This window comes from Mesorhizobium sp. B2-6-1 (assembly GCF_006440475.1).
Classification (GTDB): domain Bacteria; phylum Pseudomonadota; class Alphaproteobacteria; order Rhizobiales; family Rhizobiaceae; genus Mesorhizobium.
This window is the reverse complement of the sequence record NZ_VFUH01000002.1, coordinates 342,075-568,485: the sequence shown is the minus strand read 5'-3', so window position 1 is coordinate 568,485 and position 226,411 is coordinate 342,075. Positions and strand designations below refer to the sequence as shown.

Here is a 226,411-nt window from a genome sequence, read left to right as displayed (position 1 = left end):
CAGCCCAAGCCGACGCCATGCTTTCTCGATCAGGCCGGTTTCGGGAACGGCGCGAACGAAATTGCCGCCGAGTCCGATGAAGCCTTTCACCGAGCCGGCGATGACGCCCTCGCAGGCCTCGACCGTGTCGAGACCCTTCTCGCGTGGCGGCTCGAAATCATAGAACCGGGCGAACTTGTCGAGCGGGACGAGCTCGGGCTTTTCGGATATGCCGACAGTGCGCTGGCCCTGGACATTGGAATGGCCACGCAGCGGTGAAATGCCGGCGCCGGGCTTTCCCATGTTGCCGCGCATGAGCAGCAGGTTGCATAGCATCTGGACGTTCTCGGTACCGTGCCGGTGCTGTGTCAAACCCATGCCGTAATTGCCGATCACCGCATTGGAGCGGCTGTAGACCTCGGCGACATGTTCGAGATCCGCCTGCGCAATTCCCGAGCGCCTGACGATGTCCTCCCACCTGGCGGCCCGCAGGTAAGCCTCGAATTCGGCAAAACCATCCGTGTGCTCGGCAATGAAATCGCCGTCGAGGACACGCGGATCCCCGTGTTCCCGTGCCGCGTCGTCGAGCGCCAGCACCGCCTTGGCGATGCCGGTCATGGCGGCGATATCGCCGCCGCTGCGGACCTGGAAGAAGTCGCTGGACATCTTCGTGCCGGGGCCCGGCGACAGCATCTCAAGGGGATCTTGCGGATTCTTGAAGCGCTTCAGCCCCCTTTCCGGCAAGGGATTGAAGGTGAACACCGGCACCCCACGTTGACGAGCCTCTTGCAGCGGATGCAGCAGCCGCGGCGCCGTCACCCCGGTGTTGTGGCCAAAAAAGAACATCATGTCGCACTGGGAGAAGTCCTCGAGCTGCACGGTTCCAACCGGCGAGCCGATCGATTCGGGCAGCCCGACCGATGTCGATTCGTGGCACATGTTGGAAGAATCGGGCAGGTTCGATGAGCCATAGATACGCGCAAAGAGCTGATACATGAACGAAGCCTCCAGCGAGGCCCGGCCGGATGTGTAGAAGACGACCGATTTCGGATCGAGCCGGCGCAGCTCCATGCCGATCTCGAGGAATGCGTCATCCCAGGAAGCCGGTTCATAGCGGTCGGTGACGGCATTGTAGCGCAGGGGATCCGTAAGCCTGCCCTGTTTTTCGAGGTCACGATCCGGCCAGTCGAGCAGTTCGGTGACCGTATGTCGTGCGAAGAAATCCGGGCCGCAACGCAGCTTTGTCTGATCCCACATGGTCGCCTTCGCGCCATTTTCGCAGAACTCGAAGGGCCGCGGATCGGCCGGCTTGGCCCATGAACAGGAAACGCACATGTAGCCATCGGCCTTGTTCTGCTTGAGCAGCGTGCTCCATATGCCCGACATCAGCAGGCCTTCGCCGTATGCCTTGCGGACCAATGACCTCAGGGATCCCCATCCGCCGGTGGGATGGTTGTATTTTTTTGTTTCGATACGGTCGGTTACGGCAGGTTTCATCGAGATCGTCCTTGAAGAACCGATACCGAACCTCGCCCGTCACCGATTGTTCCCGCGGCTCCGTGCAGTGTTGGGGTCGAATCTTGCGGGTCGAAGCCGACGCGACCGAGGAGTGATCGCGGCCGGTCGTGGAACTATTTTCGTGATCGGCTGTTCGGCTTGGGAAGGGAGCCTGGCAATGGTGCGACGCAATGCAGTGCTTTCGCTCGTGATAGCCGCCATCATCATCATCGGCTTCCTCATAGGATTTCTCTATGCCGACATGGGCTGGCATACCTCGCCACTGAAGCGGGCGCCTGAACAGAACCGGGGCGGTAACGCGCCGACGGATACTTCGCCAGCCGCGGGTGTCCGGAAAAATCCCCAGGAAAACACCGAAATGCCGGGGCAGCAGTAGCGACCTCGAACGGGATCCCGCGCGAAAGGATGTCATGCTGTCAGATCCTACCGTGCTGATCTTGATGTATTTCCTGCTGCCGGTCTGGTTGGCCGCCGGATTTGCCGACTGGATCTGCCATCGCGCCTCTCACATCGAATCGACGACAGGCGCCAAGGAGTCGTTGATCCACCTTCTGATGTTCGCCGAGGTCGGAATACCTTTGCTGGCCGCCATGTTTCTTGACGTGAATGCTCTCATCATTCTCATCATGATCGTCACCTTCTTCGTCCACGAGGCGACAGCGATGTGGGACGTCAGCTACGCCACCACCGCCCGCACCGTCACGCCGATCGAGCAGCACGTTCACAGCTTCCTGGAGATGATCCCGCTGATGGGGCTGGTCAGCGTCATTTCCCTCCACTGGGGACAGTTCCTCGCCTTGTTCGGGGCGGGGACGGAAACCGCGCGCTTCGAACTTGTCTGGAAATCGGAGCAGCTGCCGGTGACCTACATTGCCTGCGTGATGGCCGTGATCCTGATTTTCGAACTGCTTCCCTATCTGGAAGAGCTCGTCAGGGGATTGCGGGCCAATGCCGGGAAACTGATCCCGTCGAAGGCCAGGCGAGGGGATCCGGGCCAGACGACATTGCGTTGACGTGATCGCGCAGCGACACTCCTCCGGCCACTGGCATCGGAATCCAGCCGGTCTGCAATGCCAGGATCGTTGTGCGGAACATTTCTGTCGGGCGAGCCATTGAGAGAGCGGGCATGGCAGCGATGGGGAGTGCGACGATGGGATTTCTATCCGACCTCGACAAGAAATTGACGGACAATGTCTACGAACATGGCAGCCAGCTCACCGATCCCGCCGCGGATCTCCCGCAGACGGTCGGCGAAATTGTCGAACGGCTGATGCCTTTCGTCCAACCTGAGGCGCGCGAGACGGTCAAGGCTCAGATTCTGGGCCTGATCCACGAGTACAAAGCCGAGCGCACCCGGAGCGCCGCCGAGCAGGATCATCCAGACTGAACTACCCGTTCTGGTCTATCGCGTGAGGCGCCGGCTGGCTGCCGCCCCCGCTGCCCGATGTATCGCGCCCGAACCATATCCAAGCCGCGACAAGCACAATCACCACGATGGCTATCCAGGCAATGAGACGGGGCATCGAGGGGTCCTTCCCTGCCAGTCGATCGTTCGGGCGGCGCGGCGATCAGGATGGAAGTCGAACCGCCCGACTCCTCGTTAATCCGATTGCCGATCCTTTGTTCCGCTCGAGCTGGTCCCCGTCGCTGCCGCTTGGCACCTGCCGCGGCCGACAGACTTGCACTCCGTGCTGGGCTCGATCGTGGCCTCGGTTGACGGGGAGGGCGGGCGCGCTAGATCAAAACTTACGCCGAACATGGTTTTCGTTGGTGGGGGAGGTCATTCGTGTGGCGGGTCCAACGCCGGATCTAATTCTTAGCGGTCGTCGCCTTGGCCGCAACAGCGCATGCCTGCTGTTGCTCATGGCCATGTCGACCGCGTGCTCGTCCTCGGACCAGATCGAACAGCAATCCCGAACTGCCGCCTCGACGGCGCAGACCGTATCAATGACGCTTGATGCCTGGGCGGCGGGAGCTGCCCCTTCCAAATATGCTTCGGGCACGCTGCAATCGGCCGGCACGACACTGGCCGATATCGACGCGAAGATCCGATCGGCCACTACGGCTGAACCTGCCGAGCAGGCTGCGTTGGCGGAGGCGGTCAAGGACCTGTCGATCGCGGTGAACCGCGCCCAGGCGGGAGTGCAAGCGGACCGCCGCCCGCAAGTGCAGGAGGCTCAGGAAGATATTCGGACGGCCACGCGCTCCCTGGCCGCCGCTTACTTCAGATATTTCGCGCCGAAGCCATGAAGAAGCTCCTCGAAATATCGCTGAGCATCGTCACCAGTGTTGGCGGCTTCCTGGAAGTCGGATCGATGGCGACGGCAGCCCAGGCAGGTGCGACCTTCGGGTTTCAGCTGATCTGGGCGGTGGTTCTCGGCACCATCTGCATCATTTTTCTGGTCGAGATGGCCGGCCGGTTTGCCGCCGTGAGCCATCACACGATCTCTGACGGGATCCGGGAACGATTTGGCTTCAACGTTTCGCTATGGCCATTGCTTGCCGCCCTGCTGGTCAATTTCATGGTGCTGTCCGCCGAGATCGGTGGTGTTGCCATCGCGCTCGAACTTGCCACCGGCATTGGCTTCCAATGGTGGGCTTTACCCGTGGCTTTGATGGCATGGCTGTTGCTGTGGAAAGGCACGTTCGGACTGATCGAGAAAGGCGTGTCGATACTCGGCCTCGTGACGCTGTGCTTCGTGGTCGCAGCGGTGATGCTGAAGCCCGATTGGACAGCTGTCGCGTCCGGCGCGGTGCCTACACTGCCGGCCCACGACGCGGCGAATTACTGGTACATGGCGGTCAGCATTCTTGGCGCTTCGATATCGCCTTACCTGTTCATGTTCTATTCCTCGGGGGCGATCGAGGACCAGTGGGACAGAAGCTATCTCGGAACCAATCGGGCCATCGCCGGACTGGGCATGGCTTTTGGCGGCACCATTTCGATCGGTGTCTTGATGGTGGCCGCGCTCGTGCTTGCAACGCACGGCATCGATCAGGTCGACGACTATCATCAATTACCATTGATGCTGATCCCGATATTCGGCTTCTGGGGCTTCGTCCTGTTCGTTGCCTCGCTCGCCATCGCTTGCTTCGGCGCCGCACTCGAGGTTGGGCTGCAACAGGCTTATCTCGTGGCGCAAGGGTTTGGATGGAACTGGGGCGAAAACCTCAAGCCACGCGACGATCCTGGCTTCAGTGCCGTCTACACGGTATCATTGTTTCTGGCCGCCATCCCCATCATGCTTGGCCTGGATCCGCTGAAGCTCACCATTTTTTCCATGGCGCTGACCGCCGCCAGCCTGCCGCTGACGGTAATTCCTTTCCTTTTTCTGCTGAACGACAAGCGCTATGTCGGCGAGCACCGCAACGGCATTGTCTCGAATGCCGCGGTGATCTTCATCATCGGGCTTGGTTTCGTGCTCGCCGTGGTGACCATTCCCCTGCAGATATTCGGAGGCACGTGATGGATTTGCTGCGCGACATCCTCGACAAGCAGATCGTCGACCGCGAGCAGGTCAAGATCGGCAAGATCGACGGGCTGGTGGCGGAGTTGCGGCCGGGCAAGCCGCCGAGGATCATCGCGGTCGAGCTCGGCTCCGTCACCTTGGCGCGTCGCCTGGGCGTACGGCCAGGGCGTTGGATGACGCAACTCGCGGCAGCGTGGGGCGGCAAACGCCATCGCAAGCCGCACCGGATCGCCTGGAAGAAGGTCCAGGACATAGGCGTCGACATCCAGTTCGATATCGATGTGCGCGAAACCTCGATCTTCGCCTGGCAGGACTGGCTGCGCGACCATGTCATCGGACGCATTCCGGGAGCTTGATGATGTCCACCGTCAACCTCGAGCATCTGGCCGGACGACGCGTTCTCTCGCGGCAAGGCGAAAGCATCGGCTATATCGAGGAGATACGAGCCGAACCGGCCGGCGACGACTTCGTCGTTACCGAATTCCATGTCGGTATCTACGCCGCTTTCGAGCGTCTCTCGGCCTCGACCATCGGCACGGCGGTGCTGGATTTCTTCCGGTTGCGCCGTCGCGACGGCCTGTACCGTATTCCCTGGGACAAGCTCGACATCTCCGATCCTGCACGGCCGCGGCTGCTGTGTTCGACAACGGAACTTTCCGGCATGAAGGGCGCCCCCGAATTTCATCCACGAGGGAGGCAGGATCGATGACGACCCAGGCGGACGGCCGCGCGAAAGTGCTCGAACCAAGGGTTGTCTGATGCTGTCTGCACTCAGGATGATGCGCCTTACCGCAGCAGGCTGGCTGCCAGGAACACCGCGGCCGCTATCAGCACGAAGGCCGCAATCATCATTAGCGGCCAGTTGCTGCGGGGCTGCAGTTCGGGCTCGTTCTCCACCGGCCGCATCGCGTTGGCGAAGCTGGCATCGTTTTCGAATTTTGGCCGGAGAGAACGCTGCGGACCTGCTTCAGTGACCGGGTTCTGCGTGTCCGCCGCCTCGGCGTCGGTCTCGAACGGGGCAACTGCAGGATCGAATCCGGGCGTTTTGTCCCGTGTGGCTCCGGCCTGAACTTCTCCCCTGGCTGCGGCAGGTGTGGAATTTGAAATCTTGGCCATGAACTCTCCTCGGAACCCAATTCGGCAAGTTCGCTCGGTCGACAGATTGACGCTCATGGGTCGCATTTAAAATCAAATCTCGCAGCCGCCGATTTGTTCCGCACCGCGGTCCCGATGTTGAGGGTCTCCTGGCCGGCTGTGGGGCCTGTCCGAAGGCGCTTGCAGCGCATCGCACGGCGCCGGAACAAAGCCCATCCTGGCTTGTTAGGGCGCATCGTAAGTTCGCGCATCGACAAGGACAAAGCCAATGAAAACGCGACACCTTCTTGCCTCGCTCGCCGCTGCTTCCATGCTTATCGCAATGCCTGCTTTGGCTGCTTCCGACAGCGCTCAGGATTTCGTCGACAAGGCCGCCGTCGGCGGCAAGTTCGAGGTCGATTCGAGCAAGATTGCCCAGGACAAGGCCCAGGATCAAAGCATCAAGAATTTCGCGCAGACGATGATCCGGGACCATGGCGCGGCCAACGCCAAGCTGGAAACAATTGCCGGCGAACAGAAGTTGAAGGTGCCGACGGCGCTCGATGCGCAGCATCAGGCCGATCTGGATAAGCTCCAGAACGCACAGCCGCCAATCGATCCGGCCTATGTGGACATGCAGCGCAAGGCGCACGCCGATGCCGTCAATCTGTTTGAAAGCTACGCCCGCGACGGCGACAACGCGGCCCTCAAGACGTTCGCCCAGCAAACGGTCGGCACCTTGAAGATGCATCGGCAGATGATCGAAAAGATCGCCTCCGCCCAGGACTCCATCACGGGAGCGACAACGCCCGCGGTGAAAACCACGAACACACCCAATGCCGCGGCCCTGGTGCCCGGCGCAAACAGTTTCACCGAGCCCCAGGCAAAGAGCCGCATCGAGGATGCCGGCTATTCCAATGTGTCGAAGCTTGCCAAGGACGATCAAGGCATCTGGCGCGGGCAGGCGACCAAGTCAGGCCAAAGTGTCGCCGTCGGGCTCGACTATCAGGGCAACGTCGTCGCCGACAGCAAATGAGCACGATCAGGAGATATCAAAATGAAAACCGTAACTGCACTGTTCGACAACTATGACGACGCAGCCGACGCGGTCGGCGAACTGGAAGCGTCCGGAGTGCCACATTCCGATATCAGCATCATCGCCAACAACTCGGATGGCTGGTACGAGAGAGATCGTTCCGAAACCGCTGAAGATGCCGCGAGCGGCGCAGGGATAGGGGCCGTGGTCGGTGGCGCCGGCGGTTTGCTGACAGGGTTGGGCGTCATGGCCGTTCCGGGCGTCGGACCTGTGGTTGCGGCCGGATGGCTTGCCGCTACCGCCACCGGGGCGGTTGCCGGCGCGGTGGCTGGTGGTGCGGCGGGCGGTATCATTGGCGCTCTGACGGATTCGGGCGTTTCCGAAAACGATGCAAATGTCTATGCAGAGGGCGTACGTCGTGGCGGTACGCTGGTGACGGCCAAGGTGGACGATGGGCTTGTTCCGGAAGCCGAGGACATTCTGGGTCAGTCCAGCTCGGTTGACGTGATGGAACGCCGCAGGGCTTACGAGGCGGATGGCTGGACCGGCTTTGACGTCAACGCGGGCGACTATGTCCCTGAGCGCGACGGCGGCAGGGCAATAAACCGGCCCTGAAGAACAAGCCTGCCAGGGCGGCGGGGCACTTTGGAGCCAGGCCGGCGTGGGTGCCTCGCCCGAAATTTGATCTTCGGGACATGTGCGAGGGATGTTTGGACCGCTGATCGAGTTTGCTGTGGGCCACGGTAGCTACAATCAATCCTTGTCCTGATGATAGAGCCGATCGGTGGCTCGATCGCTTTCTCTGCGTTCTGCGGGACCGCGGCGACGTCGAGTGACAATGACGTAGGCCAGCAATACGAGCAGCAACAATGGCCCGCCGGCGACGACGATCAACCACATGACGCTTTCAAACATGGGAGGTCTCCTTTCCCTCACAACCGGCAAGGAGAAGAACCGTTCCGCGCGTGGACGACGGCACCTGGATCAATCTGCCTTCAATTGCCGGCCACGTTCGTAGGTTCCGACGAGTTCCGCCTGCTCCAGCAAATGTTTTTGCGCCTCCTGCCAGATACGCTCCACGCCCGTGCTTGCGGGGATAGCAAGGTTCGGCGTGTCGAGCGCCGCCAGCCGGAAGTGGTAGTGATGGACACCGTGGCCCACAGGCGGTTCAGGGCCGTCGTAATAGGCGTTACCGAAATCGTTCCGCGCTTGCCTGAGGGCCTGTGGACCCGGTCTGCCGCTTTCCGCTTCGGGCAACTCCTGCACCTCCGGCGATATGTTGAACACCCCCCAATGGCCGAACATTCCGCTCGGCGCGTCGGGATCCTGGACGACAAGGACGAGGCTCTTTGTGCCGTCCGGTACCCCGGCCCACTTCAGAGGCGGAGATACGTTCTTGCCGTCACGAGTATAGGCTTCGGGGATCTCTCCGCCGTCGGCAAAGGCGGGGCTGCTGAGCGTCAGGGGCATGGTTGGCACTCCTTTGAGGGAACATTCGATCGCATCACCGCCGCGTCGCAAAGCGTGCCGGAATTGTTGCGGTCATCGAATTGCTTGCGAGCACGTTCCGGCGCGGCTCAAGCGCGCTGCGGCTCGAAAGGATTCTAAGATCCCGTCATAAGCGGCTTGAGGACGAATATGGCCAAGAGGCCAATAAAAAACACGGCGGCGATCACGACACCCCAGGTGATGAGCTTTCCGGTACCGCGTTGCTCTTCCTCGCGAGACAGGTCTTCCGGCATTGCGCGGATCCTCCTGTAAGGTTCGATGATTTTAACAACCTGTTTTGTCGAGGTCCCGGCAGCCAAATCCAGAGCAGGACCCGCAGTTCAACTCGAACACACCCCGCTCTGGACAGGAAGGCTGCCGGGCGCTTAGCGCCGGGCTGCCCCGCGGCTAAGCGGCTTTCTCAAGAGCGCGCTCATTGACCCCGCCTTCGCCTAAGCCTGTAAGCGCTTCATCGGTTGCCACTTCCTCTTTGAGCGTCTCGTTGAGGAGCTTGACCGCGTCGCTCTTGCCAAGCTGTTCAGCCCACGCGATCAACGTGCCGTAGCGTGCGATTTCATAGTGCTCGACCGCCTGTGCCGCTCCGACCAGTCCTGCATCCAATGCTGGGTCGCCCTTATAGTCGTCGAGAATCTCCGACCCCTCTTCGAGAATGCCGTCGATTGCCGGACAGGTCTTGCCGCGGGCTGGCTTGTCCATCAGGTCGAACACCTGTTCGAGGCGGTCGACCTGGCCTTCGGTTTCCACGCGATGTTTCTCGAACGCCGCCGCGACCTCCTCGGACTCGGCACCCTTGGCCATCTTGGGCAGCGCCTTTAGTATTTTCTTTTCGGCGTAATAAATATCCTTCAGCCCGTCGAGGAACAGGGCTTCCAGCCCTTTCGTCGCCGCCTTCTTCGCAGTCGCCATGTTTTCGTCTCCCTAAGGTTGTCATGAAAGCTCCACCACCGGTGTAGCTTTCCATAACCTTGAACACGGGCCGTTGTTCCCGCCGGATCGAGACAAAGACAAGGACGGCCGTATCTCACACGATCGCACTGTCCCAGCCGACATAGTGCGCATCGCTTGACGCTGGCTGCGGTCCAGCTACCTCTCACCAGCCGGCTGGAGAGAGTGTGTAGCGGGTTTTTCGACCTTCTAGGTTCGGCCCGCACGCGTGCTGGCGGCCTTCTGCGCTGCTTTCTTTCTTCCGGCAGCACCCTTGGTGCGGACCGCCTTGCGTGCGGCGGCGGACCGGCCTGCAGTGCCCTTCGTCTCCGAGGCTTTCTTGGCTGCGGCCGAGCGCTCCTCGGCCGTCCGGCGCGACGCCGCCTGCTTGGTCTGTCTTGAAAGCGCCTCATGGGATGCCGTGTTCTTCGGCTCGTGCTCGAGAACCTCGGAAACGGCCTTCGAGACCTTGGGGCTGCGTTTTGGCTTACGTTCGCCCTGGCCAACTTCATAGGCGTATTCGGCGCTCTTGCGGGTGCTCTCCTTGACGCTTCGTTTCTTGGGCGGAGGCAGGTCGACGCCTGCGCGGCGCGCCTCCGAAAGGCCGATGGCGATCGCCTGCTTGGTCGAGCGCGCGCCGTGCTTGCCGCGACGGACCTTCTCGATCTCGTCATGCACGAATTCGCCGGCCTGCGTGGTGGGCGATTTACCTTCGCGCTTGTCTTTTTTCGCTTTCTCGATGGTTTTCTTATCCGGCATCGCTTTCTCCTCGTTGGATACAGCGGGACTGGTGGCGGTGCGACGTCGCGACCTCCAGAAAACCTAACGCGTCGATGGCGCAAATGATCCGGAGGAAAAGAGACTTTCTCCGCGAGGATCTATGGGCCGGCCGGACGCCACGAGAGCGCCGACAGCGTCGCGAGGCAGAGTGCTGCAAATACAATCGCGGTATTTACCGCATGAGAATATTCCCATTGCTGCCTGAGCGCTTCCCAGTTTGCAGGAACTGTCGTCCAGTTCTGCGTCGCCTGGTTGGCGGGGAGCGTCCAGACAACGAAGATCGCAAGCATGATCGCGAAACACAGCGCCGCAAGCAGGGCGAGCCAAAACGGCCAAGCCTGTGCGCGCACGGAGATCGCCAGCAGTGCATTCACGATCAGCGCGGCAGGCCAGAGAAAACCGAGAATCGCCCATCCGTAATAGATGCCTTGGACGGTGAAATATTCCGGCTGCGGCAGAGATATCTTGTTGGGAAGAGCGGCGAGATGGGCCCCTGCCGGGATGAGCGCGAGGGCCGAAATGACAATGGCGAGAAATTGCAGAACCTTGACTGTCATGGAAACGTCTCCGCGGAATGACTCTTAATGCGCCGACGGCCCAATCGATCTGGCTCTCGGATGAGTCGAGGGCGATGGCTTTGGCCTCACGCCGGCAGTTGGCGCAGGAACCATTGGATCGCGAAGTCCGCGACGTCTTCCAGCGCGCCGGGCTCCTCGAACAGGTGCGTCGCAGCCGGCACGATGGCCAGCTCCTTTTCACACCGCAGCGCCGCGAACGCCGAACGGTTGAGCGCGATCACCTGCGTGTCTGCGCCGCCGACCACGAGCAGCGTTGGTGCCCGGACGTGGGGCAGGGCAGGTGCCGCAAGATCCGGACGCCCGCCGCGCGAGACGACGGCGACCGCTCGATCCGGGCGCTCTGCCGCAGCCATCAGCGCCGCGGCAGCCCCTGTGCTCGCGCCGAAATAACCGACGCGCAGCGCCGACGTTTCCTCGGACATGTGCAGCCAATCGGTGACCTGAACCAGGCGATCGGCGAGCAAGCGAATGTCGAACCGCAACTCGGCGGTAATCTGGTCGATACGCTCCTCTTCGGTCGTCAACAGGTCGATGAGCAACGTGGCGAGTTCCGCCTCGTTCAGCCGTCCGGCCACATAGCGGTTGCGTGGGCTGTGCCGGCTGCTGCCGCTGCCGTGAGCGAAGAGGACGAGCCCACGGGCTTCCTGCGGCAGCGACAGGTTGCCTGCGAGCATTGCGCCGCCGGCGGGAACCTGCACGGCCTTCTCGTTTGTCTTCAGGACTGAGACCATGGCGATCTCCAATTCAATTGGATCGGGCCCTAAACCCCGAACGGATAGGTCTCCGCGAGCTCGCCGGCGTCCCATTGCGAGCTGCGCTCCAGCGGCTCAACCGCCCGCGTCTCGTCGAAATGCAGCAGCATGTCGAATTGCGCGGCAAGGTCGGCATGGAAGTAGTGGCTGGCCCGTTCGGTCTCAGGGCGGTAGATGACGCCGATCGCGCGCTCCAGGAGCCGTCGCGGCAGGGCTTCGCCGTCGCCGCGCAGATCCAGCTGGAAGCGATCAGCCGGGACTGCATGCAGCAGCGCCTCATAGCTGCGCGCTAGGGCAGGCCGGACAACCTTGCGCTCCGCGGGGCCGTCCCAGTTCGATGCCGCCGTCACCGTTCCTTGATACGTCGTGAAGCCGACGAGAAAGGCGTCGCGCTGATGCTTTTCGCGGATAAGCTGTCCGAGGTTGATCTCGCCATGCAGGCTCCTGTCTGTCGCCCTGGCGTCGCCGAGATGGGAGTTATGCGCCCAAACCACGATCTTCGGCGATCGCCCGAGCCGGCCGAGATGAGCGGTGAGAGCGTCGAACGTCTCGGCCATGTGCCGATCACGCAGGTTCCAGGTCGATTCGGGCGCCAGGAACATGGCGCGATAATAGGCCTCCGCATTCTTCACCAGGCGGGCGTTTTGCTGCGCCGCGAAGAGTTCGTCCGCGATGGCGCCTTCGCGTGGCTCGGCCTTCGCCGGGCGCCACTTCAGCATCTCGACCAGCTGTGCGACCACAGCCTCCTGGCAAGATTTGTCGACCTCATTGCCGGCTATGAAGCCATAAGCCTGCGGGTCAGGGCCGAAATGATCGAAACAGGCATAGCGGCGACGCGCGATCTCCGCCGCGGCCGGGTCGGCCTTTTCGAGATAGCGCAGCACCGCCTTCATCGCGCCATGCAGGGCATAGAGGTCGAGCCCATAGAACCCGACTTTCGGATTGCCCTTGCCGGGCGCTTCATTGTGCCGGCGCAGCCATTCGACAAAATCGACGACGACCCTGTTCCGCCACATCCAGGTCGGGAAGCGTCGGAAATCGGCGAGCGCCTCTTCGGCGTCGATATCCCCGCCTGTTCCCTGAACATAGCGGTTGACCCGGTATGTGTCGGGCCAGTCGGCTTCGACAGCGACGGCGGCAAAACCCTGCTCCTCGATCAGCCGCCGCGTGATCCGCGCGCGCTCCTCATAGAATTCGTGTGTGCCGTGCGAAGCTTCACCGAGCAACACAAAGCGCGCCTCGCCGATCGCCGCCAAGAGCTCGTCGTAGTCTCGCGCGTCTCCGGAGAGCCGAACGACGTGCTTGTGCAATCGGTTTGCCGTATTCTGCGGCGCATCGCGGCCGGACGGTGCGGTTGGTCGCCCCGCCTTGGCGAGAAGGGCGCGGACCTCGTCGTCGCTGGTTTGGGAGAAGTCTTCATACCAGCGCCCGACGCCGATGAGCGGCTGCGGCGTCGTCGCACAGACGACCTCGTCTGCCTCGCTCTCCATCGCCTCGCAGGTGTCGGGACTGCCGACCGGAACGGCCGCAACTATACGGGCAGGCCGCTTTTCGCGCAGCGCCCTGACCGCCGCGCGCATGGTCGACCCAGTGGCGAGCCCATCGTCCACGAGAATGACGATTCGATCCTCCACAAGGAGCGGTACCCGCTCGCCGCGATAGAGGTGCTCGCGGCGTAAAAGCTCCCTCTCCTCGCTGGCAGTGACCGCATCGATGACGTGGGCCGGCACAGCGAGGCCTTCCACGATCTCGTCGTTCAGGACGCGTACGCCGGAGGTCGCGATTGCGCCCATGGCCAACTCTTCGTAACCGGGAACGCCGAGCTTGCGCACGACGAAAACGTCGAGCGGTGCCTTCAATGCCTGTGCGACTTCGTAGGCGACAGGCACGCCGCCGCGCGGCAGCGCCAGCACGGTGACATCATCGCGCGCTGCGAAGTGGCCGAGCTTATCAGCGAGAACGCGTCCTGCCTCGCGACGATCCGAAAAGACAATAGTCATGATCTCAAGCCCAATATTTGCGCCGCGCCCACCCTTTGGGGTCCCGCTGCAAGGCTTTGATTGGCCGAGGCCACACGGGGCGGCAAGGCGTGGCGCAGGCACATCATTGGCGTGTTCGTCGCCAAGAGTTCGAGCGGCGGGCATTCCCAAGTCATCCACCACTGCGCCGATGCTCGGAAACGGCCTAATCCCCCAAGGGTTCCGTGTCGCTCCGGTGCGGCTAGTCCGGATCGCTCCAAAAGCGTTGCCTTTGTTTCCGGAGGGAACAAAGCGGCCTGCCGGAGATTGGGGCACGCAGGAGGAGTTTCCAATGGACAAGGAAGAACTCATAAAGCGACGAGCCTACGAGATCTGGGAGCGCGAAGGCCGCCCGCCGGGCCGAGAGCAGGAGCATTGGGACCAGGCCGTGCAGGAAATAGAGGCGGAAGGATCGGAAGCCGAGCGCGGTCCGGTGGTGCCCGATCCGACCATCGGCAGCGGGTCGGAGCCTCGAAGCTCCTGAAGCGACGTCACTTGCCGCCAAGGAGGAAAAATGCGTCGACCGACTGTTCATTCCGTCGACGCATTCGAGATGGCGTCTCGGTCAACGTCCGAGCAGCGCCCTGAGCCTGGCGAAGATATTGAAACCTTCGCCCATGGCGGCGCGCACGCGAACGGCGACCCACCCGGCTTTCATGGTCGCACCGACGTGGCAATCGCAGACGATGTTGTGCAACTGCCAGTTGGACAGTTCGAAAAAGCGCTTTGCCTCGCCATAGGTGTCGCCTTCCAGACCCTGCGCCCGCAGTATCGGATCTTCGAACGCGACGCTGATGGGGGATTGCACGCAGTAGGCGTTTTCGCGCATGTCGGGGCTCATATATTCGGTGCCCGGAAGCGCTCCGAGGCGCCGTTCAGGATGACGCTCAAGAAGACTTGCCCAGCGCTCCAGGCGTTGGTTCCGCGTCATTGTCGGGCACACCGTATCAACTTCCGCGATTGCGTGTAGTTGTTCGAGTGTATGGGACTTCATGGTCAGCTCCTGTTGATCCAGGTTCCTCCCGCTTCAAGGTGAGTCGCGAGATCACGACAGCGCGCTCGCCGTCGCCGCGCTCCGAACTCTTTGTTGTCGCTGAAGTTCCATCATTTTGAGAATTTGAAGGCTGGTGCGGCGGCAACTCGGCAGACCCCAGGGCCGTTGCGCCACCTCGGTCGGTGCTGGGTCAGCCCCTTCCAACTCCACGCTCCTGGCCCCGGCCGCCTTTCGGCGCAGGAGTGTCGGTGTTCAATGCTGGAGATCGTCGGGCGGGTCCTCCAGGCTCCTGCTGGGGTGAATTTCGTTCGAGAGGGGGATATCCATCGTGCAGATCACCTCGGCATCGGTGAAGCGCAGCGAGCCAGCTCCGCCGATCTCATAGGGCACCACCTTTTCGATCAGCTCGGATCCGAAGCCGCGTCGCGCAGGTATTGCTGCCGGACCATGCAGGTCCTCGATCCAGCGGATCTTCAGCTCCTGTCTGGCGGGCGTGCCACCCACTTTCCAGCTTACGCTGATTGATTTGTCGGCTGCCGACAGCGCGCCATATTTCATCGAGTTGGTGGCGAGTTCGTGGAACGCCAGGCCCAAGGTCTCCGCCGTCTTTCCGGACAAGGAAATATCCGGGCCATCTATGGTGAACTGATCTTCCGTCCGGCCGCCTTGGGACGCAAGCTCGTCAAGGACAAGCATGTCAAGCTGCACGGTGGCCGAGGCCGATCGCATCAGCACATTGTGCGTGCGTGCAAGCGCATTGATGCGGCCCTCGAGGTGAAAGGCATAGTCCTCGACATTGTTGCTGTTTTCAACCGACCGGCGAGCGATCGAACGGACAATGCTCAACGTGTTGCGAACGCGGTGCTGCAATTCGGCGGCAAATGCCTTCGTCGCCTGGAGGCGGTCGCGTGTGACCTGGAGTTCGGCTTCGAGCCGGGCGATATGATCGTCACGTTCGTCCATCTGTTCATCGACATGGCTGAGCCGCATCGACGCGGAAGCATCGCGTTCTTCGGCGGACACACCTTGCGGACGGGAGAATGTACCCGTGACGTCTTTCTTGGGAGGTCTTTTTCCAGCCACCTGTCAGTCTTTCAACCGTTCATCGATCATGCGCGGTGCCAAGCGCATCGTCTCGTCGGCCTTTGGCTCGCGTTCACGCGCCCAGGATTGGCTTTCGTGCCGCCGCGCGGGGTTTTCAGCCGGCGAAAATGATACCGTCGAGCCGGCAGGAGCATTAATGCCGCCGCTGTCGGCGGAAATATGGAGGGCGATCGCAGCGGCCCAGCGGATCGATCGTACCTGCCGATCCGCCGATCAAATCGCGCTTGGCCATCGCTCGCTACCGCCTCCGGTCACGCCGAACCGGCAGAAGCAGGCCAGGTTCCCTATGATGTTTCATTTTTGCGCTCCACTCGATGAGGCCGTGCCTGATCATGCAAAAGGCTCCCTGACGTCCAACAGATGAAGGTAATCAGGATTGAAAAAGGCCGCCGCCTCCAGTTTCGCCAGGTTCTTGATCGTTACAGTGCCGTTGTTGAACGAAATGAGGCCGTCGCGCCTGAGATCCTGAAGCGTACGGTTGATGTGCACGTTCGAAAGACCGAGCGTATCGCCCAGGGTCGCCTGGGTTACCGGTAGGGGATAGCTCTTGCCGGCCGTTTCACCAATTGCGTGAAGCCTGTGGAACAGCTCGCAAAAAAGGTGAGCCATCCGCTCATAAGCAGTCCGCTGGCCGATGTTGACGACCCATTCGCGGGTGATCGCCTCGTCGAGCAGCGTGGTCCACCAGAGCGCACGCGTAAGATTGGGATAGCTGTTGGTGAAGCCGAGGATGGCGCTCTGCGGGATCGCCGCAACCTTGGAGCGGCTGAGAGCACCGATCGAGTGGTCCATGCGCCGCAGCAGGAACACGTGAAGATCGCAAAGGTCGCCCGGCACCAAATAGGCAAGGATCTGTCGCCGACCGTCTTCGAGAATCTTGTAGCGGCAGGCAAATCCTTCGAGCAGCAGGTTGACCCCGCCTGTCCGGTCGCCCCTTTGGATGACGTCATCGCCGGCGGCGAATTCGGCGACCTTTGTTGTCGCGCTCTCGATGGCGTCGCATTCTTCCACGGACAGGACCGTGAAATTGGACAGCTTGCGGATAAGCGGGTGCCGCGCGGTCTTCGCTCTCAGGCCAACCGCCGGCTCGCTTCTCTCGTTCATCGCGTATCGTGTGCCGTCGCGGCAACGAACTCGACAATGCTGCCGAATTCCAGAGGCTTTTCAAATCGCCTGATCCCGCCGAGCTCTGCTGGAATGGCCGTCTGATCATAGCCGGTGGCGAAGGCGATCGGAACGCCTTTCGCCAACGACTCGCGGGCAATCTCGAATGTCTGCTCGCCGCGCAAGTTGATATCGAGAATCGCAAAATCGCATTGACCGCTGTTCAGCAATTCGATTGCGGGCTCGACCGTGGCGACCGGGCCGAGCACTGTCGCCCCTTGTGTGACCAGAGCCTTACGCAGGTCATCGGCGAGAAAATATTCGTCTTCCACGATCAAAACGCGAATCCCGCCCAGAAAGGCTGATTTCGCCGCTTCCCCGTCCATGGTGCAAGCACTCTCCCTTTGCGGCGGCCATCACTTGGGACACTACACCGCAACCCGCTGCACTCCCAGTTATATTTCCACCGATGCAGCGGAGGTGAACTCCAAAGCCACCGCCAGCCCCTATTCCTGAATCGACATCTTTTTCGTCTGCCGTTTTAACAATTGTGATGGCAGGTTTCGGTGTCCGTCAACACAGTGAGAAAAACGGGGAAATAAGGAGGAGGAACCGATGCCTGTGATCGATATGACCTCGAAGGAACTGATCCGGGCCATCGATCACTACATCAATTCCCGCAGAAATCTCGAATGGCCAATTTCCACGGCGCAGGCGGTGTCAGCCATCCGTTACGAACTGCCAGAATGCACTCTCTCCGACAAAGAACTGGCGGACATTGTTGCCAGCTCAGCAATTCAAAAGCATCGCAACATCGCATTTGACCTGCAGTCGTAGCCATGCTCATGCATGTCGCCCAAAACGCCTCGGTTTGGAACAAAGACATGCATGAAAACAGAAACCTGACACAGGTCGCCCGCCTCGACGCATGCCGGGGCGGGCGCTTTGGAACATGCGGTCATTGAAGGACCTGGACGATTTTCCGGGTTTCCGGGTCGACCAGAACTGTTCGATTGTCGACCACGACGTAGCGGTATTTCACATCGGGAACTTCATGAAGTTCGACCGTATCAGGCACGGTGGATCCGACATTGAGTTCCACGCCGGGCAGTTGGACCGAGGCCAGCGGCTGCTTCTTCACATACTCCTTGATAACGGTTTCTTGCTCCGGCTGGATGACCACATCTTGCGCCGCGGCCGCTCCGGCCCCCGCAAGAAACAGGATGCCCACTGCCGTTCCCAGTAGATATTTTTCCACTTCTGTCTCCATCAGATGTTGGGCAGGGCGCCAAGCCGACGACGCCACCGGCGTTTCGGCAGGTGCGCCCTATGCGCCGAACTTCGCAAAATGCCGGCAGTTCCATCCGCTCCGGAATATATTAGCCTTCGGTGGAACAATCACGGGGTGGCAAAGTTTTGCCGCGAAGGGACTGCCATCCTAGGAGATTTCCCATGAGAACCACTCTGATCACCAGCATGTTAGCGCTTACCCTCGGATGTGGGGCGGCAATCGCGCAGACCCAGCAGCAGTCGGGCGAAGCGGCCCAATCGGGTGGGGCAGACACTTGCGCAGCCGGCTCGGCCAATTGCCAGAAGGGCGGCAGCACCGAGCAGCAGACGCAAGGCAAGGCCGGCATGAAGACCGACGAGCAGGCGCAAGGCAAAGCCGGAGCGAAGACCGATGAGCAGGCGCAGGGCAAGGCGGGCGTGAAGACCGATCAGCAGGCGCAAGGCAAGCCCCGCATGAAGACCGACGAGCAGGCGCAGGGCAAGGCCGGTACGACTACCGATCAGCAAGCGCAGGGCAAGGCCGGTACGACTACCGACCAGAGTTCAACCGCTTCAATCAACAATATATCCGTCGAGCAGAAGACCGAAATCACCAACGTCATCCGCGAGACGAAGGTGGAACCGGTCTCGAACCTCGACGTGGACATTTCGGTCGGCGTGAAAGTGCCGAAGCAGAAGGTGCGGCTGCATCGACTTCCGCACCGGATCGTCGAAATCGTTCCTGCCTATGAGAGCTATGAATATTTCCTCCTGGCCGATGGCAGGATTGTTATTGTCGATCCGAACTCATATGAGATCGTCGCTATCCTGAGTTAGGAACCGAGCCGACTAACAAAAGCCCGCTCTCCATCGAAAGCGGGCTTTTGCGGCGCCTTCGGGCTCGAAAAATGTCAGTCGTGCGTCCCCTATTCACTCCGCTGCCATGTCGGGTGCCCGGCTTCGTACCGGGCCTAGCGCGTCGGCGTTCTGCACCAGTGCGCGCATGTAGCCCAATGCGAAGGCCTTGCCGGCGTGCCATGGCGCGTCGCAGGCCATCTCAGGCGTGTGATCGGGTATCATGACGCCTTGATAATTCTCGTCGCGCAGAATGCGCACGATCTCGGCCATGTCGATGTCGCCGTCGTCGACGAAGGTTTCGTGATATTTCGGCACTTTGCCCCGCACATTGCGGAAATGGATATAGCCGATGCGGCCACGCCGCGCGAAACGGCGCACATGGCTGTAGATCTCCTCGGTCTGCGGCATCTCCTGCAGCGAGCCGAGGCAGAGCTCCAGCCCGTTGGCGGGCGAGTCGACGATATCCATCAGCCGATCATATTTCTGCGGCCGGTTGACGAGGCGCGCCGTGCCGCGCAGCGCCTCGGCGGGTGGATCGTCCGGATGCGCAGCCATCACGACGCCGGCCTCTTCGGCCACCGGTACGATTTCGCGCAGAAAGACGCCAAGCCGTTCCCACAGTTCTTCTTGCGAGACCCTGACAGGCGCGGCGCCGGCTCGGCCCGGCCGGTAGCGCATATTCCAGACCACTCCGTCGGGCAGCGGCAGGTCGGGATCGATATTGGACAAATCGAGCCCCACGGACATGGCGTCGCCGCGCGCGAATGGCCCGCGCTGCCAGCCCCACACGCCCGCGATCGAGAAGTTGTAGCCTATGCAGGGAATGCCGGCCCGGCCGGCGTCACGCACCAGGCGCTTGAGGCCGTCGAGCTGCCTCGACCGATCGGGGCCGCCGAGCAGCACGTCGGACCAGAAGCGCGGCGACAGGTTTTCGATGCCGGCGATCTCCAGGCCGTTGTCGCGTACGGTTTTCACCAGTCCGGTGAAATCCTCGTAGCTCCACAATCCATCCGTTGAACAATCGCCCCAGCCATCCGTTTCGGTGCCGGCCGACAGCGAGGGATCGCGGCCGCGAAAATAGTTGGTCAGATGCGCAACGACATGCGTTGCGCCGGCCTGCCGGGCAAAGCGGAAATTCTCCGGCGTCAGCGAATCGCGATAGAGGCCAAGTCCGATCTTCATCCGCGTTACCCTACTTGACGCCGATGCCGGCGGTGAGGCCGCCATCGATCTTGTAGTCAGCGCCGGTGCAGAAGCCGGCTTTCGATGAACACAGGAAAGCGATGAGCTCCGCCACTTCCTCCGGCTCGCCGATGCGGCCGAGCGGATGGGCGGCGCCGAAGCGTCTGTAGGCTTCTTCGACATCGGCGTCGCTTCCATTGTCGCCACGCGCTGCCTTCTCGAGGATTGGCGTGCGGATCGAGCCCGGGCTGACCGAATTGACCCGGATGCCGGCCGCGGCATAGTCGAGCGCCAGCGAACGCGTCAGCGTGTGGATGGCGCCCTTGGTCGTGGCATAGGCGGCGACGTTCTGCTGGCAGGCGAACCCCTGCACCGAGGCGACATTGACGATGGCACCGCCGCCTCGGCGGATCATTTCGGGAATGCCGAAATGCGCGGTCAGGTAGATCGACCCGACATTGACCGTCATCGCCCGGTTCCAGGTTTCCCAGTCGGTGGTGGTCGCCGTGCCGTAGGGGTGGACCGCCGCCGAATTGACGATGATGTCGATGCCGCCGAACCTCGCGACGCCCGCTGCGACCGCGTCGCGCACCTGGTCGGAAACGGAGACATCCACCGTTTGCACCAGCGCATTCGCTCCGGCCTTGGCGAGGCTCTCCTGCATGGCGGCATTGGCCGCCCGGTCGATGCCGCAGGCGATGATCGCAGCGCCGCCTCGCGCCAGGCGACTCGCAGTGGCGAGCGCGATGCCGGTCGTGCCGGTGATCAGCGCCACCTTGTTCTCAAAATCAGACATGATGCAAATCCTTGGAAGATGCCGGACCCGGATGCACCGGGTTTGCCGCCGACATACGGGCGTTTTCGAGGTCGTCGGGAACGAAGCGCAAGCCGAAATCGAGATGCCGGCTCATCAGGTAGCAGTAGGCAATGCGGTCGCGCGCGCGCAGCGCCGCGATGATCTCGCCATGCGCGTGGCGTGTTTCGCTCAGCACCGGCCGGATGGATTTGCCGACGGTCATGATGTGCAGGATGACCGGCGACAGGAACTGATAAGTCTGCACCAGCATGCGGTTGCCGGCGAGCTTCATCAGCGCCAGATGGAAATCGAAATCGCGTTGCGCGGCTTCCTGGACATCCTTGCTGGTCTCGATCAGGCCATTGACCTCGTCCAGGGCTTCAAGTTCGGCGGCGCTGGCATTGAGGATGATGTGGTCGCCGACGCTCACTTCGATGATGCGGCGAAATCCTTGTATGTCGTGAAAGGACGTTTTCGATATGTCCATTTGCGCGGCGAAAAAATTCTGGATCGCGACATTCTGGCGATCGGCGAGCACCGCGCCGACGCGCGGCTTGGGATCGATCAGCCCATAGGTTCGGATGGTGCGCAGCGCCTCGCGTATCGTGTTGCGGCTGGCGCCGAACAGTTCGCCAAGCTCCCGTTCGGTGGGCAGCACATCGCCGATGGACATGGCGCGATTGCGGATGAGGTCGAGGATCTGCCGCACGGTCTGGTCGACGGCGGAACTGCTGATCCCGGCTTCGTCTGCCGCCTCCATCGAATCGTGGCTCGCCTGTTCCACCGCAGAACTCCTTGCTATTTGTTGGACCACCCTAGGGCTCGATCCACAGGAAATCAACTGTATGGCGACGGAAAGGTTCTGTTGACAGGCTTGTGGTCCGACAATATGGTCGCCGCCAACCCTGAGGAGGCTTCATGGAACAGTGCTGGCGCTGGTATGGTCCCGATGATCCGGTGACGCTTGAACATGTCAGGCAGGCCGGCGCCACCGGCGTTGTCTCCGCGTTGCACCAGATCTATGACGGCCGCGCCTGGCCTGAGGCCGATGTGCTCGAGCGCAAGCGGATCATCGAGGCGGCTGGCCTGAAATGGTCGGTCGTCGAGAGTATTCCGGTGCACAATTCCTTCAAGATCGGCGCGCCCGAGCGCGAGCGCTATGCCGGCTACTACCGCGACAGCATCCGGGCGCTCGCCAAGGCCGGCATCGAGACGATCTGCTACAATTTCATGCCGGTGGTGGACTGGACCCGCACCGACCTAATGTATCGCCTGCCGACAACCGGCTATGCGCTGCGCTTCGATGCGATCGATTTCGCGGCCTACGATCTTTTCGTGCTGCAGCGCAAGAACGGTGCGGCAAGCTATACGCCGGCGCGTATCGCCGAGGCCGAGAAGCGGCTGAAGACGCTGACGCCGGAGCAGATCGACCGGATCGAGCGCAATCTCATCGCCGGCCTGCCGGCGACCGAACGCAGCTACAACAGGGACAGTTTTCGCGAAGCCCTGGCGGAATACGATTCGATCGGGCCGAACGAACTGCGCGACAACCTTGCCTGGTTCCTGCGCGAGATTGTTCCGGCGGCCGAAGAGGAGGGGGTGCGCATGTGCATTCATCCCGACGACCCGCCCTTCTCGCTCTATGGCCTGCCGCGCGTGGTTTCGACGGCGCAGGACGCGCGTTTTATCCTCAACGCCGTCGACAGTCCCGCCAATGGACTGACCTTCTGTACCGGCTCCTATGGCACGCGCGCCGACAACGACATCGTCGCCATGGTCAAGGAATTCGCTGACCGCATCCACTTCGTCCACCTGCGCAACATCACCATCGAGGAGGACGGCTCGTTCTATGAAGCCGAGCATCTCGAAGGCGGCACCGACATGGCGCACGTTATCCTGGCTCTGATGCAGGAAGAAAAGCGCCGCCGCGAGCAAGGCCGGGCCGACTGGCAGATCCCGATGCGGCCGGACCATGGGCATCTGCTTGCCGACGACATCGGCAAGAAAAAGATCAACCCCGGCTATTCGCTTATCGGACGGCTCAAGGGTTTGGCTGAACTGCGCGGCATCATGCGCGCCGTGGAGCGTTTCGATCTGGCTTGAAGCGATGCATCGGCCAGTCGGGAGGATGTGTGCGCTTTTTGCGCAAATGAAAACAAGTTGCGCATATGAAAAATTGTGCTAGTGTCGATGGCGAGCCGGCTATTGCCGGTGCCGGGAGGATTTGAGTGGCATGACGAAGCTGCGCGGACTGGCGTGGGATCATAGACGATGCTGGGGTCCGCTGGACGCCAGCATCGAGTCCTATTGCGCCGCGCATCCCGGCCTGGAGATCCAATGGGACCGCCGCAGCCTCTATGAATTCGGTGAGGGCGCCCTCGGTCCGGTGCTCGGCACTTACGATCTGGTCGTGTTCGACCATCCCTTCATCGGCGATATCGCCCAGGATGAACTGATGGTCCCGTTCGACGCTTATCTGTCGGCCGAACAGATCCATTTCTTCGAACGTGACTCAGTCGGGGCGTCCTGGCGTTCCTACCAGAAGAACAGCCGCCAGTGGGCGCTGCCGATCGACGCCGCCTGCCAGGTCGCCTCCTATCGGCCGGATTTGCTGGAGCGCTACGGCCCGGTGCCCGGCACGCAGCAGGACGTGCTGGAGCTTGGCCGACGCGCGCGCAGCGACGGCAAGTGGCTCGGCCTGCCCTTCGTGCCGACCGACGCCATGTGTCTGCTTCTGACGCTTGGCCGTCCCCAGGAAGATGGCGAGCAATTCATCGCGAAGGAAATGGTCGAGCAGGCGATTGCGCAATTGCGCGAGCTTGTCGCGCTTTCGCACCCGGACTCGTCGAAGTGGAATCCGATCCGCTGCTACGACCACATGATCGCGCATGACGACGTTGTCTACGTGCCGTTCGCCTTCGGCTATGTGAATTACGCCTCGAAACCCGACAGGCCCCATCTGCGCTTCGCCGACGTGCCCACCCCGCAAGCCGCCGGCGCCTTGCTCGGCGGTGCCGGCATCGGCGTCAGCGCCCAATCGAAGCACAAGCAGGCCGCGATCGACTACGCACTGTTCCTGTGCTCGCCCGAATACCAGCGCGGCGACTATGTGAAGTCTGGCGGACAACCGGGTTCGCTGGCTGCCTGGAAGGATGCCGGGGTCAATGGTCTTTCCGGCGATTTCTTCGGCTCGACGCTGCGGACGATCGCCTCGTCCTATCTGCGTCCGACCCATCCGGGCTTCATCGCCTTCTTCCGCGAATGCGCGCCGCATGCCGCCGCAGCCATAGCCGGTGACATGTCGGCGACCGAACTCGCAGGCCACGTCAACAGCCTCTACCGCGAAACCAGGCAAGTCCAGCCGGAACGGAGCGTCGCCTGATGGCCGCCAGCGTTGCCGAGACGCTCGACGAGGGCGAAAGCGGCCGCAACGGCTATCGCGTGCCGGCGGTGGAGAAGGCGCTCGACGTTCTGGAATTCATGGCCTCCAGCGCCGAAACGCTGACCCAGACCGAGATCGCGACCGGCCTCGGCCGCTCCATTCACGAGATCTACCGTATCCTGCTTCTGCTGGAGAAACGGGGCTATATCTTTCGCACGCAATCGGACCGTTTCCGGCTGTCGCTGAAGCTGTTCGAACTGGCGCACATGCATCCGCCGGTAAACCGGCTGGTGGAATGCGCTCTGCCGGTGATGCGCGAATTGACCGCCAATGCCGACCAGAGCTGCCATCTCGTGGTGCGCGAGGGCCAGAACGCACTGGTGGTTTTGCAGATCGATTCGCCGCTGCCGATGCGCTACTCGGTAGCACTCGGGTCGCATTTCCCGATCCTCGAAACAAGTTCGGGTGCCGTGCTGCTCGCCCATTCGAACCGGGCCGAGCGCGACCGCATCGTCGAGCGCATCGTGGCCGCCGGTGAGGGCCAGGGCACGCGGGCCGAAATCGAGGCGCGGCTGAACGAGGTCGCCAGGCTCGGCTACGAGATGCGCGCTTCCTTGGCCGTTGCGGCCTGCACCAACATCTCCATGCCTGTGCACGATCACACCGGTGCCGTCATCGCCGCGCTAACCGTGCCGCTGCTGCCGCAGAAGGCGGCGCGGTTCGACAGCGAAACCGTCTTCGAACGCACCCGCGCCGCCGCCGAGAAGATATCGGCGGCACTCGGCTGGGGCGAAGCCACCAACTCCTTACGTGCCGACCCGGAACGGCGGGACTATCCGTTCAGCGACTAACAAAAGCGATAAATCTGGGAGAAGAAAATGCTCTGGTCCAAGTCAATCCTGTTTGCGTCCGCCGCCGTGCTGGCGCTCGGCGCCGCCGCCGCGCATGCCGAGAACATGCCCAAGCGCATCGGCTACGTCACCAACTACGCCACCCATGAGTGGTATCAGAACGTCATCAAGGGCATGAAGGCTCACGGCAAGGAACTCGGCATCGAGGTCGAGGTGCAGGATGCCAATCTCGACATAGCCAAGCAGGTCGCCGCGGCCGAAGACTTCATCGCCAAGGGCGTCGACGTGCTGATCATCACCCCGGTGAACGAAGAAGGCGTGGTGCCGCTGCTGCGCCAGGCCAAGGCCGCCAACGTGCCGGTCGTGCTGGAAGGCAATCCGGTCAAGGGCATGACGACCATGGTCGCCATCTGCGACTACGACACCGGCTATTTCTCCGGCGTCGAGGCCGGCAAATACGCGAAGGAAAAGCTCGGCGGCGTTGCCAAGGTGATGAATGTCGGCCTGCCGCTGCTTTCCGCCACCGTGCTGCGCTCCCACGGCTTCATGGACGGGCTGAAGACCATCATCCCCGATGCGGTCATGGTCCACGATCTCGACGGCGGCGGCAATCCGGACCGCGCTCTCGAAGTGTCCTCCGCGGCACTGGCCAAGAACGCCGATATCAACATCATCTACGGCATCAATGATTCGTCTTCGTTGGGTGGCCTGCAGGCCTGGAAAGCGGCGGGCAAGTCGCAGGATGGCCTGTTGACGGTCGGCACGGGCGGCGAAGGGCTTGCCTTCATCAACGCGATGCAGAACGAGCCTTCCTACCGCATCGAAGCCGCGATGTTCCCCGAGAAGGAAGGCTTTACCGCCATTGATGCCGCGGTGAAGCTTTTCAACAATGAGGAAGTGCCGGAGCACATCGTCAGCCCGACCGCGCCGATGAACGGCGACGATTGGAAGAAGTTCTATGACTATGACGGCACCACCCGCACCATCAAATGGGATGCCGTCAACGCGCTGCAGCCGCCGGCAAAGTGCATGAAGACCTCCGCCGACCTGAAGAAATAAGGCCGGCCGATATCGCCCTTCCCGTGTTGCGGGAAGGGCAGGCGGCCAGGACCTTTCGGTGGCCAAGACAAATGCCGGGTTCGACACGACAGGTTCCAGAGGGACCAGGCAAACGGCCGGGAATGGACTGAAATGAGCGAGCTTACACAGGCCTCCGCGTCGAAGCGTTTCATCGGCGGCAACCTTCTGGGCAGCAGCCAGCTCGTGCTGGGCGCAATCCTGGCCGTGCTGTGCATCGCCATCTCGATCGCGGCGCCGCAATTCTATTCGGAGGCCAACATCATCGCCATCCTGCGCCAATGCGCTCTGGTGCTGATCGTCGCCTCGGGCATGACCATGCTCATCATCACCGCCGAGGTCGACCTATCGGTCGGCGCGTCGCTCGCCTTCGTCGGCTGCATCGGCATGGCAGTGCTCAATTCCACCCATAGTCTTGCGCTCGGCATGCTGGCGGCGCTCGCCTTTGCCGGCGGGGTCGGCCTGTTCAACGGGCTGGTCGTCACCAGGCTCAGGGTGAATTCGCTGATCGCCACCATCGGAACGATGATGATGCTACAGGGCGGCGTCTATCTGTTCACGCGCGAGGCGGTGCAGAACCACAACCAATTGGCAAGCTTCACCGATCTCGGCGCCGGTTATGTCGGCCCCGTGCCGGTTCCCGTCATCCTGGCGGCGCTGATCTTCGTGGTTGCCTATGTGACGCTGCGCTTCACCACGCTCGGCCGCTACCTCTACGCAGTCGGCGCCAATGAAAAGGCGGTGCGCCTGTCAGGCATTCGCTCGGAACGGCTCAAGCTGTTGGCCTTCGTCGTCACCGGCCTGTGCGTCGGTGTTGCCGGCATGATCCTGTCGTCGCTGATGAATGCCGGCCAGCCGACCGCCGGCCGTGGCTTCGAGCTGACGGTGATTGCCGCCGTCATCCTCGGCGGCACCAGCCTGCTTGGTGGCCGCGGTTCGCTGTTCGGTACCTTGCTTGGCGTTCTGGTGCTGAAGGTGATCGACAACGGCATCATCATCCTCGGCTGGAACCAGGATTTGCAGATGGTGGTGCCGGGCATCGTCATCATCCTGGCAACCTATCTCGACATCATCCGGAACAGAGCCAATGTCCGTTGATTTCCTGCATCCTGGCGAAGGCGCGGCCATCGATACCGATGTGCCGGCGCTGGAATTGCGCGGCATCGGCAAGCGCTTTCCCGGCGTCGTGGCGCTCGACAATGTCGACTTCACCCTGGAGCCCGGCAAGATCCATGCGCTGATGGGCGAGAACGGCGCCGGCAAGTCGACGCTGATCAAGATCATGGCCGGCGTCTACGGCAAGGATGCCGGCTCCATCCGCATGCACGGACGCGAGGTCGACATCAAGTCGCCGCGCGACAGCTTGAAGCAAGGCATCAAGGTCGTGTTCCAGGAGATCGCGCTGATCTCCGAATTCACCGTTGCCGAGAACATCTTCCTGGAAGGCTATCCGACCGGCAGAAGCGGCTCCATCGACTGGAAGAAGATCCGCGCCGATTCAGCCGCGCTCTTCGACCGCATCGGCTTCAACGTCGATCCGGCGGCGCGAACCGGCTCGTTGCCGGTCAGCCAGCAGCAAATGGTCGAGATCGCCCGCGCGCTCGCTCATGAAGCCCGCGTGGTGGTGATGGACGAGCCGACATCCTCGCTGACGCCGAACGAGGTTTCGCTGCTGTTCACCGTCATCCGCCGGCTTGCCGACCTCGGCATCGCGGTGGTCTATGTCAGCCATAAGCTCGACGAAGTGTTCGAGATCGCCGACACGGTGACGGTGCTGCGCGACGGGCGCCACATCTCGACCAAGCCGATCCGCGAGCACACCAACGACACGCTGATCCAGGACATGATCGGCCGGCGCATCGAAAATCTGTTTCCCCGCAAGCGTGGCGCACCGGCTAGCAAGGTAGCCCTGTCAGTGGACAAGCTCAGCACGGCGAAGAAGCTCAACGGCGTGTCCTTCGAGGCGCGCGCCGGCGAGGTGCTCGGCTTCTTCGGGCTGATGGGCGCCGGTCGCACCGAACTCGCCAAGGCGATCGTCGGTTACGATCCGATCACTTCGGGCACGATCACCGTCGACGGCCAGCGCCTCTCGCCGCACGATACGCGCACCGGCGTCAGGTTAGGTATCGGTCTGCTCACCGAGGATCGCAAGAGCGAAGGGCTGATGGGCGAGCTGCCTGTCTACCAGAATGCCAGCCTCGCCTCGCTCGGCGCCTTCGCCCGCATGGGCTTCGTCGATAAGGCCAGGGAACACAAAGCGGTGCAGGATTACGTCGACCGCTTCCGCATCAAGACGCCCAGCCTGTTCCAAGAGGTGAAGAACCTGTCTGGCGGCAACCAGCAGAAGGTGCTGATCTCGCGCTGGCTGATGCGCGGCCTCAAGGTCATCGTCGTCGACGAGCCGACCCGCGGCATCGATGTCGGCGCCAAGTCGGAGATATTCGCCCTGATCGACCGGCTCGCCGGCGAAGGCTTGGCTGTCGTCATGATGACGTCGGAGATGCCGGAACTGCTCGGTCTTGCCGACCGGGTCGCGGTGATGTGCGAAGGCCGCCTGACCGCGATCATGCCGCGCGACGAAGCCACGCAGGAGAAGATCCTCAATGCGGCGATCGGATAAGACATGAGCGTTGTGAATACAGTCTCCGCGAAAGCCCGGCCGTCCATGCTGGCGCGGCTCTTTGCCCGGCAGGAATTGGCGCTGCTGGTCTGCCTCGTGCTGGTGCTGGCTTTCTTCTCCGTTACCGTCGAGAATTTCTTCTCCGTGCGCAACATGACCAATGTGCTCGGCCAGGCCTCGCTCGCGCTCACCGCCGGCATTGGCTGCGCCATCGTCTTCATTTCCGGCGAGGTCGATATTTCGATCGGATCGCTGCTGGCGACCATTGCACTGCCGCTGATCATCATCATGAACGACACCAATTCGCTGCTGCTCGGCGTCGGCGGCGCGCTGTTGTTCGGGCTGATCATCGGTGTCGTCAACGGCTATCTCACCGCCTATGCCGGCATCAACTCGCTGATCGTGACGCTGGGCACGATGTTCATCATGCGCGGCGGCGTCTATCTCTACACTGGTCAGCGGGCGATCCCTGACGATGCCAGCCTCGACAGCTTCATCGCGCTGTCGGATGGCCGCCTGTTCAACGTCATCCCCTATTCGGCCGTCATCGCCATCGTCCTGCTCGCCGCCTTCGCCTACATGATGCGGCACCGGCCGTTCGGACGGCAAATCTATGCCGTCGGCGGCAATCAGGAAGTGGCCCGCCTTGCAGGCTACGACGTGCGGCGGGTCAAGTTCATCTGCTTCATCATCAGCGCACTGCTGGCGACGGTCGCCGGCATCATCCTGGCCGCGCGGGTCGGCTCGGCACAGCATACGGCGGGGCTCAATTTCGAATTCCAGGTGGTTGCCGCCACCGTGCTCGGCGGGGTCAGCCTTGCGGGGGGCATCGGCAGCCTGACCGGCATGGCGCTGGGCGTGCTGATCCTGCAATTCCTGTCCAACGGTCTGCGCGGGCTTGGCCTGCCGACCGAGTGGCAACTGGTCATCACCGGCATGATCATCATTGCCGCGGTCGCCCTTGATGAAGCGAAACGCCGGCGTGCGAATGGAGGCTGAAGATGGCTCGTCTTGAAGCAAAAATCGCCGTCATCACTGGTGCGGCCGACGGGATCGGCCACGCGATCACGCAAGCGATGGCGCGCGAAGGGGCGCATGTCTTCCTGGGCGACATCGCCGACAGCGCTGGTGAGGATTTCGCGGCCGCACTTCGCGCCGCCGGCCACCGCGCCGACTATCTGCATTGCGACGTTTCGCAGGAGGCCGACATTTCAGGCCTCATCGACAGTGCCGTCAAGAAGACGGGACGCCTCGACATCCTCGTCAACAACGCGGCCATTGCCATTGGCGGCATGCCGGTGCACGAGATGACCGACGAGCAGTGGCACCGGCTGATAGCAGTCAACCTGACCAGCGTGTTTCGCGGCTGTAAATACGCGCTGCCGCACATGATCGCGCAGAAATCGGGCTCGATCATCAACATGGCCTCCGCGCAAGGCCACATCGGGCTTGATGGCTGGACCGCCTATGCCGGTGCCAAGGGCGCGGTCATGGCGATGACACGCCAGATGGCGGTTGAATTCGGGCCGCTGAACATCCGCGTCAATTCGATCTCGCCGGGCACCATCAACACGCCGATGAACGACAAACTCATCAAGGAGATCGGCGGCAATCTTGCCAAGGCCTGGGTCAAGATGCATCCGCTCGGCCGTATCGGCGAGCCTTCGGAAGTGGCCGAGGCCGCCGTCTATCTTGCCTCCGATGCCGCCGGCTTCACCACCGGCACCGACCTGCGCGTCGATGGCGGGCTGACGGCGGCGCCGCGCTACGTTCCCGAACTGCTTTGAAAATTTTGAAACGAGACATGACATGAACAAGGCCCTCGAAGGCGTCCGCATCCTCGATTTCAGCCATCTGCTGCAGGGGCCGTTCGCTACCCAGCTGCTCGGCGACATGGGCGCCGATGTCATCAAGATCGAGCGCGCCGGCGCCGGCGACATGTTCCGTGGCATGACCTTCTTCGCCAAATGGGTCGGCGGCTCGGAGAGCCCGAACTTCCTCGCCTGGAACCGCAACAAGCGTTCGATCGCGCTCAACCTGAAGAGCCGCAAGGTGCATGCCATCATCATGGAAATGGCGAAAAGCGCCGACGTGGTGGTGCAGAACTTCCGCCCAGGCGTGCTGGCCAAGCTCGGCTATGGTTATGAGGATTTCAAGACCGTCAATCCGCGCATCATCTATTGCTCGGGCTCGGGCTATGGCGAGGAAGGGCCTTATGTCGAGCGCCCCGGCCAGGACATGCTGATCCAGGGGCTCGCAGGGCTGATCGCCAACACCGGCCGCGGCGATCAAGCCCCGGTTCCCGCCGGCGCCGGCCTCGCCGACCAGATCGGCGCCATGAACATGGTCTACGGCATCCTGTCGGCGCTCTATTATCGCGAGAAGACCGGCAAGGGCCAGAAGATCGAGGTCAACCTGCTGGCCGGCCTCTTGGCGCACCTCAACCAGGAATATGTCGCGGTGCTCAACCTTGGTGAGGACTTCGTGCGGCCGAATTCCGGGATCGGCCATCCCGGCATGCAGGCGCCGTTTGGCATCTACGAGACCAGCGACGGCGGCTACGTGTCGATCGCCATGAGCCCGTTCAAGACGCTCTACGAGGTGCTGGAGGCGCCGCAGCTTGCCGTCTACGACGATCTCAAGACTTTGTTCGACAAGCGCGATGAAGTCTTCGAGAAGGTGAATGCCGAGACCAGGAAATTCGCCACGCAGGATTTGTTGGCGCGGCTGCTGGCAGCCGACATCTGGTGCGCCGAGGTGAAGGATATCCGCCGCGCCGCTGAGGACCCGCAGGTCAAGCACATGGGCATGATCACCAGCTACGACCATCCGCGCGGCGGCAAGGTGCGGGTGGTCGCTCCGGCGGTCAAGATGAGCGAGACGCCCGCGACCATAGAACGGCCGGCGCCGCTGGTCGGCCAGCACGGCCGCGAGATCCTGGCCGAGTTCGGCCTCTCCAAGGACGAGATCGCCGCATTGGAGGCGTCCGGTGACATGACCGTGGACGCCGCCTGACGATGCGCACCTACCAGACACTCACGGTCGAAACCGCGGGCCGCGTCGCGATCGTCACCTTCCGCCGCGCCGATCAGCTCAACGCCATGAACCGGCTGATGCAAGGCGAGATCACTGAAAGCTTCGAGTCGCTATCCGGCGATGCAAGCATCGGGGCGATCGTGGTGACAGGGGAAGGGCGCGGCTTCATGGCCGGCGCCGACATCAAGGAATACGCCGCCCAGACCGGACCGGAATTCGACATTTTCCAGGCTGCCGGCATGCGCATGTACGCGGCCATCGAGAACAACCGCAAACCGGTGATCGCGGCGGTCAACGGCTTCGCGCTGGGCGGCGGCATGGAGCTGGTGCTGTGCTGCGACCTCGTCATCGCCAACCAATTCGCCAAGCTCGGCCTGCCGGAAATCAAGCTCGGGCTGATCCCCGGCGGCGGCGGCACGCAACGCAGCGTGGCCAAGCTCGGCCGCAACCGCGCCAATTTCCTGCTGATGACCGGCGCCATCGTCCCGGCCTCGGAATTCGTCGCTGCCGGTCTGGTCAACGAGATCGTCGAGGTCGACCGGCTGATGCCACGCGCGCTGGAACTGGCCGAAATGATCGCCGCCGAGCCCGCTGCCGCAATCGACGGACTGAAGGCGCTGACGGCGCATGCCGTGTCCGGCGATCTGGACGATGGGCTCACCATGGAGCGCGACATATTGGGTGAGCTCTATCGCAGCGAGATCGGCCAGCAGCGCGTCAAGGAGTTCGCCGAGCGGAGCACGACAAAGGCAAAGAAGGGCGGGCCGTGAACGCGGGCGACGATTATCGCGGATTGGGCTGGGCGCATGGCGCGCTGACTGTCCAGCGGCTTGGCGCGATGCTGGCGCCGGTTACGTTCATTCTGGAGGACGGTCGGCAGGTTTCGCCGATGCACATTGCGCCGTGGTCGAACGAGCCGCAGGCGCAAGCGCTGCCAGGCATCCTGCGCAGGTTGCGCGGCGAATGGCCCTGCGTGCCCTTCGGCTATTCGGTGCCGGCCGATGGATGGCCCGAGGACTGGGCTCGGGTGATGGGCTCGCCGGAGGAGGGCGAGGAAGCCCATGGCCATAGCTCCAACCATGACTGGCAATGGCGCGAGAGCGCCAAAGGATCGTTGTCACTGACACTCGCCTATCCAGCCGGAAGCCCGGTCGGGCGTGTCGAGCGGACGGTGACGCCCGACTCGTCGATGCCAGCCGTCGACGTTGAATTCAAGATCGTCGTTCGCCATGCCTGCCGATTGCCGATCGGCTTGCATCCGGTGTTCCGGCTGCCAGCGGAGATCGGCGCCGCCGCGCTGGAACTTGGTTCCTTCGATCACGGTCGCACCTATCCACACGATGTCGAAACTGGCGCTGAACTGTTCGTCCGGAACGCGTCCTTCACTGACTTGTCGAGCGTACCGGCCCGCGCGGGTGGCATGGCTGATGCTTCGCGACCGCCACTGGTGCCCGACACGGAGGAATTGTTGCAGATCGAGGGCCTGGATGGCACGGTGGCGCTCGCCAATCATGCGGACGGGTACCGCGTGAAACTTTCCTGGCAGAAGGAGCATTTCCCGAGCCTTTTGCTCTGGTACTCCAATCGTGGCCGCAAAGCAGCACCCTGGAACGGGCGCCATGTCGCCATCGGCATCGAGCCGATCTGCTCGCCCTTCGGGCTCGGCCCGGCGACAGCGTTGGCCGACAATCCGATCGCGCAATCCGGCATTGCGACGGCGCAGGAATTCTCGCCTGAAAAACAGTTCGTGACCCGCTATCGCATCGAGGCATCCGCGCTGTGACGAACCGTGCCGCAATGTCCCTGGTCAAGCCGAACCGGCCGCGCTTCACGGATGTCGAAGGACTGGCCGCGATGGTCGGCCATGGCGAATCGTTTGGTGTCGGCGGCCACCATTTCGCCCGGCTGCCGATCGCATTGCTGCGTGCGATAGCCCGGTCGGGCGTCAAGGATCTGCATTACATCTGCTGGGCCGGCGGCTTGCCCCTCGAACTGCTGCTCGAAGCGCATGCCGTGGCTGAGATCGACCTCTGTTTCTCCAGCCTCGACATTTTCGGCTTGCCGCCAAAATTCCGCGCAGCCGCCGAAAGCGGCGCGATACCGGTTCGCGATTGGACGGCGCTGGCCATGATCCAGGCGCTGCGGGCGGCGCAGCAGAACCTGCCCTCGATGCCGTTCCAGCTTCCGCTGGGATCGGGCATGCTGGCGCGCGTGCCGGGTGCGAGCGCCAGACCTGATCCGATTGCCGGTACCGAAAACGGATTCGTCCCGCCGCTGCGGCTCGACACATTCGTCGTCCATGCCCAGCGCGCCGATGAAAGCGGCAATGTGCAGATCATCGGGCCCCGCGCGCTGGACTTCGCCATGGCGGGTGCGGCGCGCAAGGTGCTGGTCACGGTCGAGGAAATCGTGCCGGGCGGGACGCTGCGCCAGGACGGCCGCCAGAGCGTGCTGACCCGCAACCAGGTTTCGGCGATTGCGCTGGCGCCGGCCGGCGCCTATCCGGCCTCGTGCCTGCCGTTTTACGTCACGGATTATCAGCGATTGTCGGAGGCGTTCGCCGACCGGCAAACGCCTTTGGCGGACAATCTGCGCCCGCCTTCCGAGGGCGTGCCGAAGCCGTTGCAAACAGCCGCGAAGGTTCGAGCTGACACAGTGCTTGCCATGCCGGCGCTTGCGCGCGCCGAAGAGAAAGCATCCGTTGACGAGATCATCGCCGCCCGCATCGCCGCCGAACTCACCAATGAGAGCTTCGCCAGCGCGGGTGCGGTCTCGCCGCTGGCCAACGTCGCCTACCGGCTGGCCAAGGCAACGCACGCGCCGGACATGATCATCGCGACGACGAGCTGCGGCCATCTCGACATCGCGCCAAGCCCGATGATCCTCTCGCTGATCGAAAGCCTCGATTGCGAAACGGCTGTCGCGCATGCCGGCGGCGACGACACCTACTCGACCTATTACCAGGCCGGCGCGGTGACGCACGAGATCGTCGGCGCGGCACAGGTCGACCGGCGCGGCCGCGTCAACACGATCGCACTGCGCAAACCAAGCGGCGGCCTCATCCGGTTGCCGGGGCAAGGCGGCATGGCCGATGTCGCCAACATGCACCGCGATTACCTGCTCTACATCCCCCGCCACTCGATCCAGTCGCTGGTGAATGAGGTCGAAATCGTCAGCTCGGCTCGCGGGCTGCTGACGGCGGCCGAACGCGAGCCGATGGGCTATCGCACCGGCAGGGCGCTGGTCTTCACCGATCTCTGCGTCTTCCGGCTCGACGAGACTTCGAGGGAATTGATCGTCATCGAAACCATGCCGGGCGTCACGCAGCAGCAGATCCGTGACGCCACCGGATTTGCGGTGTCGTTCGACGCCTGTTGCCGCGAGGTCTCGCTGCCTTCCGACAGCACGCTCGCCATCTTGCGAAACCGCATCGACCCGCTCGGTCTGCGCCGTCTGGAGTTCGTCAGCGCCAAGGAGCGCGGCGCGCTGATCGCCGAGATTCTTGAAGCCGACCGCGCGATGGTCGAACGCTGCATCGCCGTGCAGACGGCGCTTGTCGAAAGCTGAGATCCCATGGCCAAGCCGTTGCTCGACATGTCAGCCGCGCGCGTTTTCTTCGACGGCATCTTCACCAGCCCGCGCGTCGCGCATCCGGAGGGCGTGGCCGTTCACCGCGATGGCTCGATCTGGTGTGGCACCGAAACCGGCGACCTGCTGCGGCTGGCCGCCGATGGCGGCTCGGTCGGGCGCATGGGCGGCACCGACGGTTTTCTGCTCGGCATCGCTTTCGACAGCGCGGGAAACTGCTTTGCCTGCGACCTCAGGCATGCCGCGATTTTCCGCTGGGATGCCGCGACAGCGCGCATGGAGCGCTTCGCGTCGGCCGGCATTCGCGTGCCGAACTACCCGATCGTCGACGAGGCGAGGGGTTGGCTCTTCGTTTCGGACAGCGTTGGCCAGGACAATCGCTCGGGCATCTTCCGCTACGATCTCAAGACGGGCGAGGGCGGCCTGTGGTGCCGGGAGGCGATGTCGTTCGCCAACGGCATGGCGATGGCGCCGGACGGCAACGGCCTCTATGTCGTGGAAAGCGACGCACCCTGCATCAGCTATGTGCCGATCCTTGCTGACGGATCGGCGGGGGCTCGTGAGATCGTCGTCGAAGGCGTGCACAATGTTCCGGACGGAGTGGCCTTTGCGCCTGACGGCTCATTGTTCATCTCATGTTATGAGCCCAGCCGTATTTATCGCTGGCAAAAGGACAAAGGTCTCGAAGTGCTGATCGAGGATCCCGCCGCAACCACGCTGGCGCACCCCACCAACATCGCCTTCAAGGGCGACAAGCTCTATACCGCCAATCTGGGTCGCTGGCATATTACCGAGATCGACTTGAGCCTTCTCCAGCAAGGGAAGTAGCATTTCGCAGAAGGTCAACTCGTCGGGCGAAAGGGTTTTGCCAGCGAGGCCGGGAAGTGCAGGGCCAGCATCTGGCGGTTTCGTGAGATCAGCACCAGAACGATGATGGTGGCGAGATAAGGCAGGGCCGAGAGCAGTTCGGATGGCACGTCCAGCCCCAGCGCCTGACCTTGCAACTGAAGGATCGTCATCCCGCCGAACAGCCACGCGCCAAGCAGGATGCGCAGCGGCCGCCAGGTGGCGAAGACCACCAGCGCAAGCGCGATCCAACCCTTGCCGGCAGTCATGTTCTCGACCCAGAGCGGCGTGTAGGCGACCGACAAATAGGCGCCTGCCAGGCCTGCCATCAGCCCGCCGAACAGCACGGCCATGTAGCGGATCCTGATCACGGGATAGCCGATCGCATGCGACGTCTGCGGCGACTCGCCGATCGTGCGCAGCACCAGGCCAGCTTTCGTGCGGTAGAGAAACCAACTGATGGCGACGAACATCAGCAGGGCCAGATAGACCATCGGATCGAAGCGGAACAGTAGCGGACCGATCAGCGGCAGATCGGACAGAACGGGGATGTCGAGGCGGCGCAGTGCCTCGATCGGCTCGCTGCCGAAGCCGCGCCCGAGGAAGGCGGAGACGCCCGAACCGAAGATCGCCAGCGCCAGGCCGGCTGCATATTGGTTGGTCAGGAACGTCAGCGCCAGAACGCCGAACAGCAGCGAGGCGGCCGCACCCGCCAACGCGCCGGCCAGGATCGCCACAGGCATCGGATAGCCCGCGGTGACGGCCCAGAATGCCAATGCGGCGCCCATCAGCATCATGCCTTCGATGCCGAGATTGAGGACACCCGACTTCTCTACCACGAGCTCGCCGAGCGCGGCGAATATCAGCGGTGTGGCGGCAATGACGGTGCCGGTGAAGATGGCGATGAACAGATCCATCAGGCTGTCTCCCGCACGATCCGAAACCCGCTCATCGTGCCGTCTCCAGCGCATGCGTGTCCCGGACGGGTCGCACCAGGCGAACGCGATAGAAGATGAAGAAGTCGGCGGCGAGCAGGAAGAACAGCAGGATGCCCTGGAAGATCCGCGTCAGGGCCGAAGGCAGGCCGAGCGTCATCTGCACACCTTCGCCGCCGAGGAAAAGCAGCGACATCAACAGCCCGCCAAGCACGATGCCGAAGGCGTTCAGCCGTCCGACGAAGGCAACGATGATGGCCGCGAAGCCGTAGCCTGGCGAAATCTGCGGCGAGAGCTGCCCGAGCGGCCCGGCGGCTTCCGCCATTCCGGCGATGCCGGCCGCGGCACCTCCCGCCAGCAGTCCGATCCAGACCGCAGCCGATTCGCGAAAGCCGGCATAGCGGGCGGCAAGCGGTGCAGCCCCGCTCACCGACATCTTGTAGCCGAGAAAGCTGCGGTCGGTGAACAGCCACATCAGGAGCACGGCGACGACCGTGATGAATATCGACGGGTTGAGGCGATAGGCGGGGTCAAAGGATTCGAACAGGGCCGCCGTCGGCAGAAGTGCCGTCTGCGGATAGTTGAAGCCGGCCGGATCGCGCCACGGTCCGTGCACGAGATAGGACAGGAACAGCGTCGCGATATAGGTCATCATCAGCGTGACGAGGATCTCGTTGGTGTTCATGCGGGCGCGCAGAAAGGCGGGGATTGCCGCCCAGGCCATGCCGGCGCCCATGCCGGCGATGAACATCAGCGGCAACAGCAGCACGCTTTCGGGGTTCGGCCAGAAAAGCCCCACGCCGCTGGCCGCGATTGCCCCCATGGTGAACTGGCCCTCGGCGCCGATATTCCAGACATTGGCGCGGAAGCCGACCGCCAGCCCGCAAGCGATGAGGATCAGCGGCGAGGCCTTGAGCAGCCATTCGGACAGGCCGTTCATGGAAGAGAGCGGCTCGATGAAGAAGGCATGGAGGGTCGCCAGCGGATCATGTCCGAGGGAGGCGAAGAAAATCGATCCGACGACGACGGTCAACAGCGTCGCCAGTGCCGGCGCGGCGACGCGCATCAGCGAGGAGGGCTCCGGCCTTTGTTCAATCCTGAAGCGCATTGTTGCCACCTCCGTTCGCCAATGCGCCGTCGCCCATGCCGCGGCCCGTCATCAGAAGTCCGATCTCCTCGCGATCGGTCGTCTTGCGCTCCTGCGGTGGGGAAACCTTCCCTTGGCAAATGACCAGCAGCCGGTCGCAGATCTCGAACAACTCGTCGAGTTCCTCGGAGACGACGAGCACCGCCGCGCCGGCGCGGCTGAGATCGACGATGGACTGCCGGATGAAGGCGCTCGCGCCGACGTCAACCCCCCAGGTCGGCTGAGACACCAGGAGGAGCTTCGGCTGGAGCGCGATCTCACGCCCGACGATGAATTTCTGCAGATTGCCGCCGGACAGGCTTTGCGCGGTCGCCTGCGGCCCGTTGGCCTTGACCTTGAACCTATCGATTATGCCGGCGGCGAACGCCTTGGCCCGGCGCCGGTCGACCAGCCCGTTGCGCACCGTGCCGAAGCGGTGCGCGGTCAGCACCGCATTCTCCCACAGCGTGTGCGAGGGCACGGCGCCGCGCCCGAGCCGCTCTTCGGGAACGAAGGCGACGCCGAGCTTGCGGCGCTCGTGCGGGCGAAGGCGGGCTGCGCCGGTTCCGCAAATCCGGATGGCGTCGCTGCGCTCATGCGTGCGCTCGCCGCTGAGCAAGGCGATCAGCTCGGCCTGGCCATTGCCGGAAACCCCGGCCAGGCCGACAATCTCGCCGCCATGCACCTTGAAAGAAATGTCCTTCAGGTCGACGCCGAAATGATCCCGGGACTTCACCGTAAGTCTGTTGACCTCGAGCACCGGTCTGTCGCTTGGCGTCGGCGGGCCGACATGCATTTCAGGCAGCTTCGAACCCACCATCATGCGGGCAAGCTCCAGCGACGTCGTCTCCTTCGGACGCGCGGTACCGGTGACCTTGCCGTTGCGCAGCACGGTGGCGGTGTCGCAGAGCTCCTGGACCTCGTCGAGCTTGTGGCTGATATAGACGATGCTGCAGCCCTCGGCGGCAAGTTGGCGGAGCGTCTCGAACAGCTTCACCACCGCCTGCGGCGTCAGTACCGAGGTCGGCTCGTCGAGGATCAGCAGTTTCGGCCCCTGCAGCAGGCAGCGCACGATCTCGACGCGCTGGCGCTCGCCGACCGACAGGTCGTGCACCTGGCGATGCGGGTCGATGGGCATGCCGTAGCGACGTGACAGATCGCGGATCTTCTCGGCGAGCGAGGGCAGGTCGTACGCGCTGCTGGCCGAGAGCGCTATGTTCTCGACCACCGAAACGGATTCGAACAGCGCGAAATGCTGGTAGACCATTTCGATGCCGAGCGCGCGTGACATCGCCGGGGTGTGCGTGGCGATCGGATTGCCATCGCAAAAGATCTCGCCGGAATCGGCTTGCGTCGCCCCATAGATGATTTTCATCAGGGTGGATTTGCCGGCGCCGTTTTCGCCCAGCACGGCATGGATCTCGCCGGGTTGAATCGACAGCGACACATCGTCATTGGCGACGACGCCGGGATAACGCTTGCAGATGTTGCGCAGTTCTACTCGCGGATGCATGGCGGGTCCTGCCGTGGCGTGAAGCGAGGTTGGACGGGAACCAGGCAAGGAGACGCCGAAGATATGGACTTAGGCGTCTCCCGGCACTTTTACGGCGATCAGCTCAGCCTGCCGATCATCCCCTTCACGAACCAGTTCATGCCGCGAATGTCGTCATCGGTCAGAACCGAACCGGCGGCAACCTTGACGTTGCCGTCCTGATCCTTCAGCTCCCCGGCGTAGGGATGAAGCTTGCCGCTGCCGATGTCGGCCTCGAGCTGCTTGAGCTTGGCGCGCGCATCGGCGGGGATACCCTCATTGTAGGGGGCCATTTTCACCACCCCGGCCGCCAATCCGTCCCAGCGGACTTCCGGCTTCCAGGTACCGGCGGCCACGGCCTTGGCTGCGCCGACATAGTCGCTGGTCCAATCGAGAACGAAAGAGGTCAGCTGCTTGCCCGAGGCGAATTTCGACATGTCGCTGGCATAGCCGATCGACCAGGCGCCACCTTCGCCGGCGACCTGTACGCCGGTCGCGGTGTCCGTCATCGAGCAGACCACGTCGCAGCCTTGAGAGATCAGCGTCTTGGCCGCCTCCTTCTCCTTGCCCGGGTCGAACCAGGAATTCAGGAAGATGGTGTTGCAGGTCGCGTTTGGATTGACGCTCTGCGCGCCAAGCAGCAGCGCATTTGCCGGACCGACGATGTCGGGGATCGGAAAGCCGCCGATGAAACCGATCTTGCCCGATTTGGACATGTAGCCGCCCGCCGCGCCGGCGACGAAGGTGCCTTCGTAATATTTCGCTTCGAAGGTTCCCAGATTGGCTAGGTGGACGATGCCTGAGCAGTGTTCGAACGCCACCTTGGGAAAGCGCGGCGCCACCTTCTGCATCGGCGTTCCATGCGAAAAGCTTGTGCCGAAGATCAGCCTGTTGCCGGCGCTGGCCAGTTCGCGGAAGACCCGCTCGGCGTCCTGCGGCATGAAGATGTTGTCGATGACGGTGAGCTCGACCTTGTCGCCGAATTCGGCCTTGATGGCCTCGACGCCGAGGCTGTGCTGCTTGGTCCAGCCGATCTCGGCGACCGGCGAGACGTAGACGGCACCGATCTTCAGCACCTCCTGCGCCTGTGCGATGGTGCTCAGCGCTCCCGCGCCAAGAGCCGCGCCGGCCGCGCCGCTGTGTTTCAGGAATTCACGTCTCGTCAGTTTCTTCATGATGGTAGCCCTCTGTTGGTCTTTTTTGTTGATGCCCGGCTTGTCGGTGCCCGGTCTGTTCTGGGGATATGGAGGTGGAGATGCGTTGCCGCGTCGCCGCCGCCGGATGCATTCGACAATCTTCGCAGCGGCACAGTCGCGCCGTCGGCCTTGCCGTCGAGATAGGGTGCCAGCGCTTCGGCAGGCGTCATCTCTGGAAACACTGCGCGATCCATGATGTACCCGCGCACCACCGCGCGGTGGTGGGTGTCGATCAGGTCCATGGCCGGTTTCAGCCGGCCCTTCTCCAGCAGGTCGACGACCCGCGAGTGGTCGTCCAGTAGATTGCAATAGTCGAAATCGGCTGAAATGAGGGAGCGCAGCAGCGTCGTGCGGCGCACCAGCTGCGCGTGGATTTCCTGCATGACCTTGTTGCGGCTGAGGCGTACGAATACGGTATGGAACTCTTGGCCAAGCACGTCGGCCAGCGCATCGTTGCCCGCGGCAACAGCTTGGCGCTGGCGCTCGACATGCTGGCGCAGCTCGGCCCAGCCGGCCGGCCCGAGGCGATCGCTGAGCTGTGCTGCGACGCCCTGTTCGACGAGCGTCAACGCGTCGTAGATCTCCATCGCCTCCTGCATGCTCGGCTTGGCGACGAAGGCACCGCGGTTGCGTTCGATCTGGGCCAGCCCGTCATCGGCGAGCCGGATCAGGGCCTGGCGCACCACGATGCGGCTCACGTTGAATATTTCGGAGAGTTCGCGTTCGCCGAGCTTGCAGCCGGGCACGAGGCGATGGTCGATGATGGCGCGGGTCAGCGTATCCGCGATGGTCTGGGAACGGCTGCTCAAGGCATGGTTCTCCGCCATTTCGACGACATGATCAGCGGGCTTTCGTGATGGCGACATGCCTCGTCAGGACACGACATATCCCAGGTTCAGCTTTCTCATATCGGAATTCAATCATCATAATCTGTCAACACAAAAAAGGATTTTGGACGACAAAAAAATGTTGATTGGTATCCAATCTTGTGGTTTCGTCATCCCGAAACGTCGGGCTAGGTTCATGGTGAAGGGCTAGCCGAGTTGGGAGGGAAGCCGATGGCAACCCGTTGCGTTGACCGCGAGCTTTTGAACGATTGGCACATCGTCGCGGATCAGGAATCGCTAAGCCAGGATACGCGGTTTGCCACATGCCTGCTTGGGGTCGCTCTCACCGTTCACAAGTGTTCAAACAAGATCGAAGTCGTTCGCAGCGATACGGGCGCCACGCTGAAAAGCGCCGAGCGTTATGGCTTCATCTGGACCTGTCTGGACAAGCCCTGGCGCGACATCATCTATATCCCCGAGGCCAGTGAGGCAGACCGGCATCTTGTCGGCGGCGGTTCGATCGCGGTCAAGGTGTCGGGCCTCCGCGCGGTCGAGAATTTTCTCGATATGGGGCATTTTCCCTTCATTCATACCGGCTGGCTCGGCGAGGAGCCGCATACCGAGGTCGCGCCCTACAAGGTTGAGATCACAGCGCAGGACGAGGTGCTGGCGACCGAGTGCAAATTCTATCAGCCGGTGGCTTCGCCGACCGCCAAGGAAGGGTTTGTCGTCGACTACATCTACAAGGTGATCCGGCCCTACACGGTGGCTCTCTACAAGAGCAACCCGATCCAGAAGGATCGGCTCGACGTCATTACCCTGTTCGTGCAGCCGGTGGACGAGGAAAACTGCATCGCGCATCCTTACCTCTGCTATCTTAAGGAAGGCATGGAGGCGGCAACGGTGCGCAGCTTCATGCAATTGATTTTCGCCCAGGACAAACCGATCCTAGAGAACCAGGTACCCAAGCGCCTGCCGCTCGATCCGCGTGCCGAGACCCCGATCCGTGCCGATGCCGTGTCGGTTTCCTACCGGCGCTGGTTGCGTGATCGGGCCGTCACCTATGGCGCGATACCGGCACAAGCCTGATGACGTCCGAGGGCATCCAGAGGATAAAACGATGACAAAATGCTCGGATCCCGTGATCCTCAATCTCTGGCATCCCGTAGGGGCGATCGCCGAGACCATTCCCGGCGCTGTCCAGGACACCGTTCTGCTCGAGGAGCGCCTCAGTTTTGCGGTCGATATGGATGGTGAGCCCGTCGTCTGGCGCTCACGTCCCGATGTAGAAGGGGTGGATCGTGTTCCAGGCGCCGACAGACTGCCGGCAAGAAGCGCCTACGGCTATGTCTGGACTTCGCTCGGCTCGCCACCGGCCGAGCTGTTCCCGATCCCGGAATATGAAGAGCCGGACCGCCGCAAGCTCAACGCGGCCACGTTTGGCGTCAACGTCTCGGCACCGCGCGCCATCGAGAACTTTCTCGACATGGGCCACTTTCCCTATGTGCATACCGACATACTCGGCGTCGAGCCGCATACCGAAGTCAAGGAATACGACGTCGAGATATCCGTCGACCGTGACGAGATCCTGGCCACGCGCTGCCGCTTCTTCCAGCCGATGGCTTCGACCGCTTCCGGTGGCGGCGCCGACGTGGACTATGTCTATCGCGTGCCGCACCCCTATTGCTCCGTGCTCTATAAATCGAGCCCGGTCGACGAGGCACGGCGCGACGTCATCGCCATCTTCCTGCAGCCGGTCGACCAGGAGCATGTGCGCGCCCACATGCTGCTTTGCGTGCTCGACGAAGACAATGAAGACAAGGTGATCAAGCGCTTCCAGCAGACGATCTTCGGCCAGGACAAGCCGATCCTGGAAAACCAGGTGCCCAAACGCCTGCCGCTCGATCCGCGCGCCGAAACGCCCATCCGGGCCGATAAGTCGGCCATCGCCTACCGGCGCTGGCTCAGCCAGAAGGGCGTGACCTACGGTGTCATTCCGGTTGCGGCCTGACGAGATTCTTGGAGACGATTGATGTTGGAAGAAGCCAGAAGCCAGTGGCATCCGATCGCCGCTTCCCATGATTTGCCGTACCGCCACGTTTTCCATGGTCAATTGCTCGGCCGGGAATTCGCCGTCTGGCGTGCCGATGACGGCTACGTCAACATCTGGGAAAACCGCTGCCTGCATCGCGGCGTCAGGCTGTCGATAGGCATCAATGACGGGCGCGAGCTGAAGTGCCAGTATCACGGCTGGCGTTATTCGAACCGCACCGCCGGCTGCACCTACATTCCCGCGCATCCTGCCGACGCGCCGGCCCGCACCATCACCAACCGCACCTTCCCGGCGGTCGAGCGCTACGGTCTTGTCTGGTCGTCCGAGGAGCCTCGTGGCGAGGTGCCGGATGTTGCCGCGCTGACCGAAGGCAAGCTGCTCGCCTTGCGCGGCATCGCGGTCAACGCGCCGGCCGACAAGGTCGTCGAAAGGCTGAAGGCCTATCGCTTTCAGCCCAACGCAGCGATCGAAGGCGAGGGCGCGGAAACCATCATCGAGGCCGCGCGGGATTTTGCCGTGGCGCTGCACTCGCACGATGGTGGTGCCGAGACGCGCGGCGTGTTCTTCGTGCAGCCGGTTGATTCAAACCGTTCGGTGATCCGTGGCGTGCTCGATCAGGAGGCCGAAGGGGCCACCCGCATCGCCATCCTGCGCCACCACAATGAGCGGCTTTCCAAGCTGCGCGACAAGGTCGAGCGCGACGTCGCGAACGCACCGGCGCCCGCACCGATCGAGCCGGTCTACGAAAGGGTGTCGGCCGAACTCGCCGAAATGCCCGAAGTGACCGCGCATGGCCGCAAGGCGGCGCTGCGCGTCAGCGTGGCCAGGAAATGGCAGGCGGCCGACGGCGTTGCCGGTTTCGAGCTCCGCCCGATCAAGGGCATCCTGCCGACGTTCCAGCCTGGAGCCCATATCGACGTCTATATGCCCAATAGCGAGATCAGGCAGTATTCGATCACCAACGGCCCTGGTGAAACCGACAGCTTCATCATCGGCGTCAAGCTGGAGCGCGATTCCAAGGGCGGTTCGAAATGCATGCACGAGACTGTGCGCGAGGGGGACGTGCTGGCGATTTCCGAGCCGCGCAACAATTTCCCGCTGCGCCGTGACGCGATCAAGACGCTGTTCGTCGCCGGCGGCATCGGCATCACGCCGCTGCTCGCAATGGCGCAGGCGCTGAAGAACCAGGAACTGGCGCACGAGCTGCACTATTTTGCGCAAGGGCAGGAACACCTCGCTTTCGCCGATCGGCTGAAGCATCTCGGCGATGCGCTGAAGCCGCATCTCGGGCTGTCGCCGGACGCGACCGGCGCCGAGCTTCGAGGGATTCTCGCCGGTTACCGGGACGGCATGCATCTCTATATCTGCGGTCCCGGACCGATGCTGGAAGCCGCGCGCAAGATCGCCGCCGAGCAGGGCTGGCCGGATACCGCCATCCATTTCGAATATTTCAAGAACACCAACAAGATCGACGACAGTTCGAGCTTCGAAGTAGCGCTGGCGCGCTCCTGCGTCACGCTGCAAGTGCCGGCCGGCAAGACGATCATGCAGGTGATGCGCGAGAATGGCATCGATGTTCCGTCGTCCTGCGAGCAGGGCGCATGCGGCACCTGCGTCGCCACCGTGATCGAAGGCGAGCCGGACCATCAGGACGTCTACCTCAACGATGCCGAGCGCAAGGCCGGAACCAGGATCATGACCTGCGTCTCGCGCGCCAAATCGGCACGCCTCGTGCTCGACGTTTAGGAACTCCCGATGATCACGCTTTACGATTACGAACTTTCGGGCAATTGCTACAAGCTGCGGCTGCTGATGAGTTTTCTCGGCATCGACTACAAGACAGTGCCGGTCGACTTCTACCCCGGCCGCGAACACAAGTCGGAATGGTTCCTGAAGCTCAATCCGCTCGGCCAACTGCCGGTTATCGAGGATGAAGGGCTGATCCTGCGCGACGCCCAGGCGATCCTGGTCTACCTCGCGTCGAAATACGATCCGTCGAGCACATGGTATCCCCGGAACAGACCGGCCCTGCTCGGCGAGATCAGCCAGTGGCTGGCCTTCGCCGACGGCATCACTTCGACGGCGTCGGCCGCCCGCCTGCACGACGCGCTGTTCTACGATTTCGACATCGATGCCGCACGCGCCGGCGCGCACCGGCTGTTCCGTATCCTCGACGAGCATCTGTGGTTCGGCGAGCAGCAGGGCCGCGGCTGGATCTGCTCGGCCGATCATCCGACCATCGCCGATATTGCCTGCTTTCCCTACATCATGCTGTCGGAGGAGGGCGGCATTACGCGCCAGGACTATCCCGCCATCCGGCGTTGGTGCGATCGTGTCAAACGCATCAAAGGCTTTACCGTGATGTCGGGCGTGTTCCCGGCGGGGCCGGCCAAGGCCGCATGATTTCTATCGCAACGCCGGGCGATCGGTCGTCCCGGCAAGCAAGTTTGGGAGAAAGAAATGAAAACCCGCGCCGCTGTTGCCGTTGCTGCCGGAAAGCCGCTTGAGATCATGGAGGTCGACCTCGACGGCCCGCGCGAGGGCGAGGTGCTGGTCGAGATCAAGGCGACCGGCATCTGCCACACCGACGAGTTCACGCTGTCGGGTGCCGATCCCGAGGGCCTGTTTCCCGCCATTCTCGGCCATGAGGGCGCCGGCGTGGTGGTCGATGTCGGCAAGGGCGTCACCTCGGTCAAAAAGGGCGACCATGTGATCCCGCTCTATACGCCCGAATGCCGGCAGTGCCCGTCGTGTTTGTCGCGCAAGACCAATCTGTGCACCGCCATCCGCGCCACGCAGGGGCAAGGCCTGATGCCGGACGGCACCTCGCGCTTCTCGATCGGGGGCGAAAAATTGTTTCACTATATGGGCTGCTCGACCTTCTCCAACTTTACGGTGCTGCCGGAGATCGCCGTTGCCAAAGTCAATCCCGACGCGCCCTTCGACAAGATCTGCTACATCGGCTGCGGGGTGACCACCGGCGTAGGCGCGGTCATCAACACCGCCAAGGTCGAGCAAGGCGCGACCGCGGTGGTCTTCGGCCTCGGCGGCATCGGGCTGAACGTCATCCAGGGCCTAAAACTTGCCGGCGCCGACATGATCATCGGCGTCGATCTCAACAACGACAGACGAGCCTGGGGCGAGCGCTTCGGCATGACGCATTTCGTCAATCCGAAGGAGATCGACGGCGACATCGTTCCCCATCTCGTCAACATGACCAAGCGCGGCGCCGACCAGATCGGCGGCGCCGACTACACGTTCGACTGCACCGGCAACACCAAGGTGATGCGCCAGGCGCTGGAGGCTTCGCATCGCGGCTGGGGCAAGTCGGTGGTCATCGGCGTCGCGGGCGCCGGCCAGGAGATCTCGACGCGGCCGTTCCAGCTGGTCACCGGGCGGACCTGGATGGGCACCGCCTTCGGCGGCGCGCGCGGCCGCACCGACGTGCCCAGGATCGTCGACTGGTACATGGACGGCAAGATCGAGATCGACCCGATGATCACCCACACGCTCAAGCTCGAGGACATCAACAAGGGGTTCGACCTCATGCATGAGGGCAAGTCGATCAGGAGTGTCGTGGTTTACTGAGGGCGGCCCACACGCCGCGGGCCCGAGGACATCCCCGCTTGGACCGACAGGAGCCCTGTCGGCTTGAGAAGGCGGGCCACAGAAATGCCCGGACTTTTCGCTACCTCCAGCCTCCCGGCCAGGTCGGCGTGTTCCCAAAGTCCGGCGTCGACCGGCGGCGTGACCAAGGTGCACCTCGGTTACGCCGCCGGTGCTGTTTGCAGGGCTGAAGGTTGCGGGTGCGGCGGCCGGCAGCTATGTCGGACGGAAAGGTCATGACGAAAAGGCAGAGTTGATGAAAGTCGTTTCCACGTCCAAGTCGCATGGCGGCGTCCAGGGTGTTTATTCGCACGCTTCAGAGGTCTGCGCCTGCGACATGACCTTTGCCGTCTTCGTGCCGCCGCAGGTCAACGATGGGCCGGTGCCGGTGCTGTGGTATCTTTCGGGTCTCACCTGCACCCATGCCAATGTCATGGACAAGGGCGAGTACCGGCGCCTGGCGGCCGAGCTTGGCCTCATCGTGGTCTGCCCCGACACCAGCCCGCGCGGTGCCGATGTGCCGGACGAGAAGGATAATTGGCAGTTCGGCTGCGGCGCCGGTTTCTATGTCGATGCGACGCAGCAGCCTTACGCCAGGAACTACCGTATGTATTCCTACGTCCTCGACGAGCTGCCGGGATTAATCGCCGCGAACTTCCCTGCCGACACGGCGCGCCAGGGCATATCGGGTCATTCGATGGGCGGACACGGCGCGTTGACGATCGCGCTGAAGAACCCCGACCGCTTCAGGAGTTGCTCGGCCTTCGCGCCGATCGTTCAGCCGACGACCGCTGGCTGGTCGCGGCCTGCGCTCGAGAAATATCTCGGCGCCGACGACAGGGACTGGCGCGCCTATGACGCCACGCTGCTTATCGAGGACGGCCGCCGTTTTGGCGAGTTCCTGGTTGACCAGGGCACGGCCGATGGGTTCCTTGACGAAGGCCTCCGTCCGTGGCTGCTGGATGAAGCCTGCAAGAAGGCCGGCATCGACCTCACCTTGCGCATGCAGGAAGGCTACGATCATTCCTACAACTTCATCTCGACCTTCATGGACGATCACCTGAAGTGGCACGCCGCGCGGCTAGGCTGAAGAACCGCCGGGCATTATCAGCGGTAGGACCTGTGCATCGGCGAAGGCGACATAGCCATGGCGCAGGCGGCGCACGGGTCCGCGCCCGATATCGCCGGCAAGGGTATCGTCAATCCCTACGATGATCGAATCCACCCGCATGCTGCTGCAATGGCTTGGCCACAACCGCGGCGCCATCGTCGCTGCCATCGAGAAGGAAACTGAAAATGTCCTCGCATAGGATCGCCGTCATCGGCGGTGACGGTATCGGGCCGGAGGTCGTCGAAGCCGGCGTGAAGGTGCTGGAAGCCCTGACCGCTGTCGAGCCGGGTCTGGCCTTCGACTTCAAGCGCTTCGACTGGGGTTCCGATTATTACCGCCGCAACGGCCGCATGATGCCGCAGGACGGCCTCGGGCAATTGGAGGGTTTCGATGCGATCTATTTCGGCTCGGTCGGCGATCCGAACCTTCCCGACGACGTCACCCTCTGGGGGCTGCGCCTGGCCATCTGCCAGGGGTTCGACCAATACGCCAACGTGCGGCCGACGCGCCTCTTGCCCGGGCTGACCGGCCCGTTGCGGCCCGATCTCGGCAAGCAGATTGACTGGGTGATCGTGCGCGAAAACAGCGAAGGCGAATATGCCGGCGTCGGTGGTCGCGCCCATCGCGGACTGCCTATCGAGGTCGGCATGGATGTCGCCGTCTTTACCCGAGCCGGGATAGAACGCATCGCACGTTTCGCCTGCGAGCTTGCGCTGTCGCGCCCCCGCAAGCTTCTGACAGTTGTCACCAAGTCGAATGCGCAGCGTCACGGCATGGTTCTGTGGGACGAAGTCGTGCGCGGCGTGCTTCGCGACTATCCCGGTCTCAGCGTCGACTGGATGCTGGTGGACGCCATGACCCAGCGCATGGTCAACAAGCCCGGCAGCATCGACACGGTTTTGGCGACCAACCTGCATGCCGACATCCTCTCCGACCTGGCCGCCGCACTGGGTGGATCACTCGGCATCGGCTCGACGTCGAACATCGATCCCTCGCGCAGCCGGCCGTCCATGTTCGAACCCATCCACGGTTCGGCCTTCGACATTACCGGCAAGGGCGTCGCCAATCCGCTCGGATCGTTCTGGACGGCGAGCCTGATGCTTGAGCATCTCGGCGAGCAGGCCGCCGCGCGGCGCCTCATGGTTGCGATCGAGCTTGTCACGGACCGGGCGGAATATCTCAGCCCCGATCTCGGCGGCACCGCGAGCACCGCCGAGGTTACCGCCGCGGTGATCGCGGCCCTTCGCGCCAATTAGAGTAATTCCAGGAAAAGTGTGTACGGTTTTCCCGGGAAAAGCGCGTAGCGCTTTCCCTATGGAATTGCGCAACAAAGAGATAGCGCGGCACGAGCAGGCAAGCACGTCACCGAGGGCGGTGGCCTCAGGGAGTTCGCGGGCCTTCGGCGTCCGTCCCCCGATATTTCACATGCTTTATGAACGCGCGCAGCTTGGGCAAGACCTGGCGTCTGTCGGGATAATACAGAAAAACGCCAGGCGTCGTGACGGCGAAGGGCGTGAGCAACGCTTGCAACCGGCCATCGGCAATCGGGGCTTCGGTGAGAGGGCCGGGCACCTGTGCAAGTCCGACACCTTGGATCGCCGCGCCAAGCAGTGTCGGGTAATCATGCGTGACCAGCGGCCCGGAGACGATTGCCTCGACCGTCTTGTTGCCGTCGATGAAGGGCCAGGGCGCGATCGATCCGTTGGAGCGGCGCATGCGCAGGCAGGCATGGCCGCGCAGATCGTCGATGCGCTCCGGCCGCTTCTGCCGGCGCAGATAGCCAGGGCTGCCGACGACCACGAGCGGGAACGGCGGCGTCAGCCGAACCGCGACCATGTCGGCGGCGATGAACTGGCCGAGCCGGATGCCGGCGTCGAACCCCTCGGCCGCCAGGTCGACCAGCTCACCGCTTGCGGCGATCTCCACCTCTACTTCGGGATAGGCCTGGCAAAAGGATGCCACCAGCGGCTCCAGCAGGATCGGCACCACGGCGCGCGGCACAGAGAGGCGCAACAGCCCAGTCGGCCGCTGCCCAAGTTCACGTGCGACTTCGCTTGCGGCGACCAGTTCCTCGAAAGCGGGCTTTGCGCGCGAAAGGAACCGTTCGCCGGCTTCGGTCAGGCCGACGCTGCGCGTCGTGCGCATGAAGAGCGCCGCACCGACGCGCACCTCGAGCGCCCGCACCGCCTGGCTGATCGCCGATGGCGTGACGCCGAGCTCCGCGGCCGCTTTTCGGAAGCTGCGGTGTTGCGCGACGCCGAGGAACGCCTCCACGCCGTCGAGCGCACCTTTCCGGATTGTGAAGTTCTGCTTCATGCCCCGTCAACATTATCGCGAATAGTCGACCGCTGGAAGCGGGCGTAAATTGCGCCTTACATCTCTTGGGAGGCCATATGTCGCCTGCAACCATTTTCCTGTTACATCTCGCTCTAGGCTACGTGCCTTGGCTGCTCTGCGTCGGCGTGTATGTCTTGCCCCGGCTCAGATCCGTCAACCTGGTCGAGGCGCAACGTGCCATCGCCACGCTGCACAGCTTCCGCTTCTTCGGGCTTGTCTTCATCGTTCCAGGCGTCGTCGGGCGCGATTTGCCGGCTGATTTCGCCACCTTCGCCGCCTATGGCGACTTCGCAACCGGAGTGTTGGCCATGCTGGCACTTTTGACGACGAGGATACGTCCGCTGTTCTGGTTGTCCGTCGTCGCGTTCAATCTCGTGGGGACGATCGATATCGCCGTCGACTACTATCACGGCGGCCAAGCCGGTCTTCCCGAGCTGGCGGGGCAGTTGGGCGCTGCATACGCGATCCCCGTAATCTATGTCCCACTGCTGATGATCACGCACGTCGTCGCGTTCTACCTGATGGTGCGCCCCCAGATCCAGGCAGCTCGAGTCTTCGCAGGCGACGCGGCCGCATCTCCGTGAGGCAGCAAGTGCCGGTGTACCGGCGCGCCGCGGTGCAGACGCTTCGCGGCGCGCGGGTATTCGACTAATAGGTCGTGCGCCCGCCCGACAGGTCGAAGGTCGAGGCGGTGGTGAAGCTGTTTTCCTTTGAGACGAGCCAAGCGACCATGGCGGCGGCCTCGTCGACCTCCAGCAGACGGCCGCGTGGAATGCGCGAGCGCATGTATTCGATGTGCTCGGGCGTGAGCTGTTCGAGGATTCGAGTCTGCGCGGTGGCCGGCGAGATGCAGTTGACTGCAATGTCATATTGCGCGAGCTCCTTGCCGAGCGATTTGGTCATGCCGATGACCGCCGCCTTCGAAGCGGAATAGGCGGCGGCGTTGGGATTGCCTTCTTTGCCAGCGACGGAAGCGATGTTGACGATCCGCCCGTAATTGCGCGCCTTCATCCCGGGCACCACGGCGCGGTTGACGTAGAAGGTGCCGTTGACGTTGATGTCGATGATCTTCTTCCACGTCTCTATGTCGTAGCTGTCGAGCGGGGCGGCGGGACCGGCAATGCCGGCAGAATTGACCAGGATGGAGATTTTGCCGGCGCTCTCCTCGGTTTTTGCCCGCGCGGCGTCCACCGTCTCCCAATCCGCAATGTCGACGACCAGGGTCGTGGCGGCCTTGCCAAGGTCGCGCTTGGCCGCTTCGAGGCGCGCCTCGTCGACGTCCCATAAGGTGACCGTCGCGCCGGAGGCGACGAAACGTTTGGCCATCGCGAAGCCGAGGCCTTGCGCGCCTCCGGTGACCACGGCGTGTTGGCCGTCAAGATCGATCCTGTTCATGCCGAGCGTTCTTTCTGGTTGAGTGAATTGAGGTTGCCCGTTGCGGGCGGGCGATGTCGCTACATGGTAGCGCCGAGGTTCCAGGGCACGAACTCATTGTCGCCGTAGCCCAGCGATTCCGATTTGGTACGCGCGCCCGATGCCACGCGCAGGATCTCTGCGAAGATCTCCTGGCCTTTGTCGTCCAGCGTGACGCCGTCGAGGATGTCCCCGCAATTGATGTCCATGTCCTCGCGCATCTGCTCGAAAATGAAGGAATTGGAGGCAAGCTTGATCGAGGGTGTCGGCTTGCAGCCGAAGGCCGAACCGCGCCCGGTGGTGAAGCACAATATGTTCGCGCCGCCGGCGACCTGGCCGGTTGCCGAAACCGGATCGTAGCCGGGCGTGTCCATGAAGACGAGGCCGCGTTCGTTGATCGGTTCGGCATATTCCAGCACCGCGCGCAGATTGGTCGTCCCGCCCTTGGCGGACGCGCCGAGCGACTTCTCCAGGATCGTCGTCAACCCGCCGAGCTTGTTGCCGGGAGACGGGTTGTTGTTCATCTCCATGTCGTGCTTGGCTGTGTAGTCCTCCCACCAGCGGATACGCTCGATCAGCTTCTCGCCGACCGCGCGGTTTTCCGCACGCATGGTGAGCAGATGTTCGGCGCCGTAGATCTCCGGCGTCTCGGACAGCACCGCCGTGCCGCCTTGCGCGACAAGCAGGTCCACGGCGGCGCCAAGCGCCGGATTGGCGCTGATGCCGGAATAGCCGTCCGACCCGCCGCATTGCAGCGCGAGCACCAGTTCGGAGGCCGGTTGTGGCGTCCTTTGCGCGGCGTTGACCATGGGCAGCATATCGACGATCGCCTTGACCCCTGCCTCGACCGTCTTGCGTGTGCCGCCAGTCTCCTGGATCGTCATCGTGCGGAAGGTCGTGCTCTCCTCGATATTGTAGGACTGCATCCAGCGCGGAATCTGGAACGCCTCGCAGCCGAGCCCAACCATCAGCACGCCGCCGACATTGGGGTTCGTGGCAAAACCCCACTGCGTGCGCTTCAAGAGGTCGTAAGCGGGGCCTTTGGTGTCAATGCCGCAGCCAGTGCCATGGACGAGCGAGATCACGCCGTCGACATTGGGATAGTCGCGCAGGATGCCGCAGCGGTTGACCTCTTCTACGATGAAGCGGGCGACGCTGGCCGAACAATTTACCGAGGTCAGGACAGCGATGAAGTTGCGCGTCCCCACCTTGCCGCTCGGCCTGCGGTAACCCATGAAGCTCGCGCGCTCGGCTTCAGGGACGACAGGCGTTTGCCTGGCGTTGGTGCCGAACAGATAGTCGCGTTCGAAATTGCGCAGATATACATTGTGCTCGTGAACCCAATCGCCGGCGGCGATCGGTCCGCGGGCGAATCCGATGGTCTGCCCATATTTCACGACCGGCTCGTCCGAAGCGATGTCGCGGATCGCCATCTTGTGGCCGCGCGGTATGCGCGCCTTCGCGGGCATGTCGCCTGCCTTGTCGCCGATCATCAACGGATCGATCGCCAGAAGGATGTTGTCGGCATGCGAAAGCTGGATGAACCGCGCCATTACAAACTCTGAAAAAGCCCCCGTCGGCACAATGCCGCCGAATGGATCGGAATACTAATATAATAGATTGTCAACGGTCAAGCTGCGAACACGGCTCACCATGCATCGGCAAGCCGGTCGGATGCCAGGTTCGGGACCTCAAACCTGCGCCGCCCGTCTCAGCGCTCAGTCGAGGTCGTCAGTCGAGAAGCTCGGCGGCGACTTCGAGCGTGTTGCGAAATGACGTCTCGAGGTGATGCTCCATTGCCTGTGCGGCGCCCTCGGCGTCGTGACGCTTCAGCGCGTCCAGAATGGCCTCGTGCTGCTCGATCGTCTGCTCGCCATAGCCGGGCTTCGGAATGGCGAGATAGCGGCCGCGATCCATCTGCGCCTTTGAGATGTCGACGGCGCGCCAGATCATCGGCAAGCCGCATATTTCAGCAATGGTGCGGTGAAAGACGTCGTCGAGCTGAATCGCTGTGGCGTACCTGCCGCGCGCAATGGCGAGCTTATGCGCGGCCATGTTGTCTTCCAGCAATTCACAGGCAGCCGGCGTCAGCTTGGCGGCGGCGCGCCTGGCGCTCTCCATCTCCAATGCACGCCGGATGACATAGGCTTCCTCGAGGTCGGCCCGGCTGATGGGAGCAACGTAGGTGCCGGTCTGCGCCAGGATCTTGACGAGCCCTTCGTCGCTGATGCGTTTGACCGCTTCGCGCACGGGCGTGCGCGAGACGCCCAGCGCTTCGGCAATTGCGATCTCATTGATGACCTCACCCGGTTTCAGCCGTCCGACGACGATCATGTTGCGGATCTTGTTGTAGATCTGGTCGCGCAGCGGGAGGGCTCGATTGAGGGTCGAAGGATCTAGATCCATGGAAAATCCCATCGTTCGTCCACCTGAAATGGCAAAATTATTCGAATGTCAAACGGAATGCACCTGCTTGCGACGCCGGGTTCGTTGCGATCCGACGCCAGTGACGGGAGCGGTCAGATCCAGCTTGCCAGAACTATTATATTAGTGCAATAGTGCCGCCCGTTGCGTGATTTTCAGCCTATGGTGAAGTGCCTGGTGCGGATGCGCTGAAAGGGGCCTTCGGGCCGGCTCGAGGTGGGCCGAACCGTGCCTGGAAGTGCATTATACTAACATAACGCTGCCTGCATGCTACCAGGAAGGACCAAGCCTAGATGAGTGCCGCCGCCGATTGTGCCCTGGACATGAGAGGCATCTCCAAGACTTTTCCCGGCGTGAAGGCCCTGTCGAACGTCAATTTCGCCGTCCGGTTCGGCACCGTCCATGCGGTCGTCGGCGAGAATGGCGCCGGCAAGTCGACGCTGATGAAGGTGCTCAACGGATCCTACGCTCCGACCGCCGGCACGATCCTCGTCGGCGGCGCCGAAGTGCCCATGCGGCGTCCCGCCGACGCCCAGGCGCTCGGCATCCGCATGGTGCACCAGGAGATCAATCTTGTTCCCGACCTGACCGTCGCGGAGAACGTCTATCTCGGCCGCATGCCCGGCAAATGGAGCTGGCTGCACAAGGGCGAAATGGTCAGGAAGGCCGCCGCCGTCCTCCACGAGCTGGGCGCGGCCATCAACCCGCGCGCGCGGCTCGGCGACCTGTCGATCAGCCAGCAGCAACTGGTCGAGATCGCCAAGGCCTATGCGGCGCAGCCCAGGATCATCGTGCTGGACGAGCCGACATCGAGCCTGAGCGAGCACGAAACCGCGGCGCTGTTCCGGATCCTTCGCAAGATGCGCGATGACGGCATCGCCATCGTCTACATCAGCCATAGGCTGAAGGAGGTTCTCGAGATCGCCGACGAGGTGACCGTGCTGCGCGACGGCTCAATGATCGAGACCCGTCCGATCGACGGCATAACCGCGGCCGAGATGATCAGGCTGATGGTCGGCCGCGAGGTCGCCAACGTGTTCCCGAAAAGCCCGGCCGCGATCGGCAAGTCCGTGCTGCGTGTCGAACGCATCGGCGACGGGGCGCATTTCCGCGATGTCAGCTTCGATGTGCGCGCCGGCGAGATACTGGGCTTGACCGGACTGGTCGGGGCGGGTCGCACCGAGGTAGCACGCGCCATCTTCGGCCTGTCGCGGCTGGTGGAGGGAACGGTCAGCGTCTACGGGCGCAAGGTCGCCATCAACTCTCCTTCCGAGGCGGTGCGAGCCGGGATCGCCTACGTCCCCGAGGACCGCAAGGGCGACGGCATCATTCCGGGCATGTCGGTCCGCGAGAACATCAGCCTGTCGATATTGCGGCGTCTGACCAGCTTCGGCCGTATCAGGCGCAGCGCCGACCGTTCGCTGGCGACGACCTATGTGAAGCAGTTTTCCATTTCGCCGCCCGACGGGGAGCGGCGCATCAACCTGTTGTCGGGAGGCAACCAGCAGAAGGCGGTCATCGCCAAATGGCTCGCGGCCAAGCCCTCCGTGCTCATCCTCGACGAGCCGACGCGCGGCGTCGACGTCGGCGCCAAGGCCGAGATCCACAGCATCATCGGCCGGCTTGTCGCCGACGGCATGGCGGTGGTGATGATCTCGTCGGAACTGCCCGAAATCCTCGGCGTCTGCGATCGCGTCGTTGTGATGCGCGACGGCCGCGCATCGGAGCCGCTCGCCCGCGCCGAACTGAGCGAGGAGCGCATCATGGCGCTGGCGACGGGGGAGGCGGCATGACTGATGCGGCCATGGAGACCAGCGGGGCGAACCGCAATGACCGCTTCACGCGCGGCAGCAGGCTTGCCGATGTCCTGTCCAAGGCGGGGCTTGGCTTTGCCATCCTTGCAGTGATGCTCTACGGCTCATTCGTCAGCCCCGCCTTCTTCACCACGGGCAATCTGCTCAACGTCCTGACCTCGATGTCCATTGTCGGCATCGTCGTCGTCGGCATGACTTTCGTGCTTGTGGCAGGCGGCTTGGCCGACCTGTCGGTGCCGGCCACCATCGCCTGCGGGGCCATCCTTTCGCTCGGGCTGCAGCCAATGATCGGGCCGGTTCCTGCCTTCGTCCTGGCGGTGGCGCTTGCGGGCCTTATCGGCCTGCTCAACGGCGTGCTGGTCGGCTATGTCGGTATCAATCCCATCATCGCCACGCTCGGCATCGGCACCATCGGGCTGGGCATCGTGCAGGCCACTGTCGGCGGCGTCATCGTCTATGGCAACAATCCCGCTTCGGCCGAATTCGCCAAGGGCCGGCTCTTCGGCGTCCCGGTCGTGGTGCTGATTTTCCTGCTGATCGCTCTCATAGGGCATTTCGTCCTCTCGCGCTCCTTCTGGGGCAGGTGGACGCTCGCCACGGGCGGCAATTACAGCGCCGCCGAGGCGAGCGCGGTGCCCGTGCGAGCGGTGAAGGCCGGTGCGTTCGTGATCACGGCGTTGGCTTCGGGCGTCAGCGGCGGCCTGCTGGGCCTGACCTTGCAAAGCGCGCGGCCGCTGATCGGCGCCGGCTACGAGTTCAGCGCCATCACCGCGGTCGTGGTCGGCGGCGTGTCGATTATCGGCGGTTTCGGCTCGGTGCCGAGGGCGATCGCGGGCCTGATCTTCGTGCAGCTTCTGACCAACGTCATGGTGCTCGACGGCGTGCGCACGCCGATCCAGGGTTTTGTCCTCGGCATCCTGATCGTCGGCGCCGTCGGCATGGACGCGGCATTGCGCAAGAGGGGGGTGGCGTGATGAGGTTCCTGGCGCTTGCCTCGCGGCACAGGGTGGTGATCATCCTCGGCCTGACGCTGATCATTTCCGCCTTGGCGGTTCCGGGTTATTTCTCCGCATCGACCCTCGGACTCGGCCTCGACCGGGCGGCGACGATCGGCCTGATCGCCATTGGACTTACGGTGCTTCTGGTCGCCGGCCAGATCGACCTCTCCGGCGGCGCGGTGTTCGCGCTGGCGGGGATCATGTCGGTCATCCTGCAGCGCGAGATCGGCATCCTGCCTGCCGCACTTGTCGGTATCCTGGTCGGCATGCTGGCAGGCGCCATCAACGGCGCGCTGGTCGTCGGGCTGAAGGTGAACTCGCTAGTGCTGACGCTGGCGACGATGCTGATCTTCCGCTCGCTCGCGCATTGGATCACCAACAGCCAGCCGGTGACCGGCACCGACATCATGCTTTCGCTGGCGTTCGCCAAGATCCATCTCGAAATCTTCACCATCCGCAGTGCGCTGTTCATCGTTCTGATCGTGCTGCTGCATGTCTGGCTGACGCGTACCATACCGGGCCGAAATGTCTTTGCGGTCGGGTCCAATCCGGCGGCGGCCAAGGAGAGCGGCATCGCCTCCGATCGCATCGTTTTTCTGGGCTTCGTCTTCGCCGGCACGCTCGCCGGTCTCGCAGGCGTTCTCCAGAGCCTCGTCACCAACACCGGTTCGCCCGTCTTCGGCTCGGAACTGACGGTCGCCGTCATTGCCGCGGTCGTGGTCGGCGGAACCCGCCTCGAAGGCGGCAAGGGATCCGCGCTCGGCACGCTTGGCGGCGTGCTGACGATCGGCTCGCTGACCATCGCGATGGAGTTCCAATCCGTTCCCGCATACGTCCAGCAAGTCGTGTCGGGGCTTATCCTGATCCTGCTCGTCGTGCTCGATCGGGCCGTGACTACCAAGGGGAGGGCGCCGGGCACAGGCCCCGCGCTCATTCGCGACAATCCAATCACTCAAGGAGGAAATACATGATCGGGAGGAAACCTATGGTTGGCAAGAAAAGCATGCTCCACATTACCGCCATGGCGGTAATATTGGCCTCGACGGGCTGGGCCAGTGCAAAGACGGTCTGCTACGTCACGGCCGCGGATTCGCATGCCTATGCGACGCCGGCCAACAAGGCGCTCCAGGCGCGCGCCGGCGAGCTCGGCATCGAGATCCTGAGCCTCAGCCAGGATTTCGACGTCCAGAAGGGCACCGAGCAGCTCAACACCTGCGTCGCGCGCAAGGTTGACGGCATCATCCTGTGGCCGCTCGACCCGCAGGCCTACATACCGGGCCTCGCCCGCGCACAGCAGGCGAACATTCCCGCGATCCTCATCAACTCGCCGATGAGCGACGATGCCAAGCCGTTCATCAAGTCGTTCACCGGGCCCGACGTTTACGAGGAAGGCAAGCTTGCGGCCGACTCGCTCAGCAAGGCGCTTGGCGGCAAGGGTTCCGTCGTCATCATCGCCGGCCAGGCCGGCAACGGCACGACGATCGGCCGCGTCGGCGGCTTCACCGATCGTCTCAAGGAAACCAGCGCCGACATCAAGGTGCTCGATACGGTCAATGCCGATTTCGACCAGCAGAAGGCGCTGGTGGTCAGCCGCGACCTGATCACCCGTTTCGGCGACCAGATCAGCGGCGTCTATGCCAATGACGACACCATGGCGCGCGGCTTCATCGACGCCTGGAAGGAGGCCAATCCGTCCAAGGCGGCACCGCCGATCGTCGGCATCAACGGCCAGAAGGACGCGTTCGAATCGATCCGCACCAACGAAATGTACTCCACCATCGTGCAGTCGCCGGTCGAGGACGGCCGCCTGGCGATCAACACCATGGCGGAGATCATGGACGGCAAGGAGGTCAAGGACCGTTTGCCGATCCCGCTGACGGTCGTCACCAAGGACAATGTCAACGCGGTCGAGCCGGCGTTCTGATCCCTTGGGGCCGGCTCGGCAGAAGCGGGCCGGCTCCTTCATCTCCTGGCGCGGACGGACGATCCGGCTGCGCTGCTCCCGAATGGAAAGGCCTGTCGGCCAGGGCTGCCCGGCACAGTTGGAACTTCCGTTTGCGCCCCGGATTATCCATCCGGGAGAACGCCAATGCCTTCTACGGCCATCCGCAGCACACAGTACGATCCCACCACCAGGGCGCTTTCGGTCTGGTTCGTACCGAGCGGAAACCGCTACGACTACGAAGACGTGGAGCCCGAGACCTACGCTGCCTTCAAAGCCGCCTCTTCCAAGGGGCGCTTCTTCAATGAATTCATACGGGATCGCTACAGGTTTCGTCTGGTCGAACGCGCCCCTGAACGCTGACGAACGCCAGCAACAAGGCGCGGGATCGCGGGACTGTTCGTCGGTCACGAATTCGTGCTGACAGGCATACGCCGAACAAGATCAGCAACTTAATTGCCGGATATTCGTTTCATGATGTCCTCGAGGCCATGAAATGTCTCAAGTTTACGATCTTGCATCCGGTCTGGTGCGGCGGATCTACGAAAAGCGCATCGACGCGCCGGCGATCCTCGATACCGCCAGCGAATTTCCAAACGCCACCAAGTTCACGGCCGCCTGGCAGGCCATCCGCGACGAAGCGCTTGCCGTGGGCAAGGCGCCCCGCTTCCACGACATCATGCCTGAACAGGCCGACATCTCGGCCAATGACGGTCGCGACTGGCGTATGTTCGTGCTCAAGGCTTACGATGTCGCGGTTCCGCAAAACCTCGCGCGAATGCCGGTCCTCGACCGGCTGCTTGCAGAATGCCCTGAGGTGAAGTCGGCGGCGATCTCTTTCCTGGCTCCGGGCAAGCACATTCCCAGCCACCGCGGCCCATTCAGGGGCATAATGAGGTTCCATCTCGGCCTGGTGATCCCTCGACAGGCAGATGGTCGTCCGGCGACGGTCATGATGATCAATCATCAGGAGAGGCGGATCGCCGACGGCGAGTGTCTGTTGTGGGACGACACGTTCCCTCATGAAGTGACAAACAACGCCGACAAGCCTCGCGTGGCCCTGCTTTTGGATATCTGGCGTCCACGAATGCCGCCCGACATGGAAATCCTGTCACGGCTGATCGTCCACGGCGTGCAGGCAGGCATGCGCCGCAGAGGCGTGTCCTTTTCTGCGTGAGGAGAGGCTCGCGGGCCATGGGCTCGCCGAGCGCCTTGGCGCGTCAGTCGCGTGGGCCCGCCACCATCCGTGCGATCCGTGTCATGTCCGTGCTCATTTCGCGGTCGTCGTCAAGCGGGCTGACAAGGGAGCGCACGGCGGCGAAGGTGCGCTGCGGTCCGTCGCCCATGCCGTCGACGACACCGCGCAATTCTACCCCCGTAGCCGCAAAGATCAGTTCCATCGCAACGAGATAACGCAGCCGCTCGACGATCTCGGCTGTCTTGGCCACCACGCGCGGGGCCATCGACGACTGATCCTCGATGCCGTCCGAAACGGCAAGCGGGCTGAGCGACATCGGGTTGGCGAGGTGCCGGATCTCGACTTCCAGCGCGGCAAGCGGTTTCTGCAGCTCCGCGTAGCCCTGGCGGCTCCCACCCCTGGCCGACAGGAAGCGCGGCAGCTCCGCCGTTATCGGCGACATCAGCTTCATGCAACGGTTGGCGGTGCCGACCGCGCAATGCGCAAGCGCCTGGCCGAGCTGTTCCCAGGCCAGCGTCATCGCCGTCAGGTCGAAGTTGCCGTTCGAGACGACCCGCTCGATCTCCGGCAGGATAACCGGGTTGTCGCCCGAATGAGCCAGTTCGATCTCCGTCGCCAGCTTCGCCTGTTCGAACGCATGCAGCAGGCCGCCCCACACCTGCGGCACGCAGCGATAGCTGAGCGGGTCCTGGAGACGCCGCGCGGCGTTGTCCTCCCACAGGCCGCTTCCCGCCAGTTCCGCCCGCAGACGCGCGCCGATCTCGCGCTGGCCGAATGCCGGGCGGGCTGACAGCGCCTCCTCGCTGATTGCGCTGACGGATGAGCGGAATGCCTCATAATTGAGGGCCACGGCAGCCAGCGACCAGTCGATGAGATGGGCGACGTCTTCCAGGCACAGGCATGCCGTTCCGGTCGAAAGGCTGTTCGCGACGATGATGGCGTGGCCGTCCTTCTCGCGCAGGTTGAGTGGTTCGAGCCCGGCGAGAGCCAGCGCCTCGGCGGACGGCATGATCTTGCCCTGGAACTCCGCTTCGCCGTCGCCGCGCAGCGCCCTTGCCATATGCCCGAGGGCGGCAAGGTCCGCCGCCCCGATCGATCCCCAACTGGGGATCACCGGATGAACCCCGGCGTTAAGTGCCGCCACAAGGCCCATGACCACATGTTCGGAGGTGCCGGTGCCGCCGGCCGCCATGCCTGAAATCCTTGCGGCCATAAGCGCCCGCACGGCCTCCGTCGGAAGGGCGGGGCCGATGCCCATACTGTGGCTGAGCGGTACGCTATGCTGGAACGCGATCAGGTCGGCCTGCGCAAGCGGCGTATCCACGCACGCACCGAGACCGGTGGTGACGCCATACATGGGCTTGCCAAGTTGCGTGAGATGCTCGATGAGCGCACGGCTCTCGCGGATGCGGCGCATCGCCTGACCGCCCAACTCGAGGCGGGCGTTGCGCCGTGCGACCTCGGCCACATCAGCCGCACTGAGCGGCTTGCCGTCAAGCACTACCATTCTGAGTGTCATATCCTGCCCCCATGATCGCTGCCGCCAATGCCGCGCGGGCCTCACCGCATGCGGCTGGCGGCTGCCGGTTTTGCTGTTTCCGCGGGCCAAACTGCAAGCCATTCCCGTTCCGAAGGTTTCGCCGCGGCGATCTCGCGTCCATGCCGGGCGCATCGCCGCCGGCTTGCAACTCTTCTCGTACACATGGATACCTATATCCGAGAATGAAGCTTTCCCCTAAGCTGACGATACGTGAAATGGGAGCATGGATTGCGCGGATTTGGCGAAGGCTTGATCGAGAGGCCGCAAACGGTTGCCGAGCAGGTCGCCAATGTCTTGCGCGAGGCCATTGCCAGCGGGACCCTGAAGGCCGGCACGACGTTGCGCCAGGATGATCTGGCCGAGCAGTTTGGCTTCAGCCGGATGCCGATCCGGGACGCGCTTCGTCAGCTCGAGGCCGAAGGCATCGTGTCCATCCACCCGACAAAGGGTGCGCACGTCGCCAGAATGGACGGCGACGAGATCCGAGAGATCTATGCCGTGCGCGAACTGCTCGAGTGCGAGGCACTGCGGCTCTCCATTCCCGGCCTGCCCGGCGGCAAGCTGGACGAGGCCGAACAGGTGCTCGATCAGATCGATGCCGAGCGCAATGTCGGCAGGTGGGGCGTGCTGAACCGGGCCTTTCATCTGGCGCTTTATGACGCCTGCGGCAATCGCCGGTTGCTCGGCCTGATCGAGGCGCACCATAATGCGGCCGACCGCTACGTCCGTATCCTGTTGTCGAACCTCGACTACCGCGCCCGCTCGCAGACGGAGCATCGCGACCTCTTGGCCGCTTGCCGGCGACGCGACGCCGGCAAGGCCGTCAGCGTTTTGACGCAGCATCTGCGCCAAGGCAGCGAGACACTGGTCAACGCCATAGAGGGCGACGGTCTGTCGCGAAATCTTAGAATCTTGTCCAATTCCGATGGGCGCGCGTGACGGGCTATACGCCCTCGTCTAGCCGCTGCCGCCAGGGACGCTGCTTTTCAGCTTGCCTGATTTGATCAAATGGAAGAATTGGTTCTGGATTTCTCCCTGAAAATGCGTTTTGAAGAGCACTCCAAAGAAAAGTGTGATCAAATTGGAAAGGCTGGGCTATTGACGGTGCAAAAGGAAGAGATCGACATCCAGAATGCGCTGGCTCTTGCCGAGCGCTTCACGATGGCTGGCCGGCGCGCCTTGGTGACCGGCGGCAGCGTCAGCATCGGTCGTGAGATCGTGCGGGTTTTTGCCGAGGCGGGCGCCGATGTGGCCGTCCATTTCGCTCGCGACGCCGACGTGGCATTCGGGCAGCCGGATGCGGCCGCCGAAGCTGTCCGTGAAATTCGCGGGAAGGGCAGGCGCGGCGTCGCCATCGATGCTGATTTCGCTCGGGCCGGAGAGGCGGCTCGCTGTGTCCAGGCGGCGATCGAGGCGTTGGGTGGTGTCGACGTGCTTGTCGTCTGCGCCTCGATCCAGTACCGCACGCCTTTCCTCGATCTACCCGCCGAGCAGATCGAGCACCAGATCCAGATCAACTTCAAGGCGACGATCGAATTGCTGCAGGCCGCCTTGCCCGGCATGAAGGACAATGGCTGGGGCCGTGTGCTGACGATCGGCAGCATCAACCAGACGCGGCCCGAATCCGATCTCGCCGTCTATGCCGCGCTGAAGAGCGCGCAGCACAATCTGTCGTTCAACCTTGCCAAGGATTATGCGCCACACGGGGTGACGATCAACAACCTGTCGCCCGGCCTTGTCGTTACCGAGCGCAATCGCTGGCGCCGCGAGGACGCGGCCAGATGGGCGGAGATCCAGAAGGGGTCCGCGCCGATGCAGCGGGCCGGCGAGGCGCGCGAGATGGCGGGAGCGGCGTTGCTGCTTTGCTCCGACGCCGGCAGCTTCATCACCGGGGCGGACCTGCAGGCGACGGGTGGCCGCCATCTCGGCTGGCAATAGCCGAGATTAACCGGCAAAAGCCGGCTCCGGCAGTCCCGCCACGCCGACGTCGAGTGCAAGCAGGCAACCCGCCAGGGGCTCGTTGGCCAGTTGATCCTCCGTCAGCTTCTGCGTTGCGGTCGTTACGTACAGTGTCTTCAGGCCTGGACCGCCGAAGGCGCAGGAGGTCGGCTGGGTGACTGGCAGAGGGACCAGCCTGTCGAGCCGGCCATCGGGCGCGAACCGCGCCAGCGAGCCGCCCTGGTAGCGCGCATTCCACAGGAAGCCGTCCGCATCGACGGTGGCGCCGTCGGGCTTTCCAGGCGCCGCGTGCCGGTCGGCGAACAGAGACCACGGCCCCACAAGTCCGCTCGCCGGGTCGAAATCCGCCCGCTCTATGTCACCTTGCCGCGTATCCGTGAAGTAGACGGTGCGGCCATCCGGGGCAAAGGCGATCGCATTGGGCACGGCGATCCTGTCGCGGATCCGGCTCGAACTTCCGGCGACCTCGATCCGGTAGAGCGCCCCGGACGCATGCAGCCCATAGTCCCACATACTGCCGCAGATTATGCCGCCGCCAGGATCGCACTTCATGTCGTTCAGCCGATGCTCGGGCGGCCCATCCTCCACGCGCGCCAGCAGGCTCAGTGCGCCGCTGGCGGGATCGAATGCGTGGAGACCTTGCCGCAAGGCCACGACGACTCCGCCCGATGCTCGTGCAACCACCGAGCCGATGACCTCAGGCATCGGCCACGATGTCACCGCTCCGGTCTCGGGCCGCAGCCTGTGCAGGCAAGGACGCCGTAGATCGACCCAGAACAGCTCTCCGTCCCGCGCCAGCCATGTCGGCGATTCGCCGAGCGTGTCGGCCGTTGACGCCGCAACCTCGAACCGGGCCGTCATTGCCGGCCGATATCGGGTTTGGGATCGACGGCGATGCGCGCCAGGAGGTCGTGTTTGGCCTTTTCGATATGCGCGCCCATCAAGGTCGCCGCCGAGCCGGCATCCTGGCGCTCTATGGCCCGGATGATATGGCGATGGTCGTCGATGACGCCATGGAAGCGCCCCTCGTCATAGCCGTAGCGTTGCCAGATCGCCGCCACCAGCAGCCAGTTGCGGTCCACCATCGACAGCGCGCCCGGATTGCCGGCCGCCTCGTTGATGACGCCGTGAAAGATGTTGTTGGCATGCGGGACGGCAAGGAAGTCGTCGCTGGCCACTCTTTGCTCAAGCATGTCCTGCGCGGCCTTCAGATCGCGCAGGTGCTCGGCGGTGCGCCTTTCGCTGGCGCGCCGTGCCAGCATCGTTTCGACGGCGCTGCGGATATCGAACAGGTCGATCACAAACGACATGTGGACCGTCCTGACGCTGGCGCCGCGATTGGGTTCCAGCACGACCAGTCCCGTGCCGCTCAAGGCGCGCAAGGCCTCGCGGACCGGCATGTGGCTTACGCCATAACGGCCGGCGAGATCGTCGATCCTTAGCCTTGCCCCGAATGGAATGGCTCCGGAAACGATGTCGTCACGAAGAAGCTTCTGAACGTCGGGAATACGCGCCATGCATCCAAGCCTACCCTGATTTGAGCAAATATTGCTCGCACGGCGATCGAAAGAAGTCAATTTTGCCCTTGCCAAGGCGACATTTGATCAAATATTGAGATTTGAAGAGATTGCCACGCTCGCGACGGTTTGGAAACGCCAATGCCACTGCCTGCCTCCGGTGCCGACAAAATCGACGGCCTGCCGCCATTCAGTGGTTACAGGCGCGCCGATGGCCGCGCCGGAATCCGCAATTATGTGCTGATCCTGTGCATCAATGGTTTGGCGCTGCGTGTCAGCGAGCGAATCACGGCGGGTCTCGAAGGCGCGCTTCTGGCCGCGACGAGCGCGGGCAGGGGGCACATCGAGCCGGACCTCGGCCTGCACCTTGATCAACTTGTCGGTCTCGGCCGCAATCCGAACGCCGCCGCCGTTCTGGTGGTCGGAGTGGATTCGGCGACGACCGAGATGGTCGCGGCCCGCATTTCGGCTTGCGGCAAGCCGGTCGCCAGCGTTTCTTTCGCCGAGCAGCATGAGGACATGCTGTCGGTCATGGGCGAGGGCATCAGGCGCGGCGCGGCGTTGCTGCGCGAGGCTTCGCGGATCCGGCGCGAGAACTTGCCCGGCGCGCAGCTGGTGGTCGGCATCGAATGCGGCCATTCCGACGCGACGTCGGGTCTGGTCAGCAATCCGGTCGTGGGGGCCGCGGTCGATCTTCTGGTTTCGCATGGCGGCACCGTCATTGTCGGTGAGACCGTCGAGTGGCTGGGGGCAGAACATATACTCGCGGCGCGCGCTCGCGATGCAACGGTGGCACGACAGATCCTGCAGGCCGTGGAGCGCAAGGAACGCTTCGCCGCCGCTTCCGGCCACAGCCTGACCGGCAACAATCCGGGCGAGGAGAATATACGCGGCGGGTTGAGCACGATCGAGGAGAAGTCCCTCGGTGCCCTGGCCAAGACGGGAACTTGCCGCATCGACGGCGTGCTCGGCATGGCCGAGCCGGTCACCGCCGGCGGCCTTTACCTCATGGACGGCCCGTCCTTCTCGCCGGAATCGATGACAGGCTTCGCCGCGGCCGGTGCCCAGATCATGCTGTTCACAACCGGGCCAGGCAACAGCACCGCGAGCGCGCTCGCGCCGACGATCAAGATCACGGCGCGGCGCGAGACGGCTCGCCGGCTGCCTGAGCAGATCGATTTCGACGCCAGCCCGGTTTCGGAGGGGATCGAAACCGTCGCCGAAGCGGCGAACCGGCTGCTGGCGACCATCCTCGATGTCGCCGGCGGCACCCTCACCTTCGGCGAGATTTTGGGGGAAGGGCTCGAAGTTCCGACCCGCGTGCGGGGCTCGTTGTGACGGCTATCTCCTCGAACGATGCCGGCCAAAGGACAATGCGCTTTGCGCGCCTGACCAGCCTGTTCGTGTATTTGCGCACGATGGGCCTGTTCGTCCTTGCCTGGTATGTCGGCTCGTTCTTCGTGCCTTCGAAGCTGCTCTTGCCGTCGCCGGTCGCGGTTGCGCTTGCGCTGCGCGATACGGCCCTCAACGGCGAACTGCTCGGCAATGCAGGGATCAGTCTGGCCCGTCTGCTGGTAAGCGTCGCGGCTGCCGCGGCGGTGGCGGTGCCGCTCGGGCTGCTGATGGGCCGCAGCTGGCTCTGGAACGATCTGCTCGAACTGCCGGTGGAGATCCTGCGGCCGATAGCCGGCATCGCATGGATACCGCTTGCGCTCTACATGTTCGGCATCGGCCATCGGCTGCCGCTGTTCATCATGTTCTATACCGCCTTCTTCCCGCTGCTGATCGGCACCGCCGCGGGCGCCGCCGCCGTCGACAGGCGGCTCGTCGCGGCGGCCAGCACGATGGGCCTGTCTGGGCGGGCGATCATGCGGCGCGTCATCGTTCCGGCGGCGCTGCCGGCGATCCTGGTCTCGGCACGGCTTGCGGTGGCGGCCTCGTGGACCGCCGTCGTCGCTGCCGAACTGGTAGGAGCGCCGAACGGCCTCGGCTACGCCATCGAATACTACCGCAGCATGCTGTCGACGCCGACGGTGATGGCTTTCATCGTCGCCATCGGCCTGCTCGGCTTCCTGACGGACAAGGGGTTGCGCTGGCTCTCTGATGTCTTGACTCCGTGGGCGCGGACGGAGGTGGCGCGATGAACAGGTTTGCGCTTCGCCTCATCGTTCCCGTGCTGCTGCTGGTCGTCTGGGAAGCTCTCGCGTCCGGCTCCGCCCAGGCGCCACGCCCCAGCACGGTGGTCGAAACGGCCATTTCCATGCTGCGCGACGGCGATCTCGTGGCCGGTCTCGCCACCAGCCTCGGACGGGTCTTCGCCGGCTTCGCGGCGGCGGCCCTGTTGGCGATCCCGCTTGGCATCGCCATGGGCAGCATGCCGGCCGTCGAGCGCAATCTCGATCCGCTGGTCGAGACCTTCCGGCCGATAGCGGCACTTGCCATCCTGCCCCTGGTTATCCTCTGGTTGGGCTCGGGCTCCGGGGCAGCTGTCGCCATCGTTGCCTATGCCGCCTTCTTCCCGATCCTGATCAACACCATCTCGGGCGTGAAGCGTATCGAGCCCAGTCTGATGCGCGCCGCGCTGACCATGGGGCTGGCGCCGCTGACGCGGATGCGGGTGGTGCTGCTGCCGGCCGCCTTGCCATCCATTCTGGTCGGCATGCGCATCGGCCTCGGCATCGCCTGGACGGCGATCATTGCCGCCGAGCTCGCGGTCGGCGCCAAGTCCGGCAGCAGCGGCGGCATCGGCCAGATGATGTTCGTCTTCTACGCCTACTCGATCAACCTCAACGGCATGGTGGTCTGCATGATCGCGGTCGGCATCGTGGCCTTCGCGCTCGACCGCATCCTGCGTGCCGCACTCGCCTTCGCCGTGCCGTGGAGCCAGCCATGAGCGATGCCAAGATCCGCCTCGACGGCGTCAGCAAATCCTTCGGGGAATCTGCCTCCGTGGTGGCGGTCGACAGCCTGTCGCTGGACATCAAGGCCGGCGAGTTCATGGCTATCGTCGGCCCATCCGGATGCGGCAAGACGACCGTTCTCAACATGCTCGCCGGCCTCGACAGGCCGACGTCGGGTACGATGAGCCTGAACGGCAGGCCGATCGAAGGACCGGGGGCCGAACGCGGCGTGATGTTCCAGGACTATGCCCTGTTTCCCTGGCGCACCGTGCGCGGCAATGTCGAGTTCGGATTGATCTATGGGCCGGCCGGGCGAGGGCTTTCGCCCGCGCAGCGCGCCGACCGCGTCAACCGCACCGTCGAAATGGTCGGCCTGACCGGCTCCGAGGACAAGTACCCGCACCAGCTATCGGGCGGCATGCGCCAGCGCGTGGCACTGGCGCGCCTGATGGCGAACGAGCCGGAAATCCTGCTGATGGACGAACCGCTAGCGGCGCTGGACGCGCAGACCCGCGTCATCCTGCAAGACGAATTGCTGCGCATCTGGGGGCAGGACCGCCCCGCTGCCGAGCGGCGGACGGTCGTCTTCATCACGCACGCCATAGACGAGGCGGTGTTCCTGGCCGACCGGGTCGCGGTGCTAAGCAGCCATCCGGGCCGCCTGAAGCAGGTCATCGACATCGACCTGCCCAGGCCACGCGGCGACGAGACGCGGCGCTCCGGCGATTTCGCCAGGCTCAGCCAATCGATCTGGGAACTGATCCGCGAAGAGGCTTACCGCGCAACGATGAACTGAAACGACAACAGGGAGAGGATTGTCATGAGGAAACTTCTGGAAACCGCATTCAACCGACGCGCAGTCCTGAGTGGTGCCGCGGCTGCCGCGCTGGCCATGCCATCGATCGTGCGGGCGCAGGACCGCAAGCCGGCCAAGGTCTCAATCGGCCGCCAGCCCTACGCGGCTGGCAACTCGCCGCTGACGCAACGCATGATCAACGAAAAGCTGCTCGAGAAGGCGGCCGCCGAACTCGGCTACGACCTGACAGTCGACTGGCGCGACTATCCTTCCGCGCTGCCGATGGTGGAGGCTTTCGTCTCCGGCGATCTCGACATCGGCATGTGGGGCAACACCCCGATCGTGCGGCTGCTTTCGCAGGCGCAGCCGATCAACATTCTCACCGTCGGTGAGGGCCACATGCGCATGGTGCTGGCGACCCGCAAGGGCTCCGCCATCAAGAACATCGGCGACCTCAAGGGCAAGACCGTCGGCGCGCTTGTCGGCGGCGACCCCTACAACGCGCTCTCGCAAATGCTGCTGCAGGAACTGGGCGACGCCGACCCGCGCGCCTTCGGCATCAACATCGTCAACACGCCGACCCAGGCCGTTGCCGCGTCCCTCCCGGAGGGCATGGACGCGTCGGTGGTGATCTACCCGGCCTTCCTCAAGGCGAATGCCGAAACCGACCTCACCGGGATCATGAATTCGTTCGGCTATACCGAGGCCGGCTACAGCGGACCCGCGGGCGAGGGCGAAGGCCACATGCTGCCCGGCGTCAAGAAGTCGAAATTCTACCCCGACGGCTACTATTTGCACCGTTCCTTCTGGATCTGCAGCGACCGGATCGTCGGCGACGATGCCGCGCTCGGCCAGGCCTTCCTGACGGCCGCGCAACGCGCGCTTGCCGATCTCCAGAAGATCGACCCGCGGGAGATCTCGCAGTCGGTTGTCAAATATTGGGGGCTCGATCCTGCGCTGGGCGCCAAGGTCATCGGCGACGAGGTGCTTTTCCAGCGCGGCTGGATCTGGCCGACCGAAGGCGATGCGGCGGCAATCAGCCAAATCTCCCAGTTCATGGTTGCCGGCAAGATGATTCCTGAGGCGCTGAGCTGGGACCAGGTCAAGGCCGCCTTCGGCAAGGCGGCGCCGCTGCTTCAGAAAGCCTATGAGGGCACGGGCAAGGTGCCGGACGAAAGCGGCTTCACCGACAAGAATGCCAAGGATCTACGTGGCCTGCCGGCATGGCAGCTCGACCAGTGGAAAGTGCCGTCCTGAGGAGTTCGGGCGGCACGCGCATTCAGAGTAATTCAGGGAAGGAAGTTGATCCATGACGTCAGTCGGTTTTGTCGGGCTTGGAACCATGGGCGCACCCATGGCCCGCAACGTGCTCAAGGCGGGACACGCGCTGACGGTCTTCGACCTCAATCCCGTGGCGGTGAAAAAACTCGTCGAGGCCGGCGCTCGGGCGGCGGCGTCGCCGCGCGAGGTTGCACAGCAATCGGAAATCGTCATCACCATGCTGCCGGATGCGCCTGATGTGGAGGCCGCCGTGCTCGGTGCCGACGGCATCGGTCATGGCCTCAGGGCCGGCAGCCTCTATATCGACATGAGCACGATCGACCCGCAGACCACCCAGCGTATCGGCGCATGGCTGGCGCAACGCGGCGTCGACATGATCGACAGCCCTGTTGGCAAGACGGTGGAGCACGCCATCGCCGGAACCTCGACGCTGATGATCGGCGGCGATGCCGCCGTGCTGGAGCGCGCGCGCCCGATCCTGTCGAGCATGGGGGCCGACCTCATCCATTGCGGCGGGCTCGGCATGGGGCAGGCAATGAAGCTCACCAACAACCTGCTGGCCAGCGTGCTGATAACGGCCAGCTCCGAGGCGCTGGTCGCCGGCGCCAAGGCGGGCCTGACGCTCGACACCATGATCAACGTGCTGAAGACGACGATGGCCTGGAACCAGCAATTGGCGGTGGCGATGCACAATCGCGCGCTCAAGGGCGACTTCGAGCCAGGCTTCATGGTCAAGCTTGCCCACAAGGATTGCCGGCTTGCCCTGGCGATGAACGACGCGCTCGGCGTCGAGACGCCGGTCGGGGGCGCCACGCTCGCCGTGCTCAGGGAGGCGATGGATGCTGGCATGGCGGGCAAGGATGTCGGCGCCGTGCTGAAGCTGCGCGAAGACGCGACCGGCGTCCAGGTCCGGCTTGCCGGCGCATGACCAAGCCTGGAGCCATAGTGCTGCACGCTGACGACGACGTGGCTGTCCTCGTGGAACCGGTCGAGGCAGGCGCCGAAGTGACGACGCGAGGCGCCCGCGAGGGGGTTGTCCTCAAGGCCGGCGCCGCGTTGCAAGCCGGTCATAAGCTGGCGTTGCACGACCTGGCCGCCGGCTCCACCATACGCAAATACGGCGAGGCGATCGGCCGCCTGACGGCTGCCGTGGCGGCCGGCGACCACGTCCACGTGCACAATCTGCAAAGTCTGCGCGGACGCTGACGCCGGGTCAGCACCCGAACAGGCCAGACCTTATCGATCGACCATGGCCACGCCGTCCTCGCGGTTGCCTCCCGGGCGGTTCACTGCCACATATCGCAACATCATTCGTTCGATATGAGGCCCTCCATGTCCCCCGACAGCCGTCTGCCGGCACGTGCCCTTGCTCCCCGCCGTCATGACGAGATCCTGAGGCGCCTGGGTGCCCAGGGCTCGGTCAGCGTCGCCGAACTGGCCGGCTTTTTCGACGTCTCGCGCGAGACCATCCGCCGCGACCTGAAGCTGCTTTCTGACCAGGGACGGCTCGGCATCGTGCATGGCGGCGCCGCTCGCTTCGAGCCGAGCGAGCCGGCGATGGGCCTGCGCAGCCGGGAGAATGCGCACGGCAAGGCGGCGATCGGCAGGGCGGCGGCCGGCCTCGTTAGCAGCGGTATGGTGGTCTTCCTCGATTCCGGCACCACCACCTTGGCCGTCGCGCATGCCATGAACGACCTGCGCGATCTCACTATCTGCACGACCAGCCTGAAGATTGCACTGCATCTGTGCCATGTCCCCGGCATGCGTGTGCACATACTGGGCGGTGAAGTCGACCCAGGCGAGGAGGCCGCTTCCGGCATCGATGCGCTCGATGCAATGGCGCGCTTTCGCGTCGACATCGCCTTTCTCGGCGGCGGCGCGTTGTCCCCCGATGGCGAGGTGACCGATTTCACCAGGGCCGGTGCCGAGCAGCGCGGCCGCATGATCGCGCTCGCCGGCAAGACCTATTTCGTCCTCGACAGCAGCAAGTTCGGCAAGCTGACGCCGCTCAGGATTCCGAATTTCGACCGCGCCGCCGGCGTTGTCGTCGACGCCCGGCCGCAGCCTGCGCTTGCCGACGCCCTTTTGCAAAAAGGGCCGGAGCTGATCGTCGCATCTTGATGTGATATTTTGTGAGTTTTTGACTTGATATTTGGCTTTCCTGTGTTAGCTTGCCGGCCACCCTCAAGATGGCGGAACGCTCATGGCTCATGAATTTCCCACGCAGGCACGCGTCGTGATCGTCGGCGGCGGCATCATCGGCTGCTCCGTCGCCTATCACCTGACGAAGCTCGGCTGGGCCGACGTCGTCCTGCTCGAACAGGGGCAGCTCAGCGGCGGCACCACCTGGCATGCGGCGGGCCTGGTCGGGCAATTGCGCAGCCATTCCAACATGACCAGCCTGATCAGATACTCCACTCAACTCTATGGCGAACTGGAGGCCGAGACCGGTCTCGCGACCGGCTGGAAGAATTGCGGCTCGCTGTCGGTGGCGCGCACCGCTGACCGCATGACGGTGCTGAAGCGCACGGCTGCCTCGGCGCGTGCGCAAGGGGTTGAGATCGACGTCATCTCGCCGAGCGAAGCCGGCGATCTGTGGCCGGTCATGGCGACGGACGATCTGGTCGGCGCGGTCTGGCTGCCTGGCGACGGCAAGGCCAATCCGACCGATCTCACGCAATCGCTCGCCAAGGGCGCGCGCAATCGCGGCGCGAGGATATTCGAGCGGGTCAAGGTCACCGGCATCATGGTGAGAAACGGCGTCGCCTGCGGTGTCGAGACCGACCGCGGCGACATCGCCGCCGAGATCGTCGTCAACTGCGCCGGCCAGTGGGCGCGTAAGGTCGGGCTGATGTGCGGCGTCTCGGTGCCGCTGCATTCGGCCGAGCACATGTATATCGTCACGGGCCGGATCGAGGGTGTGTATCCGGACCTGCCCGTGATGCGCGATCCGGACGGCTTCATCTATTTCAAGGAAGAGGTCGGCGGGCTGGTTATGGGCGGCTTCGAACCGCATGCCAAGCCGTGGGGCATGAACGGCATCCCCGAGAATTTCGAGTTCGCGCTGCTGCCGGACGATTGGGACCAGTTCGAGATCCTGATGGAAAACGCGCTGGTGCGCGTGCCGCAACTGGCGCAAGCCGAGGTCAAGAAGTTCTACAACGGTCCCGAAAGCTTCACGCCCGACAACAATTTTCTCCTCGGCGAGGCGCCGGAGCTGAAGAATTTCTATGTTGGCGCCGGCTTTAACTCGATGGGCATCGCCAGCGCCGGCGGTGCCGGCAAGGCGCTGGCCGAGTGGATCGTCAACGGCGCGCCGACCATGGATTTGTGGCCTGTCGATATCAGGCGCTTCGCCGCCTTCAACAACAATCCGCGCTGGCTGCATGATCGCGTCAAGGAGACGCTCGGTCTGCATTACGCCATGCCGTGGCCGAACCGCGAGCTGGACACCGCCCGACCCTTCCGCCGCTCGCCGCTCTACGACCGGCTGGCCGCCAGGGGCGCCTGCTTCGGTTCCAAGATGGGCTGGGAGCGCGCCAACTGGTTCGCGGCCCCGGGAGAGAGGGCCGGGAACGATTATGCCTTCGGCCGCCAGAACTGGCATGAGGCAGTCAAGCGCGAAATGAAGGCGACGCGCGAGGCTGTTGCCGTATTCGACCAGACCTCTTTCGCCAAGCTTCTCGTGCAGGGCCGCGACGCCTGTGCCCTGCTCAACCGCATCTGCGCCGGCAATGTCGATGTACCGGTCGGTACATCCGTTTACACGGGCGTGCTCAACGCGCGCGGCGGGTACGAAAGCGATCTCACCGTAATGCGACTTGGTGCGCAAAAATTCCTCATCGTCACCGGTTCGGCGCAAGCGGTCCACGACGCCGACTGGATCGCCAGGAACATCCCACCGGACGCACATGCCATCGTGACCGACGTCACCTCGTCCTACGCGGTGCTGGCGCTGATGGGGCCGCGCTCGCGCGATCTCCTGGGCAAATTGTCGTCGGCCGATCTTTCCAACGCCGGCTTCCCCTTCGCCACCATCCGCGAGATCGATATCGGCTACGCTACCGCCTACGCCAACCGCATGACCTATGTCGGCGAGCTCGGCTGGGAGCTGATCGTGCCGACGGAATTCGCCGTCGGCGTCTACGAGGCGCTGCACGAGGCTGGCGGCGAATTCGGCCTCCTGGACGCCGGCTACTACGCGCTTGATGCCTTGCGCATCGAAAAGGGTTTTCGCGCCTGGGGCCGTGAGTTGACGCCTGACATTACCCCCTGGCAGGCGGGGCTTGGCTTCGCCGTCGCCATGGACAAACCGGGTGGCTTCATCGGCCGTGACGCGCTGGTCGAGGCCAAGCCGTCGACGGCGCCAGCAAAACGCATCGTACTGTTCACGCTCGACCATGCCGAGCCGATGCTGTGGGGCGGCGAGCTGATCCTGCGCGACGGCAAGCCCGTCGGCGAGGTCCGCTCGGCCGCCTACGGTCACACGCTTGGCCGCTCGGTGGCGCTCGGGCTGATCGAGAACGAGACGGGCGTCGACGCTGCGTTTCTGGCTAGCGGCCGTTTCGAGATCGATCTTGCCGGCGTTCGCCACGCGGCCACGGCACATTTGCGCACCCCTTACGATCCGAAGTCGGAACGGGTGAAAGCGGATGTGGAGGAGATCAGGGCCGCCGCCTAATCCGCCGACATCGAACGCGCCATGTCGAGGAAGGCGCGCACCAGCTTGCCGCCGCTGCGTTCGCGCAGGCAGATCAGCGCTTCGTCCATCAACGTCTCAGGCGCGTCGAGCGCGATCGCTACCAGCCGCGAATCCTGGCCGAATTCGGCCGCCGAGACAAAGCCGATGCCGGCACCCGAGGCGACGATCTCGCGGACGGCTTCACGGCCTTCGGCCTCGATCACCGGCCTGAGTTCGACCTTCGATGCCGCGGCCAGATCCTCGAGCTTCTGGCGCGTCTTGGAGCCGCGCTCCCGCATGACCAGCGATTCCTGCGCGAGTTGCTTGAGGCTCAATGATTTCTTGCCCGACAGCGGATGATCGACCGACGCAAAAGCGATGATCGGCGTCGAATTGAGTTTCAGCACCTCGAAGTCCCGTCCGGTCGGCACCTCGCCCAGCACGCCGATGTCGGCATCATAGCTGTAGAGGCTGCTGATTACCGTCTCGGTGTTGCCGGCGCGTAGCGAAACCTGGACGCCGGGATAGCGCGCGCGAAAACTGCCGAGGATGTGAAGCAGATGATGCGCGGCGTCGGCGACGATGCGCAGCGTGCCGGAGCGCAGGGCGCGCGATTCCGTCAGAAGCTCGAGCGCCTGCTGCTCGGTGTCGAACATGCGGTGGGTTATTTCGAGCAGCTTCTGGCCCGAATGGGTCAGCGTGACCTGCTTCTTGTTCCGGTTGAACAGCAGCACGTCATATTCTTCCTCGAGCTTGCGCACCTGGTCCGAAATTGCCGGCTGCGTCAGGAACAGCGCTTCCGCGGCACGTGAAAACCCGCCTGATATCGCCACCTGGTGAAAGGCTCGCAATTGAACGTAGCGCATGTTCTCAGCTTTCTAGATCCGAGTTCCGGCCGCCACCCTATCATAAGCCTCGCAGGCAAAAAGGCATGAAGGAACGATTCTTCTTATATCTGGGGATGATCGCCCACGGTCACGCACATGTCATGGATACCACGCAGGCTGCGCTCGGCTGGAGGCGCGATTATCCCGCCGGGCAATAATTCGACTGCAAGCCAGATCATCGGGTGAGCTTATACATCAATACAAAATAACGATTTTACAAATACGTCGTTCCAGCCAAGAATGTCTCCACATAAAAAGCAGCGGAGGACACTATGCTCGCCGAGACGAAATTTGCCGCGGAGCCATTGGCCGGTCCGGCGCTGGGCGAGCCGTACCTGCTGACGCCGGGGCCGCTCACCACCTCCTATCCGGTCAAGCAGGCGATGCTGCGCGACTGGGGATCCTGGGACGGCGATTTCCGCGCCATGACGTCAGACATGCGCCGCCGCCTGCTGGCGCTGACCGGCGATGCGAAAGGCGAATTCGACTGTGTGCCGATGCAAGGCAGCGGCTCCTTCTGCGTCGAGGCGATGCTGGGTTCGTTCGTGCCGAAGGACGGCAAGGTTCTGGTCCTGGCCAATGGCGCCTACGGCCTGCGCGCGGCCCAGACCATGCAGTATCTCGGCCGCGCCTATACGCTGATCGACAAGGGCGACTACCTGCCGCCGCGCGGCGACGAGGTGGCCGCCGCCCTCGAGGCCGATCCTGCCATCACGCATGTGATCGCCATCCATTGCGAGACCAGTTCCGGCATCCTCAACCCCGTCGCCGAGATTGCCGAAGCCGTCCATGCCAAGGGCCGCAAGCTGCTGGTCGATTCCATGAGCGCCTTCGGCGCCATCGCGCTCGACGTGAACGAGATCCGCTACGAGGCGATGGTCTCGTCCGCCAACAAGTGCATCGAGGGCGTGCCGGGCTTCGGCTTCATCATCGCCCGCAAGAGCGAATTGGAAGCCGCCAAGGGCCGCAGCCATTCGCTGTCGCTCGACGTCCATGCGCAGTGGGCGCATATGAACAAGACCGGGCAGTGGCGCTACACTCCGCCGACCCATGTCGTCGCCGCCTTCCTTGAAGCGCTTCGCCAGCACGAGGCCGAGGGCGGTGTTGCCGGCCGCGGCGCCCGCTACACCAGGAACCGCGACGTGATGGTGGCCGGCATGCGCGAGCTCGGCTTCGAGACTTTGCTCAGGGATCGCTGGCTGTCGCCGATCATCGTCACCTTCTTCAACCCGGCCCACGCCAACTTCGCCTTCGACCGCTTCTACGAGCTGATGAAGGACAAGGGCTTCATCATCTATCCGGGCAAGCTGACCGTCGTCGATAGCTTCCGTATCGGCTGCATCGGCCAGATGGACGAACATGTCATGCGCCGCGTCGTAGAGGCGGCGGCGCAGTCGCTGAAGGAGATGAACGTCGACACCGCCGCTCCTCCCGCCGCGGCAATCGCCGAGCGCGCCAAACTCGCCGCCTGAAGCGGCAGAATTTTTGAGGATTTCGATGAACCAGATGTCTCCCATCAATGTCGCGGTCAACGGCCGCACCTACGCCTGGCCACGTGTGCCGGCCATCGCCATCTGCCTCGACGGCTGCGAGCCGGCCTATCTCGACAAAGCCATCAAGGCCGGGCTGATGCCGGCGCTGGAGAAGATCAAGCAGAAAGGCACGGTGCGTTTTGCGCATTCTGTCATTCCGAGCTTCACCAACCCCAACAATCTGTCGATCGCCACAGGCCGCCCGCCGTCGGTGCACGGCATTTGCGGCAACTACCTCTACGAGCGCGAAACCGGCAAGGAAGTGATGATGAACGACCCGCGTTTCCTGCGCGCGCCGACCATCTTCCAGGCCTTCTACGATGCCGGCGCCAAGGTCGCGGTGGTCACCGCCAAGGACAAATTGCGTGCGCTGCTCGGCAAGGGCCTCGCCTTCGACGACGGCCGCGCGCTGTGCTTCTCGGCCGAAAAATCCGACACCACCACCAAGGCCGAGCACGGCATCAACAATGCCTCGAAGCACTTTGGGCTGCCGGTGCCGGAAGTCTATTCGGCCGAACTGTCGGAATTCGTCTTCGCCGCCGGCGTCCAACTGCTGAAGGAATTCCGCCCCGACATCATGTACCTGACCACCACCGACTATGTGCAGCACAAATACGCACCCGGCGTGCCGCAGGCCAACGCCTTCTACGAGATGTTCGACAAGTACCTGGCCGAGCTTGATGCGCTGGGCGCGGCAATCGTGGTGACCGCCGACCACGGCATGAAGCCCAAGCACAAGCAGGATGGTTCGCCTGACGTCGTCTATGTCCAGGACCTGCTCGACGAATGGCTGGGCAAGGATGCCGCGCGCGTCATCCTGCCGATCACAGATCCCTATGTCGTGCATCACGGCGCGCTAGGCTCGTTCGCCACCGCCTACCTTCCTGACGGCGCCGATCAGGCCGACATCATGGCGCGGCTGGCGAAGATCGACGGCATCATGCTGGTTGTCGACAGCCCGACCGCCTGCGAGCGTTTCGAACTGCCGGCCGACCGCATCGGCGACATCGTGCTGATCTCGACGCAGAACAAGACCGTCGGCACCTCGGAACACCGCCACGACCTGGCAGCCCTCAACGAGCCGCTGCGCTCGCATGGCGGGCTGACCGAGCAGGAGGTTCCGTTCATCGTCAACCGCGTGCTGGCCGATTTGCCTGATGAGCCCGTGCTGAGGAACTTCGACGCGTTCTACTACGCGACGATGGCGGCCGCGCAGGCTTGATCTCGAGCGTGATTGTCGACCCCCACTCCGCCGAGCTTCGCTCGGCACCTCTCCCCCGATCGACGGGGGAGAGGAAAGGCGCCAGGGCTAGCGGCGGCTTAGCCCGGAAACGTGGTGGCGCCGACCTCACCTGATTTCCTCTCCCCCGTCGATCGGGGGAGAGGTGGCCCGAAGGGCCGGAGTGGGGGTCGACAATCCCTTGCACCACTTTCTCCTTCGAATTGCTGGAACGGAACCGATGACCAAGCTCGATACTTCGATCAAAGTCCGCCACGAACCGATGCGCATAGCTGGTCGCAAGGTCGACGCCGACCGCGTCGTTCCTGTCCACTACCCCTATACCAATGCCGTTATCGGCACCGTGCCCGCCGGCCGCGCCGAGCATGCCCGCCAGGCCTTCGAGATCGCCGCCGGCTACAGGTCGAAGTTGACGCGCTACGAGCGCCAGCAGATCCTGTTCCGCACGGCGGAAAAACTGGCGTCGCGCCGGGAAGAAATATCTGATCTCATCACGCTCGAGCTCGGCATTTCCAAGGCGGATTCGCTCTATGAGGTCGGCCGCGCCTATGACGTGTTCACATTGTCGGCGCAGATGTGCATCCAGGATGACGGCCAGATCTTCTCCTGCGATCTCACCCCGCACGGCAAGGCGCGCAAGATCTTCACCACGCGCGAGCCGCTGAAGGCGATCTCGGCGATCACCCCGTTCAACCATCCGCTCAACATGGTCTCGCACAAGGTGGCGCCGGCGATCGCCACCAACAATTGCGTGGTGGTCAAACCGACCGAACTGACGCCGATGACGGCGCTGCTTTTGGCCGACATCCTCTACGAAGCCGGCCTGCCGCCGGAAATGCTCTCGGTGGTGACCGGCTGGCCGGCCGACATTGGCAACGAGATGATCACCAACGACAATATCGACCTGATCACCTTTACCGGCGGCGTGCCGGTCGGCAAGATGATCGCCCGCACCGCCGGCTACAAGCGCCAGGTGCTGGAGCTCGGCGGCAACGATCCGCTGATCGTCCTCAACGATCTCTCGGACGACGATCTGGCCAGGGCCGCGGATCTCGCCGTCGCCGGCGCCACGAAGAACTCCGGCCAGCGCTGCACGGCGGTCAAGCGCATCCTTGTCCAGGAAAGCGTCGCCGACCGCTTCGTGTCGCTGGTGCTGGAGCGGGCCCGAAAGATCCGCTTCGGCGACCCGATGGACCGCACGACCGATCTCGGCACCGTCGTGCACGAGAAGGCGGCGGCACTCTTCGAAGCTCGTGTCCACATGGCCGCCGGGCAGGGCGCCGAAATCCTCTACAATCCGGGCCGGCAAGGCGCGCTGCTGCCGCCGATCGTCGTCGATCGCGTGCCGCACACATCCGAACTGGTGATGGAAGAGACGTTTGGGCCGATCATCCCGATCGTGCGCGCACCGGACGATGACGAGGCGCTGATCAGGCTGTCCAACTCGACCGCCTTCGGCTTGTCCTCGGGCGTCTGCACCAACTCGTTTCCGCGCATGCAGAAATACATCACCGGCCTTGAGGTCGGCACCGTCAACATCTGGGAAGTGCCGGGCTACCGCATCGAGATGTCGCCGTTCGGCGGCATCAAGGACAGTGGCAATGGCTACAAGGAAGGCGTCATCGAGGCAATGAAGAGCTATACCAATGTGAAGACGTTTTCGCTGCCCTGGTCCTGACCGGACGGCTCGGCTGACAGAACAACCGAGGGAGCGTTCCACGCTCCCTCATTCGCGTTTCGGAGATGGTTATGGCCGCGATCAAAGAGCTTGTGCATACCGAGGGCGATTCCAACACCACGGCGGCCCGCAGCCGCTGGGATTCCGGCCAGGACGATCCACGCATCCGCGGGCTGCTTGACCGCGACGCTTCGGCCTTCATGCACCAGAGCCTGTCCAGCCCTTGTCTTTCGACGATCGCTAAGGCCGAAGGCATCTGGATCGAGGACACCGCCGGCCGCCGTTTCATGGATTTCCACGGCAACAGCGTGCACCATCTCGGCTATGGCCATCCGAAGCTGGTCGCCGCGATCAAGAAACAGCTCGACGATCTCTGTTTTGCGCCGCGCCGCTTCACCTGCGAACCCGCTGTCGAACTGGCCGAGAAATTGGCCGAGTTGGCGCCCGGCGATCTCGGCAAGGTGCTGTTCACGACAGGCGGTTCCGACGCCATCGAGGTGGCGCTGAAGATCGCGCGCGCCGCGACCGGCCGCTTCAAGACGGTTTCGTTCTGGGATGCCTTTCATGGCGCTGGCTTCGGTGCCGCAAGCGTCGGCGGCGAAGCGACCTTCCGTTCCCATATCGCCGGCCCGATGATGACCGGCACCGAACATGTCGCGCCCTGGGACGGCTACCGCTGTCCTTACGGCCACGGCACCCTGGAAGCCTCCGGGCTCGCCTGCGCCAACATGATCGCCTATGTGCTCGGTCGCGAACAGGATGTGGCTGCGGTCGTCGCCGAGCCGATGCGGGCAACGCCCAACCCGCCGCCGCCCGGTTTCTGGAATCGGGTGCGCGAGGCCTGCGACCGGCACGGCACGCTGCTGATCTTCGACGAGATCCCGACCGGCCTTGGCAAGACCGGAAAATTCTTCGCCCATGAGCATGACGGCGTGACGCCGGACATCGTCGTTCTCGGCAAGTCGCTCGGCGGCGGCATCCTGCCGATCGCCGCTGTCATCGCCCGCCGCGATCTCGACGTCACCGGCGGTTTTGCCATCGGTCACTACACCCACGAGAAGAACCCGGTGACGACGCGCGCGGCGCTGACGACGATCGATATCATCCTGGAAGAAGGACTGGTCGAGCGTGCGGCCGAGCTTGGCCGGCATATGCTGGGACGCATGCAGGATCTGATGGGGCGTTCGCCCCATGTCGGCGATGTCAGGGGCAGGGGACTGATGGTCGGCGTCGAACTTGTCGAGGACCGTACCTCGCGCCAGCCCGCGCGCGATCTTGCCGAACGCGTCTTCTATGCCTGCCTCGAACGGGGGCTGAGCTTCAAGGTCAGCCACGGCAACGTGCTGACGCTGTCGCCGCCGCTGGTGATTTCGAAAGCCGACCTCGACCGTGCGCTCGATATCGTCGAACGCGCCGTGCTGGCGGCCTGACCGTGAAGGCCGTCCGCACCGACCGCGAGCTCGAATGCCCAGGCATCGATGCCGGCTTGCGGGCAAGGGGTGTCGAGCTGGTGACGCTGCCGGACGGCATTTCCGAGGCGGAGCTCAAAGCCGCGGTCGCCGACGCCGATCTGCTCTTGATGTGCTACACGCCAGTCACTGCGGAGGTGATCGACGCGGCGCCCAGGTTGAAGGGCATCATCAAATATGGCGTCGGTATCGACGCCATCGATATCCCCGCTGCCATGCGGCGCGGTATCCCCGTCGTCAACGTGCCCGAATATGCCGAGGAAACCGTCGCCGAAGGTGCTTTCGCCATGATGGTCGCGCTGGCCAAGCGGCTGCCCGCCATCACCGCGGCGGTATCGCGCGATGGCTGGATCTGGCCCGAGCCGCGCTGGCTGGGACGCGACATTTCAGGCGCCACGCTTGGGATCGTCGGTTGTGGCAAAATTGGCCGCAGCATGGCGCGCATGGCCGGCCAGGGATTTCGTGCGCGGCTTCTTGGCTTCGATCCCGGTGTCGACGCCGAAACGATGCGCGCCGCCGGCATCGAAAAAGCCGACGACCTCCAGGCAATGCTTCGCGCCTGCGACTTCGTCTCAATCCATTGCGTGCTGAACGACAGCACGCGCGGCCTGATCGGCAAGGCTGAACTCGCCTGCCTCAAGCCTTCCGCCATCATCGTCAACGTCTCGCGCGGCGCGCTCATCGACGAGGCGGCCCTTGTCGAGGCGATCGTTTCCGAGCGCATCGGCGGCGCCGGGCTCGACGTCTATTCGGTCGAGCCGCTGGCCAAGTCGGGCCATCCGATGGGCGCGCTTTTCGGCCGCGACGACGTCATCCTGTTCCCGCACCTCACCTTCTTTACGCATCAGGCGATGCGCCGGCTCGAGGACGACACGCTCGCGCGCTGCTTTGAGATTCTCGACGGCCGGCCGGTGATCGTGCGCTCGTCCGACCCGCGGTTGCGGGCGCAGACTTCTGGCGTTTCATTCGTCTGATCATCACCTGCTCGAACGCTTCGACGGCTGCCCTGAGCAGGCCGAAATATGTCACGACATGACTGCGACGGTTCCATGACAACTATCAGATGAAGTTTGCCTGTCATAAAATAAATAGATTTTACTTATCGATCTCCAATCCCCAGAGTTGCCCTTAACGACGACGCTGCCGGCACCCATCGAAGCAGAAGCAGCCGGCGCGGTCGCCACAGTGCATCGCAGAATGTGCCATCAATCAAAAAGGGGAACTGGACATGAAATCACGCAACGCAACCATGGTCGCGGCTTTCGCCGCGTTGCTGGCGTCGGCTGCCCTCATCGGACCGGCGATGGCAGATGGCGTCGTCACCATCTACTCCGCCGATGGCCTGCATGACGGCAACGGCAGCTGGTTCGAAACCGAGTTCGCCGCCTTCACCAAGGCCACCGGCATAAAAGTGCAGTATATCGAGGCTGGTTCGGGCGGTGTCGTTGAGCGTGTCGCCAAGGAGAAGTCGAACCCGCAAGCGGACGTGCTGGTGACATTGCCGCCCTTCGTGCAGCGCGCCGCCGCCGGCGGCCTGCTGCAGGATTACAAGCCCGAAGGGGCGGACCAGATCGACGGCGGCACCGACAAATACCGGCCGCTGGTCAACAACTACATGAATTTCATCTACAACAGCGCCGTGCTTTCGGAAGCGCCGAAGAGCTACGACGATCTGCTGGATCCGAAATTCAAGGGCAAGATCCAATACTCGACGCCCGGCCAGGCCGGCGACGGCACCGCTGTCATGCTGCAGATCATCCATGCTTTCGGCGGCGAGGATGCAGGTTTCGAGTTCATGAAGAAATTGCAGGACAACAATGTCGGCCCCTCCGCTTCGACCGGCAAGCTGACGGCGCTGGTCAACAAGGGCGAGCTGCATGTCGCCAACGGCGATTTGCAGATGAACATGTCGCAAATGGCCGACAATCCCAACATCAAGGTGTTCTGGCCGGCGGGGCCTGACGGCGTGCGCTCCACCTTTGCGCTGCCCTATGAGATCGGCCTGGTAACCGGCGCGCCCAATGCCGACAACGGCAAGAAGCTGATCGACTTCCTGCTCTCAAAGGAAGCTCAGTCGAAGGTCAGTTCCGTGGCTCTTGGCCTGCCGGCCCGCAAGGATGTGACGCCGAACGACGCCAATTTCGCGAAGGCGCAAGAGGCGATGAAGGGCCTGACCATCTGGTCGCCGAACTGGGATGACGCTCTGGCCAAGCTGCCCGACTACGTCAAGCGGTGGAACGAAGCGACCGGAAGTTGATCCCTGCCAATCCGGAGGACCATGCCATGTCGGCCGCCGCTTTTACTGGGACCAGTGTCATGGACATCGACGCCGCGAAGGTTCGCGGCGCCGGCTCCAATGTCCATTTCGACAAGGTCGTTGTCGCCTATGGCGCGCATGTCGTTCTGCATCCGCTGACCCTGGATATTGCTCCCGGCGAGATCCTGGCGATGATCGGCCCGTCCGGCTCCGGCAAGACCACCGCCTTGCGGGCGGTGGCCGGTTTCGTGCGGCCGAGAAGCGGACGAATCCGCATTGGCGCGACGGATGTGACCGATCTGCCGCCTTATGAGCGTGGGCTCGGCATGGTGGTCCAGAACTACGCGCTGTTTCCGCATATGCGGGTCGAGGACAACGTCGCCTTCGGCCTCAGGGCTCAGGGCGCCGACAAGGCGCTGATCGCCGAGCGGGTCAAGGATGCACTCGGTACCGTCGGCATGGCTGCCTATGCAGGACGTTATCCGCGCGAGCTTTCCGGCGGCCAGCAGCAGCGTGTCGCGATTGCGCGCGCTCTTGCCGTGCGGCCCCGCGTGCTGCTGCTTGACGAGCCGCTTTCGGCGCTGGACGCACAGATCCGCCGCAATATGGTCGAGGAGATCGCCAGGCTGCACCGCAGCCTGCCGGGTCTGACGATCCTCTATGTCACTCACGACCAGACAGAGGCGCTCACCCTCGCCGACAAGATCGCCATCATGCGCGACGGCTCGGTCTGTTCGCATGGACCGACGACCGAGCTCTACCGCCGTCCGCCCAACCGCTTCACCGCCGAGTTCCTCGGCCGCGCCAATCTACTGCCGGTCACCATTGCCGAGGCTGCCGGCTCCAAGGGTTTTGCCGCGGCAAGGCATGGCGACGCGGTGCTGATGGGCACCGGCCGTGACGAGAAGGTCGGCGACAAGAGCCTGCTTTGTATCAGGCCCCAGCACCTCAGCCTGACGGCCGATGGCGACCATACCAATCGCATTGTCGGCACGCTCCTGGAGGTGCACTGGCAAGGCGAACTCACCCATCTCGTGCTCGATGTCGACGGCACGACGGTGCGCGTCTCGGCGACGAGACTGCCGATGGCCCTGCCGGAACCCGGCGCCAAGGTGCCGCTGTTCTTCGCGCCCACCGACACCTCGCTCGTTCCGGAAGACGCCGGTGTCTGAGGCTGTCGCTATCGCCTCGCCAGCGGTCAGGAGAGAGCCTGGCAGATTCTGGATCGTGCCGCCGGCCGCACTCCTGGCCCTGCTGTTCTTCTATCCGCTGGCGCTCATCGCCCGGCAGGCCTTCCTGGACGACAGCGGCGTTGCCAATGTCGCCGAAGTGATCCGCGTCCTGCATTCGCGCTTCTTCCTCAACGCGCTGATCAACACGGTGACGATTTCGGTTACCGCGACTGCCGGGTGCCTGATCGTCGGTCTCGTGCTGGCACTGATCCTGGCCTTCGTTCCGTTCCCCGGCAGCGGCTTCATCGCCAGGCTGATCGACACCTTCATCGCATTGCCGACCTTCCTGGTGACGCTCGCCTTCACCTTTCTCTACGGCTCCGCAGGCATGCTCAACGCAGGGCTGATGGAGACCTTTTCACTGCCGTCGCCGCCCGTCGATTTCCTCTATTCGAGCTGGGGCGTGGTGCTGGCCGAGGTCACTGTCTACACGCCGTTCATCCTGCGGCCGCTGCTTGCCGCCTTCTCGCTGGTGGACCGCGGCCAGATCGAAGCGGCAAGCGTGCTCGGCGCGCGGTCGTTCCGCATCGTGCGCCAAATCATCCTGCCGGCCGCCATTCCGGCACTCATTGCCGGCGGGAGCCTCTGCCTGCTGCTCACCGTCAACGAGTTCGGCATCGTGCTGTTCATCGGCGCCAAGGGGGTCATCACGCTGCCGCTGCTGATCTATGGCAAGGCGATCCAGGAATCGGCGTATCAGGTCGCCTGCATCATCGCCCTGATCAACATCGCGCTCTCGCTCGGCCTGTTCGGGCTTTATCGTTTCGCAGCCGGCCGGCTGGGGGTCTAGCCATGCTGGTCTGGTCCCGCTCCGGTCGCCTCGTTCTGTGGCTCCTCTTGGCACTGATCTTCGGTGTGCTGTTCCTGGCGCCGCTTGCGGTCATTCTCCTGTCCAGCCTTGCCGACCAGTGGAACGGCGTGCTGCCGAGCAGCCTGACGACGGAACACTACAGCGACGTCTTGCATAGCGCGGCCGGCGATGCGGTCAAGGCGAGCCTTCTCACCGGGTTTGCAGCCAGCGCGCTGGCGCTGGTCAGCGGCACCTGGGCGGCGCTGTCGCTGCGGGTCCAGGGGCATGCGCTGCGGCGCCTGCTCGGCCTGTTGTTCTTCATCCCCAGCGCCGTGCCTTCGGTCTCCGTCGGCCTTGGCCTGCTGGTCGCCTTCAGCCATCCGCCGCTGCTGCTCAACGGTACGATCGCGATCGTCATGATCGCGCATTTCGTGCTGATATCGGCCTTCACCTTCGGCAATGTGTCGGCCGGACTGGCGCGGCTCTCGCCCGACTTCGAGCAGGTGGCATCGAGCCTCGGCGCGCGGCCGGCCTACCGCCTCTGGCACGTCACCTTGCCTCTGCTCGCACCCTATCTGGTCGCAGCGTTCGGGCTCAGCTTCGCACTGTCGATGGGTGAACTCGGCGCCACCGTGATGGTCTATCCGCCGGGTTGGGTGACGCTGCCGGTGTCGATCTTCAGCCTCACCGACCGAGGCGACATCTTTGCGGGAGCAGCGCTCACCATGATCCTGGTGGTGGCGACCCTGGCGCTGCTGCTCGGTTTGGAGCGCATCACCGCCCGCGCCACCGGATCGTAGCGCTGCCTCAGCCGGGTTTGCGTTCGACGATGTAGATGTGATCCGCGGCCAACACAACTTCGTCGCGCTGGTTGATCACCTCGCAGCGTTCGATCACCCGGCCCGCGGCCGGCCGCTTCGGATCGTCCTGCTTGGCCGCGATAGTGGTGCGCGTGCGGATCGTGTCGCCGATGAACACCGGCTTGGTAAAACGCAGCCGATCATAGCCATAGGAGAAGGCAACGGGATTGACGACGCTTGCCGTCAGTCCGATGCCGACCGAGAACACCAGCGTGCCGTGCGCGATGCGCTGGCCGAACGGCGTCGTCTTCATGAACTCGGCGTCCATGTGGTGTGGGAAGAAATCGCCGGTGTGTCCGGCATGGACGATGAAGTCGGTCTCGGTAATGGTCCGGCCGCTGGTCAGCCGCGAGGAGCCGATCTCGTAGTCTTCGAAATAAATGGTCTGTTCCATGTCCTGCCTTACGGCTTTTCGGCCAGCGGCGTCGCCGGCGCCGCGCTCGATTTATAGGCGGCTTCCACCAGCGCCATCGTGTTCCAGGCGTCCTCGACCGAGCTGACCAGCTCGTCGTCTTCTCCGCAAGCAAAGCGCTGGACATTGGCCATACGCCCGACAAAGGCATCGGGGAACCATTCGCCGGCGAGTGGCACGGCAATCCAATCCGTCCCGCCTTTCGGGTATATTTCCAGGACGTCCGGTTCGCCGCGGGGATAGTCGAGGTTGAGGCCGAGTTTGAGATAGGCCGCGCCCTCGGTGCCGCAGATGCGGAATTCGCAGGCCTGGTGCCGGCGCCCGAACTTGTGGTCATGGTTGATCGACAGCGCGCAGCGCACGGTGTCGCCATAGTCGAGGATGGCGCTGGTGCGCGTCTGTGCCACCGTATGGTTGGGATGGCCGAGCGTCTTGGCGTGCACCCCTCTTGGGTCGCCAAGCAATTGCCTGACGAGGTCCAGATAGTGGATCGAATGCATGGCGATCTCGACACGCGGCGCCTTGAGCAGGAATTCCCACAGTTCCCAAGGTGTGGCCAGCGCCAGCCAGGCGTCGAAGTCGACGACCTCGCCGAGCCATCCCTTGGCGATGGCATCCTTGAGCGCCAGCATCATCGGCGCGAAACGCAATTGGAAATTCACCGCAGCCTTGAGCTTCCTGGCGCGGCAGATTTCGAGGATTTCGGTTGCCTCGCCGAGATAGTTGCCCATCGGCTTCTGGATCAGTGCGACCGCCCCCTCGGGAAGCGCCTTCAGGATCTCGGCATGCCGACCGGGCGGTGTCGCGAGATCAAAGATCGCATCGTTGATTCCGGCGGCTTCTTCCACGGAGCGGAATGCGGTGACACCCCATTTCTCGGCCAACGTCCGCGCCTTGGCCTGGTCCGGATCATAGAGGCCGGCAACCGGAAACTCGGCCTTCCGGTAGGCGGGAAAATGGGCATCGCCGACAATCGAACCTGCGCCGAAGGTGACGATCGGCCGGGGCTTTGTAGGCTTAGGCCAGGACTGGATGAGTGAGGCAGGGTCGAAACCGCCTTCAGTCATGATGGAAGACCTCGTCCATCGAAGCCCACCATTCGCCCTCCTTGCGGGTCGCCAGCGGCTCCTGGCAAGGCATGCAGAGGGCCCACCATTCCTGTGTTTTCGGGTCTGCCGCCATCTTGGCCATGTCGGCGGCATAGTCGGTGCCGTGGTATTCGAAGTAGGCAAACAGCAGGTTCTCCGGCCGCTTCAGGTAGATCGAATAGTTCTCGATGTTGCAAGCCGAGATCATGGTCAGCACGTCGGGCCAGACGGCGGCATGGAGGCGCACATACTCCTCGACCTTTTCCGGCTTCAGTCCCAGAACCATTCCCATCCGCTGCATGTTCGTTCCCCTATTTCGTGATCGCCGTGGTGAATTCGGCGATGCTCATGGCCTTGACCGCGTCCCAGTCCCAATCGATGCCGATGCCGGGCTCGTCGGGTGCCAGCGCCTGTCCATCCTCGATGCGCATGCGCTTGCCGGTCAACTGGTCAAGCTGCGGAATGTACTCGACATACCGGCCGTTCTGAACAGCGCAGGTGAGGCTGACATGCAATTCCATCAGGAAATGCGGACAGACCGGGATGTCGAAGGCCTCCGCCGCATGCGCCACCTTTAGCCAGGGCGTGATACCGCCAATGCGACCGACATCGACTTGCACGATCGAAGAGGCGCCTTTCTGCATGTATTCGCGGAAATGCCTGATGGAATAGAGCGACTCGCCGATGGCAATCGGCGTCTGCGTCGAATTCGACAGTCGCACATGGCCATCGATGTCGTCGGCCGGCAGCGGCTCCTCGATCCAGGCGAGATCGAGTTCACGCAGCCTCGCTGCGCGGCGGATCGCTTCGTCGACGGAGAATCCCTGATTGGCGTCGGTCATGATCTCGTAGCCGTCGCCCACCGCCTTGCGCACCGCCGCCAGCCGCGCCAGATCTTCCGATCCGTGCGGTTTGCCGATCTTCACCTTCGAGCCGCGAAAGCCCTTGGCCTTGGCGGCCAGCGCGTCATCCACCAGCGCCTGTGTCTCGATGTGCAGCCAGCCGCCCTCCGTCGTGTAGAGCGGGCAGCGGTCCTTGGCGCCGCCCGCCAGCTTCCACAGCGGCAGACCTTGCTTCTTCGCCCGCAGGTCCCAAAGCGCGGTGTCGATCGCCGCGATCGCGATGGCCGTGATCGCGCCGATCGTGGTGGCGTGCGTGGCGAATTCGAGATCGTGCCAGATCGCCTCGATCATGTCGGGGTCGCGGCCGATCAGGCGCGGCGCCAGATGGTCGGACAGGAGCCGCATCACGGACGAGCCGCCGGTGCCGATCGTATAGCTGTAGCCGGTGCCGACGGCGCCGTCGGAATCGGTGATAGTGACGAGAGGCGTTTCCTGGCTGACGAAACTCTGGATCGCGTCCGTGCGCTTGACCTTGGGCACAAGGTCCACCATCCGCAGTTCTATCTTTTCGATCGTGGCCATGTCGTCAGCTCCGCAATGACTTTCCCGTGTCGGCGGCAAACAGATGCGCCTGCGACAGGTCGAGGCTCATGGCCACCCGCTCGCCCGATCTCAAAGCTCTTGGGTTCAGCATGCGCGAAACCCAGTCTGCGCCATTGAACTCGACGAACACCAGCGTCTCGTTGCCGAGTGGTTCGGTGACCGTGATCGGCAATTCGATCTGGTGGACGTCGGCCGCACCACCGGAACTGATACCATGGCCGGTCGGGTAGATGTCGTCGGGCCGCAACCCGAACACCACCTTGTTACCCCTGGCGACATTGGCTTTGAATTGGCTAGGCAATGGCAGCTTTTCGCCGCTGGCGAAAACCAAGTGGCCGTCATCGATCGTCGCCTCGTGCAGGTTCATCGGCGGCGAGCCGATGAAGCCCGCGACGAACCGCGTCGCCGGCCGTCGGAACACCTCGTCTGGGGTGCCGACCTGTTCGATATGGCCGTCGCGCATGATGACGATGCGGTCGGCAAGCGTCATCGCCTCGACCTGGTCATGGGTGACATAGATCACCGTCGACCGCACCTTGGCGTGCAGCTTCTTGATTTCGGTCCGCATCTGCGTGCGCAGTTTGGCGTCGAGATTTGAAAGCGGCTCGTCGAACAGGAACACGTCGGGATCGCGTACGATGGCGCGGCCCATGGCGACGCGCTGGCGCTGGCCGCCGGAAAGTTGCGACGGGCGACGGTCGAGCAGCGTGTCGAGGCCGAGGATGGCCGAGGCTTCGGCGACGCGGCGCTCCATATCCTCCTTGGCGGCCCCGGCAATCTTCAGGGAGAAGCCGAGGTTCTCGCGCACCGTCATGTGGGGATAAAGCGCGTAGGACTGGAACACCATCGAGATGTTGCGCGAACGCGGCGGCAAATCGTTGACGACGCGGCCGCCGATCTCGATCGAGCCGGCGCTGATCTCTTCGAGCCCTGCGATCATCCTGAGCGTCGTCGACTTGCCGCAGCCGGACGGACCGACCAGCGCGATGAATTCGCGGTCCGCGATGTCGAGGTCGATGCCGTGCACGATCCCGACATTGCCGTAGCGCTTGGTCAGCTTTTGGAGGGAAACCGTTGCCATGGGATCAGCCTTTCACCGCGCCGGAGGTCAAGCCGCCGACGAGGTGTTTCTGGACGATATAGGTGAGGGTGAGCGCCGGGATGATCATCACCACGGCGAGCGCGCACATGCCGCGCCAGTCGATGGTGAATTCGGCCGTGTAGTCGAGCAGGCCGACCGGCAGGGTCTTGGCGCTGACCGAGCGGGTAAGCTGCGAGGCCAGCGCGAACTCGTTCCAGCAGGTCAGGAAAGCAAAGATCGCGGCGGAGGCGATGCCGGGCCCGGCAAGCGGGAACTCGACCTGCCAGAAGGCCTGCCAGCGGGTGCAGCCGTCGATCTGGGCGGCTTCCGCGAGGTCCTTCGGCACCTGGCGGAAGAAGCCGTCGATCAGCCAGATGGTGAACGGCACGTTGAGCGCGACATAGGCCAGGATCAGTCCGAAATGCGTGTCGATGATGCCGAGCCTGACATAAAGGAAGAACAGCGGCAGCGAGAGCGCGATACCCGGCACCGTGCGCGTCAGCATCAGGCCGAGGAAGACGCCCGACTTGCCGCGGAAACGGTAGCGCGCGAAGGCATAGCCGCCGGCCATGCCGATGGCCACCGCGATCATCGTCGAGGTCACCGAGATGATCAGCGAGTTGCGGAAATATTCTATGACCGGGATGCCGCCCTTGCCGATCCCTGAGAACATCGCGACATAGGCGTCGAACGAGATCTGCTGCGGGATCCACACCGGCGGCTTGGCCATGATCTCCACCGTCGGCCGCAGCGACGAAAGCACGATCCACAGGCCGGGCAGGCAGATGGTCAGCATCGCCAGGAACAGGCCGATGCGATAGGCGATGCCCAGCAGCCGGCGCTTGAGGCGGGCGGAAGAATTCTCGTCCATCACCACTCCGCACCGATCTGCGTGCGCGCCGCGGCGAGCTTGTTGAAGAAATAGACGGTGAAGGCGATCGACAGCAGGATCGAGAAATAGGCCATGGCGTTGGCCATGCCCATGCGCCCGTCGCTGTAGGCGGTGCGCGCCACCAGCGTCCATAAAAGCTCGGTGCGGCCCGCCGGCCCGCCATCGGTCATGATCTTGACGATGTCATAGGCGCGCGCGACGTCGAGCGAACGGATGGTCATGGCGATGTAGGCGAAAGGCATGACGAACGGCCAGGTCACATAACGGAATGTCTGCCACGGCGTGCAGCCGTCGACGCGCGCCGCCTCGATCGGCTCCTTGGGCATGGCGAGCAGCCCGGCGAGGATCAGGATGGCGAAGATCGCCGTCGACGACCAGATCTCGGCGATCGAGATGGCGATGAAGGCGAGATGGCCTTCGATCAGCCACGCAATGGCATCCCTGGTGATGCCGAGCGATTGCAGGGCGTTGTTCACCAGGCCGATATTGTCGTTGAACATGAACTTGAACTGGAAGCCGACGAGGATCGGCGAGAACATCATCGGAAACATCATCAGCGTGCGCAGGATGCGCTGGCCGCGCGTCGCCTTTTCGACCAGCATGGCGAGGCCGAGGCCCAGCAGCATTTCGAGATTGAGCGCGATGGTCAGCAACAGAACCGTGCGGCCGAACGCCCACCAGAAACCGGCGTTCGCCAGGATCGAGAGATAATTGCGGAAGCCGACAAAGACGAAGAACGTTTCGGGCTTGGTCAGGCGGAAAGGCGTGAAGCTGGAATAGAGCGACAAAAGCAACGGCACCACGACGACCGCCGCCAGCACGATGATCGCCGGAAGCAGCAGCAGGAATGGCGCGGATGGCTTGAAGCCCTTCATTGGGACCCTGTGAGTTGCATTCGATTGCCGCCTGTCGAGTCGGGCGGGGCAGGCATCGTCATCGTGGGAACACCCGAGGCAGTGCGCGCCTTAAGACGCGAGCGCCTCCCCCATTCCTGATGGGGGAGGCGGTCTTGGGAGCGGTTCTACAGCTTGCCGGCGTCTTCGAGAATTTGCGTCGCCTTGGCGGCGGCTTCGTCGAGCGCCTGCTTGGACGTCTTGTCGCCGAGGATCGCCGCCTGCAATTCGGGATAGACGGCGTTCGAGATCTCGATCCATTCAGGCGTCTGCGGCACGGCGAAGGCGTGCTTGGCTTCTTCCTGGAAGGCGGAGAGGACCTCCTTCTTGTAAGGATCGTTTTCGGCCTGCTTCAGGTCCCAGTCCCAGACCGCGGTGCGGGTCGGCAGCGGGCCCGCGGCGGCCTCCAGTTTCTGGCTGTCCTCATTGGTGAGCCACCACACCAGCGATGCCGCGGCCTCCTTGTTCGGGCAGGTCTCGGTCACCGAGAAGCCATGGAAACCGGACCAGCCGGTGCGCTTGCCGGACGAGCCTTTCGGCGCGACCTTGACGCCGACATTGCCGGCGACCTTCGACGACTTCGGATCGTTGAAGAAGCCGGCCCAGCCCGGCCAGTCCAAGTTGATGGCGACGGTGCCGGAGGCAAAACCCTGGCCGAGATCGTCCCAGAGATAATTGGTGGTTCCGGCCGGCACGGCCTTGGCCTTATAGAGGTTGACGAACCAGTCGAGCGCACGCACGCCGGCTTCGGAGTTGAAGACCGGCTTGCCGTCCTTGTCGAGATACTCGCCGCCCTCGGCCACCACCATCTCGTAGAAGCGGCCGTTGATCGCCTCTTCCTTGCCGGCGAACTGCGTGCCGTAGAAATTGGGCGGGTTGGCGAAGAACTCGGCCTGGTCGGTGACCTCTTTCCAGGTGTCCGGCGGCACCAGATCATAGCCGTATTTCGCCTTGAACTTGGCCTTGTTGTCGGCGTTCTCGTAGAGGCTCTTCTGGTAATAGAGGGCGGAGACGTCGAACTGCGCGCGCGGCAGCATCTCCAGCTTGCCATCGATGGTCGCCGCCTTGATCGTCGATGGCACGAAGGCATCGATCTCTTCCTTGGGCAGCAATTTGCTGAGGTCGGTATAAAGGCCGGTATACTGCGGCGCGAAGGAGGAATGATTCCAGCCGACGCACCAGTTGGTGCTGCCCGAGGCGATGTCGGACTTCAACTCCTTGTCGATGTCGAAGCCGTTCTTCTTGGTCAGGATGTTGACCTTGGCGCCGGTCGCCTTCTCCCATTCGGGGATGCGCTCGTAGAGCTTTTCGTATTGCTGGCCGCCGATCAGCTTCACGTCGACGGTAACGCCTTCGAACTTGCCGGGCAGGTCGCCGGCAAGGGCTGCGCCTGCGCCTGACGCAAGCAACAATGCGCCGGCGCACACGCCGGAAAGCAGTCTGTTCATTGGTATCCTCCCTGGGTGCGCCTTGGCGGCGACCGCAACTCGTCTGATGACAAGAAGTGCTACATTCATATACAAACAAAACATTCATGGATACGTCAAGGCGAAATTTGTTTCCGCCGGCAGCATTCCTGCGTATATGAAGAATCGATTTCACTGGAGGGAAAGCCCATGGATGATAGCGAAGACGAGCGGTATCGCGCGCCTGCGCTCGACAAGGGGCTCGACATCCTGGAACTGCTGGCCGGCGTCGACGGCGGCCTGACGCAGGCGGAAATCGCCAAGAAGCTCGACCGCAGCCCCAACGAGTTCTACCGCATGCTGGACCGGCTGGTGCGGCGCGGCTATGTCACGCGGCTCGACGGTGACCGGTATTCACTGACGCTCAAGCTGTTCGGCCTGGCGCAACTGCACGCGCCGGTGCGGCGGCTGGTTTCCTATGCGACGCCGTTGATGCGGGAGCTGGCGGAGACGTCGCAGCAGGCCAACCAACTCGTTGTTTTTGATCGCGGTTCCGCCGTGGTCATCGGCCAGCAGGAGGCGCCGAACTACTGGGGCATCTCGATCCGGGTCGGCGCCCACATCAGCCTGTTCGACACCGGTTCGGGACATGTGCTGCTCGCTTTCCGTTCGCAGGAGGAGCGCCAGATGATGATCTCCGAACATGTCCGCAGCACCGACAATACGGCGCAGCCGCCCGAGTTCTTTGCCCGTCTCGACCAGATCAGGGAACGGGGATATGAGATGATGGCCTCGATGCAGACTGCCGGCGTCTACAATCTGTCGGCACCGGTGCGCGGCTCCGACGGCAAGGCGATCGCGGCGCTTTCGATTCCTTACATCACCGTCGTCAACGCACCGTCCGCGCCGGACATGACCCGCACCATCGAACTGCTGCTGGCCACATGTGAAAAGCTGTCGCGTCTGGCCGGGTCGGCCGTCGGTTCATCGGCGTAATTCTTATTTGAATGAAGAATTCCTCCGTGAGATGATGTGAAAGATACGGGAGGAGCCCTGCCATGATCATCGACACCCACCTGCACCTCATCGACCGCTCGGCCTTGCGCTACCCGTGGCTTGCCGGCGTGCCCGCTCTCAACCGGGACTTCTCCTATGAGGAGTACGGCGTGGAAGCTCAACGTGTCGGCGTCGAGCGTGTGCTGCATATGGAGGTCGATGTCGACCCTGCCGATATCGAGGCCGAGACCGAACGTGTCGAAGGCCTGTCGAGACAGGCCGGCAGCATGCTGGCCGGGGCGATCGCCGCCTGCCGTCCGGAAGAGGCCAATTTTGCGGCCTATCTCGAGCGCCAGCGAGCAAAGCCGTTCGTCAAGGGTTTTCGCCGCGTCCTCCACGTCATGCCCGATGAACTCTCGGAAGGCGCGCTATTCCGGGACAGCATCCGGCGGCTCGGCGGCACCGGGCTCACCTTCGATCTCGTCGTGCTACCGCATCAGATTCCCAAGGCGATCGCGCTCGCCGATCTGGCGCCCGACGTCCAGTTCGTGCTCGACCATTGCGGCGTCCCCGACATCAAGGGCAATGGCGAGCACCCGTGGCGCGAGCACATGAGCGAAATCGCGCGGCGTCCCAACGTCGTGGCCAAGATTTCCGGCGTCGTCGCCTATGCGGATCCCGGCAGTTGGACGGTCGAGACGCTGCGGCCCTATGTCGAACACACGATAGGTTCGTTCGGCTGGGACCGCGTCGTCTGGGGCAGCGACTGGCCTGTCTGCACGCTGGGTGGCGGTCTGTCGACCTGGGTGGCGGCGACTCATGCGCTGCTTGCCGGCTGCAGCGTTGCGGAACGCGACAAGCTCTTGTCCGCGAACGCCCGCAAGCTCTGGAGGCTTTGACCGGCTCCGCTTCTTCAGATCGTCGCCGAAACGTGCCGTTCGCGCCCGTAGAGCGAAACCAGCAGCACGATGATGAAGCCGAGTGCTGCCTGCACCGCCGAGGGCTGGAATCCGAGCCCGATCAGCAGCGTGTTGATCTCGGTCAGCACCAGCACGCCGGCGATAGTGCCGAGATAGCTGCCGCGCCCGCCGACCAGCGCGGCGCCGCCGACGACCACGGCCGCGATGGTCTGGAACAGGTAGGGCTGCCCGACATCGCCATAGGCCGAGCCGGTGAAGCCGAGCAGCAGCACGCCCGCCACCGCGGCGAAGAAGGCGCTTGCCGCATAGGTGATCACCCACATGCGGACGGGATCGATCAGCGCCAGAGGCGCGGCACCCGGATTGCTGCCGAGTGCGTAGAGCCGGCGCCCATAGGGCGTCCGCTCCAGCACCAGGACGACGAGCGCCACCAGCACGACAAGGCAGGGCACCAGCCATGGAACCGGCAGTGGCCCGGCCGATCCGCCGATCGACACGAAGCTCGAAACCGCTTGCGGCACGGAGCCTGAAGGGAAGCCCGCGGTCCATAAAAGCACCAGCCCTTGCACGACCATGCCGATGCCGAGCGTGACGATGAGCGGCTGGATGTCGAGGCTGCGCGCGATCAGCCCGTTCAGGCCACCGATAAGGATCGCCAGCACGCCGACGAGGCCGCAGACGAGGACAAAATTCCAGCCATCGCCGTAGAGTTGCGCGGCCACGACATTGGCAAAGCCGATGACGAAGGGGATCGACAGGTCGATGCCGCCCATGATGACGACCAGCGTCTGCCCGATCGTGGCGACGGCGAGCAGCGAGGCAAGCACCAGCATGGCGCGCACCGCAAACGGGCTGGAGTAGCCCGGAATGAGGATGGTGCCGGCAAGATGCAGAAGGGCGGCAACACAGAAGGCGCCGACGACACGGGCATTGGTTGTCGCGAATAGATTTCGGCCAGCCATGTCAGCGCCTCCCGATGGCAAAGCGTTCCTGCAGCGCGGTCAGCATCACCGCCAGCACCAGTATGGCGCCGTAGGCGATCTGCAGCACGAAGGTCGAGACGTTGAACGTCGTCAGCACGCTTTGCAGCAGGAAGATGTCGACAGCGCCGATCGCGGCACCCGCGACGCCACCACGGCCGCCGGCAAGGCTGACACCGCCGAGCGCCACGGCGGCGATGGCGATCAGCGTGTAGGTCGGGCCGATGTTGGGATCGGCCGACCCGATCAGCGCAGTCAGCATCAGTCCGGCGCAGCCGCCCAGGATGCCGGTCATGACATAGGCGATGAAGCGCACGAGCGTGACGTCGACGCCGGCCGTATAGGCGGCGCGATCGTCGCTGCCGACCGCCATCAGCTGGTCGTAATAAGGGCTGCGCCGCACCAGCCACCAGAAAAGGAACATCAAGGCGAGCGGCAGAAGCGAGAGTGGGCCCGCCAGGGCTTTCAGCCAGGCCGGCGCCGGGCCGATCGGCGCCGGCAGGATGGTCAGCGTCACCCCCGTCAGGATCAGATAGGTGCCGAGCGTGGCCACGATCGGCTGGATGCGCACGATGGTCGCCAGAAACCCGTTCGCCGCCCCGACCAGCGCACCGATGAGCAGCGCCGCCGGAACAAGCGCCAGCGGCGAGGATATTCCGGCGCGCAGAAAGAGCACCTGGATCACGATGGCGTTGACGAAGCCCATCAGCGGCCCGACCGAAATATCGATGCCGCCGCGCCCGGCGAGGATCACCGGCGTCGAGGCGATGGCCGCACCGATCAGCGGCGCCGCCAGACCAACCAGCGCACCCCAGGAGCCCGGCTGGAACCGTGCCGGGCTCAGCATCAGATTGATCGCCAGCAGGGCGATCAGCAGTACGACGGCGAAGCCGACGCTTCGGCCGAGGGACAGGATGCGTGCGAAGGGTCTCATGCCGCGCGTCCGAACATGGCTGCGATCACGTTCCCGGTGGTCATCGCCTGGCCGGCGATTTCCGCCACGACTTCATTTTCGCGGAACACCAGCACGCGATGGCAGAGAAGAAGGATCTCCTCGATCTCGCTGGACAGGATGACGAGCCCCATGCCGTCGGAAGCCAGCCCGCGAAAGACGTCGTAGAGAACATGCCGGGTCGCTACGTCGACGCCGCGCGTCGGGTCGTTGAGAAGCAACATTGCGGGGTCCAGCGCCAGGGCCCGCGCCAACAGCACCTTCTGCTGGTTGCCGCCGGACAGGGTGGTGATCGGCGCGTCGGGCCGAGGCGCCGATATCGACAGCCTTTCGCGATAGGCCTCGTAGCGCGCCTTGCGCGCCGCCGGGCTGATCAGGCCGAGGCGGGTATCGCGAGACAGCGTCGAGACGGCGAAATTGTCGAGCACCGATTGCGTCGGGAAAATGCCTTTGGCACGCCCGCGCGGAAGATAGGCGATGCCGCTCGATACGGCCTTGCGGAAGCCGGTGATGGCGCGGGATGCGCCGGGCAGATCGAGGGTTATCGAACCGCCAAGCGGCGCGACTAGGCCGGCGAGCATCTCGAGGAAAAGCTCCTGGCCGTGGCCATCCAGGCCGGCGAGCCCAACGATCTCGCCGGCGGCGACCGCCTGCATGATCGGGCTGGCGTCCGGTGCGATGACGAGGTCGCGGATAGTGAGGGCGGCGCGATCAGCCATGCGCCAGCTCCGCGGCGGTGCGTGGCGCCATCGCCTTGAGAAGCTCCGCCGGCGTCGAAGCGCCGCGCTCCTCGGTGCGCACCACGCTGCCGCCGCGCAGGATCGAGATGCGATCCGAAAGCGACGTCACCTCATCCATGCGGTGGGTGATGAACAGGATCAGGCAGCCTTCGCCGGCAAGCGTGCGCATCAGCGAAAAAACGGACTCGCGGTCGGCGAAGTCGAGTGCTGCGGTCACTTCGTCGAGGATCAGGATCTTTGGATCGCGCACGACCGCACGAGCAAGAACGACGAGTTGCTGTGCTGCGAGCGGCAACTGCCCGGCGGGCATGTCGAGCGGAACGTTGGTGACGGCGAAACGTTTGAGGGCGGCGGCTGCCCTGTCGCGCCGCTCGTTGCGGGGAACCGCGCGCCGGACCAGGCCGTCGAGGCCAAGCAGGATATTGTCGGTCACGCTGCGGTCCGGCGCGATCAGCACTTCCTGAAAGACCGTGGCGAAGCCTTGCGCCTGGAAGGCCGAGGGGGTTCCGCCCGAAAACGGCCTGCCTTGCAGCAGGACCGTGCCGCTGTCGGGCTGAACGATGCCGGACAGCAGCTTGACCATGGTGCTCTTGCCCGAACCATTCTCGCCCAGGATGGTGTGGATGGTTCCTGCCCGGAACGCGATCGAGGCGTCCGCAAGCGCGACCGTCTCGCCATAGCGTTTGGATATGTTTCTGATTTCAAGCATGTCGCGTTTCGAAGCTGGCAAGCCGGCCCTCCGAAAGGAGCCGGCTTGTCGAGGTCTTATCTGGCCCAGGCGTCACTTCGCGCAGGCGTCTGGCACCTTCGAATAGTCCCATCCCTTGGTCGGCGCCGGGTTGGAGAAATAGGCGTCGAGCCATTCTTCCGGCATCGGATCCTTGGGCGGCACCGGGAAGATCGATACGGCATCCGTCGTCATGCAGTCCTTGTACCAGGCGCCGAGATCGGCATTGTGGACCGGCGGAATCGGAATGAGCAGCGTGTTCAGCTTCGGCTTCTGGCCGTCGAGCATGCGTTCGCCGACGCGAAACAGCGTTTCGGCGGTCCAGTGCGGCAGCACGGCATGGCCCTCGAAGCGGTACTTGTCGGGATTGGTCTTCCAGTAGCCCAGGGCATCGCCGGTGATCGAACCGGTGATCAGCGGGGCCGGCCGGCCGGCTTCGGCGAACGCCTCCGCGACGACGCGGCTTTCGCTGCCTGTCGTCCACACCGCATCGATCGGCGCCGGGTTGGTGGCGATCGCCTGCAGCACCACCGTCTTGGTGACATTGGCCGTCCAATTGCCGTTGACCGTGCGCGAGATCTTCAGCTTGGGGTTTTCCGCCAGCGCCTTGTCGGCGCCCTGGCGCTCCTGAACCACGATCGGGTGGCCGGCGATGCCCTCGACCAGCAGGATGCTGGCGCCATCAGGCTTGGCCTTGCCGATCGCCGTCATCATGTCGTAGCCCCAGCGCGCATAGTTGGAATCGACATTGATCGCGTTCGGGCTGGTCACCGAACCGGCGGCGGTGATGAACGGGATGCCTGCCTTGGCGGCCGCATCGATGGCGTCGTCGAGCGCTGTTGCCGAGCCCGGGATCGAGGTGATGATCGAGCACTTCTTGTCGATGAAGGCGCGGATCTGGTTGATCTGCTGGCTGGCGTCGTTGTTGGAATCCGACACTTCGAAGCTGGAGACGGTGCCGTCGGCGATCAGCCCGTCGACCAGGCGCTTCAGCTCCTTGGTGACGGTGACCCGCCAGGGGTTGCCCTGGTAGGATTCCGAATGGCACCATTTCCATGGCTTGGACGGCGGGTTGAAATTGTCCCAGGCCGATGGCAGCACCTTCTGCGGCGCGCCGTCATATTGCGCCTTGAGTTCATCGGGCAGCCCGCTGATGACGCCTTGTACGTCTTCGGCAAAAGCTGTCGTTGCGAGTGAGGCGAAGGCGGTTGCGGCCACAAGGCCGCGGATCAGGGTTTTCATTTGTCTCCTCCGTTCGATTTCTTCAGGCTCCTCCACCGGCAGTGCCGGTCGCCTGCGCCGGGGCGCTCTGCCGAAACAGGCGATTGAGATCGGCAATGACCTGGCTGGAACGATGCCCTGAGGTCATGCCGGAATTGACGCGGTCGGACGCGGCCTGCTGGAACGCCATGTAACCATCATGGCGAGGCCGCACCCATGCGCCCTCCAGGGTCGCGCGCGTATCGCGATAGAAATTGCCGGTCGCCGCATTGACGGCCTGATCCTCCCAGGCCGCGGCATGGCCGGGCTGTCCGCCGGCCGCGGCATAGGGGCCACGCTGGATCTCGCCGCTGGCGAGCCAGTAGGCGAAATCGGTTGCCGCCTCTTTCGCCTTCGAGAAGGCCGACACCGCTATGCCTGTGCCGCCAAGCGCCGTGCCAATCGGGCCGCTGGATCCGACAACAGGGATGTCGCCAAATGCCAGGCGATGTGGGCGAAACCCGGCCATCGCGTAGGAAACATAGCCGTAGATCAGCGGTGCGCAGACGATCGGGGATCCGGCCTGCGCCATCCGCTCCGAAACGGCGATCGGATCCATCTCGAAGCAGGCCGGGTCGACCAGCGCGGCAATCTCGCGCATTGTCTCGAAGACTTCGCTGCCGGCCTCGCCGTCGATGAGATCGTTGGACGGGTCGGTCGCGCAAGCATGCCCGAGATTGCCTGCGAGCGTGAAGAACACCATCACCGAATGCGGTGGCCGCAACGGCAGCAGCACGCGCCCCTGCCGGGCGAGATCGAGCACTTCGCTCCATCGCGATGGCGGTGCGCCAAGCGCATCGGGCCGCCATGCCTGGACCTGCGTCGCGGCATCGATGGGAAACGCCCACTGCCGCCCCTGCCATGTGTAACTCGGATAGGACTGGCCGACGCTGCCGGAGGAAAGTGCCGCGCGTTCCGACTCGCGGCCGGCGACATCGAGCGGCTCTAGGCAGCGTTCGGCGGTGATCTGGCCGACATGCGGATGGTCGATGACGATCAGATCATAGGCGCGCGCCAGTTCCTCGACCGGGAAGGACTCGAAATCCTGCAGCGAACGCTTGTCCCATTCGACGGCAATGCCGGTTTTCTGCTTCCACAGCGACGAGCAGGCGACCATCGGATCATAGCCGCGCGGATGGTTCCAGGTCATGCCCCTGAGCGTGGGCTTGAGGAAGCGCGTGATCACAGGCCGAACTCCTCGCGGATCGCGGCGCTATGCTCGCCGATGCGCGGTGCTGCCCGGTCGACCTTGGCCCTGATGCCGTCGACTCTGAGCGGCGAACTGGTGGTAAGGATCGAGACATCGTCCTCGCGCGTCACCGTCTGCAGCATGTCGAGCGACTGGAAGCCCCCGCTTGCCAGCATTTCCGGCCAGGTCAGCACCTTGGCGCACCAGATGTCGGCGGGTTCGAGAACATCAAGCCACTCGTCGACCGTCCTGGTGGCGATCCGCTGCGCGACGATCGCCTTGATGTCGTCGCGCGCGGTGAACCACGATGCCGGCTCGTCGCGGTAGGGCGCCAGTTCCTCCAGCGACAGCAGGTCGGCGAGTTTCGGGATCGGCGTCATGGCGATGGCGAGGTAACCGTCCTTGGCGGGATAGACGCCGTAAGGTGCCGACAGATAGGCATGCGCGCTGCGGAAGCTGGAGCGGCGCGGCAAACGGCGACCATCGTTGAGATGCGTGGTCAGTACCTCGAACTGGAAGTCGACCAGCGCTTCCAGCAGGCTGGTTTCGATATGGCTGCCCTGGCCGGTGATGCCGCGCCGCACAAGGGCGGCCAGTATGCCTTGCGCGCATGCCGCGCCCGCCAGCATGTCGCCGATGGCAAGCCCGAACGGCACCGGCCCCTGGTCCTCGTCGCCGTTCAGCCACATCACCCCGGAGCGCGCCTGCGCCAGAAGGTCCTGGCCGGGCCGCTTGACCCATGGGCCTTCCTCGCCATAGCCGCTGATCGAGGCGTAGACCAGGCGCGGGTTGATCTTACGGACCGCCTCGTAGTCGAGGCCGAGCCGTTCGATGACACCCGGCCTGAAATTCTGGATCAGCACGTCGGCTTTGGCCAGCAGGCCGCGCAACGCCTTGAGATCCGCCTCGTCCTTCAGGTCGATGGCGAGGCTTTCCTTGGCCCGGTTGATGGCATGGAAGATGGTGGAATCACCGCCGATCTCGGTGTCGCTGAGATAGAGCCGGCGCGACAGGTCGCCGCCGTCCGGACGCTCGATCTTGATGACGCGGGCGCCGAGATCCAGCAGCCTGAGCGAGCAGTAAGGCCCGGACAGGAACTGGCTCATGTCGACGACGACGAGACCGGCAAGCGGCAATTCGGCTGCTGCCGGCATTTCTACTTCTCCGTCTTGCCGAGGAAATCGGCAGGGTTGCGGTACTTCACAGTCTGCAGATGCTCGCAATAGAGAACGAGTTCGCCTTCGCCCTTGAACACCTCGTAGCTGGCGCGGATCAGCCCCATGTCCTTGTAGCGCGGCGTCTTATCGAGGTTGGAGCGGATCGAATAGATCGTATCGCCGATGAAGACGGGCTTTATGAAGCGGAGCTTGTCGTAGCCATAGGAAAACGCATTGACGCAATTGGTGGCGACGAGCCCCAGGCCAGCCGAGAAGACGAAGGCGCCGGCCACCAGCCGCTTGCCGAAAATGCCCTCCGTCTCGGCAAACATCTGGTCCTGCACGTAAGGATGGATGTCGAGCACCAGCGTGTTGAACAGGTGGCTGTCCCCTTCGGCCATGGTGCGGCGCAACGAGCGGATCTTCTGGCCGACCGGCCAGTCCTCGTAGAACCAGTTCTCGGCGTTCCAAACCGGCAAGGCGGCATGTTCCGCGGGCATGTTGGCCGGATGCGTCGAGGCGACGCCGACGGTCGGTGCGAAGTCGTTCATCGCTGGCTCCGCTGGCACTGCGCGAGGCACGGCACAGGTTTCGGAACACGCGTCAAGGCGCCAGATTGCACGACGTCTCCTCCCGTCAATCTTCTTTTGTAAATACTATTTTCACATATGGGGTTGTGTTGCAAGCGAGGACGGGCGAAATTTTGGCTGTTTCCGCTGCGATCGAGCCCGGCGGAACAGGGAGGAAAACATGCGCGATGCCTGTCTGGTCTTTGTCGGCAGCCTGAACCGGGAGGCGCCCTATTTTCAGGGCGCACGCGGCGTCGGCCTCGGCGTCTACAGCTTCGACGAGGAGACGCTGGAAACACGAAAGCTGGCCGAGACCAGTGACATCGACAATCCGACCTTCCTTTCGGTGACGCCGGACGGTTCGCGCCTCTACGCCAATTCGGAAGTCTTCCCCTGGCGCGAAGGAACGGTTTCGGCCTACGGCTTCGACCGCGCCTCGGGCACGCTCACTTACCTGAACAAGCAGCCGTCACTCGGCAGCATCACCGCGCATAACACCATCACCCGCGATGACACGAAGCTGCTGGTCGCCAATTACGGCATGGGCGAGGGCGGTCCGGATCGCGCAGTCGCGGTCTATGGCTTCGACAGCGATGGCGCCTTGTCGGCTCCTCTGGCCAGCGTTTCGCACAAGGGCACTGGCCCGAATCCAGCCCGGCAGGAGCGCTCGCATGCCCATAGCGTCACCGAAACCATCGCCGGCGGAACGGCCATTGTCGCCGATCTCGGCATCGACCGGCTGGTGTCCTACCGGATCGAGCACGATGGCAATCTGACCAAACTGGCCGAATCCGCTTTGCCGCCGGGCGCCGGTCCACGCCATCTCGCCTTGCATCCGAACGGCCGTTTTGTCTTCGTCATGAACGAGCTGGATTCGACCATCGTGTCGATGGCGCTGGACAAGGCAAGCGGCAAGCTCTCGACCATCGACGCCAGGCCGGCCGTGCCGGCCGAGGCGCGCCAGGCCAATCACTGCGCCGATATCCAGATCTCGCCCGACGGCCGCTTCCTCTACGGCTCCAACCGAGGCCATGACAGCGTGGTCATCATGGCCGTCGACCAGCAAAGTGGCGCGCTGAGCCTCGTCGGCCATGTCCCTTGCGGGGGCGCCACGCCGCGCAACCTGGCGCTGACGCCGTCCGGCGGCCACCTGTTCTCGGCCAACCAGAATGCCGACCGCATCTCGATCTTCGCGCGCGACGCCGAGAGCGGCGGGCTGACCGACACCGGCCGTGCCATCGAGATCGGCACGCCGATGTGCGTCAAGATCGTGCGGTGAACCGTGCGCGACATCGGCATCGAGCTTCGGACGGAAACGGGCCGGAGCTCAGGCCGGGCGATCCGGGTTGACGGGTGCCTTCGCCGGAGCTGTTGACGGAGCATTGAACGAAAAAAACCCGCCTGCGCGGCGGGTTCCTGGCGCAACTCAGCACCATAGATAAATATCTACCATAGTTGCCTTCACCCAGTCAAGAAAAAATTCCTATCTTGAGAGCTGCCGGCCATGGAAGGCTGCTGACACAGCCGGACCGGCCGTCGTCAGGCCGCCTTTGTCAACGCGAGTTCGCACGCTGGAGCTCAGGCCTGTTGGATTGCCGAGAGCTTCCAACTCGAGCCATTCTGACGCGTGAAGGTCCACAGCTCCGTCGTCTCCGTGGGATGATCCTCGTCGCCCTCGACGACCTTGCCGCTGGCCCGTTCGCGCATCACGTCGCGCGATTCATAACGCAGGGCCGCCGTGGCATAGTCGCGGTCATCCTCGCGCCAGCTTTCCGCGATGTCGGCCTGCAGGAGGGTGACGTCGGATACCTCGTTCCTGAGGCCCTTCTTCGCGTTGTCGGCCAGCTCTTCAGAGAGATAGGACACCATTTCGGGAGTCGTCGTCTTGCGCAACGCGGCATGATCCTCACGCCCGAACGCTTCCTGGACATCGCTCAACAGCTGCTGGAATGCGTCGAGGTCGGTCTGGGCGAGCCGGATTTCATCGGAACCGGTGGCCGCCGCGGAGCCTCCGCCTGAACCGCCGCCAAAGCCGGGAATGGCGAAAGAACGCGCATTGTTGGCATCGCTCTGTCCGGCTGCGCGGTTTTCAAATCGCGAGGCATTGCCGGCGCCGGCGAGCGCAGGGGCGGGGCCACGCGCGGATTGCGACCGGAAGAACCTGATTGCCAGCATGATGGCGCCACCGATCAGCACGGCCTGCAGCAGGAAACCGAACATGCCCGCCAGCCCACCGAAGCCCTGGCCCAGGAGCAGCCCGATCAGGCCGCCGATCAGCAGGCCGCGCATCATCGTTCCACCGAAGCCGCTCATGAAGCCGGGCCTCTGCGGGCCGGCCTGCGGCTGCCGGGCCGCGGTGTTCACGCCGGTATTGGGCGTCATCGAACGCTCGACCGGAGCGGTCGGCGCCGGAGCGGTCCTGGTCGGCGGCGCTGATTGGAACGTGCGCATGCCGCGGCTGCCGAAACTGCCGCCGCGACGGGCCTCGGCATGGTCTACCGCGACCATGGAGAATGCCAGGAACAGTCCGGCAAACAGGGCGGCAAATCGGCTTGTGCGGGAAATCATCTGGACGGACCTTTATCGATGGGTTTCGGAAATTCTCGACAGACGTCGGGCCGGCTACCGGCGTGCGGTCAATCGAACAGCTCTTCGAAGAACGATTTCTTCCGTTTCGGATAGCGGTGGCCCTGCGAGCGCGCATAGTCGTCATCGCGGTCCCGGCCATGCTGGGGCTGGGAGAACGCTGCCGGCTGTGGCGCGGACGAGGCCTCCTTGGCCGATCGCTCGATGATCTTGTCGAGTTCGCCTCGGTCAAGCCACACGCCACGGCACTGCGGGCAGTAATCGATCTCGATACCCTGGCGTTCGCTCATCACGAGCGCGACGCGGCAGGAGGGGCAAACCAATCCAAGAAGGGAAGACGATGTCATATGGGGCTCCAAACCAAAAGAGATGAGCCCGCTTGACCGAAAGGATGGAAACGGGCCCGTTAAAGCGGTCCGACATCACGGTCGCGAGGTGCGACAGTCAGAGGGGCCCGGCCCGCATGCGAGAGTTAGGAACACAGAGCGGCGCCTTCAAGAGCGACATTGTCCGCGAGGATCGAATTTGTTCCCCATCGCTGACGTCATTGCGCTTCGAGCGTTGGGTACCGCGCCTGCGCCAACGACCCCGGCGTCCCTGCTCAGACCGTCACCACGATCTTGCCGAACTGCTCGTTCGATTCGAGATAGCGATGCGCCTCGACGATGTGCTCGAATGGAAAGGTCCTGTCGATGATCGGCTTCAGCGTGCCGGCCTCCAGCCCTTCGAGGATGAACGCCTTGGCGGCTTCCAGCTTCGCTGGGTCGCCGGTGATCTCGTGGACGAGGTAGCCGCGCAGCGTCAATGTCTTGCCAAGCACGGCGGGCAAGGGAAACGGCGTCGGCTCGGAGCTCAACCCGCCATATTCGATGAGAATGCCACCACGGGACATCGCCGCCGCGAGCGGCTCGAAAATCGGGCCGCCGATCGCGTCCAACACGATGCGCACGCCTCGCGGCCCGGCGATCCGGCGTAGCCGCGCCTCCAGATCCTCCTCGGCCAGGACCACGACTTCAGCCGCGCCGGCGTCGAGCAGGGCCTGCTTCTTCGTCGAGGTCCGTGTCACCGCGATCGCCGTCGCGCCGACGCTGTTGGCGATCTGGATCGCGGCAAGCCCGACGCTGCTCGAGGCTGCCGTGATGACGACGAAGTCCTCGTTGCGCAGCCTGGCGATGTCTATCAGCGCGCCATAGGCGGTGAGGTACGGCATCCACATCGCGGCCGCGGTCCGCCAGTCGAGTGATATCGGATTTTTGACGACGAGCCCGGCAGGATAGGTAACAAGCTCTCCGTAAGCCGGCCAGCGGATCATCGATTGCGGCGGGATGACGCTGACGGCATCACCCGGAGCCAGACCCGTCACGGCTTCGCCGACCGCTTCGATGAGGCCTGCGGCCTCCAGGCCAAGCCCGGAGGGCAGGGTGGGCGTCTCGATATAGGTGCCCGCGCGCAGCAGCGCCTCGGCGCGATTGAGGCCGAGCGCCTTGACGCGGATCTGAACCTCGCCCGGGCCGGGTAGGGGAAGATCCACATTTTCGATCCGCAGGACCTCGGGGCCACCATGCCGATGAAAGCGAACGACGCGCGCCATTCGGTCTACTCCTAATTGTCTGAACCGAAAGGAGCTATGCCGGTAAGATGAAGTCGGATAAATGGCCTTCGGAGCAGAACAGTAGAAACCAGGAGTTTCGAATATGGATCGGCTTGAGAGCATGGCCGTGTTCGTCAGGGCGGTCGACCTCGGCTCGTTCGCGGCGGCCGCGGCCGCACTCGATCTGTCCGGACCGATGGTCGGCAAACACGTCCGGTTTCTGGAGGAGCGTCTCGGCATGCGCCTGCTCAACCGCACCACGCGCCGGCAGAACCTCACCGAGTTCGGACGCGCCTACTACGACCGCTGTCGGCTGGTGCTGGCCGAGGCCGAAGCTGCCGATCAACTTGCCGCCGGCCAAATCTCGGAGCCGCGGGGCAAGCTGCGCGTCACCATGCCGGCGCATTTCGGCCGCCACTGCGTAACACCCGTGCTGCTGAAACTGGCGCGGCAATATCCGATGCTGGAACTCGATCTGTCGCTCAGCGACCGCTTCGCCGATCTTGCCGAGGACGGCTACGATCTTGCCATCCGAACCGGTGATCTGGAGGACAGGGCAGGCGTGATCGCGCGCCGCGTCGCGAGCCAGGACATGATTGTCTGTGCGGCGCCGTCCTATCTGAAAATTCAGGGCGAGCCACGGCGGATCGAAGATCTCGCCAATCATCATGCCATCGTATATCGCCGGCTCGGCCAAGCCGTTCAGCCTTGGCTGTTCCCGCGCGAAGGACAACCAGCACAGGAGATCATGCCCGGCAGCCGGCTGCGGCTCGACGATCTCGATGCCATCGCCGATGCTTCGGCCGAGGGCATGGGGCTCGCCTGGTTGCCATGGTGGCTGGTTCGCGAGCGCATTCAGGCAGGCGCGCTGGTCGAGCTCTTGCCGGACCAGCCGCGATATCTTTATGACTGCCACGCCCTTTGGCTGCAGACGCCTCACTTGCCGCTGAAAGTTCGGCTGGCCGTCGATGCGCTGGCGGCCGCCTTGCCGAAACGGATGGCTTGATCGCCAGCGCTCGCGGCCACTCTCGTTTTGGATCGCGCGGACATTCCGTGGAGAGGCGCCTCCGGCTCTTTGAGGCATCGCTTTCCAATGTGATATGGGGCAAAGCTGGCGGCATGCACGCGCATTGCGGGAGAGACGGTTGATGACCAAAGGTTCGGATCTGTTCGTGGCGGCCCTCGAGAACGAAGGGGTCGACCGGATATTCGGCATTCCGGGCGAGGAGAATCTCGACATCGTCGAATCCGTCCGCCGCTCCTCGATCCAGCTCATCCTGACCCGTCACGAGCAGGCGGCCGCCTTCATGGCCGCGACCTATGGCCGGCTCACCGGCAAGCCAGGTGTGTGCATCACCACGCTCGGCCCCGGCGCGCTCAATCTGACGACCGGCTCGGCCTATGCGCTGCTCGGCGCCATGCCGATGATCATGATCACCGGCCAGAAGGGAATCCTGTCGTCCAGGCAGGCGCGGTTCCAGATCGTCGACATCGTCGCGGCGATGAAACCGCTGACCAAGCTGTCGCGCCAGATCGTCTCGCCCAAAATGATCCCCTCGCTGGTGCGCGAAGCCTTCCGCGTCGCGCAGGAAGAGCGGCCGGGTCCCGTGCATCTGGAACTGCCGGAAGACATTGCGGCGGCGGAGTGCGATCCGGTTCCGCTGGTGCCGACGCATCCGGTCGAACTGCCGCTGGCCGGTGCGGGCGCGCTCGACCGCGCCGCCCGCATGATCATCGAGGCCAAACGTCCGCTGCTGATGTTCGGCGCCGCGGCGTCGCGGCCGCGCGTCACGCCCGATGTCGCCCAGTTCGTGCTGCGCACCCAAATTCCCTATTTCACCACGCAGATGGGCAAGGGCACCGTGCCCGGCGGCACCGAACTCTACATGGGAACGGCGGCCCTTTCGGAACGCGACTACGTGCACGAGGCCATCGAACAGGCCGACCTGATCATCACCATCGGTCACGACACGGTCGAGAAGCCGCCCTTCATCATGGGCGTCAACGGGCCGAAGGTCATTCATGTCGGCTATCAAACCGCCGATGTCGAGCAGGTCTATTTCCCGCAGACCGAGATCGTCGGCGACCTCGGCCCTTCGCTGGCGCTGCTGGCGGATCGCATCGAGGGCAAGATCCCCAACGCGCAGGCCCTGTTGCCGTTGCGCGAAGGCATTCTGAGCCGCATCGCCGCGCGCGCCACGGAAGACCGCTTCACGCCGCAACGCATCGTGCATGACGTGCGCGCCGTGATGCCCGCCGACGGGATCCTTGCCCTCGACAACGGCATGTACAAGATCTGGTTCGCGCGCAACTACCGCACGCGCATGGCCAACACGCTGCTGCTCGACAATGCGCTGGCCACCATGGGCGCGGGGCTGCCGTCGGCGATGATGGCGGCACTGCTCCATCCGCAGCGCCGCGTCATGGCCATCTGCGGCGATGGCGGCTTCATGATGAACAGCCAGGAACTGGAGACCGCCGTCCGGCTCAAGCTCAATCTTGTCGTCCTGCTGCTCGAGGACCACGCCTATGGCATGATCCGCTGGAAACAGGCGGTCGACGACTTTCCGGATTTCGGCATGACCTTCGGCAATCCCGATTTCGTCAAATACGCCGAGGCTTATGGCGCCAAGGGAACCAGGGTCGGCGCGATCGCCGAATTCCGGCCGGCGCTGGAACAGTCTTTTGCCGGCGGCGGCGTGCATCTCGTCGTCGTGCCCATCGACTATTCCGAAAACATCAGGGTGCTCGTCGACGAATTGCGTGAGCGGCTGCCAGCGGTGCAGGCGACCTGACGGCGGCCGGCGCCAAGGCCGTCGATGCCGCGATGCCTGGCTGGCTGGTTGCGAAGGCGTTTTCATCTGGCGTCGGGGGACCATTCCGTCTCGATCAGGGGAATCTGCGGCGCGGCGTCACGCGGCAGTGTTCCCTTGATCCTGGGATCGTCGGCGATTTCGAAGCCGGTCGCAAAGGGCTCAAATCCGCAGGCCCTGTAGAAACCGATGACACTGTGATGGTCGAAGCTGCTGGTATGCAGCCAAATGCGGCTGGGCCGGAGACGCCATGCCTGGTCGAGCGCGCCGGCCATCAGCCGCTTGCCGAAGCCGCGGCCGGTCAGGGAAGGGAACAGGCCGAAATAGGTGATCTCGATCTCGTTGTCCTCAGCCGCCGAGAACTCGACCATGCCGACATGGGCGCCGCTTTCATCATGGCCGTGATAGAGATGCTGGCGCGGATCGGCGAAATGCGTGGCGATCTCGGCATCCGACATTTCGGCAGCGCGATCCCAGAGCCAGGGAGCGCCGATCTCCAGGAAGATTGCACGGTAGGAAGCACTGTCGGGTTTCGTGATCCTTGTCATGGTCAACGGCCGCGCGAGACCCGGCACCGGCGCGCGCGCTTCCATCCATGTCACCGCATTGACGATCTTGCCGGCCGGGACCCGCCGATAGCCGACCGTTAGATTGGTGATTTCATCAGGCAATCTGCCTTCGGTGACCAACATCTGTCCTCGACCTTCCCCACCGGCGCGCAAGAAGCTGATGCCAACTCTGCGCTCGCCTGCCAAGGGGTTCTCGGGGTGGTCAAGATTTTTGGCCCACCTGTCCCTTGCGTTTCACGGTAATGGCATATGAGATATGATACACCATCGAAGGGAAAGCGAAATATGCCTGAGCGAATTGCCGACGAGGCCATTTTGGACGCGGTCGACGAGGGCTTCGCGCGGCAGGTGGAATTCCTTGCGGATCTCGTGCGTTTTCCCTCGCAACGCGGCGAAGAACACGCGGCGCAATCCTTCATGGCAGCCGCGTATGAAGCAGATGGCTATACGGTGGACATGTGGCGTGTCGATGTCGATGCGATTCGCGACCTGCCGGGCTTTTCGCCCGTGGCCGTCTCCTATGACGACGCCTTCAACGTCGTCGCCACCCACACGCCGCGAAACGCGACCGGCCGTTCGCTGATCCTCAACGGCCATATCGACGTCGTGCCGACGGGGCCGCTCGACCGCTGGCTGCGCGATCCCTATGACCCGGTCATCGAGGATGGCTGGATGCATGGCCGCGGCGCCGGCGACATGAAAGCCGGGCTCTCGGCCTGCCTCTACGCGCTGGCCGCACTGCGCCGCCTCGGCTATCAGCCGGCCGCGAAGGTCTTCCTGCAATCGGTGGTCGAGGAAGAGTGCACCGGCAACGGCGCGCTCGCTTGCCTGCAGCGCGGCTACCGCGCCGACGCAGCCTTCATTCCTGAACCCCTGGAGCCGAAGCTGATGCGGGCGCAGGTCGGCCCGATCTGGTTTAGGGTCGAGGTCGACGGCGATCCCCGGCATGCGTCGGGCGCTTTCTCGGCCGGCGCCAATGCCATCGAAAAGGCTTTCCTCATCATCCAGGCGTTGAAGCAGCTCGAAATCGTCTGGAACGCGCGCAAGGTCGACGACAGGCATTTCTGCGATCACCCGCATCCGATCCGTTTCAATCTGGGCAAGATCGAAGGCGGCGAGTGGACATCGAGCGTTCCCGCGCGCTGCGTGTTCGAGATGCGTGTCGCCACCTATCCCGGCCAGAAGCTGGAGGATGCCAGGGCCGAGCTCGAGGCCTGCATCGCCGACGCGGCCCGCGCCGATCCGTTCATGGCCAACCGCCCGCCCAGGATGGTCTACAACGGCTTCATGGCCGAGGGCTATGTGCTGGAGGGCGCCGACGAGATGGAAACCGTGCTGCGTCGTAGCCATGCCGCCGTCTGGGGCGAGCCGCTGCAGGAACACGTCACCTCTGCCACCACGGATGCGCGCTTCTTCGGCCTCTACGCCGACACGCCGGCCATCGTCTACGGTCCGATCTGCCGCATGCCGCATGGCTATGACGAGGCGGTGGACCTTGATTCCGTACGCAAGGTCACCCAGACAATCGCACTGTTCATCGCCGACTGGTGTGGGCTGGAGCCTGTCGACCCCGAGGCAAGGCCATGACCGGCGCCGTGACCAATGCATTCGGCGAGACGCTGGCCGAGGACGCGCCCGATGTCTCGATTGCCGATGCGCTTGCCATCCTGCGCCAGCACTACGGCCTTGCCGGCACCGCTCAGCCCTTGCCCGGGGAGCGCGACCACAATTTTCACATCCGCACCGATGGCGAGGGCGAGTTTGTCCTGAAAATCTCGCATCCGGCGGAAGAGGCCGGCTTCACCGATTTCCAGAACAAGGCGCTGGACCACATCCTTGCGGTCGATCCCGCCTTGCCGGTTCCCTCGGTGCGCAAAAGCCTCGATGGAGATGCGCAGTTCGCCGTCAGCATCGGCGGTTCGCAGCCGCGCATCATCCGGCTGGTCACCTATCTGCCCGGCCAGTTGCTTTCGCGCTCGCCTGTATCGCCTGCGCAAGATCGCAATCTCGGCATCTTCCTCGCTCGGCTTGGCCGGGCATTGCGCGGCTTTTTCCACCCGGCCGCCGGCAGCGACCTTTTGTGGGATATCCGCAAGGTCGCCAAGACGCGGCCCATGCTGGCGCATATTGCCGATGCCGGGCGCCGGGCCATGGTCGAGCGCGTCATCGATGCCTTCGAGGAGCACGCCGCACCCGTCATCCCCAGCCTGCGCGCCCAGATCGTCCACAACGACATGAACTCGTACAATGTGGTGATGGACGCATCGCGGCCGGAGATCGTCAGCGGCATCCTCGATTTCGGCGACATGATCCATTCGCCGCTGATCTGCGATCTCGCCATCGGCGCCGTCTACCGCTGGCCGGCCGACGGCCACCCGCTGGCGCCCGCCGCACGCTTCGTTGCTGGCTACCAGTCGGTGCAGCCGCTCGAGGCTGAAGAGATCGGCATCCTGTTCGACCTGATCCGTGCCCGCTTGGCGCTCATCGCCAACATTGCCACCTGGCAGGCGGAGCGCTTCCCGGCCAAGCGCGACTATGTGCTGCGCCTCATCACCGAGGTCTGGGCCTCGCTCGAGCGGCTGGACGGACTGTCACACAGCGATGCCCGCCGTTATTTCCTCGATCATTCCAATCCGGAGTAGACGCTCGTGTCCCAATCCTCGCCCGCAAATGCCTCCGCCGATGCCGGTGCATCAGCATCCGCGCTGCTCGAGCGCCGTGCCAGGCTGCTCGGCCCGACCTATCGCGCCTTCTACCGCAACCCGATCCATCTCGTGCGTGGCAGCGGCGTTTGGCTCTACGATGCCCACGGACGCAAGTTTCTCGATGCGTACAACAACGTCGCCTCGGTCGGCCATTGCCATCCACGTGTCGTCGAGGCGCTGTCGGGGCAGGCGGCCACGCTCAACACCCACACGCGTTATCTCAGCGAAATCATCCTCGACTACGCGGAAAGACTTCTCGGCACGCTTCCGCCCCATCTCGGCCATGCCATGTTCACCTGCACCGGCAGCGAGGCCAACGATCTCGCCATCCGCATCGCTCAGCATTCCAGCGGCAATACCGGCGTGATCATCACCGATTTCGCCTATCATGGCGCCACCATCGCCACGGCGCAGCTGTCGCCGGCAGCGGTCGGGGCAAAAGGCGTGCCCGCGCAGCACAGGACCGTGGCAGCGCCGGATGCGTTTCGCAACCGGGGCCGGGCCGCGCGCGATTTCGCCAGGAATGTTGCCGCCGCCATCGAGGACATGCGCGCACAGAACGTGCGCCCGGCGGCGCTGCTGCTCGACTCGGCATTTTCCAGCGACGGAATTTTCTTCCCCGATGCATCGGTGATGCGCGAGGCGGCCGATCACGTCAGGAAGGCGGGCGGCATCGTCATTGCCGACGAAGTCCAGTCCGGCTTCGGCAGGCTTGGCCAGGGCATGTGGGGTTTCGCCAATTACGGCCTCGAGCCCGACATCGTCACCATGGGCAAGCCGATCGGCGACGGGCATCCGATGGCCGCGGTCATCGTGCGGCCGCAGCTTGTTGCCTCCTTCGGTTCCAACACCGGCTACTTCAACACATTCGGCGGCAATCCTGTCGCCGCCGCCGTCGGCATCGCGGTGCTCGACGTGATCGAAGGCGAGGGGCTGGTCGAGAATGCGCGCACGGTTGGGGCCTATACGGGCGAGCTGCTGCGCGCCTTGCAGGGTCGCCACGCCATGGTCGCCGATGTCAGGCATAACGGTCTTTATTTCGGCGTCGAGTTGACTGCGGAGGGGGACGAGGCGCTGGCCTCCACCAGGACGTCGGCGGTCGTCGAAGCCATGCGCGAGGACGGCGTGCTGATCTCGTCGTGCGGTCCGCGCGGCAACGTGCTGAAGATCAGGCCGCCGCTGCCGTTCGCCAGGGACAATGCCGAGCAACTTGCCGAAACGCTCGATCGCACCCTGTCGCGCTGGTGAGGGGATAGGAAAGGGGGCGGCGATCGACATGCTGAAGCTCGAACATCAGACCCTGAACGACCGCGCCTATGGCGCGCTCAAGCAGGAGCTGATTTCGGGCGGCTTCAGCCCGGGCCAGACATTGGTCATCCGCAAGCTTGCCGAGACGTTCGGCATTTCGACGACGCCGATCCGCGAGGCGCTGCAACGGCTCGTCGCCGAGCGGCTTCTGGAATTGCAGAACAACCGCTCGATCATCGTGCCCTTGCTGTCTGCGCCGGCCTTCGAGGAACTGACCCGCATCCGCGTCGCGGTGGAGGGGCTGGCGGGCGAGATGGCCGCCTCGCGCATCACCGAAGACGGGCTGGTCGACATACAGGCCACGCTGGCGGGCATGCAGCGCGCGATCGAGGCGGGCGACGCCGGGGCCTATCTCGCGCTCAACGAGGCCTTCCACTTCGCCATCTACCGGCATGCCGGCGCGCCGATCCTCCTCAACATGATCCGTGATCTCTGGGGGCGGGTTGGGCCCTATCTCAAGCTCCTGATGCAGGCCGAGCGCTACAAACCCCAGTCGAACGAGGCGCATCGCAAGATCGTCGCGGCATTGGCGCAGCGCAACGGCGCCGACGTCAGGACCTCTATAGAACAGGACATCGCCACGGCGGCGGCGGTGCTGGCGGGGAACCTTCGCGCGGCCGAATGACGACGCGATGCCGTCGCGCCCCGCGATCGGCCTATGCGGTCTTGTCCAGCCGGTCGCGAAGCATGCTCCACGGCAGCAGCGCGTTTGGCGCGAAGCGCAGCAGGCTGTGGAACGGCATCGGCGACGGCGGCGCAAAGGGCAGTGGCAGATCGCGGGCGTCGGTTCCGCTAGCCCAGTCCGCAAGCACCTTGCCCATGGCCGTGGTCATGGCGATGCCGCGACCGTTGCAGGCGCGACCTGCGATCAGCCCCGGTCCGAGATCGATGAGGTGGGGCAGGAAATCGGGTTCGACTGCTGCCATCCCCGACCAGCCATAGGCGAGCGGCGGCAGGTCCGGGAGCTCGAGATGCCGGGCCAGCCGCCGCTGGATCGTCTGCGGCAGGCGTCGGTCCGCACCGGGGCCGAAGACATGCATGCCGCCGCTGATCAGCCTGTTTTCGGCATCGAAGCGGTAGGTGAAGAGATTGCGTCTCGTGTCGCCGACGCCTTGCCCGCCGGGCAACAGGCGGCTGCGCACCTCGCGCGGCAGCGGCGCCGTCGCGATCTGGAAGATTTTCAGCGGGAAATAGGTTTTCCGAAGCCCCGGATTGAGCTGTCCGCCATAGGCGTTGGTGGCGATCAGCACCTTTCCTGTGCGCACCGAACCCATTTGCGTCTTCAGCGACCAGCCGTCCGCGATACGGTCGATCGCGGCGACGCGCGTGTGCTCGAACAGGCGCGCGCCGGCTTTTTCCGCCACGTCGGCCAGGCCGCGCGCATAGGCGACCGGATTGAGCACGCCTCCTGAACGATCCATCCAACCGCCGACATAACCGCGGGCGCCGGTCAGCGCCTCGATTTCTTGCCGGTCCAACACGACGGCCGGTCGGCCGCGCTCCGCCCATTGCCCCGCGCGTGATTTGACCTTTTCGAGCGCGACAGGGGAATGTGCCGGCTGGATCCAACCGTTCTGCACCGCGTCGCACTTGATGTCGTGCCGCCTGATCAGGCCGAAGACCAGGTCGGCGCTGCCAGCGGCGAAGTCGATCAGCCTCTCGCCGCGCGCGGGGCCTAGATGGGCCTTTATCGCATCCGGATCCATTTTGGCGAAGTTCGGTACGATGAAGCCGGCATTCCTGCCGGTAGCGCCCCAGGCGATGGTTTCGGCCTCGAGAACGGCGACCGAAAGACCTCTGGCCGCGGCATGCAAGGCCGTCGAAAGGCCGGTGAAGCCGCCGCCGACGATGGCAAGGTCGACATCGAGCTCGCCTTCCAGCGCCGGGCGGAGGCGGGTCTCACGGCTGACCGCGTGCCAAAGCGAAAGCGCTTCCTGCCGGGCCATTGCGGTCACGAGCCGCTCTCGCTGGCGGCCACCTTCGCCCGCTTGCCGAGCCGTGCCCGCCGCGGCCGTTCCCCGAACAGTCCGTTGGGGCGGACCAGGAGGATGATGCACAGCATGACGCCGATTGCCACGATCTGCAGGGATGCGGCGCGGGCCTGTTGCTCCGGCGGGAACAGCGCGCTGGTGAGCGTGCCCGACCCGGCCCATATCCCCCAGACCAGGATGCTGCCGATGACGGCACCGGCATTGCTGCCCGAGCCGCCGACGATCAGCATCACCCAGACCTGGAAGGTCAGGATCGGCAGGTAATTGTCCGGCGCAATGAAGCCGGTGAAATGCGCCTGCAAGGCGCCCGCAAGCGCCATGATGGCGCCGCCGACCGCGAAGGCCTGGACACGGTAGAAGCGCGCGCTCTTGCCGAGCGAGATCGCCGCCCGCTCGTCCTCCCGCAGCGCCTTCAGCACCCGGCCCCACGGGCTGCGAGACAGGTGCTCCAGCGCCAGATAGGCGACCAGCGTGACCGCCGAGACGACGGCAAGGTTCGACAGGTTGAACAGCAGCGGCGTCTCGGCGAGGCTGCCGAAAGGGCGCGGGATGAAGCCGATGCCGAACGGACCGCCGGTCAGTTTCTGCGCATTAAGCGCGACCAGTTGCACGACCACGGCGACGCCGAAGGTGGTGATGGCAAGGTAGTCGGATCTGAGCCGCAACGTGGCGATGCCCGTCAGGGCCGCGGCGATGCCGCCGACGACCATGGCGCCGACCCAGCCGGCCAGGATCGGTAGCCCAAAACCGCCCAGACGCGCGGCATCGTCCGGCGTCGTCAGCAGCGCCGATGTATAGGCGCCGATGGCGACGAAGCCGGCGAGCCCGACATTGAAGAGCCCAGTCAGCCCCCATTGCAGATTGAGCCCCAGCGTGACCAACGAAAAGATCAGCGCCGTGGTCAGGAAGAAAGCGCCATAGCCGAGCAGGTCCATCAGCGTTCCCTCACACCAAAAAGGCCGATCGGCCGCACGAACAGCACCGCCATCAAGATGATGAAGGAGACCGCCGCGCGCCATTCGGCGCCGATCAGTTGCACGGCGCCCGCTTCGGCGAGCCCGATGATCACCCCGCCGAGCACGGCGCCCGGGATGCTGCCGATACCGCCGAGAATGGCGGCGGCGAACATCGGCAGCAGCATGTCGAAGCCCATGAACGGGCGGATCTGCACCAGGATGCCGATCATCACGCCGGCGACGCAGGCAAGCGCTGCGCCGAGGACCCAGGTGACACGCACCACCTTGGCGACATCGATGCCGACGATGCGGGCAAGTGCCGCATTCTGGCTCAGGGCCTGCATGGACCGGCCGGTCTGCGTGCGCGTCATCAACAGGTGTACGCCCAGCACCAGAATTGCTGTCAGCAGCAACAGCGCGATCTGGTCCGGCGTGATGCGGATGCCGAAGCCGACCGGCATGGCGATCTGGATGGCGCGGCTGAAATAGGTCGGGCGTGAGGTGAAGGTGAACTCGAGCAGGCTTCGCAGCGCCATCGAGGCGCCGAAACTTGCCATCACCACGATGATGGCCTGGCCCTGAGAGCGCAGCCGCGCGAACAGCACCTTGTCGAGCAGCAGCGCCAGCAGGGCGGTGAATGCCATGCCGACGACCAGCGCGACGATGAGCGGCCAGCCGAAGGAAAGCGGGGCGATCGGCGCCACCTTGCCGATCGTCGCGCCAATGGCGCCTACGACGGCCAGCGTCGCATAGGTGCCCCAGGCCATGAAGTCGCCATGGGCGAAGTTCGAGAAGCGCAGGATCGAATAGGTCAGCGTCACGCCGATGGCGCCGAGGCCGATCATCGAGCCCGTCAGCAATCCGTCGACGATGAATTGCAGGTTCATGCCGCACTTCCCTTGCCTGAAGGCGCGGCCTTGCCGGCGCTGTCCGGGCGCTGGCCAAGATAGAGCTCGGCGACCACCGGATCGCTCCACAGTTCAGAGGCGATGCCCTCGTGCCGGTCCTTGCCTTCGACCAGCACATAGGCGCGGTCGCCGATGGCGAGCGCCGCCTTGGCGTTCTGTTCGACCAGCAGGATGGTGACGCCGGACTTGCGGATGCCGGCCAGCATCTCGAACACCATCGAGACGAATTTCGGCGACAGGCCGGCCGACGGCTCGTCCAGCACCAGCACCTTGGGATGGACGATCAGCGCCCGCGCCACGGCCAGCATCTGGCGCTGCCCGCCCGACAGATTGCCGGCGGCGATACGGCGCTGGCGCGCCAGGTCCGGGAAGGTCGCGTACATCTCGTCGATGCGGGCGGGAACCTCGCGGCGCTCGATGATGCCGCAGGCAACCCTGAGATTGTCGTCGACCGACATCAGTGGAAACACGTTCTCGGTCTGAGGCACGAAGGCGAGCCCAAGCCGCACCATGGTGTGGGCCGGTGCGGTGGTGATATCCTTGCCGTCGAGGAGAACGGTGCCGCCGGTGACCGGGACGAGACCGGCAATTGCCTTGATCAGGCTCGACTTGCCGGCACCGTTGGGGCCGAGAACGACGACGATTTCACCCTTCCTCACCGTGATCGAGGCACCGCGCACGATCGGCACGCCGGGCTCGTAACCGGCTTCGAGGTTGCGGACGTCAAGCACGGTCCCGCTCATGCCGCGCCCCCGAGATAGGCTTCGATGACGCGCGGATCGCGCGCCACCTCGTCGGCCGTGCCCTCGCACAGAAGCTCGCCGCCCGCCATCACCAGAACGCGATGGCAAAGCCGGGTCACCATGTCGATGTTGTGCTCGATCAGAAGAAAGGTGATGCCGCTTCTGTTGATGTCGCGGATGCGGTCGATGATGACTTCGAGCAGCGTGGCGTTGACGCCGGCCGCGGGCTCGTCGAGCAGGATGATCGCCGGGTCGGCCATCATCACACGGGCAAGTTCGAGCAGTTTGCGCTGGCCGCCCGAAAGCACCCGCGCCGGTTCGTGCGCCAGCCGGGTGAGCGAGACGAGTTCAAGCAGTTCGGCAGCCTTCTCGGCGGCTGCCTTCTCTTCGGCGGCGACCCGCCACGGGATCAGGAAATTGGCGAGCAGCCGCTCCCCTGCCTGACGTTGCGCGGCGAGCATGACGTTTTCGATCAGCGTGAGATTGGGCAAGGGCCGGGGAATCTGAAAGGTGCGCCCAAGACCGCGGCCAATGCGCAGGTGCGCTGCTTCGCCGGAGACGAGCGCCCCGTTGAGACGTATCTCGCCGCTTGTAGGCAGGATGCTGCCGGCGAGCAGGTCGAACATCGTCGTCTTGCCGGCGCCGTTGGGGCCGATCAGGCCGAGGATTTCGCCCGGGCGGACCTCGAACGAGACATCGTTGACGGCGACAAGGCCGCCGAAACGCCGCACGACGTTCTTTGCCGCCAGAACCGGCGCCTGGGTCTCCGTCCCATGCCGTTTCGCCGTGTCGTTCATCAAGCCCTCTGGCCGAAGCGGTCTTTGCCGCTTTCTGATTTTTTGATTTGTGATCACACTTGCTTTGATCACGCTAATCAGCTTTAATTTTCTCCGCAAGCCGAAAACAGGCCAGGCCGCCGAAAAGGCCAAGATCGGGAACGCCATGCAAAGGGCTGCTGTCGAGCGCACCAACGAGGTCATCGCCGCGCAACTCGCGCCGGTCGGCCGCGAGACGGTGCAGGACCGCGTCTATTCCGAATTGCGCCGGGCGCTGATTGGCGGTCTCTTCGAGCCGAGCCAGGTTCTGACCATACGCGGCCTTGCCGATGCGCTGGTCACGTCTACCATGCCGGTGCGCGAGGCGCTTGGGCGGCTGATCACGGAAAAGGCGCTGGAAGCGCTTCCAAACCGCTCGGTGCGGGTGCCGCCGATCACGCTGGAACGCATCGACGACCTCCTGCGCGCCCGTGCCCTGATCGAAGGCGAAGCAATCGCGCTTGCCGCCGCGCGCATGGATCCGCGTCAGATCGCCACCATCGAAACCATTCTCGGTGAATGGGACGAGATGCGGGCGCTGAAGCACAAGAAGGATGTCGACCGCGAGGTGACGCTCAATCAGAGCTTTCATTTCGAAATCTATCGCGCCTGCGGTTCCGCCGTGCTGATCCCGATGATCGAGAGCCTCTGGCTGCAGTCGGGACCATGCATCCGAGTTGCAATCTATGCCTTTTCCGAGGCCGGCGAGGTCGACACCGCCCATTATCATCGCAGCATCGTCGCCGCGCTTGCGGCGCAGGATGCCCAGGCCGCACGCGAGGCGCTGGTGGCCGACATCAGCCGCCCTTTCGCTTTCCTGCGCGACAAGCTGAAGTTGACGGCAAAAGCGGAGTGAATGCCTGATATGACCAGACGCATCATCAGGATCACCGAGCCGCATTCCGAGCTGTCGGTGACGGCGCAGTTGCTGCCGGAAAAAGCGCCAGAGAACGCAACGTTCCTGTGGTCTTACCTGGCCGAGCCGCGCGTCGTCGCGGGCATTCATGCCATGTGGACCGGCCCGGAAATCTCCTGTCCGATCCCCGCGGCGCATCTGGACGGCGAGGCCTTTGCCCAGGCCTTGCCGGCGGAGAACGCGACGCTGACGCCGCAGCCCGGCGACATCGTGCTTTCCTATGTGCCGCCGCGCATGTGGGGCGGCAACCCGCATGCGATCTTCGACATCGGCCTGTTCTACGGGCAAGGCGCGCGCCTGCTGTTTCCGATCGGCTGGCTGGCGGGGAGCGTCGTTGCGCAGGTGCTGCCTGAGCAACGCGATCAGTTCGCATCTGCCTGCGGCATCATTCGCCGCAATGGCGCCTGCGACGTCACCTTCGCGCGGTTGGAGAGCTGAAATGGCTGAACGCGACGACAGCTTCGAACTTTTCGACCTCCGCGTCGAGGCTGTCGTCCCCGAGGGCAAGCCGGTGTATTGCGGCGCCAGGCCCGGCGACTATTTCGAGCTGAAAGGCGAGATGCTGTCGATGCCGGTGGGCCAGGGATTTTCGATCTATTCCATAGCGGCCGTGCTGCCGCTGCTGGCGGCGAAGCAGCGCCCCACCCATGCCAATGACTGGATGACCTCGGATGCCGAGATCGCCTGTCCCGATCCCAATTGCGCCAGCAGGCTCAGGATCGTCAGGACCGGCAAACGGCGGTTCAGCCACGCCGAGACCACGGCGGTGCCGCTGCCGAAGGAGAGTGAGCAGAGATGACCGCCAAGACTTTCGAACTCAGCCCCGGCTACACAATCTCGCGCGTCATTCGCGGTGGCTGGCAGTTGGCCGGCGGCCACGGCGCGGTCGACCGTCAGCAGGCAGTATCTGACCTGATCGCCACGTTCGACGCCGGCATCTGGACCTATGACTGCGCCGATATCTACACCGGCGTCGAGGAGCTGATCGGAGCGGCGCGGCTGCGTCTGGCCAACGAACGTGGTCTCGATGCCGCCGCCAGGATGAGGGTGCACACCAAGCTCGTGCCAGACCTCGAGCGGCTCGCCGGCATCAGCCGCGATTACATCAGAGGCATAGTCGACCAGTCTCTGCGGCGGCTGAAGACCGAGCGGCTCGACCTCGTGCAGTTCCACTGGTGGGACTATTCAGTGCCTCGCTATGTCGACGCGATGGGTTGGCTCGACGAGCTCCGGCTGGAAGGCAAGGTGCGCAATGTCGGCACCACCAATTTCGATACGCAGCGTCTGGGCGAAATCCTGTCGGCCGGCGTGCCAGTCGTCAGCCAGCAACTGCAATACTCGGTCCTCGACCAGCGTCCGGCGGCGAGCCTCGCCGCGCTCGCCGCGCGCAACGGCGTCAGCTTTCTCTGCTACGGTTCGGTGGCCGGCGGCTTTCTCGGCGACAGATGGCTCGGCGTCGCCGAGCCGGACATGCCGCTCGAAAACCGCTCGCTGGTCAAATACAAGCTGATCATTGACGACTTCGGCGGCTGGGAGCTCTTCCAGGCCCTACTCAGTGTGCTGAAGCGGATCGGCGACCGCCACGGCGTCGACATCGCCACTGTCGCCAGCGCCTGGGTGCTCGAGCAGCCGCAAGTGGCGGCCGTCATCGTCGGCGCCCGGAACCAGGCGCATGCGCTGGCCAATGCGAAGATCATGGATGTCGCGCTCGGGGCCGAGGACCGGGCGGAGATCGGCGCCGTGATCGCCCAGAGCCGGGGTCCCCTCGGCGACGTCTACACGCTGGAGCGTGACCGTCACGGCCGCCACGGCTCGATCATGCACTACAACCTCAACGCGGCCCGGCCATGAGCGCCACCACCGAAAGGCTGTTTTCGCGGGCCAGCACCGAAATCGTCGAGTTGCATCGCTTCTTCGTCGACTGGTTCGTCGCATCGCGCGTCGGCAAGGCCGATTTCAGCCGCTTCGAACGCGTCATGGGCGAAGGCCTGGCCATGGTCACGCCTGACGGCACGGTCCTCGATCGCGATGCGGTCGTCGACCATGTCCGCGCAAGCCGCGCTTCCTGCGACGAAGCCTTCGCCATCTCGATCGAGGACATCCGGCCGGGCTGGCAAACCGGCGACGCGATCGTCGTGCTCTATGTCGAGGCGCAGTTGCGAGGCGGCAAGCATAGCCGCCGTCAGTCGAGTGCGCTCTTCACCACCAATCCATCGGCGCCCAACGGCGTCGAATGGCGACATCTGCATGAAACCTGGCTGCAGATGCCGGAAAGCTGAACAGGCTCCAGGCGTGAAATTTGGTTCGTGTAACTCAATTCGTGTAGCTCAAGGGGAACAACAATGAGAAAGACGATACTCCAACTCACCACCGCGCTCGCTCTCGTGACGATCGCCGGCGCGGCCCATGCCGCCGACTGCAAGATCACGGTCGGCCTCGTCATGGAATTGACCGGACCGGCCGGTGAATACGGCCAGGCCGGCGCGAAATCGGTCGAGATGGCCTTCCGCGACATCAACGACGCCGGCGGCGTTCGCGGCTGCGATCTGGTGACCGACACGCGCGACAGCCAGAGCCAGGGCAACATCGCCGTCGATGCGGCGACCCAGTTGGTTCAGGTCAAGAAGGTGCCGGTGATCATCGGCGGCATCATCTCCTCTGTGTCGATCCCGATCCTGACCTCGGTCACCGCACCGGCCAAGATCGTCCAGGTCTCGCCGGCTTCGTCCTCGCCGACGCTGACCGCGCTCGGGCGCGATGGCAAGACCAATGGCATCTTCTTCCGCACCATCACCTCCGATGCGCTGCAAGGCGTGGCCGCCGCGAAATACGCCATCGACAAGGGCTTCAAGAAGCTGTCGATCATCCATGTCAACAATGATTTCGGCGTCAACATGGTGGCCGAATTCTCGCGCGCCTACAAAGCGCTCGGCGGCACCGTCGTCTCCGACACGCCCTACAACGAGAAGCAGTCGAGCTATGCCTCGGAAGTGACGGCGGCCATGGCCGGCGAGCCCGACGGGCTTTATCTCGTCAGCACGCCGGTCGACGGCGCCACCGTCGCCCGCACCTGGATTTCGCAAGGGGGCGTGCAGAAATTCCTGCTCAATGACGGCATGAACAGCCCGGACTTCATCGAGTCCGTCGGCGCCGACTATCTCAAGGAGGCCTATGGCACCTCGTCCGGCACCAGCCCGACCGCCTCCACCGACTACTTCACCAAGAACTACAAGGAGTTTTCGGGCATCGAACCGTCCAATCCTGCGGCCGACCGTTCCTATGATGCCGGCGCCATTGTCGGCCTGGCAATCGCCATCGCCGGCTCAGAGGATCCGGCCAAGATCAAGGACGCCATGTACAAGGCGGTCGATCCGGCTGGCGCGCCGATCTTTGCCGGCAAGGACGAGTTCGCCAAGGCGCTCGGATTGATCAAGGAAGGCAAGCCGATCCGCTACGAAGGTGTCATCGGCCCGGTCGCCTTCGACAAATATGGCGACATCACCGGTCCGTTCCGCCTGTGGAAGATCGTCGACGGCAAGGTAACGACCGACGGTGAAATGACCACCGACGACGTCAATGCCCTGCAGGCGAAGCTCCAATAGGCCGTCACATCAGGCAGCCCGGCATCGATCTCTCGATGCCGGGCTGCTCGCAACCTGCCTTGGCCTTGCGCTCTGAAATTCATGTCGTCCACAACAAGGGCTGCGGGCTTCATTCTCCCGACCCGCGTGACAGCCAGCGCCTGCGTCTTTCGCGCTGTTCGGCGAGCTCGGCCTCGTCCCAGTAGCCGATCAGCACGCCGGGCTCGATCAACGGATCGAAGTGCCGCATCCTGTCGTCGTTTCCCGTCAGCCATTCCTCGGCGGCGGTGATGCGGTTGTTGGGCAGCGCCAGCCAGCGGAACAGCGCCTGCCGCAGTCGTTCGATGTCGGCCGCCGCCGATGCTTCGGTGCCGAGGTCGCGCAGCTCGTCCGGATCACCGTGCAGATCGAAGAACATCGGCGCCAGGCCCTCGCCATGGACCAGTTTGAAGCGGCCGTCGGTGATCATGTAGAGCTTGCAGTCGGCGACCGGCATAGCGAGCTTCAGCCGCGCGGCATCGCCGCCATAATCGTACTCGCTCACCGCGTGCCGCCGCCAGTTCACGTCCTGGCCTGCCAGCAGCGGCAGCAGCGACCGGCCCTCGAGAACATGCGGCTTCGCCTTGCCGCCGAAGAAGTCGAGGAAGGTGGGCGCGAGGTCGATCATCTCCACCAGCGCATCGGACGTCGTGCCGCGCGTCGCGTCGGCCTGCCGGCGCGGATCGCAGACGATCATCGGCACCTTGGCCGCGACGTCGTGGAACAGGTATTTTTCGCCCAGCCAATGGTCGCCGAGATAGTCGCCGTGGTCGGAGGTGAACACGATCATCGTGTTGTCGAACAGGGCGCGCTGCTCCATGAACTCGAACAATCCGCCCAACTGATCGTCGATCTGCCTGATCAGGCCCATATAGCAGGGAACGACCCTTTCGCGGACCTCGTCGCGGGAGAAGTTCCTGGAATAGCGCTCCTGCTGGAAGGCTTCGAAGATCGGGTGAGGCGAGACGCGTTCTGCTTCGCTGCGCACGACCGGCTTTATGTCGGCCTTGCCGTACATGTCGTGATAGGGCGCCGGCACGATGTAGGGCCAGTGCGGCTTGATGTAGGAGAGATGCGCGCACCAGGCTTCGCCCTTTGCCTCGGCCTCCTCGATGAAGCGCATGGCGCGGCGCGTCATGTAGGGCGTTTCCGAATGCTCCTCGGGAATGCGCGCCGGCTTGTCGGCATGGACGAGCAGCCAGCCGTTGAAATTCTCGCCGTTCTCGCCTTCACCGGAATTGGCCCAGTGCTCCCACGGATTGGCGGCATCGAAGCCGTGCTCGCGCAGATATTGGTCGTAGGCCGGGTCGGGATCGTAGGCGGACGACGGATGCAACCCGTCGTCGCGCTCGAACGGTTCGAAGCCGCATTCGGCGACGCGCACGCCTATGATGGACGTCTTGTCGATGCCGAGGCGCTCCATGCCTTCCTCGTCGGCCCTCATATGCGTCTTGCCGATCAGCGCGCAGCGCACGCCGATCTCGCGCAGATGCTCGCCGAGCGTAGGCTCGCCGACCCTGAGCGGCACGCCGTTAAGCGTCGATCCGTGCGAGCGGACATAGCGGCCTGTATAGGCACTCATGCGCGAGGGCCCGCACACGGCCGATTGCACATAGGCGTTGGTGAAGCGCACGCCGCGGCTGGCCAGCCGGTCGATATTCGGCGTGTGCAGGGTCTGGTGTCCGGCGCAGCTCAAATAGTCGAAGCGCAGCTGGTCGCACATGATGAAAAGGACGTTGCGGCGGTCTGTCATTGGTCGTCCGTCATTGTGGTTCGCGCAAGACCGGTGTGCCAGAACGGCCGATGTCCTACAACGATGCCTCAAAATATCATTTTACCCAACCAGATGCCTCATGCACTGTGGGAGCCGGGAGGGTCGAAATCGTGCCGTTCGTCACCATTGGCGGCCTTGCGCTGCACCACCGCTATGTCGAGGCGACCGGCACCGCGCGGCCGGTGATCTTCATCAATTCGCTGGGTACCGATTTGCGCATCTGGGACGATGTCATCTCGCAATTAAGCGGTGACATGCCTCTGCTGGTCTACGACAAGCGCGGCCACGGACTTTCCGATATCGGCAGCGGCATCCGGTCGATCGATGATCATGTCGACGATCTCCTGGGCCTCATCGATCATTTCGATCTCGGCAGGGTCGTGCTGTTCGGCCTGTCGGTCGGTGGCTTGATCGCGCAGCGGCTCTATACCCGTCATCCCAGCTGCGTTGAGGCTCTGATCCTGTCCGACACGGCGCACAAGATCGGCACGGACGAGAGCTGGAATAAGCGTATCGCCACCGTCGAGCGCGATGGGATCGAGGCGATAGCCGACGGTGTGATGGAAGCATGGTTCACGCCCGGCTTCCATGCCGCGCGTGCGGCCGACCTTGCCGGTTGCCGCAATATGCTGACCAGGCAGGCGCTGCCGGGTTACATCGGGACATGCATGGCGGTCCGCGACGCCGACCTCACCGAGGCCGCGCGGCGTATCGCGGTGCCGACACTTTGCATGGTCGGCGACCAGGACGGCTCGACACCGCCCGATCTCGTCCGCTCGCTGGCAGCGCTGATCCCCGGCGCCCGCTTTGAAATCATTCCTAATGCCGGCCATATTCCCTGCATCGAACAGCCGGAGGCGGTGGTCGCGCTGATCCGCGATTTTGTCGCGTCGCCTCCTCCGGGGCAGAAACCTTTGAGCGCGGCTACCCCTTGATCGCCGAGCCGACGATGGAATCGACGAAAAAGCGCTGCAGCAGGACGAAGAGGATGAGCGGCGGCAGCACGGCAAGCGTCGCGCCGGCCATCACCAACCCGGTGTTGACGGCGCCTCTGTTGTAACTCAACAGCCGGCTGAGGCTGATGACGATCGGATAGGCGTCGGCGTTGCCTTGCAGCACGGTCAGCGGCCACAGATAGCTGTTCCAGTGATAGACGAAGGCAAACAGCGCCAATGCCGCGATCGCCGGCGCCACGCTGGGCGCCACGATCTTGAACAGGATCAGCAGTTCGGAGGCGCCGTCCATGCGCGCAGCGTCGATCAGATCGTCAGGCACGCTTGCAATGAACTGGCGCATCAGGAAGATACCGAAGGCATTGGCGAGGTTGGGCACGATGATGCCGGCGAGGCTGGCATTGAGGCCGATCGAGCCGACGAGGCGATAGAGCGGGATCAGCGTCACGATCGGCGGCAGGAACATGGTCGCGATCAGCACCGAGAACAAAAGCGAGCGGCCGGGGAAGTGGTATTTGGCGAAGGCGTAGCCGGCCATCATGCTGGTGATGAGGATACCGGCTGTGGTGATCGAGGCGATGACCAGGGAATTCCACATAGAACGGCCGACATTGACCACGCCCGAAACTTTCCCGTAGGCGTCGAGGCTCGGCGTGTGCGGGATCCACACCGGCGGCACCTGCATGCTCTCGGCCGGAGTCTTGAGACTGGACAGAACCATCCAAACCAGCGGAAAGGCCGACGCCACGGCCACGAGCAGCATGAGCGTGGCCAGCAGCGCCTTGCGGCCGGCGGGGCGTCTGCGCGGCAACCGGCTCGACGATCCCGCGCTCATTCCTGATCCTTCCGGTTGGCAAAGGCGAACAGAGCGCAGACCACGACGATCAGCGACAGCATCAGCATGACGGCCATGGCCGAACCCAGTCCGCCCTGCGCGCGCTCGATGCCGACGCGGCGTATGTGATAGGTCAAGACATTGGTCGAGCCGACCGGCCCGCCCTGCGTGATCAGCGCCACCGGCTCGAACACCTGCACGGCGTTGATGATGGCGATCACCGCGCTGAACAGGAGTGTGCGTCGCAGCAACGGCAAGGTGATGAAGCGGAACTGCTCGAACCGGTTGGCGCCGTCGAGTTTTGCCGCCTCGTAGAGGCTGCCGGAAATCTGGGTCAGCCCCGCAATCGCCAGCACCGTGAAATAGCCGACCTGCTGCCACACATTGAGCAGGACGATCGAGATCAGCGCCGAGCGCGGGGACGACAGAAAGGGCTGCGGGTCGACGCCGATCAGGCCGAGCATCTGATTCAGCGGCCCTTCACCAGGCGAATAGAGTTTCGACCACACCAGCGCCACCGCGATCATCGGTACCATATAGGTGGAAAACAGCACGGTCCGCAGCGCCGTGCCGCCGCCAACATCGTGCTGGTGGACCATCAGCCCGAAGGCGACCGAGAGCGGCAGGATGAGGATGACGGAAAGCGCGGTGTAGATGGAGGTGTTGATCAACGCGCCCTTGAAGTCGCGTCCGACCGATGAGGCGCCGAAAATCTCGCGAAAATTGTCGAAGCCAATGAAGGCCGCATTGGAAAAAGGCGTCTGCGTCGACCAGTCCTGGAAGGATAGCCAGACGGTGAGCAGCATCGGCAACAGGATGAAGATGCCGATCAGCGTCACGGCGGGCGCCAGCATGATGCCCGCCGAGGCACGGTACCTGTTGATCATGGTTCAGTCTACTTGGCGGCGCGCTCCAGGATCGAGGCGGCGTCCGCTTGCGCCGTCGCCTGCGCATCCTTGGCCGAGACCTGGCCATACTGCAACGCCTCCAGCGTCTGCTGCAGGGATTCCGAGAACTCCTGTCCGCCCGGCACGACCGGGAAGGGCTTGGCGTCGGCCAGCACGCTGACATAGCCCGACAGGAATTCCGAGCCGAGCTTGTCCTTGTGGGCCTCGATATCGGAGCTGCGCGAGGGCAGGATGCCCATCGACATCAATATGTCGGACATCGCCGAGGCGCCGTTCTTGCCGGATTTCGGATTGTTGAGCCAGGCCAGGAATTCCCATGCGGCCTTCTGCTCGGCCTCGCCGGCATTGCCGTTGACCACGGTCATCCAGGAATAGGAGATCGAATGCGGCTTGTCGCCGCTCGGGCCGACGGGGATTGGTGCGGTGGCGATATCCGCGAACCTGTCGCCCATGCCTGCCTTCAGCGCGCTTTCCCACCAATTGGCCATGATGATCATGCCGGTCTTGCCGGAGACGAAATTGTCGAGGAAGGGGCCGGTGGTGTTGGCGTCTGCCGTCGCCATGGCCGGCACGCTGGCGCCCGATTTGATGAGATCCTCATAGAGCTGGAAGGTCTGCGCGGCCTGCGGAGTGTCCAGCGCCGGCTTGCCGTCCTTGACCAGGTCGCCGCCATTGGAGACCAGCAGCGAGGCGAAGGGGTGGACGACGCCCGCCGCCCAGGAATTGATCATGCCGAAACCCTGCTGGCCGGCATCCTTGTTGGTCAGCTTCTTCGCCGCCTCCTTGAACGCGTCCCAGGTCTTCGGCGCAGCAGTAATGCCGGCCTGCTTGAACAGTGCCTTGTTGTAGTTCAGCGCGTAGACGTCGATCTCGTTGGGAATGCCGTAGAGCTTGCCGCCGACCGACGCGGCGCTCACCACGCCAGCGGGCCATGCTCCCTTGACCTCTTCGGCGACAGGGTCGGGGGCGGGCGCGACGAGCTTGTCGCGGGCGAGCTCAGGCAACCAGAGATCGTAGATGCCGCCGATCGTGGGACCGTCCGCGCCGCCGCCCTGGGAGCGCAGCGTGGTCAGGAGATCGCCGAAGGGAACGGCGCGCACGGTGACGCTGACATCTGGATTTGTCTTCGCATAGTCCTTGGCCGCCGCTTCCAGCAATGCGACCGTCTCCGGCGACCAATGGGTGAGATAGGAGATGTTGACCGACTGCGCCCAGCCGCTGGCGGGCAGGATGGCCAGGCTCGCGGCCAGAGCCAGTTTCGAAGTCCAGGCAAGAGACATCCTCATCCTCCCTCAGGCTAGCGATCACGATGACGTTATGACAACATGAAGCATTGGCGCAAGGGCCCGATTGCGAAAAAGCTGCGCATGGCGCTGTCCCTGATTTCTCTGCTGTCCGTTCACGTACGAAATTTACGGTGGAAATACAGTTAGCTGTGAAGGAATCATGGTTGATTGGCTTAGCCCAGCCGTTCCCGGAGGGAGTGTCAGACCTCTTGCGGAGGCTGCTATGTCGTTATAATGACTTTCCTGAGGAATGACTCTCCGCGGCGTCGATAGGGCCGCGGGACGCCAAGGACAGATAAAAATGGGAGACTGGCAATGAGCATGCTTTCAATTCACCGACGCGCAGCCCTTGGCCTGATCGGCGGCCTTGCCGCCTGCGCTGGCCTGTTCACCAGCCTGCCGGCGCGGGCCGACAGCACGGTGACGCTGTGGAGCTGGCGCACCGAGGACGAAGCCGCGATGCGCCGCATCTTCGATGCCTTCGAGGCCAAGAACCCAGGCATCAAGGTCAACATCCAGTTCACGCCGGATGCCGACTACCAGAACCGCCTGAGCACGGCGTTGCGTGGCGGGCGCGGGCCCGACATCGCCCAGCTCAAGGCCTATGGCGAATTGCAGCCTTTCGTCGAGGCGGGCTATCTCGACGCGCTCGACGAGAGCGTGCCGGAACTGAAGAGCATGCCGGACGCAGCCCTTGGCGGCGCGCGTGGGCGCTCCGACGGCAAGCTCTACGGCGTGCCCTATTCGGTGCCGATGATGGGCGTCTTCTACAACAAGGATATCTTTGCCGCGCAGGGCATCGAGGTCCCCAAGACCTACAAGGATTTCGTCGCCGCCTGCGACAAGCTGAAGGCGGCCGGCATCACGCCGATCGCCACCGGCGGCGCCAACGGCTCGGCGTGGGAACTGGAGATCGGCGTCGGCGTCATCGGCCCGACCGTCTACGGCCCCGGCTTTTACGACGAGATGATGACCGGCAAGGCGACCTTCGAGGATCCGCGCTATGTCGCGGCGCTGAAGCGCTTCGCCGAGCTGAAGCCTTATTTCCCCGACGGCTTCGCCGGGATCGACTACACCACCGCCACCCAGCAGTTCATTGGTGGCAAGGCCGCGATGTTTCTTGGCGGTTCGTTCGAGAATGGCAGCTTCAAATCGCAGAACCCGAAGCTGAAATTCTCGATCTTCCCGTTCCCCGCCGACGATGCGGGGGCAAAGCTCTACACCTCGGCCTTCTCGGACGGCTCCTACGGCCTCGTCTCCGAAAGCGCGAACAAGGAAGCCGCGATCAAGGTGCTGGACTTCATGGCCTCGGCCGAATTCGCGCAAATGTTCGCCGACGAACTCGGCTGGCCGCCGGCCCGCACCGATGTCACGGTGAAGGACCCGGTATTGGCCGAGATGATGGAGATGTCGAAGAACTCGACGCCCTACCTGACGCTGGTCGGCTTCCGCTGGCAGTCGCCGACCGCCTCTTCCGTCCTGCAAGCGGAGATCATCGACATGGTCGAAGGCAACATCGCACCGGAGAAGCTGGCGGCCGACATGCAGGCCGCCGTCGCCACCTGGTTCAAGCCGAAGCAGTAAGGAGCCGGGCCGGCCGCAATGCGGCCGGCCTCCCACCGGGCAAGCCACGCATGATCGATCGTCGCCGCAAAAGCAGCCTGAAGCGAACGCAGCAGCGCATGGCCGTGCTTTTCATCCTGCCGGCGCTGGCCGTCTACGCCCTGTTCGTCCTCTATCCCTTGGCGATGTCGCTGTGGGGCAGCTTCTTCATCTGGAAGGGGCTGCGCATCACCGAGTTCGCCGGCCTGTCGAATTTTTCGCGCCTGTTCGTTTTCCCCAGTAGCGCCAGGCTCTACGGCGCGCTCTGGCACAACACCGCCTGGTTCTTCGGCATCATGGTCTTCCAGAACGGCATCGGACTGCTGTTCGCCTGGCTGCTGTTCCTGCGTGATCGAGGTGCGGCCTTCTTCCAGTCGGTTTTTTTCTTCCCCGCGGTGCTGAGCCCGGTCATCGTCGGTGCGCTGTGGCGCCTGCTCCTGGCGCCGGGCGGCGTGGTCGAATGGGCGCTGAACGGGCTTGGCCTGCACCAGGGCAGCCTGACCGTGCTTGGCAACAGCCACACCGCGCTGGCCATGCTGGTCGCCGTCGACGCCTGGAACTGGATGGGCCTGCCGGTGCTGATCTACACGGCGGGCCTGCGGCAGATTTCGGGCCAGATCTTCGAGGCGGCGAAACTCGACGGCGCCGGCAATGCGCGCATGCTGTTCTCCGTCGCGCTGCCCTTGCTGATGCCGGCGCTGGGCACGCTGACGACTTTGTCCTTCATCAACACCTTCAACCAGTTCGACATCGTCTATGTGATGCAAGGCGTACAGGGCAATCCGAGCTATTCGACCGACACGCTGGTGACCTATTTCTACAGGCTGGCCTTCGGCGCGGAGGGCGCCGTCGGCATCACCGATATCGGGCTTGCTTTGGCGTTGGGCACCATGCTGTTCCTCATCCTCAGCGTCGGCACGCTGTTGATGCTGCGCTTCTTCGACCGCCGCACGGTGCAGCTATGAGCGCGCTGGCCATCTCAGGCAGTCCCCTGATCTCGCGCCGGCTTTCGCGGCTGCCCGGTTGGACGGTGCTTGCCGTATGGACGGCGGCCGTGCTGCTGCCGCTCTACATCCTCGTCGTCTCCTGCTTCAAGTCGACGGCCGAAATCTACGACAACCGGCTCGGCCTGCCGACAAGCTGGGCCTTCGACAATTTCGTCAACGCGTGGACACGTGCCGACCTCGGCCACAATTTCATCAACAGCCTGATCGTCACCGCCGGGACGGTCATCCTCACCATCGTCGTCTCGGCCATGGCCGCCTATCCGCTCAGCCGTTACCGGCTGGGCTGGAACGCCATCATGCTCGGCCTGTTCCTGTCCGGCATCATGCTGCCGATAAGGCTCGCCTCGGTCGAGCTGTTCACGCTGATGCGCAATCTCGGCCTGCTGGATTCCCTGACCGGACTGATCCTCGTCTATTCGGCGATCCGCATTCCCTTCGCCGTCTTCATCTTCGCCAATTTCATGCGCGTTCTGCCCTCCGAACTCGACGAGGCGGCACGCATGGACGGCGCCGGCGAGGTCCGCATCCTGTTCCAGGTCATCCTGCCGATGGTGAAGCCCGCGGTGTCGATCGTCGCCATCTTCACGGCAATCGCCGTGTGGAACGACTTCTTCTTCCCGCTGATCTTCATCTTCGACGACCGCTACAAGACCGTGCCGCTGGCCATCAGCGTCTTCGTCGGCCAGTACCGCACCGATTGGGGCCTGGTGTTCGCCTCGCTGGCGATCTCCATGGCGCCGATCCTGATCATGTATTGTCTGCTCGCCCGCCAGATTCGAGAGGGCGTAGGCGCTGGGGGAGGCATGAAATGATCGAGGACAGGATCTATGACGCCAAATCCATCCTGGTCGTCGGTGCGCATGCCTTCGATGCCGAGGTGATCGCCGGACCGCTGGCGGCGGCCGCCGTAATGAGGGGCGCCACGGTGACGTTCCTGCACCTGAGCATGGGCGAGCAGGGCCATCCGTGCCTGATCCCCGAGCATTATTGCGCCCAGAAGGAAGAGGAAGCGGGCAGGGCCGCCGCTCGCCTCGGCGTCGCCATGCGCAATCTAGGCCTGCATGACGCCTTCCTGCCTTCCGATGACGAGACGGCGCTGAAACTGTGCGATGTCATTCGCGAGCTGAAGCCGGAAGTGGTCATAACCCATTGGCACGGCAGCTGGCACAAGGACCATCGCGCCGCAGCCAAGCTGACGCAGACCGGCATCTTCTTCGCCGCCCTTCCGACTGTTGCGCGCGACCATGCCGCCTTTACGCCGGGCTTGCTGCTGTTCGGCGAGAACTGGGAGGACGATGACGGTTTCCGCCCCGAGCACCTGGTCGACGTCAGCGACGGCTTCGAGGCGTGGAGCGAGGCGGTGCATGAATACGAGCTGGCGCGGGGCCTGAGCAGCTTCCCCTATGTCGATTACTACAGCGCGCTCTACCGTCTGCGCGGCTGCCTGCGCGGCACGCGCCATGCGCAGGCCTTCGCGGCGGCCTCGCATTCCTGGAACGCCGGCAGCGGTCTGTTCGCGCCACCGGCTGCCGGAGGGCGCCGATGACGCGGGTTCTGGCCATCGATCTCGGCGGCACCAATCTGCGCGCCGCCGTCCAGTCCGGCAATGTCAGCGCGCTGGAGAGGCCGAGCCGCGAACCGGCGCCGGCAAGCCTTGATGCCTTCGTCGCCCGCATCACGGCGCTTTGCGCCGAGGCCGGCGCGGTCAAGGCGTTGGGCCTGGCGGTGCCAGGTCTCGTCGAGGGGTCGGTCTGCCGCTGGATCCCGAATCTCCCTTGGCTCGACGGTGTCGACATCGCGGCGCTGTTCCCGCAGTTGCGCGTCGCCGTTGGCAACGACGCGCAGATCGCCCTGCTGGCGGAAGCCGTTGAAGGCAGCGCGAAGGGCATGTCGGATGCGATCCTGCTGGCAATCGGCACGGGCATAGGCTCGGCGGTGCTCGCCAACCACCGCATCGTCGCCGGCACGCATGGCGGCGCCTGCTCGTTCGGCTGGGCCTGCGCCGACATCCAGGACCATGGCGAGGAGCGCAGCGGCTGGCTGGAGCGCGTTGCATCGGGCCGTGCGCTTGACGCGCTTGCCGGTCAGGTCGGCCTTGCCAGCGGCCGCCAGCTGATCGCGGCTGCCCAGGCGGGCGAACTCGCGGCACAGACCCTGCTCGAGCTGCCGGCGCGCCGGCTGGGCACCGCGCTTGCCGGCGCCGTCGCGCTGCTCGACCCCCAGGTGATCCTGGTTTCCGGCGGCCTTGCCGATGCGCTTGACGTCATCGGACCGCCGCTGCTTGCCGCGCTGCGGCGCCAACTGCCGCCGCATCTGCGCGGCATTTCTCTCAAGGCTGGCGCGTTCGGCCCCGGCGCCGGCCTGGTCGGTGCGGCAGTGGCCGGACAGGCCGGAAGCGGGTGGAGACAGATCCGATGAGTGAAGCCAGTTTTCAGCAGCCGGATCGCAGAAGGCCCGAGCCGCTCTGGTATCAGGTCGAGGAGGCCATCCGCGCCATCGTCAAGAGCGGCGAATGGGCGACGGGCGACCAGATCCCGGCCGAAGACCGGCTGGGCGCGCTTTTCGGGGTCAGCCGCATCACGCTGCGCCACGCTTTGCGCAATCTGGAGGAAAGCGGATTGCTGCGCCGCGAACACGGACGCGGCACCTTCGTGCGCTCCACCACGCTCGTCGCCGGCACCCGCGAACTGACGAGCTTCACCCAGGAGATGGGCAACATCGGCGTCGTTGCCGGCTCGCGCCTGCTCGATTGCAGCCTCACCATCGCCAATGCGGCGGCGGCCGGCGCGCTGGAGATTGAGGAGGGTGACCCGGTGGTGCGCATCCGGCGGCTGCGGCTCGGCAACAACGAACCGATCGGCATCCAGACGGCGCAGCTCTCAGCCGCACGTGTGCCGGGCTTCCTCGACGCCGGCCTGCTGCAGGGATCGCTGTACGAGGCGCTGGAGCGCCACTACGGCATCGTGCCGGTGGCGGCGCGCGAGAATTATCGCGTCGGCGCGGTTGGCGCGGCGGATGCCGAGCTGCTCGATCTGCCGGTCGGCAGTCCGGCTTTCGTGGTCGAGCGTATCGCCACCGACGAGCGCGGTCCGTTCGAGTTCACCGTCTCCATCATGCGCGGCGACCGCTACGAGATACGCTCGACGCTGCGCGCCGGGCGCGTCCCGTCAAATCCGCGAAGCTGATCCATCATCACCCAAGCAGACACTTAACAGGAGTACCCACGTGTCCGACCTCTACATTCACCGTCTCGCCGCCCTCATCGACCAGGCAGCGAAAACCAATGAAGCGGCCTTTGGCCAGGCAGCCAGCCGCTTTGCCGACTCGCTTGAAGGCGGCGGTCTGATCCATCTCTACGGTTCAGGCCATTCGGTGCTGCCGGTGCAGGAAGTGTTTCCGCGTTACGGCAGCTATGTCGGTTTCAACCCGCTGACGGACCCGCGCGTGATGTGGCACAATGTGCTCGGCGCCGGCGGCGTGCGTGAGCTGCTGTGGCTGGAGCGCACCGAGAAATACGCCGAAAAATTCCTGGATCATCAGCCGCTCAACAAGGGTGACTCCATCATCATCTTCGGCCACAGCGGCCGCAACTCTTCCGGCATCGATACGGCGCTCTATGCCAGGAAGCGCGGCATCTTCGTCGTTGCGGTCACCAGCAAGAACAATCTCGACAAGCCCGCGACGCACTCCTCCGGCAAGCGACTGGCCGACGCGGCCGATCTCGTCATCGACACCTGCTCGCCGATAGAGGATGCGATCGTGCCGGTCGAGGGCTGGAGCCGTCCGGTCTCCGGCTCTTCGACGGTGCTCGCCATGATCCTGGCGCATGAGCTGATCGCGCGCACCGCCGAGCAGCTCGCCAAGCGCGGCATCGAACTGCCGGTCTTCGCCTCGCCGACGATCGCGGGCGTGACCCTGCACGACACCGATGTCATCTACGGCGTCTACCGCGAACGCATGCTGGAAGCACAGAAAAAGCACCTGCCGGCCTTCCAGGCGACGATGCGGGGCGAATGATGTTCGGGGCGGGAGGCGTCGCGGACGCCTCCCGCCATGGATGCGCCCAATACGAACTTATCATCGTCGATGCAAGACCGGGCCTATCCCATTGGCTTCCTTCCGAAGCTTCAGTGTCGCTTTGAAAGCGTCAATAAATAATTTGACGCGCGTAATGACTCCGCGATCTATTGGGAACCGTTAAAACTTGACTGGACAAGTTCGGTCGAGCATTGCTGCTTCCAGGCAACGGCCGCGTGACTCGTGTCGGCCGGGGCGGCGGGCGAGGGCAAGGGACCCTGAATATCGATGGCGGAAAAGACGCACCGCACGATGGATGACTTCGCCCGGGCGTGCGGCGTGTCACGGCCGACCCTGTCGAAATATTTCGATGATCCGGCGAGCGTCAAGCCGGCGACGCGCACCCGCATCGAGGCCGCGCTTCGCTCCTCGGATTATCAGCCGAACCTCTTCGCCCGTAATCTCAACCGCAAGCGCACCCGCAATGTCGGCATCGTCGTGCCGGCGATTACCGATCCGTTCTATGCCGAGATGGTCAGCCGCATTGAGCTGCGCTGCCGCGACGAAGGTTTTTGGCCGATCGTCATCTCCTCGCACGGTTCGCCCAGGCTTGAGTCGGAATCGGTCAAGACGCTCACCTCGCTGAAGGTGGCCGGCGCCATCGTGGCCCCGCTGGGATCGGTCTCCGAGCCAGGCGTCTTCGAACGGATGGGCAAAGACATCCCGATCGTCTATTTCGACACCTATATCGAGGGTGACACGCCCTTCGTCGGCAACGACAACCACCAGAGCACGTCGATCATGGTCGATTATCTCTGCCGGTCCGGCGAGCCGCCGGTGTATGTCGACATCCCGCACGTCAACCACAATTCGGGCGAGCGACTGCATAGCTATATCGAGACGATGCGGGCCGCCGGCCTTGAGTCTGTCGTCATCAACGCGGCGCGCGACTACACCTGGGACTTCGAGCGGATCGGCCATGAATGGATGGAAAGGACGCTCGACAAGGGAGGCCTGCCTGGTCGCACGATCCTGTGCGCCAATGACCGGCTCGCCTTCGGCATCATGTCGGCCGCTTTCACGCGCGGGCTGAAGATCGGCCGCAAGCCCGATTGCGATTTCCGTGTCGCCGCCCATGACGACCACCCGTTGAGCCGCTACACCTGTCCGCCGCTCACCACCATGGCGCAGGACTTCGCCGCAATGGCCGGCCGCAGCGTCGAGATCCTGCTGGCCTTGCTCGACGAGGCCCGCCCGCCCGCGCATGACCTCGTGCGAAACGTCAAGCTCGGCGCGACCCTGGTGATGCGTCAATCGGCCTGAGCGCGCGTCTGCAATTGGAGCCAGGCCGCGGCCTCGCTCATCGCTTGCCGCGCGGCGAGAATGTAGGGGCCCATCGAGACGAAGCCGTGGATCTGGCCCGGCCAGTGCCGCAGGACCAGCGGCACCCCTTCAGCAAGCAGGCGTTCGCCATAGGCGGTCCCTTCGTCGGCCAGGATATCGTGACCGGCGGTCAGGACAAACGCCGGCGCCGCGCCTGCAAGGCTCGATGCCAGCAGCGGCGAAACGCGCCAATCCTTGATGTCGTCCGGGGTGCGCACATAGTGGTCGCGGAACCAGGCCATGGTGGCGGCGGTCAGTCCAAACCCGTTGCCGAAACGGCGGTAGCTGTCCGCCGTCTGGCGGGCATCGGTGTTGGGATAGATCAGGATCTGTGCGGCAAGCGGCGGTGCTTGCCCGTCGCGGGCGAGCAGTGCCAGCACGGCGGCAAGGTTTCCGCCGGCACTGTCGCCGGCAACGGCGATACGGGCAGGATCGATGCCGAGATCCCCGGCGTCTTGCGCGATGAAGCGGAGCGCTGCCGCGCAGTCTTCGAGCCCGGCGGGGAATTTGTGCTCTGGTGCCAGTCGATAATCGGGGCAGACGACGAGGGCATTGGCCAGATTGGCCAGCCAGCGGCAGATCTCGTCATGCGAATCGAGATTGCCGATGACCCAGCCGCCGCCATGCAGATAGAGCACGGCGCGCGCGCCGGTTCGCGGTGCGCCGATGCCGCGATGGATGCGGATCGGAACCGGGCCGTTCGGTCCGTCGATCTGCCGCTGCGACGTCGCCGCGACCGGCTCATGTTCGCCCTGCTGCGCCGGGAACGAAGCATTGTAGGCGGCCCGCGCCGCCGCCACGCTGCCGTTCTCGAACGGCGCACCGCCGGCCGCGCGGCCGATTTCCAGGGCACGCAGAGCATCAGGATCGAGCGTCATCGCAATCTCCGTCATGATTGCATCTAGGCGAGCAGGCCGCGCGCCTCGTCCTCCGAGAGCAGGGCCGGCTGGACGACGTCGCCAGCAATGGCGACCGGGCTTTTCATTTCGCCGGAGCGCAGGATCGCCTCCATGATCTCCAGCACATGCAGCGCCAGAGTGCCGGAAGCGCGGGGCGTGGCACCTGTCGCGAGCGAACGCACGAGGTCGGCGACGCCGAGCATGCGATAATTGGCGCGGTCGGGCGCGGCATAGGGCCAGTTGCGGGCGCCGTAGAGTTCGCCCTCGCTGGGGAAATCCTTCCACTCGGCGCCGCGCTCGGACAAGGACACGGTGCCGCCGAACGTGTCGGGGTCGGGCAGGCGCAGCGAGCCCTCCGTGCCATGCAGTTCGATCGGATGGTTGGAGTGCTTGAAGACGTCCCATGAGGCGCCGAAGGTGACTGTCGCGCCTGACCGGAATTCGAGCAGCGACAGCACGTTGGTCGGCGTGCCGACCTTGAAGGTCGTGTTCTTGAACGGTCCCTCGGCTGATATCAGCCGCTCCTGGTGGCCCAGCGTCGCCATTGCCATGACGCGTTGGACGGGACCGAGCAAATTGACCAGCATGGTCAGATAGTAGGGGCCCATGTCGAACACCGGGCCGCCGCCCGGCTGGTAGTAGAATTGCGGGTTGGGGTGCCAGTGCTCCATGCCGCGGCCCATCATGAAGGCGGTGCCGGTCACGGCGCGGCCGATGGCGCCATCGTCCATCAGGCGGCGCGCCCGCCGGCCGGCGGCGCCGAGGAAAGTGTCGGGGGCCGAGCCGAGCAGCAGCCCCCGCTTGGCCGCCTCCGACACCAGGCGGCGCCCGTCGCTGGCCGAGGTCGCCAGCGGCTTTTCGGTAAACACATGCTTGCCCGCCGAAAGCGCCGAAAACGAGACGTCGAAATGTGCCGCCGGGATGGTAAGGTTGAGGACGAGATCGATCTCGGGATCGGCCAGCATCGCATCGACGCCGAGCGCACGGATGCCATATTCCTTGGCGCGCAAGGTAGCCATGTCGGCCGAGATGTCGGCGCAGGCGCGCAGCTCGATGCCGCCGAAAAGCGCGGCATTGCGCAGGTAGGTCATCGAGATGTTGCCGCATCCGACGACGCCGATCCCAAGCTTCGTCTTCGATTGTCCGTGCATTTTCTTGTCGTTCCTCCGATGCGGCCACGCTCTGCCCGATCCGTTGCCCGCCAATGGATCATCCCTCGCAGCCGCTATACAACATATTGAATATTGACGCGCGTAAAATTTTTATAGACCATGCGAAACCCAGGGGCGCCAAGGAAACCCAGGGCGGCGTCAAGGAATGAACGACATGACGAAGACGAAGCTCAAGATCGGCTGCCAGACCTTCACCTGGGAGATGCTCGGCAAGGCCTGGACCGGCGGCCCCGACGATCTCCTGAAGGCGATCGCCGACGGCGGCTATGCCGGCATCGAGATCACCGACACCATGATCGGCCGCTATGCAGGCAAGCCGACGGAGTTCGCCGCGGCGCTGGGGTCATCCGGCCTGACGCTGGTCTCCTTCGCCTTCGGTTCGAAAAGCGGCTTCACGCTGAAGGACGAGATCGGCGCCGATCTCGAAACCGCGAGGCGCTGGATCGATTTCGCTGCCGCGTTCCCAGGTGCGCTTGTCTCGATGGGCTCGGCGACCGTCGTCTCCAACGGCTCGCGCGACGACAAATTCGCTATCGCCGCGGAGGTCTACAACAGGGCCGGCGAGCTCGGGCGAAAGGCCGGCGTCCAGGTCGCAGTGCATCCGAGTTCGCACCACAACACGCTGCTGTTCGACCGCGCCGACTACGACGCGATCTTTGCCTTGCTCGAACCCGACCTGGTCGGCTGGGTGCCCGATACCGGCCACATATTGCGCGGCCACAAGGACATGGTCGATACGCTTACCACCTACCGCGACCGCATCCGCTACATCCATCTGAAGGACGTCGACGCCAAGGGCGATTGGGCGATGCTGGGTAAAGGCGTCTGCGACACGCCTGAAGTGATCGAGATCGTCGGTGCGGCGCCGCGCTTCAACGGCTGGCTGGTGCTTGAAGAAGAATCCGACACGGCCGCGGCCGATCCTGCCGGCGCGGTCAAGACCAACCGCCAGACGATGCGCGGCTACGGGGCCTGAGACGATGATCGGGAAACAGGACAGGCGCCTCAGGGTCGGCGTGCTCGGCTGCGGCCCCATCGCGCAGTTCGCGCATCTGGAATCCTGTGCAAAGGCCAGCAATGCCGACCTCTACGCCATTTGCGACGCCGCACCCGACCTGCTCGCTCGCATGGGCGCCACCTACGAGCCGCGGAAGATGTATGCCGACTATGACGAGATGCTCGCCGATCCGGAGCTGGAAGCGGTCATCGTCGCCACCTCGGACGCCTATCACGTGCCGATGTCGATCAAGGCGCTCGACGCCGGCAAGCATGTGCTGTGCGAAAAGCCGATCGGAACTTCGGTCGAGGAAGGCGAGGCGCTGGCGGCGGCGGTGAAACGCTCCGGCAGGATCCTGCAGGTCGGCCACATGAAACGCTTCGATCCGGCGCTGGAGGCGGCGCGCGACTTCGTGCGCGACGAAATGGGCGAGGTGCTGGCGCTGAAGGCCTGGTATTGCGATTCCACCCACCGCTACACCAATACGGATGCGGTGCAGCCGCTGCCTGTCACCAGCAAGCTGGCGAAGAAACCGTCCGGCAATCCGAAGGCGGATCTCCGGCAGTATTTCATGCTGGCGCACGGCTCGCATCTGGCCGATACGGCCCGCTTCCTCTGCGGCGAGATCACGGCCGTACGCGCCCGTCTCAACGAACGCTTCGGCGCCTATTGCTGGTTCGTCGAGACCGAGTTCGCCAGCGGCGCGCTCGGCCATCTCGATCTCACCGTCGCCGTACGCATGGACTGGCACGAGGGTTTCCAGCTCTATGGCGAGAACGGCTCCGTCATCGCCAAGACGTTCAATCCCTGGTACTTCCGCGCCAGCGAGGTCGATATCTTCCATGAGAAGGACGCGACCTCGCGAAAACCGCTCGGCGCCGACGGCCATTTCTTCCGCCGCCAGCTGGAAGGTCTCGCCGACACGGTGCTGAACGGCGCGCCGATGCGCGGTGCCAATGTCGAGGACGGCATTGCCTCGATCCGCGCCATGGTCGCCATTGCCCGCTCCGTCGAGACCGGCGAGCGGATCGAGCTCGCTTCGGCCTCGGGTGCGGTCTGATGCGTCTCGGCATCTTCGCCAAGACCTTTGCGGGCACCGAGCCGGCTGTTGTGCTGGAAGCAGTGCGGCAGGCGGGCTATGAGACGACGCAATTCAATCTCGCTTGCGCCGGCCTGCCGTCGATGCCCGATGCGGTGCCGGACGCAGCCATTTCGGCCATTCGCGCCGCCGCCCGATCAACAGGCGTATCGCTCGCCGCCCTGTCGGGCACCTACAACATGGCGCATCCAGACAACGCGGTGCGCGATGATGGTCTTCGCCGCCTTGCCGTCGTCATCGATACAGCCGCCGCCCTCGACATTCCGCTGGTCACGCTCTGCACCGGCTCGCGCAATGCAGCCGACCAATGGGCCTATCATCCCGACAACGCCACACCGGCCGCCTGGTCCGACATGGCCACTGAGATGGAAAAGGCGCTGGCGCTGGCCGAAGGCGCAGGCGTCGATCTCGGCATCGAGCCCGAACAGGCCAACATCGTCACCTCGGCGAAGGATGCCACCCGCTTGATCGCCGACATGGGCTCGAAGCATCTGAAGATCGTGCTCGATCCGGCGAACCTGTTCGAGCATACGACGCCGGAGGAGGCGCGCGCCATCGTCGCGGCGGCGATCGACGAGGCCGCCGCCCATATAGCCATGGCGCATGCCAAGGACAGGCATAGCGACGGCCGCTTTGCCACAACAGGGGAGGGCATTGTCGATTTTCCGGATTTCGTCGCGCGGCTGAACACTGTGAAATTCGATGGCCCGCTTGTCACGCACGGACTGTCGGCCGACGAAGCTCCCGCCGTTGCCGCCTTTCTGCGCCGCCTGCTCCGATGAGCGTCGCACCGACGACCATGCTTCGCGACGATGCGGCGCTTCGTGTCTTCGACACGGAGCAAGGCAGGCTTCCCGTCGTCTTCCAGCACGGTCTCGGCGGTGACGCCGCCCAGGTGGCGCAGAGTTTTCCCGACGGCCCGTCGCGACGCCGGCTCACCGTCGAATGCCGGGCGCAAGGCGGCTCCGGTGCCGGCCATAAGCGCCCCTTTTCGATCGCCATGTTCGCCGACGACGTGCTGGCCGCCGCCGATGCGGCCGGCATCGAACGCTTCGTCGCCGGCGGCATCTCGATGGGTGCGGCGATCGCGCTGCGCCTGGCCGTCCGGCATCCCGAGCGCGTCACCGGCCTGGTGCTGGTCCGGCCTGCCTGGGCCTTCGACGCGGCCCCTGAAAACATGCGTCCCTATGCGGAAGTGGCCGAGCTCATCCGAAACCGTCCGCCGAACGAGGCGCGCGCCGTCTTTGCCGCTTCGGCCACGGCCGCCCGGTTCCGCGCCGAGGCACCCGACAATCTGGCTTCCCTTCTCGGTTTCTTCGAGCGCGACAATGCAGCGGACTTCGCCGAAATGATGCAGGCAATCGCCGGCGATGGGCCCGGCGTTTCGCGGGCCGCCTCTGCGCTCTCAATCCCCACACTCGTCGTCGGAAGCGGCGTCGACCTCGTCCATCCCTTGGCGACTGCCCGCGAACTGGTGAAGACAATCCTCAACGCGATCTTCACCGAGGTGACACCGAAGGCCACCGACAGGGATCGCCACTTCGCCGAAATCCGTGCCGCGATCGGCGGCTTTCTCGATAAAAATTTCAACAACCAGGACCAGTCATGATCTCGAAACCCCTGTCAGGCCCGGCCGCTATCGCCGCATTGCCGCGCGATCGTCTGATCGCTGAATTCTCGTCTTGGTCTGCCAATCTCGCCAATTTCGAGAGCGACTTGAAGCGCATCGAACCCTATGTCGACCTTCACCACATCGATGTCGCTGACGGCCACTTCGCGCCGTCCTTCCTGTTCTTCCCCGATCTGGTCGCCCGTATTGCCAAACTGACGGCCAAGCCCATCCATGTCCATCTGATGGTCGACGGGACAATCATCGAGGAACAGACGCGCCAATTCATCGAGGCCGGCGCCGACATGATCAGCGCCCATGCCGAGAATGGCGAAGCAGGATTGCGCGCTGTGCGGCTGGCGCGCGAACTTGGCGCCGAAGCCGGCGTCGTGCTGCGGCTGGAAACGCCGGTCGAAGCGGTGAGGCCCTTCGTGTCCGAAGTCGCGTTCGTCACGCTTCTGGGAACCGCGATCGGCGTCAAGGGGCAAGGCCTTTCGGAGAAAGCCTGCGACAGGTTGGTTGAGGCCCGCGCCATCCTGCGCAAGACCGGACGCGAGGCGGACGTGGTTCTTGCCGCCGACGGCGGCATCCGCCATGAGACCGTGCCGCTGCTGCGTGCCGCGGGTGCCGAGACCGTGGTTCTTGGTTCGCTCGCCTTCGGTGACAAGGATCTGGCCGGCCGCATCGGCTGGCTGCACGGGCTGAAAGTCGCGGCATGAGCAACGAGGCCGCTCTCGCGATCGATCTGGGCGGCACCGAGCTTCGTGCCGCCCTGGTCGACCGTGATGGCAAGATACTGGCATTCGCGGCGGTGCCGACGCAGGCGCAGGCCGGTCCCGAAGTGGTGATCGGCCAGATCGAGGCTCTCGCCGCGACCATCCATGCCGAGGCGCCGGCGCTCGCCATCCTTGGCGTCGGCGTCGGCGCGCCGGGACCGCTCGATCCGCTGGCCGGCATCGCCGTCGGGCCGCCGACGCTTGCCGGCTGGCTGGACGTGCCGCTCGCCGACATTCTCGAGCGGCGGCTCGGCCTGCCGGTGCGGCTGGAGAACGACGCCAATGCGGCAGCGCTCGGCGAGTGGCGCTTCGGCGCCGGCCACGGCGCCCGTTCGCTCGTCTTCGTCACCGTCTCGACCGGCATCGGCGGCGGCGTCGTCGTCGACGGGCGCATCCTGCATGGCCGCCGGGGTCTTGCGGCCGAGATCGGCCATATGACCATCACCAATGAAGGCGAGCGCTGCATATGCGGTGTCGTCGGCTGTTTCGAGGCCATCGCCTCGGGCACCGCGCTCGGCCGCCGCGCCAATGCCGCGACGTCGGCCTTCGACGGCTCGACGCTGCGCCGCCTCTCGGCTAATGCCGAGGTGACGGGCCGCCATGTCGTCGATGCGGCGCGGCTGCAGGACGATCTCGCCCTGGCCCTGCTCGAGGAGGAAGCGCGCTGGCTGGGCGTCGGCTTCACCAACCTCCTGCATCTCTATTCGCCCGACGTGCTGGTCGTCGGCGGCGGCATCGCCAATGGCCTCGATCTGATGGCTCCGGCAATAGAGGCGACCATCCGCCAGCGCGCCATGCGCGCCTATCGCGACGTGCCGGTGGTTCAGGCCCAGCTCGGCCGCCACGCCGGGCTGGTCGGCGCGGCAAGCCTTGTCCTGTTCGACGACGGCACGGCCCGCCTGCCTGTCGAAGGGCCGAACAGATATCCCGGACATGGGGAGGGACACTGATGGCCGGGCTGCGCGGCGTGCGCAAGTCCTGCCGCCTCACACGGTGAACACACGAAAAATGGCCGGAGGCAGCAATGCCTCCGGCCATTTGCTATCGCTATGCGGCCGCTGCGATTACTCGGCTGGAACGATGTCCGCCGGCAGGCTGTCGTCGGCCGTTCCCGCCAGCGCCCTGGCCAGCTTGGCCTCGTCGAGCTCGCCTTCCCAGCGCGCCACCACCAGCGTCGCCACCGCATTGCCGACGAAGTTGGTCAGCGCCCGGCATTCCGACATGAAGCGATCGACGCCGAGGATAAGCGCCATGCCGGCGACAGGCACGGCCGGCACCACCGAAAGCGTGGCGGCAAGGGTGATGAAGCCGGCGCCGGTGATGCCGGCCGCCCCCTTGGAGGAAAGCATCGCCACCAGGAGCAGCAGGATCTGGTCGCCGAAGGAGAGGTGGATGTTCGTCGCCTGCGCGATGAACAGCGCGGCCAGCGTCATATAGATGTTGGTGCCGTCGAGGTTGAAGGAATAGCCGGTCGGGATGACCAGGCCGACCACCGAGCGCTTCGCGCCGGCCTTCTCCATTTTCTCCATCAGCGAGGGCAGTGCCGCTTCCGAAGACGAGGTGCCCAGCACCAGAAGCAGCTCCTCCTTGATGTAGCGGATCAGCGACAGGATGGAGAAGCCGTTGTAGCGGCAGACGGCGCCCAGCACGATAAACACGAACAGGAAAGCGGTCATGTAGAAGGTGCCGACCAGCATGGCGAGGTTGATGACCGAGCCGATGCCGTATTTGCCGATGGTGAAGGCCATGGCGCCGAAGGCGCCGATGGGGGCTGCCTTCATCAGCACGCTGACCAGCTTGAACATCGGCGCCATCAGCGCCTGCAGGAAATTGAGCACCGGCGCGCCCTTGTCGCCGACCAGCGCCAGCGCAATGCCGAACAGCACTGAAAAGAACAGCACCTGCAATATGTCGCCGTCGGCGAAGGCGCCGACGATGGTCGTCGGGATGATGTTCATCAGGAAGCCGGTGACCGACTGGTCGTGCGCCTTGGCGGCGTAGCTGTTGACGGTCGCGGCGTCGAGCGTCGCCGGGTCGATGTTGAAGCCGGCGCCGGGCTGCACAACATTGGCCACGATCAGGCCGATGATGAGCGCCAGCGTCGAGAAGGTGAGGAAGTAGAGCATCGCCTTGCCGGCGACGCGCCCGACCTTCTGCAGGTCGCTCATGCCGGCGATGCCGGTGGCGACGGTCAGGAAGATAACCGGGGCGATGATCATCTTGACCAGCTTGATGAAGGCGTCGCCAAGCGGCTTCATGCTCTCGCCGAGCGACGGATAGAAATGGCCGAGCAGGATGCCGACGGTGATCGCCACCAGCACCTGCACGTAGAGTTGGGCGTAGAGCGGCTTGCGCTGCGCGGCGGGCGCGCGTGATTGGTCTGCCATGTGCATCTGCTATCTCCCTGGCCGGAGGGAACGGCACGCGCCGCTCCGCAAGACTTCTCCCATCGCGGCGCTCCGGTCGCTCGCCGCTGTCGGGAGTTTTGCAAGCGCCGTGCCAGATCGAGAAAAGGCCGGAACCCTGGATTTCTGGCAGTTTTGTCCCCGCTTCGATGGAGGCCTGTGCGGATTTCCGCACTCACCCTTGTTTGCCTGGGCGGAGTTTCGCATTACAGTGGCTGCTGAACAGCGAACGGTGGAGAGGGCAGACGCCGCAGGCAGACACCGATAGCGCATCCCCGGAGTTCGCCGGCCGCGACCTGCTGCGCGAAGCGATGGCCAGGCTGCGTGACGGCCGCTGGCTCATTCTCCTGATCGGCCTGGCAATGCTGGCGGGGGCGGTCGCGATTGCCGGGCGCCTTGCCGCCAACCAGGCTGCCGGCGATCTCCGCGACGGAGCACTGGCAGCCTTGCCGCTGGCGGCGGGCACCTTGACCGGCGAAATCGAAAAGCAGCGTCTCGTTCCCTTGGTGCTGGCACGCGACGATGCGGTGCGCGACGCGTTGCGCCGGGCCGGCAAAACGCAAGAGACAGCGCTCGACGACAAGCTCCGCGCCATTGCCGCCGACGCCTCGGCATCCGCCATCTATGTCATCGACACGGCAGGCATCGCGATATCGGCCAGCAACGCCGGCGAGCCGGGCAGCTTCGTCGGCATCGACTACAATTTCCGCCACTATTTCACCGACGCCATGACCAAGGGCGCCGCCAGCCAGTATGGCCTCGGCACGATCAGCGGCAGGCCGGGACTTTATCTCGCCAGCCGCGTCGATGACGGCAAGACGCCGCTCGGCGTCGCCGTACTGAAGGTCGAACTCGACGGCGTCGAAGCCAATTGGCGCTCCAGCGGCTTTGTCGTCTTCGTCACCGACGAGCGCGGTGTCGTGCTGGCGACCAGCCGGCCCGAGTGGCGGTTCCACGCGCTTGCGCCGCTCTCGGCCGCGGATGCCGCGACAGCCCACGCGCAGCTTCAACTCGCCGAAACCGGCTTCGAACCGCTGCCGATACGACGCGGTGCCGGTGACGGCCTGGCGACAATCGACAATGCCGGAAAATCGCGCCAGTTCGTCGAAGTGGTGCAGGACCTGCCCGGCGCCGTTCCCGGCTGGCGTCTGTGGCTGCTCACACCTGCCGATGCCGCCTTGACGTCGGCCGTCAACACGGCGCGCCTGACCACGCTGCTGGCGTTGCTGTTAACGGGTTTGCTTGCCTACGTGCTTCTCAGGCGCCGCCGTGCGCGCCGCGTGAGGCAGGAAGCGCTGGCGCGCATGAATGCTGAACTGGAGAGCAGGGTAAGCACGCGAACGGCGGAACTGACCCGCTCCAACACCGCCCTTGCCGGCGAGATCGCCGAGCGCGAAAACGCCGAGGCCAAGGTCCGCCGACTGCGCGACGACCTCGCCCAGGCCAACCGGCTTTCCATCCTCGGCCAGATCGCCGCCGGCGTCGCGCATGAGATCAACCAGCCGGTGGCGGCGATACGCACCTACGCCGAGAATGCCGGCCGCTTCCTGCATGGCGACAAAGTCGAATCCGTCTCGGGCAACCTGACATCGATCGTGTCGATGACCGAGCGCATCGGCGCCATCACCAGCACGCTGCGCACCTTCGCACGGCGGCCAGGCGTCGCCGCCTCGCCATTGCCCGTGCGCGAAGCGATCGACGGCGCGCTGTCGCTCCTGTCCGGCCGCATCCGCGATTCCGGCGTGACCGTCGTCAAGCCGCGCGGCACCGCCTCGCCGACGGTCATGGCCAGCCGAATCCGGCTGGAGCAGATCCTGGTCAATCTCTTGCAGAATGCGCTGGATGCCCTGAAGGACCGGCCCGATCCGCGCATCGAGATCGAGCTTGCCGAGCGCGACGACAGGGTGCTGGTTTCGGTGCGCGACAATGGACCTGGCCTCGGGCCGGAAGCGGCCGGCAATTTGTTCATGCCGTTCCAGACCACCAAGGAAAAGGGGCTTGGCCTCGGTCTGGTGATCTCGCAGGAGATCGCCCAGGAACTGGGCGGCACGCTGCGCCTCGATCCGGGCAGCACGAAAGGCGCATCCTTCACCATAGATCTGAGGCGAATTGAATGACTGAGGGATCAGGGCTGGTCGCGCTCGTCGAAGACGACGCGGATCTGCTTCACGCCACCACGCAATTGCTCGAGCTTGCCGGCTTCGGCGTGATCGCGTTCAAGGCCGCGGAGGCAGCGCTTGCCGCCGTCGACCGGGATTTCCAGGGCGTGGTTGTCAGCGATATCCGCATGCCCGGCATGAACGGCTTGCAGCTGTTCGATCGCATCAGGGCGATCGACATCGACATACCGGTGATCCTAGTCACCGGGCATGGCGATGTCGATCTCGCGGTGGCGGCGCTCAAGGACGGCGTCTACGATTTCATCCCGAAACCCTATGCGGGCGAGCGCCTTGTCGAGGCACTGAAGCGGGCAAGCGAAAAGCGGCGGCTGGTGATGGAGAACCGGCGGCTGCACGAGGCCGCCGCACAGGCCGCCGACGGCCTGCCGCTGATCGGCGAGGCGCCCGCCATCCGCCGCCTGCGCGAGACCTTGCGTCAGATCGCCGACATGGATGTCGACGTGCTGGTGGAAGGGGAGACCGGCACCGGCAAGGAGGTGGTGGCGGATCTCCTGCACCGATGGAGCCGGCGCCGCGCAAAGCCTTTCGTGGCGCTGAATTGCGGCGCCCTGCCGGAGACCGTCATCGAGAGCGAGCTGTTCGGCCACGAGCCGGGTGCGTTCACCGGAGCGCAGCGGCGGCGGATCGGCCGCATCGAGCATTCCAGCGGCGGTACGCTGTTCCTCGACGAAATCGAATCCATGCCGCCGCCGCTCCAGGTCAAACTGCTGCGGGTGCTGGAAACGCGCAGCCTCACCCCGCTCGGCTCCAACGAAACGCGCCGCCTCGATCTGCGGGTCGTCGCGGCAACGAAGGTCGATCTAGGCCGGCCGGACCAGCGCGGCGATTTCCGCGAGGATCTCTATTTCCGCCTCAACGTCGTGACGCTACGCATCCCGCCGCTGCGCGAGCGGCGCGGCGACATCCCGATGCTGTTCGGGCATTTCCTGGGCAAGGCCTCGCAGCGTTTCGGCCGTCCTGTCGCGGCCGTGAATGCCGCGGTGAGCGACCATCTCCAGTCGCATGACTGGCCGGGCAATGTGCGCGAGCTCGCGCATTTTGCCGACCGGGTCGCGCTTGGCCTCGGGCCCGACGAGGAGGCCAGGGCAACGTCCGCGCGCTTGCCGGAGCCCTCGGCGGCGCTGCCCGAACGGGTCGGCCGCTACGAGGCGCAACTCATCCGCGAGGCTTTGCGCGATCATGCCGGCGACGTGCGCGGGGCCATCGACGCACTCGGCGTGCCGCGCAAGACTTTCTACGACAAGCTCAAGCGCTACGGCATTTCCGCCTCCGAATTCCGCAATGGTGGCGACCCGGACCGGCAAGCTGTTCGGGAACGGACTTAGGCGTTGCGCAGGCGCTCCGGCCTTCGTAACTCTGTTCGTCTCCCGTTGCGCATTTCGGATGAGCCATGATCACGACACTTGAAACGACGGCAACCCCCTTGCCCGAGGAGCTCGCCTTTCTCGGCGAGCGGTTGATGGCGTTCAACGACGGCGATGTCGGCGCTTCCGAAAGGAAGGCCCTTGCGGTGTTCGTGCGTGATGAAGCCGGCGCGATTGTCGCGGGCATTTCGGGCTACACCGCCTGGGGCTGGCTTTACGTGCAATGGCTGTGGGTCGACGAAAGGCTGCGCGGTCGGCACATGGCCGGCACGATGCTGGACGCGGCTGAGAAGGAGGCGATGGCGCGCGGCTGCCAGAACGCCTGGATCGACACCTTCAACCCCAACGCCGCCAGGGTCTATCGGCGCCAGGGCTATCAGCCCTTCGGAACACTCGCCGATTTCCCCGTCGGCCGCAGCCGCGTCTTCCTGCAGAAAAAACTGTCGGCGGGCTGATCAACCGGCCAGCCGTCCGCCGCGCATCGGCTGCGGCGCGCCCGTCGTGCTGGGGAAACTGATCGGCAGGCCGCGCAGCACGCGCACCGCCAAAAAGGCAAAACACTCCGCCTCCACCGCGTCGCCGCTCCAGCCGAGGCTTTCGGCCTGCACCACCTCGACACCGGCGCGGCTGGCGATCATTGCCATCATCGTCGGGTTGTGGCGGCCGCCGCCGCTGACCACCAGTCTTTTCGGCCGGCTCGGCAGAAGATCGAGTGCCTTGCCGACCGCGGCGGCGGTGAAGGCGGTCAAAAGCGCGGCGCCGTCCTCGGCGCTCAGGCCATCCGCCATGGTGGCGCCGAAGTCGAAACGGTCCAGCGATTTCGGATAGGGTTTGGTCAAATAGGGGTGTTGCAGCAGCTTGGCGAGCCGGGCTTCGTCGACCGTTCCCCCCCGGCCAAGCGCGCCGTCGCGGTCCATTTCGCCGAGCCCCTTTGACTTGATGAAGTCGTTGAGCGGCGCGTTGGCGGGGCCGGTGTCGAAGGCAACGACATTGTCGCCGCCGTCCCACCAGGTGATGTTGGCGACGCCGCCTAGGTTGAGCACGGCTACCTCGCCACTGGCGCCGGCGCTGCGCATCAGCGCGGTGTGATAGGCGGCCGCCAACGGCGCGCCCTGTCCTCCGGCGCGCATGTCGGCAGAGCGGAAATCATAGGCGACCTTGGTGCCGAGGATCGCATGCATCAACTCGCCGTCGCCGAGCTGCCGGGTCTGTCCGAGCCGGCCGATTTGCGGCGCGCGATGCAGCACGGTCTGGCCGTGGAAGCCGACGACGCCGATATCCGCCATTGTCATCCCATGGCCTTCGACGAGCTCCCTGACCGCCGCCGATTGCGCGCGCGTCAGCGCCTCCTCGGCCTCGCGGAAGATCGCCGGCTCCGGTCCGGCAAAATTCCAGCCCCGCGCCTGCTTAAGCGTCTCTTCCAGCAGCGAGCGGATCGACGGGGGGTAGGGCATCAGCCGGTAGGTGCCGAAATCGTCGATGCGCTCGCCATCTGTCTTGATCAGGGCGACATCGATGTTGCCGTCCAGCACGGTGCCGGTCATCAGGCCGACGGCCCAGATGGATTCCATTATCGAACTCCATTGATGAGATCGCCGACCGCTTGGCGAAGCGCGACGATTCCGCTGTCGAAGTGACGTGTCGGATGGATCCGGTTGGTAAGCAAGGTCCAGGCCTTTCCCTTGTCGAAGTCGATCCACAGCCCCGTACCGGTAAAGCCGGTGTGGCCTATTGTTTGCGGGCTGCACAAGGCGCCGCCGGACCAGCCGTCATAAGGACGCTCCCAACCGTGGGTGCGGGTAGCGGACAAGGGCGTGCGCATCAGCGCGATCGACCGTTCGGATGCGCCGTCCAGCAGCCCTTGGGCGAAATCGAGCACCGAGGCCGCCGTGCCGAACAGGCCGGCATGGCCGGCGCCTTGCAGCGCCGCGCAATTGTCGTCGTGAACCTCGCCGGACAGAACCCGATGGCGCCAGGTGCAGTCTTCTGTTGCAGCGGCGAGATCTGGCTCGGCGGACCACGCAAAGCCCGGACCGGGCTCCATGTCGCGGATGGTTTTGCCCGACAGCCGCTCGAGCGCAAAACCGAGCAGGATGAAATTGATGTCGGAATAGACCGGATCGCGGGCCCGCCATTCCCGTTGCAGGATGAAGGCGCGCAGCAAGTCGGGGTCGCGCCCGTAAGTGTAGATCGGTTCGACGGCCGGGAAGGGCGTCTGGTGCCCGAGGCACTGGCGAAACGTCACCTTCCGCTCCCAGGCACTCGCGTCATATTGGCGAAGGTCCGGCAGCACCGAGACGAGTGGTGCGTCGAGATCGATGGCACCGTCCTGAGCCAGCGCCAGAATGCGCGGCGTGGTGAAGATCACCTTGGTCAGGGATGCCAGGTCGAACCAGGTCTCCTCACGCATCGGTCGCTGCTTAGGCACGAGTTGGGCTGAGCCGATCGCCCTGGTGATGCGGTCGCCATTCCTGTCAACGATGCCGAGCACGCCACCGGGGATGCGCTTGGCGGCAACTGCCGCTGCGAGTGGTTGGAACGCGCGGTCGAAGATCTGGGCGAGGTTGGTCAATGCGGGCCTCCTGAAAGGCCGAGTTCCGTCACACCCCCCTCTGCCCTGCCGGGCATCTCCCCCGCAAGGGGGGAGATTGGCAGAGTTGATGTCCCGCCAGCCTTCCAACATCGGAGATTGGCGAAAGCCGAGGCGACATCCGATCTCCCCCCTTGCGGGGGAGATGCCCGGCAGGACAGAGGGGGGTGCTGTCCCGCCGACCTAACCGAGCCCAGGGCACCATGCATCACCCTTCCACCCTCGCCATATGATCTACCCCAAATTCCTCCCATCTCGCCGGCGCCGGCTCAAACCCTTGCGGGCGCACCAGGGAAGGCACCTGGCGTGTGTCGACCTCGAAACGCTCATGCCGCCGGTCGATGGCCGGAACCGCTGATATGAGCTTCTTCGTGTAGGAATGTTTCGGCGCCGACAGCACCGAGGCCGCGTCTCCGATCTCGACGATCTGGCCGGCATAGATGACGGCGATGCGATGAGCGATCCGCTCGACGACAGCCATATCGTGTGAGATGAACAGATAGGCCAGCCCGAACTCGCGCTGCAGGTCGACCAGCAGCTCCAGCACCTTGGCCTGAACCGAAACATCGAGGGCGGAAACCGCTTCATCCAGAACGACGACCGACGGGTTGAGCATCAGCGCGCGGGCAATGCACAGCCTTTGCCGCTGGCCTCCGGAGAATTCGTGCGGATAGCGCTGCAAACTGTTCTGCGGCAGGCCGACGCGCTCCAGCAGGCTCGCCATCCTGGCTCGCGTTTCGGCGTCCGCCCGGCCGCCATTGGCGATCACCGGCTCCGCCAGGATGCTCTCGATGCTCAGCCGCGGGTTGAGCGAAGCGTAGGGATTCTGGAAAACCATCTGCACGGGCTTGGCGCCGTGCTTTGCCGAGGCCGTCCGGGCGCCGACCGAGAAGCTGCCGCGCGTCGAGCGCACCAGCCCAAGGACTGCTTTCGCGGTGGTTGATTTGCCCGAGCCACTCTCGCCGACAATGGCCAATGTCTCTCCCGGCATCAGGTCGAAGTCGACACCGTCCACGGCGTGCACCGCGCCGCTGGCATGGCTGAAGAAACTGCTCTTGAGCGAAAACCGCACCACGAGGCCGTTGACCTCAAGGGCCGGGTCCGTCCTTGCGTTCTTGTCGCGCTGCCCGTCCGTGCGTGTCGCGCGGCCGTGGGCGAAATGCGGCACATCCTGCAACAGATGCTGCGTGTAGGCGTGCTGCGGCCTGTCGAGGACCTGGTTCAGTTCGCCCTGTTCCATGGCCTGCCCGTTCTGCATCACCATCACAGTGTCGGCGATCCCGGCGACAAGGCCGATGTCGTGGGTGATGAAGATCATCGACATGCCGCTTTCCTGCTTGAGCTCCGCAAGCAGCGCCATGATCTGCGCCTGTACCGTCACATCGAGCGCCGTGGTCGGTTCGTCGGCGATCAGCAGACGCGGATTGCAGGCGAGCGCAATGGCGATCATCACCCTTTGCAGCATGCCGCCCGACAGCTGGTTGGGTGTGTATTTCAGCCGCCTTGCCGCATCGGGGATGCGCACTCGGTCGAGCGCGTCCCTGGCCGCCGCCGTGGCCTGCCGGCCGGTCAGGTCGCGATGCAGCCGGAACGATTCCTCGATCTGCGTGCCGATCGTCAGCACAGGATTGAGCGAGGTCATCGGCTCCTGGAAGATCATGCCGATCTCTGCGCCGCGAATCCCGGTCAGTTGCCGCTCGGTCGCGGTCGTCAGGTCGAAGAGACTGCCGTCGGCCCGTTTCAGCGTCATGGCGCCGCCGGTGATGCGGCCGCCGCCGAAATCGATGAGACGGTTGATCGACAGCGCGGTGACGGACTTGCCCGAGCCGCTTTCGCCGACAATGGCCAGCGTTTCGCCGTCGGCGAGATCGAAGCTGACGCCGCGCACCACCTCATTGGCTTTCGGGTGGCGGCCGAAGCCGACGCGCAGATCGCGGACCGACAGAAGCGGGATCATGCGAGCGCTCTCCGCATTCTGGGATCGAGGATGTCGCGCAAGGCGTCGCCCAAGAGGTTGAAGCCCAGAATACTGATCATGATCGCCAGGCCCGGGAAGATCATCAGCCATGGGGCGGTTTCCATCAGATTGCGGCTGTCGCTCAGCATCAGGCCGAGCGAGGCGGCCGGTGGCTGCGTGCCGAGACCGAGGAAGCTGAGGCCAGCCTCGGTCAGCAATGCCCAGGCGAGCGCCAGCGTCACCTGGACGGTCAAGGGCGCGATCAGATTGAGCAGCAGGTGCCGCGTGATGATGTAGCTGGAGCTGCTGCCGAAGGTGCGCGCGGCGTCGACGAATTCGCGCGCCTTGAGCGACAAAGCAGGGCCGCGCACCACGCGTGTGAAGATCGGCGTATAGACGATGCCGATGGCGACCACGCTGGTCCATGTGCCCGGTCCGGCAACGGTGACGATCAGCAGCGCCAGAAGAATGGCAGGAAAAGCCAGCAGCACATCCATGATCCGCATCAGCACGCCGTCCCAGCGACGCCCGAGCCAGGCGGCGGCGAGCCCCAGCACGGTGCCGGCAAGCGCGGCGAAGGCGACCGAAAGAAAGGCAACGGTGAAGGACTGGCCGACGCCCGCCATCAGCCGGCTCGCCACGTCGCGGCCGAACAGGTCGGTGCCCATCCAGTAGGCGGCACTGGGCGCATGCAGCCGGTCGACCCGGTATTGCGTGATCGGATTGTGCGGGGTCAGTCCCAACAGGCCGAGGATGGCGACCAGGAGATAGACGCCGACGATCACGCCGCCGACACGGCCGCTGCCGTGCCCGAAGATGGCGCGCAGCATGCGCATCACTGCTCGTCCAGCCGGATGCGCGGATCGAGCGCGACATAGGCGAGGTCGACCAGGAGATTGACGATCATGAAGTTGAAGGCGATGAACAGCACGCTGCCCTGCACCAGCGCGTAATCGCGCTGGAGTATGGCGTCGAGCACCATGCGGCCGAGGCCGGGCAGGGCATAGATCTGCTCGACGATGACCGCGCCGCCCAGGAGATAGCCGAACTCGATGCCGCTCAGCGTCACCACGGGGATCAGCGCGTTGGGCAGCGCATGCCGCCAGATGACGCTGCGCGCCGAGGCGCCCTTGCTGCGGGCGGTGCGCACATAGTCGTCGCTCAACACGTCGAGCATGGCCGAGCGCGAGATGCGGGTGACCGATGCGGCGAAGGCGAAGCCGAGCGTGATGGCAGGCAGGATCAATTGGCTGAGATTGCGCAAGGGATCCTGCCAGAGCGGCGCGAATTCGCCCATGGCCGGCAGCACGCCGAAGCCGGCCGACAGCGCGTAGATGATCAAAAGGCCGAGCACGAAGCTCGGCGTCGACTGGCCGATCATAGCGACGACGCGCACACCGAGGTCGGACAGTTTCTCACTATGCGTGGCGGCGTAGATGCCCGCCGGCATGCCGGCGGCGAGTGCGATGATCATCGACAGCACGGCCAGTTCCAGCGTCAGCGGGAAGCGCTCGAGGATGACGTCCAATACCGGCCTACCATAGGTGACGGAGATGCCGAAATTGCCGTGCAGGATGCCGCCGATCCAGCGCCAGTACTGGACGAACCAGGGCTGGTCGATGCCGAAATAGGCGGCGAGCGCATCGCGCTGTGCCGGCGTCAGCAGGCCGGCTTCGGTGCCCAGCATCGCGGTGATCGAATCGCCCGGCACCATCCGGATCGCCACGAAGACCAGGATCGACACGCCAAGCAGGACGAGAGGAAACGCCGCAAGTCGTCGCATCAGATAGTTCACGCGAAGAAGACCTCTCGTCTAGAGCATGATGCCGAGTGTGAAGCGGTTTTCGGACGACATCATGCTCTATCCCTTTGATCTAGAGGCGGATTCAGATTTCAGGTCGATTCAACCTGAAATCATCCGTCTCCAGGGCCGCCCACGGCTACTGCTGGATGGTAACCTTGCTGAGGCTGAACAGCGTGCCCGTCGGCGTCGGCACGAACCCGGCGACGTTCTTCTGCTGGGCGGTATAGCTGTAGGACGTGTAGAGCCAGATCCAGGGCGAGACTTCGGCGAGGTGCTTCTCGAACTCGGTGAAGATCGCCTTGCGCTTGGCCGGATCGGTCTCGGCGCGGCCTTTCTGCATCAGGCTGTCCAGCGTATCGTCGATGTAGTTGGCCACCTTCTGCAGATTGCCTGATTTGGTCCAGTAGCGGTTGTACATGGTGTAGGGGTCGGCGCGGCCGCCATTGAGCGCGATCGCCATGTCGAAATCGCCCTTCAGCCAGGCGTCGACATAGACGTTGAGCTCCATCATCTTGATGTCGAGCTTGACGCCGATCTCGGCGAGCTGCGATTGGATGACCTGGGCTTCTGCCGCCGCCGTCGGCGGCTCGCCGGTGGCGCCGATCACGGTCGCCGAAAAGCCGTCGGCAAAGCCTGCCTCCGCCATCAACTTCTTGGCCTTCTCGACATCACGCTTGTAGCAGAAGAGCTGGCTGGGATCGGTCGCAAGTGCTGGGATGGTCAGCGGTCCGGTGACCTTGCCTTCGCCGAGCGCGGCGGTGTCCAGAACCTCCTGCCGGTCGATGGCGCAGGAGATCGCCTGGCGCACCTTGAGTTCGGTCATCGGCTTGCGTGACGGATTGAGCTGCAGCACGTTATAGGCCAGCACCGGCGCGCGGTTCAGTTGCAGGCTAGCCTCCTTCGGCACCAGCGTGGCGACGAGCGGATCGTTGAGCAGCGCGAAATCGACCTGCTTGGTGCGCATGGCGGCGAGGATCGCCGCTTCATCGGGCAGCACGCTGATTTCGATACCGTCGACGCCGGTCGCGCCGCCGGCCCATTCCTTGTTGGCGCTCAAGACTTCCTTGGCGTTGGGGTCCCATCTATCGAGCTTGAACGGGCCGGAGCCGACCGTTTTGGTGCCGATCGAGCCGGCCTTGATCTCGGCCGCCGGCACGATGGCCGCGTTGATGTCGCTCATCGCCGTCAGGATCGGCGCGTCGGGCTGCGATAAATGGAACACGACGGTTCCAACGTCCGGCGTGTCGATGCTGGCGATCGACAGGAAGTTGGCGCGGGCGGCGGCGCCTGTCTTCTCGTCCAGGATGCGCTCGAAAGACGCCTTGACGTCGGCCGAGGTCACGGCAGCGCCGTCCTGGAATTTCGCCTTGGGATCGAGCTTGAAGGTCAGCTCCTTGCCGTCCTTGGAGAATTCCCAGGACGTGGCGATGGCCGGGATGATCTGCAGGCTGGCATCGACCCGCACCAGCGGCTCATAGATCAGCTCCAGGAGCCGCAGCGAGGAAAAGGCCGTCTGCTTGTGCGGATCAAGTCCCGTTGCGTCCTGCGACCAGGCCATGTGCAGCGTCGCCGCCTGCGTCGAGACCGTGGCGATGCCGAGCATGGCTGCGAGCGTGACGCCCGACAGCAGCTTTCTTGTGAGGTGAACCATTCTCGTCTCCCATCTTTGCTTGAACCCGATGCCCTTGCAGTTTCTGCGGACCGCTTCCAAGACACACGCGCTTTGGAGCATCGGCCCAGTCTATGCGGCTTCGCGCCGTCTTGTGTAAAGCAGCTTCACGCCGTCTGGTCTCAAGCGCCTTCATGCGTCTCGTCGCTGATTGCCTTTCGCAGGAAACCCCTTGCCTTGGCGAGGGCTGCGCGCGCCTCCTCGACCTCAAGCCCGGTGATGGTCAGCAGGATCGCCAGCTTCACGTCGTTGCCGGTCCGGCCGAGCGCCTGGCGCGCCTGCGCCGCCGTGCAGCCTGTGGTCTGCATCACGATTCTGGTTGCCCTGGCGACCAGTTTCCTGTTGGACGGATTGAGGTCCACCATCAGGTTCTGGTAGCTCTTGCCGATGCGGATCATCGAGGCCGTGCTCAGCATGTTGAGCACCAGCTTCTGCGCCGTTCCGGATTTCAGCCGCGTCGAGCCGGTCAGCACCTCGGGACCGACGACCGGCGAGATGGCGATGTCGGCAATGCCTGCTATGGTCGATGCCGGATTGCAGGACAGGGCGACCGTCGTTGCCCCCACCTGCTTGGCATAATTCAACCCGCCGATCACATAGGGCGTGCGCCCGCTGACCGCGATGCCGACCACCACGTCGTCCGGGGTGAGCTTGATGTCCTGCAAGGCCCTGGCGCCCATCTTGGGATCATCCTCGGCCCCTTCGGTCGAGCGCACCAGCGCGTCGGGCCCGCCGGCGATCAGGCCAACGACCATGCCTTCCGGCACGCCGAAAGTGGGCGGACATTCCGAGGCGTCGAGCACGCCCAGCCGGCCGCTGGTGCCGGCGCCCATATAGATAAGCCGAGCGCCTTTCTGGAAGGCGAGGACGATGCGCTCGACCGCGGCCGCGATGTCCGGCAGCACCTTTTCGACCGCTGCCGGAACCACCCGGTCCTCGTCGTTGATCTTGCGCAGCACATCGATCGTCGGCAGCAGGTCGATGTCCATGGTCCGCGGATTCCGGCCTTCGGAAACCAGCCGGTCCAGCTCGGACATCAAACCTTGCTCGCTCATCCCAGTGCTTTCAAAAATCAGGCCGCTCAGCCTGTTCGGAAGTGGTTCCTCTTTGGCTCCGGCACACGCGTATTTCGTTATGCTACCCCGTTTCGTTAACGTATTAGAATTCAATATTCGGTCCGTCAACGGAAAGATGGAATAAATTATTCCTTCCGCGCTAATGCTTGCCGAGTGACCTGCGGGCAAGAATGATCGCCCCGGAAACCGCGTCGCCATCGGCGGCTTTCAGGCGCCGGCGAACGTCGGGTGCGAGCCATGGTTCGAGCGGACTGGCGAGCCCGCCCAGCAGGGCCACGCGCGGCGCGCCTTTTTCGACCAGAACCCGCACCAGCGTGTCGATCTGTTCGGCGGCCTTTTGCACGATGCGCCGCCCTGCCGGATCGCCTTGGTCGGCGTGGCGCATCACCATCGGCGCCAGGGCCGCATAGTCGGTGGCGCTGGCGCGGTCCATCCAGGCCACGGCTTGCATCGGGTCGTTCTCGAAACGCTGCATGACTTCCGCCAGCAGTGCCGTGCGCTCATGCCGGCCGTCATGGGCGCGCAACGCCAGCTGCACGGCCTTCAAGCCGAAATCGGCGCCGCTGCCTTCGTCGGAGATCGGAAAGCCATAGCCTCCGGCGCGCAGGTCGCGCCCTTCGACGAAGCCGAGCCCGATCGAACCGGTGCCGGCGATGACGATGGCGCCGTCCTGGCCCGAATGCGCGCCAAGGCAGGCGGCGACGCCGTCGCTGACGAAATCGATGCTGGCAAAGGGATGCGCGATCGCCCGCAGCGCCTCCAGCGCGCCCTTGCGGCCGATCCCGGCAAGACCGATGCCGGCGTGGATCCGGGTGGTCTCGGCCGCGCCGAACCCTGCCTCCTCGATCGCCGCGCCAAAGGCCTTGGCAACCGACGCCCAGGCCGCGTCGATGCCGAGCCGCGTCGACGCCGGACCCGAGAGGCCTTGTCCCAGCACGATCCCTTCGGCGTCCTCGATACGGGCGCGGCAGCCGGTCCCGCCGCCGTCGACGCCGAGAAAATAATCGGGGCGGCCGTTGTTCATGCGCTCAGCCGCTCGATGTCGGCGCCGCACAGACGCAGCTTGCGGTCCAGTTGCTCATAGCCACGGTCGAGATGATAGACCCGGTTGATGGTCGTCTCGCCCTCGGCGACCAAGGCCGCCAGCACCAGCGACACCGAGGCGCGCAAATCGGTGGCCATGACTTGCGCGCCATGCAGTTTCTCGCCGCCGCGCACCAGCGCGGTGGTGCCTTGCAGCTTGATGTTGGCGCCGAGCCGCATCAGTTCGGGAACATGCATGAAGCGGTTCTCGAAAATGGTTTCGCGCAGCAGCGACGCGCCCTGCGCGCAGCACATCAGCGCCATGAACTGCGCCTGGAGATCGGTCGGAAAGCCCGGATAGGGTTCCGTCGTGACGTCGGCGGCCTTGAGCGGCCGCTCGCGCGACACCATGAGCCCGCGGTCGCCCGGCCAGACGCCGACGCCGGTCGCCTCCAGCAGTTGCACCACCGAGGCCATGTGCTCGAGCCGGGCATGCGTCAGTTCCAGTTGCCCGCCGGTGATCGCCGCGGCGATGGCATAGGTGCCGGCCTCTATCCGGTCCGGAATGATGTCGTGCCTGGCCGCGCGCCAGTCCGTGTCGCCGGCGATCAGGATGCGATGCGTGCCGGCGCCTTCGACGCGCGCGCCCATCGCGTTGAGGCAAGCGGCGAGGTCGGCCACCTCCGGCTCGCGCGCCGCGTTGAGGATTTCGGTTTCGCCCTTGGCCGTGGCCGCCGCCATCATGGCGGTTTCCGTCGCCCCCACCGATGGCGAGCTCAGCACGATGCGCGTGCCGGTGAGCCCGTTTGGCGCCGAGGCGACGATCAGCCCGTTCTCGATGGCGATGCGGGCGCCCAGCGCCGCGAGTGCGGCGACATGCATGTCGACCGGCCGCGCGCCGATCGCGCAGCCGCCGGGCAGCGAAACCCGCGCATGGCCGAAACGGGCGAGCAGCGGCGCCAGCACCAGCACCGTCGCGCGCATCTTTCTGACGGTGTCGTAGGACGTCTCCCTGGAAACGGCGGCACTGGTGTCGATCGTCGCGGCATGGGCCGATCGCGTCACCTCGGCGCCGTGCAGCCGCACCACGCCGAGCATGTTCTCGACATCGGTCACATCGGGCAGGTTGGTCAGTTCGAGCGGGTAGGGACTGAGCAGCGCCGCCGCGATCTGCGGCAGAGCGGCGTTCTTGGCGCCCGATATGGTGACCGCGCCTTGCAGTCTTTGCCCGCCGACGATGCGCAGTCTGTCCATGGCTGAAACCTTGTGCGCCGGGCCGCGTCCGGGCGCGGCGCTCTCGAAAGCTGTTCCCGAGCTCAATCCGGCCCGCTTGAGAATTAATTCCGCGTTCTTGGCTGTCAATCGAAATTGGAATAAATTATTCCTTGGCCGTGCGGCTGGACGCCAAAGCGCAAGGGGAATCATGTCCGTTCTGAACAGGATCAATGCCAAGCTCGACGGCATGGCGCCCGGCGATCGTGAGATCGGCCAGTACATCGTCGAAAATCCCGAGGAGATGCTGCGGCTGTCGACGGCTGCTCTTGCGGCTGAGATCGGGCGCAGCCAGTCGAGCGTCGTCAAATTCAGCCAGAAGCTCGGCTATGCCAGCTACCAGGAGCTCAAGCTCGCCGTCAGCGAAGCCAAGGCGCGGGAATGGCAGGTGCCGGCCGGTATGATCCACGGTTCGATCGAGGTCGGCGACGGCTATCAGGTCATCTTGAAGAAGCTGATCGGCAGCAAGCTTCTGTCGATGGAGCGGACCGTCGCCGCCAACAGCGAGCGGATCATCTCCAGGGCGCTGGAACTGCTGGATGGTGCGCGCCGCATACATCTGGCCGGCGTCGGGGCCTCCTCGCTGGTGGCGCGTGATTTCTCCTACAAGCTGATGAAGCTTGGCCGCAATGTGCTGCATGACAGCGACAGCCATATCCAGATGGCCAATGCCTCGACGCTCGGGCCTGACGATGTGCTGTTCGCGCTCTCCCATTCGGGCGCCAGCATCGAAACTCTGCGCATCGCCGAGCTTGCCCGCAAGCGCGGCACCATGGTGATCGCGGTCACCGGCCTGCACGACAATCCGCTGAGCCGCGTTGCCGATATCTGCCTCTACACCATCGCCGACGAGGAGCGTGCGCGCTCATCGTCCATCACCGCGCGCGATGCGCAGCTGACGCTGACCGACCTTCTGTTCATCCTCCTGGTGCAGAAGCAGCCGGACGCCAATGACTACGTCCACAACAGCGAGGCGGCGGTCTCGGTGCTGAAGGCCGAATGGTCTTCCTGACATGCCCGGACCGCGTCAGCCCTGACGAGGCACGCCCTTGGCAAGCAGGTAGACGAGATACGGCCCGCCGAGCAGTGAGGCGAACAGGCCGACAGGCAGTTCGTACGGGAAGGCCGCCATGCGCGACAGCCAGTCCGATATGGTCATCAGCAAGGCGCCCAGAAGCATCGCCCCGGCAAGATGAATGCGTGCGCGCCAAAAGCCGAGGAGCCGGGCAAGGTGTGGCGCGATCAGGCCGACGAAGCTCAACGGGCCGACGATCAAAGCGGCCAGCGCGGTCAGGAGCGCGCTGACGACGACCAGCATCAGCCGCCCGCCGGCTACGGGTACGCCAAGTCCGCGCGCGCTGTCGGCCCCGAGCGGCAGGATGTCCAGCCAGCGCGCGGCAAGAAAAAGCGGCAGCGTCAGTGGCAACAGGCAGGCCAGTGCAACGGCTGCGTCCAGGGCGGTCGCCTGGCCGGTCGAACCGCTCAGCCAGCGCAACAGCACATAGGACTGTGTATTGCCCATCGCGATCGTCGCGGTGATCAGCGCGCTGCACAGTGCGCTCATGGCAATGCCGGCAAGCAGCAATCGGTCGGCGCCGAACTTTGCCTTGGCGGCGATGGCCAGCATGGCGGCCAGTGCCGCCAGTGAGCCCGCGGCCGAGCCGGCGAGCTGCCAGCCGAGCCCGGTCGTTGCGCTGACCGTCAGCACGGCGGTCAGACCGGCGCCCGCGCCGGTGCCGACGCCAAGCACTTCGGGGCTCGCCAGAGGGTTGCCGGTAACGCGCTGGATGACCACGCCCGCCGCCGCGAGCATCGCGCCGGCGGCCGCGGCCACGCCGACACGCGGCGCGCGCCAGGAGACAAGATCGGCCAGCAGGTCGCAGCCGGCGATCGACCACCCTGCCGGTCCGCGCCCGACCACGAGGGCCAAGGCGGCGGCAAATGTGAGCGCAAGCAAGACGAGGATGATGAGCCACGGACGGCGGGCCTTGCGCGGCGTCACGCCATTGGAACCGAGATGCGGCCATTCGAACATGCGCAACCGCGGCAGCAGCCACAGCAGCAGTGGGCCGCCCAGAAGCGCGGTTCCCGCGCCGGTCGGAATACGCTCGCCGCCGGAGCCGGCGGCCAGCTGGACCAGCCCGTCCGTCAGCCACAGCAGTACCGCGCCGATCAGCGGCGCGGCGATCAGCTTCTGCCGCAGGGTGCGCGCGCCCGAAAGCATGGCGAGCGCCGGCGCGGCAAGGCCGACGAAACCAATGACGCCGATCTGCGCCGCGACCGTCGTTGCCATCCATACCGCAAGAGCGATGATGAGAAAGCGGCTGGTGTGGCGGGCAACGCCAAGGCCGCGAGCCGAGGCGTCGTCGAGGCCAAGGATGGTCAGCGGCCGCAGCAGCATCAGCGCCGCGGCGGCGCCGGCCGCCAGCCTGATCGTCAGCGCGATGGCCGGTCGCCAATCCTGCTGCACCAGCGACCCGCCGCCCCAGATGAACAGCGAGAACAGGTAATCGCCATTGGCGAGGATCAGCGCGGCGCTGACGGAACTCGCGGTCAGCGCCACCATCATTCCGGCGAGCACGACCGACACCGGCTCCAGCCCGCGCCGCCAAGTCAACGCCAGCACCAGCAGCACAGCGGCGGTGCCGCCGGCAAAGGCCACCAGCCCTTGCGATCGCTCCATCAGCAACGGCGCGTAAAGCGAGGCGAGCGTCATCGCCAGTTGCGCGCCGCCCGAAATGCCGAGCGTCGATGGTTCCGCCAGCGGATTGCGCAGCACATGCTGCAACAGCAGGCCGGACAGGCCGAGCACGGCGCCCGCCAGCACCGCTACGACGGCGCGCGGCAGCGAGCTGTAGAACAGGATGACATGGCGGAGATCGCCCGGCACCGATGCCGGCTGCTGCATGCCGACGCTCCATGCGAACAAGAGTGCGGCCAGCCCCGCGAGCAGGCCCCATAGGATTATGGGCGACAGCGCGCCGCCGATGGTGCGGTGAGGTATCTCGCTTCGGGCCACAGCGCGCTCCGTCACGAAGCATGACCCGCAAGCGCCGCCGTCGCCAGCCGCGCGAAGCGGCGCGCCGACGGCAGGCAGCCGAAATGGTTGATCGCTTCGAGCACCGCGACGCGGCCTTTGCTCACGGCCGGCAGCGCGTTCCACAACGCATTGGTGGGAAGCGAGCGCCCGACATCCGCCGGCAAGGGCGAGACGATCAGGATGGAGGCCTCGGGCACCCGCGCCAGCGCCTCCAGGCCAACGGGTGCTGCCGCGCTGTAACTTGTCTCTTCGGACCAGGCATTGACCAGGCCGAGCCGCGTGAGCACGTCACCGAACATGGAGTCCCGGCCGAAGGCGCGGAAGTGCCTGGAGTCGCCGAGGCTGATGACAAAGACCGGCCGTGCGGACCTGGTTGGCATGGCGGCGCGACGCCGCGCTATGTCGTCGGCGGTTTCGTCGACGTAACGCTTCGCTTCGGCCGGTCGTCCGAGCTTTTCGCCCAGGGCCAGCGTCGCTGCCTCGGCGAGTGCGTAGGGCGGCACTCCGGCCTCGTAGACGGTTTGCGCGAACACCGGCGCGATGCGCTCCAGAATCGGGCGTTGGTACTCGTAGAAATTGGAGATGACGATCAGGTCCGGCGCGACGATGCGCAACAGCTCGTAGTTGGGCGTGCCGCGCAGTCCGAGATCGGTCACGGATTGGGGAATTGCAGGCTCGACCGCAATCCTGCGGAACTGGATCAGTTCGGCCGCCGCCGCCGGCTCGATGCCGAGCGCCAGAAGCGTTTCCAGCATGCCCCAATCGATCGCGGCAACATTTGTCGTCGTAGTCCTGCCGGCAACCGGCGGCAGCAAGGCCGCGGCCGTTAGCGCAAGCACCTGCCGTCTGTTGGGCGGATGGATCATCGCCGGCGGGTTCGGTCCATGATTACCAACTCGTGTGCGCCTTCAGCTTGAAGGAGCGGCCTTCGCCGTAGGAGCAGGTGAGCGTTGTCTGGCAGCTCGACACATAGGTCTTGTCGAAAAGGTTGGTGATGTTGAGGTCGACGCCCCAGTTCTCCTTCTCGTAGCCGAGCTTCAGGTCGGCCAGCGTCACCGCCGGAACCTTCGCCGTATTCTCATTGTCTGCCCATGAGGAGCCGATATAGCGCAACCCGCCGCCAATCGAGATGCCGTCATACCAGTCGCCACGGAAGGTGTAATCGACCGATGCGGAAGCCATCACTTCCGGCACGATGAAAGGCGTCTTGCCGATGAGCGCCGGGTTGGCGTCCTTGGTGATGTCGATGTCGTAAGCTGTGAATGCACCGGTAACCCGGAAATCCTCCGTCACGTTCACCTTGCCTTCGAGTTCGACGCCGCGTGAACGCACCTCGCCGGTCTGCATCTGGGTGAAGGGAGTGACATTCGACGGCACGTTCTGGCGGGTCAGGTCGAACAGCGACAGGGTGAACAGGCCATCGATAAAAGTCGGCACGTATTTCACGCCGACTTCGTATTGCGTGCCCTCTTCCGGCTTGAACAGATTGCCCATCGCATCGGTGCCGATGATCGGATTGAAGAAGGTGGCGATGCTGGCATAGGGGGTTACGCCGTTGGCAAACTCATAGGCCAGGCCGGCGCGGCCGGAGAAATCGCCAACCGTGCTGCTCTGCGTGCTGGAGCCCGCCGAGTAATAGGTCGGGCGGTTGTCGGCTTCGAGCCAGCCACGGTCGTAGCGGCCGTTCAGCGTCACCAGCCAGCCGTCGCCGAAGCGCATTTGATCCTGTGCATAGAAGCCAAGCTGTTTCTGCGTCAGGTCCTGATTGAGATAGCTGACGCGAGGTGTCAGCGGCGAACCGTACACCGGATCGAAAGCGTCGATTGGATTGTCATAATTGGGATCGTAGAGGCCGGACGACTGTACCTGGTCGATGTTGTAATATTTGAAATCGACGCCAGCGAGGATCGTATGTTCGATCGCTCCGGTCGCCACCTTGCCTTCGATCTGGTTGTCGGCGAGGAACGTCTTGGCCGTGGTGTCATGATCGAAATTGATCCGCGCCAGCTCGGTCGGCCCTCCGATCGTTGACCAGCCGTTCGGATAGACGCTGACCTCGTTGATGTCGGCGGCGGTGAAACGGGCGCTGGAGCGAACGGTCCAGTCATTGTCGAACGTGTGCTCGAACTCGTAGCCGAGGGAGCCCTGTTCGCGCTTGTAGAGATCGATGCTCGGCTCCGTGAAGTTCGCATCGGGATCGATGCGGCCATAGTTCACGCCGCCGACAATGTGATCGACCACGGTGCCATCGTAGGGCAGGAAGCTGCCGCCATTATGGTTCTCGTCGATGTGGCTGTAATTGGCCAGTATGGTTAGCGTGGTCGCTTCGTCTGGCTTCCAGCTAATGCTCGGCGAGATGAAGCCGCGCCAGCCGTTCTGCAGGTCGCTGTAGGTATCGCCGCCGGCGACCTTGCCCGTCATCCGGTAGCTGACCGTGCCGTTGCTGGCGACATCGCCGATGTCGAAGCCGAGATAGACATTGCCGGCATCGTTGATGCCGGTTTCGACATAGCGCGTGCGTTCGAAATCCGGGCGCTTGCTGACATAGTTGACCAGGCCGCCCGGATTGCTGCCGCCATAAAGCACCGAGGCCGGCCCCTTCAGCACTTCGATGCGCTCAAGGCCGAAGCTGTCGACATAGAAACCGCCGAAACCATAACTGAACAGCTGGAGGCCATCCATGTAGGTGCCGGTGGCCGTTGCATCGAAGCCGCGAATGTACATCCAGTTGGTGTCGCTGTCGGGACCGAAGGGTTGGGCAAAGACGCCGGCGGTGTAGCGCAGCGCCTCGTCAGCTTTCTGTGCACCCTGATCCTCGATCTCCTGCCGTCCGACCACTGAGACGGATTGCGGGACCTCCTTGATGTCGGTCGCTGTCTTGGAGCCGGTTCTGGTTGTCTTGGCGACGACGCCGTCGACCGGCCCGGTCGCGCTGTCTCCGGCCTCGCCCTCGACCACGACCGGTTCGAGCTGGGTGCTGGATTGCGCCGTCTGCGCGAACGCCGGCATTGGCGGGATCGTCGCGGCAGCGGCGACGCCAGCCGCCAGAAGCGCCTTGATCCGGTAAATTCTGCTCATCAGGAAAGTCCCCGCCTGTCGTCGTTGAGATACTTGATGGTTTACCTCAACTTATCAACGGGTCATTGGACTGATTTGGGCGGCTTGTCCATTCTTGTCCAAACCACTGATATCGCGGTGCCGTGTTGCGGAAATGTCACCGGCGGCCGGCGCTCTTCATCCACGCACCCGGGGTCAATCCGACCACGGACTTGAACACGCGGGTAAGGTGCGCCTGGTCGAAGAAGCCGGTGGCCTGGGCGATGTCGCCAAGCGAGGCAGCCTCATGCGCCATCATCGCCTTTGCCCTGTCGATCCGCGCCTGCATCTGCCAGCGATGCGGCGGCACGCCCGTTGCTGCCTTGAAGGCATGGCTCATCGCGGTTTCGGACAGGCCGGTCAGCGCGGCAAGATCAGCAAGGCGGATCCTGTCCAGGCAGTGGGCGTCGATGTAATCCGTGACGAGGCGCAGTTTGCGGCGGGGCAGGGGCGACCGGCGCCTGGCGGCACTTGGCCGGTCTATCTGGAAAAGGCATGCGAACAAGGCGTTGAGCAGACCTTCGCCATAAAGATCATGCAGGTTCCACTCGCTGCCGCATTCAGCGGCGATAAGCCCGGCAAGCGTAGCGATCCGATCATCGCGAAACTGGAGGCGCGATATCTGCAAGGCATCGCGATCGAGGCTGCGGCCGAAGCGGCGGGTCAGTGTCGCCGCGTCGAAATGAAGGTCGAGATGCCTGATCCGTTTGAGTCCTTCGACGCGGCCGCGGATCGGCACCCCGGCCGGTATATAGGCTATGGAAAACGCTTGGTTGTGGCGGCGCGGTTCGCCCTGGGCGCCTTCGACGACGAAGGCACCGTCGCCGTCGATATCGAGAGCGACGAACAGCCGGGGGTCGGGAGAGACGTAATAACCCTCGGCATTGTCACCGCATGAGACATCCCAGAGGTCGGCGACGACGCCGTCCCAGACGTGCCATTTCAGCTCGCCGATCACGGCAAATCCCTGAATCCGGCTCTCCATGCGCGCGACGAAGGTCAATTCTGCTTATCCCGGGCATAAACATGATAGAAAAGATCATGTTTATGCCCGGTCAGCGACAGCACCGCAAGCCCTTGCGTTCGAAGGTCGTGCTGAACCGACGCCGCTGCTGTCGGTCAGCGCAGCCTCAGACGCTTTCGAGATAGGTCTCGATCTCGAAGTCGCTGACGTTGAGCGCGAACGTATTCAGTTCCTGGCGTTTGCAGGCGATGAAAGAGTGGCGCAGGATCGCCGGGAAGATCTCCGCCACATGCGTCCCGCTTTCAAAGGCCGCGATCGCGGATGCCCAGTCCGGCGGCAGCTTGGCCGGGGCAAGGCCTTGCCCGTCGTTCCCGGTTGGGTCGCCCGGTGACATCTGCCTTTCGATGCCGACCAGTGCCGCGCCCAGTATGGCGGCAAGCACAAGATAGGGATTGGCGTCCGCTCCCGACACGCGATGCTCGATCCGGCGCGCACCAGTCGGGCCGCCCGGAATGCGGATCGCGACCATGCGGTTCTCGTAACCCCAGGCGACGGCGGTCGGCGCGTAGGATCTCGGCCGGAGCCTGCGGTAGGAGTTGAAATGCGGCGCGAACACCAGCGTGCTCTCGGCCATCGCCGCCAGCAGTCCGCCGACAGCGTGGCGCATGATGCCGGAGCCCTGGTCGGTGCCGTCGTCGAAGACGTTGCGCCCGTTGGCGTCGACAAGGCTGAAATGGACGTGGAAGCCGTTGCCGGCTCGGTCGCCATAAGGCTTGGCCATGAAGCAGGCGGCAAAGCCGTGCTTGCGGGCAATGCCCTTCACCGTGCGCTTGAACAGGACGGCGTCGTCGGCCGCCCGCAGCGCGTCCGCGACATGGTTCAAATTGATCTCGAACTGGCCGACGCCGTTCTCGGCAATGGCGGTATCGACGGGAATGCCTTGTGCTCGGCAGGCTTCGTAGATGTCGTGGATGAAGGCCTCGAAGTCGTCGATCTCGTCGATTGACAGTGCCGCGTCGGAATCCAGACGCCGCCCGGTGACCGGCGAGACAGGCCCGACCGGTCGCTGCGATTGCGGGTCGACAAGATAGAATTCGAGCTCGGTGGCGGCCACAGGCGTCAGGCCCAAAGCCTTGTAGCGGTCGAGGATACGGGCCAGTGCCCGCCGGGGATCCCCGAGATACGGTGCGCCGCCTTCGTCGGCGAGCCAGAGCGGGATGAGGGCGGTCGGATGCGCCGTCCAGTTCACCGGAAGGATGCCGCGGCCGGTCCATTGGCACAATCCGTCTGCGTCGCCGGTCGAGAACACCAGCGCGTTGCCTTCGATATCCTCGCCCCAGATGTCCAGCCCGATCAGCGAATAGGGCATGCGCAGCTTGCCCTCCAGTGCCTTGCGCGCCTGCTCGACGGGGATGCGCTTTCCCCGCATGATGCCGTTGAGGTCGCACACCGCGGCCCTCAGGCTCTGGATGTCGTTTCGGCTCTCAAGCCAGCTCAGAACGTCCGCAATTGCATCGCCCAATTTCCAACCTCTGGTTTCGAAGGTGCCCGAGCCCTGATCGGCCGCGCTGTCCCTGGTAAAAATGGCTTGTGAGTTTTCGGGATCCATATCTGGCCGCAGCCGGATGTTTCCCTATTTATTCAAGTCATTAGCTGGGATGTCGGGAGGCATTTCAAAACCAGTTGCGCGATCTGCGACCGAAACATAGAGGCAAGAGCGTGGAAAGCCAAGGCTCGGCATCGGGCTTGGCGCGCGCAGGGTGAAGCCGGGATGCCGGCATCACTCTCGGGCATGCGCGGCCGTCGTGGGGATATGAAACGTCCCTATCACAAATCTTGACCTCCCCGCACTTGCACCTCTGGCCGCTCTCTGGCTTTTTGGGACACCCATCCGAGCGGACTGATTCGTCACGCCGCTCTGCGTCGATTGCCGTTTTGCGGTGTGATCGATCTGGCGGGGCGTGAAGCGCGAGCGACTGGCGAAGGAGAAGACGCATGGCCGAGTTCAAGAAGCCCGAGATCTCCGAGATGAGACCCAAGATCACCGTTGTCGGCGTCGGCGGCGGCGGCGGCAACGCCATCAACAACATGATCGCCGAGCAGCTTCAGGGCACCGAATTCATTGCCGCCAACACAGACGCGCAGGCGCTCACCATGTCCAAGGCGACGCGGCTGATCCAACTCGGCGCGCATGTAACCGAAGGGCTGGGCGCCGGATCGCTTCCCGAGATCGGCCGCGCCGCGGCCGAGGAATCGCTGGACGAGATCATGGACCATCTGGCCGGCACCCACATGTGCTTCGTCACCGCCGGAATGGGCGGCGGCACCGGAACCGGCGCCGCGCCGGTCATAGCCCAAGCGGCGCGCAAGGCAGGCATCCTGACGGTCGGCGTCGTCACCAAGCCGTTCACTTTCGAGGGCAGGCGCCGCATGCAGATGGCCGAAGAAGGCATCGAGCGGCTGCGCGAAAGCGCCGACACCGTGATCGTCATCCCCAACCAGAACCTGTTCCGGATCGCCGACGCCAAGACCACCTTCGCCGATGCCTTCGTCATCGCCGACCGGGTGCTCTATGCCGGCGTCAGCTGCATCACCGATCTCATCGTCAAGGAAGGCCTGATCAATCTCGACTTCGCCGACGTCAAATCGGTGATGCGCGGCATGGGCCGCGCCATGATGGGAACCGGCGAGGCGTCAGGCGATAGCCGGGCGATGAAGGCGGCGGAAGCCGCCATCGCCAACCCGCTGCTGGACGAGATGTCGATGAAGGGCGCCAAGGGCGTGCTGGTCTCGATTTCCGGCGGCCGCGACATGACCCTGTTCGAGGTGGACGAGGCCGCCACGAGGATTCGTGAAGAGGTCTATGAGGACGCCGACATCATCGTCGGCGCCATCTTCGACAAGAGCATGGAAGGCCGGTTCAGGGTTTCGGTGGTGGCCACCGGCCTCGACCGTGGGCTCGGCGTGGAAGATGCCGATGCCGGCATGGCGCACGACCATTCCATGCCATTCGCGGCGCGGACGTTGCAATAGGCGCTGCTCGCCGGCGGCCTTGGCCGCTGCCGGGCACCTCGACGTCGCCGGCGCACCACCAAGTTCAGCCTGGACCTGATCACCCGAAAGCGGTTTGCCGAATGGTGCGATCCGCTCACCGGCGAACGCTGGGCGCCGCCGCTTCACCTAGACGGCGGCGACGGTGATCGGATTCCTGCGCTTTCGCTGCCGCTGTTACCCTGACCGGTGCCACGCCCGGTGTTCGCTCGTCCATTCTCGTTGAAAATCAGCGTTTGCAGGCGCTTGGCGCTTGACTCCGATGCGTCCATGTGAAAAATTTTGCAGAAACTGAAAAAAATATCAGAGGGCGGAACGTGGTTGGATTTGGAAACGGCCTCTTGCGCGATGATGAAACCGGCATGGCGGCACGCGCCGCCTGGCTTCATTACGCTGGCGGCCTGACCCAGTCCGAGGTTGCCAAGCGCCTCGGGCTGACCAGCCTCAAGGCCCACCGCCTCATCACCAAGGCCAATCAGGAAGGGCTGGTGAAGGTCTATATCGACGGCGAAGTCTCGGAATGCGTCGAGCTCGAGGACGAGCTGTCGCGCCGCTACGGCCTCGATTATTGCGAGGTGGTTCCCGATTTCGATTCCGAGGAGTTGCCGCTCAAGGCGCTCGGCATCGCCGGCGCGCAATTCCTCAAGCGTGAGATCGAACGCGGCGAGCAGGCGCTGATCGGCGTCGGCCATGGCCGCACGCTCGCCGCCTGCGTGGAATACCTGCCGCGCAGCTCGACAGACAAGATCCGCTTCGTTTCGCTGCTCGGCGGCTTGACGCGGAAGTTCTCGGCCAACCCGCATGACGTCATTCACCGCCTCGCCGAGCGCACCGGCGCCGAAGCCTATGTGATGCCGGTGCCAATGTTCGCCAACACGGTGGACGACCGCGCGGTGTTGCTGGGACAGAAGGGCATCAGCGAGGTTTTCGATCTCGCAAGATCCGCCGACCTTTTGTTTGCCGGCATCGGCACGGCCGAACGCGAAGCCTCGCTCGTCGCCACCGGCATGATCGAGAAGGGCGAGATGGAGGAGATCCGCCGCAATGGCGGCGTCGGCGAATTGCTCGGCCATTTCTTCGACGATGCCGGCAAAGCGGTGGCGACAACCCTTTCCAATCGGGCGCTGGCGCTGGCGCGCGAGGACATCGCCAGCCGCCGGATCGTCGCGGTCGCCGGCGGCAAGGTCAAGGTTCGAGCCGTCAAAGCGGTGCTGGAGGGCCGCTATCTCAAGGGCCTGATAACTGATGAGCGGACAGCGCGATCGCTCGTGGAGGAGACGCCAGTCGGGTAGCCGGCGTCGGTTCAGTTAAAACTACCCTGTGGAGGAGAAGACCAAATGCATGAGAAAGAGAAAGACCTCATTGACGCTTTCCTGCGCGGACAAGTCGACCGTCGTGGGCTGATCAAGGGCCTGGGTGCGATGGGCCTTGCCGCCGGCACGGCCGGTACGCTGCTCAATCTTGGGCAGACCCGGGCGCTGGCCGCCGACTTCGACTGGAAGGCGCACCAGGGCAAGACCATCAAGCTCCTGCTCAACAAGCATCCCTATGCGGATGCGATGATCGCCAACCTCGAAAACTTCAAGCAGTTGACCGGCATGAATGTCGTCTACGACGTGTTCCCGGAAGACGTCTATTTCGACAAGGTCACGGCCGCGTTGTCGGCGAGCTCGCCCGAATACGATGCCTTCATGACCGGCGCCTATATGACCTGGACCTACGGCCCAGCCGGCTGGATCACCGACCTCAATGAATGGATCAAGGATCCGGCCAAGACCAACCCCAACTATGCCTGGGATGACTTCCTGCCCGGCGTCAAGAACTCCTGCGCCTGGAACGGCAAGCCGGGCGGCGCTCTGGGGTCCGAAGACGCCAAGCAATGGTGCATTCCGTGGGGCTTCGAGCAAAACAACATCACCTACAACAAGGGGATGTTCGACAAGGCGGGCGTCAAGGTTCCCGGCAATATGGACGAGATGGTGGCCGCGGCCGCCAAGCTCACCAAGGATGTCGGCGGCGGCGTCTACGGCATTGGCGTGCGCGGGTCGCGCTCCTGGGCGACGATCCATCCGGGTTTCCTTTCGGCCTACGCCAATTTCGACCAGAAGGATCTGAACGTGTCGGCCGACGGCAAATTGTCGGCCGCCATGAACACCGCCCAGTCCAAGGCTTTCCACAAGCAATGGGTGCAGATGATCCAGGAAAGCGGTCCGAAGGACTGGTCGACCTACACCTGGTACCAGGTCGGCGCCGATCTCGGCGCCGGCGCCTCGGCGATGATCTTCGACGCCGACATCCTCGGCTACTTCATGAATGGCGGCGACAACAAGATGGCCGGCAAGCTTGCCTTTGCCGCCTTCAAGGCCAACCCGGAGGCCAAGGCGCCAACGCCGAACATCTGGATCTGGTCGCTGTCGATGTCCAACTTCTCCAAGGACAAGGACGCCACGTGGTACTTCATGCAGTGGGCCTCCGGACCCGAGCATGCTCTGTTCGGCGCCACCAAGATGGATTTCGTCAATCCGGTCCGCCAGTCGGTCTGGAAGGATGAGACGTTCCGCGAGAAGCTGAACAAGAGCTATCCCGGTTATGTCGAGATGTTCGACGCCTCGGCGCCGGGCGCCTCGATCAAGTTCACGGCGCAGCCGCTGTTCTTCGATCTCACCACCGAATGGGCGGCGACGCTGCAAAAGATGGTGGCCAAGGAAGTGCCGGTGGACGAGGGTCTCGATAAGCTGGCCGAAAGCATCAACGGCCAGCTCAAGGAAGCCGGCCTCGGCTAGATGTAATGGAGGACCGGCCAGCCTTGGCAGGCCGGTCCTCACCTGACCTTTTCAAGATTGCGACGCGGGGCCGTAAGGTGGCCGCCAATTCGCCCGACCGGCCGCCTTGCTCCCTTGGGCGGCCGGCAGGGCGGAGCGACAGGGACAACGGAGCAGCACGATGACTGCGGTGGTATCGCAAAGGCCCAAGCCCTCGGGCTTCAGGATCAGCAAGAGAGTGCTGCCCTACGTGCTCAGCCTGCCGGCTCTGCTGGTCTGCATCGGCATCCTGATTCCGTTCCTGACCTCGGTCGTCTATTCCTTCCAGCGCTATCGGCTGAGCCAGCCCTGGGCGCGGCAGTTCAACTGGGGCGACAACTACATCTCCTTCTTCACCGATCCGAAGTTCTGGAACACGCTCAAGATCTCGCTGCTCTATGCCGGCACCACGGTGGTGCTGGAACTGCTTCTCGGCCTGGCCATCGCGCTGCTTTTGCAGAAGCGATCGACCCTGAACAACTTCATCTCGATCATGCTGCTGATGCCGCTGATGACGGCGCCGGCACTGGCCGCGCTGATGTGGAAGCTGATGACCAATCCCGGCTTCGGCGTGCTGAGCTATCTTGCCAGCCTCATCGGCTTACAGGACTTCCGTTGGGCCTCGTCGCCGTCGACGGCTTTGTTCACCGTCGTTCTCGTCGATATCTGGGTCTACACGCCCTTCATCATGATCCTGCTGCTTGCCGGCCTGCGCAGCCTGCCGACGCAGCCCTTCGAGGCCGCGGCCCTCGATGGCGTGCCGAGGAGCTTCGTCTTCTTCCGCATCACGCTGCCGATGCTGACGCCGTATATCCTGACGGCGACTTTGTTCCGCCTGCTCGATTCCATCCAGCAGTTCGACATCATCTACGCCATGACGCAAGGAGGACCGGGCGACACGCTGACCGTCTTCCAGGTCGAGGCCTATCTCAACTTCTTCCAGTCGACCAATGTCGGCCGCTCGGCGGCGCTGATGATCATCCTGTGGGCGATCACCTATTTCCTCTCCAACATCTTCATCAAGAACTGGCTCAGGCTGCGCGAGCGCGCCCGTGGCCAGGCATAGGAGGAGGCAGCCATGGAACACACCTCCTTGCTTGAACGCACCCTGCGCGGCGCGGCACTCACGCTGGTCGTGATCTTCTTCATGTTCCCGATCGTCTGGATCCTGATGATGTCGTTCCAGACCAACGAGACCATCCTGCGCATTCCGCCGCAGCTGGTCTTCGAGCCGACGCTTGCCAACTACACCGCGCTGATCACCGGCAAGCTGACGACCGCCGCCGGCACGCTCGACATCGCCTTCATGCGCAACCTGTGGAATTCGGTGTTCCTGTCGGTGACCTCGGTCGCGGTCTCGCTGCTGCTCGGCGTCCCGGCGGCCTACGCCTTCGCGCGGCACAAGTTCCGCGGCTCGGAGGACATCGCCTTCACGCTGCTGTCGTTCAGGTTCGCGCCGGCCCTGCTGGTGCTGTTGCCGCTCACGCTCTATTTCCAGAAGCTCGGGCTGGCCAACACCTATATCGGTCTGATCTGGGTCTACCAGCTGATCTGCCTGCCGCTGATCCTGTGGATCGTGCGCGGCTATTTCGAGGATATTCCGGCCGACATCGAATATGCCTATCGCATCGGCGGCCATTCCTGGTTTGCCACCTTCCGCAAGATCGCGCTGCCGCTCGCCGGCCCCGGCATCGCCGCTGCCGGCCTGCTTGCCTTCATCTTCGCCTGGAACAATTTCGTCTTCGCGCTGGTGCTGGCCTCGGCCGACAAGCAGCCGGTGACGGTCGGCGCGCTCGCCTTCATCACCTCCTCGGGCATCCAGTACGGCCAGATCTCGGCGGCCATCGTCCTGTCGATCACGCCGACGCTGGCGCTCGCCCTCTATGCACAGCGCTATCTGGTCGAAGGCCTGTCGCTCGGCGCGGTGAAGGGGTAGTTCCATGGCCAGCCTCGAACTCAGAAACCTCGTCAAGCGCTACAAGAGCCAGACCGTGCTCGACAATCTTTCGCTGACCGTCGCCGACGGTGAGACGCTGGTCCTGTTCGGACCCTCCGGCGCCGGCAAGACGGTGCTGCTGCGCCTCGTCGCCGGCGTCATCGACCCCGACGAAGGCAAGATCCTCATCGGCGGCGAGGACATGACCGACGTCGACGCCGAATTTCGTGGCGTCGGCATGGCGTTCCAGAATTTCGCGCTGTTTCCGCATATGAGCGCGTTCGACAACATCGCGACGCCGCTGGAGGCCAAGCGGTCGTCGCAGGGAGCGATCAAGGCCGGCGTCGAGAGTGTCGCCAAGCTGTTGAAGATCGCCCATGTGCTTTCCCATAAGCCGCGCGCTCTTTCCAACGGCCAGAAGCAGCGCACCGCGCTCGCCCGTGCGCTGGTCGGCTCGCCGCCGCTGCTGCTGCTCGACGATCCCTTGCGCAATGTCGACGCCAAGCTGCGTTTTGAGATGCGGCTCGAACTGCCGCGCCTGCTTGCCGACCGCGGCGCCACCGTCGTTTACGTCACCCAGGATTATAAGGAAGCCATGGCGCTCGGCGACCGCATCGCGGTCATGTCGCAAGGCGTCATCAGCCAGCTCGGTACGCCCGAACAGATCTATCGCGAGCCGGCAAATGTCGAGATCGCCCGGCTGTTCGGCGACCCGACCATCAACCTGCTCGACGTCAAGCCGGCGCTTGGCGCCAAGGGAATCCATGTCGCCCTGTCGAATGTGCAGGTCCATCTCGCCGGGGCTCCCGAGACCGCGGTCGGCCGCGACTGCATCATCGGGCTCAGGCCGGAAGCACTGCATTTCGTCGGCGAAAATGAACCCGGCGCCATTCCGGTGACGGTCGAGGCCGAAACCCCGCTCAACGAAAAGATCGTCACGCTGGTGCGCACGTTGCGCGGCCGCGAGATCCTGGTTTCCCGCCCGGCCGGAACACCGGGCCGCAGCGAAGGCAAGGCCCACATCGCCGTCGACGGCAAGAGCGCCCTGTTGTTCGATCGCGCCGGCGGCGAGCGCATCGGCTCGAAGAATGTCGTCAGTTTGCGCAACGGAGAAGCCGCATGAGCGCGAGCGCACTCACCATTTCCGGGGTCGACAAATTCTATGGCCCGATCGACCGGGGCGTCCACGCCGTCAAGAAGCTGACGATGGAGATCGGCAAGGGCGAGATCGTGGCGCTGCTCGGTTCGTCCGGCTGCGGCAAGACCTCGACGCTGCGCATGATCGCCGGCTTCGAGGAGGTGTCGCGCGGCGCGATCTCGGTCGCCGGCCGCCAGGTGCAAACGCTGCCGCCGGTCAGGCGTAACGTGGCGATGGCCTTCGAGGGCTATTCGCTCTACCCGCCGCTGACGGTGCGCGAGAACATGGCCTTCGCGCTCAAGGCGGCCCGGCTGCCCAGAAGCGAGGTCGAGGCCAGGGTCGCCAGCATCGCCAAGCTGCTCGAGATCGAGGATATATTGGAGCGTTACCCAAGCTCTATCTCCGGCGGCCAGCAGCAGCGCGCCAGCCTCGGCCGGGCGCTGATCCGCGACGCCGATTTGCATCTGCTGGACGAGCCGATGGGGCAGCTCGAACCGCAGCTGCGTGCCGTGCTGCGCGGCCGCATCAAGCATTTCATCAAGGAGCGCGGCTTGACAGCGATCCTGGTCACGCACGACCAGACCGAGGCCAATGCGCTTGCCGACCGCATCGCGGTGATGGAAGGCGGCGTGCTGCAGCAGTTCGATACGCCGGACAGGATCAAGGAGCGTCCGGCGAACCTGTTCACCGGCACCTTCGTTGGCGAGCCGCCGATGAACGTCTTCGAGGCCTATGTCGGGACGGCCGCCGGCCGCATCAATCTCAGGCTTCCCGACGGGCTGTCGCTGGACTACGACAAGGACGCCTTCAGCGCTCCGGTCCGCGACCAGCTGCTCAGCCGCGAGCGGGTGGTCATCGGCATCAGGCCTTATGCGGTGCGGCGCTCGAAGGAGGGTGTTCCCGCCAGGGTCTCGGCCAACCAGTGGCTTGGCGACCAGACCCATATCGCGGCCGATTTCGCCGGCGGCTCGCTGGTCCTGGTCGAGCACGACCGCACCCGGCTGGACCTTGGCGCGCCGATCAATGTCAGCATCGACCCGAAGAACCTGCATGTCTTCGACCAGGCGAGCGGCGAGGCCATTTCGCACGGCATGGAGCTCGCCTGATGCGTGATCTCTTGATCGGTATCGACGCCGGTACTTCCGTCATCAAGTCCATCGCCTTCGACACGAAAGGCCGGCAGATCGCCGCCGCGGCAACGCCGAACCATTACGAGACGCTGCCGGGCGGCGGCGCCGAACAGGATCTGGCTTGCACATGGGCCGACGCGGCGGCGACCTTGCGCCAGCTCGCCGAGAAAGTGCCCGATCTCGCCAGCCGGACGATCGCCATCGCGGTGACTGGGCAGGGCGACGGCACCTGGTTGATCGACGGCAAGGGCGAGCCGGTGGCAAAGGGCTGGCTCTGGCTCGACGCGCGCGCCGCCGGCGTCGTCGAGGAGATCCGCGCGCGGCCGGAAGACAGGCTGCGCTTCGAAAAGACCGGCAGCGGCCTCGCCGCCTGCCAGCAGGGCTCGCAGTTCGTGTTCATGAAGCGCAACATGCCCGAAATGCTTGGCAAGGCGGCGACGGCGTTTCACTGCAAGGACTGGCTCTATTTCAAGCTGACCGGCGAGCGCGCCACCGACCCCTCCGAGGGAACCTTCACCTTTGGCGATTTCCGCACCCGCGACTATAGCGAGGATGTGCTCGACGTGCTCGGCGTCGCCGACCTGCGGCATCTCCTGCCGCCGGTCACCGACGGCACCAGGCACAGCGCCGGTCTGTCGCAGGCGGCGGCCGCCGCCACCGGCATGCTTGCCGGCACGCCGGTCGTGCTCGGCTATGTCGACGTCGTCTGCACCGCGCTTGGCGCCGGCCTGCTCGACCGCGAGCGCAAGCCCGGCTGCACCATCATCGGTTCCACTGGCATGCATATGCGGCTGGCCGAGACGCCGGACGACGTGCAACTGAACGAGGCGGCAACCGGCTACACCATGGCCATGCCGGCGCCCGGCGTGTTCGCGCAGATGCAGTCCAACATGGCGGCGACCCTCAACATCGACTGGGTGCTTGGGCTCGCTTCCGGCATCCTCGCTTCGCAAGGCATCACCCGCAGCAATGGCGAGATGATCGCGCTCGTCGACACCTGGATCGCCGCCTCGCAGCCCGCCTCGCTGCTCTACCAGCCCTATGTGTCCGAGGCCGGCGAGCGGGGGCCGTTCGTCGATGCCAATGCCAGGGCCGGCTTCGTCGGCATATCCTCGCGCCACGGCTATGCCGACCTGGTGCGCGCCGTCTTCGAGGGATTGGCCTTCGCCGCGCGCGATTGCTACGCCGCCATGGGGCCATTGCCGCGCGAGATCCGGCTGACCGGAGGCGCCGCCCGAAGCCCGGCGCTGCGCAAGATCCTCGGAGCCGCCGTCGGCGCAGACATCCGCACCAGCCAGCGCGAGGAGGCCGGGGCGGCCGGCGCGGCGATGATAGCCGCGGTCTGCGTCGGCCTGTACAAGTCGATGGACGAATGCGTCGCGGAATGGGTGACGCCGCTGCTTGGCGAGGCGGAGCCGAGTGATCGGGACCTCGCCGCGATCTACGACAGGATGACCCCGTCCTACATGTTGGCGCACCAGGCGCTGCGGCCGGTCTGGCGCGCGATGGCTTCGGTGCAGGCAAATTGAGAAGTCGAGTATGCCCAGGAAAATAGCGATCATTGGTGACAACTTCATGCTTCCGGAGGTGTTTCGCGCCAAAATCGAGAAGGTCGCGAGCGGTGACCTCGATGTCAGGACATTGCAGACCGCCTGGCCCGACGAGCCGATGGAATTCGGCGATCCGGCGCTCGGCCTCGACAAGGTCAAGGAGTATTTCGGCCGTCCCGACGAGGTCGTCGAGTTCATTGGCGATGCCGAGATCCTCGTCACCCAGCTTGCACCATTGTCGGAGGGCATGATGCGCCGCCTGCCGGCCCTGAAGCTGGTCGCGGTGTCGCGCGGCGGCCCGATCAACATCGACATGGAAGCGGCGCGCGCGCATGGCATCACCGTCGTCAACGTGCCCGGCCGCAACGCGACCGCCGTGGCCGAATTCACCATCGGCGCCATATTGGCCGAAACGCGGCTGATCCGGGTCGGCCACGAAGCGCTGCGCAGGGGCGAATGGCGCGGCGATCTCTACCGCGCCGACCGCACCGGCCGCGAGCTTAGCGAGATGACGGTCGGCGTCGTCGGTTACGGCAATATCGGAACAAAGGTAGTCAGGCTGCTGCGCGCTTTCGGCTGCCACGTTCTGGTCAGCGACCCCTATGTGCAGTTGAGCGCAGAGGACCGCAACGCCGGCGTCGAACTGGTCGCGCTTGACGATCTCCTATCCCGCTCCGACGTGGTCACGCTGCATTCGCGGGTGACGCCGGAGACGCGCGGCCTGATCGGCAAGGACACCATCGCGCGGATGAAACCCGGGGTGATCTTCGTCAACACGGCGCGCGGGCCGCTGGTCGACTATGACGCACTCTATGAGGCGCTTGTTTCAGGCCAGATCGCCAGCGCCATGCTGGAGACGTTCGCGGTCGAGCCTGTGCCGTCGGACTGGCCCTTGCTGCAGCTTCCCAACGTGACGCTGACGCCGCATATCGCCGGCGCCTCGGTGCGCACCGTGACCTATGCGGCCGAGCAGGCCGCCGAGGAAGTGCGCCGCTATATCGCCGGGCTGCCTCCGGTCAATCCGTGCTGAGGCGGCAGCCATGGTGTGTAAATCCGGCAGCGAGATCGTGACGAGATGAGTGGCGGACCCGAAATCGTCGACCTTTTCGTCATCGGCGGCGGCGTCAACGGCGCCGGCATAGCCCGCGATGCAGCAGGCCGCGGCCTCTCCGTCATCCTGTGCGAAAAGGACGATCTGGCGGAAGGCACCAGTTCGCGATCGGGCAAGCTCGTCCATGGCGGCCTGCGCTACCTCGAATATTACGAGTTCCGCCTGGTGCGCGAGGCGCTGATCGAGCGCGAGGTACTCCTGGAATCGGCACCGCACATCATCTGGCCGATGCGCTTCGTGCTGCCGCACAGTCCTGACGACCGGCCGGCCTGGCTGGTGCGGCTCGGCCTGTTCCTCTACGACCATCTCGGCGGCCGCAAGCGGCTGCCGGCCACCCGCACGCTCGACCTGCGCACCGCGCCCGAGGGCGCGCCGATCAAGGACGAGTTCAAGCGCGGTTTCGAATATTCCGATTGCTGGGTCGACGACGCCCGTCTCGTGCTGATCAATGCGCTGGATGCGCGCGAGCGCGGAGCGAAGATCTTCACCCGAACCGCCTGCACCGCCGCCCGCCGGGAAGGCGGCCTCTGGTCGGTGGAGATGCGCGACGGCAAGACCGGCGTGAAAACCACCGTGCGAGCGCGGGCGCTGGTCAATGCCGCTGGCCCTTGGGTCAACGACATCATCAACCGCGTTGCTGGCCAGAACTCGACGCGCAATGTCCGCCTGGTCAAGGGCAGCCATATCGTCGTGCCCAAATTCTGGGAGGGCCGCCAAGCTTACCTCATCCAGAACAGCGACAAGCGGGTGATCTTCATCAATCCTTATCAGGGCGATCTCGCCTTGATCGGCACCACCGACATTCCCTATGACGGCCGACCCGAGGACGTGGCGGCGGATGAGAGCGAGATCGAATACCTGATCAGGGTGGTCAACCGCTATTTCAAGCGCGGCCTCGCGCGCGGCGATGTCGTCTATTCGTTCTCCGGCGTCAGGCCGCTCTATGACGACAATGCCGACAACCCGAGCGCCGTGACCCGCGACTATATTTTCGAACTCGACGCGCCGGATGCTGAGGCGCCGCTGCTGTCCGTCTTCGGCGGCAAGATCACCACCTTCCGCAAGCTCGCCGAGCATGCGCTGGACAGGATCGCTCCGTTCTTCCCCCGGATGGGCAAGCCCTGGACGGCGAAGGCCCATCTGCCTGGCGGCGACATCGCCAATGCCGATTTCGAACAGTTTCTAGGCGATCTCGGGCGGGAGTATCCATGGATGCCTGCATCGCTGCTCAAGCACTACGGCCGGCTCTACGGCACCAGGACACGCCTTCTGGTCGGCGCGGCCCGTTCGCTCGCGGAACTCGGGCGATGCTTCGGCAAGGATTTCTTCGAGCGCGAGGCCAGTTACCTGTTCGAGCAGGAATGGGCTGAGACACCGGCCGACATTCTCGAACGGCGCACCAAGCACGGCCTGCATCTTTCCGCCGAGGAGAGATCGGCTTTCGAACACTGGTGCGCGAGCCGGCTGGCGAGGGCAGGGTGATGGCAATCATCGCCAATGTAGCGCGAAAGGGCTGAGAGGATCGCGATCGTGGCATTCACGCTCTCCCTCAACACCAATCCGCTGGTCAACCGCTTTGCCGAGCCTGACGACCTGGTCGATACCATCGCCTACGACATCGGCATCAGGGACATTCAACTCACGCATGAATTCGTCAATCCGGGCTGGCCGGCGGCGACGATCGTGAAATTCGTCCGCCTGTTTCGTGGCGCACTCTCCCGCACGGGCGTGCGCGTGACCTCGGGCATGACCGGTCCTTACGGCCGGCTCAACCATTTCGGCCATCCAGACGCGGATGTGCGCCGCTACTATGTCGGCTGGTTCAAGACCTTTGCCGACATCTCGGCCGAGCTTGGCGCCGGCGGCATGGGTACCCAATTCGCGATCTTCACCCATCGCGATTATGATGATCCCGCGCGCCGCGCGCGCCTGTTCGACATTGCACTGGAATGCTGGCGCGAGGTCGCCGAACACGCCCGCGCGGCCGGGCTTAACTACCTGTTCTGGGAGCCGATGTCGGTCGGCCGCGAGTTCGGCCACACGATCGAGAATTGCAGGCTGCTGCAGAATGCGATCGACGCGGCCGGCATGGCCATTCCGCTGGAGATGATGGTCGACATCGACCATGGCGACGTCACCTCCAGCAACCCGGCCGATATCGATCCCTATGCCTGGGCCGAGGCTTTCCCCAGGAAGTCGCCGATCATCCACATCAAGCAATCGTCGATGAACAAGGGTGGCCATTGGCCGTTCACCGCGGCTCACAACAGGGACGGCCGCATCACGCCTGAAAAGCTGCTGGAGACTGTGCGGCGCGGCGGCGGCACCGACAACGAGATCTGCCTCGAACTGTCGTTTCGCGAGCGCGAACCGGTCGACCACCAGGTGGTCGCCATGATCCGCGAATCGGTCGACTACTGGGCGCCCTTTATCGACACGGGCAGGCCTGACCTGCTGCCGAAAAACGGGTAGAGGTCGGAGTGGGGAGCCGATGCCACTCGCGCTGTTGACGTCCAACCGGTTGGCCCGCCAGCGAAGCAACCAGATGACATATTAGATAATGCGAGTATTGCGGCAGCCTGCGCTGCTGATTGCTATAAAAGTACAATGCGAAAGATACTTTTGTTTAACTTCGCCATGCATACTGCGAATTGGTCCGATTTGTTGTCCGGCTTCCCTCGCGAACTAGAGAATCCGCATGTCGGTTACACGTCGCACGCTGCTCACGGCCGGAAGCGTCGGCTTGCTGGTCGCGCAAGCTCGGGCGGCCAACACTCCAGGACAGCAGGCGGAGATCGCTCCCGTCATCAGCGACAATGCGCTGCGCATTGCGATGCCGGCCTTTGCCTCCGATCCATTTTTCCCGGCCGATGGATCGGGGGACAGCGGCATAGACATGGAACTGGCCCGCGGCATAGCAGCGGAGCTTGGCGTCGAGCCGGTGTTCGACCGATCCGCCGCAACGTTCGACGGCATGGTGAAACAGCTGACTTCCGGCCAGGCGGACATAGCCATCGGCAAGCTCAGCCGAACCCTTCGCCGTGGCCGCTCAATCCTCTATTCCCGGCCCTATGCCATGCTGCACCAAGGCCTCATCGCCAATCGCCTCAACCTGGCGCGCATCGCGCAAGGCAAACCACCCGAGCAGATCATCCGCGATTTCTCGGGCGATCTCGGCGTGATCGAGGGCTCTTCATTCGCAACCTATGCGGCGACGACCTTCCCGCATGCACAAGTTCATCGTTTTGCAGGCTGGGACATGGTTGTCGATGCGATCCGCGATGGGACGATCGACATGGCGTATCGCGACGATTTCGAGATCAAGAAGCTGATGGTCGACGATCCGTCGATGACGGTCGCCGCGCGCTCGATCACGCTGACCGACAAGGTAGACACGATCGCAATCGGTGTGCGACCGGACAATCCGCATCTCGCGGCGTTTATCGACCTTTACCTCGATCTCGCGCGCGGTCAGCAGGTTCTCAACACTGACGAGATCATCGCGCGCTACCGGTTGGGGAGCAAAGCCTGACGATGGCCGTCACGGAAGCAGCCGGACCCTTGGCTTTCGATTGGCGCCTGGCGGCGAGGCGCATATTGCGCTCGCCCGCGACGACGATTGCGATGATCGGGGCGGGAATCCTTTGCGGCCTCTATTATCCAGCATTTGCCCATGCGATCAGCCCTGTGGCGCAGCTCTACCTGAATTTCCTCAAGATGGTCGTCCTGCCCTACCTGGTCTCGTCGGTCATCTTCTCGATCATGTCGATGGTTCAGGATCCGAACTCGGTCCGTTACCTTGGCCGGGTGGGTATGGCGGTGCTGGTCGTGTCGTTCCTGAGCGTATTGGTGAGTGGCACCTACTCGCTTGTCCTTCAGCCGGGCCAGATCGAGAATCCTCAATCGCGCATCGAGCTTGGCGAGTTCATCAATTCGCAGGGTAGCGTATCCACCGATCTCGCATTCCCCTATCAACCGCCACCCAATGAGGGCTCCGACAACGGGCATTCGATACTGCTCGATCTTGTGCCGAACAACGTCTTCAGCGCGCTGGCCTCCGGTCAAACCATCCAGGTCCTGCTGTTCTGCCTGCTTTTCGGGCTCGCGATGGGCAAGATTCCCCAGCCTTCGTCCATGAGCCTGTCTCAGGCGCTGAACGCGGTTTACCGGGCCTGCACGGTCCTTACCAACTGGTTCATCTGGGGATTGCCGTTTGCAACCTTCATCCTGATCGCGGATCAGACCGCGTCGACCGGAACCAAGCCGCTCACGCTGATGGGCGGTTATCTGCTGGTGATGGGTCTTTCCTGCCTCACATTCATCGCCGGCGCATTTGGCGTTATCGCCATCCGCTCTCGGCGAAGCTACTGGGCCACGATCAAGACCTGTCAGCCCCTTCTCATGGTAGCCATCACCACGCGCTCTACCGTCGCCTCGCTTCCGTGGGTCATAAACCTGCTGAGCGAGCGTCTGCGGTTCAGCCTCGTGGTCGTCGAACTGCTCGTGCCGCTGCAGGCGGCACTGCTGCGGACAGGCCCGGCGCTGCTTTACACGTCTGGTGTTCTTTTCATCGCTCAGCTCTACGGCCGTCCGCTGGCAATCCCCGACCTCCTGCTCGTCGGCATCACCTCGGCGCTTCTCGCGCTCACGACCGGCGGCATGGGCAGCCTGCTCATCCTGTCCCAGATGTCGATCGTCTGTGGCTACCTGAAGATTCCCTTCGAGGCGGCGTTCGCCCTGTTCGTCGCGGTCGACGCGGCCGTCGACACGTTCATGACGCTGTCTAGCGTCTGCACCGTTGCGGCGAGCACCGCAATGATCGCGCCCAGCCACAGGGAGACAACGCAGTCTGTCGAAGCGGCGTCGGAACAGCTCGAAGCCGAGCCCGCTCGATGATCGACCATGGCATCAGCCTCCAGCTCGGCGTCATTGGCGGCCTCGGGCCGTTGGCATCGGCTGACTTCTACTTCAAGCTGACCCGAATGACCCAGGCGTTCCGGGACAATGAGCATGTGCCCGCCGTCATCCTCAGCGTGCCACAGCTGCCTGACAGGACCGAGGCGATCCTTGCCGGCCATGACGGTCCGCTGGCGTCTTTGAAAGCCGCGGTCTCGACGCTCAATGCGCTCGGCGTTGCCTGTATCGCGATGCCGTGCAACACCGCCCATCATTGGTATGAGCAGTTGGCGGCGAGCTCGCAGGCGCGGATCATCCATATCGCCGACGCGGTCGTAGCTGAAACCCATCGTAGCCTGGGCCGAGGCAACAAGGTTACGATCCTCGCCACGCAGGGCACGCTGGTCTCCGGCTTCTATCGGGACAGGATGTCGGCGGCGGGATTTGAGCTCTGCTTTCCCGCCGTCACGGAATTCCAGGGCCGCGTCGATAGCGCGATCGGCCTGGTCAAGGGTGGTTCGATCGCGGAGGCGGCGAGCGAAACTGAGCGCGCGCTTGAAATCGCGCGATCGGCCGGCGCCGATACGGCCGTTCTCGGCTGCACCGAACTGTCGGTGGTGGCCGCCAGCCTCAACCCTACGAACGGATTGGTCGTCATCGACAGCAATGCAGCCTTGGCGCGAGCCTGTTTGACACGGTTGGGCTTCGCCGCGCAGGACGTTCCGCGACCTCGGCCGGTGTTCTCATCCCGCAAAGAGCTGGAGCGGTTCGGCGGTTCTATCCAACACTGAACCGCTCCGGGAATTGGTCGTTTAGCCGAATTTCGGATCGAGGCTGCCCGCTTTGTAACGCTTGGCCATTTCCGAGACCGGCAGCGGCTTGATCTTCGGCGCGTTGCCGGCGGTGCCGAACTGCTCGAAACGCTCCTTGCACAGCTTCCTCATCGCCGCCATCGCCGGCGTCAGATATTTGCGCGGGTCGAATTCCGAGGGATTTTCCATCAGCACCTTGCGGATCGCGCCGGTCAGCGCCATGCGGTTGTCGGTGTCGATGTTGATCTTGCGCACGCCATGCTTGATTCCGCGCTGGATCTCTTCCACCGGCACGCCCCAGGTCGGCTTCATCTGCCCGCCATATTTGTTGATGATCTCCTGCAGATCCTCCGGCACCGAGGACGAACCATGCATGACCAAGTGCATGTTCGGCAGGCGGCGGTGGATTTCCTCGATGACGTTCATCGCCAGCACCGCGCCATCCGGCTTGCGCGAGAATTTATAGGCGCCGTGGCTGGTGCCCATGGCAACCGCCAGCGCGTCGACATGGGTGTCGCGCACGAACTGCTCGGCCTGCACCGGATCGGTGAGCAATTGGTCGTGGCTGATCGCGCCTTCGATGCCGTGGCCGTCCTCCTGTTCGCCGCCGCCGCTCTCCAGCGAGCCCAGCACGCCGATCTCGCCCTCGACCGAAACGCCGCCCCAATGCGCCATGTCGACGACGCGCTTGGTGATGCCCGAATTATAGGCGTAGTCGGCCGGCGACTTGCCGTCCTCCTTGAGTGATCCATCCATCATTACCGAGGTGAAACCATGCTGGATCGCGGTGACGCAGGTAGCCTCGTTGTTGCCGTGGTCGAGGTGCATGCAGACCGGGATGTCGGGATGGATCTCGACCAGCGCATCGATCAGCTTGGCCAGCACCACGTCATTGGCATAGGCACGCGCACCGCGGCTTGCCTGCAGGATGACCGGCGACTTGGTCTCCTCCGCAGCCTCCATGATGGCGAGGCCCTGTTCCATGTTGTTCATGTTGAAGGCCGGCACGCCATAGCCGTATTCGGCGGCGTGATCGAGCAATTGTCTCAGTGTGATGCGAGCCAACGAATAGTCTCCCGTATCTGGTTTCGAACCTGTGGTTGCGGGCTGTCCGTGCATCGTCCAGCCCACCGATGCTTCTGGCCGGATTTCTGTGCAACCGCAACCGTCAGACACCGTCCCGGCAGCAATTCTTGTTACAGGGTCGTGATGAAAGCCACGGGAATATCCCAGGAAAATATCTCATTATAACAAAAATCATGATAGTTTCAGGAAGAAATATGTTATCTTGTCAAGGAGCCAGCGCCGGTTGGCGGATAACGGCAGCAATGAAGAGCGACAGCAGACGTCAAGCCATCATGGACTTTCTGATGGACGTCGGCGCGGCGAGCGTCGACGATCTTGCCTCACGCTTTGGCGTCTCCAGGATGACGGTGCATCGTGATCTCGACGACCTTGAGGAGAGCGGTTTCCTGCGCAAGGTGCGTGGCGGCGCTTCGATCCAGCCGAGCGGTCTCTTCGAAAGCGATTTTCGCTACCGGCAAAAGCAGGCGACTGCGGAAAAGCAGCGCCTTGCGGCGGCCGCCGTGGCGATGATCGAACCCGGCCAGACTGTCATCATCGACGACGGCTCGACGGCTGGCGGCATCGCACGGCATCTCGCCGATTTCAGGCCGCTGACGGTGATCTCCAACAATCTGGCCGTCATCCAGGACCTGGCCGGCGCCGGGGGCATCGACCTGATTGCGCTCGGCGGCCAGTATAGCAAAAAGTTCCACGGCTTCTTCGGACTGCTTGCCGAGGCTTCGCTGAGATCGCTGCGCGCGGACGTCGCCTTCCTGTCGTCATCGGCTATCCACGGCGCCTCCGCTTTCCACCAGGACCAGGAGGTGGTGCAGATCAAGCGGCTGATGATGGAAGCAGCGACCCGCAAATATCTGCTGGTCGATCACGGCAAGTTCGGCCGCACGGCGCTGCATTTCCTGACCGAACTCGAGGCGTTCGATGCCGTCTTCACCGGTCGCGCGCCTGAGCCCGGAATGCGCGCCGCACTGGATGCCGCCGGCGTTTCGCTGACGGTGGTCGCCAACAAGGATTGAGGATCAAGGAGCGCAGGCGTGGTTTATTGGGTCGGTACAAGCTGGAAGATGAACAAGACGCTCGCCGAGGCGCTGGATTTCGCCGGGGCATTGGCCGGCTTCGTGCCAGGCTTCGACGAGCGCATCCAGCCTTTCGTCATCCCGCCGTTCACGGCGGTGCGCGAGGTCAAGCAGGCGCTGTCGTCGACGCGGGTCAAGGTCGGTGCCCAGAACATGCACTGGGCCGATGCCGGCGCCTGGACCGGCGAGATCTCGCCGCTGATGCTGAGCGACTGCGGCCTCGATCTGGTCGAACTCGGCCACAGCGAACGGCGCGAGCATTTCGGCGAAACCGATCGCACCGTCGGTCTGAAGACGGCGGCCGCCGTCAAGCACGGACTGATACCGCTGATCTGCGTCGGCGAGACGCTGGCGGAGCGCGAAAACGGCAAGGCGGATGCGGTGTTGACCGGCCAGGTCGAGGGTGCGCTGCTGTTCCTCGAAGGCGAGGCGAAGGCGGCAAAAATCCTGTTTGCCTATGAGCCGGTCTGGGCGATCGGCGACAAGGGTATTCCGGCCAGCTCCGTCTATGCCGAAAAACAGCAGGCGCTGATCAAGAAAGTGGCCGGCGGCCTGCTGCCGTCCATCCCGCCGGTGCTCTATGGCGGCAGCGTCAATCCCGGCAACGCGGCCGAGCTGATCGGCCAGCCCAGCATCGATGGCCTCTTTATCGGCCGCTCGGCTTGGCAGGTGGAGGGCTATGTCGACATCCTCAGGCGCGCCTCGGCGGTGATCTGAACGAACGAAATCTCATTCAAGGAAGGATACGACCATGAAAATAGCCATTGGAGCCGACAGCGCCGGCAAGCCGCTGCTCGATGTCATCGCCGCACATTTGGCGACGAAGCCCGGACTTGCCGTCAGCGATCTCAGCCAGGCCGGCTTTTATGCCGACCTGTCACAAAAGCTCGCGCAGACGATCATCGACGGCGAGAACGACCGCGGCATCCTGTTCTGCGGCACCGGCATCGGCGTCTCGATCTCGGCCAACAAGGTGCCTGGCATCCGGGCGGCACTCACCCACGACACCTATTCCGCCGAGCGCGCGGCCAAATCCAACAACGCGCAGATCATCACCATGGGCGCCCGCGTCATCGGCCCGGAACTCGCCAAGGCGATCGTCGATACCTGGTTGGCCTCGGAGTTCGACGAGAAGGGCCCGTCGGCCGGCAATGTCCAGGCGATCAACAAGCTCGATGAAGCGAAGCAGGCCTAAGCCAGGCTTTCGCGCAACGCCTCGATGACGGTCACAGCCGAGGCGGCGCCGGGGTCGATATGGCCGAGCGAGCGTTCGCCGAGCCGCGAGGAGCGGCCCTTGGCGGCGATCATGTCCTTGGTCGCCTCGGCCCCCCGGCGCGCCGCGTTCACTGCCGCATCAAGGCTTTCGGCAAGGCCTTTTCCCGCCGCATTGCTGGCGCCGGCTGCTTCCGCCGCCGGCAGCCAGGCGTCGATCATCGTCTTCTCGCCGATCTCGGCCTTGCCGCGATCGCGCATGCCTTGCGCCATCGCCTGGAACAGCGCGACGACATCCGCATCCGCCAGCGTGGTCTTGCCCTTGACGGCAGCGGCGGCGCGCATGAAGGCGGTGGCATAGAGCGGGCCAGACGACGCACCGACCGCGTTGAGGAACGATTTAGCCGCCATGTTGAGAAGCGCGGTCGGCTCGGTCGCCGCCAGGTCGAGTGGCGCCAGCGCGTCGCGCACTGCGTTGAAGCCGAGCGCCATGGCGATACCGTGATCGGCGTCGCCGATGACGCCGTCGAGGTGGCAGAGCCGGTCCTTGTCGGCTTCGATCGCCACCGCGATCGCATCGAACATTCTCTTCAGGTCAGCGCTATCGATGCTCACGGATCACTCCTCAGCCGGCGCGGAACATGGCGCAGTCGCACGGATGGTCGAGCATGGTCTGCAACTCGCCATCGAGATGGAACAGCGTCACCGAGGCGCCGGCCATTTCGAGCGACGTGCAGTAATTGCCGACCCAGGTCGCATGGATGGAAACGCCGATGTCGTCGAGACGCTGCTTGACGCGACGGTTCATGATGTAGAGCTCCATCAACGGTGTCGAGCCCAGCGAATTGACCAGCACCGCGACCTTGTCGCCACGCGAAGGCGCCATCTCGGCGAGGATCTTGTCCAGCATCTCGTCGGTGATCTCGTCGGCGGTGCCGAGCTTGCCGCGCGCGATGCCCGGCTCGCCATGGATGCCCATGCCGATCTCCATCTCGTCGGCGCCGATCTCGAAATTCGGCCGCCGGGTCTGCGGCAGCGAGCAGGGCGACAGCGCCACGCCCATGGTGAAGGTATGGTCGTTGGCCTTGCGCGCCATGCGCTCGCATTCGTCGAAGGAGAGCATGCGGTCACAGGCCGCGCCGGCCGCCTTGAAGACGAAGAAATTGCCGGCGACGCCGCGACGCTTCTGCCGCTGGTCGCGCGGTGCCGAGGCGACATCGTCGGTGGTCAGCACCGTGCGCACCTCAATGTCGTCCATGGCGGCCATTTCGGCCGCCATGTCGAAATTCATCACGTCTCCGGCATAGTTGCCGTACGTGAACAGGACGCCCGCGCCGCCGTTCGCCGCCTTGGCGCATTCAAGGATGGGATCGGGTGGCGGCGAGGCAAAGACATTGCCAATCGCCGCCGCATCCGCCAGGCCCTTGCCGACAAAACCGAGAAAGGTCGGCTCATGGCCGGAGCCGCCGCCGACGACGAGCCCGACCTTGCCGGGACGCGGTCCGTTGCGGGCGATGATCGAGCGCGGGCTGCCGTCCGCGCTCCTGAGATGGCTGGGATGCGCGGCCAGAATCCCCTCTAGCATCTCGTCGACGGCACGGTTGCCGTCATTGATGATCTTCTTGGTCTGCACCGGCATCCTCCCGAACTCGGCATTTTCCCGAGATACTACAGGCTGTTACCGCGATTTCCACCCCGCTCTCGGCTGTTTCAGGCGGCGATGTGCCTTCGCGCCGCCAGAATCTGGAGGCATGCGCCGGCCGCTTCCTTGCCCTTTACCTGGAAGTGCTCGAGGAAGAAGCGGTGGTGCTCGGAGCTGTCGTGGTAATTGTGCGGCGTCAGTACCGCCGAAAGCACCGGCACGCCGGTCGTCAACTGCACATTCATCATGCCGTCGATGACCGCGCCGGCGACGAATTCGTGCCGGTAGATGCCGCCATTGACGACGAAGGCAGCGCCGAGGATCGCGGCGTAGCGACCCGTCTCGGCCAATGTCTTGGCGTGCAGCGGGATCTCGTAGGCGCCGGGCACGTCGAAGATTTCGACGGCAAAGCGGCCGTCGCCCAGTGCAGCAAGCTCCGCCTCGAAGGCAGCGACACACTGGTCGACGATATCCGCGTGCCAGCGCGCCCTGACAACGGCAACGCGGGTCGTTTCATAGTCTTTGTGGGAATGCTGATTCATGGGTCCATCCTTCCGTTTCGAACCAGAATCAGGACGCACGATACGAAAACCGGCCGCCGGGGCGGTCCGTCTTCCGTTTCGTTCTCTTCCATCCGGACTGTAACCGTCGGCTCCGGAATCACACCGGATCTGCTGACCCTTCCGGTTTTGCCGGAAAGCGCTCGCGGGCTTGGGTCCCGCGCATGACCCCGAAAACCGGACCGGTTTTCGGAAAGAAATCATGCGCAATTAGGAGTCCTTACCGCCGGTGGGGACTTTCACCCCGCCCTGAGAACATTAACGGCTTTGTATGGAAGGGCAGGGGCGCCGCTGTCAACCGCGCGCGGGCTGGTGGCCCATCACGTCCTGTGTGGCTGGCGCGTGCGCCAGGCGGCGGCCGAAGCCGCGACCAGCATCAGCAACGCCGCCACCATTGCCGATGCGGCAAAGCCGAAATCCGAATATAGCGGCCCGAAGCCGGTGGTGCCGACAAAGACCGCCAGATATGTCACCGCGCTGTTCAGGCCCATGATCGTGCCGCGCCGTGACGGATCGAGCGCCGACAGACGCATCACCAGCACGTTCAGACCGAAGTGATTGGCGAGACCCCAAGCCGCCACCATGGCGAGCATCATGCCATAGCTGTTGCTTGTCGCGGCGATCGCGACATAGACGATGGCGACGAGCAGGTAAGCGAAGGGCATGACGCGGCGAGCCCCCAGGCGATCGATGATGCCGTCGAAGAGCGCCGCCGTGCCGAACCCGGCGCCATAGGCGAGTGCGGCCAGGCCGTTGGCGCTGACCGGCTGACCCAGCCCGCTGTGCAGATGGTCGCCAAGATAGCCATAGACACCATAGAAGGCGGTCATGAAGGCGCCGCAGGCGATCAGAAGCGGCACGATGCCGGGAATGCCGAGCGCCTCGAGCGGCGCCGGCGCCGGGCCGGCCTTTCTGACATCCGGGAGTGACGACGCGGTAAGGCTGCCAAGCGCCAGCGCCGCCAGCAGCGCCACGGCGGCGAAGACGGCCCGCCAGTGCACGAGATCGGCAAGCACCGCCGACAGCGAAACGCCGGCCACCATGCTCAGCGTCCATCCGGTCAGCACAACGCCGATCGTCCCGCTTTCCCGTCCAGGTGGGGCAATCGCCGCGGAGCTGGCATAGATTGCCGGCATGGCGACGCCGGCGGCGACGCCGGCGAGAAGCTGCGCGGCGACCAGCGCCGTCACCGTCGGCGCCGCAGCGCTTGCGACAAGCGCCAACGCCAGCAGCAGCAAGGCCGCCTGAAGGATCCGGCGCGCGCCGACCCGGTCGATGTAGCGCGCCAGGAACAAGGCGCTCGCCGAGGTGCCGAGGCCGAACGCGGCGGCCGCCATCATGACGACAGGCACGCTGGTCGCGAACGACACGGCCACGGCGGGAGCAATCGGACCCAGCACCAGGGAGTTCGAGCCGATGACGGCGATGCATCCGGTCAAGAGATAGGCCAGCGCCGGGATGGGCGGCCGGGCATTCGCACCCAGGGTTGCTGCTTGATCGCTGTTCGACATATATTCATAATGGCCGTATTTTATTCGGCTACAATCGGGAATTTCCACTATGGACGAAGAAACAAATGGCATTCCGCAGAACAGGCCGGCGCCCCGCGATCTCGACGCGATCGACAGAAAGATATTAGGCGTTCTCGTCGACGACGCCACGGTCAGCTATGCTGAGCTTGGCGATCGTGTCGGCCTCTCGCCGCCCGCCGCGCATGAGCGCGTCAAGCGCCTTCGGCGCAGCGGCGCCATTCGCGGCACGGCTGCCATCATCGACCCCAAGGCGGTCAAGAAGCCGCTGCTGGCATTCGTGCATATCGACACCAAGGGCTGGGGCAAGACGCCGGAGCTGATGGCGGTTTCGCAATATCCGGAGGTCGAGGAGATCCACACGGTTGCCGGCGACACCTGCATGCTGCTGAAGGTCCGCACGGAGGACACGCGGGCGCTCGAAGGCCTGCTGTCGCGCCTCTACGAGACACCCGGCGTCACCTCGACGCGCAGCTACGTGGTGCTGTCGACCTATCTCGAGCGGCCGGTTCAGCCCGGCGTCACGACGCAGTGGCCGGCGCCCAGGCACATGGCCGAGCCCCTGTACTAAGGCCTGATGCCATAAGCGCGAAGCGGTTTTCGGACGACGTCATGCTTTATCTCTTTGATTTGGAGCTGGACTCGCCGCCTCCGCCGAAAACGGCGCAAAACAAGCAATGATATGCTAATCTCCCGAGCCTCTAGGCAGAGGGCGGGTGATGGCAACGCTGGAAACGGACAAGGTATTCGCTGGCTCCATACCGGAAAACTACGACCGCTATATGGTGCCGTTGATTTTCGAGCCGTTCGCTGCGGATCTTGTAGCGCGAGCAGCGTCCCTGTCGCCCGCCGCGGTTTTGGAGACGGCCGCCGGCACCGGGGTCGTTACCCGAGCATTGGCGCCGAAATTGTCTCCCGGCGCAAGCTATACCGTAACCGACCTCAACCAGCCGATGCTCGACTACGCCGCTTCGCGACAACCTCCCGACGGTCGCATCACATGGCGTCGGGCGGACGCCTTGGCGCTGCCGTTTGAAGATGCGGCCTTCGACCTCGTCTGCTGTCAGTTCGGTGCGATGTTCTTTCCCGACCGGCCATCTGCCTACCGCGAAGCCAGGCGTGTCCTGAGGCCGGGCGGACATTTCCTGTTCAGCGTATGGGATTGCATCGAGGAGAACGTCTTTGCCGATGATGTGACGAATGCTCTCGCAAGGATCTTCCCCGACGATCCGCCGCGCTTTCTGGCACGCACACCCCATGGCTACCACGACAAGGCAGTGATCCGTCACGAGCTGGAGGATGCTGGGTTCTCCGGTGTAATGATCGAGACGAGAGCCGAACAAAGCCGTGCATCCTCGCCGCGCCTTCCCGCCGTCGCTTATTGCCAGGGAACTGTGCTTCGCACCGAAATCGAGGCCCGGGAGGCCGGGAAGCTGCAAGCCGCGACCGACTACGCCGCATCCGCGATTGCAGACAGACATGGCAGCGGCGCGGTGGCCGCCAAAATTCAGGCTCACGTCATCATGGCAACGGCTTAGCTTCCCAACCGGATCGTCTCGAAATAGGCGTCGGTGCCGACCTGGCCGCCCTTGAGCGCGATTTCGAGTCCATCGATCGCACCGCCGCCATGGGCGACACAGAGCGGTGATCCCGGCGATTGCGGCAACGGCATGCGCACGGTCAGCGCGTCGATGGCCAATTGTCCGAGCGCGTGACTGGAGGTGTCGCCACCGGCGATCACCGCGCGCTTGAGTTTCTGTTCCACGATTAACCGGCGCAGGATTGTTCCCAGCGCTCGCCCGAGCGTGTTTCGCGCACCTTCGATCCGGTCGATCTCGGCGCCACGGTCGGCCTGTGGGCCAAGCGCGGTGTAGAGGATGACGCTGCGCCCCGCAGCCAGGCTTGCCAATCCGCTCGCGACGGCGCGCTCGATTGCCTCCTTGGCGCCCTCCGTGACCAGTTGCATGGCATCCATCTCGAGGCCGTCGAAACCGTGGGCAAGGGCGTGGCGGATCTGCTTTTCGGTGGTCGGCGACACGCTGCCCGAGACCACCGCGAGGCGGTCTACCGGTCCCGGCGGCGCGAACGACGCCTGCCCGGAGGCAATGCCTTTGCCGGCCCATTCGGCAAGCAAGGCATATTCGACGCCCGAGGATCCGACGACGAAGCCATGGCCTTGGTCATGGATGCGCCAGATCTGTTCGCCGACGCGTCTCTGTGTCTGGCGGCTTTCGACATCAAACAGGATGACCGCCCTGTTTTGCACGGCCTGGTCGACCGTTTGCGCGAGATCGTCGGTCTGCAATGCAGCCAGGTCGACAAGGCCGGAGCTGAGACTGGTCTGGCGCGAGAGATGCACGAGCAGGTCTGCTTCGTTCATCGGCGTCACCGGATGCCTGCTCATCACCGGATGCCTGTCGATGCGGAAATACTCGCCGCGGAACGCCGCGAAAAGATTGCCGAAGGCCGTGTAGCGCTTGAGCTGCGGCGCGCCGACGACCATAGGCACGCTGCTCTGGCCGAAGATGCGCCGGCCGATCTCGATGGCGCGGCCGATATTGCCGACCGTCGGACTGGAATCGAAGGTCGAACAGATCTTGTAATGGCAGACCGCCGCTTCGAGGCCTTTCAGCCATTCGAAGGCCGGCGCCAGATTTTCCTCCATCCATCGCGGCGTTTCGCTTCGGCTGGTGCCGGCCAGTCCAACGGCCCGGCAATCGGCAAATCGCGCCAGCAGGCGCTCGTCGGGCCGACGCATGAACAGCACCGTCGGCACGCCGCCGAGCTCGAGCGCCTCCATGACATCCGTCGAGCCGGTGAGGTCGTCGCCATAGTAGCTCAGGAGCAGGTTCTGCATGGCTTCGCTCAGGCCGCCTTGCCATCGCTGAATTTCTCGATCGAGCGTGCCAGCTCGGCATGGTCACGCGCGAACTCGTCGAGAGCAATGCCCTTGACTGCGGCCTGCCACGCTTGCAGCACCGCGCGCACGCCGGCGCCGGGCCCGTCCGGATGGCTGACGATGCCGCCGCCGCAGAGATAAAGGAGATCGACCGTGCGGCCGGTGCGCTCATAGGTCTCGGGCGCCTGGCCGCCCCATTGGCCGGAGCAGGCCACGGGCAGCGCGCAATCGTATGATGAAAACAGCGGCGTGGTCACCGCTTCGAAAGAGCGGATGAAAGAATCGTCCGGCTCCCAGTATTTCGAGCCGATACCGTTGATCTGGAACTGGTCGACGCCGAGCAGCCGCCAGAATTGCTGCCATACCTTGAAATCCATGCCGAGGCCGGGATGGCGGGTGAGAATGTCCCAGCCATTGCGGTGCGCATGCAGCGCCAGCCCGGAGCGCTTCCTGAGGAAAGCCATGCCGCCGAATCCGATGGAGTTGATGTTGACGACCGCGCAATTGCCGCCGGCTTCGAGCACCAGATCGTGGTTGCGCATCATCTCGTCGGGATCGGCATGCGAGATTCCGAAGGCGTACATTACTTTCTTGCCGGTCTTTTGCTCGTGGTCACGGATCAGCGGCATGATCGCCTTCACCCGCTCAGCGAGCGGCGAATAGGCCGGGCTCATCAGCTTCTCGTCGTCCTTGATGAAATCGACGCCGGCTTCGATCAGTTCGCCCACCATCGCGGCTGTCTCGTGCGGCCTGAGGCCAAGCGCCGGCTTGACGATGGTGCCGATGATGGGACGGCCCTCGACCCCGGTCAGCCTGCGGCTGCCGGCAACGCCGAATTGCGGGCCGGGATGGGCGCCCCGGTATTGTTCCGGCAGCTTCATGTCGATGACCCGGATACCGGACAGGCCCCTGATCGAATAGGTGCCGCTGATGGCGATCGTCATCAGCGCCGACAGGTCGGTGCCGATGGCGTCGAACGGGAAGCCGATATCGACATCGGCGCGCCGGAAGGGGCCGTTCCCGGATCCGGGAAGCGACGGCTGCTCGGCATCGGGCAGGGGACTGATCGCCAGCACACGAGCCGCCACACGCGCCTTTAATTCCTCGGTCTCGCCGGGCAGTGGGACGAAGGTGCCGGTCGACTGGTCGCTCGCGATCTTGGCCGCCAGCGCTTCGATGCTGCCAGAGGTTTCGATGCGATAGGTAAGCGTGATCATGGTCTGTCGGCCGCTCGAAAAGGGTTCGAAAAAAGTTTTGTCGCGCAGGAAATCTGGTATAATGAGTACCTAAGTATTGCAAGCAATATCCCGACTTCGGCAAGAGGGCCGGCTTCGGCAATTCCGGGAAATGAGCGGCGTTTTTCGTTCGGAATGCCTGGAACAAACAGCTGGCGCGGCTTGGCGATTGCATGAAATCGCGGGACCGCTCCAGGCGCAGGCATTCCGGTAATCCTGCCTGGAATGCTAAACAGGAACCGGGCCAGGGAGTGATTCGTCACGATGAACCGTTCGGAGCCGATCGTCCGGCGCAAACTTTCCGACGAAGTCTTTGCAAGGCTGAAGCGGCTGATCACCAGCGGCGAGCTGCAGCCGGGCGACGACATGCCGTCCGAACGCGAGTTGATGGAGCGCTTCGAGGTCGGCCGGCCGGCGATCCGCGAGGCCATGCAGGCGCTGAGCAATATGGGACTGGTCGCCATCTCGCATGGCGAGCGCGCCAAGGTGCTGCAACTAACCGCCAAATCGATCATCAAGCAGGTCGACGGCGCGGCCAAGATCATCCTGTCTTCATCCAGGGACACGCTGGAGCACCTGAAGACGGCGCGCATCTTCTTCGAGCGCGGCATGGTCAGGGAAGCCGCGGAAAAGGCGACCGCCGAGGATGTGCAGCGGCTCAGGGCAACGGTGGCCGAGCAGCGCGCCGCGCGCGGTGATTCCGAAGCCTTCATCTCCGCCGACATGAAGTTCCACACCCAGATATCGGCGATATCGGGCAATCCGATCTATGTCGCCGTCAGCGAAGCCACGCTCGGCTGGCTGAAGGAATACCACACCGAGATGCTGATCTGGACCGGCAAGGAACAATACACGCTTACCGAGCATGAGGAGATCATCGACCGCATTGAGCACCGTGATGCCGACGGCGCCGAAAAGGCGATGATCAAGCATCTCGAACGCTCGCGTGCGCTCTATGTGATGAATTCCGATAAGTAGCTCTAGCCAACCCGGACAATGGCGTAGGGCGACATCGTAAGATGGCCCTGACCCAGTGCCGAAACATCAACCGGGACGTCGTTCGCCGTCAGGTTCGCCAGCCAGACGGCAATGTCGCCCGAGGCGGCGCGACCGGCCAGCGCCGCAACACGCGTCTCGTCGCTTGTTTTCGCGGCAACATGCGCGAGCCCAGCCAGTTCGCAAAGCCCTTGGACGGCCCGGAAAATCGGCCGCGGCGATCCCTCGGCGACAGGTTCGCCGGATGCGGCCAGCACGCCGAATGGTCCGGTGATGCTGGACAGTGTCAGCATCTCCAGCCCGGCCGGCGCGACGCGCGCGGCATAGCCAATGGTCCAGGCGGCGGCAAACTGCGCGGCATGGCGGGGATCACGGTTCGCCATGGCAATGCGTTGGCCGGCAAAATTGTCCTTGGTCGCGCCGCCATAGGGGTTCTGTCGCATGGCAATGGTCGACGGGCCGATCCGGTAAGGCTTGTCGCCGAAGATCGCCCGGGTCGACCGGGTGATGAAGGGCAGCGCCTCCAGCGATTGCATGACGCTGAGATCGTCGGCGGCGTGAACGATCGGACAGGTGCAGTGCGTGACGAAATCGAGTTGGTCGGCGGGCACGCGCTTACGGTTGAGCTCGGTGAAATAGCTGAACATGCCGCCGCCGAGGCGGATCCCGGGAAAGGCGCGCCGCGCCGCGGCATAGATTTCTTCCAGCGGCGGGCATGCCGGCCAGGCGCTGCCCGGCGGCGTCGACTGGCGGTCGACCGAAGGCGAGACGGCAACCGCATCGAGCCGCAGGCCGACCCGGCGCACCATATCGGCGACATCGGAGAATTCGGCATCGAGGTCGCCCGTGCAGGCCACCACGCATTCGAGCGTGGTCGAGGCGGGATGCGCCGCGGCGAGCCGGGCATGGGCGCGCAGCGCGTCCAGGCCGTGGCCGCGCGTCGGATCGAAGTGGAACAGGAGTTGCTGCGGACCGAGCCTTGCGAGCATCGGCAGTTCGGCCAGCGTTGCCTCGACGTCCTCGGGATAGACGATCACGCCGACATCGGGCAGCCTCGGCCCGGTCTCGCCGAGTTCGATGCGGACCGGTTCGGCACTCGCGGTCGCGGCGGGCATCCCGGCGCTGCCGGTGAGGCGCAGGCTCACCGTCTGGCGCAGCGGTTCGCCGGCCGGCAGCACATAGGGCCACGGCAAGGCCAGCGGCCGCACATAGGTCTTGTAGGAGGCGTCCGACCAGTTGCGCTGGTCCTCCATTTCGAAAGTATCGCCTTCCATCCTGCATTCGGCGCTGACGCCGGGACGCACTGCATGGGTGATGGCACGCAGGTCCTTGAAGGGCTGCCATGGGTCGATCAGATCAGGCAGTTCCGTGTCCACCACCCTGCCATCGGTGTGCTCCACCGTCACCGGGCTGCCGGCGAGGCCGGCGATCGGATGCAGGATGCAGAAGCCGCAGCGGTTGGTCTCGAAATCGCTCTCCGGCAGTGCGGCCACATCGAAGACCAGCCTGCCGTCGGCGGAGCCTTCGATCGTCGCGTGGAAGCGCAGGCTGCTGCCGCCCGGGCCGGTGCAATTCGCCTCATAGCTTACCGAGAAACGGTCGACCTTCTGGTCGATGGTCAGGTCCGTCAGCTCCGGCTCATAAGTGCCCCAGTCGCGGTCGCGTACGATATAGGCGATGGCGCGCAGCACTTCGGTGCCGGCATGCCGGATTGTGCGCAGATTGCCATTGACCAGCTCGGCACTCAGCGCGCCCGCCTGCAGCAGGATCGGTGCCGCTTCGGCCGCCCGTGTGCCGTAAAGATCGAACACGTCGGCCGTCATTGCAGCAAGGCTTCGATCTGCACCGGTTCGCGGCTCGCAGCACCCGCATAGGCGGCCTCGACCAGGGCGAATGTCTTCAGATTGTCGGCGCCCGAGGTCGCCGGCTCCTTGCCGCCGACAAGGCAGTCGACCCAGTGCCGCTGGATGGCCAGCACGCTTTCCTGGATGTTGTGCCATGGCCGCGAGGCCCAGGGCAGGAGCGGCGGCGAGACATCGCTCACTCTGGTTCCGCTCTTGCCGGTGACGGTCAGCCGGTAGCCCTGCGCCAGCCGGATCGTGCCGTCGACGCCGTCGAGCTCGATAAGTGTTTCCGGGAACGGCTCGGTGGCAAGCTTGGTCGCATAGCTGCAATCGACAACCGACGTGGCGCCGCCGGCATGATCCATGAGCATCGTCGCCACATCCTCGCCGGCGATCGCGGGGTTGATGCGTGTGGTCCGCGCGGTCAGGCTCGTGACGTCGCCGAGCAGGAAGCGGGCGATGTCGAGGATGTGGATGCCGAGGTCCTCGATGATGAAGCGTTTTCCGGTCGCCAGATAGGGCTGGCCGGAAAACACGTCATAGCCGGAGCGGAAGGAGATGCGGCCGAAGAACGGCGTGCCGATCTCGCCCTTGTCGAGCAGGGCGCGCACCGCCTGGATCGGCGACTGCCAGCGGAAGTTCTCATGCACCATAAGCGGCACGCCGGCCTTGGCGCAGGCCGCGACCATCGCCTTGGCATCGCCAAGCGTCGGCGCGAACGGCTTCTGGCAGATGACGGGAACACCATGCGCGGCCGCCATCTCGACCAGCGGTCGATGGCTGCCGACAGTGGTGGCGATGTCGACGAAGTCGAGCGTCTCGGCGGTGAAAAGTTCCGCCGCATCGGTGTAGCGCCGCGCCACGCCGAACTGGTCGCCGACGATCCGCAACCGCTCCGGATCGCGGTCGCAGATGGCGACGATCGAGGCGCCCTCTATGTCGCGCCAGGCATGCATCTGGTTGACGGCGAAGAAGCCGCAACCGATCAGCGCTCCACGCAACCCCGCCATGCTCAGCCCGCCTTTGCCATCTGCATCAGGGTAACGCGCTGCTGCAGCCGGCGCTGCGCCTGGTCGACGACGACGGCGACGATGATGACGAGGCCCTTGATCACCATCTGCCAGAACGAGCTCACGCCCATCATCACCAGCCCGTCCGAAAGGATGCCGATGACGAAGGCGCCGACGATGGTGCCGCCGATCGTGCCGCGGCCGCCCGACATCGAAGTGCCGCCAAGCACCGCCGCGGCGATGGCGTTGAGCTCAAAGCTCTCGCCCGTCGCCGGATGCGAGGCCATCAGCTCCGACGAGATGATCAGCCCGACGATTGCCGCGCAGAAGCCGGAGAACATGTAGACGAACATCTTGACCATGTTGACGCGCACGCCCGAGATGCGCGCGGCGCGCTCATTGCCGCCGACGGCGAAGATGTGGCGGCCAAGCGGCGTGTAGCGGGCGAGATAGGCCGCCCCCAGCGCCACCACGATCAGGATCCAGATCGAGACCGGCAGGCCGAGCAGCCGGCCGGCACCCAGGAAGCCGAAGCCGGTGGTGCCGAGTTCCGGCTTGCCGACGAGATTGGGGAAAGTGCGGCCGTCGGAGGAAAGCAGCGCGAAGCCGCGCGCCACATAGAGCACGCCGAGCGTGGCGATGAAGGGCGCGACGTTGAGCCTGGTGATCAGCAGCCCGTTGACGGCGCCGATCAGCATGCCGACCGCGAGCGTGATCAAGGCGATCTCGACGACATTGAAATAGATGGTGTAGCCGATCTGCAGGTCGATGCCGTTGAGCACGAGGTAGCCGGCCACCATGCCGCACAGGCCGACGATCGAGCCAACCGAAAGGTCGATGCCGCCGGTGATGATGACGAAGGTCATGCCCATGGCGAGAAAGGCATTGAGCGCCACGTGCTTGGCCATCAGGATCAGATTGGCGGCCGACAGGAAGTTCGGCGCCGCGATCGAGAAGAACACCAGCACGGCGATCAGCGCAATGAAGGTTCTGAGCTTCATCAGCGTCAGCAGCGCCGAGCCGCTGGAGGCGGAGGAAGCGGCAGCCTTGGCCGGAATGTCAGTCATCAGCGTTGCTCCCCATGTGCGGCCGGTCCGTGGCCCAGCGCCGACGCGGCGACGATCGCCGCCTCCGTCGCTTCGGCGCGGTCGAATATGCCGGTCAATCTGCCATTGCTCATCACCGCGATGCGGTGGGACAGCGCCATCACCTCGTCGAGGTCCGAGGTGGCGAACAGGATGCCCAGCCCGTCGCGCGAAAGCTTGCGCATGGTGCGGAAGACATCGGCCTTGGCGCCGACATCGATGCCGCGGCTGGGCTCGTCCATCAGAAGCACTTTCGGTCCGGTGAGCAGCGCCTTGCCGATCACCACCTTCTGTTGGTTGCCGCCCGACAGCGACGAGACCTCCTGCGCCGGGTCGGCGACCTTGATTGCGAGTTCCCGCACCATCTGCATCACGGCCTGCCGCTCGGCACCGCCGCGGATGTGAAACAGGCGCACGAAGCGCGACAGGCTCGCCATCGTCAGGTTGCTGGCGACCGACAGGATCGACACCAGGCCCTCGCGCTGGCGGTCCTCTGGGATCAAGGCCAGCCCTCGCTGGATGCGGCGCGTCGTGTCGCGCTCCTTCACCTGCTTTCCGGCGATGAAGATCCTGCCGCTGGCATGGCCGTGACGGCCCATGATGCAGTCGAACAGCTCGCTGCGCCCCGCACCCATCAGCCCGTATATGCCGAGAATCTCGCCGGCGCGCAGCGACAGCGAGACGTGGTCGACCGCCAGCCCGCCGGTGACGCGTGGCAGGCAGATCTCCTCGGCGCGGAAGATTTCCGCGCCCGGCACATGGCCGTCGGCCTTGGCGAAGTCCTTGGCGTCCGAGCCGATCATCTGCCGCACGATCCACTGCGTATCGACGTTTTTTATCTGCTCCTGGCCGGTGATGCGGCCGTCGCGCAGCACGGTGATGTAGTCGCCGATGCGGATCAGTTCCTCCAGCCGGTGGGAGATGTAGACGATGGCGACGCCGCGCGCCTTGAGGTCGGCGATCACCTTGAACAGGATCTCGACTTCGGCGGCGCTCAGCGCCGAGGTCGGCTCGTCCATGATGAGGATCTTGGCGTCGAGCGAAACCGCCTTGGCGATCTCGACCAGTTGCTGCTGGCCGATGCGCAGATCCTCGACCAGCATGTCGGGCCGGATGCCGGCTTCCAGCCGCTCCAGGAATTCACCGGCCCGGCGCTCCTGTTCCTTGCGGTCGATCTTGCGGAAGCGGTTGGTGATCTCGCGCGTGGCGAAGATATTCTCGGCGACCGAAAGGTTGCCGAACAGGTTCAGCTCCTGGAACACCATGCCGATGCCGCGGTCGACCGCATCTCCCGACGACGAGAAAGAGACCTCTTCGCCTTCGAGCAGGATGCGCCCTACGGTCGGCTGCTCGACGCCGGCGATGATCTTCATCAGCGTCGACTTGCCGGCGCCGTTTTCCCCGACCAGCACGTTGACCGCGCCCTTGCGCACTTCGAAATTCGCCTGCTTGACCGCGACCGTGCCGGCATAGACTTTCGAGACATCCTCCAGCTTGAGGATGACGTCATGGCCATTCGCCTGGCTCATGGCTTCGGCCCGATCTCGGCCTCCGCCGGCGTCACCAGCGGCAGGTCCTGGCCGCCTTCGATCGTATAGGCGCCGAGCACCTTGGCGGTGCGGCCTTCCAGCGCCTCGCGCCGCAGCTTGGAGAGCACCGTCTTGGCGGCATGGGCATTGAAAGCCTTGCCGAACTGGGCGAAGTCGATCTGGTTGGTGAAGTCGTTGAACTGGACGAAGTCGAGGCTGTCGCGCAGTGCCGTGCCGCGCATCGCCGGCCCAATCTGGACGCGCGCGTCCGCCTTGCCGTCACCGTCGGCGTCGACATCGATGGTGGCCGCGCGCGACTGCGTGTTTGCCGCGACGATCTTGCCCTCGACGCGCACGGCGAACGTCCATGGCGAATTCGCCTGCTTCTTCGGATTGCCGTATTTGGCGCCGGCCGCGGCCGGATCGGTCTTCGCCAGCGCATGGACCTCGGCGAACGGTCCAGCCTTCTGCTGCAGATAGGGAATGACTTTCGCCGCCCAGATGTCCTCGACCATCTTGTCAGGGTTGAAGGCGGAGGCATTGCCGTCGCCTTGCGCCGATGGCGTCGGAAGGATCTTGCAGGCGCTGAGCGCGATGCCGGCGGTCAGGGCAAGGATCGGCCAACTCGGCTTTTTCTGCATGGCGGTCGAGGCATCCTGGTGAAAAGGAGCGAGGGACGAACCTCGGTTCGCCCCCCGCTGTTCGCGTTGCGCCGGCTCAGTTCTTGAGCGCGAAGGTTTCCAGCTTGGCGGCATTGTCGCCATTGATGAGCACGCAGTCCATCAGCTGCTTTTCCTTCTCGGGCGACTTCTTGTTCTTGATGAAGTCGTTGGCCTGTTCGACCGCCATCTGCGCCTGGGCATAGGCCGGCTGCAGCACCGTCGCCTTGATGCCGCCCGAGGTGATGGAATCGCGCACGTCGTTCGATCCGTCGAAGCCAACGACGATGACGTCCTTGCGGCCGGCCGCGGCAAGCGCCGCATAGGCGCCCATCGCCATCGTGTCGTTGCCGGAGATGACGCCCTTGATGTCAGGATTGGCCTGCAGGATCGATTCCATCTTGGAATAGGCCTCGGTCTGGCTCCAATTGGCCGATTGCTGCGCGACCATCTTCAGGTCCGGATAGTCGTCGATGACGTCGTGATAGCCCTTGGAGCGGATGCCGGCATTGGTGTCGGATTCCTTGCCGACCAGCTCCACGAAATTACCCTTCTCGCCCATCAGCTTGACGAATTCCTGCGCGCCGAGCTGGGCGCCCTGGTAGTTGTTGGAGACGATCTGAGCCACCGCGACGCCGGTGGCGTTGATCTCGCGGTCGATGAGGAAGGAGGGGACGCCGGCGTCCTTGGCCTTCTGTACGGCGGCGACGGTGGCGTCGGCGCCGGCATTGTCGAGGATGATCGCCTTTGCGCCGCGGCCGATCGCGGTGTCGATCAGCTCGGACTGCTTGTTGGCGTCGTCGTCATGGACCAGCACCAGCGCCTCGTAGCCCAATTCCTTGGCCTTGGCTTCGGCGCCGACGGCTTCCGCCTTGAAGAACGGATTGTCGTGCGATGGGGTGATGATGGCGATGAGATCCGCCGCGTAGGCGGGCATCGCCGTGCCGAGTGCCAGCACGCCTGCGAAGGCGGCAAGCGTCATTCTGCGTGTCAGTTTCATGAAGTCCTCCCGTTGAAACCCATGCCTCGATCGTTTCGAGGCCTCTATCTACGATTGAGTTCGTCAGGCAGGGCCGGCAGCGCGCCGCCCGGATTTCAGAGCCGATCGCCGGCTGTCATCCGAACTGCTCCTCGCTCCGCTCCCGCCGTCCTCACTCGCATCAACTTCAAACTTCCAACGAAGCATGACCGATCCGAGTCCGGGAACAGCTAAAGCTAACTGGTATAATGAGTCAACCACTAATTCAGGTGATCTGTATCTAAGCGGCGGCCCGCTCAGGTAATCCGCTGGATGCTGGCTGCGATCTCTTCCGGTTCGAAGACCCGCTTCCAGTCGTCGCGCATCAGCACCGGCTTGCCGAATTCGATGGCCTTGTTGCAGGCGTCGGAGAACACGCCTTTGGTTTCGCCGAAGATTACGGCGCCGAGCACATTCATGTGGCCGAGCAGGAAATCGAGGGCCGCCTGCTGGTCGACGCCGCGCGCCACGACCTCGTCGACAGCTTCCTTCATGACCACCAGCAGCGAGGCGCACACGGTCTCAGAAAGGCCGGGCTCGAGCAGCGCCATCTGCTCGACGGAAACGCGGTGCGAGCGCATCACCGGCGCCCAGATGATCTTGGCGATGGCCTCGCCCTTGGCGTAGTCCGCTTCCGGTCCCTGCATCAGTGCGCTGACCATGTGCTGCTTGGCCTTGACGCCGCCGAAATAATCTTTCTTGGCCGCCATGTCGGTTTCGTCGTTGAAGATCGGCGGATGGCAGGGGTGGGTGACGAAGTAGGTCAGGTCGGGACGATCAGGCAAATGGCCGGCAAACGGCGCCGCGGCATCGAGAACGATCACCATCGTGCCCGGCGCAAGCTTGCTTTCGATGCTTGCCGCGACCTTGCCGATATGGGTGTCCGGAACCGCCAGGATCACCACCTCGGCGCCTTCCAGCGCCTCGTCGGCACCGACCGTATCGAAGCCCAGCCCGGTCTTCAGCCGCTCGCGCCCGGCCTCGCTGACCTCGACATGGCGGATCGTATAGGGCGAGCCGCGGAAATTGGTCGAAAGGCGGTAACCCATTTTGCCGCCGGCACCGAACAGCGCGATCGTCGTCATCTAGCCTTGCTCCTAAATATTGAACGATGGTCTCGCCAATCGTCACCTTATATACTGGTATGATCACTCTACCATCTTGGCAAGAGAAATCATTGTCACTGCGGCCTGATTGCCGCAGCGCCCGCCTTAGGTTTCGCCGTGCCGTCGCCGGCTGCGCTCTCGAGGGCGGCGGGGTCGAGGGCGGCGGGGTCGACGGCGGCGCGCCGCGACAGCACCTGCCGGCCGGCCAGCGCCAGAACGAAAATGACCACGATGCCCTGGACGATGTCCTGCGCGCCGGGCGGCAGGCCGATGATCTGCATGGTCGTGACGATGAGGATCAAAAGGATGCTGGCGAACAATGTGCCGAGCGCCGTCGCGGAGCCGCCGAAGATCAGCGTCCCGCCCAGCACCACCGCGGCGATGGATTGCAGGAGATAGGGCTGGCCCATTTCAAGAAAGGCGCCGCCGATATAGGCACCCAGCAGCAGCCCGTTGAGCGAGGCCAGCACCGAGGAGATGATGAAGGCCGAGGCGATGACCCGGTTGTTGCGGATCGCTGCTAGTCGCGCCGCCGCGCGGTTCTGGCCGACTGCCGAGAGCAGTTGTCCGTAAACGGTATAGCGTAGCACGAACGACGTTGCGGCGACGCCCAGGATGGCGATGACTGCCATGATCGGCACGCCCGCGACACGGCCCGTCGCCAGCGTCTTCAACAGCGGACTGACGGCGAAGCCCGATATCGCGCGGTTCGACAGCAGCGTTGCGGTTGCCAGCACATAGCCCGTCGCCAGCGTGGCGATGATGGCCGGTATGTTCAGCCCGACGACGAGCAGCGCGTTGAGAGCGCCGACCGCAAGGCCGAGCAGGATCGCGGCGCCGACGCCGACGGCGAGGTTGGCGTCCTGGCCCTTGATGGTCAGCAGCGCCACGAAGGCGCTGAGCGTGATCACCGAGGCCACGGAAAGGTCGATATTGCCGCGCCCGGTGGTGACGACGAACATCTGGCCGATGCCGACGACCGTTAGGAACGAGGCCGACAGAACGATGCCCGACAGGCTGGAGAGGCTGAAGCGGTTGGTGACGATGGACAGCACCAGCCAGAGCAGCAGCACCCCGATCGCCGACCAGATCCAGCGGTTTTTCTGCGCCCAAGGGCTGAAGGCGGCAAGCGCGTTCATTGTTCGCTCCTGCGGTCCGCGGTCAGGCTGCGCAAGGTCAGCAGGGCGATGAGGATCAATCCCTGCGTCGCCGCATTGAAGTCGCTGCTCACGCTCAGCGTGCCGAGCAGGGCGCCGATCAACGCCAGCGTGACCGCGCCGGCGACGGCGCCGACCGGCGAGATGACGCCGCCCAACAGCGAACAGCCGCCCATCACCACGGCGGCGACGCTGAGCAGGGTGAATGAATTGCCGGAATTGATGTCGCTCGCCGTATTGATCGCCGTCAGCGACAGGCCGGCGGCGGCGGCGAACAGCCCGGCGACGAGGTAGCGCACCAGCGCGTAGCGCGTCGGCGACCAGCCGGAACGGATCATCGCGGTCGGATTGTTGCCGAAACCGCGCAGCACCACGCCGAGCGGCAGCCGGTCGATCACGAACACCACGATTGCCACCGCGGCGATGAGGATGATCGAGGTTGGCACGAAGCCGAGCGACCAGTTGAACATTGCCGACAGCCATTCGGGGCTGGCGCCGCCCGGCGTCGGCTGCAGCGCATAGCCTATCCCGACCCAGATGAAGGACGCGCCCAGCGTGACGACGATGGCCGGGATCTTGCGCGCCTGGATCAGGCCGCCGAGGCCGGCATAGGCGGCGATCGCCGCAGCCAGCGCCAGCGCGCCGAGCCACGGCTGGTCGTAGAGCAGCGTGGCGCTGAGCACGCTGACGAGCCCCGCGAACGCGCCGACGCCGAGGTCGATCTCGCTGCCGCCGACGATGAACATCTGCGCCGCGGTCACCAGTACCAGCGACAGCGCCGGCATCAGCAAGAGGTCGAGCCCGAAAATGGAGGCGACCGCCGGATTGGCCGAGATCATCACCGCCAGCACGGCGGCGAGGCCGATGAAGGGGGCAGCATTCACCAGCCTGCGGGCAAGCCCGGCGCCGGCAGCGCCGCTGCGCCCCGCACTGGCGGCTTTGTCCGTCTGCTGGGCAAAGGACGCTCCAACGACGGCTGATTCCGTGATCGCCTCGCCGGCCAGTTCCTTGACGATGCAGCCGCCTGAAAACACCAGCACGCGGTCGCAGGCCAGGAGTTCGGCATCTTCGGTCGTGTGCCAGATGAGCGTGCGCCCGCCTCGCGCAATGTCGTTGCAGAGGCGGTAGAAGTCCTGCTTGGTGGCGATGTCGACGCCGCGTGTCGGGTCGTCGAGCAGGACGATCGGCGTGTCGGCGACGAGCGCCCGGGCGACGAGCGCCTTCTGCTGGTTGCCGCCGCTGAGCTCCAATATGTTGGATCCGAAGCGGGTTTCGTCGAGCCGCAGCCGGCCGGCGGCATCCGCCGCTGCCGCGCGGTTGGCGCGGTCCGAGACCAGGCCCAGCGCCGGGCGGCGTGCCAGGGCGCCGATGCTGATGTTCCCAAGCACGCTCCACAAGGGGAACACGCCTTCCTTCTGGCGGTCGCCCGCGATGAAACCGGCTTCACCGTTCCTGGCGACGGCCGCATCCGTTCCGGAATCGGGCTTGAAGATTGCGTGCAGCAACTCCTTCTGGCCGCTGCCTTCGAGGCCTGCCAATCCGATGATTTCACCGCGGCCGATCTCGATGTCGCGGCCGAGTTCGGCCGTCAGGAACCCGGACAATCGCACCAGCGCTTCGCGGCTGCCGGTGGTGGCGGTACCATGCTGGTGGATCGAGTTGGCGTCGCCCCCCATGAGCTGCACCAGCCTGCCGATCGACGTATCGGCCACATCGCCGCGCCAGGCGGTGCGTCCATTGCGCAGCACGACCACCTGGGTGGCGATGTCGATGATTTCCTGAAGCTTGTGGCTGATGAAGATGAAGGCGAGGCCGGATTTGGCCCGCTCCCGGATGAAGGCCCGCAACTGTCTCGAGCGATCGAGATCGAGCGAGGAGGTCGGCTCGTCAAGAACGATCAGCTTGACGCCAGGTGTCGCGGCGGCGCGCGCAATCTCGACCATTTGCCGTTCGGCGATGGAGAGGTGGCCGACTTCGGCATTCACATCGATGCCGTTTACGGGGAAGACGGCGTCCAGCGCCGAGCGGGCGCGCGCCCTGTAGAGTGCCCGCCAGCCCGGCCGGTTGGCGGCATCCGCCGGAATTTCCAGGAAGAAGTTTTCGGCCACCGAGAGGTTGGCGCACAGCGACAATTCCTGGTGCACCATGCGGATGCCGCGGCGCTGTGCCTCCGCCGTGTCGTAGCCGGCGAAGCCGATATTCTGGCCGGCAAACGAAATCGAGCCCAGGGTCGGCCACATCGCCCCGCACAGGATGCGCATCAGCGTCGATTTGCCGGCGCCGTTGCCGCCGACCAGCCCGATGATCTCGCCGGCGGAGACGGCGAGGTCGATCTCTGCATTCGCCAGCGTCGGTCCGAAGCTCTTGGTGATCCCGGAAAGCGAAACAACGCTCTGCCGGGCCGGATCGGCGAGCACCGCGGCGGCTGCGCCTTCCGGGGCGGCTACGGCGAGATGGGACATTCGTCCTCCGTTTCTTCACGGGCAGGGACCGGGCGCGGCCGTTCCGCGGCGCCCGGTCCCTGGCATTGCCAACCTTACTTGCTCAGCAGGTTCTGCTTGACCCAGTCGAGCGAATAGCTGGGGCTGATGATCTGGCCGCCCGGCAGCTTTGCATATTCCTTGAGGTTGCCGGCATCGACGGTAGCCACCGGCATGATCATCATCTTGGGTGCCTTGGCGCCCTTGAGCAGCGACAGGCCGAGCCAGAACGCGGCGCCGCCAATCCCGGGCGTGGTGTTCATCGAGACCGTCTGGTAGCCGTTCTTGGCGTTCTCCTCGGCCCACCATTTGACGAAGTCGGTGCCGCCGCCGCCTTCGATGATCGGCATCTTGCCGGCATAGTCGCCGCCATACTGGACGAACGCCTGGGCGATGCCGACATCGTCGCTGCCGCCTTGTGCGAGCACGGCGTCGACATGCGGCAGGGAGGGCAGCACGTTGGCGATGGCCGCCTGTGCGACCGACGCGGTCGCCTGGCCATAGACCGTGGCGACAACCTTGATATCGGGATATTTGGCCAGCACCGACTGCTGCGCGTTGAACATGTCGTTGTCGGGCGCCGACCCCTTGACGCCGCGCACCTGGATGACGTTGCCCTTGCCGCCGATCATCTTGAAGACGGCCTCGGCCTGGGCTGCCTTGTAGCCCTTGAAGTCGAAGTTGAGCTGGTAGTTGCAGGGCGCCGAGGCGACCGAATCGAACGAAACGACGATGATGCCGGCCTTGCAGGCTTTTTCGATGATCCCGTTGACCGCGGTTTCCGAGGCGGCATCGACGGCGAGCACGTCGACCTTCTTGAGGATCAGTTCGGCGATCTGGCTGTTCTGCTGCGCCACCGAGCCGTCGCCGTTCATGACGATGTAGTCGGCAATCTGACCGGCCGCCTTGGCTTCCTTGGCCGAGGCTTCGAAAGCCTCCACCATCTGGTGCCGCCAGGTGTTGCCGTAATAGGCGTTGGCGAGCGCGATCACCGGCGCATCCGGTGACGCCATTGCCGGCACAGCCGAGACGCTGACCAGCGCGGCGCCGGCAAGCGCCGCCACGGTTGAAAACTTCATGATATTTTCCTCCCAAAAAAACACCGGCCGATACGTCGGCCTTCTGCCATTCCGTTATGACGTCCTCCGAAAGACGCCATACCAGCTACATGTTATACCAGCATACCAAATAGGCAAGCGGGCACCGGAACCTCGATTGCCGAAACCTCCTTCGATTTAAGGACGAGACGAAGCTCGGCCGTCAGCTTCGTTCTTTCCTTGGCCAAACGGAGCCGGCCTGCTCCAGCAACTGGTGACCAGTCCAAAGTCGGCCGTAGACGGACGTTAGGTCATCATATATGTAATGTCAATCGATGGCGCGACCCTTGTCCGCCGACGCGACTCGGGATCGATTATGCCGCGAGCACCCAGGGAGGGACGGATGGAGCCGGTCCAGAAAAAGAAATTATATGTGGAGGTGCTTGACCGGTTGATGGCGGCAATCTCGACGTCCGAATTCCCGCCCGGCTCTCAATTGCCGTCGGAAAAGGAACTAATGACGATGATCGGCGTCGGCCGGCCCTCGATCAGGGAAGCGATGCTGTCGCTGCAGCAGATGGGACTTATCAGGATCTCGCACGGAGAACGTGCCCGCGTCATCAATCCGACGCCTGATGTCATCGTCGATCAGGTCTCAGCGGCGATGGTCATGATGCTGGCGACGAACTCTCGCGGGCTCGAAGAACTCAAGGAAGTCAGGCTCTTGCTGGAAACCGGCCTGGTTCGGATAGCCACGCGGCGCGCTACGGCCAAGAGTTTGGAACGCCTCGCGGAGACCTTGCGTCATTTGCGCGAGGCAAAGGGCGACCAAGCCCGGTTTGTAGCTGCCGACATGGAGTTCCACGCCGTCATTGCGGAGATGAGCGGCAATTCGATGATAGCGGCGGTGGCGAAGGGAATGCTCGAATGGCTGTCCCGTTTCAAGCGGGATCTGGTGGCGATGAAAGGCGCCGAGCGGCTGACGGTCGAGGAGCATGAGCGGATCTACAAGGCAATCGCCGGCGGCGATCCGGAAGGCGCGAGCGCGGCAATGGCCGACCACATTGGCCGCGCCAACGAGCTCTATTCGAAACTGGCCGGCGGCGGAGCCGGCTGAGCGGCCGCCGAAATTTTTTTGCCCGAGAAAACTCATATGATGACATGATTTCTTTTTGGTGCTAACGGTCACTCCGTGAACGTCATTCCAGTCGGGAAGCCTGCATTGTCCGGTCGCCTCCGCGCCACCTATCTGATCGAAACCCGCTACCCGCTGGAGGTTGCCGCGGCTGCGATGGCGGGCGAACAATCAAGCGGGACTTTCCGCGCCATACCCGGAGAAACGCCGGAGCTGCTGCGCAAGTTCGGAGCCCGCGTCGAATTCATCAGCGATGTTGCCGAGGTCGACAGCGAGGCGTTGCCGTTCTCCCGCTCGCCAAAAAATGCCACCGTCAGGCCGCGCCGGGCCAAGGTGGGCCTTTCCTGGAACATCGAGAATACGGGAACAGTGCTGCCTTCGGTCTGGTCGACGGTTCTCGGCAATCTGTTCGAGTTGCATCATTTTTCGGCCATGCGTCTCCTCGACGTTACCTTTCCCGATGCCTTCGCGGATGCCTACCCAGGGCCGGCCTTCGCCGTCGAGGGAACGCGTCGCCTGACCGGCGTCGACGGGCGTCCGCTGATCGGCACCATCGTCAAGCCGAGCGTTGGTCTTACCCCGCAGGAGACGGCGGCCCTGGCCGACACGCTGATTGCCGCGGGGCTTGATTTCATCAAGGACGACGAATTGATGGGGGACCCTCCGCATTCGCCGTTCGAACACCGGTTCGAAGCGGTCATGGCGGTGATAGACAGGCACGCCGACAGGACCGGGCGCAAGGTCATGTATGCGGCCAACATTTCCGGTGACATCGACGCCATGCGTCGCCAGCTGGATCTGATCGAGCGCCGTGGCGGGACCTGCGCCATGCTGGTCCTGAATTCCGTCGGCCTGTCCGCCGTCATCGAGATGCGCCGCCACTCCGCCGTTGCGCTGCACGGCCATCGGGCCGGATGGGGCCTCTTCAGCCGCTCTCCCGATCTCGGCATGAGCTATCTCGCCTATCAGAAATTCTGGCGTCTGGCGGGCATCGACCACATGCACGTCAACGGGCTGTCCAACAAGTTCTGCGAGCCGGACGAATCGGTGATGGCGTCGGCCCATGGCTGTCTCACCCCGATGTTCGAGCGGGCTGGCCGTCCCGATACGGTCATGCCGGTGTTTTCGTCTGGACAGACCGCTGTGCAGGCGGCCGAGACCTATACGAGGCTCGGCTCGGACGATTTCATCTATTGCTGCGGCGGCGGGATCATGGCGCATCCAGGCGGGCCGGCCGCCGGCGTTCGAAGCCTGCATGATGCTTTCGAAGCCGCGGCGGCAGGGGTTCCCGCACGCGACTACGCCGCCACGCATCCGGAGCTCGAAGCCGCGCTGCAAGCGTTCGGCTGAATCTGCGCCATCGGCGCGCCATCAAGGCAAATGGGAGAGAAAGCAAATGACGACATCCGTGGCGGTGCTTGGGGCCGGAGGGAAGATGGGCTTCCGCGTGACGCGCAAGTTGATCGAAGCGGGCTACGATGTCCGCGCCGTGGAGATCGGCGAGGCCGGCCGCAAGCGGCTGGGAGAGGCCGATATCGGCGCCGTCGCCATGGACGAGGGCATTCCCGGCGCCAAGGTGGTGGTAATGGCCCTGCCGGACAATACCATCGGCCAGGTGGCGCGGCAGATCTCGCCGATGCTTGCCGCGGGCACCATGATCCTTATTCTGGATGCGGCAGCGCCCTATGCCGGCGACTTGCCCGCGGATCGGCCGGATCTCACCTATTTCGTCGGCCATCCCTGCCATCCGCCGCTGTTCGGCGAAGAGACGGAATGGGCCGCGCGTCGCGATTACCATGGCGGCATCGCCAGGCAATCGATCGTCTGTGCCCTGATGCAAGGTCCGGAAGAGCACTATGCGCTTGGCGAGGAAGTGTGCAGGGCCATGTGGTCGCCGATCATCGACAGCCATCGCGTCACGGTCGAACAACTGGCGATCCTGGAGCCGGGCCTGTCCGAAATGGTGGCCATGCCCTTCGTCGACACCATGGTCGAGGCCGTCGAGGAGTGTGAGCGCAAATATGGCATTCCCAGACAGGCCGCGCTGGACTTCCTGATAGGGCATCTGAACGTCGAGATCGCCATGTGGTTCGGCTTCTCTCCGAAAGTGCCGTCCGATGCGGCGCTGAGGCTGATGCGATTCGCCAAAGGCGTCGTGGTCCGGGACGACTGGCGCGAAGCGCTGTCTCCTGCCAAGGTCAAGGAAGCCTCGGAATTGATCGTCTACGGCAAGGGAGCCTGAGCCCTGCCTTCGCCGCGCCGGACCTCGGTATCGACCGCGCTCTTCGATGGCTATCCCATGGAATTGGCCCTCGAGGAGATTGCGGCGGCCGGCGCCCTCCATGTCGAGCCGGCCTTCATCCGCGGCTATGTCGATTTCGACGAAGGCATGTTTGCGGCTGCGCACGCCGCGAAGTTGCGCCAGGCAGCGGAACATGCCGGGCTGGGGATCAATGCCGTGTCGGCTCATCTCGACCTGTCGGGGGCCGATGCCGTCGACGCCTTGTCCCGCCGCATCGGCTTTGCCGCCGGTCTTGGCGCGTCCTTCCTGATTACCAATGCCGGCCCGGCGAGAAACAGCGCGGCGATCCGCAAAACGATTGACGCCCTCCTGCCGAGGCTGGAGGAAGTCGGCATCGTGCTGGCGCTCGAGAATCCCGGACATGGCCAAGGCGATCTGCTCGGCAGTGCCCGGCTGGGGGCAAGCTTCATTCGGGACATCGGATCGCGACACGTGCGCCTGAACCACGACGCCGGAAATGTCTTTACCTACAGCAACGAGACGGTGCAGCCGGCGCAAGATATCGCTGATGCCATCGATGCCGTTGGGCATGCTCATCTGAAGGATGTCGTCAGCACCGGGGAGGGATGGACATTTTGCGCTATCGGCGACGGCTCGATCGACTACGAACCGTACTGGGCAACGCTTCCCGCGACGCTGCCGGTCAGCATCGAACTGCCATTGCGGCTGCGGCGCCCGCAGCACCGTGATCCCCAACGGCGGAGCGCGCCGGTGGATATCGCCACCATTCGGAGCGCGCTGCGGCGTTCACTGGATTTCGTCAACTCGCTGGAGATCGCAAAGAGCAGCACCTTCTGAACGCGAAAGGTGGTTCCTGGCCTTTGCGAGAGCCGGCTATCCCCGCTCCGGGAACATCTCCTTTAGGCTCGCGCGCGAGGCCTTGGCGACGCCCCGTTCGGTAATCAGGCCGGTGACCAGCCGCGCCGGCGTCACGTCGAAGGCGGGGTTTGCCGCGGGCGTCGCTTCCGGCGAGACGCGCACCTGGGCGATCTCGCCGCTCGCGGTCTTGCCCCACACCAGCGAAACCTCGTCGCCCGAGCGTTCCTCGATCGGGATTTCGGCAAGCCCGTCGCCCACCGTCCAGTCGATGGTCGGCGAAGGCAGCGCAACGTAAAACGGCACGTCATTGTCTGCGGCGGCGAGTGCCTTCAAATAGGTGCCGATCTTGTTGCAGACGTCGCCGTCGGCCGTCGTGCGGTCGGTGCCGACGATGACCATGTCGATTGCGCCGCGCTGCATCAGATGGCCGCCGGCATTGTCGACGATCAGCGTATGCGGCACGCCGTGGCCGGCCATCTCCCAGGCCGTCAACTGGGCGCCCTGGTTGCGCGGCCGCGTCTCGTCGACATAGACATGGACCGGAATGCCGGCCTCCGTTGCCAGGTAGATCGGCGCGGTGGCCGTGCCGTAGTCGACGGTGGCCAGCCAGCCGGCGTTGCAATGGGTCAGGATGTTGACGGTTTCGCCCGGATTCTTGCGCGCCGCGATGTCCTTGATGATGGCGAGGCCGTTCTCGCCGATGGCGCGGTTGAGCCCGACATCCTCGTCGGCGATCTCGCTGGCGCGCCGATAGGCGGCTGCAGCGCGTTGTTCCGTCGGCAGCGGCCGCAGGACGCGCCGCATCTCATCCAGCGCCCAGCGCAGATTGATCGCCGTGGGACGCGTCTCGTGGAGCGTCTCCCAGACGGCGTCGAGCGCGGCATCCGCCGGATCGTCCGCCATCTGCATGGCGACGCCATAGGCAGCGGTGACACCGATCAGCGGCGCGCCGCGCACCCACATGTCGCGGATGGCGGTGGCGATGCCGTTAACGGTGTCGACCTTCACGACACGGAAGTCATGCGGCAGCCAGCGCTGGTCGATGATCTCCACCGAGCGCCCATCGTCGCTCAGCCAGATGGTGCGATAGTGGCGCTCGCCGACGTTCAAATGCGGTTCTCCTGTTCGATTAGCGCGGCCAGGTTGTTGACCTCGTCGATGCTGTGAATATGACGCCTATTGACGGCGATGTGGCGGCCGAACTTCAGCGCCCTCGCTTCACATGTGGCGCGCAGGTCTTCGTCGGCAATGGTTTCGAAATCGGCATTGTGGGCGAGGCCGAGGATGCGCCGGTGCACCTCGATGCCGGCAAAGCCGAGGAGGTCGTCCCAGATCTGGTGCAGCACATGGTCGAGCGCCTGCTCGGCGCCGAGCCTGTCGCCCTGATCCTCGAACAGGCTCTTTTGATAAAGCATGCCGTTGCGCTCCGTGCGCCACAGATGCGAGAATTCGGTGCGGAACACCGACCACGTCTGCGCCGTGACATCGAGCAGATAAGCGCGCATGGCGTCGCGCTTGCCGCTCTGCTCATGACCCCGCTGCGAGAAGAAGGCCATCCAGAAATTGGCGAGCAACATGCCGACATCGAAGGCCATCGGCCCGTAGAAGGCGAACTCCGGGTCGATCATCCTGGTCTCTGTATCCGTGACCATGATCGAGCCGGAATGCAGGTCGCCATGCAGCAATGTCTCTGCATTGGCGGCGAACAGATGCTTCAGGCGCTGCGCTTCCACCTTGAGGTCGCGGTCGGCGCGCAACTCGGCGACCAGGGCGTCGAGCTGCGGCGAAGTGTGCCGGTTCATCTTGGCGTCGAAATAGGGGTCGGAGAACACCAGGTTCTCCGTGATGTCGCACAGCTCGACATTGTCGGCGAACAGCGCCAGATCCGCTTTGCGTTCCTTGGTCACCATCGAGAAGTCGGAGCCGCGGAACAGGGTGCGGGCCATGAACAGCCCGATATCCCTGGCGATGTTCGGCAATTGCCGGCCCTCGATCAGCGCCCGCCGCAAAATGATGTGCGGCGACAGATACTCCATGATGATCAGCGCCTGGGTCTCGTCGAAATGGTAGATGGCCGGCACCGAGCCCGGCGCGCGCGCCTCCTGCCGCGTCAGCGCGTGATATTCGAAGAAGGAACGCTTCAGCGGCAGCGGCCAGCTGTCGCCGACCAGCCGGACATAGGGCAGGGCCTGCTTGACGACAGCCGCGCCCTTATCACCCTCGACGATGAAGACGAGATTAAGATTGCCGTCGCCGACCTCGCGCACTTTCCAGCGGCTGGTGTCCTCGCCGATGCGCCCGGTGAGCGCCTCGTTAGTGCCGAGCCGCGTGGCGAGCGTCTCCACCGACAGTGCTTCGAACGGCGTCTTCCCGGTCATCCTCACCCCTCCTGCTCGTTCCCCCATAATAGCGGAGCCACGGCGGCGGGGCCAAGCTAGGTAGCGCTCTGGCAATTGTCAATCGTGTTGACAATTGCCGATGTAGCCCATAGCGTCACGGGCAGGGAGGAACGCATGGTCGGCAATGCCGTGTTCCGCGTAGAGGGACTGAGGAAATCCTTTGGCCGCAACGAGGTGCTTGGCGGCGTCTCGCTCGAACTCCATGCCGGTGAAGTGACCGTCCTGATGGGCGCCAACGGCGCCGGCAAATCCACCCTCGTCAAGATCGTCAGCGGCGTCTACGAGCGCGACGGCGGCACCATGACCCTGGCCGGCCAGGACTTTGCGCCGGGAAGACCGGCGGAAGCGATCCGCGCTGGCGTCGTCACCGTTCACCAGAACATCAATGACGGTGTCGTCGCCGACCTTGACGTGGCGACCAATCTGACATTGGACAGGCTGAGCGGCAGTGGCGCCCCGGTGCTCTTCAACCCGGTCCGTGTGCATCGCGAGGCCAAGGCGGTTGCCGACCGCATGGACCTGGCGATCGACTTGAAGGCGCGCGTCAGCGATCTCTCGCTGGCCGATCGCCAGATGGTGGCGATTGCCCGCGCGCTGGCACATCAGCCGAAAGTGCTGATCCTCGACGAACCCACCTCATCGCTATCGAGCGCCGAAGCCGATCGGCTTTTTGCGCTGGTCGACAGGCTGCGCGCGCAAGGCGTGGCGATCCTCTATATCTCGCACCGCATGTCCGACATAAGGCGGCTTGCCGACCGCATCGTCTCGATGCGCGACGGCGCCGTGTCCGGCGTCTTCGACAAGAAGCCGCTCGACTACGAAGGTGCGGTCAATGCCATGCTCGGCCGCAAGATCCACCTCGACCAGATCGTCGCCAGGCACTCGGCCAAGGCGGTGCTGACCGTCGAAGGCCTGCGCATCGCCCAGGGCGCCAGGCCGATCTCGCTGACCCTTGGCGACGGCGAGGTCGTTGCCGTCACCGGGCTGGTCGGCGTCGGCAAGACAGCGCTTGCCGAGACGCTATTCGGCGTGCGCAGGCCGATCGCCGGCACCATGACGATGAACGGCAAACCCTACGCGCCGCGCTCGGCCGGCGATGCGATCGCCGCCGGCGTCTTCCTCATCGCCAAGGATCGCGCCACCAGCGGCATCGTCGGCGGCTTCAACATCGAGCGCAATGTCAGCCTGCCGTTCCTGAGGCGGATGTCGAACCTGGGCGTGCTCAAGCGCCGCCTCGAACGCGCCACGGCGCGCCGGCAGATCCAGGAACTGGGCATCGTCTGCCGCTCCGAGAAGGACGAGATGTCGGCATTGTCCGGCGGCAACCAGCAGAAGGTGATGGTCGCCCGCTGGATGGCGCAGGATGCAAGCCTGTTCATTCTCGATGAGCCGTTTCAGGGCGTCGACATCTCGGCGAGGCGCGACATCGCCGCCAAGCTGAGGGCAAGCGCCAATGGCCGCGCGACGCTTTTGTTCGTCACCGAACTCGACGAGGCGCTGGAGACGGCCGACCGTATCCTGGTGATGTCGGAGCAGACCATCGTCGGCGAACACCGCAACGCGGACATCGATCTCGATCGTCTGCTGGCCGAGGTGGCCGGCGGGCTGCCGCACCGCGCGGCTTGACCGGCTGGAATTGAAGAGCTGACGATGACAATTGGAATGGAGAGCATGGGTTCGAGTTGGGTAAAAACGGCAGCGGCGCGCGGGGGCGCTGAATGACGCAGCGCAACCACGCCATCCGCTACGGTTTCATCGTCCTGTTGTTCGGGCTCGTCGCTTATTTCGCGATCGCCGCCGACGGTTTCGTTTCGCCGCAAAGTGCGGTCTTCATTTTCCAGTCGGTCGCCATCACCGGCGTGCTGGCGCTTGGTGTCACCGCCACGCTGGTCGTTGGGGGTTTCGACCTGTCGATCGGCTCGGTCGCCACGTCAGCCATGATGGCGGCGGCCTATGTCATGGTCGTGCTGGAGCAGAACGCTGTCATCGCGGTCATCGTCTGCCTGCTGATCGGCGTTATCGTTGGGCTCATCAATGGTTGGCTGATCGTCTATATGCGCGTGCCGGACCTGCTGGCGACGCTCGGCATGATGTTCCTGCTGGTCGGCCTGCAGCGTATCCCGACCGAAGGCCGCTCGATCGCCACCGGCATGACCATGCCCGATGGCTCGGTCGCCAACGGCAAGTTCGGCGAGGCGTTCCTGGCGCTCGGCCGCCACCGCTTCGACTTCTTCATCCCCAATCTCGTTCCGGTCTCGGTCGTCGTCCTGGCGGTGCTCGCGGTACTGATCTGGTTCTTCCTCGAATACACCCGCTTCGGCCGCATGATGTATGCCGTCGGCTCCAATGAGCGCGCCGCCGAACTCGCCGGCGCGCCTGTCAAGGCATACAAAATCTGGGCCTATATCATTTCAGGAGTTTTTGCCTCGATCGGCGGTATTTTGCTCGCCGCGCGGCTTGGACGCGGCGACATCGCCTCGGGTAATAATCTTCTGCTCGACGCCGTCGCCGCGGCACTCATCGGCTACGCGGTTCTCGGCGCCGCCAAGCCGAACGCGTTCGGCACGGCCGTCGGTGCGATCTTCGTAGGCGTCCTTCTCCAGGGTCTGACGATGATGAACGCGCCATACTACACGCAGGATTTCATCAAGGGCGCCGTTCTGGTCGTCGCCCTTGTCTTCACCTTCGCTCTTTCCGGCAGGGGCAGGACATAGATTTCGACCGGGTTGCATTTCAACAAGTGGAGGAAACGACGTGAACATCACAAGAAGACTTTTGGGCAAGGCAGCGCTCGGGCTCGCCGGCGCGGCGCTGCTGATGCAAGGGACGGCTCTGGCCGCCGATCGCCCGGCGCCGTTCGACAAGCCCGGCGTCAAGATCGCGCTGGTGCGCTATCTCTCGACCGGTGACTTCTTCCAGGCCTATCTCTCCGGCGTCGAGGCGCAAGCCAAGGCCCTCGGCGTCGACCTGCGCGTGCTCGACAGCCGCCAGGACGCCGCCCTCCAGGCCGACATGGTCGACCAGGCCATCGCGCTCGGCGTGCAAGGCATCATCATCCAGCACGGCCTGACGGAATCGATGAAGGACGCCGCCCAGCGCGCGGTCGACGCCGGCATCAAGGTGGTCGCTTTCGACGTCAATGTCGAAAACCCCAAGATCCCGCAGATCGAGCAGTCAGACCGCGACCTTGCGCGCCTCGCGCTCGAGCAGGCCGTCAAGGACAATGGCGAGAGCTGGAAGGCCGGCTATGTCTATGTCGCGGGCATCGCCCCGCTCGACCGACGCAACGAAACCTGGGTCGACGTGAAGAAGAAATATTCGGGCATCAACGAAGTCGCCATGTTCGGCACATTGGACAACCCGATCGCCAACTCGGTCGCCAACCAGGCGCGCTCAGTGCTGACCGCCCATCCCGACATCAAGGTGATGTTTGCTCCCTATGACGAGTTCGCCAAGGGCGTGAAGATCGCCGTCGACGAGGCAGGCCTGAACAAGGACATCAAGATCTATTCGGCCGACATCTCGACCTCCGACATTGCGGCGATGCGGGAGCCCGACAGCGCCTGGGCGGCAACCGCCGCGACCAACCCGGCCGTCGTGGGCCAGGTCTCGGTGCGTGCGCTGGCGCAACTGCTGGCCGGCGAAGACCCCGGCCACAACGTCGTCGTGCCGCCGACGCTGATCACCCAGAGGGACCTTCTCGACAAGGACATCAAGAATATGGAGGACCTGTCGGCCAAGCTGCCGCAGTTCGCCCATGCCGATGTCGCCATGCCCGCCTGGATGCCGAACCCGAACGCGAAGTAAGCCAATCGACATTGCAATTCGCTCACACTTGGAACAGCCGCTTGCAGCAACTGCAGGCGGCTTTTTTGCTGTCTTCATTCGTTGAACAGATCGGAGTAGGAGCCGGTGCGGGCAAGCCGCAGCTCATCGTCGGCAATGCGGTAGATCAAGAGCCAATCCGGTTCTACATGCGCATCCCGATAGTCTTTCCAGTCGCCTTTTAGAGGGGTGATCCTTATAACGCGCCGGCAGTCCGGCGATGAGCAGGCCCAACAACTCGCGCAATTTAGCGAGGTCTTTGCCACGCTTCTCCATGCGCTTAACGTCCCTGCGGAATTGCCCGGAGTGAACGGGCGTCGGCATGTCAGATGCCCAAATCCTTGAACAATTCGTCGGCTGACGCGAAACGCTTGCCTTTGCCTTTTTCCAATTCGGCCATGGCCTTTTGGGTGGTTGCGTTCGGCACCTTCACCGGAAAGGGAAATTCCTTGTCGGCGGCGACGCGGACCAGCAGCAGCCGAATGGCGTCGGAGACCGACAGTCCCATTGCCGCCAGGGCTTCGGTAGCCTGGTCCTTTGTCGCGGCATCAATTCGAGCGCGGACAACCGTGTCCGTAGCCATGTTGCGACTCCCTACTGTTGAGCCACAATGTAGCTACAAACGGGTGTTCTTGCAAGCCTGCCGTCTGCGCTGTGCGTGACGGTGCTACCGCAGCGCCGCCGCGATATTGCCCCCGTCGACCGTCGTTACGTCGGCGGTTGTGCGGTCGGCCAGCGCGTGGTGCAGGAAAGCCTGCGCCACGTCCTGCGCCGTCACCTCCTGGCCGAGCAGATTGCCGGACATGTATTCTTTTTCCGAGACACCGCGTGCGCCCGATCGGCTGGCGATCATGGCGTCGGTCAACAGCCCGGAGCGGATGCGGTCGGCATTGACGGCGTTGGAACGGATGCCATGCGCGCCGTAATCCAGTGCATATTGCCGGGACAGGAACAGCGTCGCCGCCTTCGGCACGCCATAGGCGCCGAATTTCGGACCCGGATTGACCGCCTGCTTGGAGGTGTTGAACAGGAGAGCGCCGCCGGTGCCCTGTTCGAGCATGATGCGCACCGCGTTCTGCGCCACCGACTGGTGGGCGAAGAAATTGAGCTCGAAGCTCTTGCGCAGCAGCGCGTCGTCAAGTTCGCCGATCCGGCCTTCCCAGGCGGCACCGGCATTGGACACCACTATGTCGACGCCGCCATACACGGCGACCGCCTTGTCGAAGGCTGCACGCACTTGGTCCGGATCGGTGATATCGGCGGCGACGCCGATCGAATTGTTGCCCGCTTTCTTGGCCGCATCAGCGGCTTTTTCGCCATCGAGATCGACGACCACCGCATGGGCGCCATTGTCGGCGAAAAGCTTGGCTGTCGCGGCGCCGATCGCACCGGCTCCGCCAGTGATCAGCACGACCTGGCCGGTCAGCGGCTTCGGCTTGTTGGAGGCGAGTTTGGCCTGTTCCAGCGACCAGTATTCGAGCGGGAACAGGTCGGCCTTGGAAAGCGGATGAAAACGGCCGACCGCTTCGGCGCCGCGCACGGCCTCGATCCACATCTCGCCGACGTCGGAGGCGATCCTGGCATCCTTCAGCGTGCGGCCATGGCCGAACATGCCGAGTCCTGGCACCAGCGTCAGCCGCGGCATCGGGTCGAGCATGGTGCGTTTGACGTCGTCGAGCGCGTCATTGGTCTCGAAATAGGCACGGTATTCCTTGGCGAAGGCGTCGACATGGCTCTTGATGACGGCCTTGTAGTCGCCAATCTTGTCCGCATCGGGCGCCGGCACCGCCATCGGTCCGGTCTTGATGCGGATCGACAGGTCCGGCGTCGACACGCCGCGTGCGGCATAGTCGGCGATCTCGGCCGAATTGATGAAATCGACGATCGCG

219 protein-coding genes, 1 pseudogene and 1 riboswitch (2 of these 221 only partly in view) are annotated in these 226,411 nt (G+C 64.2%); of the genes and pseudogenes, 121 read left to right on the top strand and 99 right to left on the bottom strand.

Annotated elements, in window-relative coordinates:
- Positions 1-1,476 carry the 5' portion of an FdhF/YdeP family oxidoreductase gene (locus tag FJ443_RS07430; protein WP_140561668.1) on the bottom strand. Its footprint begins 858 nt before the window's first position, so 1,476 of the gene's 2,334 nt are visible here — the first part of the coding sequence; its start codon is at positions 1,474-1,476; its stop codon lies off the left edge, out of view.
- A gap of 178 nt (positions 1,477-1,654) precedes the next feature.
- Here FJ443_RS07430 and FJ443_RS07425 point away from each other — a divergent pair, with 178 nt between their 5' ends.
- The 7 genes from FJ443_RS07425 (at position 1,655) to FJ443_RS07395 (ending at position 5,676) form a co-directional block, all read left to right on the top strand.
- Positions 1,655-1,873: a hypothetical protein gene (locus FJ443_RS07425; protein ID WP_140497436.1), complete on the top strand. Its 219-nt coding sequence runs from the start codon at positions 1,655-1,657 to the stop codon at positions 1,871-1,873.
- Between the two features lie 34 nt (positions 1,874-1,907).
- Entirely contained in the window at positions 1,908-2,510 is a 603-nt protein-coding gene (locus FJ443_RS07420; protein WP_140525123.1) for a diguanylate cyclase, read from the top strand.
- A gap of 137 nt (positions 2,511-2,647) precedes the next feature.
- On the top strand, positions 2,648-2,884 hold the full coding sequence (locus FJ443_RS07415; protein WP_140663334.1) for a hypothetical protein: 237 nt from the start codon (positions 2,648-2,650) through the stop codon (positions 2,882-2,884).
- A gap of 476 nt (positions 2,885-3,360) precedes the next feature.
- The gene (locus tag FJ443_RS07410; RefSeq protein ID WP_224647132.1) at positions 3,361-3,747 is read left to right on the top strand and encodes a hypothetical protein; all 387 of its coding nucleotides are present in this window, start codon (positions 3,361-3,363) and stop codon (positions 3,745-3,747) included.
- Positions 3,744-4,964, top strand: coding sequence for an Nramp family divalent metal transporter (locus FJ443_RS07405; RefSeq protein ID WP_140663330.1), 1,221 nt, complete (start codon positions 3,744-3,746; stop codon positions 4,962-4,964). Before FJ443_RS07410 ends, FJ443_RS07405 begins: the two co-directional genes overlap by 4 nt.
- Entirely contained in the window at positions 4,964-5,323 is a 360-nt protein-coding gene (locus FJ443_RS07400; RefSeq protein ID WP_140515218.1) for a hypothetical protein, read from the top strand. Before FJ443_RS07405 ends, FJ443_RS07400 begins: the two co-directional genes overlap by 1 nt.
- On the top strand, positions 5,323-5,676 hold the full coding sequence (locus FJ443_RS07395) for a hypothetical protein (protein ID WP_246681198.1): 354 nt from the start codon (positions 5,323-5,325) through the stop codon (positions 5,674-5,676). The genes FJ443_RS07400 and FJ443_RS07395 overlap by 1 nt, the downstream gene beginning before the upstream one ends.
- Positions 5,677-5,753: 77 nt before the next feature.
- On the opposite strand, the gene FJ443_RS07390 is transcribed toward FJ443_RS07395, so the two are convergent.
- On the bottom strand, positions 5,754-6,083 hold the full coding sequence (locus FJ443_RS07390) for a hypothetical protein (protein ID WP_140655472.1): 330 nt from the start codon (positions 6,081-6,083) through the stop codon (positions 5,754-5,756).
- Positions 6,084-6,330: 247 nt separating this feature from the next.
- Between FJ443_RS07390 and FJ443_RS07385 the strand changes: the two genes are divergently transcribed.
- Both FJ443_RS07385 and FJ443_RS07380 read left to right on the top strand, forming a co-directional pair.
- Complete coding sequence (locus FJ443_RS07385; protein ID WP_140623783.1) at positions 6,331-7,077, top strand: DUF4142 domain-containing protein; 747 nt, start codon at positions 6,331-6,333, stop codon at positions 7,075-7,077.
- 21 nt (positions 7,078-7,098) lie between these two features.
- Positions 7,099-7,692, top strand: coding sequence for a general stress protein (locus tag FJ443_RS07380; RefSeq protein WP_140623781.1), 594 nt, complete (start codon positions 7,099-7,101; stop codon positions 7,690-7,692).
- A gap of 138 nt (positions 7,693-7,830) precedes the next feature.
- On the opposite strand, the gene FJ443_RS07375 is transcribed toward FJ443_RS07380, so the two are convergent.
- The 8 genes from FJ443_RS07375 to FJ443_RS07345 all read right to left on the bottom strand — a co-directional run bounded on the left by FJ443_RS07375 (position 7,831) and on the right by FJ443_RS07345 (position 13,620).
- Positions 7,831-7,992 carry a hypothetical protein gene (locus FJ443_RS07375; RefSeq protein WP_140497454.1) on the bottom strand — a complete coding sequence of 54 codons (162 nt, stop codon included), beginning with the start codon at positions 7,990-7,992 and terminating at the stop codon, positions 7,831-7,833.
- Between the two features lie 69 nt (positions 7,993-8,061).
- A complete protein-coding gene (locus FJ443_RS07370) occupies positions 8,062-8,547 on the bottom strand; it encodes a YbhB/YbcL family Raf kinase inhibitor-like protein (protein ID WP_140525118.1) in 486 nt (161 codons plus the stop codon).
- A gap of 134 nt (positions 8,548-8,681) precedes the next feature.
- Entirely contained in the window at positions 8,682-8,819 is a 138-nt protein-coding gene (locus tag FJ443_RS31100; protein ID WP_181167175.1) for a hypothetical protein, read from the bottom strand.
- A gap of 154 nt (positions 8,820-8,973) precedes the next feature.
- A complete protein-coding gene (locus tag FJ443_RS07365) occupies positions 8,974-9,492 on the bottom strand; it encodes a ferritin-like domain-containing protein (RefSeq protein WP_140497458.1) in 519 nt (172 codons plus the stop codon).
- Between the two features lie 228 nt (positions 9,493-9,720).
- The gene (locus FJ443_RS07360) at positions 9,721-10,269 is read right to left on the bottom strand and encodes a DUF6496 domain-containing protein (protein WP_140655477.1); all 549 of its coding nucleotides are present in this window, start codon (positions 10,267-10,269) and stop codon (positions 9,721-9,723) included.
- A gap of 119 nt (positions 10,270-10,388) precedes the next feature.
- Positions 10,389-10,847 (bottom strand): DUF1772 domain-containing protein, encoded by a 459-nt coding sequence (locus FJ443_RS07355; RefSeq protein WP_140497462.1) that lies wholly within the window; start codon positions 10,845-10,847, stop codon positions 10,389-10,391.
- Between the two features lie 86 nt (positions 10,848-10,933).
- Positions 10,934-11,599, bottom strand: a complete 666-nt coding sequence (locus tag FJ443_RS07350; RefSeq protein WP_140497464.1) for a dienelactone hydrolase family protein — start codon at positions 11,597-11,599, stop codon at positions 10,934-10,936.
- A 29-nt stretch (positions 11,600-11,628) separates the two neighbouring features.
- Positions 11,629-13,620, bottom strand: a complete 1,992-nt coding sequence (locus FJ443_RS07345) for an erythromycin esterase family protein (protein WP_246681197.1) — start codon at positions 13,618-13,620, stop codon at positions 11,629-11,631.
- 310 nt (positions 13,621-13,930) lie between these two features.
- On the opposite strand from FJ443_RS07345, the gene FJ443_RS07340 reads away from it, so the two are divergent.
- On the top strand, positions 13,931-14,122 hold the full coding sequence (locus tag FJ443_RS07340) for a DUF2934 domain-containing protein (protein WP_140497466.1): 192 nt from the start codon (positions 13,931-13,933) through the stop codon (positions 14,120-14,122).
- Positions 14,123-14,203: 81 nt separating this feature from the next.
- Here FJ443_RS07340 and FJ443_RS07335 read toward each other — a convergent pair whose 3' ends face one another.
- Positions 14,204-14,632, bottom strand: a complete 429-nt coding sequence (locus FJ443_RS07335; RefSeq protein ID WP_140515225.1) for a hypothetical protein — start codon at positions 14,630-14,632, stop codon at positions 14,204-14,206.
- Positions 14,633-14,884: 252 nt separating this feature from the next.
- On the bottom strand, positions 14,885-15,226 hold the full coding sequence (locus FJ443_RS31580) for a sensor histidine kinase (protein WP_224519092.1): 342 nt from the start codon (positions 15,224-15,226) through the stop codon (positions 14,885-14,887).
- Between FJ443_RS31580 and FJ443_RS31575 the strand changes: the two genes are divergently transcribed.
- A complete protein-coding gene (locus tag FJ443_RS31575; protein WP_246675703.1) occupies positions 15,209-15,847 on the top strand; it encodes a hypothetical protein in 639 nt (212 codons plus the stop codon). The genes FJ443_RS31580 and FJ443_RS31575 overlap by 18 nt on opposite strands.
- 219 nt (positions 15,848-16,066) lie before the next feature.
- On the opposite strand, the gene FJ443_RS07325 is transcribed toward FJ443_RS31575, so the two are convergent.
- Together FJ443_RS07325 and FJ443_RS07320 are read right to left on the bottom strand one after the other, a co-directional pair.
- Positions 16,067-16,840: a Crp/Fnr family transcriptional regulator gene (locus tag FJ443_RS07325; RefSeq protein ID WP_140497473.1), complete on the bottom strand. Its 774-nt coding sequence runs from the start codon at positions 16,838-16,840 to the stop codon at positions 16,067-16,069.
- Positions 16,837-17,226 carry a response regulator gene (locus tag FJ443_RS07320; protein ID WP_140655479.1) on the bottom strand — a complete coding sequence of 130 codons (390 nt, stop codon included), beginning with the start codon at positions 17,224-17,226 and terminating at the stop codon, positions 16,837-16,839. Before FJ443_RS07320 ends, FJ443_RS07325 begins: the two co-directional genes overlap by 4 nt.
- Positions 17,227-17,455: 229 nt before the next feature.
- Between FJ443_RS07320 and FJ443_RS07315 the strand changes: the two genes are divergently transcribed.
- Positions 17,456-17,677, top strand: a complete 222-nt coding sequence (locus FJ443_RS07315; protein WP_140497477.1) for a hypothetical protein — start codon at positions 17,456-17,458, stop codon at positions 17,675-17,677.
- A gap of 121 nt (positions 17,678-17,798) precedes the next feature.
- On the opposite strand, the gene FJ443_RS07310 is transcribed toward FJ443_RS07315, so the two are convergent.
- Positions 17,799-18,098 carry a DUF1236 domain-containing protein gene (locus FJ443_RS07310; RefSeq protein ID WP_224519082.1) on the bottom strand — a complete coding sequence of 100 codons (300 nt, stop codon included), beginning with the start codon at positions 18,096-18,098 and terminating at the stop codon, positions 17,799-17,801.
- 194 nt (positions 18,099-18,292) lie between these two features.
- Between FJ443_RS07310 and FJ443_RS07305 the strand changes: the two genes are divergently transcribed.
- On the top strand, positions 18,293-18,946 hold the full coding sequence (locus FJ443_RS07305) for a DUF1236 domain-containing protein (protein WP_140663327.1): 654 nt from the start codon (positions 18,293-18,295) through the stop codon (positions 18,944-18,946).
- Between the two features lie 93 nt (positions 18,947-19,039).
- Here the strand turns inward: FJ443_RS07305 and FJ443_RS07300 are convergent, their stop codons facing one another.
- From FJ443_RS07300 to FJ443_RS07290, 3 genes are read right to left on the bottom strand one after another with little or no spacing between them, the layout of a single operon-like run.
- On the bottom strand, positions 19,040-20,149 hold the full coding sequence (locus tag FJ443_RS07300; RefSeq protein WP_140515229.1) for a mannonate dehydratase: 1,110 nt from the start codon (positions 20,147-20,149) through the stop codon (positions 19,040-19,042).
- Positions 20,150-20,159: 10 nt separating this feature from the next.
- Positions 20,160-20,945, bottom strand: coding sequence for an SDR family oxidoreductase (locus tag FJ443_RS07295; RefSeq protein ID WP_140583951.1), 786 nt, complete (start codon positions 20,943-20,945; stop codon positions 20,160-20,162).
- Positions 20,938-21,729: a FadR/GntR family transcriptional regulator gene (locus tag FJ443_RS07290; RefSeq protein ID WP_224671760.1), complete on the bottom strand. Its 792-nt coding sequence runs from the start codon at positions 21,727-21,729 to the stop codon at positions 20,938-20,940. Before FJ443_RS07290 ends, FJ443_RS07295 begins: the two co-directional genes overlap by 8 nt.
- A gap of 134 nt (positions 21,730-21,863) precedes the next feature.
- Between FJ443_RS07290 and uxuA the strand changes: the two genes are divergently transcribed.
- From uxuA to FJ443_RS07225, 13 genes are all read left to right on the top strand, one after another.
- Positions 21,864-23,048: a mannonate dehydratase gene (gene uxuA / locus FJ443_RS07285; RefSeq protein ID WP_140555658.1), complete on the top strand. Its 1,185-nt coding sequence runs from the start codon at positions 21,864-21,866 to the stop codon at positions 23,046-23,048.
- Positions 23,049-23,178: 130 nt separating this feature from the next.
- Positions 23,179-24,327, top strand: coding sequence for an extracellular solute-binding protein (locus FJ443_RS07280; RefSeq protein WP_140515232.1), 1,149 nt, complete (start codon positions 23,179-23,181; stop codon positions 24,325-24,327).
- Entirely contained in the window at positions 24,327-25,178 is an 852-nt protein-coding gene (locus FJ443_RS07275) for an IclR family transcriptional regulator (RefSeq protein ID WP_140515233.1), read from the top strand. The genes FJ443_RS07280 and FJ443_RS07275 overlap by 1 nt, the downstream gene beginning before the upstream one ends.
- Before the next feature lie 27 nt (positions 25,179-25,205).
- Positions 25,206-26,237: a sugar ABC transporter substrate-binding protein gene (locus FJ443_RS07270; protein WP_027027652.1), complete on the top strand. Its 1,032-nt coding sequence runs from the start codon at positions 25,206-25,208 to the stop codon at positions 26,235-26,237.
- Positions 26,238-26,369: 132 nt separating this feature from the next.
- The gene (locus tag FJ443_RS07265) at positions 26,370-27,353 is read left to right on the top strand and encodes an ABC transporter permease (protein ID WP_140663325.1); all 984 of its coding nucleotides are present in this window, start codon (positions 26,370-26,372) and stop codon (positions 27,351-27,353) included.
- A complete protein-coding gene (locus FJ443_RS07260) occupies positions 27,343-28,875 on the top strand; it encodes a sugar ABC transporter ATP-binding protein (RefSeq protein WP_140515235.1) in 1,533 nt (510 codons plus the stop codon). The genes FJ443_RS07265 and FJ443_RS07260 overlap by 11 nt, the downstream gene beginning before the upstream one ends.
- 3 nt (positions 28,876-28,878) lie before the next feature.
- Positions 28,879-29,874 (top strand): ABC transporter permease, encoded by a 996-nt coding sequence (locus FJ443_RS07255; protein ID WP_140525110.1) that lies wholly within the window; start codon positions 28,879-28,881, stop codon positions 29,872-29,874.
- Between the two features lie 2 nt (positions 29,875-29,876).
- Positions 29,877-30,662, top strand: a complete 786-nt coding sequence (locus FJ443_RS07250) for an SDR family oxidoreductase (RefSeq protein WP_140497497.1) — start codon at positions 29,877-29,879, stop codon at positions 30,660-30,662.
- A gap of 22 nt (positions 30,663-30,684) precedes the next feature.
- Complete coding sequence (locus tag FJ443_RS07245; RefSeq protein WP_140525109.1) at positions 30,685-31,890, top strand: CaiB/BaiF CoA-transferase family protein; 1,206 nt, start codon at positions 30,685-30,687, stop codon at positions 31,888-31,890.
- Positions 31,891-31,892: 2 nt separating this feature from the next.
- A complete protein-coding gene (locus FJ443_RS07240; protein ID WP_140525108.1) occupies positions 31,893-32,681 on the top strand; it encodes an enoyl-CoA hydratase/isomerase family protein in 789 nt (262 codons plus the stop codon).
- Positions 32,678-33,694, top strand: a complete 1,017-nt coding sequence (locus FJ443_RS07235; RefSeq protein WP_140525107.1) for a hypothetical protein — start codon at positions 32,678-32,680, stop codon at positions 33,692-33,694. Before FJ443_RS07240 ends, FJ443_RS07235 begins: the two co-directional genes overlap by 4 nt.
- 14 nt (positions 33,695-33,708) lie before the next feature.
- Positions 33,709-35,478 carry a CoA-transferase gene (locus FJ443_RS07230; RefSeq protein ID WP_140525164.1) on the top strand — a complete coding sequence of 590 codons (1,770 nt, stop codon included), beginning with the start codon at positions 33,709-33,711 and terminating at the stop codon, positions 35,476-35,478.
- A 6-nt stretch (positions 35,479-35,484) separates the two neighbouring features.
- Positions 35,485-36,327, top strand: coding sequence for an SMP-30/gluconolactonase/LRE family protein (locus tag FJ443_RS07225; RefSeq protein ID WP_140497508.1), 843 nt, complete (start codon positions 35,485-35,487; stop codon positions 36,325-36,327).
- A 14-nt stretch (positions 36,328-36,341) separates the two neighbouring features.
- Here the strand turns inward: FJ443_RS07225 and FJ443_RS07220 are convergent, their stop codons facing one another.
- The 5 genes from FJ443_RS07220 to FJ443_RS07200 form a co-directional block, all read right to left on the bottom strand.
- Positions 36,342-37,262, bottom strand: coding sequence for an ABC transporter permease (locus FJ443_RS07220; protein WP_140515241.1), 921 nt, complete (start codon positions 37,260-37,262; stop codon positions 36,342-36,344).
- 31 nt (positions 37,263-37,293) lie between these two features.
- Positions 37,294-38,388 (bottom strand): ABC transporter permease, encoded by a 1,095-nt coding sequence (locus tag FJ443_RS07215; protein ID WP_140561639.1) that lies wholly within the window; start codon positions 38,386-38,388, stop codon positions 37,294-37,296.
- Entirely contained in the window at positions 38,372-39,919 is a 1,548-nt protein-coding gene (locus FJ443_RS07210; RefSeq protein WP_140663320.1) for an ABC transporter ATP-binding protein, read from the bottom strand. The genes FJ443_RS07215 and FJ443_RS07210 overlap by 17 nt, the downstream gene beginning before the upstream one ends.
- Positions 39,920-40,017: 98 nt before the next feature.
- Complete coding sequence (locus tag FJ443_RS07205) at positions 40,018-41,112, bottom strand: BMP family ABC transporter substrate-binding protein (protein WP_140663318.1); 1,095 nt, start codon at positions 41,110-41,112, stop codon at positions 40,018-40,020.
- Positions 41,109-41,942, bottom strand: a complete 834-nt coding sequence (locus tag FJ443_RS07200; RefSeq protein ID WP_140497518.1) for a GntR family transcriptional regulator — start codon at positions 41,940-41,942, stop codon at positions 41,109-41,111. The genes FJ443_RS07205 and FJ443_RS07200 overlap by 4 nt, the downstream gene beginning before the upstream one ends.
- Positions 41,943-42,191: 249 nt before the next feature.
- On the opposite strand from FJ443_RS07200, the gene FJ443_RS07195 reads away from it, so the two are divergent.
- The 7 genes from FJ443_RS07195 to FJ443_RS07160 all read left to right on the top strand — a co-directional run bounded on the left by FJ443_RS07195 (position 42,192) and on the right by FJ443_RS07160 (position 49,986).
- Positions 42,192-43,049 (top strand): aromatic ring-hydroxylating dioxygenase subunit alpha, encoded by an 858-nt coding sequence (locus FJ443_RS07195; RefSeq protein WP_140663316.1) that lies wholly within the window; start codon positions 42,192-42,194, stop codon positions 43,047-43,049.
- A gap of 31 nt (positions 43,050-43,080) precedes the next feature.
- Positions 43,081-43,971: an aromatic ring-hydroxylating dioxygenase subunit alpha gene (locus tag FJ443_RS07190; protein ID WP_140515245.1), complete on the top strand. Its 891-nt coding sequence runs from the start codon at positions 43,081-43,083 to the stop codon at positions 43,969-43,971.
- 21 nt (positions 43,972-43,992) lie between these two features.
- Positions 43,993-45,759, top strand: a complete 1,767-nt coding sequence (locus FJ443_RS07185) for a Rieske 2Fe-2S domain-containing protein (RefSeq protein WP_140623760.1) — start codon at positions 43,993-43,995, stop codon at positions 45,757-45,759.
- Between the two features lie 9 nt (positions 45,760-45,768).
- Positions 45,769-46,416, top strand: a complete 648-nt coding sequence (locus tag FJ443_RS07180; protein ID WP_140564393.1) for a glutathione S-transferase — start codon at positions 45,769-45,771, stop codon at positions 46,414-46,416.
- Positions 46,417-46,473: 57 nt separating this feature from the next.
- Entirely contained in the window at positions 46,474-47,601 is a 1,128-nt protein-coding gene (locus FJ443_RS07175; protein ID WP_140497529.1) for an S-(hydroxymethyl)glutathione dehydrogenase/class III alcohol dehydrogenase, read from the top strand.
- 274 nt (positions 47,602-47,875) lie between these two features.
- Entirely contained in the window at positions 47,876-48,709 is an 834-nt protein-coding gene (fghA, locus tag FJ443_RS07170) for an S-formylglutathione hydrolase (protein ID WP_140562365.1), read from the top strand.
- A gap of 206 nt (positions 48,710-48,915) precedes the next feature.
- Positions 48,916-49,986, top strand: coding sequence for a tartrate dehydrogenase (locus FJ443_RS07160; RefSeq protein ID WP_140583925.1), 1,071 nt, complete (start codon positions 48,916-48,918; stop codon positions 49,984-49,986).
- A 124-nt stretch (positions 49,987-50,110) separates the two neighbouring features.
- Here the strand turns inward: FJ443_RS07160 and FJ443_RS07155 are convergent, their stop codons facing one another.
- A complete protein-coding gene (locus FJ443_RS07155; protein ID WP_140663314.1) occupies positions 50,111-51,046 on the bottom strand; it encodes a LysR family transcriptional regulator in 936 nt (311 codons plus the stop codon).
- A 77-nt stretch (positions 51,047-51,123) separates the two neighbouring features.
- On the opposite strand from FJ443_RS07155, the gene FJ443_RS07150 reads away from it, so the two are divergent.
- Positions 51,124-51,651 carry a hypothetical protein gene (locus FJ443_RS07150; RefSeq protein WP_140663312.1) on the top strand — a complete coding sequence of 176 codons (528 nt, stop codon included), beginning with the start codon at positions 51,124-51,126 and terminating at the stop codon, positions 51,649-51,651.
- 64 nt (positions 51,652-51,715) lie between these two features.
- Here the strand turns inward: FJ443_RS07150 and FJ443_RS07145 are convergent, their stop codons facing one another.
- The 3 genes from FJ443_RS07145 to FJ443_RS07135 form a co-directional block, all read right to left on the bottom strand.
- On the bottom strand, positions 51,716-52,462 hold the full coding sequence (locus FJ443_RS07145; RefSeq protein WP_140497539.1) for an SDR family NAD(P)-dependent oxidoreductase: 747 nt from the start codon (positions 52,460-52,462) through the stop codon (positions 51,716-51,718).
- A 59-nt stretch (positions 52,463-52,521) separates the two neighbouring features.
- Positions 52,522-54,033 carry an altronate dehydratase family protein gene (locus FJ443_RS07140; RefSeq protein WP_140497541.1) on the bottom strand — a complete coding sequence of 504 codons (1,512 nt, stop codon included), beginning with the start codon at positions 54,031-54,033 and terminating at the stop codon, positions 52,522-52,524.
- Between the two features lie 178 nt (positions 54,034-54,211).
- On the bottom strand, positions 54,212-54,886 hold the full coding sequence (locus FJ443_RS07135) for a GntR family transcriptional regulator (protein ID WP_140497544.1): 675 nt from the start codon (positions 54,884-54,886) through the stop codon (positions 54,212-54,214).
- Positions 54,887-55,197: 311 nt separating this feature from the next.
- On the opposite strand from FJ443_RS07135, the gene FJ443_RS07130 reads away from it, so the two are divergent.
- From FJ443_RS07130 to FJ443_RS07105, 6 genes are all read left to right on the top strand, one after another.
- Entirely contained in the window at positions 55,198-56,697 is a 1,500-nt protein-coding gene (locus tag FJ443_RS07130; protein ID WP_140663309.1) for a sugar ABC transporter ATP-binding protein, read from the top strand.
- Complete coding sequence (locus tag FJ443_RS07125; RefSeq protein ID WP_246672596.1) at positions 56,694-57,692, top strand: ABC transporter permease; 999 nt, start codon at positions 56,694-56,696, stop codon at positions 57,690-57,692. The genes FJ443_RS07130 and FJ443_RS07125 overlap by 4 nt, the downstream gene beginning before the upstream one ends.
- Entirely contained in the window at positions 57,692-58,687 is a 996-nt protein-coding gene (locus FJ443_RS07120) for an ABC transporter permease (RefSeq protein WP_140498090.1), read from the top strand. Before FJ443_RS07125 ends, FJ443_RS07120 begins: the two co-directional genes overlap by 1 nt.
- A gap of 14 nt (positions 58,688-58,701) precedes the next feature.
- Positions 58,702-59,640 (top strand): sugar ABC transporter substrate-binding protein, encoded by a 939-nt coding sequence (locus FJ443_RS07115; RefSeq protein WP_140514469.1) that lies wholly within the window; start codon positions 58,702-58,704, stop codon positions 59,638-59,640.
- A 165-nt stretch (positions 59,641-59,805) separates the two neighbouring features.
- Positions 59,806-60,021, top strand: a complete 216-nt coding sequence (locus tag FJ443_RS07110; protein WP_140514471.1) for a KTSC domain-containing protein — start codon at positions 59,806-59,808, stop codon at positions 60,019-60,021.
- A gap of 133 nt (positions 60,022-60,154) precedes the next feature.
- Positions 60,155-60,835: an aspartyl/asparaginyl beta-hydroxylase domain-containing protein gene (locus FJ443_RS07105; protein ID WP_140514473.1), complete on the top strand. Its 681-nt coding sequence runs from the start codon at positions 60,155-60,157 to the stop codon at positions 60,833-60,835.
- Between the two features lie 43 nt (positions 60,836-60,878).
- On the opposite strand, the gene hutH is transcribed toward FJ443_RS07105, so the two are convergent.
- On the bottom strand, positions 60,879-62,375 hold the full coding sequence (gene hutH, locus FJ443_RS07100) for a histidine ammonia-lyase (protein WP_140514475.1): 1,497 nt from the start codon (positions 62,373-62,375) through the stop codon (positions 60,879-60,881).
- A gap of 249 nt (positions 62,376-62,624) precedes the next feature.
- Between hutH and FJ443_RS07095 the strand changes: the two genes are divergently transcribed.
- On the top strand, positions 62,625-63,335 hold the full coding sequence (locus FJ443_RS07095) for a GntR family transcriptional regulator (RefSeq protein WP_246671697.1): 711 nt from the start codon (positions 62,625-62,627) through the stop codon (positions 63,333-63,335).
- 165 nt (positions 63,336-63,500) lie between these two features.
- Positions 63,501-64,334 (top strand): SDR family oxidoreductase, encoded by an 834-nt coding sequence (locus FJ443_RS07090; RefSeq protein WP_246671702.1) that lies wholly within the window; start codon positions 63,501-63,503, stop codon positions 64,332-64,334.
- Between the two features lie 6 nt (positions 64,335-64,340).
- Here FJ443_RS07090 and FJ443_RS07085 read toward each other — a convergent pair whose 3' ends face one another.
- The gene (locus tag FJ443_RS07085; protein ID WP_140663307.1) at positions 64,341-65,216 is read right to left on the bottom strand and encodes an SMP-30/gluconolactonase/LRE family protein; all 876 of its coding nucleotides are present in this window, start codon (positions 65,214-65,216) and stop codon (positions 64,341-64,343) included.
- Positions 65,213-65,872, bottom strand: coding sequence for a GntR family transcriptional regulator (locus FJ443_RS07080; RefSeq protein ID WP_140497561.1), 660 nt, complete (start codon positions 65,870-65,872; stop codon positions 65,213-65,215). The genes FJ443_RS07085 and FJ443_RS07080 overlap by 4 nt, the downstream gene beginning before the upstream one ends.
- Positions 65,873-66,013: 141 nt before the next feature.
- Here FJ443_RS07080 and FJ443_RS07075 point away from each other — a divergent pair, with 141 nt between their 5' ends.
- The 9 genes from FJ443_RS07075 to FJ443_RS07035 all read left to right on the top strand — a co-directional run bounded on the left by FJ443_RS07075 (position 66,014) and on the right by FJ443_RS07035 (position 75,530).
- Positions 66,014-67,210, top strand: a complete 1,197-nt coding sequence (locus tag FJ443_RS07075) for a UxaA family hydrolase (RefSeq protein ID WP_140555621.1) — start codon at positions 66,014-66,016, stop codon at positions 67,208-67,210.
- 35 nt (positions 67,211-67,245) lie between these two features.
- A complete protein-coding gene (locus FJ443_RS07070) occupies positions 67,246-68,016 on the top strand; it encodes an ABC transporter permease (protein ID WP_140663305.1) in 771 nt (256 codons plus the stop codon).
- Positions 68,013-68,765, top strand: a complete 753-nt coding sequence (locus FJ443_RS07065) for an ABC transporter permease (RefSeq protein ID WP_140663303.1) — start codon at positions 68,013-68,015, stop codon at positions 68,763-68,765. The genes FJ443_RS07070 and FJ443_RS07065 overlap by 4 nt, the downstream gene beginning before the upstream one ends.
- Complete coding sequence (locus FJ443_RS07060; RefSeq protein WP_140547458.1) at positions 68,762-69,568, top strand: ABC transporter ATP-binding protein; 807 nt, start codon at positions 68,762-68,764, stop codon at positions 69,566-69,568. Before FJ443_RS07065 ends, FJ443_RS07060 begins: the two co-directional genes overlap by 4 nt.
- Positions 69,569-69,592: 24 nt before the next feature.
- A complete protein-coding gene (locus tag FJ443_RS07055; RefSeq protein ID WP_140663301.1) occupies positions 69,593-70,825 on the top strand; it encodes a PhnD/SsuA/transferrin family substrate-binding protein in 1,233 nt (410 codons plus the stop codon).
- Positions 70,826-70,877: 52 nt separating this feature from the next.
- On the top strand, positions 70,878-71,777 hold the full coding sequence (locus FJ443_RS07050) for an NAD(P)-dependent oxidoreductase (RefSeq protein WP_140497574.1): 900 nt from the start codon (positions 70,878-70,880) through the stop codon (positions 71,775-71,777).
- A complete protein-coding gene (locus tag FJ443_RS07045) occupies positions 71,774-72,055 on the top strand; it encodes a UxaA family hydrolase (protein ID WP_140497576.1) in 282 nt (93 codons plus the stop codon). Before FJ443_RS07050 ends, FJ443_RS07045 begins: the two co-directional genes overlap by 4 nt.
- Positions 72,056-72,181: 126 nt before the next feature.
- Complete coding sequence (locus FJ443_RS07040; RefSeq protein WP_140623740.1) at positions 72,182-72,970, top strand: DeoR/GlpR family DNA-binding transcription regulator; 789 nt, start codon at positions 72,182-72,184, stop codon at positions 72,968-72,970.
- Positions 72,971-73,052: 82 nt separating this feature from the next.
- A complete protein-coding gene (locus tag FJ443_RS07035) occupies positions 73,053-75,530 on the top strand; it encodes an FAD-dependent oxidoreductase (RefSeq protein ID WP_140663298.1) in 2,478 nt (825 codons plus the stop codon).
- Here the strand turns inward: FJ443_RS07035 and FJ443_RS07030 are convergent.
- Entirely contained in the window at positions 75,527-76,396 is an 870-nt protein-coding gene (locus FJ443_RS07030; RefSeq protein ID WP_140497582.1) for a LysR substrate-binding domain-containing protein, read from the bottom strand. The genes FJ443_RS07035 and FJ443_RS07030 overlap by 4 nt on opposite strands.
- 293 nt (positions 76,397-76,689) lie before the next feature.
- Between FJ443_RS07030 and FJ443_RS07025 the strand changes: the two genes are divergently transcribed.
- The 9 genes from FJ443_RS07025 (at position 76,690) to FJ443_RS06985 (ending at position 87,415) form a co-directional block, all read left to right on the top strand.
- A complete protein-coding gene (locus FJ443_RS07025) occupies positions 76,690-77,889 on the top strand; it encodes a 2-aminoethylphosphonate--pyruvate transaminase (protein ID WP_140583903.1) in 1,200 nt (399 codons plus the stop codon).
- 25 nt (positions 77,890-77,914) lie between these two features.
- On the top strand, positions 77,915-79,171 hold the full coding sequence (gene phnA / locus FJ443_RS07020; RefSeq protein ID WP_140623736.1) for a phosphonoacetate hydrolase: 1,257 nt from the start codon (positions 77,915-77,917) through the stop codon (positions 79,169-79,171).
- Positions 79,172-79,409: 238 nt separating this feature from the next.
- Complete coding sequence (gene phnY, locus FJ443_RS07015; RefSeq protein ID WP_140623734.1) at positions 79,410-80,867, top strand: phosphonoacetaldehyde dehydrogenase; 1,458 nt, start codon at positions 79,410-79,412, stop codon at positions 80,865-80,867.
- Positions 80,868-80,938: 71 nt separating this feature from the next.
- Positions 80,939-82,297 carry an aspartate aminotransferase family protein gene (locus FJ443_RS07010; protein WP_140555608.1) on the top strand — a complete coding sequence of 453 codons (1,359 nt, stop codon included), beginning with the start codon at positions 80,939-80,941 and terminating at the stop codon, positions 82,295-82,297.
- A 2-nt stretch (positions 82,298-82,299) separates the two neighbouring features.
- On the top strand, positions 82,300-83,310 hold the full coding sequence (locus tag FJ443_RS07005; protein WP_140623732.1) for an NAD(P)-dependent oxidoreductase: 1,011 nt from the start codon (positions 82,300-82,302) through the stop codon (positions 83,308-83,310).
- A 254-nt stretch (positions 83,311-83,564) separates the two neighbouring features.
- The gene (locus FJ443_RS07000) at positions 83,565-84,593 is read left to right on the top strand and encodes a 2-aminoethylphosphonate ABC transporter substrate-binding protein (protein ID WP_140564380.1); all 1,029 of its coding nucleotides are present in this window, start codon (positions 83,565-83,567) and stop codon (positions 84,591-84,593) included.
- 59 nt (positions 84,594-84,652) lie between these two features.
- Complete coding sequence (locus tag FJ443_RS06995) at positions 84,653-85,765, top strand: ATP-binding cassette domain-containing protein (RefSeq protein ID WP_224680228.1); 1,113 nt, start codon at positions 84,653-84,655, stop codon at positions 85,763-85,765.
- Positions 85,758-86,615, top strand: a complete 858-nt coding sequence (locus FJ443_RS06990; protein WP_140497597.1) for a 2-aminoethylphosphonate ABC transporter permease subunit — start codon at positions 85,758-85,760, stop codon at positions 86,613-86,615. The genes FJ443_RS06995 and FJ443_RS06990 overlap by 8 nt, the downstream gene beginning before the upstream one ends.
- A 2-nt stretch (positions 86,616-86,617) precedes the next feature.
- Complete coding sequence (locus FJ443_RS06985; protein WP_140663296.1) at positions 86,618-87,415, top strand: ABC transporter permease subunit; 798 nt, start codon at positions 86,618-86,620, stop codon at positions 87,413-87,415.
- 7 nt (positions 87,416-87,422) lie between these two features.
- Here FJ443_RS06985 and FJ443_RS06980 read toward each other — a convergent pair whose 3' ends face one another.
- The 8 genes from FJ443_RS06980 to FJ443_RS06945 form a co-directional block, all read right to left on the bottom strand.
- Positions 87,423-87,869 carry a MaoC/PaaZ C-terminal domain-containing protein gene (locus tag FJ443_RS06980; RefSeq protein WP_140663294.1) on the bottom strand — a complete coding sequence of 149 codons (447 nt, stop codon included), beginning with the start codon at positions 87,867-87,869 and terminating at the stop codon, positions 87,423-87,425.
- Positions 87,870-87,877: 8 nt separating this feature from the next.
- Positions 87,878-88,954 (bottom strand): Gfo/Idh/MocA family oxidoreductase, encoded by a 1,077-nt coding sequence (locus FJ443_RS06975; protein ID WP_140564377.1) that lies wholly within the window; start codon positions 88,952-88,954, stop codon positions 87,878-87,880.
- Entirely contained in the window at positions 88,947-89,276 is a 330-nt protein-coding gene (locus FJ443_RS06970; protein WP_140497605.1) for an L-rhamnose mutarotase, read from the bottom strand. The genes FJ443_RS06975 and FJ443_RS06970 overlap by 8 nt, the downstream gene beginning before the upstream one ends.
- A 10-nt stretch (positions 89,277-89,286) precedes the next feature.
- On the bottom strand, positions 89,287-90,399 hold the full coding sequence (locus FJ443_RS06965) for a mandelate racemase/muconate lactonizing enzyme family protein (RefSeq protein WP_140663292.1): 1,113 nt from the start codon (positions 90,397-90,399) through the stop codon (positions 89,287-89,289).
- Positions 90,400-90,403: 4 nt separating this feature from the next.
- Positions 90,404-91,501 carry a sn-glycerol-3-phosphate ABC transporter ATP-binding protein UgpC gene (gene ugpC / locus FJ443_RS06960; RefSeq protein WP_140520949.1) on the bottom strand — a complete coding sequence of 366 codons (1,098 nt, stop codon included), beginning with the start codon at positions 91,499-91,501 and terminating at the stop codon, positions 90,404-90,406.
- A gap of 4 nt (positions 91,502-91,505) precedes the next feature.
- The gene (locus tag FJ443_RS06955; protein WP_140497611.1) at positions 91,506-92,372 is read right to left on the bottom strand and encodes a carbohydrate ABC transporter permease; all 867 of its coding nucleotides are present in this window, start codon (positions 92,370-92,372) and stop codon (positions 91,506-91,508) included.
- The gene (locus FJ443_RS06950; RefSeq protein WP_140663290.1) at positions 92,372-93,268 is read right to left on the bottom strand and encodes a sugar ABC transporter permease; all 897 of its coding nucleotides are present in this window, start codon (positions 93,266-93,268) and stop codon (positions 92,372-92,374) included. Before FJ443_RS06950 ends, FJ443_RS06955 begins: the two co-directional genes overlap by 1 nt.
- Before the next feature lie 146 nt (positions 93,269-93,414).
- Positions 93,415-94,734 (bottom strand): sugar ABC transporter substrate-binding protein, encoded by a 1,320-nt coding sequence (locus FJ443_RS06945; RefSeq protein ID WP_140663288.1) that lies wholly within the window; start codon positions 94,732-94,734, stop codon positions 93,415-93,417.
- 168 nt (positions 94,735-94,902) lie between these two features.
- Here FJ443_RS06945 and FJ443_RS06940 point away from each other — a divergent pair, with 168 nt between their 5' ends.
- Together FJ443_RS06940 and FJ443_RS06935 are read left to right on the top strand one after the other, a co-directional pair.
- Entirely contained in the window at positions 94,903-95,688 is a 786-nt protein-coding gene (locus FJ443_RS06940; RefSeq protein WP_140497617.1) for an IclR family transcriptional regulator, read from the top strand.
- Between the two features lie 62 nt (positions 95,689-95,750).
- Positions 95,751-96,587 carry an amidohydrolase gene (locus tag FJ443_RS06935; RefSeq protein ID WP_140520947.1) on the top strand — a complete coding sequence of 279 codons (837 nt, stop codon included), beginning with the start codon at positions 95,751-95,753 and terminating at the stop codon, positions 96,585-96,587.
- A 14-nt stretch (positions 96,588-96,601) separates the two neighbouring features.
- Here FJ443_RS06935 and FJ443_RS06930 read toward each other — a convergent pair whose 3' ends face one another.
- The 8 genes from FJ443_RS06930 to FJ443_RS06895 all read right to left on the bottom strand — a co-directional run bounded on the left by FJ443_RS06930 (position 96,602) and on the right by FJ443_RS06895 (position 104,164).
- Entirely contained in the window at positions 96,602-97,570 is a 969-nt protein-coding gene (locus tag FJ443_RS06930; protein WP_140663286.1) for an ABC transporter permease, read from the bottom strand.
- A 1-nt stretch (position 97,571) separates the two neighbouring features.
- Complete coding sequence (locus tag FJ443_RS06925; protein WP_140497623.1) at positions 97,572-98,522, bottom strand: ABC transporter permease; 951 nt, start codon at positions 98,520-98,522, stop codon at positions 97,572-97,574.
- Positions 98,519-99,259 (bottom strand): ATP-binding cassette domain-containing protein, encoded by a 741-nt coding sequence (locus tag FJ443_RS06920; protein WP_140497625.1) that lies wholly within the window; start codon positions 99,257-99,259, stop codon positions 98,519-98,521. Before FJ443_RS06920 ends, FJ443_RS06925 begins: the two co-directional genes overlap by 4 nt.
- Entirely contained in the window at positions 99,252-99,989 is a 738-nt protein-coding gene (locus FJ443_RS06915) for an ATP-binding cassette domain-containing protein (RefSeq protein WP_140497628.1), read from the bottom strand. Before FJ443_RS06915 ends, FJ443_RS06920 begins: the two co-directional genes overlap by 8 nt.
- Before the next feature lie 72 nt (positions 99,990-100,061).
- Complete coding sequence (locus FJ443_RS06910) at positions 100,062-101,249, bottom strand: ABC transporter substrate-binding protein (RefSeq protein ID WP_140663285.1); 1,188 nt, start codon at positions 101,247-101,249, stop codon at positions 100,062-100,064.
- 22 nt (positions 101,250-101,271) lie between these two features.
- Positions 101,272-102,417, bottom strand: a complete 1,146-nt coding sequence (locus FJ443_RS06905) for an extracellular solute-binding protein (protein WP_140663397.1) — start codon at positions 102,415-102,417, stop codon at positions 101,272-101,274.
- Between the two features lie 32 nt (positions 102,418-102,449).
- A complete protein-coding gene (locus tag FJ443_RS06900; protein ID WP_140663283.1) occupies positions 102,450-103,610 on the bottom strand; it encodes a CaiB/BaiF CoA-transferase family protein in 1,161 nt (386 codons plus the stop codon).
- Positions 103,611-103,612: 2 nt separating this feature from the next.
- On the bottom strand, positions 103,613-104,164 hold the full coding sequence (locus tag FJ443_RS06895; RefSeq protein ID WP_140520944.1) for a MaoC family dehydratase: 552 nt from the start codon (positions 104,162-104,164) through the stop codon (positions 103,613-103,615).
- 199 nt (positions 104,165-104,363) lie between these two features.
- Here FJ443_RS06895 and FJ443_RS06890 point away from each other — a divergent pair, with 199 nt between their 5' ends.
- A complete protein-coding gene (locus FJ443_RS06890) occupies positions 104,364-105,461 on the top strand; it encodes a lactonase family protein (protein WP_140663281.1) in 1,098 nt (365 codons plus the stop codon).
- 299 nt (positions 105,462-105,760) lie between these two features.
- Here FJ443_RS06890 and FJ443_RS06885 read toward each other — a convergent pair whose 3' ends face one another.
- The 3 genes from FJ443_RS06885 to FJ443_RS06875 all read right to left on the bottom strand — a co-directional run bounded on the left by FJ443_RS06885 (position 105,761) and on the right by FJ443_RS06875 (position 108,359).
- Positions 105,761-106,750 carry a Tim44 domain-containing protein gene (locus FJ443_RS06885; protein ID WP_140497638.1) on the bottom strand — a complete coding sequence of 330 codons (990 nt, stop codon included), beginning with the start codon at positions 106,748-106,750 and terminating at the stop codon, positions 105,761-105,763.
- A gap of 68 nt (positions 106,751-106,818) precedes the next feature.
- On the bottom strand, positions 106,819-107,115 hold the full coding sequence (locus FJ443_RS06880; RefSeq protein WP_140648984.1) for a zf-TFIIB domain-containing protein: 297 nt from the start codon (positions 107,113-107,115) through the stop codon (positions 106,819-106,821).
- Between the two features lie 254 nt (positions 107,116-107,369).
- Positions 107,370-108,359, bottom strand: coding sequence for a zinc-dependent alcohol dehydrogenase family protein (locus FJ443_RS06875; RefSeq protein ID WP_140555575.1), 990 nt, complete (start codon positions 108,357-108,359; stop codon positions 107,370-107,372).
- A 103-nt stretch (positions 108,360-108,462) separates the two neighbouring features.
- Between FJ443_RS06875 and FJ443_RS06870 the strand changes: the two genes are divergently transcribed.
- Entirely contained in the window at positions 108,463-109,365 is a 903-nt protein-coding gene (locus tag FJ443_RS06870; RefSeq protein WP_140514537.1) for a LysR family transcriptional regulator, read from the top strand.
- Between the two features lie 142 nt (positions 109,366-109,507).
- Positions 109,508-111,154, top strand: coding sequence for an acetolactate synthase large subunit (locus FJ443_RS06865; protein ID WP_140663278.1), 1,647 nt, complete (start codon positions 109,508-109,510; stop codon positions 111,152-111,154).
- Positions 111,155-111,216: 62 nt separating this feature from the next.
- Here FJ443_RS06865 and FJ443_RS06860 read toward each other — a convergent pair whose 3' ends face one another.
- Positions 111,217-111,864, bottom strand: a complete 648-nt coding sequence (locus FJ443_RS06860) for a GNAT family N-acetyltransferase (protein WP_181168572.1) — start codon at positions 111,862-111,864, stop codon at positions 111,217-111,219.
- A gap of 162 nt (positions 111,865-112,026) precedes the next feature.
- Between FJ443_RS06860 and FJ443_RS06855 the strand changes: the two genes are divergently transcribed.
- The 4 genes from FJ443_RS06855 to FJ443_RS06840 are packed head-to-tail and all read left to right on the top strand — an operon-like array spanning position 112,027 to position 116,379.
- On the top strand, positions 112,027-113,328 hold the full coding sequence (locus FJ443_RS06855; protein WP_140663275.1) for an ArgE/DapE family deacylase: 1,302 nt from the start codon (positions 112,027-112,029) through the stop codon (positions 113,326-113,328).
- The gene (locus FJ443_RS06850; RefSeq protein ID WP_140663273.1) at positions 113,325-114,383 is read left to right on the top strand and encodes a phosphotransferase; all 1,059 of its coding nucleotides are present in this window, start codon (positions 113,325-113,327) and stop codon (positions 114,381-114,383) included. Before FJ443_RS06855 ends, FJ443_RS06850 begins: the two co-directional genes overlap by 4 nt.
- Before the next feature lie 6 nt (positions 114,384-114,389).
- The gene (locus tag FJ443_RS06845; RefSeq protein ID WP_140663270.1) at positions 114,390-115,694 is read left to right on the top strand and encodes an aminotransferase class III-fold pyridoxal phosphate-dependent enzyme; all 1,305 of its coding nucleotides are present in this window, start codon (positions 114,390-114,392) and stop codon (positions 115,692-115,694) included.
- 28 nt (positions 115,695-115,722) lie between these two features.
- Positions 115,723-116,379, top strand: a complete 657-nt coding sequence (locus FJ443_RS06840) for a GntR family transcriptional regulator (protein ID WP_140555566.1) — start codon at positions 115,723-115,725, stop codon at positions 116,377-116,379.
- Positions 116,380-116,410: 31 nt separating this feature from the next.
- Here the strand turns inward: FJ443_RS06840 and FJ443_RS06835 are convergent, their stop codons facing one another.
- From FJ443_RS06835 to FJ443_RS06815, 5 genes are read right to left on the bottom strand one after another with little or no spacing between them, the layout of a single operon-like run.
- On the bottom strand, positions 116,411-117,709 hold the full coding sequence (locus FJ443_RS06835; protein WP_140663266.1) for an FAD-dependent oxidoreductase: 1,299 nt from the start codon (positions 117,707-117,709) through the stop codon (positions 116,411-116,413).
- Positions 117,706-118,683 (bottom strand): branched-chain amino acid ABC transporter permease, encoded by a 978-nt coding sequence (locus tag FJ443_RS06830; RefSeq protein WP_181167662.1) that lies wholly within the window; start codon positions 118,681-118,683, stop codon positions 117,706-117,708. The genes FJ443_RS06835 and FJ443_RS06830 overlap by 4 nt, the downstream gene beginning before the upstream one ends.
- Positions 118,680-119,588: a branched-chain amino acid ABC transporter permease gene (locus FJ443_RS06825; RefSeq protein WP_140663262.1), complete on the bottom strand. Its 909-nt coding sequence runs from the start codon at positions 119,586-119,588 to the stop codon at positions 118,680-118,682. Before FJ443_RS06825 ends, FJ443_RS06830 begins: the two co-directional genes overlap by 4 nt.
- Complete coding sequence (locus FJ443_RS06820; RefSeq protein ID WP_140497660.1) at positions 119,585-120,352, bottom strand: ABC transporter ATP-binding protein; 768 nt, start codon at positions 120,350-120,352, stop codon at positions 119,585-119,587. Before FJ443_RS06820 ends, FJ443_RS06825 begins: the two co-directional genes overlap by 4 nt.
- On the bottom strand, positions 120,349-121,149 hold the full coding sequence (locus FJ443_RS06815) for an ABC transporter ATP-binding protein (protein WP_140520932.1): 801 nt from the start codon (positions 121,147-121,149) through the stop codon (positions 120,349-120,351). Before FJ443_RS06815 ends, FJ443_RS06820 begins: the two co-directional genes overlap by 4 nt.
- 145 nt (positions 121,150-121,294) lie before the next feature.
- Here FJ443_RS06815 and FJ443_RS06810 point away from each other — a divergent pair, with 145 nt between their 5' ends.
- The 6 genes from FJ443_RS06810 (at position 121,295) to FJ443_RS06785 (ending at position 125,685) form a co-directional block, all read left to right on the top strand.
- Positions 121,295-122,023, top strand: a complete 729-nt coding sequence (locus tag FJ443_RS06810) for a GntR family transcriptional regulator (RefSeq protein WP_140497664.1) — start codon at positions 121,295-121,297, stop codon at positions 122,021-122,023.
- Positions 122,024-122,032: 9 nt separating this feature from the next.
- Entirely contained in the window at positions 122,033-122,521 is a 489-nt protein-coding gene (locus FJ443_RS06805; protein ID WP_140497666.1) for a DUF3830 family protein, read from the top strand.
- 1 nt (position 122,522) lies between these two features.
- Entirely contained in the window at positions 122,523-122,882 is a 360-nt protein-coding gene (locus tag FJ443_RS06800) for a TIGR04076 family protein (RefSeq protein WP_140497668.1), read from the top strand.
- Complete coding sequence (locus tag FJ443_RS06795; RefSeq protein WP_140497670.1) at positions 122,879-123,934, top strand: aldo/keto reductase; 1,056 nt, start codon at positions 122,879-122,881, stop codon at positions 123,932-123,934. Before FJ443_RS06800 ends, FJ443_RS06795 begins: the two co-directional genes overlap by 4 nt.
- Positions 123,931-124,362: a DUF4440 domain-containing protein gene (locus FJ443_RS06790; RefSeq protein ID WP_140663259.1), complete on the top strand. Its 432-nt coding sequence runs from the start codon at positions 123,931-123,933 to the stop codon at positions 124,360-124,362. Before FJ443_RS06795 ends, FJ443_RS06790 begins: the two co-directional genes overlap by 4 nt.
- A gap of 63 nt (positions 124,363-124,425) precedes the next feature.
- Entirely contained in the window at positions 124,426-125,685 is a 1,260-nt protein-coding gene (locus FJ443_RS06785) for an ABC transporter substrate-binding protein (RefSeq protein ID WP_140514561.1), read from the top strand.
- 109 nt (positions 125,686-125,794) lie between these two features.
- On the opposite strand, the gene FJ443_RS06780 is transcribed toward FJ443_RS06785, so the two are convergent.
- Positions 125,795-127,456 carry an alkaline phosphatase family protein gene (locus FJ443_RS06780; RefSeq protein WP_140663250.1) on the bottom strand — a complete coding sequence of 554 codons (1,662 nt, stop codon included), beginning with the start codon at positions 127,454-127,456 and terminating at the stop codon, positions 125,795-125,797.
- A 131-nt stretch (positions 127,457-127,587) separates the two neighbouring features.
- On the opposite strand from FJ443_RS06780, the gene pcaD reads away from it, so the two are divergent.
- Positions 127,588-128,412 carry a 3-oxoadipate enol-lactonase gene (gene pcaD / locus FJ443_RS06775; protein ID WP_140520927.1) on the top strand — a complete coding sequence of 275 codons (825 nt, stop codon included), beginning with the start codon at positions 127,588-127,590 and terminating at the stop codon, positions 128,410-128,412.
- On the opposite strand, the gene FJ443_RS06770 is transcribed toward pcaD, so the two are convergent.
- The 3 genes from FJ443_RS06770 to FJ443_RS06760 are packed head-to-tail and all read right to left on the bottom strand — an operon-like array spanning position 128,402 to position 131,453.
- Positions 128,402-129,265, bottom strand: a complete 864-nt coding sequence (locus FJ443_RS06770) for a carbohydrate ABC transporter permease (protein ID WP_140497680.1) — start codon at positions 129,263-129,265, stop codon at positions 128,402-128,404. The two genes, pcaD and FJ443_RS06770, sit on opposite strands and share 11 nt — an antisense overlap.
- Positions 129,262-130,152, bottom strand: coding sequence for a sugar ABC transporter permease (locus tag FJ443_RS06765; RefSeq protein ID WP_140663242.1), 891 nt, complete (start codon positions 130,150-130,152; stop codon positions 129,262-129,264). Before FJ443_RS06765 ends, FJ443_RS06770 begins: the two co-directional genes overlap by 4 nt.
- A gap of 8 nt (positions 130,153-130,160) precedes the next feature.
- Positions 130,161-131,453, bottom strand: a complete 1,293-nt coding sequence (locus FJ443_RS06760; RefSeq protein ID WP_140562043.1) for a sugar ABC transporter substrate-binding protein — start codon at positions 131,451-131,453, stop codon at positions 130,161-130,163.
- Between the two features lie 321 nt (positions 131,454-131,774).
- Between FJ443_RS06760 and FJ443_RS06755 the strand changes: the two genes are divergently transcribed.
- The 8 genes from FJ443_RS06755 (at position 131,775) to FJ443_RS06720 (ending at position 139,408) form a co-directional block, all read left to right on the top strand.
- Positions 131,775-133,043, top strand: a complete 1,269-nt coding sequence (locus tag FJ443_RS06755) for an extracellular solute-binding protein (RefSeq protein ID WP_140514572.1) — start codon at positions 131,775-131,777, stop codon at positions 133,041-133,043.
- Between the two features lie 50 nt (positions 133,044-133,093).
- The gene (locus FJ443_RS06750) at positions 133,094-134,026 is read left to right on the top strand and encodes a sugar ABC transporter permease (RefSeq protein ID WP_140514575.1); all 933 of its coding nucleotides are present in this window, start codon (positions 133,094-133,096) and stop codon (positions 134,024-134,026) included.
- On the top strand, positions 134,023-134,880 hold the full coding sequence (locus tag FJ443_RS06745; protein ID WP_140663235.1) for a carbohydrate ABC transporter permease: 858 nt from the start codon (positions 134,023-134,025) through the stop codon (positions 134,878-134,880). The genes FJ443_RS06750 and FJ443_RS06745 overlap by 4 nt, the downstream gene beginning before the upstream one ends.
- The gene (locus tag FJ443_RS06740; protein WP_140663228.1) at positions 134,877-135,614 is read left to right on the top strand and encodes a PIG-L family deacetylase; all 738 of its coding nucleotides are present in this window, start codon (positions 134,877-134,879) and stop codon (positions 135,612-135,614) included. The genes FJ443_RS06745 and FJ443_RS06740 overlap by 4 nt, the downstream gene beginning before the upstream one ends.
- Positions 135,611-136,486 (top strand): ROK family protein, encoded by an 876-nt coding sequence (locus FJ443_RS06735; RefSeq protein ID WP_140663222.1) that lies wholly within the window; start codon positions 135,611-135,613, stop codon positions 136,484-136,486. The genes FJ443_RS06740 and FJ443_RS06735 overlap by 4 nt, the downstream gene beginning before the upstream one ends.
- The gene (locus tag FJ443_RS06730) at positions 136,483-137,253 is read left to right on the top strand and encodes a GntR family transcriptional regulator (RefSeq protein ID WP_140520922.1); all 771 of its coding nucleotides are present in this window, start codon (positions 136,483-136,485) and stop codon (positions 137,251-137,253) included. The genes FJ443_RS06735 and FJ443_RS06730 overlap by 4 nt, the downstream gene beginning before the upstream one ends.
- A gap of 40 nt (positions 137,254-137,293) precedes the next feature.
- Positions 137,294-138,085 carry an SIS domain-containing protein gene (locus FJ443_RS06725; protein WP_140520921.1) on the top strand — a complete coding sequence of 264 codons (792 nt, stop codon included), beginning with the start codon at positions 137,294-137,296 and terminating at the stop codon, positions 138,083-138,085.
- Positions 138,086-138,373: 288 nt separating this feature from the next.
- Positions 138,374-139,408: a LacI family DNA-binding transcriptional regulator gene (locus FJ443_RS06720; RefSeq protein WP_140663219.1), complete on the top strand. Its 1,035-nt coding sequence runs from the start codon at positions 138,374-138,376 to the stop codon at positions 139,406-139,408.
- Here FJ443_RS06720 and FJ443_RS06715 read toward each other — a convergent pair.
- Entirely contained in the window at positions 139,396-140,346 is a 951-nt protein-coding gene (locus tag FJ443_RS06715; protein ID WP_140663395.1) for an alpha/beta hydrolase, read from the bottom strand. The genes FJ443_RS06720 and FJ443_RS06715 overlap by 13 nt on opposite strands.
- A 23-nt stretch (positions 140,347-140,369) precedes the next feature.
- Positions 140,370-141,518 (bottom strand): Gfo/Idh/MocA family oxidoreductase, encoded by a 1,149-nt coding sequence (locus FJ443_RS06710; protein ID WP_140663215.1) that lies wholly within the window; start codon positions 141,516-141,518, stop codon positions 140,370-140,372.
- A gap of 175 nt (positions 141,519-141,693) precedes the next feature.
- On the opposite strand from FJ443_RS06710, the gene FJ443_RS06705 reads away from it, so the two are divergent.
- The 6 genes from FJ443_RS06705 to FJ443_RS06680 are packed head-to-tail and all read left to right on the top strand — an operon-like array spanning position 141,694 to position 146,970.
- Positions 141,694-142,515, top strand: a complete 822-nt coding sequence (locus FJ443_RS06705; protein WP_140663213.1) for a sugar phosphate isomerase/epimerase — start codon at positions 141,694-141,696, stop codon at positions 142,513-142,515.
- A gap of 4 nt (positions 142,516-142,519) precedes the next feature.
- Positions 142,520-143,596 carry a Gfo/Idh/MocA family oxidoreductase gene (locus FJ443_RS06700; protein WP_140623673.1) on the top strand — a complete coding sequence of 359 codons (1,077 nt, stop codon included), beginning with the start codon at positions 142,520-142,522 and terminating at the stop codon, positions 143,594-143,596.
- Positions 143,596-144,417 (top strand): sugar phosphate isomerase/epimerase, encoded by an 822-nt coding sequence (locus FJ443_RS06695; protein ID WP_140663211.1) that lies wholly within the window; start codon positions 143,596-143,598, stop codon positions 144,415-144,417. The genes FJ443_RS06700 and FJ443_RS06695 overlap by 1 nt, the downstream gene beginning before the upstream one ends.
- Positions 144,414-145,244 carry an alpha/beta hydrolase gene (locus FJ443_RS06690; protein ID WP_140663209.1) on the top strand — a complete coding sequence of 277 codons (831 nt, stop codon included), beginning with the start codon at positions 144,414-144,416 and terminating at the stop codon, positions 145,242-145,244. Before FJ443_RS06695 ends, FJ443_RS06690 begins: the two co-directional genes overlap by 4 nt.
- Positions 145,241-145,963: a ribulose-phosphate 3-epimerase gene (locus tag FJ443_RS06685; RefSeq protein WP_140623667.1), complete on the top strand. Its 723-nt coding sequence runs from the start codon at positions 145,241-145,243 to the stop codon at positions 145,961-145,963. Before FJ443_RS06690 ends, FJ443_RS06685 begins: the two co-directional genes overlap by 4 nt.
- Positions 145,960-146,970 carry an ROK family protein gene (locus FJ443_RS06680; RefSeq protein ID WP_140663207.1) on the top strand — a complete coding sequence of 337 codons (1,011 nt, stop codon included), beginning with the start codon at positions 145,960-145,962 and terminating at the stop codon, positions 146,968-146,970. Before FJ443_RS06685 ends, FJ443_RS06680 begins: the two co-directional genes overlap by 4 nt.
- 114 nt (positions 146,971-147,084) lie before the next feature.
- Here the strand turns inward: FJ443_RS06680 and FJ443_RS06675 are convergent, their stop codons facing one another.
- Positions 147,085-148,413: a dicarboxylate/amino acid:cation symporter gene (locus FJ443_RS06675; protein WP_140497716.1), complete on the bottom strand. Its 1,329-nt coding sequence runs from the start codon at positions 148,411-148,413 to the stop codon at positions 147,085-147,087.
- Between the two features lie 323 nt (positions 148,414-148,736).
- Here FJ443_RS06675 and FJ443_RS06670 point away from each other — a divergent pair, with 323 nt between their 5' ends.
- The 3 genes from FJ443_RS06670 to FJ443_RS06660 all read left to right on the top strand — a co-directional run bounded on the left by FJ443_RS06670 (position 148,737) and on the right by FJ443_RS06660 (position 152,424).
- Complete coding sequence (locus FJ443_RS06670) at positions 148,737-150,542, top strand: sensor histidine kinase (protein WP_140663205.1); 1,806 nt, start codon at positions 148,737-148,739, stop codon at positions 150,540-150,542.
- Positions 150,539-151,930 carry a sigma-54 dependent transcriptional regulator gene (locus tag FJ443_RS06665; RefSeq protein WP_140663202.1) on the top strand — a complete coding sequence of 464 codons (1,392 nt, stop codon included), beginning with the start codon at positions 150,539-150,541 and terminating at the stop codon, positions 151,928-151,930. The genes FJ443_RS06670 and FJ443_RS06665 overlap by 4 nt, the downstream gene beginning before the upstream one ends.
- A 65-nt stretch (positions 151,931-151,995) precedes the next feature.
- Positions 151,996-152,424: a GNAT family N-acetyltransferase gene (locus FJ443_RS06660; protein WP_140663198.1), complete on the top strand. Its 429-nt coding sequence runs from the start codon at positions 151,996-151,998 to the stop codon at positions 152,422-152,424.
- Here FJ443_RS06660 and FJ443_RS06655 read toward each other — a convergent pair whose 3' ends face one another.
- From FJ443_RS06655 to murA, 9 genes are all read right to left on the bottom strand, one after another.
- A complete protein-coding gene (locus tag FJ443_RS06655) occupies positions 152,425-153,540 on the bottom strand; it encodes an anhydro-N-acetylmuramic acid kinase (protein ID WP_140497724.1) in 1,116 nt (371 codons plus the stop codon).
- Entirely contained in the window at positions 153,540-154,541 is a 1,002-nt protein-coding gene (locus tag FJ443_RS06650; protein ID WP_140497727.1) for a serine hydrolase, read from the bottom strand. The genes FJ443_RS06655 and FJ443_RS06650 overlap by 1 nt, the downstream gene beginning before the upstream one ends.
- Positions 154,542-154,767: 226 nt before the next feature.
- Entirely contained in the window at positions 154,768-156,516 is a 1,749-nt protein-coding gene (locus tag FJ443_RS06640) for an ABC transporter ATP-binding protein (RefSeq protein WP_140663195.1), read from the bottom strand.
- A complete protein-coding gene (locus tag FJ443_RS06635; RefSeq protein WP_140555523.1) occupies positions 156,513-157,352 on the bottom strand; it encodes an ABC transporter permease in 840 nt (279 codons plus the stop codon). The genes FJ443_RS06640 and FJ443_RS06635 overlap by 4 nt, the downstream gene beginning before the upstream one ends.
- Positions 157,352-158,311: an ABC transporter permease gene (locus FJ443_RS06630; RefSeq protein ID WP_140663190.1), complete on the bottom strand. Its 960-nt coding sequence runs from the start codon at positions 158,309-158,311 to the stop codon at positions 157,352-157,354. Before FJ443_RS06630 ends, FJ443_RS06635 begins: the two co-directional genes overlap by 1 nt.
- 145 nt (positions 158,312-158,456) lie before the next feature.
- The gene (locus FJ443_RS06625) at positions 158,457-159,971 is read right to left on the bottom strand and encodes an ABC transporter substrate-binding protein (RefSeq protein ID WP_140497737.1); all 1,515 of its coding nucleotides are present in this window, start codon (positions 159,969-159,971) and stop codon (positions 158,457-158,459) included.
- Between the two features lie 140 nt (positions 159,972-160,111).
- A complete protein-coding gene (murQ, locus tag FJ443_RS06620) occupies positions 160,112-161,044 on the bottom strand; it encodes an N-acetylmuramic acid 6-phosphate etherase (RefSeq protein WP_140497739.1) in 933 nt (310 codons plus the stop codon).
- 160 nt (positions 161,045-161,204) lie between these two features.
- Complete coding sequence (locus tag FJ443_RS06615; RefSeq protein WP_140497741.1) at positions 161,205-162,089, bottom strand: N-acetylglucosamine kinase; 885 nt, start codon at positions 162,087-162,089, stop codon at positions 161,205-161,207.
- Entirely contained in the window at positions 162,086-163,342 is a 1,257-nt protein-coding gene (gene murA, locus FJ443_RS06610; RefSeq protein ID WP_140663186.1) for a UDP-N-acetylglucosamine 1-carboxyvinyltransferase, read from the bottom strand. Before murA ends, FJ443_RS06615 begins: the two co-directional genes overlap by 4 nt.
- Before the next feature lie 169 nt (positions 163,343-163,511).
- Here murA and FJ443_RS06605 point away from each other — a divergent pair, with 169 nt between their 5' ends.
- Positions 163,512-164,372, top strand: coding sequence for a MurR/RpiR family transcriptional regulator (locus FJ443_RS06605; RefSeq protein ID WP_140497745.1), 861 nt, complete (start codon positions 163,512-163,514; stop codon positions 164,370-164,372).
- A 15-nt stretch (positions 164,373-164,387) separates the two neighbouring features.
- Here FJ443_RS06605 and fhuB read toward each other — a convergent pair whose 3' ends face one another.
- The 5 genes from fhuB to FJ443_RS06580 form a co-directional block, all read right to left on the bottom strand.
- Complete coding sequence (gene fhuB, locus FJ443_RS06600; RefSeq protein ID WP_210239600.1) at positions 164,388-166,379, bottom strand: Fe(3+)-hydroxamate ABC transporter permease FhuB; 1,992 nt, start codon at positions 166,377-166,379, stop codon at positions 164,388-164,390.
- Between the two features lie 11 nt (positions 166,380-166,390).
- Complete coding sequence (locus FJ443_RS06595; protein WP_224656005.1) at positions 166,391-167,239, bottom strand: iron-siderophore ABC transporter substrate-binding protein; 849 nt, start codon at positions 167,237-167,239, stop codon at positions 166,391-166,393.
- Positions 167,240-167,288: 49 nt separating this feature from the next.
- A complete protein-coding gene (locus tag FJ443_RS06590; RefSeq protein ID WP_140663180.1) occupies positions 167,289-169,478 on the bottom strand; it encodes a TonB-dependent siderophore receptor in 2,190 nt (729 codons plus the stop codon).
- Positions 169,479-169,614: 136 nt separating this feature from the next.
- Positions 169,615-170,499, bottom strand: a complete 885-nt coding sequence (locus FJ443_RS06585; RefSeq protein WP_181165159.1) for an AraC family transcriptional regulator — start codon at positions 170,497-170,499, stop codon at positions 169,615-169,617.
- Positions 170,500-170,626: 127 nt separating this feature from the next.
- On the bottom strand, positions 170,627-171,982 hold the full coding sequence (locus FJ443_RS06580; RefSeq protein WP_140514618.1) for a glutamine synthetase family protein: 1,356 nt from the start codon (positions 171,980-171,982) through the stop codon (positions 170,627-170,629).
- Positions 171,983-172,455: 473 nt separating this feature from the next.
- Here FJ443_RS06580 and ftsZ point away from each other — a divergent pair, with 473 nt between their 5' ends.
- The 14 genes from ftsZ to FJ443_RS06510 all read left to right on the top strand — a co-directional run bounded on the left by ftsZ (position 172,456) and on the right by FJ443_RS06510 (position 188,864).
- Complete coding sequence (ftsZ, locus tag FJ443_RS06575; RefSeq protein ID WP_140497755.1) at positions 172,456-173,493, top strand: cell division protein FtsZ; 1,038 nt, start codon at positions 172,456-172,458, stop codon at positions 173,491-173,493.
- A 335-nt stretch (positions 173,494-173,828) separates the two neighbouring features.
- On the top strand, positions 173,829-174,803 hold the full coding sequence (locus tag FJ443_RS06570; RefSeq protein WP_181165158.1) for a sugar-binding transcriptional regulator: 975 nt from the start codon (positions 173,829-173,831) through the stop codon (positions 174,801-174,803).
- A gap of 45 nt (positions 174,804-174,848) precedes the next feature.
- A complete protein-coding gene (locus FJ443_RS06565) occupies positions 174,849-176,294 on the top strand; it encodes an extracellular solute-binding protein (RefSeq protein ID WP_140497757.1) in 1,446 nt (481 codons plus the stop codon).
- A 160-nt stretch (positions 176,295-176,454) separates the two neighbouring features.
- Complete coding sequence (locus FJ443_RS06560; protein ID WP_013896837.1) at positions 176,455-177,378, top strand: sugar ABC transporter permease; 924 nt, start codon at positions 176,455-176,457, stop codon at positions 177,376-177,378.
- A gap of 12 nt (positions 177,379-177,390) precedes the next feature.
- Positions 177,391-178,248, top strand: coding sequence for a carbohydrate ABC transporter permease (locus FJ443_RS06555; protein ID WP_140497759.1), 858 nt, complete (start codon positions 177,391-177,393; stop codon positions 178,246-178,248).
- Between the two features lie 4 nt (positions 178,249-178,252).
- Entirely contained in the window at positions 178,253-179,371 is a 1,119-nt protein-coding gene (locus FJ443_RS06550) for an ABC transporter ATP-binding protein (protein WP_140514619.1), read from the top strand.
- Positions 179,368-180,492, top strand: coding sequence for an ABC transporter ATP-binding protein (locus FJ443_RS06545; protein ID WP_140663178.1), 1,125 nt, complete (start codon positions 179,368-179,370; stop codon positions 180,490-180,492). Before FJ443_RS06550 ends, FJ443_RS06545 begins: the two co-directional genes overlap by 4 nt.
- Positions 180,492-182,045, top strand: coding sequence for an FGGY-family carbohydrate kinase (locus FJ443_RS06540; RefSeq protein WP_140663176.1), 1,554 nt, complete (start codon positions 180,492-180,494; stop codon positions 182,043-182,045). Before FJ443_RS06545 ends, FJ443_RS06540 begins: the two co-directional genes overlap by 1 nt.
- Before the next feature lie 10 nt (positions 182,046-182,055).
- On the top strand, positions 182,056-183,096 hold the full coding sequence (locus tag FJ443_RS06535) for a 2-hydroxyacid dehydrogenase (RefSeq protein WP_140497767.1): 1,041 nt from the start codon (positions 182,056-182,058) through the stop codon (positions 183,094-183,096).
- 45 nt (positions 183,097-183,141) lie between these two features.
- Positions 183,142-184,659 (top strand): glycerol-3-phosphate dehydrogenase, encoded by a 1,518-nt coding sequence (locus FJ443_RS06530; RefSeq protein WP_140497769.1) that lies wholly within the window; start codon positions 183,142-183,144, stop codon positions 184,657-184,659.
- Positions 184,660-184,707: 48 nt separating this feature from the next.
- Positions 184,708-185,649 carry a TIM barrel protein gene (locus tag FJ443_RS06525; RefSeq protein ID WP_140559302.1) on the top strand — a complete coding sequence of 314 codons (942 nt, stop codon included), beginning with the start codon at positions 184,708-184,710 and terminating at the stop codon, positions 185,647-185,649.
- 226 nt (positions 185,650-185,875) lie between these two features.
- Entirely contained in the window at positions 185,876-186,709 is an 834-nt protein-coding gene (locus tag FJ443_RS06520; protein WP_181167181.1) for a transporter substrate-binding domain-containing protein, read from the top strand.
- A gap of 2 nt (positions 186,710-186,711) precedes the next feature.
- Entirely contained in the window at positions 186,712-188,073 is a 1,362-nt protein-coding gene (locus FJ443_RS06515; protein WP_140663174.1) for a cation:dicarboxylase symporter family transporter, read from the top strand.
- Entirely contained in the window at positions 188,070-188,864 is a 795-nt protein-coding gene (locus FJ443_RS06510) for an amino acid racemase (protein ID WP_140663172.1), read from the top strand. Before FJ443_RS06515 ends, FJ443_RS06510 begins: the two co-directional genes overlap by 4 nt.
- A 21-nt stretch (positions 188,865-188,885) precedes the next feature.
- Here the strand turns inward: FJ443_RS06510 and fba are convergent, their stop codons facing one another.
- Positions 188,886-189,950 (bottom strand): class II fructose-bisphosphate aldolase, encoded by a 1,065-nt coding sequence (fba, locus tag FJ443_RS06505; RefSeq protein ID WP_140663169.1) that lies wholly within the window; start codon positions 189,948-189,950, stop codon positions 188,886-188,888.
- A 263-nt stretch (positions 189,951-190,213) separates the two neighbouring features.
- Here fba and FJ443_RS06500 point away from each other — a divergent pair, with 263 nt between their 5' ends.
- The 3 genes from FJ443_RS06500 to FJ443_RS06490 are packed head-to-tail and all read left to right on the top strand — an operon-like array spanning position 190,214 to position 192,239.
- Positions 190,214-190,984, top strand: a complete 771-nt coding sequence (locus FJ443_RS06500) for a DeoR/GlpR family DNA-binding transcription regulator (RefSeq protein WP_140663166.1) — start codon at positions 190,214-190,216, stop codon at positions 190,982-190,984.
- 18 nt (positions 190,985-191,002) lie between these two features.
- Positions 191,003-191,761 carry a triose-phosphate isomerase gene (locus FJ443_RS06495; protein WP_140663164.1) on the top strand — a complete coding sequence of 253 codons (759 nt, stop codon included), beginning with the start codon at positions 191,003-191,005 and terminating at the stop codon, positions 191,759-191,761.
- Positions 191,762-191,795: 34 nt separating this feature from the next.
- The gene (locus FJ443_RS06490; protein ID WP_140520892.1) at positions 191,796-192,239 is read left to right on the top strand and encodes an RpiB/LacA/LacB family sugar-phosphate isomerase; all 444 of its coding nucleotides are present in this window, start codon (positions 191,796-191,798) and stop codon (positions 192,237-192,239) included.
- Here FJ443_RS06490 and dhaL read toward each other — a convergent pair.
- The 4 genes from dhaL to FJ443_RS06470 all read right to left on the bottom strand — a co-directional run bounded on the left by dhaL (position 192,236) and on the right by FJ443_RS06470 (position 195,969).
- Entirely contained in the window at positions 192,236-192,871 is a 636-nt protein-coding gene (gene dhaL / locus FJ443_RS06485) for a dihydroxyacetone kinase subunit DhaL (RefSeq protein WP_181167182.1), read from the bottom strand. The genes FJ443_RS06490 and dhaL overlap by 4 nt on opposite strands.
- A 10-nt stretch (positions 192,872-192,881) precedes the next feature.
- Complete coding sequence (locus tag FJ443_RS06480; RefSeq protein ID WP_140623634.1) at positions 192,882-193,889, bottom strand: dihydroxyacetone kinase subunit DhaK; 1,008 nt, start codon at positions 193,887-193,889, stop codon at positions 192,882-192,884.
- Between the two features lie 77 nt (positions 193,890-193,966).
- A complete protein-coding gene (locus tag FJ443_RS06475) occupies positions 193,967-194,440 on the bottom strand; it encodes a 6,7-dimethyl-8-ribityllumazine synthase (RefSeq protein ID WP_140497787.1) in 474 nt (157 codons plus the stop codon).
- 76 nt (positions 194,441-194,516) lie between these two features.
- A riboswitch (FMN riboswitch) is annotated at positions 194,517-194,719 on the bottom strand.
- Positions 194,720-194,778: 59 nt separating this feature from the next.
- Complete coding sequence (locus FJ443_RS06470; RefSeq protein ID WP_140559308.1) at positions 194,779-195,969, bottom strand: MFS transporter; 1,191 nt, start codon at positions 195,967-195,969, stop codon at positions 194,779-194,781.
- A gap of 49 nt (positions 195,970-196,018) precedes the next feature.
- Between FJ443_RS06470 and FJ443_RS06465 the strand changes: the two genes are divergently transcribed.
- Both FJ443_RS06465 and FJ443_RS06460 read left to right on the top strand, forming a co-directional pair.
- Entirely contained in the window at positions 196,019-196,558 is a 540-nt protein-coding gene (locus tag FJ443_RS06465; RefSeq protein ID WP_140497789.1) for an Lrp/AsnC family transcriptional regulator, read from the top strand.
- Between the two features lie 148 nt (positions 196,559-196,706).
- Entirely contained in the window at positions 196,707-197,525 is an 819-nt protein-coding gene (locus FJ443_RS06460; RefSeq protein ID WP_140663162.1) for a class I SAM-dependent methyltransferase, read from the top strand.
- On the opposite strand, the gene FJ443_RS06455 is transcribed toward FJ443_RS06460, so the two are convergent.
- Positions 197,522-198,844, bottom strand: coding sequence for a four-carbon acid sugar kinase family protein (locus FJ443_RS06455; RefSeq protein ID WP_140663160.1), 1,323 nt, complete (start codon positions 198,842-198,844; stop codon positions 197,522-197,524). The two genes, FJ443_RS06460 and FJ443_RS06455, sit on opposite strands and share 4 nt — an antisense overlap.
- A gap of 8 nt (positions 198,845-198,852) precedes the next feature.
- Entirely contained in the window at positions 198,853-200,103 is a 1,251-nt protein-coding gene (gene oiaX, locus FJ443_RS06450; protein WP_140663158.1) for a 3-oxo-isoapionate-4-phosphate decarboxylase OiaX, read from the bottom strand.
- A gap of 282 nt (positions 200,104-200,385) precedes the next feature.
- Here oiaX and FJ443_RS06445 point away from each other — a divergent pair, with 282 nt between their 5' ends.
- Positions 200,386-201,099: a transcriptional regulator NanR gene (locus FJ443_RS06445; RefSeq protein WP_140514647.1), complete on the top strand. Its 714-nt coding sequence runs from the start codon at positions 200,386-200,388 to the stop codon at positions 201,097-201,099.
- 2 nt (positions 201,100-201,101) lie between these two features.
- Here the strand turns inward: FJ443_RS06445 and FJ443_RS06440 are convergent, their stop codons facing one another.
- From FJ443_RS06440 to FJ443_RS06395, 10 genes are all read right to left on the bottom strand, one after another.
- Positions 201,102-202,940: a hypothetical protein gene (locus FJ443_RS06440; RefSeq protein ID WP_140663156.1), complete on the bottom strand. Its 1,839-nt coding sequence runs from the start codon at positions 202,938-202,940 to the stop codon at positions 201,102-201,104.
- Entirely contained in the window at positions 202,937-203,971 is a 1,035-nt protein-coding gene (locus tag FJ443_RS06435; protein WP_140663154.1) for a Gfo/Idh/MocA family oxidoreductase, read from the bottom strand. The genes FJ443_RS06440 and FJ443_RS06435 overlap by 4 nt, the downstream gene beginning before the upstream one ends.
- Before the next feature lie 2 nt (positions 203,972-203,973).
- Entirely contained in the window at positions 203,974-205,038 is a 1,065-nt protein-coding gene (locus FJ443_RS06430; protein WP_140497803.1) for an ABC transporter permease, read from the bottom strand.
- Positions 205,038-206,585, bottom strand: a complete 1,548-nt coding sequence (locus FJ443_RS06425; protein WP_140663152.1) for a sugar ABC transporter ATP-binding protein — start codon at positions 206,583-206,585, stop codon at positions 205,038-205,040. The genes FJ443_RS06430 and FJ443_RS06425 overlap by 1 nt, the downstream gene beginning before the upstream one ends.
- The gene (locus tag FJ443_RS06420) at positions 206,582-207,226 is read right to left on the bottom strand and encodes a DUF2291 family protein (RefSeq protein WP_140663150.1); all 645 of its coding nucleotides are present in this window, start codon (positions 207,224-207,226) and stop codon (positions 206,582-206,584) included. Before FJ443_RS06420 ends, FJ443_RS06425 begins: the two co-directional genes overlap by 4 nt.
- Before the next feature lie 76 nt (positions 207,227-207,302).
- Positions 207,303-208,244: a D-ribose ABC transporter substrate-binding protein gene (locus FJ443_RS06415; RefSeq protein ID WP_140497809.1), complete on the bottom strand. Its 942-nt coding sequence runs from the start codon at positions 208,242-208,244 to the stop codon at positions 207,303-207,305.
- Positions 208,245-208,519: 275 nt separating this feature from the next.
- On the bottom strand, positions 208,520-209,347 hold the full coding sequence (locus tag FJ443_RS06410) for a phosphogluconate dehydrogenase C-terminal domain-containing protein (protein ID WP_140663148.1): 828 nt from the start codon (positions 209,345-209,347) through the stop codon (positions 208,520-208,522).
- Positions 209,348-209,442: 95 nt separating this feature from the next.
- Positions 209,443-210,507, bottom strand: a complete 1,065-nt coding sequence (locus tag FJ443_RS06405; protein ID WP_140663145.1) for an ABC transporter permease — start codon at positions 210,505-210,507, stop codon at positions 209,443-209,445.
- Positions 210,504-212,987, bottom strand: a complete 2,484-nt coding sequence (locus FJ443_RS06400) for an ATP-binding cassette domain-containing protein (protein ID WP_140663143.1) — start codon at positions 212,985-212,987, stop codon at positions 210,504-210,506. The genes FJ443_RS06405 and FJ443_RS06400 overlap by 4 nt, the downstream gene beginning before the upstream one ends.
- Before the next feature lie 74 nt (positions 212,988-213,061).
- Entirely contained in the window at positions 213,062-214,084 is a 1,023-nt protein-coding gene (locus tag FJ443_RS06395) for an ABC transporter substrate-binding protein (RefSeq protein ID WP_140520883.1), read from the bottom strand.
- 361 nt (positions 214,085-214,445) lie between these two features.
- On the opposite strand from FJ443_RS06395, the gene nanR reads away from it, so the two are divergent.
- The 4 genes from nanR to FJ443_RS06375 all read left to right on the top strand — a co-directional run bounded on the left by nanR (position 214,446) and on the right by FJ443_RS06375 (position 218,277).
- The gene (nanR, locus tag FJ443_RS06390; RefSeq protein ID WP_140497819.1) at positions 214,446-215,159 is read left to right on the top strand and encodes a transcriptional regulator NanR; all 714 of its coding nucleotides are present in this window, start codon (positions 214,446-214,448) and stop codon (positions 215,157-215,159) included.
- 105 nt (positions 215,160-215,264) lie between these two features.
- Positions 215,265-216,527: a ribulose-bisphosphate carboxylase large subunit family protein gene (locus FJ443_RS06385; protein WP_181167652.1), complete on the top strand. Its 1,263-nt coding sequence runs from the start codon at positions 215,265-215,267 to the stop codon at positions 216,525-216,527.
- Between the two features lie 46 nt (positions 216,528-216,573).
- Entirely contained in the window at positions 216,574-217,419 is an 846-nt protein-coding gene (locus FJ443_RS06380; protein ID WP_140555469.1) for a phosphogluconate dehydrogenase C-terminal domain-containing protein, read from the top strand.
- A gap of 57 nt (positions 217,420-217,476) precedes the next feature.
- Entirely contained in the window at positions 217,477-218,277 is an 801-nt protein-coding gene (locus FJ443_RS06375) for a sugar phosphate isomerase/epimerase (protein WP_140663140.1), read from the top strand.
- Between the two features lie 36 nt (positions 218,278-218,313).
- Here the strand turns inward: FJ443_RS06375 and mtnA are convergent, their stop codons facing one another.
- Complete coding sequence (gene mtnA / locus FJ443_RS06370; RefSeq protein WP_140663138.1) at positions 218,314-219,408, bottom strand: S-methyl-5-thioribose-1-phosphate isomerase; 1,095 nt, start codon at positions 219,406-219,408, stop codon at positions 218,314-218,316.
- Positions 219,405-220,676, bottom strand: a complete 1,272-nt coding sequence (gene mtnK / locus FJ443_RS06365; protein WP_140663136.1) for an S-methyl-5-thioribose kinase — start codon at positions 220,674-220,676, stop codon at positions 219,405-219,407. The genes mtnA and mtnK overlap by 4 nt, the downstream gene beginning before the upstream one ends.
- 135 nt (positions 220,677-220,811) lie before the next feature.
- Here mtnK and FJ443_RS06360 point away from each other — a divergent pair, with 135 nt between their 5' ends.
- The 3 genes from FJ443_RS06360 to FJ443_RS06350 all read left to right on the top strand — a co-directional run bounded on the left by FJ443_RS06360 (position 220,812) and on the right by FJ443_RS06350 (position 224,504).
- Positions 220,812-222,323 carry a sugar ABC transporter ATP-binding protein gene (locus FJ443_RS06360; protein ID WP_140663134.1) on the top strand — a complete coding sequence of 504 codons (1,512 nt, stop codon included), beginning with the start codon at positions 220,812-220,814 and terminating at the stop codon, positions 222,321-222,323.
- A gap of 92 nt (positions 222,324-222,415) precedes the next feature.
- The gene (locus FJ443_RS06355) at positions 222,416-223,411 is read left to right on the top strand and encodes an ABC transporter permease (RefSeq protein ID WP_140663132.1); all 996 of its coding nucleotides are present in this window, start codon (positions 222,416-222,418) and stop codon (positions 223,409-223,411) included.
- A 40-nt stretch (positions 223,412-223,451) separates the two neighbouring features.
- Positions 223,452-224,504, top strand: a complete 1,053-nt coding sequence (locus FJ443_RS06350; protein ID WP_140629147.1) for a substrate-binding domain-containing protein — start codon at positions 223,452-223,454, stop codon at positions 224,502-224,504.
- Between the two features lie 74 nt (positions 224,505-224,578).
- Here the strand turns inward: FJ443_RS06350 and FJ443_RS06345 are convergent.
- The 3 genes and pseudogenes from FJ443_RS06345 to FJ443_RS06335 form a co-directional block, all read right to left on the bottom strand.
- A pseudogene (locus FJ443_RS06345) lies at positions 224,579-224,846 on the bottom strand (type II toxin-antitoxin system YafQ family toxin).
- Position 224,847: 1 nt separating this feature from the next.
- Positions 224,848-225,105 (bottom strand): type II toxin-antitoxin system RelB/DinJ family antitoxin, encoded by a 258-nt coding sequence (locus FJ443_RS06340; RefSeq protein WP_140497837.1) that lies wholly within the window; start codon positions 225,103-225,105, stop codon positions 224,848-224,850.
- A gap of 84 nt (positions 225,106-225,189) precedes the next feature.
- Positions 225,190-226,411, bottom strand: the 3' portion of a protein-coding gene (locus FJ443_RS06335; RefSeq protein ID WP_140663130.1) for a bifunctional aldolase/short-chain dehydrogenase. It continues 833 nt past the right edge of the window; the window shows 1,222 of its 2,055 coding nt (coding positions 834-2,055); the start codon falls outside the window, past its right edge; the stop codon is at positions 225,190-225,192.

Coding starts and splice junctions, on each gene's coding strand:
- FJ443_RS06925 (WP_140497623.1), bottom strand. CDS start 98,522: ATGAGACCCTTCGCACGCATCCTGTCCCTCGGCCGAAGCGTCGGCTTC.
- FJ443_RS06435 (WP_140663154.1), bottom strand. CDS start 203,971: ATGGCGGGGTTGCGTGGAGCGCTGATCGGTTGCGGCTTCTTCGCCGTC.
- FJ443_RS07120 (WP_140498090.1), top strand. CDS start 57,692: ATGAGGTTCCTGGCGCTTGCCTCGCGGCACAGGGTGGTGATCATCCTC.
- FJ443_RS06460 (WP_140663162.1), top strand. CDS start 196,707: ATGGCAACGCTGGAAACGGACAAGGTATTCGCTGGCTCCATACCGGAA.
- FJ443_RS06715 (WP_140663395.1), bottom strand. CDS start 140,346: ATGACGCTCGATCCTGATGCTCTGCGTGCCCTGGAAATCGGCCGCGCG.
- FJ443_RS07110 (WP_140514471.1), top strand. CDS start 59,806: ATGCCTTCTACGGCCATCCGCAGCACACAGTACGATCCCACCACCAGG.
- FJ443_RS06690 (WP_140663209.1), top strand. CDS start 144,414: ATGAGCGTCGCACCGACGACCATGCTTCGCGACGATGCGGCGCTTCGT.
- FJ443_RS07250 (WP_140497497.1), top strand. CDS start 29,877: ATGGCTCGTCTTGAAGCAAAAATCGCCGTCATCACTGGTGCGGCCGAC.
- FJ443_RS07230 (WP_140525164.1), top strand. CDS start 33,709: ATGTCCCTGGTCAAGCCGAACCGGCCGCGCTTCACGGATGTCGAAGGA.
- FJ443_RS06410 (WP_140663148.1), bottom strand. CDS start 209,347: ATGACGACGATCGCGCTGTTCGGTGCCGGCGGCAAAATGGGTTACCGC.
- oiaX (WP_140663158.1), bottom strand. CDS start 200,103: ATGATCACGCTTACCTATCGCATCGAAACCTCTGGCAGCATCGAAGCG.
- FJ443_RS07355 (WP_140497462.1), bottom strand. CDS start 10,847: ATGACAGTCAAGGTTCTGCAATTTCTCGCCATTGTCATTTCGGCCCTC.
- FJ443_RS07180 (WP_140564393.1), top strand. CDS start 45,769: ATGATCACGCTTTACGATTACGAACTTTCGGGCAATTGCTACAAGCTG.
- FJ443_RS06700 (WP_140623673.1), top strand. CDS start 142,520: ATGATCGGGAAACAGGACAGGCGCCTCAGGGTCGGCGTGCTCGGCTGC.
- FJ443_RS07385 (WP_140623783.1), top strand. CDS start 6,331: ATGAAAACGCGACACCTTCTTGCCTCGCTCGCCGCTGCTTCCATGCTT.
- FJ443_RS06945 (WP_140663288.1), bottom strand. CDS start 94,734: ATGAACAGACTGCTTTCCGGCGTGTGCGCCGGCGCATTGTTGCTTGCG.
- FJ443_RS06360 (WP_140663134.1), top strand. CDS start 220,812: ATGGTCGGCAATGCCGTGTTCCGCGTAGAGGGACTGAGGAAATCCTTT.
- FJ443_RS06535 (WP_140497767.1), top strand. CDS start 182,056: ATGCCCAGGAAAATAGCGATCATTGGTGACAACTTCATGCTTCCGGAG.
- FJ443_RS07365 (WP_140497458.1), bottom strand. CDS start 9,492: ATGGCGACTGCGAAGAAGGCGGCGACGAAAGGGCTGGAAGCCCTGTTC.
- murA (WP_140663186.1), bottom strand. CDS start 163,342: ATGGACAGACTGCGCATCGTCGGCGGGCAAAGACTGCAAGGCGCGGTC.
- FJ443_RS06800 (WP_140497668.1), top strand. CDS start 122,523: ATGGCTGAACGCGACGACAGCTTCGAACTTTTCGACCTCCGCGTCGAG.
- FJ443_RS06900 (WP_140663283.1), bottom strand. CDS start 103,610: ATGCCGGCAGCAGCCGAATTGCCGCTTGCCGGTCTCGTCGTCGTCGAC.
- mtnK (WP_140663136.1), bottom strand. CDS start 220,676: ATGACCGGGAAGACGCCGTTCGAAGCACTGTCGGTGGAGACGCTCGCC.
- FJ443_RS07350 (WP_140497464.1), bottom strand. CDS start 11,599: ATGGTCTCAGTCCTGAAGACAAACGAGAAGGCCGTGCAGGTTCCCGCC.
- FJ443_RS07070 (WP_140663305.1), top strand. CDS start 67,246: ATGCGCTTTGCGCGCCTGACCAGCCTGTTCGTGTATTTGCGCACGATG.
- FJ443_RS06930 (WP_140663286.1), bottom strand. CDS start 97,570: ATGGCTGGCCGAAATCTATTCGCGACAACCAATGCCCGTGTCGTCGGC.
- FJ443_RS06675 (WP_140497716.1), bottom strand. CDS start 148,413: ATGCACATGGCAGACCAATCACGCGCGCCCGCCGCGCAGCGCAAGCCG.
- FJ443_RS07255 (WP_140525110.1), top strand. CDS start 28,879: ATGAGCGTTGTGAATACAGTCTCCGCGAAAGCCCGGCCGTCCATGCTG.
- FJ443_RS06380 (WP_140555469.1), top strand. CDS start 216,574: ATGACGACATCCGTGGCGGTGCTTGGGGCCGGAGGGAAGATGGGCTTC.
- FJ443_RS06500 (WP_140663166.1), top strand. CDS start 190,214: ATGAAGAGCGACAGCAGACGTCAAGCCATCATGGACTTTCTGATGGAC.
- FJ443_RS07000 (WP_140564380.1), top strand. CDS start 83,565: ATGAAATCACGCAACGCAACCATGGTCGCGGCTTTCGCCGCGTTGCTG.
- nanR (WP_140497819.1), top strand. CDS start 214,446: ATGGAGCCGGTCCAGAAAAAGAAATTATATGTGGAGGTGCTTGACCGG.
- FJ443_RS06750 (WP_140514575.1), top strand. CDS start 133,094: ATGATCGATCGTCGCCGCAAAAGCAGCCTGAAGCGAACGCAGCAGCGC.
- FJ443_RS06995 (WP_224680228.1), top strand. CDS start 84,653: ATGGACATCGACGCCGCGAAGGTTCGCGGCGCCGGCTCCAATGTCCAT.
- FJ443_RS06950 (WP_140663290.1), bottom strand. CDS start 93,268: ATGAAGGGCTTCAAGCCATCCGCGCCATTCCTGCTGCTGCTTCCGGCG.
- FJ443_RS07130 (WP_140663309.1), top strand. CDS start 55,198: ATGAGTGCCGCCGCCGATTGTGCCCTGGACATGAGAGGCATCTCCAAG.
- FJ443_RS07035 (WP_140663298.1), top strand. CDS start 73,053: ATGGCTCATGAATTTCCCACGCAGGCACGCGTCGTGATCGTCGGCGGC.
- FJ443_RS06895 (WP_140520944.1), bottom strand. CDS start 104,164: ATGAACGACTTCGCACCGACCGTCGGCGTCGCCTCGACGCATCCGGCC.
- FJ443_RS06815 (WP_140520932.1), bottom strand. CDS start 121,149: ATGAACGACACGGCGAAACGGCATGGGACGGAGACCCAGGCGCCGGTT.
- FJ443_RS07375 (WP_140497454.1), bottom strand. CDS start 7,992: ATGTTTGAAAGCGTCATGTGGTTGATCGTCGTCGCCGGCGGGCCATTG.
- FJ443_RS06445 (WP_140514647.1), top strand. CDS start 200,386: ATGAACCGTTCGGAGCCGATCGTCCGGCGCAAACTTTCCGACGAAGTC.
- FJ443_RS06665 (WP_140663202.1), top strand. CDS start 150,539: ATGACTGAGGGATCAGGGCTGGTCGCGCTCGTCGAAGACGACGCGGAT.
- FJ443_RS06780 (WP_140663250.1), bottom strand. CDS start 127,456: ATGACAGACCGCCGCAACGTCCTTTTCATCATGTGCGACCAGCTGCGC.
- FJ443_RS06475 (WP_140497787.1), bottom strand. CDS start 194,440: ATGAATCAGCATTCCCACAAAGACTATGAAACGACCCGCGTTGCCGTT.
- FJ443_RS06415 (WP_140497809.1), bottom strand. CDS start 208,244: ATGAAACTGACACGCAGAATGACGCTTGCCGCCTTCGCAGGCGTGCTG.
- FJ443_RS07405 (WP_140663330.1), top strand. CDS start 3,744: ATGAAGAAGCTCCTCGAAATATCGCTGAGCATCGTCACCAGTGTTGGC.
- FJ443_RS07010 (WP_140555608.1), top strand. CDS start 80,939: ATGGCCGCGATCAAAGAGCTTGTGCATACCGAGGGCGATTCCAACACC.
- FJ443_RS07215 (WP_140561639.1), bottom strand. CDS start 38,388: ATGCGCTTCAGGATTGAACAAAGGCCGGAGCCCTCCTCGCTGATGCGC.
- FJ443_RS31100 (WP_181167175.1), bottom strand. CDS start 8,819: ATGCCGGAAGACCTGTCTCGCGAGGAAGAGCAACGCGGTACCGGAAAG.
- FJ443_RS06660 (WP_140663198.1), top strand. CDS start 151,996: ATGATCACGACACTTGAAACGACGGCAACCCCCTTGCCCGAGGAGCTC.
- FJ443_RS06970 (WP_140497605.1), bottom strand. CDS start 89,276: ATGCAGCGGATGGGAATGGTTCTGGGACTGAAGCCGGAAAAGGTCGAG.
- phnY (WP_140623734.1), top strand. CDS start 79,410: ATGACCAAGCTCGATACTTCGATCAAAGTCCGCCACGAACCGATGCGC.
- FJ443_RS07140 (WP_140497541.1), bottom strand. CDS start 54,033: ATGGCGCGGTTCATCCAGCTTTCGCATGCCGACAACATCCTTCTGGCG.
- FJ443_RS06980 (WP_140663294.1), bottom strand. CDS start 87,869: ATGGAACAGACCATTTATTTCGAAGACTACGAGATCGGCTCCTCGCGG.
- FJ443_RS07420 (WP_140525123.1), top strand. CDS start 1,908: ATGCTGTCAGATCCTACCGTGCTGATCTTGATGTATTTCCTGCTGCCG.
- FJ443_RS06705 (WP_140663213.1), top strand. CDS start 141,694: ATGACGAAGACGAAGCTCAAGATCGGCTGCCAGACCTTCACCTGGGAG.
- FJ443_RS07225 (WP_140497508.1), top strand. CDS start 35,485: ATGGCCAAGCCGTTGCTCGACATGTCAGCCGCGCGCGTTTTCTTCGAC.
- FJ443_RS06565 (WP_140497757.1), top strand. CDS start 174,849: ATGCATGAGAAAGAGAAAGACCTCATTGACGCTTTCCTGCGCGGACAA.
- FJ443_RS07205 (WP_140663318.1), bottom strand. CDS start 41,112: ATGAAGAAACTGACGAGACGTGAATTCCTGAAACACAGCGGCGCGGCC.
- FJ443_RS07030 (WP_140497582.1), bottom strand. CDS start 76,396: ATGCGCTACGTTCAATTGCGAGCCTTTCACCAGGTGGCGATATCAGGC.
- FJ443_RS06340 (WP_140497837.1), bottom strand. CDS start 225,105: ATGGCTACGGACACGGTTGTCCGCGCTCGAATTGATGCCGCGACAAAG.
- uxuA (WP_140555658.1), top strand. CDS start 21,864: ATGGAACAGTGCTGGCGCTGGTATGGTCCCGATGATCCGGTGACGCTT.
- FJ443_RS07155 (WP_140663314.1), bottom strand. CDS start 51,046: ATGAAGCAGAACTTCACAATCCGGAAAGGTGCGCTCGACGGCGTGGAG.
- FJ443_RS06820 (WP_140497660.1), bottom strand. CDS start 120,352: ATGAGCGGGACCGTGCTTGACGTCCGCAACCTCGAAGCCGGTTACGAG.
- FJ443_RS06735 (WP_140663222.1), top strand. CDS start 135,611: ATGACGCGGGTTCTGGCCATCGATCTCGGCGGCACCAATCTGCGCGCC.
- FJ443_RS06795 (WP_140497670.1), top strand. CDS start 122,879: ATGACCGCCAAGACTTTCGAACTCAGCCCCGGCTACACAATCTCGCGC.
- FJ443_RS06625 (WP_140497737.1), bottom strand. CDS start 159,971: ATGGTTCACCTCACAAGAAAGCTGCTGTCGGGCGTCACGCTCGCAGCC.
- FJ443_RS06375 (WP_140663140.1), top strand. CDS start 217,477: ATGGAATTGGCCCTCGAGGAGATTGCGGCGGCCGGCGCCCTCCATGTC.
- FJ443_RS06465 (WP_140497789.1), top strand. CDS start 196,019: ATGGACGAAGAAACAAATGGCATTCCGCAGAACAGGCCGGCGCCCCGC.
- FJ443_RS06515 (WP_140663174.1), top strand. CDS start 186,712: ATGGCCGTCACGGAAGCAGCCGGACCCTTGGCTTTCGATTGGCGCCTG.
- FJ443_RS06760 (WP_140562043.1), bottom strand. CDS start 131,453: ATGTCTCTTGCCTGGACTTCGAAACTGGCTCTGGCCGCGAGCCTGGCC.
- FJ443_RS06455 (WP_140663160.1), bottom strand. CDS start 198,844: ATGCAGAACCTGCTCCTGAGCTACTATGGCGACGACCTCACCGGCTCG.
- FJ443_RS07325 (WP_140497473.1), bottom strand. CDS start 16,840: ATGAACGAGAGAAGCGAGCCGGCGGTTGGCCTGAGAGCGAAGACCGCG.
- FJ443_RS07395 (WP_246681198.1), top strand. CDS start 5,323: ATGATGTCCACCGTCAACCTCGAGCATCTGGCCGGACGACGCGTTCTC.
- FJ443_RS07105 (WP_140514473.1), top strand. CDS start 60,155: ATGTCTCAAGTTTACGATCTTGCATCCGGTCTGGTGCGGCGGATCTAC.
- FJ443_RS06425 (WP_140663152.1), bottom strand. CDS start 206,585: ATGAGCCAGGCGAATGGCCATGACGTCATCCTCAAGCTGGAGGATGTC.
- FJ443_RS07360 (WP_140655477.1), bottom strand. CDS start 10,269: ATGCCGGATAAGAAAACCATCGAGAAAGCGAAAAAAGACAAGCGCGAA.
- ftsZ (WP_140497755.1), top strand. CDS start 172,456: ATGGCCGAGTTCAAGAAGCCCGAGATCTCCGAGATGAGACCCAAGATC.
- FJ443_RS06840 (WP_140555566.1), top strand. CDS start 115,723: ATGCTGAAGCTCGAACATCAGACCCTGAACGACCGCGCCTATGGCGCG.
- FJ443_RS07280 (WP_140515232.1), top strand. CDS start 23,179: ATGACGAAGCTGCGCGGACTGGCGTGGGATCATAGACGATGCTGGGGT.
- FJ443_RS06920 (WP_140497625.1), bottom strand. CDS start 99,259: ATGGCTGATCGCGCCGCCCTCACTATCCGCGACCTCGTCATCGCACCG.
- FJ443_RS06730 (WP_140520922.1), top strand. CDS start 136,483: ATGAGTGAAGCCAGTTTTCAGCAGCCGGATCGCAGAAGGCCCGAGCCG.
- FJ443_RS06590 (WP_140663180.1), bottom strand. CDS start 169,478: ATGAGCAGAATTTACCGGATCAAGGCGCTTCTGGCGGCTGGCGTCGCC.
- FJ443_RS06560 (WP_013896837.1), top strand. CDS start 176,455: ATGACTGCGGTGGTATCGCAAAGGCCCAAGCCCTCGGGCTTCAGGATC.
- FJ443_RS06755 (WP_140514572.1), top strand. CDS start 131,775: ATGAGCATGCTTTCAATTCACCGACGCGCAGCCCTTGGCCTGATCGGC.
- FJ443_RS06850 (WP_140663273.1), top strand. CDS start 113,325: ATGACCGGCGCCGTGACCAATGCATTCGGCGAGACGCTGGCCGAGGAC.
- FJ443_RS06985 (WP_140663296.1), top strand. CDS start 86,618: ATGCTGGTCTGGTCCCGCTCCGGTCGCCTCGTTCTGTGGCTCCTCTTG.
- FJ443_RS06860 (WP_181168572.1), bottom strand. CDS start 111,864: ATGTTGGTCACCGAAGGCAGATTGCCTGATGAAATCACCAATCTAACG.
- FJ443_RS07125 (WP_246672596.1), top strand. CDS start 56,694: ATGACTGATGCGGCCATGGAGACCAGCGGGGCGAACCGCAATGACCGC.
- FJ443_RS07045 (WP_140497576.1), top strand. CDS start 71,774: ATGACCAAGCCTGGAGCCATAGTGCTGCACGCTGACGACGACGTGGCT.
- FJ443_RS07345 (WP_246681197.1), bottom strand. CDS start 13,620: ATGACTATTGTCTTTTCGGATCGTCGCGAGGCAGGACGCGTTCTCGCT.
- fghA (WP_140562365.1), top strand. CDS start 47,876: ATGAAAGTCGTTTCCACGTCCAAGTCGCATGGCGGCGTCCAGGGTGTT.
- FJ443_RS06875 (WP_140555575.1), bottom strand. CDS start 108,359: ATGGCGCGCGTCGTTCGCTTTCATCGGCATGGTGGCCCCGAGGTCCTG.
- FJ443_RS07210 (WP_140663320.1), bottom strand. CDS start 39,919: ATGCATCCGCGAGTAGAACTGCGCAACATCTGCAAGCGTTATCCCGGC.
- FJ443_RS06890 (WP_140663281.1), top strand. CDS start 104,364: ATGCGCGATGCCTGTCTGGTCTTTGTCGGCAGCCTGAACCGGGAGGCG.
- FJ443_RS06530 (WP_140497769.1), top strand. CDS start 183,142: ATGAGTGGCGGACCCGAAATCGTCGACCTTTTCGTCATCGGCGGCGGC.
- FJ443_RS07175 (WP_140497529.1), top strand. CDS start 46,474: ATGAAAACCCGCGCCGCTGTTGCCGTTGCTGCCGGAAAGCCGCTTGAG.
- murQ (WP_140497739.1), bottom strand. CDS start 161,044: ATGAGCGAGCAAGGTTTGATGTCCGAGCTGGACCGGCTGGTTTCCGAA.
- FJ443_RS07300 (WP_140515229.1), bottom strand. CDS start 20,149: ATGAAGATCGGACTTGGCCTCTATCGCGATTCGCTGACGCCGGAGAAT.
- FJ443_RS06405 (WP_140663145.1), bottom strand. CDS start 210,507: ATGAACGCGCTTGCCGCCTTCAGCCCTTGGGCGCAGAAAAACCGCTGG.
- FJ443_RS06880 (WP_140648984.1), bottom strand. CDS start 107,115: ATGACATCGTCTTCCCTTCTTGGATTGGTTTGCCCCTCCTGCCGCGTC.
- FJ443_RS07335 (WP_140515225.1), bottom strand. CDS start 14,632: ATGAAGTCCCATACACTCGAACAACTACACGCAATCGCGGAAGTTGAT.
- FJ443_RS07025 (WP_140583903.1), top strand. CDS start 76,690: ATGCTCGCCGAGACGAAATTTGCCGCGGAGCCATTGGCCGGTCCGGCG.
- FJ443_RS06955 (WP_140497611.1), bottom strand. CDS start 92,372: ATGGACGAGAATTCTTCCGCCCGCCTCAAGCGCCGGCTGCTGGGCATC.
- FJ443_RS06355 (WP_140663132.1), top strand. CDS start 222,416: ATGACGCAGCGCAACCACGCCATCCGCTACGGTTTCATCGTCCTGTTG.
- FJ443_RS06915 (WP_140497628.1), bottom strand. CDS start 99,989: ATGCTTGAAATCAGAAACATATCCAAACGCTATGGCGAGACGGTCGCG.
- FJ443_RS07150 (WP_140663312.1), top strand. CDS start 51,124: ATGTCGCCTGCAACCATTTTCCTGTTACATCTCGCTCTAGGCTACGTG.
- FJ443_RS06870 (WP_140514537.1), top strand. CDS start 108,463: ATGGATCGGCTTGAGAGCATGGCCGTGTTCGTCAGGGCGGTCGACCTC.
- FJ443_RS07050 (WP_140497574.1), top strand. CDS start 70,878: ATGACGTCAGTCGGTTTTGTCGGGCTTGGAACCATGGGCGCACCCATG.
- FJ443_RS06680 (WP_140663207.1), top strand. CDS start 145,960: ATGAGCAACGAGGCCGCTCTCGCGATCGATCTGGGCGGCACCGAGCTT.
- FJ443_RS07060 (WP_140547458.1), top strand. CDS start 68,762: ATGAGCGATGCCAAGATCCGCCTCGACGGCGTCAGCAAATCCTTCGGG.
- FJ443_RS06430 (WP_140497803.1), bottom strand. CDS start 205,038: ATGACTGACATTCCGGCCAAGGCTGCCGCTTCCTCCGCCTCCAGCGGC.
- FJ443_RS07245 (WP_140525109.1), top strand. CDS start 30,685: ATGAACAAGGCCCTCGAAGGCGTCCGCATCCTCGATTTCAGCCATCTG.
- FJ443_RS06740 (WP_140663228.1), top strand. CDS start 134,877: ATGATCGAGGACAGGATCTATGACGCCAAATCCATCCTGGTCGTCGGT.
- FJ443_RS06550 (WP_140514619.1), top strand. CDS start 178,253: ATGGCCAGCCTCGAACTCAGAAACCTCGTCAAGCGCTACAAGAGCCAG.
- FJ443_RS07270 (WP_027027652.1), top strand. CDS start 25,206: ATGCTCTGGTCCAAGTCAATCCTGTTTGCGTCCGCCGCCGTGCTGGCG.
- FJ443_RS06545 (WP_140663178.1), top strand. CDS start 179,368: ATGAGCGCGAGCGCACTCACCATTTCCGGGGTCGACAAATTCTATGGC.
- FJ443_RS06695 (WP_140663211.1), top strand. CDS start 143,596: ATGCGTCTCGGCATCTTCGCCAAGACCTTTGCGGGCACCGAGCCGGCT.
- FJ443_RS07370 (WP_140525118.1), bottom strand. CDS start 8,547: ATGCCCCTGACGCTCAGCAGCCCCGCCTTTGCCGACGGCGGAGAGATC.
- FJ443_RS06395 (WP_140520883.1), bottom strand. CDS start 214,084: ATGAAGTTTTCAACCGTGGCGGCGCTTGCCGGCGCCGCGCTGGTCAGC.
- FJ443_RS06520 (WP_181167181.1), top strand. CDS start 185,876: ATGTCGGTTACACGTCGCACGCTGCTCACGGCCGGAAGCGTCGGCTTG.
- FJ443_RS07340 (WP_140497466.1), top strand. CDS start 13,931: ATGGACAAGGAAGAACTCATAAAGCGACGAGCCTACGAGATCTGGGAG.
- FJ443_RS07080 (WP_140497561.1), bottom strand. CDS start 65,872: ATGGCGCGTATTCCCGACGTTCAGAAGCTTCTTCGTGACGACATCGTT.
- FJ443_RS07320 (WP_140655479.1), bottom strand. CDS start 17,226: ATGGACGGGGAAGCGGCGAAATCAGCCTTTCTGGGCGGGATTCGCGTT.
- FJ443_RS06540 (WP_140663176.1), top strand. CDS start 180,492: ATGCGTGATCTCTTGATCGGTATCGACGCCGGTACTTCCGTCATCAAG.
- ugpC (WP_140520949.1), bottom strand. CDS start 91,501: ATGGCAACGGTTTCCCTCCAAAAGCTGACCAAGCGCTACGGCAATGTC.
- FJ443_RS06765 (WP_140663242.1), bottom strand. CDS start 130,152: ATGATCAACAGGTACCGTGCCTCGGCGGGCATCATGCTGGCGCCCGCC.
- FJ443_RS06805 (WP_140497666.1), top strand. CDS start 122,033: ATGACCAGACGCATCATCAGGATCACCGAGCCGCATTCCGAGCTGTCG.
- FJ443_RS07400 (WP_140515218.1), top strand. CDS start 4,964: ATGGATTTGCTGCGCGACATCCTCGACAAGCAGATCGTCGACCGCGAG.
- FJ443_RS06440 (WP_140663156.1), bottom strand. CDS start 202,940: ATGACGGCCGACGTGTTCGATCTTTACGGCACACGGGCGGCCGAAGCG.
- FJ443_RS07075 (WP_140555621.1), top strand. CDS start 66,014: ATGCCACTGCCTGCCTCCGGTGCCGACAAAATCGACGGCCTGCCGCCA.
- FJ443_RS06605 (WP_140497745.1), top strand. CDS start 163,512: ATGTCCGTTCTGAACAGGATCAATGCCAAGCTCGACGGCATGGCGCCC.
- FJ443_RS06910 (WP_140663285.1), bottom strand. CDS start 101,249: ATGAAAACCCTGATCCGCGGCCTTGTGGCCGCAACCGCCTTCGCCTCA.
- FJ443_RS07185 (WP_140623760.1), top strand. CDS start 43,993: ATGTTGGAAGAAGCCAGAAGCCAGTGGCATCCGATCGCCGCTTCCCAT.
- FJ443_RS07415 (WP_140663334.1), top strand. CDS start 2,648: ATGGGATTTCTATCCGACCTCGACAAGAAATTGACGGACAATGTCTAC.
- FJ443_RS07380 (WP_140623781.1), top strand. CDS start 7,099: ATGAAAACCGTAACTGCACTGTTCGACAACTATGACGACGCAGCCGAC.
- FJ443_RS06785 (WP_140514561.1), top strand. CDS start 124,426: ATGAGAAAGACGATACTCCAACTCACCACCGCGCTCGCTCTCGTGACG.
- phnA (WP_140623736.1), top strand. CDS start 77,915: ATGAACCAGATGTCTCCCATCAATGTCGCGGTCAACGGCCGCACCTAC.
- FJ443_RS06745 (WP_140663235.1), top strand. CDS start 134,023: ATGAGCGCGCTGGCCATCTCAGGCAGTCCCCTGATCTCGCGCCGGCTT.
- FJ443_RS06855 (WP_140663275.1), top strand. CDS start 112,027: ATGCCTGAGCGAATTGCCGACGAGGCCATTTTGGACGCGGTCGACGAG.
- FJ443_RS07295 (WP_140583951.1), bottom strand. CDS start 20,945: ATGTCTGATTTTGAGAACAAGGTGGCGCTGATCACCGGCACGACCGGC.
- FJ443_RS06935 (WP_140520947.1), top strand. CDS start 95,751: ATGATCATCGACACCCACCTGCACCTCATCGACCGCTCGGCCTTGCGC.
- FJ443_RS06905 (WP_140663397.1), bottom strand. CDS start 102,417: ATGACCTGGAACCATCCGCGCGGCTATGATCCGATGGTCGCCTGCTCG.
- FJ443_RS06685 (WP_140623667.1), top strand. CDS start 145,241: ATGATCTCGAAACCCCTGTCAGGCCCGGCCGCTATCGCCGCATTGCCG.
- FJ443_RS07410 (WP_224647132.1), top strand. CDS start 3,361: ATGGCCATGTCGACCGCGTGCTCGTCCTCGGACCAGATCGAACAGCAA.
- FJ443_RS06720 (WP_140663219.1), top strand. CDS start 138,374: ATGGCGGAAAAGACGCACCGCACGATGGATGACTTCGCCCGGGCGTGC.
- FJ443_RS07315 (WP_140497477.1), top strand. CDS start 17,456: ATGCCTGTGATCGATATGACCTCGAAGGAACTGATCCGGGCCATCGAT.
- FJ443_RS07145 (WP_140497539.1), bottom strand. CDS start 52,462: ATGAACAGGATCGATCTTGACGGCCAACACGCCGTGGTCACCGGAGGC.
- FJ443_RS07305 (WP_140663327.1), top strand. CDS start 18,293: ATGAGAACCACTCTGATCACCAGCATGTTAGCGCTTACCCTCGGATGT.
- FJ443_RS07275 (WP_140515233.1), top strand. CDS start 24,327: ATGGCCGCCAGCGTTGCCGAGACGCTCGACGAGGGCGAAAGCGGCCGC.
- FJ443_RS07220 (WP_140515241.1), bottom strand. CDS start 37,262: ATGGATCTGTTCATCGCCATCTTCACCGGCACCGTCATTGCCGCCACA.
- FJ443_RS07195 (WP_140663316.1), top strand. CDS start 42,192: ATGGCAACCCGTTGCGTTGACCGCGAGCTTTTGAACGATTGGCACATC.
- FJ443_RS07190 (WP_140515245.1), top strand. CDS start 43,081: ATGACAAAATGCTCGGATCCCGTGATCCTCAATCTCTGGCATCCCGTA.
- FJ443_RS06790 (WP_140663259.1), top strand. CDS start 123,931: ATGAGCGCCACCACCGAAAGGCTGTTTTCGCGGGCCAGCACCGAAATC.
- FJ443_RS06825 (WP_140663262.1), bottom strand. CDS start 119,588: ATGAACCTGCAATTCATCGTCGACGGATTGCTGACGGGCTCGATGATC.
- FJ443_RS06635 (WP_140555523.1), bottom strand. CDS start 157,352: ATGCGCATGCTGCGCGCCATCTTCGGGCACGGCAGCGGCCGTGTCGGC.
- FJ443_RS06965 (WP_140663292.1), bottom strand. CDS start 90,399: ATGGCCACGATCGAAAAGATAGAACTGCGGATGGTGGACCTTGTGCCC.
- FJ443_RS07390 (WP_140655472.1), bottom strand. CDS start 6,083: ATGGCCAAGATTTCAAATTCCACACCTGCCGCAGCCAGGGGAGAAGTT.
- FJ443_RS07065 (WP_140663303.1), top strand. CDS start 68,013: ATGAACAGGTTTGCGCTTCGCCTCATCGTTCCCGTGCTGCTGCTGGTC.
- FJ443_RS06810 (WP_140497664.1), top strand. CDS start 121,295: ATGCAAAGGGCTGCTGTCGAGCGCACCAACGAGGTCATCGCCGCGCAA.
- FJ443_RS06490 (WP_140520892.1), top strand. CDS start 191,796: ATGAAAATAGCCATTGGAGCCGACAGCGCCGGCAAGCCGCTGCTCGAT.
- FJ443_RS06670 (WP_140663205.1), top strand. CDS start 148,737: ATGGCCAGGCTGCGTGACGGCCGCTGGCTCATTCTCCTGATCGGCCTG.
- FJ443_RS07135 (WP_140497544.1), bottom strand. CDS start 54,886: ATGGATCTAGATCCTTCGACCCTCAATCGAGCCCTCCCGCTGCGCGAC.
- FJ443_RS07055 (WP_140663301.1), top strand. CDS start 69,593: ATGAGGAAACTTCTGGAAACCGCATTCAACCGACGCGCAGTCCTGAGT.
- FJ443_RS06615 (WP_140497741.1), bottom strand. CDS start 162,089: ATGAACAACGGCCGCCCCGATTATTTTCTCGGCGTCGACGGCGGCGGG.
- FJ443_RS06975 (WP_140564377.1), bottom strand. CDS start 88,954: ATGACTGAAGGCGGTTTCGACCCTGCCTCACTCATCCAGTCCTGGCCT.
- FJ443_RS06555 (WP_140497759.1), top strand. CDS start 177,391: ATGGAACACACCTCCTTGCTTGAACGCACCCTGCGCGGCGCGGCACTC.
- FJ443_RS06865 (WP_140663278.1), top strand. CDS start 109,508: ATGACCAAAGGTTCGGATCTGTTCGTGGCGGCCCTCGAGAACGAAGGG.
- FJ443_RS07425 (WP_140497436.1), top strand. CDS start 1,655: ATGGTGCGACGCAATGCAGTGCTTTCGCTCGTGATAGCCGCCATCATC.
- FJ443_RS07260 (WP_140515235.1), top strand. CDS start 27,343: ATGTCCGTTGATTTCCTGCATCCTGGCGAAGGCGCGGCCATCGATACC.
- FJ443_RS06770 (WP_140497680.1), bottom strand. CDS start 129,265: ATGAGCGCGGGATCGTCGAGCCGGTTGCCGCGCAGACGCCCCGCCGGC.
- FJ443_RS07115 (WP_140514469.1), top strand. CDS start 58,702: ATGGTTGGCAAGAAAAGCATGCTCCACATTACCGCCATGGCGGTAATA.
- FJ443_RS06420 (WP_140663150.1), bottom strand. CDS start 207,226: ATGCAGAAAAAGCCGAGTTGGCCGATCCTTGCCCTGACCGCCGGCATC.
- FJ443_RS07240 (WP_140525108.1), top strand. CDS start 31,893: ATGCGCACCTACCAGACACTCACGGTCGAAACCGCGGGCCGCGTCGCG.
- FJ443_RS07040 (WP_140623740.1), top strand. CDS start 72,182: ATGTCCCCCGACAGCCGTCTGCCGGCACGTGCCCTTGCTCCCCGCCGT.
- FJ443_RS06710 (WP_140663215.1), bottom strand. CDS start 141,518: ATGCACGGACAATCGAAGACGAAGCTTGGGATCGGCGTCGTCGGATGC.
- hutH (WP_140514475.1), bottom strand. CDS start 62,375: ATGACACTCAGAATGGTAGTGCTTGACGGCAAGCCGCTCAGTGCGGCT.
- FJ443_RS06885 (WP_140497638.1), bottom strand. CDS start 106,750: ATGATTTCCCGCACAAGCCGATTTGCCGCCCTGTTTGCCGGACTGTTC.
- FJ443_RS07085 (WP_140663307.1), bottom strand. CDS start 65,216: ATGACGGCCCGGTTCGAGGTTGCGGCGTCAACGGCCGACACGCTCGGC.
- FJ443_RS06655 (WP_140497724.1), bottom strand. CDS start 153,540: ATGGAATCCATCTGGGCCGTCGGCCTGATGACCGGCACCGTGCTGGAC.
- FJ443_RS06470 (WP_140559308.1), bottom strand. CDS start 195,969: ATGTCGAACAGCGATCAAGCAGCAACCCTGGGTGCGAATGCCCGGCCG.
- FJ443_RS06640 (WP_140663195.1), bottom strand. CDS start 156,516: ATGATCCCGCTTCTGTCGGTCCGCGATCTGCGCGTCGGCTTCGGCCGC.
- FJ443_RS06510 (WP_140663172.1), top strand. CDS start 188,070: ATGATCGACCATGGCATCAGCCTCCAGCTCGGCGTCATTGGCGGCCTC.
- FJ443_RS07160 (WP_140583925.1), top strand. CDS start 48,916: ATGTCCTCGCATAGGATCGCCGTCATCGGCGGTGACGGTATCGGGCCG.
- FJ443_RS07265 (WP_140663325.1), top strand. CDS start 26,370: ATGAGCGAGCTTACACAGGCCTCCGCGTCGAAGCGTTTCATCGGCGGC.
- FJ443_RS06400 (WP_140663143.1), bottom strand. CDS start 212,987: ATGTCCCATCTCGCCGTAGCCGCCCCGGAAGGCGCAGCCGCCGCGGTG.
- FJ443_RS06940 (WP_140497617.1), top strand. CDS start 94,903: ATGGATGATAGCGAAGACGAGCGGTATCGCGCGCCTGCGCTCGACAAG.